The sequence below is a fragment of the Pseudidiomarina atlantica genome, assembly GCF_000753735.1.
Lineage (GTDB): Bacteria > Pseudomonadota > Gammaproteobacteria > Enterobacterales > Alteromonadaceae > Pseudidiomarina > Pseudidiomarina atlantica.
Genome location: NZ_JPIN01000008.1, coordinates 57234 through 238249, shown reverse-complemented (window position 1 = coordinate 238249; position 181016 = coordinate 57234). Strand labels below are relative to the sequence as shown.

Annotated in this window: 155 protein-coding genes, 1 tRNA gene and 1 other RNA gene (1 of these 157 only partly in view); 96 read left to right on the top strand and 61 right to left on the bottom strand. The window is 50.5% G+C overall.

All coding sequences use genetic code 11. From position 1 onward, the window contains the following. Positions 1 to 158: 158 nt before the first annotated feature. From IDAT_RS09435 to IDAT_RS09420, 4 genes are all read left to right on the top strand, one after another. The gene (locus IDAT_RS09435) at positions 159 to 2570 is read left to right on the top strand and encodes a TonB-dependent receptor plug domain-containing protein (protein ID WP_081909807.1); all 2412 of its coding nucleotides are present in this window, start codon (positions 159 to 161) and stop codon (positions 2568 to 2570) included. Positions 2571 to 2740: 170 nt separating this feature from the next. After that, positions 2741 to 3052: a hypothetical protein gene (locus IDAT_RS09430; protein WP_034733113.1), complete on the top strand. Its 312-nt coding sequence runs from the start codon at positions 2741 to 2743 to the stop codon at positions 3050 to 3052. 108 nt (positions 3053 to 3160) lie between these two features. Next, on the top strand, positions 3161 to 3523 hold the full coding sequence (locus IDAT_RS09425) for a copper chaperone PCu(A)C (RefSeq protein WP_162178397.1): 363 nt from the start codon (positions 3161 to 3163) through the stop codon (positions 3521 to 3523). Positions 3524 to 3535: 12 nt separating this feature from the next. Continuing rightward, the gene (locus IDAT_RS09420; protein ID WP_034733111.1) at positions 3536 to 4285 is read left to right on the top strand and encodes a TIGR04219 family outer membrane beta-barrel protein; all 750 of its coding nucleotides are present in this window, start codon (positions 3536 to 3538) and stop codon (positions 4283 to 4285) included. A gap of 32 nt (positions 4286 to 4317) precedes the next feature. Here IDAT_RS09420 and IDAT_RS09415 read toward each other — a convergent pair whose 3' ends face one another. The 5 genes from IDAT_RS09415 to IDAT_RS09395 are packed head-to-tail and all read right to left on the bottom strand — an operon-like array spanning position 4318 to position 8339. Further along, the gene (locus tag IDAT_RS09415; protein ID WP_034733109.1) at positions 4318 to 4806 is read right to left on the bottom strand and encodes a DUF3299 domain-containing protein; all 489 of its coding nucleotides are present in this window, start codon (positions 4804 to 4806) and stop codon (positions 4318 to 4320) included. Next, the gene (locus IDAT_RS09410) at positions 4803 to 6071 is read right to left on the bottom strand and encodes an ABC transporter permease (RefSeq protein WP_034733107.1); all 1269 of its coding nucleotides are present in this window, start codon (positions 6069 to 6071) and stop codon (positions 4803 to 4805) included. Before IDAT_RS09410 ends, IDAT_RS09415 begins: the two co-directional genes overlap by 4 nt. Then, a complete protein-coding gene (locus tag IDAT_RS09405) occupies positions 6064 to 6765 on the bottom strand; it encodes an ABC transporter ATP-binding protein (RefSeq protein ID WP_034733105.1) in 702 nt (233 codons plus the stop codon). The genes IDAT_RS09410 and IDAT_RS09405 overlap by 8 nt, the downstream gene beginning before the upstream one ends. Beyond that, positions 6765 to 7295 carry an inorganic diphosphatase gene (gene ppa, locus IDAT_RS09400; RefSeq protein ID WP_034733102.1) on the bottom strand — a complete coding sequence of 177 codons (531 nt, stop codon included), beginning with the start codon at positions 7293 to 7295 and terminating at the stop codon, positions 6765 to 6767. The genes IDAT_RS09405 and ppa overlap by 1 nt, the downstream gene beginning before the upstream one ends. Before the next feature lie 51 nt (positions 7296 to 7346). After that, positions 7347 to 8339: a class 1 fructose-bisphosphatase gene (locus IDAT_RS09395; RefSeq protein WP_034733101.1), complete on the bottom strand. Its 993-nt coding sequence runs from the start codon at positions 8337 to 8339 to the stop codon at positions 7347 to 7349. A gap of 139 nt (positions 8340 to 8478) precedes the next feature. Between IDAT_RS09395 and mpl the strand changes: the two genes are divergently transcribed. The 6 genes from mpl to panP are packed head-to-tail and all read left to right on the top strand — an operon-like array spanning position 8479 to position 14559. After that, complete coding sequence (mpl, locus tag IDAT_RS09390) at positions 8479 to 9825, top strand: UDP-N-acetylmuramate:L-alanyl-gamma-D-glutamyl-meso-diaminopimelate ligase (protein WP_034733099.1); 1347 nt, start codon at positions 8479 to 8481, stop codon at positions 9823 to 9825. Next, positions 9822 to 10442: a flavin prenyltransferase UbiX gene (locus tag IDAT_RS09385; RefSeq protein ID WP_034733097.1), complete on the top strand. Its 621-nt coding sequence runs from the start codon at positions 9822 to 9824 to the stop codon at positions 10440 to 10442. The genes mpl and IDAT_RS09385 overlap by 4 nt, the downstream gene beginning before the upstream one ends. Positions 10443 to 10448: 6 nt before the next feature. Next, positions 10449 to 11393 carry an ABC transporter ATP-binding protein gene (locus IDAT_RS09380; RefSeq protein WP_034733096.1) on the top strand — a complete coding sequence of 315 codons (945 nt, stop codon included), beginning with the start codon at positions 10449 to 10451 and terminating at the stop codon, positions 11391 to 11393. Positions 11394 to 11396: 3 nt separating this feature from the next. Beyond that, positions 11397 to 12173: an ABC transporter permease gene (locus IDAT_RS09375; protein WP_034733094.1), complete on the top strand. Its 777-nt coding sequence runs from the start codon at positions 11397 to 11399 to the stop codon at positions 12171 to 12173. After that, entirely contained in the window at positions 12170 to 12877 is a 708-nt protein-coding gene (gene trmB, locus IDAT_RS09370) for a tRNA (guanine(46)-N(7))-methyltransferase TrmB (protein WP_034733092.1), read from the top strand. Before IDAT_RS09375 ends, trmB begins: the two co-directional genes overlap by 4 nt. 29 nt (positions 12878 to 12906) lie before the next feature. Further along, positions 12907 to 14559: a pyridoxal-dependent aspartate 1-decarboxylase PanP gene (gene panP / locus IDAT_RS09365; RefSeq protein ID WP_034733090.1), complete on the top strand. Its 1653-nt coding sequence runs from the start codon at positions 12907 to 12909 to the stop codon at positions 14557 to 14559. Here the strand turns inward: panP and panC are convergent, their stop codons facing one another. The 7 genes from panC to sfsA all read right to left on the bottom strand — a co-directional run bounded on the left by panC (position 14560) and on the right by sfsA (position 20325). After that, the gene (gene panC, locus IDAT_RS09360) at positions 14560 to 15399 is read right to left on the bottom strand and encodes a pantoate--beta-alanine ligase (RefSeq protein ID WP_034733089.1); all 840 of its coding nucleotides are present in this window, start codon (positions 15397 to 15399) and stop codon (positions 14560 to 14562) included. It abuts the gene before it with no gap. Between the two features lie 24 nt (positions 15400 to 15423). Continuing rightward, positions 15424 to 16221, bottom strand: coding sequence for a 3-methyl-2-oxobutanoate hydroxymethyltransferase (gene panB, locus IDAT_RS09355; protein WP_034733087.1), 798 nt, complete (start codon positions 16219 to 16221; stop codon positions 15424 to 15426). Between the two features lie 41 nt (positions 16222 to 16262). Continuing rightward, the gene (gene folK, locus IDAT_RS09350) at positions 16263 to 16742 is read right to left on the bottom strand and encodes a 2-amino-4-hydroxy-6-hydroxymethyldihydropteridine diphosphokinase (RefSeq protein ID WP_034733085.1); all 480 of its coding nucleotides are present in this window, start codon (positions 16740 to 16742) and stop codon (positions 16263 to 16265) included. Positions 16743 to 16747: 5 nt separating this feature from the next. Continuing rightward, entirely contained in the window at positions 16748 to 18124 is a 1377-nt protein-coding gene (gene pcnB, locus IDAT_RS09345; protein ID WP_081909806.1) for a polynucleotide adenylyltransferase PcnB, read from the bottom strand. An 86-nt stretch (positions 18125 to 18210) separates the two neighbouring features. Beyond that, entirely contained in the window at positions 18211 to 19062 is an 852-nt protein-coding gene (gene gluQRS, locus IDAT_RS09340; protein ID WP_034733082.1) for a tRNA glutamyl-Q(34) synthetase GluQRS, read from the bottom strand. Position 19063: 1 nt separating this feature from the next. After that, on the bottom strand, positions 19064 to 19516 hold the full coding sequence (gene dksA / locus IDAT_RS09335; RefSeq protein ID WP_034733080.1) for an RNA polymerase-binding protein DksA: 453 nt from the start codon (positions 19514 to 19516) through the stop codon (positions 19064 to 19066). A gap of 86 nt (positions 19517 to 19602) precedes the next feature. Beyond that, on the bottom strand, positions 19603 to 20325 hold the full coding sequence (sfsA, locus tag IDAT_RS09330; RefSeq protein WP_034733079.1) for a DNA/RNA nuclease SfsA: 723 nt from the start codon (positions 20323 to 20325) through the stop codon (positions 19603 to 19605). Positions 20326 to 20396: 71 nt separating this feature from the next. Here sfsA and pepB point away from each other — a divergent pair, with 71 nt between their 5' ends. From pepB to mrcB, 3 genes are all read left to right on the top strand, one after another. Next, positions 20397 to 21689 (top strand): aminopeptidase PepB, encoded by a 1293-nt coding sequence (gene pepB / locus IDAT_RS09325; RefSeq protein ID WP_034733078.1) that lies wholly within the window; start codon positions 20397 to 20399, stop codon positions 21687 to 21689. A 6-nt stretch (positions 21690 to 21695) separates the two neighbouring features. After that, on the top strand, positions 21696 to 24137 hold the full coding sequence (gene hrpB / locus IDAT_RS09320; RefSeq protein ID WP_034733076.1) for an ATP-dependent helicase HrpB: 2442 nt from the start codon (positions 21696 to 21698) through the stop codon (positions 24135 to 24137). Between the two features lie 81 nt (positions 24138 to 24218). Continuing rightward, positions 24219 to 26465 carry a penicillin-binding protein 1B gene (gene mrcB / locus IDAT_RS09315; protein WP_034733075.1) on the top strand — a complete coding sequence of 749 codons (2247 nt, stop codon included), beginning with the start codon at positions 24219 to 24221 and terminating at the stop codon, positions 26463 to 26465. A 25-nt stretch (positions 26466 to 26490) separates the two neighbouring features. On the opposite strand, the gene hemL is transcribed toward mrcB, so the two are convergent. From hemL to hemJ, 3 genes are all read right to left on the bottom strand, one after another. Then, entirely contained in the window at positions 26491 to 27777 is a 1287-nt protein-coding gene (hemL, locus tag IDAT_RS09310; RefSeq protein WP_034733072.1) for a glutamate-1-semialdehyde 2,1-aminomutase, read from the bottom strand. Between the two features lie 20 nt (positions 27778 to 27797). Then, a complete protein-coding gene (locus IDAT_RS09305; RefSeq protein ID WP_034733070.1) occupies positions 27798 to 28811 on the bottom strand; it encodes an aspartate carbamoyltransferase in 1014 nt (337 codons plus the stop codon). A 121-nt stretch (positions 28812 to 28932) separates the two neighbouring features. Then, complete coding sequence (gene hemJ, locus IDAT_RS09300) at positions 28933 to 29361, bottom strand: protoporphyrinogen oxidase HemJ (protein WP_034733069.1); 429 nt, start codon at positions 29359 to 29361, stop codon at positions 28933 to 28935. Between the two features lie 112 nt (positions 29362 to 29473). Between hemJ and IDAT_RS09295 the strand changes: the two genes are divergently transcribed. The 3 genes from IDAT_RS09295 to pepQ all read left to right on the top strand — a co-directional run bounded on the left by IDAT_RS09295 (position 29474) and on the right by pepQ (position 31937). Then, positions 29474 to 30142: a DUF6776 family protein gene (locus IDAT_RS09295; RefSeq protein ID WP_051986681.1), complete on the top strand. Its 669-nt coding sequence runs from the start codon at positions 29474 to 29476 to the stop codon at positions 30140 to 30142. Positions 30143 to 30224: 82 nt separating this feature from the next. Then, complete coding sequence (erpA, locus tag IDAT_RS09290) at positions 30225 to 30572, top strand: iron-sulfur cluster insertion protein ErpA (RefSeq protein WP_034733067.1); 348 nt, start codon at positions 30225 to 30227, stop codon at positions 30570 to 30572. Positions 30573 to 30626: 54 nt separating this feature from the next. Further along, complete coding sequence (gene pepQ / locus IDAT_RS09285) at positions 30627 to 31937, top strand: Xaa-Pro dipeptidase (RefSeq protein WP_034733065.1); 1311 nt, start codon at positions 30627 to 30629, stop codon at positions 31935 to 31937. On the opposite strand, the gene IDAT_RS09280 is transcribed toward pepQ, so the two are convergent. Both IDAT_RS09280 and IDAT_RS09275 read right to left on the bottom strand, forming a co-directional pair. After that, positions 31934 to 33067 (bottom strand): anhydro-N-acetylmuramic acid kinase, encoded by a 1134-nt coding sequence (locus tag IDAT_RS09280; protein ID WP_034733063.1) that lies wholly within the window; start codon positions 33065 to 33067, stop codon positions 31934 to 31936. The two genes, pepQ and IDAT_RS09280, sit on opposite strands and share 4 nt — an antisense overlap. Beyond that, positions 33067 to 34461: a peptidoglycan DD-metalloendopeptidase family protein gene (locus tag IDAT_RS09275; protein WP_244441630.1), complete on the bottom strand. Its 1395-nt coding sequence runs from the start codon at positions 34459 to 34461 to the stop codon at positions 33067 to 33069. Before IDAT_RS09275 ends, IDAT_RS09280 begins: the two co-directional genes overlap by 1 nt. A gap of 189 nt (positions 34462 to 34650) precedes the next feature. Between IDAT_RS09275 and tyrS the strand changes: the two genes are divergently transcribed. Then, entirely contained in the window at positions 34651 to 35853 is a 1203-nt protein-coding gene (gene tyrS / locus IDAT_RS09270; protein WP_034733059.1) for a tyrosine--tRNA ligase, read from the top strand. On the opposite strand, the gene IDAT_RS09265 is transcribed toward tyrS, so the two are convergent. The 6 genes from IDAT_RS09265 to IDAT_RS09240 are packed head-to-tail and all read right to left on the bottom strand — an operon-like array spanning position 35850 to position 42418. Then, entirely contained in the window at positions 35850 to 36677 is an 828-nt protein-coding gene (locus tag IDAT_RS09265; protein WP_034733056.1) for a symmetrical bis(5'-nucleosyl)-tetraphosphatase, read from the bottom strand. The two genes, tyrS and IDAT_RS09265, sit on opposite strands and share 4 nt — an antisense overlap. A gap of 6 nt (positions 36678 to 36683) precedes the next feature. Beyond that, positions 36684 to 37052: a Co2+/Mg2+ efflux protein ApaG gene (gene apaG / locus IDAT_RS09260; RefSeq protein WP_034733054.1), complete on the bottom strand. Its 369-nt coding sequence runs from the start codon at positions 37050 to 37052 to the stop codon at positions 36684 to 36686. Next, complete coding sequence (rsmA, locus tag IDAT_RS09255) at positions 37049 to 37858, bottom strand: 16S rRNA (adenine(1518)-N(6)/adenine(1519)-N(6))-dimethyltransferase RsmA (protein ID WP_034733052.1); 810 nt, start codon at positions 37856 to 37858, stop codon at positions 37049 to 37051. Before rsmA ends, apaG begins: the two co-directional genes overlap by 4 nt. Then, on the bottom strand, positions 37851 to 38840 hold the full coding sequence (gene pdxA, locus IDAT_RS09250) for a 4-hydroxythreonine-4-phosphate dehydrogenase PdxA (protein WP_034733051.1): 990 nt from the start codon (positions 38838 to 38840) through the stop codon (positions 37851 to 37853). Before pdxA ends, rsmA begins: the two co-directional genes overlap by 8 nt. Next, on the bottom strand, positions 38837 to 40129 hold the full coding sequence (gene surA / locus IDAT_RS09245) for a peptidylprolyl isomerase SurA (RefSeq protein ID WP_034733049.1): 1293 nt from the start codon (positions 40127 to 40129) through the stop codon (positions 38837 to 38839). Before surA ends, pdxA begins: the two co-directional genes overlap by 4 nt. A gap of 9 nt (positions 40130 to 40138) precedes the next feature. Beyond that, positions 40139 to 42418, bottom strand: coding sequence for an LPS-assembly protein LptD (locus IDAT_RS09240; protein ID WP_051986680.1), 2280 nt, complete (start codon positions 42416 to 42418; stop codon positions 40139 to 40141). Between the two features lie 90 nt (positions 42419 to 42508). Between IDAT_RS09240 and IDAT_RS09235 the strand changes: the two genes are divergently transcribed. Further along, complete coding sequence (locus tag IDAT_RS09235; RefSeq protein ID WP_034733048.1) at positions 42509 to 43516, top strand: aminoglycoside phosphotransferase family protein; 1008 nt, start codon at positions 42509 to 42511, stop codon at positions 43514 to 43516. Between the two features lie 10 nt (positions 43517 to 43526). Beyond that, the gene (gene djlA, locus IDAT_RS09230) at positions 43527 to 44318 is read left to right on the top strand and encodes a co-chaperone DjlA (protein ID WP_034733046.1); all 792 of its coding nucleotides are present in this window, start codon (positions 43527 to 43529) and stop codon (positions 44316 to 44318) included. Here djlA and IDAT_RS09225 read toward each other — a convergent pair. Together IDAT_RS09225 and IDAT_RS09220 are read right to left on the bottom strand one after the other, a co-directional pair. After that, entirely contained in the window at positions 44290 to 44946 is a 657-nt protein-coding gene (locus tag IDAT_RS09225) for a pseudouridine synthase (protein WP_034733044.1), read from the bottom strand. The genes djlA and IDAT_RS09225 overlap by 29 nt on opposite strands. After that, on the bottom strand, positions 44943 to 47609 hold the full coding sequence (locus IDAT_RS09220) for an SNF2-related protein (protein WP_034733042.1): 2667 nt from the start codon (positions 47607 to 47609) through the stop codon (positions 44943 to 44945). The genes IDAT_RS09225 and IDAT_RS09220 overlap by 4 nt, the downstream gene beginning before the upstream one ends. A 172-nt stretch (positions 47610 to 47781) precedes the next feature. Here IDAT_RS09220 and IDAT_RS09215 point away from each other — a divergent pair, with 172 nt between their 5' ends. Further along, positions 47782 to 49167, top strand: coding sequence for a PhoH family protein (locus IDAT_RS09215; RefSeq protein WP_034733040.1), 1386 nt, complete (start codon positions 47782 to 47784; stop codon positions 49165 to 49167). Here the strand turns inward: IDAT_RS09215 and ruvX are convergent. From ruvX to IDAT_RS09195, 4 genes are read right to left on the bottom strand one after another with little or no spacing between them, the layout of a single operon-like run. Continuing rightward, positions 49162 to 49578 (bottom strand): Holliday junction resolvase RuvX, encoded by a 417-nt coding sequence (gene ruvX, locus IDAT_RS09210; RefSeq protein ID WP_034733039.1) that lies wholly within the window; start codon positions 49576 to 49578, stop codon positions 49162 to 49164. The two genes, IDAT_RS09215 and ruvX, sit on opposite strands and share 6 nt — an antisense overlap. Beyond that, on the bottom strand, positions 49575 to 50141 hold the full coding sequence (locus IDAT_RS09205) for a YqgE/AlgH family protein (RefSeq protein WP_034733037.1): 567 nt from the start codon (positions 50139 to 50141) through the stop codon (positions 49575 to 49577). The genes ruvX and IDAT_RS09205 overlap by 4 nt, the downstream gene beginning before the upstream one ends. A gap of 6 nt (positions 50142 to 50147) precedes the next feature. After that, a complete protein-coding gene (gene gshB, locus IDAT_RS09200) occupies positions 50148 to 51092 on the bottom strand; it encodes a glutathione synthase (protein WP_034733035.1) in 945 nt (314 codons plus the stop codon). 4 nt (positions 51093 to 51096) lie between these two features. Further along, positions 51097 to 51867, bottom strand: coding sequence for a 16S rRNA (uracil(1498)-N(3))-methyltransferase (locus IDAT_RS09195; protein WP_034733034.1), 771 nt, complete (start codon positions 51865 to 51867; stop codon positions 51097 to 51099). A gap of 52 nt (positions 51868 to 51919) precedes the next feature. On the opposite strand from IDAT_RS09195, the gene IDAT_RS09190 reads away from it, so the two are divergent. From IDAT_RS09190 to IDAT_RS09155, 8 genes are all read left to right on the top strand, one after another. After that, positions 51920 to 53770 (top strand): M1 family metallopeptidase, encoded by a 1851-nt coding sequence (locus IDAT_RS09190; protein WP_051986679.1) that lies wholly within the window; start codon positions 51920 to 51922, stop codon positions 53768 to 53770. A 15-nt stretch (positions 53771 to 53785) separates the two neighbouring features. Further along, positions 53786 to 54841 (top strand): NAD(P)-dependent alcohol dehydrogenase, encoded by a 1056-nt coding sequence (locus IDAT_RS09185; protein ID WP_034733033.1) that lies wholly within the window; start codon positions 53786 to 53788, stop codon positions 54839 to 54841. Positions 54842 to 54935: 94 nt separating this feature from the next. Beyond that, positions 54936 to 56084, top strand: a complete 1149-nt coding sequence (metK, locus tag IDAT_RS09180; protein ID WP_034733031.1) for a methionine adenosyltransferase — start codon at positions 54936 to 54938, stop codon at positions 56082 to 56084. A 78-nt stretch (positions 56085 to 56162) separates the two neighbouring features. After that, positions 56163 to 58175: a transketolase gene (gene tkt / locus IDAT_RS09175; protein ID WP_034733029.1), complete on the top strand. Its 2013-nt coding sequence runs from the start codon at positions 56163 to 56165 to the stop codon at positions 58173 to 58175. After that, positions 58172 to 59206 (top strand): erythrose-4-phosphate dehydrogenase, encoded by a 1035-nt coding sequence (gene epd / locus IDAT_RS09170; protein WP_034733026.1) that lies wholly within the window; start codon positions 58172 to 58174, stop codon positions 59204 to 59206. Before tkt ends, epd begins: the two co-directional genes overlap by 4 nt. 27 nt (positions 59207 to 59233) lie before the next feature. Continuing rightward, positions 59234 to 60418, top strand: a complete 1185-nt coding sequence (locus tag IDAT_RS09165; protein WP_034733024.1) for a phosphoglycerate kinase — start codon at positions 59234 to 59236, stop codon at positions 60416 to 60418. A gap of 36 nt (positions 60419 to 60454) precedes the next feature. Continuing rightward, complete coding sequence (gene fba / locus IDAT_RS09160; RefSeq protein ID WP_034733022.1) at positions 60455 to 61519, top strand: class II fructose-bisphosphate aldolase; 1065 nt, start codon at positions 60455 to 60457, stop codon at positions 61517 to 61519. A 74-nt stretch (positions 61520 to 61593) separates the two neighbouring features. Further along, positions 61594 to 62394, top strand: coding sequence for a DUF481 domain-containing protein (locus tag IDAT_RS09155; protein ID WP_244441629.1), 801 nt, complete (start codon positions 61594 to 61596; stop codon positions 62392 to 62394). A gap of 44 nt (positions 62395 to 62438) precedes the next feature. Here IDAT_RS09155 and IDAT_RS09150 read toward each other — a convergent pair whose 3' ends face one another. Further along, complete coding sequence (locus IDAT_RS09150; protein ID WP_034733021.1) at positions 62439 to 63182, bottom strand: TerC family protein; 744 nt, start codon at positions 63180 to 63182, stop codon at positions 62439 to 62441. Between the two features lie 169 nt (positions 63183 to 63351). Between IDAT_RS09150 and IDAT_RS09145 the strand changes: the two genes are divergently transcribed. The 7 genes from IDAT_RS09145 (at position 63352) to tgt (ending at position 69825) form a co-directional block, all read left to right on the top strand. Beyond that, positions 63352 to 64032, top strand: coding sequence for a TIGR00153 family protein (locus IDAT_RS09145; protein ID WP_034733020.1), 681 nt, complete (start codon positions 63352 to 63354; stop codon positions 64030 to 64032). Between the two features lie 14 nt (positions 64033 to 64046). Beyond that, positions 64047 to 65315, top strand: coding sequence for an inorganic phosphate transporter (locus IDAT_RS09140; protein ID WP_034733019.1), 1269 nt, complete (start codon positions 64047 to 64049; stop codon positions 65313 to 65315). Between the two features lie 143 nt (positions 65316 to 65458). Further along, complete coding sequence (locus tag IDAT_RS09135) at positions 65459 to 66001, top strand: RNA polymerase sigma factor (RefSeq protein ID WP_034733018.1); 543 nt, start codon at positions 65459 to 65461, stop codon at positions 65999 to 66001. Beyond that, positions 65998 to 66573 (top strand): hypothetical protein, encoded by a 576-nt coding sequence (locus IDAT_RS09130; RefSeq protein WP_034733017.1) that lies wholly within the window; start codon positions 65998 to 66000, stop codon positions 66571 to 66573. The genes IDAT_RS09135 and IDAT_RS09130 overlap by 4 nt, the downstream gene beginning before the upstream one ends. Positions 66574 to 66577: 4 nt before the next feature. After that, entirely contained in the window at positions 66578 to 67498 is a 921-nt protein-coding gene (locus IDAT_RS09125; protein WP_034733016.1) for a hypothetical protein, read from the top strand. Positions 67499 to 67609: 111 nt separating this feature from the next. Further along, entirely contained in the window at positions 67610 to 68656 is a 1047-nt protein-coding gene (gene queA, locus IDAT_RS09120) for a tRNA preQ1(34) S-adenosylmethionine ribosyltransferase-isomerase QueA (RefSeq protein ID WP_034733015.1), read from the top strand. A 53-nt stretch (positions 68657 to 68709) separates the two neighbouring features. Then, complete coding sequence (gene tgt / locus IDAT_RS09115) at positions 68710 to 69825, top strand: tRNA guanosine(34) transglycosylase Tgt (RefSeq protein WP_034733014.1); 1116 nt, start codon at positions 68710 to 68712, stop codon at positions 69823 to 69825. Positions 69826 to 69845: 20 nt separating this feature from the next. On the opposite strand, the gene IDAT_RS09110 is transcribed toward tgt, so the two are convergent. Continuing rightward, positions 69846 to 70496: a MarC family protein gene (locus IDAT_RS09110; RefSeq protein ID WP_034733012.1), complete on the bottom strand. Its 651-nt coding sequence runs from the start codon at positions 70494 to 70496 to the stop codon at positions 69846 to 69848. Positions 70497 to 70891: 395 nt separating this feature from the next. Between IDAT_RS09110 and rpsU the strand changes: the two genes are divergently transcribed. The 7 genes from rpsU to IDAT_RS09075 all read left to right on the top strand — a co-directional run bounded on the left by rpsU (position 70892) and on the right by IDAT_RS09075 (position 78329). Next, entirely contained in the window at positions 70892 to 71107 is a 216-nt protein-coding gene (gene rpsU, locus IDAT_RS09105) for a 30S ribosomal protein S21 (RefSeq protein ID WP_034733010.1), read from the top strand. Between the two features lie 153 nt (positions 71108 to 71260). Then, a complete protein-coding gene (gene dnaG / locus IDAT_RS09100) occupies positions 71261 to 73024 on the top strand; it encodes a DNA primase (protein ID WP_034733009.1) in 1764 nt (587 codons plus the stop codon). 199 nt (positions 73025 to 73223) lie between these two features. Next, entirely contained in the window at positions 73224 to 73610 is a 387-nt protein-coding gene (locus tag IDAT_RS09095) for a DUF3192 domain-containing protein (protein ID WP_034733007.1), read from the top strand. 114 nt (positions 73611 to 73724) lie between these two features. After that, positions 73725 to 75563, top strand: a complete 1839-nt coding sequence (gene rpoD, locus IDAT_RS09090) for an RNA polymerase sigma factor RpoD (RefSeq protein ID WP_034733006.1) — start codon at positions 73725 to 73727, stop codon at positions 75561 to 75563. 169 nt (positions 75564 to 75732) lie between these two features. Beyond that, positions 75733 to 76527 carry an amidohydrolase family protein gene (locus IDAT_RS09085; RefSeq protein ID WP_051986678.1) on the top strand — a complete coding sequence of 265 codons (795 nt, stop codon included), beginning with the start codon at positions 75733 to 75735 and terminating at the stop codon, positions 76525 to 76527. Positions 76528 to 76619: 92 nt separating this feature from the next. Then, positions 76620 to 76695: transfer RNA gene (locus IDAT_RS09080), tRNA-Ile, on the top strand. A gap of 86 nt (positions 76696 to 76781) precedes the next feature. After that, positions 76782 to 78329: a S10 family peptidase gene (locus IDAT_RS09075; RefSeq protein ID WP_244441628.1), complete on the top strand. Its 1548-nt coding sequence runs from the start codon at positions 76782 to 76784 to the stop codon at positions 78327 to 78329. 41 nt (positions 78330 to 78370) lie between these two features. Here the strand turns inward: IDAT_RS09075 and IDAT_RS09070 are convergent, their stop codons facing one another. Continuing rightward, positions 78371 to 80569 carry an OsmC domain/YcaO domain-containing protein gene (locus IDAT_RS09070; protein WP_034733005.1) on the bottom strand — a complete coding sequence of 733 codons (2199 nt, stop codon included), beginning with the start codon at positions 80567 to 80569 and terminating at the stop codon, positions 78371 to 78373. Between the two features lie 135 nt (positions 80570 to 80704). On the opposite strand from IDAT_RS09070, the gene IDAT_RS09065 reads away from it, so the two are divergent. Next, complete coding sequence (locus IDAT_RS09065) at positions 80705 to 82453, top strand: sensor domain-containing diguanylate cyclase (protein ID WP_051986677.1); 1749 nt, start codon at positions 80705 to 80707, stop codon at positions 82451 to 82453. Here IDAT_RS09065 and IDAT_RS09060 read toward each other — a convergent pair. Next, positions 82450 to 83001, bottom strand: coding sequence for a DUF3750 domain-containing protein (locus IDAT_RS09060; protein WP_034733003.1), 552 nt, complete (start codon positions 82999 to 83001; stop codon positions 82450 to 82452). The genes IDAT_RS09065 and IDAT_RS09060 overlap by 4 nt on opposite strands. Positions 83002 to 83120: 119 nt before the next feature. On the opposite strand from IDAT_RS09060, the gene IDAT_RS09055 reads away from it, so the two are divergent. Both IDAT_RS09055 and IDAT_RS09050 read left to right on the top strand, forming a co-directional pair. After that, positions 83121 to 84680: a sensor histidine kinase gene (locus IDAT_RS09055; protein ID WP_034733002.1), complete on the top strand. Its 1560-nt coding sequence runs from the start codon at positions 83121 to 83123 to the stop codon at positions 84678 to 84680. Further along, positions 84680 to 85360: a response regulator transcription factor gene (locus IDAT_RS09050; protein ID WP_034733000.1), complete on the top strand. Its 681-nt coding sequence runs from the start codon at positions 84680 to 84682 to the stop codon at positions 85358 to 85360. The genes IDAT_RS09055 and IDAT_RS09050 overlap by 1 nt, the downstream gene beginning before the upstream one ends. On the opposite strand, the gene IDAT_RS09045 is transcribed toward IDAT_RS09050, so the two are convergent. Beyond that, positions 85357 to 86199, bottom strand: coding sequence for a delta-class carbonic anhydrase (locus IDAT_RS09045; RefSeq protein WP_034732999.1), 843 nt, complete (start codon positions 86197 to 86199; stop codon positions 85357 to 85359). The genes IDAT_RS09050 and IDAT_RS09045 overlap by 4 nt on opposite strands. Positions 86200 to 86376: 177 nt before the next feature. On the opposite strand from IDAT_RS09045, the gene IDAT_RS09040 reads away from it, so the two are divergent. The 5 genes from IDAT_RS09040 (at position 86377) to IDAT_RS09020 (ending at position 92645) form a co-directional block, all read left to right on the top strand. Continuing rightward, positions 86377 to 87789, top strand: coding sequence for a YdgA family protein (locus IDAT_RS09040; RefSeq protein WP_034732998.1), 1413 nt, complete (start codon positions 86377 to 86379; stop codon positions 87787 to 87789). Positions 87790 to 87890: 101 nt separating this feature from the next. Further along, on the top strand, positions 87891 to 88808 hold the full coding sequence (locus IDAT_RS09035) for a tetratricopeptide repeat protein (protein WP_034732997.1): 918 nt from the start codon (positions 87891 to 87893) through the stop codon (positions 88806 to 88808). Between the two features lie 4 nt (positions 88809 to 88812). Then, positions 88813 to 90111, top strand: coding sequence for an NAD(P)/FAD-dependent oxidoreductase (locus IDAT_RS09030; RefSeq protein WP_034733141.1), 1299 nt, complete (start codon positions 88813 to 88815; stop codon positions 90109 to 90111). A gap of 170 nt (positions 90112 to 90281) precedes the next feature. Next, positions 90282 to 91772 (top strand): SulP family inorganic anion transporter, encoded by a 1491-nt coding sequence (locus IDAT_RS09025; RefSeq protein ID WP_034732995.1) that lies wholly within the window; start codon positions 90282 to 90284, stop codon positions 91770 to 91772. Positions 91773 to 91793: 21 nt separating this feature from the next. Further along, entirely contained in the window at positions 91794 to 92645 is an 852-nt protein-coding gene (locus tag IDAT_RS09020; protein WP_034732993.1) for a universal stress protein, read from the top strand. Here IDAT_RS09020 and kynU read toward each other — a convergent pair. From kynU to IDAT_RS09005, 3 genes are read right to left on the bottom strand one after another with little or no spacing between them, the layout of a single operon-like run. Further along, positions 92642 to 93901 (bottom strand): kynureninase, encoded by a 1260-nt coding sequence (gene kynU, locus IDAT_RS09015; protein WP_034733139.1) that lies wholly within the window; start codon positions 93899 to 93901, stop codon positions 92642 to 92644. The genes IDAT_RS09020 and kynU overlap by 4 nt on opposite strands. Positions 93902 to 93906: 5 nt before the next feature. Beyond that, the gene (locus tag IDAT_RS09010) at positions 93907 to 94731 is read right to left on the bottom strand and encodes an alpha/beta hydrolase family protein (protein ID WP_034732992.1); all 825 of its coding nucleotides are present in this window, start codon (positions 94729 to 94731) and stop codon (positions 93907 to 93909) included. Then, a complete protein-coding gene (locus IDAT_RS09005; protein WP_034732991.1) occupies positions 94728 to 95222 on the bottom strand; it encodes an Mpo1 family 2-hydroxy fatty acid dioxygenase in 495 nt (164 codons plus the stop codon). Before IDAT_RS09005 ends, IDAT_RS09010 begins: the two co-directional genes overlap by 4 nt. Before the next feature lie 82 nt (positions 95223 to 95304). Here IDAT_RS09005 and IDAT_RS09000 point away from each other — a divergent pair, with 82 nt between their 5' ends. Next, positions 95305 to 96351, top strand: coding sequence for an AI-2E family transporter (locus tag IDAT_RS09000; protein ID WP_034732989.1), 1047 nt, complete (start codon positions 95305 to 95307; stop codon positions 96349 to 96351). Here IDAT_RS09000 and cfa read toward each other — a convergent pair. Next, a complete protein-coding gene (cfa, locus tag IDAT_RS08995) occupies positions 96348 to 97469 on the bottom strand; it encodes a cyclopropane fatty acyl phospholipid synthase (RefSeq protein ID WP_034732988.1) in 1122 nt (373 codons plus the stop codon). The two genes, IDAT_RS09000 and cfa, sit on opposite strands and share 4 nt — an antisense overlap. 146 nt (positions 97470 to 97615) lie before the next feature. Between cfa and rcsF the strand changes: the two genes are divergently transcribed. Both rcsF and IDAT_RS08985 read left to right on the top strand, forming a co-directional pair. Next, positions 97616 to 97996, top strand: a complete 381-nt coding sequence (gene rcsF, locus IDAT_RS08990) for an Rcs stress response system protein RcsF (RefSeq protein WP_034732986.1) — start codon at positions 97616 to 97618, stop codon at positions 97994 to 97996. A 14-nt stretch (positions 97997 to 98010) separates the two neighbouring features. Further along, entirely contained in the window at positions 98011 to 99060 is a 1050-nt protein-coding gene (locus IDAT_RS08985) for a cysteine synthase A (protein ID WP_034732984.1), read from the top strand. On the opposite strand, the gene IDAT_RS08980 is transcribed toward IDAT_RS08985, so the two are convergent. Beyond that, positions 99047 to 99496, bottom strand: coding sequence for a GNAT family N-acetyltransferase (locus IDAT_RS08980; RefSeq protein WP_034732981.1), 450 nt, complete (start codon positions 99494 to 99496; stop codon positions 99047 to 99049). The two genes, IDAT_RS08985 and IDAT_RS08980, sit on opposite strands and share 14 nt — an antisense overlap. After that, positions 99496 to 100962, bottom strand: a complete 1467-nt coding sequence (locus IDAT_RS08975; protein WP_034732979.1) for a RimK family protein — start codon at positions 100960 to 100962, stop codon at positions 99496 to 99498. The genes IDAT_RS08980 and IDAT_RS08975 overlap by 1 nt, the downstream gene beginning before the upstream one ends. A gap of 148 nt (positions 100963 to 101110) precedes the next feature. Here IDAT_RS08975 and IDAT_RS08970 point away from each other — a divergent pair, with 148 nt between their 5' ends. Together IDAT_RS08970 and IDAT_RS08965 are read left to right on the top strand one after the other, a co-directional pair. Then, on the top strand, positions 101111 to 101620 hold the full coding sequence (locus tag IDAT_RS08970; protein ID WP_034732971.1) for a TIGR03546 family protein: 510 nt from the start codon (positions 101111 to 101113) through the stop codon (positions 101618 to 101620). A gap of 1 nt (position 101621) precedes the next feature. After that, the gene (locus IDAT_RS08965; RefSeq protein WP_034732969.1) at positions 101622 to 103397 is read left to right on the top strand and encodes a TIGR03545 family protein; all 1776 of its coding nucleotides are present in this window, start codon (positions 101622 to 101624) and stop codon (positions 103395 to 103397) included. A 44-nt stretch (positions 103398 to 103441) separates the two neighbouring features. On the opposite strand, the gene IDAT_RS08960 is transcribed toward IDAT_RS08965, so the two are convergent. Genes IDAT_RS08960 through IDAT_RS08950 form a run of 3 tightly spaced genes read right to left on the bottom strand, consistent with a single transcriptional unit; the run spans position 103442 to position 107640 of the window. Next, a complete protein-coding gene (locus IDAT_RS08960) occupies positions 103442 to 104641 on the bottom strand; it encodes an E22 family MetX-like putative esterase (protein WP_034733136.1) in 1200 nt (399 codons plus the stop codon). Between the two features lie 12 nt (positions 104642 to 104653). Further along, the gene (locus IDAT_RS08955; protein WP_244441627.1) at positions 104654 to 106324 is read right to left on the bottom strand and encodes a long-chain fatty acid--CoA ligase; all 1671 of its coding nucleotides are present in this window, start codon (positions 106322 to 106324) and stop codon (positions 104654 to 104656) included. A gap of 20 nt (positions 106325 to 106344) precedes the next feature. Beyond that, positions 106345 to 107640 carry a GntP family permease gene (locus IDAT_RS08950; protein WP_034732967.1) on the bottom strand — a complete coding sequence of 432 codons (1296 nt, stop codon included), beginning with the start codon at positions 107638 to 107640 and terminating at the stop codon, positions 106345 to 106347. Between the two features lie 163 nt (positions 107641 to 107803). On the opposite strand from IDAT_RS08950, the gene IDAT_RS08945 reads away from it, so the two are divergent. Together IDAT_RS08945 and IDAT_RS08940 are read left to right on the top strand one after the other, a co-directional pair. Further along, positions 107804 to 110065 carry a TonB-dependent receptor gene (locus tag IDAT_RS08945; protein WP_034732965.1) on the top strand — a complete coding sequence of 754 codons (2262 nt, stop codon included), beginning with the start codon at positions 107804 to 107806 and terminating at the stop codon, positions 110063 to 110065. 103 nt (positions 110066 to 110168) lie between these two features. Beyond that, positions 110169 to 110825: a response regulator gene (locus tag IDAT_RS08940; RefSeq protein ID WP_034732963.1), complete on the top strand. Its 657-nt coding sequence runs from the start codon at positions 110169 to 110171 to the stop codon at positions 110823 to 110825. On the opposite strand, the gene IDAT_RS08935 is transcribed toward IDAT_RS08940, so the two are convergent. Then, positions 110822 to 114190 (bottom strand): PAS domain-containing hybrid sensor histidine kinase/response regulator, encoded by a 3369-nt coding sequence (locus tag IDAT_RS08935; protein ID WP_034732961.1) that lies wholly within the window; start codon positions 114188 to 114190, stop codon positions 110822 to 110824. The two genes, IDAT_RS08940 and IDAT_RS08935, sit on opposite strands and share 4 nt — an antisense overlap. Before the next feature lie 6 nt (positions 114191 to 114196). Further along, complete coding sequence (locus tag IDAT_RS08930; RefSeq protein ID WP_034732959.1) at positions 114197 to 114814, bottom strand: trimeric intracellular cation channel family protein; 618 nt, start codon at positions 114812 to 114814, stop codon at positions 114197 to 114199. A 209-nt stretch (positions 114815 to 115023) separates the two neighbouring features. Here IDAT_RS08930 and yajC point away from each other — a divergent pair, with 209 nt between their 5' ends. The 10 genes from yajC to IDAT_RS08880 are packed head-to-tail and all read left to right on the top strand — an operon-like array spanning position 115024 to position 122962. Then, entirely contained in the window at positions 115024 to 115359 is a 336-nt protein-coding gene (yajC, locus tag IDAT_RS08925; RefSeq protein ID WP_034732958.1) for a preprotein translocase subunit YajC, read from the top strand. Between the two features lie 19 nt (positions 115360 to 115378). Further along, positions 115379 to 117226, top strand: coding sequence for a protein translocase subunit SecD (secD, locus tag IDAT_RS08920; RefSeq protein WP_034732956.1), 1848 nt, complete (start codon positions 115379 to 115381; stop codon positions 117224 to 117226). Between the two features lie 8 nt (positions 117227 to 117234). After that, complete coding sequence (gene secF, locus IDAT_RS08915; RefSeq protein WP_034732953.1) at positions 117235 to 118182, top strand: protein translocase subunit SecF; 948 nt, start codon at positions 117235 to 117237, stop codon at positions 118180 to 118182. Between the two features lie 47 nt (positions 118183 to 118229). Continuing rightward, a complete protein-coding gene (yaaA, locus tag IDAT_RS08910; RefSeq protein ID WP_425277395.1) occupies positions 118230 to 119012 on the top strand; it encodes a peroxide stress protein YaaA in 783 nt (260 codons plus the stop codon). Positions 119013 to 119038: 26 nt separating this feature from the next. Continuing rightward, complete coding sequence (locus IDAT_RS08905) at positions 119039 to 119917, top strand: DUF3014 domain-containing protein (protein WP_051986676.1); 879 nt, start codon at positions 119039 to 119041, stop codon at positions 119915 to 119917. Positions 119918 to 119936: 19 nt separating this feature from the next. Continuing rightward, a complete protein-coding gene (locus tag IDAT_RS08900) occupies positions 119937 to 120542 on the top strand; it encodes a lysophospholipid acyltransferase family protein (protein ID WP_034732951.1) in 606 nt (201 codons plus the stop codon). Between the two features lie 50 nt (positions 120543 to 120592). Beyond that, entirely contained in the window at positions 120593 to 121057 is a 465-nt protein-coding gene (ribH, locus tag IDAT_RS08895) for a 6,7-dimethyl-8-ribityllumazine synthase (RefSeq protein ID WP_034732949.1), read from the top strand. A 15-nt stretch (positions 121058 to 121072) separates the two neighbouring features. Continuing rightward, entirely contained in the window at positions 121073 to 121492 is a 420-nt protein-coding gene (gene nusB / locus IDAT_RS08890) for a transcription antitermination factor NusB (protein WP_034732946.1), read from the top strand. Between the two features lie 8 nt (positions 121493 to 121500). Further along, a complete protein-coding gene (gene thiL / locus IDAT_RS08885; protein WP_034732944.1) occupies positions 121501 to 122484 on the top strand; it encodes a thiamine-phosphate kinase in 984 nt (327 codons plus the stop codon). Beyond that, positions 122462 to 122962, top strand: a complete 501-nt coding sequence (locus tag IDAT_RS08880) for a phosphatidylglycerophosphatase A family protein (protein WP_051986675.1) — start codon at positions 122462 to 122464, stop codon at positions 122960 to 122962. Before thiL ends, IDAT_RS08880 begins: the two co-directional genes overlap by 23 nt. Here the strand turns inward: IDAT_RS08880 and dxs are convergent. From dxs to xseB, 3 genes are read right to left on the bottom strand one after another with little or no spacing between them, the layout of a single operon-like run. Further along, on the bottom strand, positions 122924 to 124807 hold the full coding sequence (dxs, locus tag IDAT_RS08875) for a 1-deoxy-D-xylulose-5-phosphate synthase (RefSeq protein WP_034732942.1): 1884 nt from the start codon (positions 124805 to 124807) through the stop codon (positions 122924 to 122926). The genes IDAT_RS08880 and dxs overlap by 39 nt on opposite strands. 4 nt (positions 124808 to 124811) lie before the next feature. Continuing rightward, positions 124812 to 125684 (bottom strand): (2E,6E)-farnesyl diphosphate synthase, encoded by an 873-nt coding sequence (ispA, locus tag IDAT_RS08870; protein ID WP_211250596.1) that lies wholly within the window; start codon positions 125682 to 125684, stop codon positions 124812 to 124814. 11 nt (positions 125685 to 125695) lie between these two features. Continuing rightward, entirely contained in the window at positions 125696 to 125944 is a 249-nt protein-coding gene (gene xseB / locus IDAT_RS08865; RefSeq protein WP_034732938.1) for an exodeoxyribonuclease VII small subunit, read from the bottom strand. A gap of 105 nt (positions 125945 to 126049) precedes the next feature. Between xseB and thiI the strand changes: the two genes are divergently transcribed. Both thiI and IDAT_RS08855 read left to right on the top strand, forming a co-directional pair. Beyond that, on the top strand, positions 126050 to 127573 hold the full coding sequence (gene thiI, locus IDAT_RS08860; RefSeq protein ID WP_051986674.1) for a tRNA uracil 4-sulfurtransferase ThiI: 1524 nt from the start codon (positions 126050 to 126052) through the stop codon (positions 127571 to 127573). Beyond that, complete coding sequence (locus tag IDAT_RS08855; protein ID WP_034732936.1) at positions 127570 to 127929, top strand: VanZ family protein; 360 nt, start codon at positions 127570 to 127572, stop codon at positions 127927 to 127929. Before thiI ends, IDAT_RS08855 begins: the two co-directional genes overlap by 4 nt. 3 nt (positions 127930 to 127932) lie before the next feature. Here the strand turns inward: IDAT_RS08855 and srmB are convergent, their stop codons facing one another. After that, complete coding sequence (gene srmB, locus IDAT_RS08850; RefSeq protein WP_034732933.1) at positions 127933 to 129153, bottom strand: ATP-dependent RNA helicase SrmB; 1221 nt, start codon at positions 129151 to 129153, stop codon at positions 127933 to 127935. A 44-nt stretch (positions 129154 to 129197) separates the two neighbouring features. Between srmB and IDAT_RS08845 the strand changes: the two genes are divergently transcribed. Continuing rightward, the gene (locus IDAT_RS08845) at positions 129198 to 129902 is read left to right on the top strand and encodes a tRNA1(Val) (adenine(37)-N6)-methyltransferase (RefSeq protein WP_034732930.1); all 705 of its coding nucleotides are present in this window, start codon (positions 129198 to 129200) and stop codon (positions 129900 to 129902) included. A 1-nt stretch (position 129903) separates the two neighbouring features. Here the strand turns inward: IDAT_RS08845 and IDAT_RS08840 are convergent, their stop codons facing one another. Genes IDAT_RS08840 through IDAT_RS08830 form a run of 3 tightly spaced genes read right to left on the bottom strand, consistent with a single transcriptional unit; the run spans position 129904 to position 134307 of the window. Next, positions 129904 to 131583 (bottom strand): dipeptidyl-peptidase 3 family protein, encoded by a 1680-nt coding sequence (locus IDAT_RS08840; protein WP_034732928.1) that lies wholly within the window; start codon positions 131581 to 131583, stop codon positions 129904 to 129906. A 36-nt stretch (positions 131584 to 131619) separates the two neighbouring features. Continuing rightward, positions 131620 to 132528 (bottom strand): recombination-associated protein RdgC, encoded by a 909-nt coding sequence (gene rdgC / locus IDAT_RS08835; protein ID WP_034732926.1) that lies wholly within the window; start codon positions 132526 to 132528, stop codon positions 131620 to 131622. Positions 132529 to 132564: 36 nt separating this feature from the next. Beyond that, on the bottom strand, positions 132565 to 134307 hold the full coding sequence (locus tag IDAT_RS08830) for a sensor histidine kinase (RefSeq protein WP_034732923.1): 1743 nt from the start codon (positions 134305 to 134307) through the stop codon (positions 132565 to 132567). A gap of 171 nt (positions 134308 to 134478) precedes the next feature. Here IDAT_RS08830 and IDAT_RS08825 point away from each other — a divergent pair, with 171 nt between their 5' ends. From IDAT_RS08825 to IDAT_RS08775, 11 genes are all read left to right on the top strand, one after another. Beyond that, positions 134479 to 135951: a hypothetical protein gene (locus IDAT_RS08825; RefSeq protein WP_034732921.1), complete on the top strand. Its 1473-nt coding sequence runs from the start codon at positions 134479 to 134481 to the stop codon at positions 135949 to 135951. A gap of 69 nt (positions 135952 to 136020) precedes the next feature. Continuing rightward, complete coding sequence (locus IDAT_RS08820; protein WP_034732919.1) at positions 136021 to 138654, top strand: TonB-dependent receptor domain-containing protein; 2634 nt, start codon at positions 136021 to 136023, stop codon at positions 138652 to 138654. A gap of 210 nt (positions 138655 to 138864) precedes the next feature. Continuing rightward, positions 138865 to 140142: a mechanosensitive ion channel family protein gene (locus IDAT_RS08815; RefSeq protein ID WP_156099508.1), complete on the top strand. Its 1278-nt coding sequence runs from the start codon at positions 138865 to 138867 to the stop codon at positions 140140 to 140142. Between the two features lie 88 nt (positions 140143 to 140230). Beyond that, positions 140231 to 141007 (top strand): DUF3450 domain-containing protein, encoded by a 777-nt coding sequence (locus IDAT_RS08810; RefSeq protein ID WP_034732917.1) that lies wholly within the window; start codon positions 140231 to 140233, stop codon positions 141005 to 141007. Between the two features lie 2 nt (positions 141008 to 141009). Next, complete coding sequence (locus tag IDAT_RS08805; RefSeq protein ID WP_034732915.1) at positions 141010 to 142365, top strand: MotA/TolQ/ExbB proton channel family protein; 1356 nt, start codon at positions 141010 to 141012, stop codon at positions 142363 to 142365. A 3-nt stretch (positions 142366 to 142368) separates the two neighbouring features. Beyond that, positions 142369 to 142896, top strand: a complete 528-nt coding sequence (locus IDAT_RS08800) for a MotA/TolQ/ExbB proton channel family protein (protein ID WP_034732906.1) — start codon at positions 142369 to 142371, stop codon at positions 142894 to 142896. Between the two features lie 16 nt (positions 142897 to 142912). Beyond that, the gene (locus tag IDAT_RS08795) at positions 142913 to 143320 is read left to right on the top strand and encodes an ExbD/TolR family protein (RefSeq protein WP_034732903.1); all 408 of its coding nucleotides are present in this window, start codon (positions 142913 to 142915) and stop codon (positions 143318 to 143320) included. Positions 143321 to 143325: 5 nt separating this feature from the next. After that, positions 143326 to 143931, top strand: a complete 606-nt coding sequence (locus tag IDAT_RS08790; protein ID WP_034732902.1) for an energy transducer TonB — start codon at positions 143326 to 143328, stop codon at positions 143929 to 143931. Positions 143932 to 143938: 7 nt separating this feature from the next. Beyond that, positions 143939 to 145204: a tetratricopeptide repeat protein gene (locus IDAT_RS08785; RefSeq protein ID WP_156099507.1), complete on the top strand. Its 1266-nt coding sequence runs from the start codon at positions 143939 to 143941 to the stop codon at positions 145202 to 145204. A 139-nt stretch (positions 145205 to 145343) separates the two neighbouring features. After that, a complete protein-coding gene (locus tag IDAT_RS08780; protein WP_034732900.1) occupies positions 145344 to 146279 on the top strand; it encodes a porin in 936 nt (311 codons plus the stop codon). A 67-nt stretch (positions 146280 to 146346) separates the two neighbouring features. Next, positions 146347 to 147276 carry an AEC family transporter gene (locus IDAT_RS08775; RefSeq protein ID WP_034732897.1) on the top strand — a complete coding sequence of 310 codons (930 nt, stop codon included), beginning with the start codon at positions 146347 to 146349 and terminating at the stop codon, positions 147274 to 147276. Here IDAT_RS08775 and xseA read toward each other — a convergent pair. Further along, complete coding sequence (gene xseA, locus IDAT_RS08770; protein ID WP_034732895.1) at positions 147273 to 148601, bottom strand: exodeoxyribonuclease VII large subunit; 1329 nt, start codon at positions 148599 to 148601, stop codon at positions 147273 to 147275. The two genes, IDAT_RS08775 and xseA, sit on opposite strands and share 4 nt — an antisense overlap. A 98-nt stretch (positions 148602 to 148699) precedes the next feature. Here xseA and guaB point away from each other — a divergent pair, with 98 nt between their 5' ends. From guaB to purL, 4 genes are all read left to right on the top strand, one after another. Continuing rightward, complete coding sequence (guaB, locus tag IDAT_RS08765) at positions 148700 to 150169, top strand: IMP dehydrogenase (protein ID WP_034732893.1); 1470 nt, start codon at positions 148700 to 148702, stop codon at positions 150167 to 150169. Between the two features lie 6 nt (positions 150170 to 150175). After that, complete coding sequence (guaA, locus tag IDAT_RS08760) at positions 150176 to 151750, top strand: glutamine-hydrolyzing GMP synthase (RefSeq protein ID WP_034732891.1); 1575 nt, start codon at positions 150176 to 150178, stop codon at positions 151748 to 151750. Between the two features lie 5 nt (positions 151751 to 151755). Continuing rightward, positions 151756 to 153156 carry a membrane-bound lytic murein transglycosylase MltF gene (gene mltF, locus IDAT_RS08755; protein ID WP_034732889.1) on the top strand — a complete coding sequence of 467 codons (1401 nt, stop codon included), beginning with the start codon at positions 151756 to 151758 and terminating at the stop codon, positions 153154 to 153156. A 222-nt stretch (positions 153157 to 153378) separates the two neighbouring features. Next, positions 153379 to 157275: a phosphoribosylformylglycinamidine synthase gene (gene purL, locus IDAT_RS08750; RefSeq protein ID WP_034732887.1), complete on the top strand. Its 3897-nt coding sequence runs from the start codon at positions 153379 to 153381 to the stop codon at positions 157273 to 157275. Positions 157276 to 157357: 82 nt separating this feature from the next. Here the strand turns inward: purL and IDAT_RS08745 are convergent, their stop codons facing one another. The 3 genes from IDAT_RS08745 to IDAT_RS08735 all read right to left on the bottom strand — a co-directional run bounded on the left by IDAT_RS08745 (position 157358) and on the right by IDAT_RS08735 (position 164421). Further along, positions 157358 to 160471, bottom strand: coding sequence for a TonB-dependent receptor (locus IDAT_RS08745; protein ID WP_081909803.1), 3114 nt, complete (start codon positions 160469 to 160471; stop codon positions 157358 to 157360). Between the two features lie 121 nt (positions 160472 to 160592). Continuing rightward, a complete protein-coding gene (tadA, locus tag IDAT_RS08740; protein WP_081909802.1) occupies positions 160593 to 161063 on the bottom strand; it encodes a tRNA adenosine(34) deaminase TadA in 471 nt (156 codons plus the stop codon). 106 nt (positions 161064 to 161169) lie between these two features. Next, on the bottom strand, positions 161170 to 164421 hold the full coding sequence (locus tag IDAT_RS08735; RefSeq protein ID WP_034732883.1) for a TonB-dependent receptor: 3252 nt from the start codon (positions 164419 to 164421) through the stop codon (positions 161170 to 161172). Between the two features lie 291 nt (positions 164422 to 164712). On the opposite strand from IDAT_RS08735, the gene IDAT_RS08730 reads away from it, so the two are divergent. From IDAT_RS08730 to phoU, 8 genes are all read left to right on the top strand, one after another. Beyond that, positions 164713 to 165834, top strand: coding sequence for an endonuclease/exonuclease/phosphatase family protein (locus tag IDAT_RS08730; RefSeq protein ID WP_034732882.1), 1122 nt, complete (start codon positions 164713 to 164715; stop codon positions 165832 to 165834). Positions 165835 to 165919: 85 nt separating this feature from the next. After that, complete coding sequence (gene phoB, locus IDAT_RS08725; protein WP_034732881.1) at positions 165920 to 166606, top strand: phosphate regulon transcriptional regulator PhoB; 687 nt, start codon at positions 165920 to 165922, stop codon at positions 166604 to 166606. Positions 166607 to 166623: 17 nt separating this feature from the next. Further along, a complete protein-coding gene (phoR, locus tag IDAT_RS08720) occupies positions 166624 to 167934 on the top strand; it encodes a phosphate regulon sensor histidine kinase PhoR (RefSeq protein WP_034732880.1) in 1311 nt (436 codons plus the stop codon). Between the two features lie 124 nt (positions 167935 to 168058). Further along, the gene (locus IDAT_RS08715) at positions 168059 to 169030 is read left to right on the top strand and encodes a PstS family phosphate ABC transporter substrate-binding protein (RefSeq protein ID WP_034732879.1); all 972 of its coding nucleotides are present in this window, start codon (positions 168059 to 168061) and stop codon (positions 169028 to 169030) included. 210 nt (positions 169031 to 169240) lie between these two features. Next, the gene (locus IDAT_RS08710; protein ID WP_425277394.1) at positions 169241 to 171487 is read left to right on the top strand and encodes an ABC transporter permease subunit; all 2247 of its coding nucleotides are present in this window, start codon (positions 169241 to 169243) and stop codon (positions 171485 to 171487) included. A 14-nt stretch (positions 171488 to 171501) separates the two neighbouring features. Then, on the top strand, positions 171502 to 173157 hold the full coding sequence (gene pstA / locus IDAT_RS08705) for a phosphate ABC transporter permease PstA (protein ID WP_034732878.1): 1656 nt from the start codon (positions 171502 to 171504) through the stop codon (positions 173155 to 173157). A 28-nt stretch (positions 173158 to 173185) separates the two neighbouring features. Further along, positions 173186 to 174004 carry a phosphate ABC transporter ATP-binding protein PstB gene (pstB, locus tag IDAT_RS08700; RefSeq protein ID WP_034732877.1) on the top strand — a complete coding sequence of 273 codons (819 nt, stop codon included), beginning with the start codon at positions 173186 to 173188 and terminating at the stop codon, positions 174002 to 174004. A 10-nt stretch (positions 174005 to 174014) separates the two neighbouring features. Then, entirely contained in the window at positions 174015 to 174752 is a 738-nt protein-coding gene (gene phoU, locus IDAT_RS08695) for a phosphate signaling complex protein PhoU (protein ID WP_034732875.1), read from the top strand. Here the strand turns inward: phoU and serA are convergent. From serA to IDAT_RS08680, 3 genes are read right to left on the bottom strand one after another with little or no spacing between them, the layout of a single operon-like run. After that, positions 174749 to 175990, bottom strand: coding sequence for a phosphoglycerate dehydrogenase (gene serA / locus IDAT_RS08690; protein WP_034732873.1), 1242 nt, complete (start codon positions 175988 to 175990; stop codon positions 174749 to 174751). The genes phoU and serA overlap by 4 nt on opposite strands. Before the next feature lie 3 nt (positions 175991 to 175993). Then, positions 175994 to 176668, bottom strand: coding sequence for a ribose-5-phosphate isomerase RpiA (gene rpiA, locus IDAT_RS08685; RefSeq protein WP_034732871.1), 675 nt, complete (start codon positions 176666 to 176668; stop codon positions 175994 to 175996). A gap of 45 nt (positions 176669 to 176713) precedes the next feature. Further along, positions 176714 to 177298, bottom strand: a complete 585-nt coding sequence (locus tag IDAT_RS08680) for a 5-formyltetrahydrofolate cyclo-ligase (protein WP_034732870.1) — start codon at positions 177296 to 177298, stop codon at positions 176714 to 176716. A gap of 52 nt (positions 177299 to 177350) precedes the next feature. Between IDAT_RS08680 and IDAT_RS08675 the strand changes: the two genes are divergently transcribed. Then, complete coding sequence (locus IDAT_RS08675) at positions 177351 to 178910, top strand: amidohydrolase family protein (protein ID WP_034732869.1); 1560 nt, start codon at positions 177351 to 177353, stop codon at positions 178908 to 178910. A gap of 16 nt (positions 178911 to 178926) precedes the next feature. On the opposite strand, the gene ssrS is transcribed toward IDAT_RS08675, so the two are convergent. Further along, positions 178927 to 179109: non-coding RNA, 6S RNA (gene ssrS, locus IDAT_RS13170), on the bottom strand. Positions 179110 to 179123: 14 nt separating this feature from the next. Next, positions 179124 to 179432: a cell division protein ZapA gene (locus tag IDAT_RS08670; protein WP_034732868.1), complete on the bottom strand. Its 309-nt coding sequence runs from the start codon at positions 179430 to 179432 to the stop codon at positions 179124 to 179126. A 145-nt stretch (positions 179433 to 179577) separates the two neighbouring features. Between IDAT_RS08670 and IDAT_RS08665 the strand changes: the two genes are divergently transcribed. Next, on the top strand, positions 179578 to 180147 hold the full coding sequence (locus IDAT_RS08665) for a UPF0149 family protein (RefSeq protein WP_034732866.1): 570 nt from the start codon (positions 179578 to 179580) through the stop codon (positions 180145 to 180147). Positions 180148 to 180167: 20 nt separating this feature from the next. Then, a protein-coding gene (gene pepP, locus IDAT_RS08660) for a Xaa-Pro aminopeptidase (RefSeq protein ID WP_034732865.1) crosses the window boundary here: on the top strand, positions 180168 to 181016 show its 5' portion. 459 nt of this gene lie beyond the right edge of the window; the window shows 849 of its 1308 coding nt (coding positions 1–849); its start codon is at positions 180168 to 180170; its stop codon lies off the right edge, out of view.

Genomic DNA, 181016 nt, shown 5'->3' with positions numbered 1-181016 from the left:
GGGTGAGGTCGTGGTGCTTCCCTCTAACGGTTAACGAATAACGAATAACGGCTCTTCAGCTCTTCCGATCTACCTTAGACTAAAGTCAACTAACTGAAATTCTGATCTATTGCTATCCTTAACTGACTATAAGCTGTAATAGACAAGTCGAGGTAGCTATGAATAAGAATAAAGTTTTACTTGCAATGATAGGGCTAGGCACACTTCCGTTGAGCGCCACCGTAGCCCCGGCGTTCGCTCAAGATGAGAACTCAGAAGTCGAAGCAGAAGAGCGGATTCAGGTCATTGGTTCGCGTTTGGAAATGCGAACGGCGACGGATGGTACTGCTCCTGTTGATGTAATTTCTGGGGATGAACTGGCCGCCAGTGGCATTACCGAGACCGCGCGGGCACTGCAGTACGCAGTACCAAGTTTTAACTTCCCTACTTCATCGATCACGGATGGTTCTGACGCCGTGCGTCCGGCGTCATTGCGCGGTTTATCTCCTGATCACACGTTGGTATTGGTAAACGGTAAGCGTCGTCACATGAGCGCCTTGGTGCATTTAAACGGCACCACGGGTCGTGGTAGTTCGAACGTTGATTTAAACGCCATCCCTATTTCTGCTATCAAGCGTATTGAAGTGCTGCGTGATGGTGCTGCAGCCCTGTATGGTTCTGATGCGATCGCCGGTGTTATTAACATCGTACTAAAAGATCAACGTGAGGGCGGTTCAATTACCGCTAACACTGGACAAACCTATGAAGGTGACGGCGAACAGTACAAAGTACACGGCAATGTTGGCTTTGAATTTGGCACTGACGGTTTCTTCACCGTTGCAGCTGAATACCACCATAAGAACAAAACCAACCGTGCTGGTCTGGATCCACGCCAGCAATATCCTTTGGTAGATGGTGAATTAGATCCACGTGAAGCAACTTTTGATCGTCTTAGCCACCATGTCGGTGATGCCGAGTTTGAAAATAAGTCAGTGTTCTTTAACTCTGCAGTAACTGTTGGTGAAGGCGAACTCTATGCCTTTGGTGGTGTGAGCGATCGCACCTCACAATCAGGTGCATTCTACCGTCGTGCACTAGACAGCCGCAATATTCCAGAAATTTACCCAGATGGCTTCCTGCCACTGTTAAGCCCAGAGACACAAGATAGTTCATTTTATGCCGGCTATCGTTTTATGCTCGGTGAGTGGAGCGTCGATGCTAGTGCAGGTTACGGTGAAAGTGAGTTCCAATACCGCCTCGAAAATTCTCTTAACGCGTCTATTGGACCTAGCTCACAAACAGAATTTGACGCCGGTACTTTGAGTAACGATGAAGTCAATGCAACTGTGGATTTCTCCCGTTTTATCCCGTTTGTGAACAACTCTGACTTGGCGGTCGCCTTTGGTGTTAGCTATCGTGAAAACACCTATGCAATCGGTGCTGGTGAAGAAGCATCCTACATTGACGGCGGCTATGACGGTCGTGCTGCTGGTAGCCAAGGCTTCACTGGCTTCAAACCTGAGTCTGAAGTCGACCAATCGCGTGATAACACTGGTATCTATCTAGAAGTTGAGAATATGCTAACCCCTGATTTTCAATGGGGCGCAGCAGTGCGTTACGAAGATTACTCGGACTTCGGCAGCAATACCAGTTGGAAGGTGTCTGGGCGCTATGACTTCAATGATCAATGGGCGTTGCGGGCAACTGCGAACACCGGCTTCCGAGCTCCAAGCGTACAGCAGTTGTACTTCTCTAACATCTCGACCTTGTTTGTCGATCGCGGTGATGGCTTGCAGCCAGAGCAAAGCGGTACTTTCAACAATATCAGTACGGTTGCGCAAGAACTGGGTATTGAAGGTTTAGACCCAGAAGAATCGCAAAGCTTCAGTGCTGGTTTAGTTTACAATAGCTACGATGGCTTCACGTTGACCATCGATGCCTTCCAGATTGCCATTGATGATCGCATCATCCTATCGGGTGACGTGAGTCCCGATGACTCTCCTGCGGTCGCGGCAGCCCTGGCAGCGAGCGGCGCAGATAACGCGCGCTTCTTTGTCAATGCCGTCGATACCACGAGCCGCGGCGTAGATGTGGTTGCTGCGCAAACCTACCAGCTTGATGAGTGGGGTTCGCTGCGCGCACAATTAGCCTATGGTTACAACAAAACTGAGATTGACGACGTAAATCTACCGGCGCTACTGGACGGGCTTGAAGAGAATCTGTTCGACGGTGTTGAACGTACGCGTATGACACGCTCGGTGCCACGCAATAGCGGCAGTCTCTCGTTTACGCATGATCTTGGCGATCTTGAAACCCGCGTTGCCTTTAATTATTTCGGTGACTATGTGCTAGAGAACTCACAAGGAGTGCGTACTGAGTTTGGCGCTAAGTGGGTAGCGGATATTTCTGCGCGCTATCTATTAACTGACCAACTCTCAGTGAGTGCGGGTGTGCAGAACTTGTTTGATGAATACCCAGACAAGCAACGGCCAGAGAGCCAGTTCAACGGCATCTTCATGTATCCAAACACCAATGCTCCGTTTGGCTTCAATGGTGGTTACTACTACGCAGAAGTGACTTATCGCTTCTGATACAGCAAACTGTCACACTTAGTAAAAACCGCCACATTGTGGCGGTTTTTTTATGTCCTACTCCAATAAGTTGCCAATAAGCGACTGTTTTAACAGTATAAAAATTGTTGGCACGATATCTGCATCACTTCTATCAAACAACATTGTATAAGTTGATAGTGAGGACAAAGATGAAAAAGCAATCGACGTGGTTATGGGTTTTAGCAGGTATTATTGCGTTAGCTTTATTTGGTGACGAAGTGCTGGGGTTACTAGGTGCTGTTATCGGATTAGTCGTTAGCATCGGAATAACAGGTTTGGTCATGCTAGCTGTAGTGCTGGGTGCCTTTGCTCTAGTCGTAGCTGTGGGTGGCAGTGTTGCTGTTGCTATGGTCGTTGCAGCAGTAGCTCTAGTAGCAGTGCTATTTAGCTGGTTGTGGCCCTATCTACTGCTATTCGGAATTATTTATTTACTGGTGCGAAAACGTCCAAAAGCTGTGTAAACTAGGTAACGTAATTTATCCTAGAGCAAGGTACGGTAACCGATGAATAAATGGGGCATTTTTTTAGCAAGCGCACTGTTAATAATGGGCAGTGCGCACGCAGCTGACGTGACAGTATCAGACGCATGGGTGAAACCAACGATCCCCGGTACTGAAAATGGCGCAGGCTATGTGGTATTAACCAATGAAGGTGCAACAACCGTCACTCTTATTGGCGTTACAAGCGAGGCCTCGCGTGCCGCAGAAATTCACACTCATACCATGAATGACGAGGGCATGATGCGTATGCAACGCGTGCCTAGATTGGAAATTGCGGCTGGCGAAACGGTCACTTTTCAGCCGGGCAGTTATCACGTTATGTTCTTTGGTGTAAAAAATCCGTTTAGAGTCGGAGAGCAAGTGGCTTTTCAGCTACAATTTGAAGGCGCACCAGCACAAGATGTCGTTGCCGAAGTGCGTCCGATCAAATAATAGGGAAAGCCAATGAAGAAGTTATCGATGACTGCGCTGCTAAGTGCAGCAGCATTTATTGCTCCGGTAAGCGCGGATACCGTGTTTGGCGTCTACACCGGTGCACAAATCTGGCAAGCGGAAACCGAAGGCAGCTTCGGCTCCAATAGTGACAATCCAAACTTTGCGTTTAGCGATGAACAACAACAGAGTTATTACATCGCCTTGGAGCATCCGATCCCGTTGATTCCTAACGCTAAAGTTCGTTATAACCAGTTGCGCAACGATGGCAGCCAAGTGCTCACTGAAAGTTTTGAGTTTTTTGGTAATAGCTATGCGGCCAATACTTCACTGAACTATACCGCTGACTTTAGCCATACTGATTACACTTTGTATTACGAACTGTTTGATAATGACCTACTAACCTTCGATTTAGGTGCCACCGCCAAGCGTGTCGAAGGTGTTGTTGAACTGCGCAATCAAAATTCATTACAGGCTGCTGATACTGATGGTTGGATTCCGACCTTGTACAGTCAACTGAGAGTCGGGATTCCGGCGACACAGCTCACCGTTTTTGGCGTTGCCAACGCCATCAGCATTGATGATTCAAAAGTCGAAGATTACGAGTTTGGTATTGAGTATCGACCGGTCGAAAACCTTGCGGTTGATGTGAATTTGCAGCTTGGCTATCGTGTATTCAATATTGAATTGGATGATCTTGATGAGATTTATACTGACCTCGAGTATTCAGGTCCGTTTTTAGGTATTGAGTTCCACTTCTGAAAAACGCGCCCTCGGGCGCGTTTTTTTACATCCTACATGTATGGTGTCACTTCTACTGCATCCATCTGATAGGCGACCACAGCTAAGTCACCATCGGCGCGTTCAACCTTGATGGTGCCTTCAACCCAAACTGGATTAAAGGCTTGGCGGATCGGGTAGCCGTCGGCAAAGCGCACCAACACGACCTGATTAGGTGGCGGCGGCGGCACATGAATGCAGGCTCCCTCATAAGGGACTAATAAAAATTCGATCACTTTGCTGTCTTCTGCTTGGAGTTGCACAACGAAGCCAGGAATTCTTACTTTTTTGCCATCTAAGGCTTCAACGACGGGCGCATTAAGTTCGGGCTGGCCCATGGCTTCAGGGTTCATGTCGTAATAAGCTTGGCTACGCACTGGCGGTGGCGTATAGCCCTCAGGTACAAGATCTTTCCATTCTATCTCGGTAGCGTCTTGCGCAGGGATCGCTGCACTCAAAACCAAGCCCGTGATAGCAAACAAAATTATTCCTAACCACTTCATATTTTCACCGTTAGTCCGTCAGCAAGCGCATTGCGATAAGCGCGCCACGCTGGATATAAACTTAAAAGAATTGCCGCCGCGATAATTGCGCCCAACAAGGCCAATTCCCGTTTTGTTAGGAGGCTTGCGGTGACTTGAATACCCAAGGTTGATTGTAATAAGTCAGCACCGAATAACAGCACTGCGTAGAGACCGAGGGTGCCGAGCAAGGTGCCGCCAAGGGTAACCAGTAATGCCTCGAATACCAAGAGGCCAAGGATAGTAATCGGTCCTGCACCTATAGCTCTTAAGACCGCCATTTCGCGACGGCGTTCACGTAAGCTCGCTAGGAGCGTGGTCAACATACCCAGTAAGCCGGTCACTACAACTAGACCTGAAATGGTAACAAGTGCGCGTTCGAATAGGCTTAGAGTGCGCCAGAAGTTCTGCAAGGCTAAGCCTGGCATGATGGCGGAAAGGGCCTCAGCTTTATAGGTATTTACTGTGCGTTGTAGACGCAAGGCGAGTGCAGGGTTCTCAAGGCCAAGCAACACCGCGCTTAGGGTGTAAACCGGCGGTTCGTTATGAGCATGCCCGTGCTCATGTTCATGGCTGTCGTCATGCCCATGTACGTCTGCGGGTAAGTAATCCCCGTGCACCAATCCCTGACCGGCAAGCGGAATAAAGACGCCACGATCGATAGGCGTTCCAGTCGCAGCTAATACTCCAACGACTTTAAACGGATGAGCTTCATGGTTACTAAAGCTAATTTCACCTGTGCCATGCGCGATCACTAAATCATCGGCAACGCGCAGGCCAAGTTCGCTTGCCGCTTCAGCGCCGAGTACCGCAACGGTTACTTCGTTGGCCGCGGCAAAATTGTGCCCAGCGGCAAATTCAAGTGGTCGTTTATTGCCGTAGCGGAAATAGTCAAACAAGCTGTCGTTGGTTGCAATGACGGGTAAGCCTTGCACGCTGTCGCCCATGGCCATCGGAATGTGCCAAGCAACGCCGGGCAACTCTTGTAAATAGGAGTAGCTTTGCCAGCTCATGGTGTTGGATAAGTTACCGATATGAAACACGCTGCTGAGTAACAATTCGGTCGAGCCGGTGCGAGCACCCACGATCAAATCGGTGCCGGAAATGGTATTGGCGAAGTTATCTTGAGTCTGTACCCGAATGCGCTCAACACCAAGCAATAACAACGTACTCACTGCGATGGCAAGGACTGTTAACCAGACACTGCCACGACGATTCCATAAGCTTGCCCACGCCAACTTAAACATTTGTCACCGCCTGATTGATCTCATCAAGCTCGATAGCGCGGGGGAACAGTGGCACTAATGTTGCGTCGTGAGTGACAAACAACAAAGTCGTTTGTTGTGCATCGCAGGCCTCAAAAAGTAACTTGATGAACTCATCACGATGGCCTTGATCTAACGCTGAAGTCGGCTCGTCAGCAATAATAAGCGCAGGCGACCCCAATAATGCGCGGGCTGCTGCCACACGTTGTTGTTGGCCGACACTCAGTTGCTGCGCCGGTTGCTGCTGTTGGGCATAGGTGAGACCTAATCTGGTCAGCAGTTGCCGAGCGCTGGCTTCCCGATCTGCATCAGCTAGTCTCGCGCGTCTTGCTGGGGCAAATTGACAGGCCATGGTGACGTTGGCGACAGCAGATAAGTAAGGGAGTAAATTGAACTGCTGGAAAATATAACCGATTTCGTTAGCGCGCAAACGATCGCGCTGATGCTGGCTAAGTTGGGCAAGATCGTGTCCGAGCACTTGTACTTGTCTGGGGCCCGCGGTGTGGATTCCAGCGATTAAACTCAGCAGGGTCGATTTGCCGCTACCGCTGGCACCACGCAGAATAACGCGTTCACCACGCGCCAAAGTAAGTTCTGGGATGCTCAGCAGAGCGGACTGAGCACCCGGCCAGCGAAACTCAAGCTGCTTGAGTTCGACACAGGTGCTCATCGTCATTACTTCTTCTGTGCACGCTCAAACGAAGACATAATCTCTTGTTTAGCGTCGTTAATATCGCCCCAGCCTTCAACTTTGACCCATTTACCTTTCTCAAGCTCTTTGTAACGCTCAAAGAAGTGGGTGATTTGCGCGCGTAGCAGCTCTGGTACATCATTGATATCTTGGATGTGGTCATATTCTTTGCTGAGTTTACTCACTGGCACAGCGATGACTTTCGCATCTTCACCTGATTCGTCAGTCATCTTCAGCACGCCTACTGGGCGACATTTAATAACGCAGCCAGCTTGTAATGGATAAGGTGTAGGCACCAAAACATCTACCGGGTCACCGTCAAGTGACAAGGTGTCGTTCACAAAACCATAGTTGCACGGATAGAACATTGGGGTAGACATGAAACGGTCCACCCACAGTGTGCCGGTTTCTTTATCAACTTCATATTTGATCGGGTCTGCGTTGGCAGGGATTTCGATGATGACGTTGACTTCATCTGGCAAATTCTTGCCCGCGCTTACGTTATTAAAGCTCATGTTGGTTCCTATACGATAAATAACAAAATAGGTTTTAATTTAGACCGCTTATTATACGTCTGTCGTCGCTGATTGCGAGCCTTGCAGGTATTCAAGGCATGTATTTACTTCATTCGCAGAACCTAAGATAACGCCGATACGTTGATGAATGTCGGTTGGCTCAATATCAAGGATGCGCTGTTCGCCAGTATGGGCAACACCACCTGCCTGTTCGACCAGCCATGCCATTGGATTACCTTCGTACATGAGGCGTAACTTGTAGGGCTTGTTGGGCATCCGACAATCCCACGGATAAGTAAACAAGCCGCCACGACATAGCACACGATGGACATCTGCAACCATTGCGGCAATCCAACGCATGTTAAAGTTTTTACAGCGTGGTCCCGTATCACCAGCGAGCAGGTCATCAATATAAGCGCGCATCTGCGGTTGCCAGTGACGATAGTTCGACATGTTGATGGCAAATTCACAAGTATCTGCTGGAATCTCAAGATCTTCGTCAGTGAGTAAGAACTCGCCCACTTTTTGATCGAGCGTAAATACTCGTACACCGTTACCGGTGGTGAATACCAGCATGGTCGAAGGACCATATAATACGTAACCCGCCATCAGTTGATTGGTGCCTGGTTGGAGGAATAAGTCGACGCCTTGGCGATCATCTTTCGGCGCTGGTAATACGGAGAAAATGGTACCCACCATACTATTGATATCGATGTTCGAACTGCCATCAAGCGGATCAAAAGCGACTAGGTAGTCACCGGTGGTATGGCCATCGACAATGCCCTCTTCTTCTTCTGAAGCGACGGCCCGAATATGTGAATTCTCGAGCAAGATATCTTTAAGCAACTGATTCGCGAGCACATCGAGCTTTTTCTGCGTTTCACCTTGAATGTTTTCATCCAACGTGGAGCCAAGCACTCCCGCGAGTTCGCCTTGGTGCAAGCGAAAAGAAATTTCTTTAGCGCAAATTTGCAGAGTGTTGATAACAGAAATAAGACCTTCTTCGACGTGATCACGGCGTAAGGTTGGAATCAAGCGTTGCATAACGTCCCCAGTTCGAATGCGGCAGAAAACGCGGCTAAGTTTACCGTAATTCTGAGTAAAATGCCTGCAAGAATGTCCGTAATTCTGTCGTGCATGCTACACTAGCCGGAATTTTTCAGTCGGATTTTCGGAAGCTTCTATGCACATTCACATTCTTGGAATTTGCGGCACCTTTATGGGAGGCATCGCTGCTTTAGCCAAGGCCATGGGTCATCACGTTACTGGTAGCGACGCTGCAGTTTATCCACCTATGAGCGATCAACTTGCAGCTTTAGGCATTGAGGTCGTACAAGGATATGATCCGACGCAACTAGAGCCGGTGCCGGACTTAGTGATCATTGGCAATGTTTTAAGTCGTGGCAATCCTGCCGTGGAAGCGGTATTAAATCGCCGTATTCCCTATCGTTCAGGGGCACAATGGCTGCACGACGCGCTGTTGCAAGATAAATGGGTGTTGGCAGTGGCCGGCACTCACGGTAAGACTACCACTGCAAGTATGTTGACGTGGATTTTGCAGTACGCGGATTATCAGCCGGGCTTTTTGGTCGGTGGTGTGTTGAGTAACTTTGGTTACTCGGCACAGCTTGGCAATAGTGATTTCTTCGTGATTGAAGCCGACGAGTATGACACTGCTTTTTTTGATAAACGTTCTAAGTTTGTGCACTACCAACCCTCGACCCTGGTGCTGAATAACCTTGAATTTGATCACGCCGACATATTCGCCGACCTAGCGGCAATTCAAAAGCAGTTTCATCATCTATTACGCATTGTTCCGGGGAATGGACAAGTGATTTATCCTGCTCATGATAGCAACCTGCAAGAGGTGATAGCGCAGGGGTGTTGGAGTGAAATTCGTACCTTGGGAGAGCAAGGTGATTGGCAATATCAACTGACCACAGCTGATGCGAGCTCCTTTAGTGTGCAACATGACGGCTATGTTGCTGAAGTGACATGGGATTTGGTGGGTGAGCACAACGCCGCCAATGCCACCATGGCAATGGCCGCGGCTTATCATGTGGGAGTGCCACTGGCGGTTGCCGCGGAAGCTTTGCAGCAGTTTAAAAATACGAAGCGACGCCTAGAATTGTTAGGGACACCGCGTGGCATTTCTATTTACGATGATTTCGCTCATCATCCAACAGCGATTGCCACCACTCTTGCAGGGTTGCGTGCCAAGGTTGGCCCTGAACGTATTATTGCCGTACTGGAACCGCGCTCGAACACCATGAAGCGAGGTATACATGCAGATCAGCTTGAGGCCGCATTGGGTGCCGCTGACCGCGTCATGCTGCTACAACCTGAAGGGCTGCAGTGGCAGCTTGCTGATTTTGTGCCAAACGCCACCATCACTCATAGCGTAGATGAACTCTTGGCGGTGTTGCTGCGTAGTCTAGAACCCGGTGATCATGTCTTATTAATGAGCAACGGCGGCTTTGGTGGCTTGCATCAAAAACTGCTTGCCGCACTTGTTGAGGAGGCTTCATGAATCGTTCTCAAGCAATTACTTTAGCAATTACCGGAGCTTCGGGTGCACCTTACGCCGTGCGTTTGTTAGAATGCTTGCTGGCGCAGCAGCAGCAAGTCCATTTGTTAATGTCGAGTGCTGCGCGTGTCGTTTTTGCGACCGAGTTAGCTTGGCAATTACCGGCCGCCCCACAGGCGATGGCCGAGGCTTTGCAAGCGCATTTTAAGGTGAGCGCTGAGCAGCTCAAAGTGTATGGCAAGGAAGAATGGTTCTCGCCCGTTGCCTCTGGGTCAGCTGCACCGGCGCGTATGATCGTTTGTCCTTGCTCGACCGGCACTTTATCAGCCATCGCTATGGGTGCCAGTGACAATCTTATCGAGCGCGCTGCCGATGTGGTGATTAAAGAGCGTGGCCAACTCATTGTTGTGCCACGTGAAATGCCATTGTCAGCGATCCATTTGGAAAACATGCTCAAGCTGGCGCAGCTTGGGGTGACCATCATGCCGGCGGCTCCGGGCTTTTATCATGAGCCAAAAAGTATTGATGATTTAGTAGACTTTGTGGTCGCTCGGATTCTCGACCACTTACAACTAGAACAGAATTTGCAGCCACGCTGGGGCTACAAAAAGGAGTCGTAAAACGCGATGAAAGCATTATCGATTCAGAACTTACGCAAAACCTATAAAGGTGGCTTCGAAGCGCTAAAAGGCATTCATTTAGAAGTCGAAGAAGGCGATTTTTTTGCCCTGTTAGGGCCCAATGGCGCGGGGAAGTCAACCACCATTGGCATCATCTCATCGCTAGTGAATAAAACATCAGGGTCGGTTTCAGTTTTTGGGTATGACCTTGATACCCAGCTGGTCGACTTAAAACGTCAGATCGGTTTGGTACCGCAAGAATTCAATTTCAACCAGTTTGAGACCGTGCGTCAGATCGTGGTCAATCAGGCGGGCTATTATGGCGTACCGCGCCATGTTGCGCATGAGCGCGCCGAGCACTATCTCAAGCAATTGGGCCTTTGGGATAAACGTAATAATGCTGCGCGAATGCTTTCTGGTGGCATGAAGCGGCGACTCATGATCGCCCGCGCTCTACTGCATGAGCCAAAGCTTTTGATTCTTGATGAGCCGACCGCCGGTGTTGATATCGAATTGCGCCGCAGCATGTGGGATTACCTTGAAGAGATCAACAAACAAGGTATTACCATTATTTTGACCACTCACTATTTGGAAGAGGCTGAGTCTTTGTGTCGCAATATCGCCATTATTGACCACGGTGAAATTGTTGAGAACACCTCAATTAAACGTCTATTGGCAACCTTGAATCGCGAAACTTTCATTCTCGATTTGAGTGGTGAGGGTGAGCAGGCGGTCAAGCCAGAGCTCGAAGGTTTTACCATGCGGCAAATTGATGACCATACCATCGAGGTGGATGTGGTGAAATCACAAGGACTGAACAAAGTGTTTGACCAGTTGAGTGCGCAGCAAATTAAAGTGCTGTCGATGCGCAACAAAGCCAACCGTCTTGAAGAGCTATTTGTCGACTTGGTCGAACGTGGTCGTAGTAACAAATCTGCAGCAGGAGCTTAAGTAATGGCATCCTCTTTTAACTTGGTCGCGCTAAAGACCATCTGGATCAAAGAGTGCACGCGGTTTTTGCGGATATGGGTACAAACCTTAGTCCCTCCAGCAATCACTATGACGTTGTATTTTATTATTTTTGGTAGCATTGTTGGGGAACGTATTGGCGATATGAGTGGCCGCCCGTATATGGAATTTATCGTGCCGGGCCTCATTATGATGTCGATTATCACCAATTCCTACTCGAACGTCGCGTCGTCGTTCTTTAGCGCGAAGTTTCAACGTAATATCGAAGAAATGTTAGTAGCACCGGTTTCAACCTCGGTCATCATTGCTGGCTACGTTGGCGGCGGCTTGGCCCGTGCGCTCATCGTTGCGGTAATTGTAACAGTAGTATCGTTTTATTTTGTCGACAACGTCAGTATTAACCATTTAGGTATCTTAGTCCTTACGGTTATTTTAACGTCGACACTGTTTTCATTGGCCGGCTTAATTAATGCGGTGTATGCGAAAACTTTCGATGATATTTCAATAGTTCCAACCTTCGTATTGACACCTCTAACCTATTTAGGCGGGGTTTTCTTCAGTGTGACCCTGTTGCCGGGCGTTTGGGAAACCATTGCGCGCTTCAACCCCATTCTTTATATGGTGAATGCGTTCCGCTATGGCTTCTTGGGTGTCTCAGACGTTAACATCAGCGCCGCTTTGGCCGTCATAGTGGTGTTCAATGTAGCGTTTTTCATCACTGCGTACACTTTATTGCAACGTGGTGTGGGGATTCGTTCGTGACCGAGAAGTTATCACGACCGGTCACCACCAATCAGCACGGCAATCACGAAGATTTAACTGCGGTGGTGATGCGGCACTTGCGTGCTCCCTTTAAAAAGCCGATTCAAGAACACAATCGTGAAGCCTTTATGCAGGCACATCAGGCGGTTACCGAGTGGCAGGGGCCTATCATCCTCGATTCCTGTTGTGGGGTGGGTGAGAGTACTGCTTGGCTGGCGCAGCAGCACCCGGAAGCCTTGGTGATTGGAGTGGACAAGTCCGCGCACCGCCTGCAACGCCATGCGCACTATCAAACCTCCGCAGCAGGGCAGCGTTATCTGTTGGTACGGGCTGATTTGCAAGATTTCTGGCGCTTGGCAGTTGAGCACCATTGGCAACTGAGTCAACATTCGATTCTTTACCCCAATCCGTGGCCGAAAGCGGCACATCTGAGTCGACGTTGGCATGGGAGTCCAGTCTGGCCCTACGTCATCGGACTTGGTGGTGAACTGGTGATGCGTTCGAATTGGGTGACCTACCTAACCGAGGTCGCGAGTAGTCTAGCCTTGGTACATTGCCAAGCAACCTTGCAACCTTTGTTAGCTAAACACGAACCTATCACACCGTTTGAACGTAAATATCAGCGCAGTGGTCAGCAACTTTGGGAACTGACTGCTAAGCTACCCGAGGACGGTCGCTATTTTTCTGCGATCGAGGCAGAATAACGAGTCTAATTTTTTAGAAGGGACAGCGCTTGAGCGAACAGGTTTTTGCCGAGGTAAGTGAAGAGGCACTGCTTAAAATCTTTACTTTGCCTGAAGCACCAGACTCCACACTAGGTAAAATCGAAAAGGACTTATCCGAGAACCTGATGGGATTTCTTGGTGAGCACATCGTTGCGCGTGAAAAGCCTCTGCACGAAATTGAGCACAATTTTGCCGCTAGTGAAGTACCGGAACAACCGCGTTATGTGTCGGACCACACCGAATTCTTGCTCAACAACTTAGTAGCGCATTCAGTGCACACGTCGTCACCACGCTTTATTGGGCATATGACTTCGGCGCTCCCCTATTTTTTACTGCCGCTAGCGAAATTGATGGTGGGGCTGAATCAAAACCTTGTCAAAATAGAAACATCGAAAGCTTTCACCCCTCTTGAGCGCAATGTCTTGGGGATGCTGCATCATTTGGTGTATCAGCAAGACGCAAGCTTTTATCAACGTTGGATGCACAGTGCCCAGCACTCCCTAGGAGCAATGTGCTCTGGCGGTACCGTTGCCAATATTACGGCGCTTTGGGTCGCTCGAAACCTATTGCTCAAGCCAGCCCAAGGCTTCGCCGGTGTCGCGGCCGAAGGCTTAGCTGCTGGCTTGCAGCATTATGGTTATAAGCGCTTAACTATCATGGTGTCGGAGCGCGGTCACTATTCACTCTCCAAAGCTGCAGATGTATTAGGCATTGGCCGCCAGAACTTAGTTGGCGTGCCAACGGACGATCGTAACCGCATCCGTATCGATAAGCTACGCGAGGCGTGTGAGAAAGTCGCTGCAGACGGCGGCCGCGTGCTTGCCATTGTTGGCGTCGGTGGCACGACGGAAACTGGCCACATTGACCCCTTGAATGAGTTAGCTGACTATGCGGCCGAGATTGGCGCGCATTTTCACGTGGATGCCGCTTGGGGTGGGGCGACGCTGATGTCTGATAAATATCGGCACCTACTCGATGGTGTCGAGCGCGCCGACAGTGTGACCATTGACGCGCACAAACAGATGTATGTGCCGATGGGTGCTGGCATGGTGCTGTTTCGCGATCCGAGTATGGTGCGCGCGATTGAGCATCACGCCGAATACGTCATCCGCCATGGTTCCAAGGACTTAGGTGCGCACACCATGGAAGGCTCGCGGCCGGGCATGGCAATGCTAGTCTATTCAGCGCTGCACGTAATGGGGCGGCGTGGCTATGAACTACTCATCGATAAAAGTATTGATAAAGCGAAGCAGTTTGCGGAATTGATCGCTGCTCAAGACGACTTTGAACTAGTGACGGCGCCAGAACTTTGTTTGCTAACCTATCGTTTTGTACCGCAGCAAGTAAAAGTGGCGCTGGCGCAAGCGAATCCGGAGCAAGTCAAACGCTTAACCCCGCACTTGAATGCCATTACACGTTTTATTCAGAAGCGGCAACGGGAGACTGGGCGCTCATTTGTATCACGTACCAAGCTCAATCCTGCGCAGTATCATCGTGAGCCAACAGTCGTGTTTCGTGTGGTGTTGGCGAACCCCTTGACGACTACGGAAATGCTTCAAGAAGTACTTGAAGAGCAACGTGAAATTGCGGCTCAGGCAATGAGTCTGCGCGGGGCATTACACACCGAAATGCGTGAATTAGGCTTGCTGGCGCGCAGCTAACTAGCTGCGCGTAAACGTGAGGTTATCAATCAGTCGGGTACGGCCCAAGAACGCTGCGACCAGAATCACTAGGTCAGCATCATGCTCGGTCGCAGGTTGCAAATCCGCTTGCCGGCGTACCTCCAGATAGTCGATGCGAAATCCAGCTGCAGTTAAACGAGCTGCAGCGGCGGACACCGCTGTTGCCGTTACTTCACCTTGTTGCACCGCACTTTTCAACTGCTCTAGCGTGGCGTATAGTTCCGGTGCTTGAGCGCGTTCTGCCGCACTCAAATAACCGTTGCGTGAGCTCAGTGCTAACCCATCTTCAGCGCGTTCAGTGGGCATCCCAATCACTTCTACCGGTAGACTCAGATCGCGCGTCATCAATCGTATCACTTGCAACTGTTGATAGTCTTTTTGTCCGAATATTGCGACTTGGGGTTGGACCATATTGAATAGTTTGGCAACGATAGTGGCCACGCCACGGAAGTGGCCTGGGCGGCTGGCGCCGCAGAGAATGTCGGAAATTCCGGGTACTTCAATGTAGGTTTGTTCGGCTAAACCACGCGGATAAACGTCACTGACCTGTGGTGCGAACACCGCACTGGCACCGCGTTCGGCTAATAACGCGCAATCAGCATCAAGCGTACGCGGATAACTATCGAAATCCTCATTGGCACCGAACTGCATGGGATTGACAAAAATACTGACGACGACGTGTCGAGCGTGTTGTTGTGCCAGATCAACCAGCTTTAAGTGCCCCTCATGTAAATTGCCCATGGTTGGCACCAGGGCGACGGAAGCATCAACCTGTGCGCGCCAGGCACGCAGCTCCTCGAGACTTTTCAATACACGCATCGTAGTTCGTTACCCTTAACTGAATTAGCCTTTGAAACTGTGTTCTGGGCCGGGGAAGCTGCCTTCTTTGACCTGTTTCACATAAAGCGCGACGGCAGCTGCTAAATCACCGGTCTCGGCTAAAAAGTTTTTGACAAATTTCGGTAAATAATCACTGTTTAAGCCAAACATGTCGTGCATGACCAAAATTTGTCCGTCACAGTGAGGTCCGGCACCGATGCCAATTGTGGGTATGCTCAGGGCTTCGCTGATGCGTTTGCCGAGCGAAGTTGGAATACATTCGAGTACCAATAATTGCGCTCCGGCAGCCTCAAGCGCTTGTGCTTGACGCAAAGTATTATCGGCGGCGCTAGCCTCTTTGCCTTGCACTTTGTAGCCACCTAAAACATTCACGGATTGTGGCAGTAAACCTAGGTGCGCGCACACAGGAACACCGCGCTCAACCAACTGACGAATGGTATCTAACAACCAATCTCCGCCTTCAAGTTTGACCATATTGGCGCCGGCGCGCATCAATTTGGCGGCTTCTTGGCAAGCTTGTTCAGGCGTCGCGTACGACATAAATGGCATATCTGCCATGACAAATGCATCAGGTGCACCATTGCGCACCGCTTTGGTGTGATAGGCGATATCGTCAACGGTGACTGGAAGTGTGCTTGAGGCACCTTGTATGGTATTTCCTAAGGAATCACCAATCAGCATAAAATCGATGTTTTGTGCAGCAAATAGCTTGGCGAAGCTAGCATCGTAGGCGGTGAGCGAAGCGATCTTCTCACCGTTTTTTTTCATTTCGGTGAGTTTGGCAATAGTCATGGCAGCCATGATGAATCCTTTAAACAACGCTGAGTCGTGTGGCGATTGTATCAGGTAATTTTTATCAGGTCATGGCTGTCCACAGCCCTCAATAACTCGCTGACACGACGACCGTCGGGAAGACTCAGGTCTGGCGCAATTTCAGCCAGAGGTAGCAGCACAAAATCGCGCTCAGCAAGACCTGGGTGCGGGACAATTAAGCGTTCATGTTTAAGCAGTTGATTGCCGTATAGGAGGATATCAAGATCCAGTGTGCGAGCGCCCCAACGCCGATTACGCACGCGGCCAAAGCTATTCTCTAGCTGTTGCAAATAATCAAGTAGCGCTAACGGGGCGAGGTCGGTCTGTGCACTTAACACCGCGTTCACGTAGTCCGGTTGGTCTTGTGGTCCCATCGGCTTGCTGCGAAAGAAACTCGAGCACCTTATGGCTGTTAATTGTTGGTCTTGGTGCAACTGCTCAAGCAGCGACTGTAAAGTTGCTACGGGGTCACCGAGGTTGGCACCAAGTGCAATATAAACCGTACTCATAGCAGTTAATTCGACTCAGATTTGCTACTCGGCTTACGGCGCCGGCGGCCGCCACGGCGTCCACGTTTCTTCGGTGTACGATCGTCACTCGGCGTCACATGCGGTTGCTGGTGCTGCTGTTGGGTCCAGAATTTCGCCAGTTTCTCTAATTGTTCGCGCTCGCTCGCCGGCGCAGTTGCCGCGCGTAATAATAAAAAATCATACGCGGCGCGAAAGCGCGGGTGGCCTAGCAATTGTCCTACGCGGCGACCTTTGGCACGCTCTAACCGTTGTTGGAGTTGCCAGATTTCGCGCGCCGGAATCGTAAAGCGTTTGGGAATCGCAACCGTTTGAACTTGTCGGGCAAAAACATCTGCGGCAGCGATATTCATAGCATCAACAGGTGGTAAGCCACTTTCAAACATTAATTGTTCCATGCGTGCCTGCAGTGGCCACCAGAGCAGTGCTGCGAACAAATAAGCTGGGGTGATACTCAACTCTTTTTGAATGCGGCTGTCAGTATCAGCAAAAGTCTGACGTAACATTTGATACGGCGGTTCGTCGACATTTGTCAAATAGCTTTTCAACAGCGGGAACAGCTGTTGGAACAAATGGTACTCGGTCAAGAGTTCAAAATTCGCCACGCCCTTACCGGCCGTGAATAATTTCAAACACTCTTCAAATAGCCGTGCCGCCGGAATATTTTGCAGCAGGTGTGCATGTTCACGAATCGGTTTACGTACACTGTCATCCATCTGCATCGACAGTTTGGTGGCAAAGCGCACCGCACGCAGCATCCGCACCGGATCTTCGCGATAGCGCTCACTGGCGTCGCCAATCATGCGTAAGATACCGCGTTCAATATCTTGTGCGCCATTGGCATAATCATAAATAGCAAAGTCAGCAATATTGTAATACAAGGCATTAACGGTGAAATCGCGGCGTTGTGCGTCTTCATCAATGCTGCCATAAACGTTGTCACGTAACAGCATACCTTTAGCATCACGTTTTGCATGCTTGGCTTCTGGCTCTTCTTCATCGTGATGGCCACGGAAGGTAGCGACTTCGATAATTTCGCGGCCAAACATGATATGCGCGAGACGGAAGCGGCGACCCACTAAACGGCAATTGCGAAACAGTTTGTACACTTGATCGGGCAATGCGTTGGTGACGACGTCAAAATCTTTGGGCTTGATACCGAGCAATAGGTCGCGAACGCAACCGCCAACCAAATAGGCTTCGTACCCGGCATTGTGCAGGCGGTACAAGACTTTGAGGGCATGCTCAGAGATATCTTTACGTGAAATGTTGTGCTGATCACGCGAGATCACCACGGGTTGTGCAAGAATATTGGCTGGCAACTGAGTTGCGTCAGCGGGCTTGCTAAATGCACGTTTGGCCATTGCCTTGATGCGTTTGATAATAGCTTCTACTCCTTAGAAATTCCCAAACTTGGGAGAATGCGCGTATTGTAGCCGTTTGCAGCGGATCAGGAAAGATACTTTGCGTGCCAAGCGGCGGTTGCAGCGCTTAATAATTGCGCAGTATTTGCTGCTTTTGGCAGCTCCGTTAAGCCAAGAAACGCGCAAGCATCGCGCAATTGTTGGTGAACGTGCTCAGCGCTTAGCGCTGGAGCATGATTCTGTTTACTTAGTTTGTTGCCATTCTGATCAAGTGCCAAGGGAACATGGGCAAATCGCGGCTGGTAAGTTGCCAGTTCGCTCCACAGCGTTAATTGCCAACTAGTGGGTGTCAACAAATCGGCGCCGCGAACAATATCGGTAATGCCTTGCGCGATGTCATCAACGACCACCGCCAACTGGTAGGTGTAGAGTTGATCACGGCGGAACAGCACAAAATCTTCTGCGGCGAAATCGGAAGCGAGTTGCACTTTGCCTAATATACGGTCTTGGAACTCGGTGCACGGGTGCTCATTACGAAACCGCACAGCATTACCTTCCGCGCGACGTTTTTTGTCGCGGCAATAACCGGTGTAATATGGGCCACGTGCTTTGATTTGTTTGCGGGTACAACTGCAGTAATACGTGAGGCCGCGTTGTTGCAGGGTATGCAGCGCTGCAGCATAAGTCGTGTCACGTTGCGATTGATAGATAACTTCGCCATGCCACTGCAAGCCGTGGTCATGCAGCTGCTGCAGAATGGTTTGCGCAGCGCCGGGTAAGGCGCGGGGTTTGTCGACGTCTTCGATGCGTAGCAACCACTCACCGCCGTGAGCTCTGGCATCAAGATAGCTGGCAACAGCTGCTACCAGTGAACCAAAATGAAGAGGCCCCGACGGGGTCGGGGCAAAGCGTCCGCGATAAGCTGACGAAGCTGCCATATTAGGCGCCGGTCATTTGCTTCTCTTTGATTTCCGCTAAAGTTTTGCAGTCAACGCACAAGTCGGCAGTCGGTCGCGCTTCGAGGCGACGAATACCGATCTCGATGCCGCAAGAGTCACAGAAACCAAAGTCATCAGCCTCGATCTTTTGTAAAGTCTTTTCAATCTTCTTGATCAGTTTGCGCTCGCGATCCCGCGTCCGCAGTTCCAGGCTGAACTCTTCCTCTTGTGAAGCACGGTCTACCGGATCAGGGAAGTTAGCAGCTTCGTCCTTCATATGGTGAACGGTGCGATCAACCTCTTCACGCAACTGATTGCGCCAAACTTCTAAAATTTTACGAAAATGCGCACGTTGCTTTTCGTTCATATACTCTTCATTCGGCTGTTCTTGGTAAGGTTCCAAGCCAGCTTGTGCCAAAATGCCATGAGCTTTTTTAGGCGTTCCTTGAGGCATTGTGGATCTCCTGTATGAGAGGGTTTGTCAAAAAAGGTCGGTACATATACCAGAAACCCCAGAGCTGCGCAATTGAATTTGTGTGACTATTTTACTGGGAGCTCGCCTTTCGGATGAATTCCCTGTGGACTGATATCACATGCTAAAGCATAAAATTCAACGCCTTGCTGTTTGGCTTGAATAGCTGCTTCGGCGTATTTCGGATCACAATGGGCGGCTGCGCTGACCACTTGAACACCGCTATGTAGTACACAGTAAATGACAGCGGCGCGCTGCCCTTGCGCGACCATTCCTTGCAAACTGCGCAGATGATCGCGCGCACGTTGACTCACGGTGTCGGGGAAATAGCCTTGCGCCCCTTTGGCTAAGGTTACGCTTTTGACTTCGATATAGCACTGACGGCCGTCAGGTGCCGCTCCTTGCCAATCAATGCGGCGATTGTCATCACCGTAACGCCGTTCTGCACGCCATTCACTGATGTTACGAAAAGCTGGTAACAGTTGTTGCTGCAAAGCTTCACCCACGACTTGATTGGCGCGTTGGGTGTTGACGCAAATACTATCACCGGCGCTGGTTTCGGCAAGCTCCCAAGTGTAACGGTATTTACGTTTGCTATTTTGCGAATCACTCAACCACACTCTCATCCCAGGCTCAGCACAGCCGGTCATCGCGCCGGTATTGGGACAGTGCACGGTTAGGGGATGTTCACTATTACTGTATTGTGGCCAGCTAGGGTGATAGACGTCAGCTAAAAAACGCTTATACCGTCGCAACAAAAAAGCCTGCTCTAAGGGGTTGTCAAACTGCATTGTCAGCCTCATCTAGCTTTTATACGATATACTCTACTTTATTTTCGCAACCATTATGGGAGCTGTTCACCATGTCTACCGCACTTGCCGTATTTGTTGTTCAACAAGATTTTTCTGCTGCTGCTTGGAAACCAAGCGCGGCTGCCGTAATGGGCGAAAAAGGCGCAACCATCTATCTAGGCGCTGACGAAGCCGAAAACTTGCGGAAAATTCAAAAAGCGGGTCGCCAGCTTGATGGTTTTGGTGTACGCGCGGTTGAACTCCAGGGTGAGGGCTGGGATCTCGAGCGCCAATGGGCATTTAGCAATGGCTACACCGATACGCGCAGCAGCAATTCAATCACTTGGGCGAATGATGCCGACACCCTCAAACAAATGCGCGATACCGTAAATTGGACGCGTGAGCTGATTAATTTACCACCCGATACTATCTATCCTGAATCGCTCGCTCAACGCGTTGCAGAAAAGCTTGAAGGGTTGGCTGCGGACAAGGTTTCGACGCGTATTATCGCCGGCGATGAACTGCTCAAAGAAGGTTGGGTTGGCATTCATACTGTAGGTCGTGCGAGTAAGCATGCCCCTTGTATGTTGGTAGTAGATTACAATCCTAGCCAGCAAGAAGACGCGCCAGTCGATGCTTGCTTGGTGGGTAAAGGTATTACCTTTGACTCCGGCGGTTATAGCATCAAGTCCAGTGAAGGTATGCTAGCGATGAAATGCGACATGGGTGGTGCCGCAACGGTAGCAGGAGCCTTAGCTTTGGCAATTCAGCAAGGACTGAACAAGCGAGTACAACTGGTTCTCTGCTGTGCGGAAAACTTGATTGATGGCACCGCTTACAAACTGGGCGACATCATTAAGTACAAAAATGGCACCACCGTTGAAATCGTTAACACTGATGCCGAAGGGCGTTTGGTCTTGGCTGACGGCCTGCAATACGCCGGCGAAGTGGGTGCGAAACTCATTGTGGATGCGGCAACGCTTACCGGTGCTGCGCAAGTGGCCGTGGGGACCGAATACAACGCGCTGTTTAGCGTGGATGATGCGTTAGCCAATAAAGCCTTGGCTACGGCAGCGGAGCAACGCGAAAACCTCTGGCGTCTGCCGTTACAACAGTGGCACAAAGAAAATACTCCATCGGCATTTGCCGATTGCGCCAATAGTCGTCCGCAAAAAGGTGGTGGTTCTGGTGGGGCAAGTAACGCCGCCGGTTTCTTGTTGCGGTTCGCGCCGAACAACGGCAAAGGCTGGCTGCATTTTGACATTGCCGGTGCCTATCACGGCAGCGCCAACAGCTTATGGGCGACCGGAGCTACAGCGCTTGGCGTGCGCACTATTGCAGCACTGTTACAGCAAGAAAACTAAGCCTCCGTGGCGGCATCGTCGACCCTACCGGTAACAGAGCTATTTGCCGAGCTTGACGCTAATTTAGTCGGGCACACGGTGGTGTTGGAAGCGCCGCCTGGAGCCGGTAAGTCAACGGCGTTACCGTTACACCTGCTGCAACAGCCGCACTGGCAGCAGCAGCGCATTTTATTACTGCAACCGCGGCGGATAGCCGCGGTTTCTATTGCGCATTATCTCGCCAAGCAATTAGGTGAAAGAGTCGGCCAGCAGGTTGGCTATCAGGTAAGGGGGGAGCAGCGATTTAGTGCGGACACTCGCTTGTTAATTGTCACTGAAGGTATCTTTGTTCAGTATTTGCAGAACGATCCCGAGCTACAGGGGGTAGGCTGCGTTATTTTCGACGAATTTCATGAACGTAATCTGTCCAGTGACCTTGGTCTCGCCATGTTGCTCGAAGCGCGGGCTTTGCGCGATGATCTTAGCTTGCTCATCATGTCAGCTTCCTTACCCGCACAACACATCGCCGACTGGCTGGGTGACGCGCGCGTATTAACCAGTGCCGGACGGCAGCATCCAGTTACTATCGACTATCGGCCAGTGGGGCTAGCCAGTGATTGGTTAACACACTGTGCGCAAGCAGTAGCGGCAGCTGTGCACGAAGCAGAACAGGGTGTTTTGGTGTTTTTGCCGGGCTGGCGTGAAATTGAGCGGGTGCGTGAACTGCTGCCGGAGTTGCCGAATATAGATGTGCTGCCGTTGCATCGACAATTGTCTTTAGCGGAACAAGAAGCCGCCCTGAGTGAACGTCCTGCAGGACGAAAGAAGGTCGTGCTAGCGACCAATATTGCCGAAACCAGTTTGACGATTCCGGGCATTGATATGGTAGTGGATAGTGGTCGTGAACGTCGTGCGCAATTTTATCCCAAGCATGGCGTAACGCGTTTGACCACGGCTCGAATCAGCAAAGCGGCGGCGCTCCAGCGTTGCGGTCGTGCGGGGCGTCTAGGTCCGGGCAAATGCTGGCGCTTATGGAGCCAAGCCGATGAACATGGTATGCGCGACTACGACGCCCCGGCTATTGCCACTGACGATCTAAGTAGTGCGGTGCTGGAGAGCAAGCGTTGGGGCAGCGAGTTGCAGCAATTGCAATTTTTCACTCCGCCTAATGCAGCGCACATTGCCGTTGCTGAGCAGCTGTTACAAGCGCTTGGGGTACTCGATGGTGACAATAAACTAACGGCTATTGGTCAACAGGTAGCAGCCTTGGGCAATGATCCAAGGCTTGCCCGCATCGCCATTGCCGCGCAATCGTTATCAGCGTCCGCACGCAGTGCTGCGGCCCTGTTACTGGCGCAGCTTGAGGTGCCAATTCGGCAACCGCGATACTTTCCGCAAACGCTATCGCAGCTATCACGGGAAGCCAAGCAACGCTGGCGCTATTGGTTGCAGCAACTTAGCGCCAAGCAAGAAGTTGCCGAAGTCGAGCCGCAACTGGCTTTTCAACTAGCAGCATGGGGTTATCCGGATCGGGTCGCCCAACAGCGCGATGCCAGTAGTAGTTATCTGTTGGCGTATGGCGGCGGTGCGCGTTTTCATCAGCAAGATGCTCGCACCCGCGCGCCATTATTGCTGATTTTAACCATGACCTTTAGTGATGCCAGTCGTGATGCCTTTATCGATAATTATCTAGCGCTGAGTGAGACCGACCTCGAGCATCCAGCGTTGCCCTTGGCATGGCAAACAGAACTCGAATGGGTGGGGCCACAGCAACGGCTGCAAGCGATCGAGTCGCTTCGGTTGGGCGCCATTTGCCTAAGGCAACGCGTTGCCGCACAGCAACCCTCAGCAAGCGAGCGTGCTGAGTTATTAGTGACTTTGGTACAACAAAGCAAAACCGCGCTCATCGATTATACCAAAGCAGCTGTTTTTCTTGCGCGGGTGCGTTTTGCCCTGGCACACCTACCGTCTGTGGAGGCTGCAAGCTGGCCGGCATTTGATGAATCTAGCTTAACGGCACAGTTAGCCAGTTGGGCCGCGCCTTATTGGTCGTCGTTGACCAGTTTGCGTGACCTACATGCGTGGTCACCGTTGCCGGCCTTACAGGCGCGTCTCGATTATGCCCAACAACAACGTTTAGCGGCATTTTGTCCGACTGAGTGGCTAGCGCCGAGTGGTCACAAACATAAAATCGATTATCGTGAGCAGCCACCGAAGGTCGCCTTAAAACTACAGGAAGTCTTTGGCGAGCCAGTTTCGCCCACCATTGCTGATGGCAAAGTGAATTTGTTGTTAGAACTATTGTCTCCGGCTGGACGGCCGCTGCAACGCACGGCAGACTTAGCAAGTTTTTGGCAGAACTCTTATCAGCAAGTAAAAAAAGAGATGAAGGGGCGGTATCCAAAACATCCATGGCCTGATGACCCGTTGCAAGCAATAGCAACACGCAAAACCAAAAGTAAAATTTAACGAAAATTACCGACTCAGGGGTACATTTCGGCGTAAAGCCAAGTATCCTATGAGATCTTCAAATTAGTTAGATGGACGTTCATGCGCTTTCTATTTAAGACCCTCGCAAAACTGGCGCTCATCGTGTTAGTGGTGCTTGGTTTTTATACGATTTATCTTGATAGCATGCTGACCAAGCGCTTCGCCTCGGAACGCTATGAGGCGTCAGCCATTGTCTATGCACGACCGCTCACCCTTGAACCCATTAAGCCGTTGCGGCCAGCGCAGCTGATTGCCGAATTACAACAACTGCGCTACCGAGAAAGTGCCTCACTGAGTTCCAGTGGTACTTATCGGCAAGTCGGGCAGGCGGTGGAAATTCATCGTCGTCCCTTTGATTTCCCGAGTGGTCCAGCCATGGCGCAGCGCGCACGGGTGTATTTTGCCGATGGTTATGTCACCAACATCGAAAGCCTGCCTGACGGTCGGATGCTTGGTCGCTTTGAAATTGATCCCCTGGTGCTTGGCCAAATCACCGGGGCTAACGGCGAAGACCGCATGCTAGTGGGCTTGGAGCGATTGCCTAACCTATTAATTGAAACGTTACTGTTAGTCGAAGATCGTGACTTTTATCACCACGCGGGCGTCTCGCTGTCCTCTATTGGGCGTGCGGCAATGGCTAACCTAGTGGCTATGGACACGGTTCAAGGCGGCAGTACGCTGACCCAGCAACTGGTCAAAAACTTGTACTTAACCCGTGAGCAGACACTGTGGCGCAAAGCCAATGAAGCCTTGATGGCGCTGATTATCGACTTTCGTTTCAGCAAAAATGAAATCTTAGAAAGCTACTTTAATGAAATTTATTTCGGTCAAGATGGTGGTCGCGCCATTCATGGCATTGGTCTTGCCAGTCGCTATTATTTTGGCAAGCAAGTCGAAGAATTGACTGCTGCCGACATTGCGCTGCTAGTAGGGATCATTAAGGGGCCTTCCTATTATAATCCGCACCGCTATCCGGAGCGCGTCGCAGCGCGCCGCGATATGATTCTGCAGTTAATGTACGGGCAAGATTTAATTTCGCAAGCAACCTACCTCGCTGCGATAGAACAACAATTAGTCGAGCCCAAGAATGCACAAGCAGGGCGCACCTGGGCGCCACACTATTTAGAACGCGTGAAAACCGAGTTGGGACAATTACAAATTCCCAAAGATTGGTCAAAACACGGTTTGCGGGTCTTCACTTACTTGAACCCTATTGCTCAGCAAGCTGCGGAGCGCAGCATCAGTGAGCAACTCGCGCGATTGAGTAAAGATGAACAGCTACAAGCCGCAACGGTTATCGCCGATCATCAGCAAGCAAGCATTATTAGTATGGTCGGCGATCGCGATCGCAACCAAGTCGGCTTTAATCGAGCAACCACAGCCATGCGTCAGGTGGGCTCGCTGATCAAACCCACGATATATGCCATGGCTTTAGAACAGCCGGCGACCTATCGCCTTGGCACAGTACTGCAAGACGAACCGATCGAGTGGCAAGAAGCGGACGGTGATATTTGGCGACCGGAAAACTACGACAAGGAATTTGTCGGTCCGATCATGTTGTACGATGCGCTCGCCCAATCACGTAACTTACCCGCAGTGCGTTTAGGCATGGAGATTGGTCTGCCAGCCGTTGTCGAACGACTACGCAGTAGTGGCATCGACACGCCGATTCAAGCCGTTCCCGCACTTTCACTTGGCGCGGTGGAGCTATCACCGTTGCAAGTCACCGAAATGTTTGGCGTCATGGCCGAGCAAGGTCAATTTCGGCCTTTTGCCACCATTCAAGCGATTACTGATCATGAAGGTATAGAAATCTACCAACGCACTATCCCTGCGGGTCGGCAGGTTTTTGATCGCGGCACAAGTGGCTTGGTGAATTACGGTTTGCGCGGCGTGGTAAATGAGGGCACGGGTAAGCAACTGGCGCAATTGTTTGGGCAAAATGCGCTAGCTGGCAAAAGCGGTACCACCAATGACAACCGTGACAGTTGGTTTGTCGCTTATGATCAACGACGTATGGTGACGACTTGGATTGGTCGTGATGATAATCAACCCATTGGTTTGACGGGTGCCACCGGTGCTTTGCCTATTGTTGCGGCCATTTACAGTCAGATTGGGGTGCAACCCTTGCATACCAATTTACCACCGGGTCTTGAGGTAACAGCTTTTCATCCGCAAACCGGACAGCCCATTCCGTTAGATTGCCCACAGCAACGCCGTTTTCCTGCGTTCCCTGTAAAGCTTCCGGAAAATATGAATTGTGACGGTGAACAAGAAGAAGAATCGTGGTGGCAGAAGATCTTCTAGCCACCACGAGGAGCGTTGTGTGAGGTTAGGCTTTCAATTCAGCAAAAGCCCGCTCTGCTGCAGCCAGTGTTTCATCTAAATCAGCATCGCTATGTGCGGCTGACATGAAACCCGCCTCAAAGGCCGACGGAGCCATGTAAATGCCTTGCTTAAGCATGCTGTGATAGAACTTACGGAAATGTTCCATATTGCATTCGGTGGCTTGCTGGTAAGACGTAATGTGTTGGTCTTTGGAGAAGAAGAAACCAAACATCGATCCCGCTTTGTTGGTGGTAAACGGAATGCCTGCGGCATCGGCACGCTCTTGCAACCCTGAAGTCAGCTTGTCAACTTTCGCAAACAAGTTCGGATACAGTTCAGGGTCTTCAAGTTGGGTTAATGATGCCAGCCCGGCTGCCATCGCCACAGGGTTACCTGACAAGGTGCCCGCTTGATAGACCGGCCCCACTGGCGCGATGTAATCCATAATTGCCGCTTTACCGCCGAAGGCACCCACCGGCATACCACCGCCAATGACCTTGCCAAGGGTGGTTAAGTCAGGTACCACGTTATAATACTCTTGGGCACCGCCACGTGAGACACGAAAGCCTGTCATGACTTCGTCAAAAATCAGCACACTGCCGTAGTCGTCGCAAATACTACGCAAGCCTTCCAAGAAGCCGGGCACTGGCGGAATGCAGTTCATGTTACCAGCAACGGGTTCCACGATGATCGCGGCGATTTCGTCGCCAATTTCAGCAAAAATTTTGTGCACCGAGTCGATATCGTTGAAGGTCACGGTTAAGGTGTGCTTCGCGAAGTCTTCTGGAATACCCGGTGAATTAGGTACGCCTAGTGTCAGCAAACCTGAGCCAGCTTTGACCAACAATGAATCGGCATGGCCGTGATAATTACCCTCGAACTTGAGGATTTTATCGCGGCCGGTGTAACCGCGCGCCAAGCGAATCGCGGTCATGGTTGCTTCGGTGCCAGAATTGACCATGCGAACTTTCTCAATAGATGGCACCAACTGCTTAATTTTTTCCGCCATGGTGATTTCACCTGGCGTTGGCGTGCCAAAGCTCAGACCGCGGTCAACGGCTGCATGGGTTGCTTCGCGAATCACGGCATTGTTGTGGCCGAGGATCATCGGGCCCCATGAACCTACGTAGTCGATATAACGCTGGCCGTCCGCATCGAACATGTAGGCGCCTTCCGCGCGCTCGATGAAGATAGGTGAACCACCTACGCCGTTAAATGCACGGACTGGCGAGTTGACGCCACCGGGGATGGCAAGCTGTGCTTGCGCGAATAATTGCTCAGATCGAGACATCGTGATCCTCTTACGGTTAGTTAGACGTTGCGCTTGTCGCTGTACCAGTTGACATCGCACTCGTATTTTTTAACTTGATCGGCCACCCCAAGCGTCAGCGCAAACAGCGCCATTCGAATTAATACGCCATTATCCGCTTGGCGGAAAATAGCAAGGTTGGGGTTTTGATTTAAGTCGTTATCCAGTTCATTTGCCTCGGCGCGCGAGTCACGCGGCAGCGGATGCATAATGACGGTATTCGGTTTGTAATGCTTGGTATAAATTTCGCTGTTTAAACGAAACTTACCGCGATATTGATCAGCTTCTTGTGGCGAAGTGAATCGTTCTTGCTGGATGCGCGTTTGGTAAATGATGTCGGCATCGGAGCTGCCACTGACTTGATCGGTGACGGTCACTTGATGGCCGGCATTGGCAAGCGCATCCATAACACTGTCTGGCATCATCAACTCACGTGGTGAAATCAAGGTAAAGCGCACGTTTGGATACAAGGCCAGTAGGCGCGATAGCGAATGCACGGTACGACCGAACTTCAAATCACCCATCATGCAAATATGCATACCTTCAACCGCATGTCCGTGGTAAGCCAATTCCTTTTTTATCGTATATAGGTCGAGCAGGGCTTGAGTGGGGTGTTCGTTAGCTCCATCACCGCCATTGATGACCGGCACGCGACTCCCCTCCGCGAACTCGGCTACGGCCCCTGATTTAGGGTGACGCATGGCAATGACGTCGCTGTAGCTACTGAGCACACGAGCGGTATCGTAAAGTGATTCGCCTTTTGCTAGGGCAGAGCTCTCCATGCCGGTGGTTTCGCGTACTTCTCCGCCAAGCAGGTTAAACGCCGTACCGAAACTGACGCGAGTTCGGGTCGAGGGCTCGAAAAAGAGATTGCCGAGGATGGCACCATCGAGCACTTTCGTGCGCTTTTGTCGGCGTGCGTAGGGCAGCATAGCGTCCGCAACAGCAAAAATTTCATCAATGCTATCGCGATTAAATTGGTCAACGGAAAGTATGTTGGCACCAGTGAAGTTCATGGGTCGCGGCCTCAGTCAGTGGAGGAAAAGAGATCAAACACTGGACCGCGATGATAGCAGATTTTGCGTCTAAAACGAACGTTGTTGCATGAGTTACTGCGTCTGTTCGATGCAGAATTACTTAAAATGGCTTCACTACCGCCAAAATAATGATGGCAAACAGTGCGAGCACAGGGATCTCATTGAATATCCGATAAAACTTATGACTGCGACGATTGCGGTCATGTTTAAAGTCGGCCAGCAACTTAAAGCAATAGAGATGGTAGCCGTACAAAAAAGTTACCAAAACAAGCTTAATGTGCAACCAACCACTAGCTTTAAACCATGCGCCACCGTAGAGCGCAATCAACCAAAGTCCAAACACTAAGGTCAGCACCGCAAACGGTGTCACAAAGTATAATAAACGTCGTTCCATTATCTTGAGTTGTGCGTTGACATCAGCAGACTTGTTTTGCGCGTGATAAACAAACAGGCGCGGTAGATAAAAGATGCCAGCAAACCATGCCACCATAAAAATAAGATGCAGTGCTTTTAACCACAAAACTGTCATGTCGTTGCCTTTTGATTTTGCTATTGGCTTACTTGCGCGAGGGCCGGTTGCTGCGTAGCATGTCGAACACCCTTAATGCACGCTATTTGCTGCCATGATAAGAAGTGCTGCTATGAATGAGAAGCAAAAAATCGTTTTTCTTGCCGTTGCGGTAATGATCGGCCTGTTACTTGGCTATTTGCTTGGTGCTGCGGACAGCTGGCGCTTGCGCAGCAACCTTAACGACCTTGAGTCTCAAGTTGAGCAGCTATATGAGCAGGCTGAAACAGCCGATTATCAAAAACATATCGCGGAGGTTGAGCTAGGTATTGAGCAAGCAGCAAGTGCGCAACTTGAAGAAGACTTGGCGGCGAGTCGCGACGAAATAAGTACCTTACGGCGAGAGATAGCGTTTTATCAGAAAATTATGGCGCCGGAAATGATCGCCGATGGCATTGCTATTGATGACTTTAGTCTACGCGCACTTGAGCAAGAGGGACATTACCAATTTCGCTTTGCCATTGTGCAGACGGATCGGGTCCGCAATTTTGCGAAAGGAACCTTGGAAGTGTTACTGCAAGGTCGTGTGGACGGTGAGCGAGTGACTTTCGATCTTTATGACTTAGCCGACTTAAACGATGCTGAACGAAGTTTCAGCATGCGTTTTTTTAAAGCACAAAGTGGTAGTTTCGAACTACCGCCAAATTTTGCCGCTGAGGAAATCCTGGTGCGAGTCAGCGTTAATGAGCCAAAAGCTGCGCTCGTCGAGCGTACCTATTTGTGGAGTGATTTACGCAACTAGTTGGGTCGTTGCAGTGACAATACTTGACCCTTTTAGTCAGGTACGCGAAAATACGCGCCTGATAGTTGGAGGTAACAAACGAATGACCGAAGCAGCGCAAGCAGTACCGATTCAATTTACTGAAGCGGCAGCCAATAAAGTGAAAACCCTGATTGCAGAAGAGGAAAATGCTGCACTCAAACTACGCGTTTATGTCACGGGTGGTGGGTGTTCAGGCTTCCAGTACGGCTTTACCTTTGATGAAAAAGTGAATCCAGGCGATACCGAAATCGAAAAAAACGGGGTCACGCTCGTGGTTGACCCGATGAGCTTGCAATACCTAGTTGGCGGCACCGTCAACTACGAAGAAGGCCTGCAAGGTGCCCGTTTCTTCGTTGATAACCCCAACGCTTCGACCACCTGTGGTTGCGGCGCCAGCTTTTCTATCTAAATTCATAGCACCACTCGCCGTCGGTGCGAGTGGTCACCTAGGCGAGGTTCACCAATGAGTTCTTACGCAGCCCATATTGCAACGGTGCAAGCACGTTTTGATCAAGCTTTAGCAGCAACCCATTACGAAGCTGTTTTAGTCTATGCAGGACAACCGCGCGTCGCGTTTCTCGATGACAATCCTGCACCGTATAAAGTGAACCCGCTGTTTAAATATTGGATCCCAGTCACTGATAGTCCGAAAAGCGCTATCTATTACGAGCCGGGTCGTAAGCCTGTGGTGTTTTTGTTTCAAGCGCGAGACTTCTGGCATGCGCCGGTCTCGGTTCCTGCCGCTGAATGGCAAGAACACGTTGAGCTTGTGGTGATTGATGACCTGCAGAAGCTTACGAGTTACTTGGGCGACAAATTAGCCAAGGCCGCCTTCATCGGTGAAGATTTTGCCGAGCCCGTTGCTAGTTGGCAGGTTGCTGCACGCAATCCGCAAGCGCTGCTCGATCACTTGCATTATCATCGCGCCGCGAAGACCACTTGGGAAATCGAAAACTTGCGCGTGGCGAACTTGCGCGCAGCAACGGCACATTTAGCTGCTCGCGATGCTTTTTGGGCAGGTAAAAGTGAGTTAGAAATTCATGCTGCTTATCTTGCCGCCATCAATGCGCGCGAAACCGAACTTCCGTACAACAGTATTGTCGGGTTAAACGAGCATGGCGCAATTTTGCATTATGATGTTTATGAAACCGAGGCACCAGCGGCAAGCCGCTCGTTTTTGATTGATGCGGGCGCGACCTATCGCGGTTATTGTGCTGACATCACGCGTACTTATGCGCGTGAATCAGGACTGTTTGCCGATCTAGTCAGTGCCATGGACGCTGCCCAGCAGCAACTGCTCACCGAAATCAAGCCAGGGGTAAATTATTACGACCTGCATATTTCACAACATTTGAAAGTGGCAGGGCTATTAAGCGACTTCGATATCGTCCGTGGTAACCCAGAAGATATTTACGCACAAGGCTTTACTATTGCTTTCTTCCCGCATGGGCTTGGTCATTTTATTGGCTTGCAAGTGCATGATGTCGGCGGTTTTTTGCAGAATGACCGCGGTGAGCTTTATCCGCGCGATGAACGTCATCCGTTTTTGCGCTTGTTGCGCCCAATTGAGCCGCAGCAAGTGTTTACCATAGAGCCTGGGCTTTACATTATCGACCAGCTGCTAGAAGCCCATGTAGGCGAACAGGCTTTCAACTGGCAGCGTATTGATGAGCTACGCCCGTTTGGTGGTGTGCGTATTGAAGACAGTATTGTGGTGGGTACGGATAGCAACGAAAACCTCACCCGCGATGCTTTTGCTAAGCTAGAAGATTAAGGTAAGTAAAGGCCGCCCAGGACACTGGCGCGGCTGGCACCGGTGACCGACGGTAAATTGCCCGGTTGGCGCAACTGAAATTGACGCGCCAGCCAAGCAAATGCCATGGCTTCAAGGTGCTGCGGGTCTACTCCTAATTGCGCGACAGACTGCCACTCCGCGCTGGGATAATGCTTTTGTAAACGTTGCATGAGGTCACTGTTAAAGGCTCCGCCGCCAGCCACAAAGACCTGTGTTAAAGCTTTCGGTGCGGCTTCAGTTAAACCTTTTGCGACACTCGCTGCGGTAAACTCAGCCAAGGTCGCCTGAATATCAGCAGGCTGCCACGCGGATAGCCTTTCAAGTTGCCCCATCAGCCACTCATGATTAAAGTACTCGCGGCCAGTGCTCTTGGGTGCCGTTTGCTGAATATAATCATCGGTCATCATTTGCCGCAGTAGCTCGGCGTTGACGTTGCCGCTCGCGGCAAACTGGCCGTTTGGGTCGTAGTCGGTGGCAGCGTCTGGATGTTGTAACTGATACCAAAGGTCGAGCAAGGTATTGGCAGGTCCTGTATCGAACCCCAACACCTCATCACTAGCAGTGTCGATCACAGTAATATTGGCGATACCCCCCAAATTTAGCACCGCCGCACAACTTCCTTTGGCTAACTGGTCGCGAAACAGCGCGTTATGAAAAGCGGGTACCAAGGGCGCCCCTTGGCCACCAAGGGCAACGTCTTTACGGCGAAAGTCAGCCACCACCGCAATACCGGTAAGCGCCGCCAGCGTTGATGGATCGCCTAATTGTACTGTGTACGGGGTTGCCACATCGGGCATATGGCGAACGGTCTGGCCATGGCTACCAATAGCCTTAATTGCGCTTGGCGGATGCCCGCTGCGATGTAACAACTCGTGCACCGCTTGCGCAGCATATTCCGCGAACAGGCGATCGGTAGTGGCGAGACGATGGAGTTCATTTGGACCTGGCTGGCACAGACGCTTTAATTCTGCGCCAAGGTCGGTTGGCATGGCTAAGTGACAATGAGCAACAAGTTGCGGCTGTGCGCTGCTGAAGTCGACCAACACCGCATCGATGCCATCCATGCTGGTGCCGGACATCAGCCCGATGTAACGTTCCGCCGCAGGCATTAGTTCATGGCCAAGTAGGTACGGCGGTTGTTCTCGAGCATAGCGAGGCGCTGTTCAGCAATTTTCTTAAAGGCCGGTAGCTGTTGCGCGTTCAGTGATTCGGCCTCAGGCAGTTCAACGTTACGCGGATTCCGATGCACGCCATCGACTAAGAATTCATAGTGCAAATGCGCGCCAGTGACTCGACCGGTACTGCCTAAGCGACCGATAATATCACCCTGTTTGACTTTATCACCGCGCTTAACGAGGCGTTTGCTCAGGTGCAGATATTTGGTCACATAGCGCTCACCATGTTGAATAAAGACATAGTGACCGTTGAGATTATTGTAGGCACTGGCAATCACTTTACCGGCGCCGGACGACATAATAGGTGTGCCCACAGGCGCCACGTAGTCAGTTCCATTGTGTGGACGCACGACGCCGGTTACTGGGTGTAAACGGCGCGGATTGAAATTTGAACTAATGTAAGTGAACTTTACCGGCGAGCGTAAGAAGGATTTACGCATAGCGCTACCATCGAGCGCATAGTAATCGCCGTCTTCGTGCAAAATAGCTTGATAGCGCTCACCTTGGTTGACGAATTCCGCAGCTAGCACTTTGCCGTAGCCAACGAATTCACCATCTACATATTCTTTCTCAAAAATCACCGAGAATTCATCGCCTTTCCGTAAATCCAAGGCAAAGTCGATATCCCAGCCAAAAATGCTGGCGATACTCATGATCTGGTTTTCAGTGAGACCAGCATTGATACCGGCATTCCAAAAACTGCTTGAGATTTCAGCATAAGCAAAGGCTTCTTGAACCTGAACTTCTTTGGTGTCGATCTCGCTTTGATAGGAGCCGTCGATTTTTGACACGATGAGGGTATCAATAGGGGATATCTGATAGGCCAGTTGTACGAGTTCGTCGTTGGTATCTTTAGCGAAACGTAAGGTATCGCCAGGACGTAACTTGAGAAAATATTTATTGGCTTGTTGGTCTTGAGTGACTTTATAGAGCTCTTGCGGAGAGTAGCCCATGCGCTCGAAGATGCGCGCTAAGCTGTCACCACTTTTAACTTTGTAACCGCTCCATTGTACCGCAGGCTCGACCGGTTCTGATACGGCAACAGTCTCAGCCGCTGCGGTCGTATCAACGCTAGGTTGCAAAGCAGGCGTATGTTGCGCTTGGGCAGTCACTGCAGCCTTGGCCGCAACTGGAATTTCAAGGCGCTCGCCGAGGATCAATTGCTGCTCCGCGAGTTTCGGATCAGATGTATTACGTGACGCTGTCGCTTGCTCAGACGGCAGCAACAATACGATCAACGTGGCGGCTGCCACTGTAGACAATAATACCTGATGGCGTCGAGGGAGTTGTTGTACAAACCCCGCCATTCTTTTCGTAAATACCTTCATAAACGTCCTGAAGTTAGCGCACTTATTGACTAGTATCGCAACACTAGTTACTGCAGAATAATACGAAGCACAAGCTTTTTCCAGTTACTTTACCCAACTTTGCGCTTAAAACAAGGCGGCAAATCGCTTACAATGCAAGGTTTGTAGACCGATTTTGTCGCCAAGTGGTTCACTCAGGAGTAAAAAATAATGGCAAACCCAGCGTCCGATGCATTCGCGGAGATCGCCCGTGGCACCGAAGAGATTTTATTGGCGGATGAGCTGAAAGATAAGCTTGCCAGTGGTAAACCGCTGGTGATTAAGGCTGGATTTGACCCAACTGCGCCTGACTTACATTTAGGCCATACGGTGCTTATCAATAAGTTGCGAGTATTTCAGGACTTAGGTCACAAGGTTATCTTTTTGATTGGTGACTTCACCGGCATGATTGGTGACCCGACCGGTAAGAATGTCACGCGTAAGCCGCTGTCACCGGAAGATGTAATGGCGAACGCACAAACGTACAAAGAGCAGGTATTCAAAATCTTGGATCCAGCGAAAACTGAAGTGCGTTTCAATTCAGAGTGGATGAGTGAACTAGGTGCGGCGGGGATGATCAAACTTGCCGCGCGCCAAACCGTTGCGCGCATGCTCGAACGGGATGACTTTAAAAAGCGTTATAACACTGGTCAGCCGATTGCGATTCACGAGTTTCTCTATCCACTGGTGCAGGGCTGGGATTCGGTTGCACTCAAAGCCGACGTCGAAATGGGCGGTACCGACCAGCGTTTCAACTTGTTGATGGGTCGCGAGTTGCAAAAAGAAGAAGGACAGCGTCCGCAAACCGTGATCATGGTACCACTGCTCGAAGGTCTTGATGGCGTGCAAAAAATGTCGAAGTCGCTAGGCAACTATGTGGGTATTACCGAGCCAGCGAACGATATGTTCGGCAAAATCATGTCGATTTCAGATGAATTAATGTGGCGTTACTTTGAATTACTGAGTTTCCGTCCGCTAGAAGAAATCGCCAGCTTTAAAGCGGCGATTGCAAACGGTGCCAACCCTCGTGATTACAAAGTGTTATTGGCTAAAGAGATCATCGCACGTTTTCATGACGAAGCCGCTGCTGAAGCTGCAGAGCAAGATTTTGTGCAGCGTTTTAGCAAGAACGCTATTCCTGATGAGATGCCAGAACTGACGGTGACCAGTGACAATGGTGAACTGGGTATCTGTCATTTGTTGAAAGAAGCTGACTTAGTGAGTTCAACTTCGGATGCCATGCGGATGATCAAGCAAAGCGCGGTCAAAATAGATGGCGAAAAAGTAACGGATAATAAACTCGTTATTGCGGCAGGAACCACAGCCGTGTACCAAGTCGGTAAACGTAAATTTGCGCGAGTTACGGTAGCTTAACGCGCCGGATTTGCAGCTTGCCAGCGCTGGCCATCCGGCCAGCGCATGAGCGTCATGTATTCTCCCCAGACGCAGCCGGTATCTAAACCAATTACATCGGCTCGCGCCGTCTGTCCTTGCAGCGCGGCCCAGTGACCAAAGACCACGGTGTTTGCCGTTTGCGGCCATGCTTCAAACCATGGCGTTAGGCCTTGCTCGCGCAGCGCCGCCGAGGGTTGCTCTTTGACGTTCAAATTGAGGCAACCATTGGCGTTTAAAAAGCGCATGCGCGTAAACGCATTAATGAAAAAGCGAATGCGCGCTGCGCCAGTTAAAGTGTCCGACCAGCAGGCAGGTTCGTTACCGTACATTTCACGCAGCCAATCGGCTAACTCCTGGCGCGCATAAGCAGTGCGTAAGCTGGCACTTACTTCATCGGCATAACTTTGCGCCTCGGCAATGTTCCAGTACGGATAAATACCGGCGTGGCTCATCACGAGGTCATCGCTCGTGCGCATTAACGGCACATTGATGAGAAATTCAAGCCATTGCTGCTTATCTGCTTCGGGCAAAGCTAGTATCTCATCGAGGCGGTCTTTCGGATTGGCACGGCGCACGCCCAGCAGCACCGCCATTAAATTTAAATCATGATTGCCTAACACTGCTTTAAAAGCAGGGCCTAACGACCGGCACAGTTCCAGGCATTGCAGCGAGTCTGGGCCACGTGCCACCAAGTCGCCGACACACCAAAGCTCATCACGTGCGGGATTAAATTGCACGTGCTCAAGCAATTGTGCGAGTTGTTGAACGCAACCCTGTAAGTCGCCGACCAGATACCGAGCCATACGCAATTAATGCAGGATGTTGGGTACAGCGAGGCGAAATGACGGGATCTCGACAGTGAATTTAGTGCCGTTCACATCGACCATTCCGTAGTGACCTTCCATGCTGCCAATCGGTGTTGCCAGCACGGTACCACTGGTGTAACTATAGGATTCACCAGCTGCTATTTTCGGCTGCTCACCGACCACGCCGTCACCTGCGACGCGCGTTATTTTGTGATCGGCATCGGTGATTTTCCACGCGCGGTTCAGTAACTGAACTTCGGCATCGCCATCGTTGTGAATAGTAATGGTATACGCGAATACATATTGACCATTGTCAGGTGCTGATTGAGCTGCCAAATAATGGGTTTTGACTTCAATTCGAATCGTACTCATACCGTTCCTTGCTGTTCATAATACCAGTTGGCGAGACGACAATAGTCTGCAACTGTAAGGGTTTCAGGTCGTGCGCTCGGGTCGATACCCAAAGCTTCAAGCTGCTCGCTACTGATGATTTCTTTCAGGTTATTGCGAATGGTCTTGCGACGCTGATTAAAAGCCACTAAACAGAGCTTTTGTAAGGTTTTGCGGCACTGTACCGGATGTGGTGGTTGCTGGTACGGCGTTAATCTTACCACCGCAGACTCCACTTTTGGTGGTGGGGTAAATGCACCGGGCGGAACATTCAATACTGGCTCTACTGCACAGGCCTGCTGCACCGATACGGTCAAGCGACCATAGGTTTTCGTGCTCGGCTCTGCGGCAAGCCGATCCACCACCTCCTTTTGCAACATAAAGTGCATATCGCCAATCACATCTAAATGTTCGAGTAAGTGAAAAATAATAGGCGTCGAGATGTTGTACGGAAGGTTACCAAACACTCGCAAACGCTCGCCTTCAGGCGCAAACTGATGAAAATCAGTTTTTAACGCATCACCACGATAAACAGTCAGTTTTTGCTGTAAAAACGGATGCTGCTCGAGTCGTTCGGCAAGGTCGCGGTCGAGCTCGACCACAGTGAGGTGGCTCACTCGTTCACAGACGGGCTCAGTGAGTGCAGCGAGGCCTGGACCGATTTCGACCAAAGCTTCACCTTCTTGTGGGTTGATAGCGTCCACAATGCTCTCTATCACGAAGCTGTCGTGCAGGAAGTTCTGGCCAAAACGCTTACGCGCGCGATGGCCGAGATGGGTTTTACTCATGCGTGTTGGTTACCATAGTTAAAGCGGTTTGCAGCGCATAATTGGCGCTGCCGCTGTCAATCTTTCCAGTTCCCGCGCGATCAAGGGCAGTTCCGTGATCGACCGAAGTCCGAATAAAAGGCAAGCCCAAGGTGATATTCACCGCTTGCCCGAAACCACGATATTTTAGCACGGGTAGGCCTTGATCGTGATACATGGCAAGGACCGCGTCGGCCTGCTCCAAATAATGAGGTTGGAACAGGGTGTCAGCCGGCCATGGACCACTGACGTCCATCCCCTCTGCCTGTAACTCATCAATTGCAGGAATAATATGGTCAATTTCTTCGCGCCCCAAGTGACCATTTTCGCCAGCATGTGGGTTTAATCCGCAGATTAAAATCCGTGGCGCGACAATGCCAAACTTGTGGGATAAATCGTCAGCCAATATGTAACAGACGCTTTTGACCAATGCTTTGGTAATTGCCTTTGGCACCGCTAGCAAAGGTAGGTGGGTGGTCACTAACGCAACTCTAAGCCCTTCAGTGGCAAGCATCATGACAACTTGCTTGGTATGGCTTAATTCGGCAAAAAACTCAGTATGACCACTAAATGGAATGCCGGCGTCGTTGATTACACCTTTGTGTACTGGTCCAGTCATGACTGCGTCGAACTCACCGCTCAGACAACCATTGCCAGCATGCCGCAGCAAGTCGAGTACATAGGGGCTATTTGCTGCGTTCAGTTGTCCTGTCACACAGGGCTCTGCTAACGCATGTTCAGCGAGCACTAGGGTGCCGGCGGGCCATTGTTGCGGCGCACGCGTGGCATCGTAAGCTTGTATTGAAACAGCAAGACCGAGCTGTTGAGCTCGGTCTTGAATGAGTTGTCGATTGCCCAATACCACCAATTCGCATGGCCATGCTTGTTGTGCTAACAGCACCGCAAGATCGGGGCCAATGCCAGCCGGCTCGCCCGAACTATAGGCGATACGGGGTAGACTCATTGCACAACCTGTTCAATGTAGGCTTGATCGCGGATCTCTTGTTGCCAGTTTTCCAATTCTTCTTGGTACTTGCGGCGATAAAGCAATTGATAGGCACGATTCTGCTTACTACGCTCGGTTGCATCTTGAATGCGGCGATCGGTTACTTCGGCAATATGCCAACCAAATTGTGATTTGAATGGCTCGCTAATCGCACCCACTTCGCTATTATCAAGTACGCGTTTAAATGCTGGGTCATAGATGTTTGTTTCTGACCAGCCTAAATCACCGCCTTGGCTTGCTGAGCCGGGGTCATCAGAGAATTCCCGAGCCATATCTTCGAAACTCGCTTCGCCGTTGATAATCTGTTCACGGATTTCTGCCAGTTGCTCCTTAGCGCGGTTATCTGACAAGATGACCGAGGTTCGTAACAAAATGTGGCGCGCTTTCACTTCTTCAACTTCGACGGTCTCTAGTCCACGGGTATCAGCGATTTTCAAAATGTGGAAACCAACGCCGCTTTTAATCGGACCAATCAGGTCCCCTTTGCGTTTATCGCGCACTGCTTCGGCAAACAAAGTAGGCATGGCGTTCACGCTCATCCAGCCGAGGTCCCCCCCTTCAAGAGCACGTGAACCGGACGAGGCAGAAATCGCCATTTCGACGAAGTCAGCGCCATTGTTGAGGCGTTCGATAAGTTTCTCGGCACGCTCACGCGCATCTTGCACTTCATCACCACTACTACCGTCGCGAATACCGATCAGAATATGGCTCAAGCGATATTCCACCTCAGCATCACTCATTTGGTCGAGCATTTCTGAAAGGTTGCTAATTTCTTGCGGCGAAATATAAACCCGGTCGCGAACTGCAGCGCGTTGGATTTCCCCAATCGTCATCTCGCGGCGAATCGACTCGCGGTAATTTTGCCAAGTAAGTCCTGAGCGGGTAATTTCCTCACGTAACTCGTCAACGTTAATGCCTGCATCTTGCGCAATACCAACGAGGGTTTGCTCTAACTGTGCATCGGTAACTTCAACTCCTGCGCGGCGAGCTACCTGTAATTGCAATTCTTGCAACACTAAGCGGTCTATAGCTTGCACGCGCAATACATCATCGGCGGGCAAATTGATGTCTTGCTGCTGGGCGTTAACTTTAATTTGTTGCACCATAGCATCGACTTCACTCTGTAAAATAACCCCGTCGTTGACGACTACCGCGACACGATCGAGAACGTCATTACCCTGAGCGGCGACGGTTACGCTGGCAAATGCTAGCCAAGCGATGCTCACTAACTTCAACATCTGTTTCATGAAAACTACCTAGTTGCTTAAATAGAACGGGTGACGATAACCAAACAAACTTTGTTCGATCAGTTCGAACAAGTTGCCGTTATCAGAGCCCAGTCCTTTAATGATAAATTGTACGCTTACCCCATTGTCGAATTCTGGCTGCCCGAGCATGGGGTCAAATGCTTGGAACTCTAGATTACGGTTAATGCGACGATACGCACTGACCCGAATTGCCCAGCAACAATCGCTGTACTGTAACGCAAGAAGCGCGTCGTTGGTACGCTTCTGTTGTAAATCGTAATACCAGTTACTGGCAACCTGCCATTGCTGATTCACTTCATAGACCGCTTGCATGCCTAATTGTTCGATATCGTCATCAAGAATATTTGTCACTTGGCGATGACTGAATTGAATCAAGTTACGCTCATCAATGCGATACTCCACCGCGGTTTGGCTCTTACGGGTATTGTTTTGCTCCATATCGTATTGCAAGGCAGCATTCACAAACCAATTTTCATCGAAGCGAAAACGGCCTTCGAACGCCAAGTCAGAACGATCATCGGAGACTTGCGCTGAATCATCGAATAGACTCACACGACTGTCATCGAAGTAGTAAATCTGGCCTGCACTAAAACGCAATAATTCGCGCGCGCTGTCGTTGTAGATGCTAGTCGATGCGCCAATGGTGACTTGGTTAGCATCGGCTATCCGATCAAGGCCAGAGAAGCGGCGTGCGCGGAACAAGCCTTGGTAGTCATCTTGCATCAAAGTGGAATCGTAAATGCCGATGTCGGATTGGTCACGATAAGGCACGTACAGGTACTGGATTTGTGGTTGCAGAACTTGGCGATAATCGCTGTTTTGCCAAGCAAAGTTGCGTTCTAGATTGAGTCGTGCGCGAGTACGAAACTGCGGCAAACCGCGACTTGGGTTATCCGCTAACTCACTGAGCTGTGACGATTGGTCGTAATAGGTGTAGCTGTAACTTACTTCGGTCAGCCAGTCGTATGCGGGCTCCTCGATTTGCACCGTCATTTTCGGTTCTACGTAAAACCGCGTTGCATAATCATCGCTAATATCTTGATTACGAAAATGGGTGAGTTCAGTAGCAAGCGCGAAGTCCACCTCATGCATGGTTTGCCATTGTGCATAGCTGGTGATTTGCGGCATCGTGCGATAGGGCGAGCGAAAGTCACCTAATAACTCGAAGTCTTCGGCTCGCAACATCACCTGCCAGTCATCGGTCAGGTAGTCGACGCGGGCATGGCGATAGAGCTGCGCATCGGCGCGCCCAGCAAAATCACTGCCGAAGTCGTTCAAGTAGTCGTCATCACTGATATCAAGAATATTGACGTAGGAACGCCATTGTTGATTCCAATTTTGTTGATGTTCCAAGCGCCACAAGAAACGTGAGTCATCGGTTTCCCAACTATTATCGTTATCAAGATAAGCAATATTTGCCTGACCAAAACCGCCCTCGCTTAAGACGCGGTATTCACCTTTCAACTGCAGACCTCGCTCGGCCATGTAGCGCGGAGTAATGGTGGCATCCTGATTCGGGGCAATGTTGATGTAATAGGGGAGCTCGAATTCAAAGCCGTTTTTCGAAGAAGACCGCACTGTAGGAAATAAAAAGCCAGTTTTCCGCTCATCGGTGATGGGGAAGTTGATGTAAGGCACATACAAAACCGGTACCCCAAATAACTCAAACTTGGCATTCCAAGCTTCGCCCCAAGCTTCATTCTCGCTGATACTGATCTCGCTGGCACTCAATTGCCATGCGGGGTCTTCGGTTGGACAGGTGGTAAAGGTCGAGCCGGCGAGTAAAACTTGCTGTTCTGAAATCGACAAAATATCGGCACGGCCATGCGCACCGCTCTCAATCAGTTGATAGGAGGCACCGGCAAGGTAGGCGCGATTTTCAGCAGAATTGAGCCGAAAGTTTTCGCTTTTAACTTGCACATAACCATCAGTGAATTGGGTGGCTCCACTGGCATTGATATTTCCGCTGGCTTGGTTGACAGTTGCTTGGGCGGTCATCAAGAATTGTTCATTGAATTGCACTTGCACATCGCCAAGGAATGATGCGATTGACGTTTCTGAGTCAATATCGGCTTGATCAGCACGCACGCCAATAGCGCCGGCAGGTAAATTACCGATCGGTTGCAGATCTTGTACTTGAAATAAAGGCGCGCGCACAGGACACTGCGCTAAGTACTGGGCATTTTCAGTCGTTTGTGCCGAGGTCGACGGGCTTGCTAGATAAAATAGGGCGATGCCCCAGCAAACGCCTCGCGTCAAATGCTGCATGTGGGTGTTGACTCAACTTTGTCCTTATTCGTATGGCAGGTATGATAAAGCAAATTTACGTTGCCTGCCATTTGTGAGCGAGGAATAAGCGTGGAAAATAAACGAGAACTGCAATTACAAGCTTGGTGCGAGTCCGTCACGGGGCAAACGCAGCAGGATTTGCAGCCTGTTTTTGGTGATGCTCGACCTTGGCGTTACTACCGAGTGCACGACGGCTTGCGCAGCCTTATTGCGATTGACACCATGAATGATGCAACAACGATTGCCGACTATCTAGCGGTTGCTGATGCGTACGCAGAACAAGGTATTCCTGTACCTGAGCTAGTGGCGGTGAATCAAACTCGTGGATTCTTATTGATTTCAGATTTAGGCTCAAGTTTGTTTTTGAGCCAACTTAGTGAGGCAAACCTTACCGACTGGTATCCGCGCGTATTTCCAGACCTTGCCAAGTTGATGCAAGTGAATGCCACCGCGCAAGGACGTTTGCCACGCTTTGACGGCGAAGCGCTGCGTGCAGAATTGGCGCTAATGCATGACTGGCTGTTAGAAGCGCATCTTGGTGTGCAGTTGAGTACCACCGAAATCAAAGTCTGGCAAAAATTTTGCCAGACTTTAGTGGATAATGCCGAAGCTCAGCCGCAAGTGGGCTTACATCGCAAATTTCATGCGCGCAATATTCTGGTGCAAGGCGCTAATGAATTTGCCTATACGGGCTTTCATCATGCCGCAGTCGGCCCCATTACTTATGATGTGGTGAGTTTATTGCGCGATTGCTATGTGCGCTGGCCGCAAACCCAAGTCGATCAACTGGCGCGAGACTGCTTTGCATTTTTACGTGAGCAACGTAGCGATTTGCAGGTCGAAGCCGACACTTGGCGGCGCTGGTTCGATTTAATGGGATTACAACGGCACTGTTATGTCAGTGGCCTATTTGCGCGTCGTTGTGAGCGTGATGGTAATCCTGGATACTTGCAGGACATTCCGCGAAATTTAGGCTATCTCCACGATGTTGCTGCGATCTACCCGGAGTTCGACGATTTTAGAAGCTTGTTGGTTGAACGTATTCAACCGGCTTTAGCTGCTCAAAAAATGAAATAAAGGAGCCCTCATGATTTGGGGAAAAGTGCTTGGTGGCTTTTTTGGTTACCTGTTGTTGCGTCTACCCGGCGTATTTCTTGGGGTGCTGATCGGACATTGGTTTGACAAAGCCTTGGCGCAATCCATGCAAAGCGGTGGTGTGCTCAATCAGCAACTATTCACCGATACTTTATTTGCGGTGCTCGGTCACTTGGCGAAATCTAAAGGGCGTGTCACCGAGCAGGACATCAACTATGTCAGCGCGTTGATGCAGCATTTACGTCTTGATGAAAGCGCTAGAGAGCGCGCGCAAGCAGCCTTTCGCGAGGGTAAAGAAGCCGATTATCCACTAGTTGCTAAGGTCTCAGCGTTTCGGCGTCAGGTCGCTTGGCGTCGCGATATTCTGCAGTTTTTTGTGGAACAAGTGCTGGTGTTGGCGTTGCACGATGGCAAGCTGGAGCAGGCCGAGTATGACGTCCTGTTGCGCATTACCCAAGCGCTCGGATTTCGTCGTGAGCAACTCGATCTCTGGTTACAAATGGCGCAGGCCGGTCAACGCTTTCGCGGCGGTGGCAGTCGTGCAGGGCAACAAGCCAATGCTGCTAACCAACTGGACGACGCTTATGCGGTCTTGGGTGTGAGTCGCCAGGCGAGCGCCGCAGAAGTCAAAAAAGCGTATCGCAAATTGATGGCAAAACATCACCCAGACAAACTTGCTGCGCAAGGTTTGCCACCCGAAATGCGTGAATCAGCGCAACAGAAAGCGCAGGAAATTCAAGCAGCTTATGAGTTGATCAAAAGTCAGCAGGGCAATGGAAGTTAATCGGCTGTTGGGTCAGCGGATGTAAAAAGCCAATTTCTTCAGCATGCAGTAACAATCGCGGTGCCGCTGCATATGCGGCGGCATCGGCATAAAATTTATCGCCTAAAATGGGCGTGCCGAGCATTTGCATGTGCACCCGTAGCTGATGCGAACGTCCCGTCACCGGATACAGTAGTACCTCGCTGTTAGCCGCTGTTGTGTTCACCACTTCATAGCGCGTTTGCGCGGCGCGCCCAGCAATTAAATCTACCATTTGGCGTGGTCGGTTCGGCCAGTCGCAGCGCATCGCTAGTTCAATGCTGCCGCGCTGTGCTGGCAATTGTCCAGCAACTCGTGCGCGATAGTATTTGCGCACAATACGGTGTTCAAATTGGCGCTGTAAATGTGCTTGTGCAGTTTTACTGAGTGCCAACACAATCAGCCCCGAGGTAGCCATATCTAAACGATGCACAATCCGCGCTGTGGGTAGTACTCGGGTCACCCGCGCCCATACCGAATCGCGATGGGCGGGGTCTTTCCCCGGCACACTCAACAACCCCGAAGGCTTATCTACCACTACTAAAGCCTCGTCGCGATAGACGATGCGCAAGTAGGGCTCGGTGGGCGGGCGGTAGTCGCGTAAGGTCATTGCGGCATATTCACAATGATACGCGCACTATCAAGCTGCAGCTGCGGCTGTTCTAGTGCGCTTAGCAAGCGTTGTTGGCGTACTTGCAAAGCTTCAATTTCGCTTTCGCGCACTGCAGGATTGCGCTGCTTTAGCTCATGTAAGCGTTGCAACTGCTGACCCAATTCAGCACTGATCTTTGCTTGTGCTTGCGCCAGCAACTGCTGTTGTTGCTGTTGCGCTGGTTGCCACGCCTGCGTAATCAGTTGTTGAATTTGCGGTCGCAACTGCTGCAAAAGTGCTCGCGCTTGTTTTTTATCAATAAACTGTAACTGCTTGTCAAAAGCGCTGGCATTCACGCGTGCGGTGAGCTCACGCCCTTGGCTATCAAGCAGTACGCGCATGGCGTGGTGTGGATAGAACTCATGGGCAACCAAGTCACTGCTGGTCACCAGTTGGCTACTAAAGGTCAACTCGACAAACCAGGTGCCAGCGGCGAGCCCTTTGTTTTGCATTAAGGCCACGCTGGTACTACCGAAACTATCTTGACTCAATACTTCTAGCGCATGTTGCACTTGCGGGTGGTCCCACGATAAGAACTCGACCTGCTCGTGATCCAGTGCGTAGTCGCGCGAGAAGGTAACGGTAATGCCATCCTCAGCTAATCCGGGCAATTGAATACGCATTTGCTCGGTCGGGCGCAACCAACCGCTATGCGCGTTCAATTCGTCGTAGTCGACGCCAAAGCGCGCCCAAAACTCAAGCATAAAGTCTTGCAATTCGTCGGTTTGTGCAGCGCTCTGAATGGCAGTAATGACTGCTTGCGCCGCTTGCGGGCGAAAGGCGTTGAGCTCCTGTAAACGGTCGCGGCCCTGTTCGATTCGTGCACGTAATTGCTGCGCCCGTTCTTCGGTTGCTGCAACCAACTCAGCAAAGCCGAGCTCATCGTGATAATCACCGGTTAAAAAGGGCTGCAGCTGCTGATGAAATTCATCGTACAGCATGGCGCCGACAGGATTCGGAGCGGAAAACGCTTGCATCGCGCTATACCACTCAAAAAGATAGGCATCGCGGCTATCGATAGTGTAAGGCACATGGATTTGCACTGCGTGACGTTGACCAAGGCGATCTAAGCGTCCGATCCGTTGCTCGAGGAGTTCGGGGTGATCAGGCAAATCAAATAGCACTAACTGATGGGTAAACTGAAAGTTTCGCCCCTCGCTACCAATTTCTGAGCAGAGCAAAATCGGACAACCATCTTCGGGGCTAGCAAAATATTCGGCCGCGCGATCACGTTCGAGCAAGGTCATGCCCTCGTGAAACACAGCAGCATGAATACCATGTTGCACGCGTAAATAATCGTAGAGTTCTTGCACCGTCAGCGACGAGCGACAAATGAGCACGAATTTATCTTGTTTATGCTCACGCAGTAATTGCTGTAACCATTGCGCTTTTGCGGCGAAATCATCGCTGCTCTGGAGTTCAACTGGTAAACAAATTCGCTCTGGGAAGCCGCCAATGTGACTCCGACTGTTGCGAAACATCAACCGGCCAGTGCCATAATGATCGAGCAAGCGGTCGAGCAATTTGTGCGCACCTTCGCGGGCCAGCACTGTGGCAAGCTTGGTGAGCTGCTGGTAGTCCTGCTGCTCTTGCTGAAACTCAGCAAAGGAATGAAAGCGGTCAGGGTCGAGTAATTGCAGCCGGGCGAAATGGCCATCTAGGCCAGCTTGTTCTGGCGTGGCTGTCAGCAGCAATACGCTAGCGATGGCTTCGCATAATTGCTGGAGCTGCGAAAAGCGTTGCGTGGCCGGCGCAATGCGATGCGCCTCATCAACGATAAGCGTATCGAATTCCGCTACCAATAGTTGCGCAAACCAATTCGCCTCGTCTAACAAGCTTTGTGGGATCACCACCAGTTGCTCGGTTTCGAACACATTGTCACTATCGATTTGTGCCTCAGCGCAGCGCTCGCTGTCAAACAGACTAAAGGCGAGGGCAAAGCGGCGGCGGAGCTCGACCAACCATTGGTGGCATAGCGCGTCTGGCACGGCAATTAATACGCGTTGCGCGCGACCGGTTAACAGCCGGCGTTGCAAAATCAGGCCTGCTTCAATGGTTTTGCCCAAGCCGACCTCATCAGCCAGTAACACCCGCGGCTGAAAACGGTCAGCGACACTGTGAGCAATATAGAGCTGATGCGGTAATAATTGTGCGCGCGCCCCCAGTAAGCCTGCCACCGGCGACTGCTGCCAGCGTTTCAGGTGCACTTGCGCTCGTTGTCGCAAGCGATACATGTCGAGGCGGTCAGCTTTGCCGGCCATTAGTCGAGTTAAGGGATGATGAGTGGCAACCTGTGCCGCTAATTGCGCCTCTGGCACCACCACTGCATTGCCGTCGTCTTCGCGCTCACCGTGGTACACGTAGACACCGCCGCGAACTTCTACCTGTTGTACGGTAAATGCCCAGCCTTCAGCGTGCTGGCCTTGGTCATCGGGAAGCAGGCGATAACGTGCCAAGGGTGCTTGCGCAAGGGCATATTGGCGCAACTCATCGGTCGCTGGAAAAAATACACTCAGCAGTCGACCTTCGACTTGGGTGATTAAGCCTAGACCTTGCTCTAACTCGGTTTCACTAAGCCAACGTTGACCTACTGCAGGAATCTCGGTGGATTCAATTGTCATGCCATCATCCTCTACGACTGCGGACGTTTGATGCGTCTTCAAAAAAGGTCGCACATGGTAGCGAAATTTTTTTCAATGTTCACACCATTTTCATGAAAACTGCGCTAGTCTTAAAACTGTAGACCAAGCCAGAATTATTAAAATAAATTTTCACTACTGCTTGAGGTTACGCATGCCCGAAACTACGCCTAAATATTACCTGCTCGACACCAACATCTTACTTCACGAACCCCTTGCCTTTCTCAATTTTGAAGAACACAACGTTATCATTCCAATGGTCGTGCTCGAAGAGCTCGATAACATTAAAGATCGCCACAAAGATGTCAGTCGTGAAGCGCGCGTTGCGATTCGCTCACTCGAAGATGCGTTAAAAGATGCCAGTCCAGAAGAAATCATTGCTGGCGTGCCGTTGAGCCGCATGCAGGGAGCGCATCACGCGGAGGGCACCTTGGCGATTTTCCCCGATTACCAGCTCAAGCAAACGGATTCGGTGTTGAACTTATCAGAGAACGATCACCGTATTATTCAAGCTGCTATCGAACTACAGAAAAAGCATGCGCCAGCAAAAGTGGTGTTGGTCACCAAAGACATCAACATGCGCCTCAAAGCTAAAGGTGCCGGGGTGAAGTTTGTTGAAGACTACCGTACCGACCAATTGATTGATGATATTCGTTTTCTCTCTAAAGGCTTTGTCGAGCTAGAGGGCGATTTTTGGCAAACCGTAGGCGAAGTCACCAGCATGCAAGAGGGCCGAGAGACTTTCCATGAAGTGGAACGCAGTGTGTTGCCATCGGTGTTTCGTAATCAGTATTTGATTGACGACACCGAACATTTTGCTGCCAAAGTCGTCGGCTACGATGGAGCGCATGTGCGCCTCCATGACCTCGGATTTGAGCGCATGATGAGTTATCACGCGTGGGGTATACATCCTAAAAATATCTATCAAGCGATGGCGATGAATGCCTTGCTGGACCCGTCGATAGACTTAGTGATTCTGACTGGGCCAGCGGGTAGTGGTAAAACCTTGCTGGCATTGGCAAGTGCGCTAGAACTGGTCATCGAGCAGGGCATTTACGAAAAGATTATCGTGACCCGCAACACACCCGAAATTGCGGAATCTATAGGCTATTTACCCGGCACTGAAGAAGAAAAAATGGCACCTTGGTTGGCGGCAATTACGGACTCGCTCGAAGTGTTACACAAACACGATGAGAGCATGGATTCGAGCCTCAATTACATAATGAACAAGGCCAATATCCAGTTTAAATCGCTGAACTTTATGCGCGGGCGCTCGATTCAAAATGCCATTGTTTTGCTCGATGAGTCGCAAAACTTAACCGCATCACAGCTGAAAACCATCATCACCCGCTGTGGTACCGGCACTAAAATTATTTGTTCGGGTAACTTGGCACAAATTGACAGTTATTATTTGACTGCGGTGACCTCGGGACTCACTTATATAGTAGAAAGATTCAAAGATTATCCAGGCAGCGCCACTGTGAACTTAAATGGTGTGGTTCGTAGCTCATTAGCGCAATATGCTGAGGAAAATCTATAGCGAGTGGTGGGCGAGGTAGTCTTCAAGAATAAGCTGGGCTGCCGCGCTATCAATCTTGTCTTTGCTGAGCTCGCGGAAGCCACCGCGAGCAAACAGCTCTTCTTTTGCCGCCACTGTGGTCAGGCGTTCATCTTGCAACTCAACAGGTAAGCCAAAGCGGCCATGCAGGCGGTTGGCAAATTTGCGCGCTAAATCCGTCAGTGCTTGCTCCGAACCATCCATGTTCAACGGCAAGCCCACCACCAACAGTTTTGGCTGCCATTCCTTAATCAACTTTTCGACTACCAGCCAATCCGGTTGGCCGTCTTTTGCTTTTAACGCGGCGAGCGGTGAGGCGGTACCGGTAATCGACTGGCCGACCGCGACACCAATATTGTGCGTGCCAAAATCAAAGCCTAACACTTGGCTCATGCGTGACCGGCCTCAGGTCCGAGTTGCCACGAATGAAAACCAAGTTTTTCAGTGGCTTTTTGCCAGCGTTCATTGACAGGGGTATTAAATAAAATGTCAGGGTCAGCGGGAATGGTAAGCCAGCTATTCTCCGCCAACTCCTGTTCTAGCTGACCGGCTTCCCAGCCTGCGTAGCCAAGGGTGAGCAAAAATTTCTCAGGTGCGTCGCCACGGCCCATCGCTTCTAAAATATCTTTTGAGGTGGTGATCATCAGCTCTTCGCTTAACTTGGCAGAGCTGCGCCAATCACCAGCTGGCGCATGTAATACGAAACCACGGTCGCGCGCTAACGGGCCGCCAGCAAACACTTGCTGATTAAACATCGACGAATGTTCGGGCACGACAATCTCTAATTGCTGCAGTAGGCTGGCAACGTTCATTTCAACCGGCTGGTTGATCACCAAGCCCATAGCTCCGTCTTGGTTGTGCTCACAAATAAACGTAACCGAACGTTGAAAGAACGGATCGTCCAAGCTCGGCATGGCAATTAAAAAGTGGTTCTGTAAATTCGTTAATGCTTCCATAAACCTCTAGGCCTTAAGTCGCGCCGCGATCGCTTCAAATAATTTGGCGGCAATATTAATATCATATGCGGCCTCGATCTCGCGCATACAAGTGGGGCTCGTTACATTAATTTCAGTGATACGATCGCCAATGACATCCAGTCCCACCAGCAATAAGCCACGCTTTTTCAATTCAGGACCGACCCGCCGCGCTAGTTCCCAGTCGCTGTCAGACAGAGGTTGCGGGCGTCCGCTGCCACCGGCTGCAAGATTGCCTCTAGTTTCACCTGCTGAGGGTACGCGTGCGAGTGAATAGGGCATTGGCTCGCCATCGATGATCAGAATGCGTTTGTCACCGTCTTTGATTTCCGGTAAATAGCGCTGAATCATCGCGTAACGGGTACCGTGCGCGGTCAGCGTTTCGATAATGACACCAAGGTTATTGCCATCTTCGCGGACGCGGAAAATCGACGCGCCTCCCATGCCATCGAGTGGCTTTAAGATAATATCTTGGTGCTGTTGGTGAAAGGCACGGATCTGCTCGGCGCGGCGCGTGACAATGGTCGGCGGCGTTAAATCAGCAAACCAAGCAGTGAACAGTTTCTCATTACAATCGCGCAAGCTTTGCGGTTTGTTGACCACCAACGCACCGGCTTGTTCGGCTAACTCAAGCATGTAAGTGGCATACACGTACTCGGTGTCGAATGGCGGATCTTTGCGCATCATAATGACGTCAAACTCAGCTAGTGGCTGCTCAGCCACTTCGCCAAAAGTGTAAAAATCTTCTGCTTGGTCGCGCACGGTAACAGGTCGTGCGCGTGCCATGGGTTTACCTTGTTGCAATGATAAGTCCTGCATCTCAAGATAAAAGCATTCATACCCCTGAGCTTGGGCTTCGAGCAACAGGCGAAAGCTGGTGTCCTTATAGGTTTTAACCGTTGCCATAGGGTCCATAATCATTGCTAGTTTCATATGCTTACTCCTTGCCAGTCGCAGTGGCTAAATCGCCGAATTGGTATTGTACCGCAGTCAATGCACTAAGGGCTGCTGTTTCTGTGCGCAGCACGCGAGGGCCGAGTCGCACGGCTTGAAAGTTAGCTGTTGCTGCTGCTGTAATCTCGGCCTCGGTGAGGCCTCCCTCAGGACCTATGAGCAGCTGAATGTGCTCACTGCTGAGCTGTTGCTCGCGTAGCGGCACCTGCGCTTCGGGGTCTAGCGTCAAGCGAAGTGCAGCAGGAAGCTCGCCGAGCCACTGTTGTAACGGCACTGGAGTGTGCACTACTGGCACATAACTGCGGCCACTCTGCTCGCAAGCCCCAATGACAATTTTTTGCCATTGTTGTTGTTTTTTCAGTAACCGGTCACCGCTGAGTTTGACCCCACAGCGTTCGGTAAATAACGGCGTTATGGCGTGTACTCCGAGCTCGACCGATTTTTGCAACACGAAATCCATGCGATCGCCACGTGAAACGCCCTGACCTAGATGAATTTTGATTGGCGCCTCGCTGGTATTCAACGCTTGCGCAGTGATTTCCACCAGCACATTCTTTTTGCTGACCGCCACAATCTTCGCGGCGTAATCATGGCCGTCACCGTTAAACAGTGTCAGCGCTTGTCCAGCATTCATACGCAACACGCGGCCAACATGATTTGCTGCGTCATCGCTAAGTTCTAGTTGATGGCCGATGGGCCAGCCGGCGGACGCAGTTTTTTCGTCGAAAGGATGATAAATTCGCGGTACTCGCATAACATGTTCCGATAACAATTGATGTCAACATCTTATCAGAAGGAAAGCCGACATGGCGATAAAGCAACAGTTCTTACAGTGGGCCACCGCCGCCACTTTAGTTGCCAGTACTGCAACTCAGCATGCGTGGGCGGAAGATGCGCATAGCTACGCCAAATTAAATGAGGTATCGACGCCGCATTTAGAGCTCGATCTAACCATCGACTTCGACAATAAACAACTGGTTGGCACCGCCACCTATGATCTCTTGCGTCATGGCGATGCCGATACGTTGCATTTAGACACCCGCGATCTGACCATTGAAAAAACCGAACTCTGGGTTGATAACGCCTGGCAAGAAACGGCCTATCAGCTAGGCGATGCGCATGAAACTCTCGGTCAGGAGTTGACCATCAGTATTGGCGATAGCGCCGAGAAAGTGCGTATTCATTATGCCACCGCGCCGACTGCAAGTGGTTTGCAGTGGCTGACTCCAGAGCAAACTGCGGGTAAAAAACATCCCTTTATGTTTAGTCAGTCGCAACCCATTCACTCGCGCAGTTGGATTCCAATTCAAGATACACCGGCCCTGCGTTTGACTTACAATGCGATGCTTCATACTGAACCTGGCTTGTTGGCGGTGATGAGTGCCAACAACAGCCTGAGCGATGAGCGGAGCGGTGAGTATCATTTATCGATGCCACAGCCGATTTCACCTTATTTGATTGCGATTGCTGCGGGCGACCTTGAAGTGAAGTCGATTAGCGATAACGTTGCGGTATTTGCTGAGTCTTACATCATTGATGATGCGGTGTGGGAGTGGGCTGACACGCCAGCAATGATCACAGCGACTGAAAAAATGTACGGCCCCTATCGCTGGGACCGCTATGACCTATTAGTATTGCCGCCAAGTTTCCCCTATGGCGGAATGGAAAATCCGCGACTATCGTTTATTACGCCGACGGTGATTTCTGGTGATCGCACTCTGATTAACTTGATTGCGCACGAACTCGCGCATTCTTGGTCTGGCAACTTAGTGACCAACGCCAGCTGGCGCGATTTGTGGATCAATGAAGGATTTACCAGCTATGTTGAAAATCGCATCATGGAAGCCTTGTTCGGTGAACGTCGCGCACAAATGGAACTGGCACTTGGCTATCAAGACTTGCTGGCAGACATGGAGCGTTTAGCGCCGGCAGACACGGTATTGAATATTGAACTCGGTACCCGCCATCCAGATGATGTGTTCTCCAATGTGCCTTACGTGAAAGGCCAGTTGTTCTTGGTCTACTTGGAAGACAAATTTGGCCGTGAAACCTTTGATGCGTTTTTACGCCAGTATTTTGCTGATTTCGCGTTTCAGAGCATCTCTACTAAGCAATTTAAAGACTATCTTGCGCGCAACTTGCTCGCCAAGCACCCGAACGTGGTGAGCATGGATAAAATCAATGAATGGATTCACCAACCGGGCCTTCCTGCCGACGCACCGCAACCCGAATCGGATGCATTCGCGCAAGTTGAAAAACAAATGCAACGTTGGTTGAAAGGTGGACAATTACAAACAGCTGAATGGACTACGCACGAGTGGTTGCACTTCATCAATAATTTGCCGCTCGATATCTCTAGCGTGAATATGGAACGCTTAGACAAGGAGTACGGTCTTACTACCAGTCAAAACGCAGAAATTGCACATGCTTGGTTGCGTTTGGCGATTGTGAAAAATTATGAACCAGCGCGGGAGCGTTTGCGTAATTACTTGCTCACTATTGGACGCAACAAGCTCGTGAGTCCGTTGTATCGTGAATTAGCGAAAACACCGGACAACTTAAAATGGGCACGCGAAGTTTATCAACAAGCGAAGCCTGGGTATCACCCACTTACGCAAACGGTAAACGAAGCGTTGCTGTACCCAGCTAACGATTAACCCAAGGAGTAGGTTATGCCACAAGCGATTGGTTATGCAGCACAGGCTGCAGATAAAGAACTCGAATACTTTGAATTCGAACGCCGTGATCCAACGGCCGAAGATGTAGAAATAGAAATTGAGTACTGTGGCGTCTGCCACTCCGATTTGCACCAAGCGCGTAATGAATGGGGTGGCACCGTATTCCCCTGCGTACCTGGGCATGAGATTGTCGGTAAAGTCACTCGTGTTGGCAGTAAAGTCAGCAAGTTTAAAGTAGGTGACACGGTGGGCGTCGGCTGTATGGTCGACTCCTGTGGTCACTGCCATAGTTGTGATGAAGGCCATGAACAATACTGCGAAAACGGTTTTGTTGGTACTTACAATGGCGAAGACAAACATCTTGGCGGCGTTACCTTTGGCGGCTATTCAAACCGCATCACCGTGAAAGAAGGTTTTGTTTTAAAAGTCTCTGACAAACTCGATCTGGCCGGCGTTGCACCGCTGCTTTGTGCGGGTATCACCACCTACTCGCCCTTGCGTCACTGGGGTGTGACCAAAGGTCATAAAGTGGGTGTGGTCGGACTCGGCGGACTCGGTCACATGGCGGTTAAGATCGCCAGTGCCATGGGTGCTGAAGTCGTCTTATTTACCACCTCGCCAGGTAAAGTAGATGATGGCAAGCGCTTGGGTGCTGATCACGTAGTGATCTCCAAAGACGAAGAAGCGATGAAAGAGTGGACCAACTCGCTCGATTTCATTCTCAACACGGTTGCCGCACCTCACGATTTAGATGCGTACCTGTCGTTACTGCGCCTCGATGGCACCATGTGTTTGGTTGGCGTGCCAGCAGAGCATCATCCATCGCCAGCGGTATTTAACTTGATCGCCAAACGTCGCAGTTTGGCCGGTTCGTTGATTGGTGGTATCGCAGAAACGCAAGAAATGCTCGATTTCTGTGCCGAACATGGCATCACTTCGGATATCGAGATGATCGCCATGGATGAGATTAACGTAGCTTACGAGCGCATGCTCAAAAGCGACGTGAAATACCGCTTTGTGATTGATATGGCAACGCTTAAACAGAAATAAAGACTTTTAGACGTCTAAATCTAGAAAAATGGGCGTGGTTTCGTTAAACTACGCCCAATTTTTTTGTAAGAACCTTATTTTGAGACGACACACTATGGCGAAGCACCTTTTTACCTCGGAATCTGTTTCTGAGGGACATCCTGATAAAATTGCAGATCAAATTTCAGACGCAGTCCTTGATGCCATTCTGGCGCAAGATCCACGCGCTCGGGTCGCTTGCGAAACTTATGTTAAAACCGGCATGGTCTTGGTGGGGGGCGAAGTCACCACGAGTGCTTGGGTCGACATCGAAGACCTTGCGCGTAACACCGTGCGTGACATTGGTTACACCCATTCAGATATGGGCTTCGATGGCGCATCTTGTGCGGTTTTGAATGCCATCGGTAAGCAATCGCCAGATATCAATCAGGGCGTTGATCGTGAAGTGCTAGAAGAACAAGGTGCGGGTGACCAAGGCTTGATGTTCGGTTATGCATCGAACGAAACCGATGTGTTGATGCCGGCGCCCATCACCTATGCGCATCGGTTAATGGAGCGTCAAGCGCAAGTGCGTAAAGACGGTACCCTACCTTGGTTGCGTCCGGATGCGAAAAGTCAGCTGACCTTTGTTTACGAAGATGGCAAGCCAGTGGCTATTGATACCGTGGTGTTGTCGACTCAGCATGCCGAAGGTATCTCGCAAGCAGAACTGCGTGAAGCGGTAATTGAAACCATCATCAAGCCAGTACTGCCAGCTGAATGGTTCCCGAAACATCAGGAACGTTTGTTGATTAACCCAACCGGCAAATTTGTGATTGGTGGACCTATGGGCGATTGCGGCTTAACCGGTCGTAAGATCATCGTGGACACCTATGGCGGCATGGCTCGTCATGGTGGTGGCGCGTTCTCTGGTAAAGACCCGTCAAAAGTCGATCGTAGCGCTGCTTATGCTGCTCGCTATGTTGCGAAAAACTTAGTTGCTGCGGGCTTGGCTGAGCGTTGCGAAATTCAAGTGTCGTACGCGATTGGGGTGGCTGAGCCGACCTCGATCAGCATCGAAACTTTCGGCACCAGCCCGTATAGCGAAGAGCGATTGATTGCGTTGGTGCGTAAACATTTTGACCTACGTCCGTATGGCTTGATCAAGATGCTTGACTTGGAACGTCCGATTTATCGGGCAACAGCTGCTTACGGTCACTTCGGTCGTGATGCCTTCCCGTGGGAGAAAACTGACAAAGCGGAAGCCCTGCGCAGCGATATCTAATTTGCTTAGAAGCCCCGAATTGTGGACAATACGCGCTCAATCTGAACGTATTTCTAGCAGCAATTCGGGGTTTTTGACATGACAGCATCAGTTTCAGAACGTAAGCACCTAGCCAACGCCATTCGTGCGCTTAGCATGGATGCCGTGCAACAAGCTAACTCGGGTCATCCGGGTGCACCTATGGGCATGGCCGATATCGCCGAAGTACTATGGCGTGACTATCTGAAACACAACCCTGAAAATCCAGCATGGGCTGACCGCGACCGCTTTGTTCTTTCCAATGGTCATGGCTCGATGCTCATCTACTCATTGCTGCACCTTTCGGGCTACGATCTACCGCTCGACGAACTAAAAAACTTCCGTCAATTGCACTCAAAAACCCCAGGTCATCCAGAATATGGTTACACACCGGGCGTTGAAACCACGACTGGCCCGCTTGGCCAAGGCATCTCGAACGCAGTAGGTATGGCGTTAGCTGAGAAAATTCTTGCAGCGCAATTTAACCGTCCGCAACACGACATTATTGACCACTACACCTATACCTTCCTTGGCGACGGCTGCTTGATGGAAGGTATTTCGCATGAGGTCTGCTCGCTGGCAGGCACGCTTGGTCTTGGTAAACTGATTGCGTTCTACGATGACAACGGCATTTCGATTGATGGTGAAGTCGAGGGTTGGTTTACCGACGATACCGCAAAACGTTTTGAATCTTATGGTTGGCAGGTAATTGAAAAAGTCGACGGTCACGATGCGGCCGCTATTAAAGCCGCCATCGAAGAGGCTCGTGCCGAGACCAGCAAGCCAACTTTGATTATCTGTAAAACCATTATCGGTTTCGGTGCGCCGAACAAGCAGGGTACCGAGAGCTGCCACGGTGCGCCTCTAGGTGCCGACGAAATTGCCGCTGCACGTGAACAGCTAGGCTGGAACTATGGTGCATTTGAAGTGCCAGATGACGTTTATGCCGCTTGGTCAGCACGCGAACAAGGCGCCACAGCAGAAGCCGCTTGGAATGAGCGGTTTGCAGCCTACGCCGCTGCGCACCCAGAACTTGCGAGCGAATTGCAACGTCGTTTAGCTGGCGATTTACCAGCGGATTTTGCAGCGCACGCGCAAGCCTATATTGAAAAGCTGCAAGCCGAGCCGGCGGATATTGCTAGCCGTAAAGCATCGCAAAACGCGCTCAATGCCTATGGTCCAAAATTACCAGAATTGTTAGGTGGCTCGGCTGACCTTGCCGGTTCTAACTTGACCATTTGGCAGGGTAGCCAAGGCGTGAGCGCAGACGACGCGAGTGGTAACTACGTTTATTATGGTGTGCGCGAATTCGGCATGTCGGCCATTATGAACGGTATTGCTTTACACGGCGGTTTAGTGCCTTACGGAGCAACCTTCTTGATGTTCATGGAATATGCGCGCAATGCCGTGCGTATGGCGGCGCTGATGAAGCAGCGCAGTATTTTTGTTTACACGCATGACTCGATCGGTTTAGGTGAAGATGGTCCAACCCATCAGCCGGTTGAGCAAATGGCGAGCTTACGAACCACGCCTAATATGAGCACTTGGCGTCCATGTGACCAAGTGGAATCAGCGGTAGCTTGGAAAGCTGCCATCGAGCGCAAAGACGGCCCTACGGCATTGATCTTTAGCCGCCAAAATCTGGCGCAACAAAGCCGCGACAGCGAGCAATTAGCCAATATTGCGCGTGGTGGCTACGTGTTGCTCGACTGTGCCGAGACGCCTGAGTTAATTTTCATTGCTACCGGTTCCGAAGTTGCTCTTGCAGTTTCTGCAGCGAAGACCTTGCAGGCCAATGGTAAGCAGGTGCGCGTGGTGTCGATGCCAGCCACTGATGTATTCGATGCGCAAGATAAAGCCTATCGCGAACAGGTATTGCCAAGCAGCGTCACCAAACGTATTGCGGTCGAAGCCGGCATTGCGGATTACTGGTACAAGTATGTCGGTCTACATGGTCGCATCGTGGGTATGCACAGCTTTGGCGAATCAGCTCCCGCTAGCGACTTATTTAAGCACTTTGGCTTCACTACCGAGAACGTCGTTGCAGTTGCAGAGGAGTTACTGGGCGAATGAGTCAAACGCGCGCGCGGATTGCTTTAAACGGCTTTGGTCGGATTGGCCGCAGTGTGCTGCGCGCATTGTATGAGCGTGGTTATCGCGAGCAAGTTGAAATCGTTGCAATCAACGAGCTCGCCCCAGTTGCTTCAATGGCGCACCTGCTCAAGTACGATACCAGTCACGGGCGGTTTCAGCAGCCGGTGACCACTGCCGACGAGCATACCTTGCGAGTCGGAGATGATGTGATTCGCATCTCGGCACAGTCGCAAGTGACCGACTTACCGTGGCAGGATTTACAGCTCGATATGGTGCTTGATTGTACCGGTGTGCACGGTACACGCGAGGATGGCGAACATTATCAGGCGCTTGGCATACCGGGAGTATTGTTTTCGCACCCTGGCGCGCCCGATGTCGATTTCACCGCAATCTTTGGCGTCAACACCGAGCAACTGAGCTCGCAGCATCGTATCGTTTCGAACGGTTCGTGCACGACCAACTGCAGTGTGCCCGTATTGCAGGTGCTGGACCAAGCATTTGGTATCAAAAGTGGTGCGATCACTACCATTCATGCGGCGATGCATGATCAGCAGGTGATAGATGCTTATCACAAAGATCCGCGCTTGGCGCGTGCCGCAGGCCGCTCAATCATTCCGGTCGATACGCGGCTGGCGCGCGGGATAGAACGCATCATGCCGCATTTTGCTGGCAAATTTGAAGCTATCCAAGTGCGAGTACCGACGACTAATGTCACTGCTATGGATATCAGTGTGACCGTTAGTGCGGAAGTCTCCATTGCCCGCGTCAATGATGTTTTGGCACAAGCAGCACGGGGTAAAATGGCACAGATATTGGGCTATACCGATGAACCTTTGGTGTCGATCGATTTCAACCATGATCCGCGCTCAAGTATTGTCGATGGGACCCAGACCCGTGTTGCTGATAAGCATTTAATCAAAGTACTCTGTTGGTGTGATAATGAATGGGGCTTTGCGAACCGTATGTTAGATACGGCGCAAGTGATGATTCGTCACTACCAGAACAGTTAACCCGAAAATGAAGTGAGAGGAATAAGCATGGCTGACGTCATTACCATGGATGATCTTGATTTAAACGGTTTGCGTGTATTGATTCGTGAAGATCTCAACGTACCGATCAAAGACGGTAAAGTAAGCTCAGATGCGCGTCTAAAAGCCGCCATTCCGACCCTTAAAAAAGCACTTGATGCTGGCGCCAAAGTAATGGTCATGTCGCATCTCGGACGTCCAGAAGAAGGTGTTTACGCTGATGAATTCTCGCTGCAGCCGGTGGTCGATTATTTAAATGAAGCCTTGGATGTTCCAGTTCGTCTGGCGAGAGACTACCTCAATGGGGTGGATGTAGCGGCCAACGAAGTGGTCGTGTTTGAGAACGTCCGCTTTAACCCAGGTGAAAAGAAAAACGATGATGCGCTAGCGCAACAACTAGCGGCACTGTGTGATGTCTTTGTGATGGACGCCTTTGGTACGGCGCATCGCGCCCAGGCGTCGACTCACGGCGTGGCCAAGTATGCTGACGTTGCCTGTGCCGGGCCGTTACTCGCAGCTGAGCTCGAAGCTTTAGGTAAAGCTTTGGCGAATCCTGCTCGTCCATTGGTCGCTATTGTCGGTGGCTCGAAAGTGTCGACTAAACTTACCGTGCTAGAGTCTTTGTCTGGTGTTGTCGACCAACTTATTGTCGGTGGCGGAATTGCCAATACCTTCATCGCTGCAGCGGGCCACAATGTTGGCAAGTCACTTTACGAAGCCGACTTAACTGAAGAAGCGCAACGTCTGGTTGCCGCAGCGCAAGCCAAAGGCGGCGATATTCCTTTGCCGACGGATGTGGTAACCGGCAAGGAGTTTAGCCCCGCAGCGCAAGCTGAGACCAAGCAGGTGAGTGCGGTCGCCAGTGATGATATGATTTTTGACATCGGTCCGGACACCGCTGAAGCTTTTGCAAAAATTCTGCAAAGTGCAGGCACTATTGTATGGAATGGTCCGGTAGGCGTGTTTGAATTTGATCAGTTTGGCCACGGCACAGAAGTGTTAGCCAAAGCCATTGCCGCTAGCTCTGCATTCTCGATTGCCGGTGGTGGCGATACTTTAGCGGCGATTGACAAGTACGGCATTGCTGACCAAATCAGTTATATTTCTACCGGTGGCGGTGCCTTTTTAGAGTTTTTAGAGGGTAAGCAATTACCAGCTGTCGCGATTCTGGAAGAACGCGCAGAGAATGGCTAAACGTAGCCAGACAAAATAAACATCAGGAGATCAACCATGGCTTTAATTTCATTGCGCCAACTACTCGACCATGCTGCTGAGCAAGGTTACGGTGTACCCGCTTTTAACGTGAACAACCTCGAGCAAATGCGCGCCATCATGGAAGCAGCGGATGCTTGCGACAGCCCTGTAATCGTGCAAGCCTCAGCAGGTGCACGAACTTACGCAGGCGCACCGTTTTTGCGTCATCTTATTTTGGCAGCGATCGAAGAGTGGCCACACATTCCAGTCGTTATGCACCAAGACCATGGGACTTCACCGGCGGTCTGTCAGCGCTCAATTCAGCTGGGCTTTAGCTCAGTGATGATGGATGGCTCGCTTAAAGAAGATGGCAAAACCCCCGCCGACTACGATTACAACGTGCAGGTGACGCAAACAGCTGTGGCGATGGCACATGCTTGTGGCGTATCGGTCGAAGGTGAGTTAGGTGTGCTGGGTTCGCTCGAAACCGGTGAAGCCGGTGAAGAGGACGGCGTTGGTGCCGAGGGTAAATTAACCCACGACCAACTGTTGACGGACCCAGAAGAAGCCGCGCAGTTTGTCAAAGCAACCAACGTTGACGCATTAGCAATTGCTTGTGGTACTTCGCACGGCGCTTACAAGTTCAGCCGCCCGCCAACTGGCGATATTTTAGCGATTGATCGTATTAAAGAAATCCACAAACGGATTCCAACCACCCACTTAGTCATGCACGGTTCGTCTTCAGTGCCGCAAGAATGGTTGAAAGTCATCAACGAGTTCGGTGGTGAGATTCCAGAAACTTATGGTGTGCCAGTGGAACAAATTGCTGAAGGCATCAAACACGGCGTACGTAAGGTCAACATCGACACCGACCTACGTTTAGCCTCTACCGGTGCAGTGCGTCGTCATTTAGCGCAAAACCCAAGCAACTTTGATCCGCGGAAGTTTTTGAAAGCGTCAACAGATGCGATGTACGACATCTGTAAAGCACGTTACGAAGCCTTTGGATGTGCAGGACAAGCCCATAAAATCAAAGCACTTTCGCTCGAAGAAATGTTCAAACGCTACGAAGCGGGCGAATTAGACGCTAAAGTGAACTAATCGGGGTTCTTTTTGCCTGCTATCCCACGTTATACTGAAACGTAATGTGGGATAGCGGAAAAGACGAGGTAATTGTGGACTTCAAAAAGACTTTGTCAGCGTTAGCAGTGGTAGCATGTTTTGGAATGCACAGTGCGCATGCACAAGCATCTATTTTCATGTACGACGATGCTAATGATTTAGACACGGAACAAAAGAGAGATTGGGATGCATCGGCAGAGCTCGGCCTCCTCTTCACCTCGGGTAACACCGAAACAGAAACCTTCAAAACCAAATTGAGTGCCGCGCGTGACTACGAGAATTGGCGTCACAAGGGCATCGTTGACTACTACCGTTCAGAGCAAGAAGACCAAGAGACCGGTGAGAGTTTCACTACGGGTGATCGCTTGTTCATGTCGGCGCAGTCAAACTACAAATTTAGCCCTGACAGCCGCTCGTCACTATTCGTCTTCGGTTCTTACGAAGAAGATAAGTTCAGTGGTTATGACTACCAAGGAACCGTAGCTGTGGGTTATGGTGCGCGTTATCGCTACAGCCCGACGCTGTTTGCAGACTACGAAATCGGTCCTGGTTACTCAGTCAACAAGCCGATCGTCAACGGTGTGGTACAAGAGCAAGAGAGCAGCGGAATTTTACGTGTGGCAGGTAACTTGGTTTGGGAAATCACTGAAACGTCCAAATTTAATGCGTTAGCGTCAAGCGAAGTGGGCCAAGATAATACCAAATCACGTGCGGAATTATCGATTTCTGCCAACGTGAATAGCTCGCTGGCACTGAAATTTTCAGTGGCTGCTAACCACAACTCGTTTCTTGAAGATCCGACCAAAGAAAAGCTCGATACTGAAACTGCGGTGACCTTAGTTTACAGCTTCTAATTATCGAGCTATCGGTAGGTTGCCTAAATAAGGCGGATTGAAGATTACTCTTCTTCAATCCGCTTTTTCAATTGTACGGGCTCGTTGCGTTTGCGAATTTTGATGTTCAGCAGTTCAACGATAAGTGAAAACGCCATCGCGAAGTAAACATAGCCTTTCGGCACGTGGAAGCCAAGCCCTTCGCCCATCAAAGTGAAACCAATCAAAATCAAAAAGCTAAGTGCCAACATCTTGATAGTTGGGTGGCGGTCAACAAAATCGCCGATGGCTTTGGCCGCGAGCATCATGACCACCACTGCAGCGACCACAGCAATAATCATTACGGCGACATAATCCACTAAGCCTACAGCTGTAATCACCGAGTCTAGCGAGAAGACGATATCGATGACCGCTATTTGCGTGATAATGGCACCGAAAGTCGCGGCTTTACCCGCACTCTTTTGTTCATGGGTACCTTCAAGACTATGGTGTATCTCGAGGGTACTCTTACCGAGCAAAAATAAACCACCGAAGAACAAGATCAAGTCCCGTCCGGAGAATTCATAGCCGATAACAGAAAACAGTGGTTCTGTGAGGCCCATCACCCAAACAATACTAAGCAGTAGCGCTATGCGCATACCCATTGCCAAGAGTAAGCCTATTTGCCGCGCTTTTTGCCGTTGGTGCTCCGGTAGGCGGCCTACAAGTATCGAAATAAAGATAATATTATCAATACCTAACACTATTTCTAAGGCAGTTAGAGTGGCGAGTGCTATCCAAGCTTCAGGTAAAAATATCCATTCAAACATAAATGAGTCACTTACAATGTGGAGTTAATGATTTAAAATAAACAGGATTTTCCGCAATAACAATGCGGAATTATTTTTTTTGCGCATCGCGATGCTTTTAGCTAGTATGCGCGCAACCGATTCATTCGGGCAAGATTGACTCTTAACGCAGCAACAAAGGCGAACTTTTATGTCTGCAAACTCATTTCTTGGAATGTTTGCGAAGTCTCCGATCAAACCGATGATCGAGCATATCGAACAAGTGCACGACTGTGCTATGACCTTAAAACCTTTCTTTCAAGCCGTATACGCCACTAATTGGGATGAAGCCGAAGAGCATCGTCGCACCATCGTGAGCAAAGAGCGCGCAGCTGATGAATTGAAGCGCGACATTCGGTTAAACCTGCCAGGTGGTTTGTTTATGCCAGTTGAGCGTACCGACCTACTTGAGTTGGTGTCGCAGCAAGATCGCATCGCCAACAAGGCGAAGGATATCTCGGGTCTGATCACCGGTCGCGAGTTACAAATCCCAGCGGCAATGGTCGAAGGTTTTGATGCCTATTTACAGCGTTGTTTGGACGCTACCGACAAAGCTAAAGAAACCATTGGTGAGTTTGATGACCTGCTCGAAGTAGGCTTCAAAGGCCGTGAGCGTAAAATTGTCGATAGTCTCATTTCTGAACTGGATAGCATTGAGCAAGACACCGACGCGTTACAAGTGAAACTGCGTCGCCAATTGCGTCAAATCGAAGGGGATTTGAATCCCTTAGACGCGATGTTCTTGTATCAAATTTTAGATTGGGTCGGTGATCTCGCGGACCTAGCCGAGCGCGTAGGCGCACGGTTTGAACTCATGCTTGCACGAGTCTAAGGCGGAGATTCATCATGGATATTATTTCTACGTATAACATGACCCTGATCGTGTTGGCTGCGGCCTTCGCGTTTTTTATGGCTTGGGGTATCGGTGCGAACGACGTTGCCAATGCAATGGGCACCTCGGTCGGTTCGAAAGCGCTAACTATCAAACAAGCCATCATTGTCGCGATGATCTTCGAGTTTGCCGGCGCTTACTTAGCAGGTGGCGAAGTTACCTCAACAATTCGTAAAGGAATTATTGATTCAGCATTCTTCGTTGACACGCCGGAGTTGCTTGTTTTCGGTATGATTGGCTCTTTGCTGGCAGCGGGTTTTTGGTTGCTGATTGCTTCTTACTTGGGGTGGCCGGTATCGACGACCCACTCAATCATTGGTGCAATCGTCGGTTTTGCCGCTGTGGGTGTGAGTCCAGAAGCCGTTGAATGGTCAAAGGTGTTAGGTATTGTCGGGAGTTGGGTTATTACTCCGATGATTGCGGGTCTACTGGCGTATTTTGTTTTTATTAGTGCGCAAAAGTTGATTTTTGACTCCGAAAACCCGTTAGCGAGCGCCAAGCGTTATGTCCCTTTTTATATGGCATTGACTGGTTTCGTTATTGCACTTGTTACCATCAAGAAGGGTTTGAAACACGTTGGCATCCAATTCAGTACCATTGAGGGCTTTGCATTGGCTTTTGCCGTCGCTGCAGTGGTGGGTGTTCTCGGTAAAATCATGATCAGTCGCTTGAAGTTCGACCCGTCAGCTGACAAAGACATGCATTACACCAACGTTGAGAAAGTCTTCGCAATTTTGATGGTAGTCACAGCTTGTGCTATGGCATTTGCGCATGGCTCAAACGACGTTGCTAACGCAATTGGACCGCTTGCGGCAGTGGTAAGTGTGGTCAACAGCGGCGGTGAAATTGCCAGCAAAGCGCAACTTGCTTGGTGGGTACTTCCAGTCGGTGCATTCGGTATCGTGCTGGGGCTAGCGATGCTCGGTAAGCGCGTGATCGCGACCATTGGTAAAGGCATTACCCACTTGACCCCAAGCCGCGGTTTCGCGGCAGAATTGGCGGCAGCCTCAACCGTAGTTATCGCGTCTGGTACTGGCCTGCCGATTTCAACCACACAAACGCTTGTTGGTGCGGTATTAGGTGTTGGTATGGCACGTGGTATTGCTGCATTAAACTTGGGTGTAGTGCGCAATATTGTAGTGTCGTGGGTAGTGACTTTACCTGCTGGTGCCGTCATGTCGATTATTTTCTTCTTTATTATCAAGGCCGCATTTGGCGTCTAAAGAAGATTGCGGCACAATTGTGACAGAGTAAAAAGGCGACTTCGGTCGCCTTTTTTTGTGCTTGAATGAAACTATTTTAGTTGTTGGTAAACTTTTTTGTGCCCGCGAACGCCTACAGTGACAAAGAACAAAGGAACTCAATTGTGTTTGCACCTTCGGACGAGCGGCTCGTGCAACGAGCCTTAGAAAACAACAAGCAAGCCTGGCTGCAATTGGTCAAGCGTTACGAGGGCTTAGTGTTTAACTATGCCTTGCGCATGAGTGGCAGCCGTGACGATGCCTTGGACTTAATGCAAGACGTGTTTTTGTCGCTATTTCGTAACTTGGCTGCATGGCGCGGCGAAAGCTCATTTAAAAACTGGATGATGACCATCGCTCATCATCGCTGCATTGAGCACTTCCGGCGTCGCCGCGAGTTTGCCGATGAGTATGACTTTGAGCAGCAAGCGAGCCAGCAAGATTGGCATGATCCGGAAGCTGTGTATCACGGCCAACAGCGCACCCAGCAATTAGTGAAGGCGATGCAGCAGTTGCCCGTTGAACAACGTTTAGTAGTGGAGTTGAAGTTTTTTCAACACCTCAAGTTACAAGAGATTAGTCAACAGCTTGATGTACCTTTGAATACCGTGAAATCAAGATTGTACAAAGCGGTTGAAAGTTTACAGCAGTTGGTGGAGGCAGTATGAGCAAACAACATCATTTCGAACAGTGGTTGCATGACACCGCAGCAGCGACGCAAGCAGAAGCGGTCCCCGAATGGCCGCGTGAGTTGACCTATCGCGGTCGTGAGCATACGCAGTTGCGTTGGTGGCAACGTCCGCTGCTGCCGCTTGCTTCGTTTGCATGCTCGCTGTTAGCAGTACTGGCAGTCGTCAGCCAACTGCAGATACAGGTCACCGAACAAGGCTTTAACCTGTACTTTGGTGGCGGCTTGAGCGAACAACAATTGCAAGCTGCGGTCACCGAACAAATGAGTAAGTTGCAAGCGGAACAGCAACTACAAATGGCAAATTATGCCGCTAATTTGCGCGAAGACTTTCGTGACGACGTAGCGGCCGCGAATCAGCAGCTAGTGAACTATGTGCTGACCACTAATCGCAGCGAGCGCGAACAAGACATGGAAGATCTGATCCGCTATGTCAATGCCCAACGTGAAGATGACCAGGTGTATTTCGCGTATCAATTAGCGCAAGTCACTGAACAATTTATCGAACCCAATACCGTAGATAGCAGCCAAGACTACCAAACTCAGGAGTAACATCATGCGTACATTAATGACTTTTACCGCCATTGCGGTAGCGCTAGCAGCAAGTACTGCGGCGCATGCCGACCAACAACAACGCGATGAGTTGCGTAAACAACTCGAAATTATGAATAGTATTTTTACCACTGCACTGGAGCAGGAAAGTAACGATGATCGTCGTCGTCACGGATTTCGTGAACGCTTGCACTTTGATTACCTAGCCGGTCAGGGCGTGGTGTATCGAAGCCATCTTGGCGGCCACCAGATGATTTTCTTGAGCTCTGATTTTCCAGCGCCACCGGCTCCGCCAATGGTCGACATTGAGGGCATCGATAGTGTGGAAATCGAACTGGCGATTGCCGACGGGCTCGCTGCAGCACAGAATGCGCTCGATGATATCGAGATTATTACCGAAGACGTAGAAGGCGATGGCAAGGGCAATATCCGCGTAATTCGCACAGTTACCGCCGATGTCCGCGAAAATGCCGGTGAAATGCGCGAACTGCGCCGTCGCATCCGTGATCTTGAGCTTGCGCAGCGCAGTGCCGAAGGGGATGAAGCCGAGGTGATTACCAAGGAATTACAGCAAGCCCGTGAAGAGCTCGAAATGACGCAAAAGGCACTCGCGGAGGCGCGTGCTGAAATTGCGACGGCACGACGCGAAATTGAGGAAAAATCAGAGCAACGCAAAGCCAAGCGTGCCGAGCAATTACAGCAGCGTTTGGCGCGTTTCGAGCAAACTATGGCCGCGACGCTCTGTGACTACGGCCGCACGCTACGCGCATTGCCAAAGGATGAGCATGTTAGCTTCGTGATTGAAGGGGCTGGCGATAGTGCGCAAGGTGGCAACGATAAGATTTATGTGTTCACCAAACAGCAACTCGAAAAATGCAGTGATGCCAGTGATCTGTTAAGCAAAGCCACGACGTATAGCTTTTAACTGATCATAATTGGTCGGTTGTCATCTCTGTTTAGCACGCCTTCTGGCGTGCTTTTTTTTGCCTCACAAAACAGGTAAAGTACGCGCTCAAAATAGCAGCGGTAAAGGCGTATGAACCTAAAAGACTTTTCTTTCGAACTTCCTGATGAGCTGATTGCGCGTTATCCGCAAGCGGATCGTAGTGCCAGTCGCATGTTACGCCTCGATGGCGCCACCGGTGCAGTCACTCATTCGCAGTTTAAAGCGATTGTTGATGAACTAAATGCTGGCGACTTACTGGTATTTAACGATACCCGAGTGATTCCCGCGCGCCTGTTGGGTGAAAAATTGTCAGGCGGTAAAGTTGAAGTACTGGTGGAGCGCTTGTTAGATGATCAGCGTGTGCTCGCCCATGTGCGCAGTAATCGCACGCCGAAAGCCGGTGCAAGATTTTTGCTAGAAGATGCGGTCGAAGTAGAAATGCTCGGTCGTCAAGATGCCCTATTTGAACTCAAGTTTTTGACTGAGGCACCTGTATTGGAAGTGCTAGAAAGTTATGGACACATGCCACTGCCGCCATACATTGACCGGCCCGATGAAGCCAGTGATCGCGAACGCTATCAAACGGTCTACAACAAAAAGCCAGGTGCTGTTGCCGCTCCCACGGCAGGTCTGCACTTTGATGACGCGATTCTGAGTGCATTAAAAGCTAAAGGTGTGCAGTTCGCGTACGTCACCTTGCACGTTGGCGCCGGCACCTTCCAACCGGTTCGTGTGGACAATATTGAAGAACACCACATGCACAGCGAGTATGCCGAAGTGCCGGAAGAAACTGTCGCTGCAATATTGGCAACGCAAGCCGCTGGTCATCGTGTTGTGGCCGTTGGCACCACTTCAGTCCGTTCTTTAGAATCGGCAGCACAAGCAGCGAAGCAAAAGGGCGAAGCTTTAGCACCGTTTTTTTCCGACACCGATATCTTTATTTATCCTGGGTACGAATTTCAGGTGATCGACGCCATGATCACTAATTTCCATTTGCCAGAGTCTACGCTCATTATGTTGATTTCGGCATTTGCCGGCCGAGAAAATGTACTCAATGCTTATCAGCAAGCAATTGACGAAGGCTACCGCTTTTTCAGCTACGGCGATGCGATGTTTGTGACCCGCCAACCGAGCTAAGGTATAATGGCGGTCTCGGACTGTTTTTCCGTGATGAACCGAACGGTGATGTAATGAAATTTGAATTATTGAATACCTGCGGCAAAGCACGCCGCGGGCGTATGATTTTTGATCGTGGTGTGGTTGAAACGCCAGCCTTTATGCCAGTGGGCACTGCCGGCACGGTAAAGGGCCTAACACCAGAAGAAGTGAAAGCGACCGGTGCGCATATTTGTCTTGGTAACACCTTCCATTTGATGCTGCGTCCGGGTACGCAAATCATTAAACAACATGGCGACTTGCATGACTTTATGAACTGGGACAAGCCAATTCTCACGGATTCCGGCGGTTTTCAGGTGTTCAGTCTTGGCGAGCTACGCAAGATAACTGAAGAAGGTGTCACTTTCCGGTCGCCGATTAATGGCGAAAAAATCTTGCTCACGCCAGAAAAATCAATGGAAGTGCAGCGTGATCTTGGTTCAGACATTGTCATGATCTTTGATGAATGTACGCCGTATCCAGCGACACAAGCCGAAGCGCGCAGCTCAATGGAGTTGTCGTTACGTTGGGCGGAACGCTCAAAGCAAGCGCACGGTGACAATCCGTCAGCCTTGTTCGGGATTATCCAAGGCGGGATGTATGAAGAATTGCGGACCATCTCATTAGAAGGTCTTGAGCAAATTGGTTTCGATGGTTATGCCATCGGCGGTTTGTCAGTGGGTGAACCGAAAGACGACATGATGCGCATCCTTGACCATATTGCCCCGCAAATGCCGGTCGATAAACCGCGTTATTTGATGGGGGTTGGTAAACCAGAAGACTTGGTAGAAGCGGTGCGTCGCGGTGTTGATATGTTCGACTGCGTGATGCCGACGCGTAACGCGCGCAACGGACACTTATTTATTAGTACCGGCGTGGTGAAAATTCGTAACGCGGTGCATCGTACCGACACCGGACCGCTGGACCCTGAATGTGATTGCTACACCTGTCAGAATTACTCACGCGCCTATTTACATCACTTGGATCGCTCCAATGAAATGCTGGGTGGGCGTTTGAATACCATCCATAACCTGCATTTTTATCAGAAAGTTATGCAAGACTTACGGGCAGCGATTGAGGCGGACCGTCTCGAGGAGCATGTGGCAGAGTTTTACGCTAAGCGTGGCCTTGAGGTTCCAGCACTGAAATAAAACGGCCCGTGCCATCCGTGCTAAGCAGCAGGGATGGCTCGGGCGATATCGATAATGTAAGGCTTGATGCCGGCGAAGAAGAACTCAACGGCGATCAGCATCACGATAAGCCCCATCAAACGCATCAGGATCTTACTGCCACTCCGGCCCAATTTAGCCAGCATTTGGCGGCCACTGGCTAACACCACCGCAGTTAATAAGCACACGACAAAAATGGCTACGAACAGACTCATAGTGGCCATAGTTGGAGTCGCCGTCGCTTTGCCTTCTTGAATCATCAAAATAACCATGGTGATGGCACCGGGACCGGCAATCATTGGAATGCCGATAGGTGTAACCGCAACGTCCGAGCCGAAATCGCCGTCGGTTTCGCCATCGACCCGTTTCGGCACTGTGCGGCCGCGCAACATTTCGAACCCCATGACAAAGAATAAGATACCACCGGCAACCCGCAGGCCATTGACCGAGATGCTGAAGAAGCTAAAAATTGCTTCGCCGAGCAGGGCAAATACACTGAGCGCAATAAACGCCGTCACTGATGCGCGCATCGCCACCCAACGCGCCGCTTTTGGAGTCATGGCTTCGGTCAGCGCAATATAAATCGGAATAGCGGCCACGGGATTAATCATGGTGAACAAAGAAGTGAGCTGGAAAACAAAAATATCGACCATGGAAGCCTCAAAAAACTTTGTGACAGAGTAAGTTAGCGAATATTGCACTAGTTTAGCAGAGAAATACTTTACTGCGACACGGTTTGGCGCATTATTATGCAATCATTCGTACACAAAAATAAAACATCAACTATCCTAATCTTTAGCTTTGCCAGACCTCTTCGAATCGGGAGCGGTGAGTCACCAACATAGTCCTCTAGCCGACCAGCCTGATACTATGTTTCACCGCTTCCACTCTCGATTAACACTTCTTGGTCGACTCAAATAAAAGTGATCGCAGGCTTTACATCAGGATCTGAACTAGCTACAATTCAGCACCATTTTTAATTGTATTGGTCAATTAATGGCCAGTGTTGATAACCCAACAACAGAATTTTCATTGAGGTGAGATTTTAATGCCAGTTGTTAAAGTAAAAGAAAACGAGCCGTTTGACGTTGCACTGCGCCGTTTCAAACGTTCTTGCGAAAAAGCAGGCGTTCTGTCTGAAGTACGTCGTCGTGAATTCTACGAGAAGCCAACTTCAGAGCGTAAGCGCAAGAAAGCAGCAGCTGTGAAACGTCACGCGAAAAAATTGTCGCGCGAGAATGCGCGCCGCACGCGTCTGTACTAAGCCTAAGTCTTAGTCAGCGAGAGGCTCAGCTTTTACGCTGCTAAAGAGGCCGGAATACGGAAACGTATTCCGGCTTTTTCATTTGTACTTTTACGGTTACAATCGCTGCACGCTAACCGAATCTCGCACTTAATCGGAACTTAATCTCACGCTATGGCTGGCCTTATTCCTAAAAGCTTTATCCATGATCTGCTGGATCGCGCCGACATTGTCGAAGTGGTCGACAGCCGGGTGCCACTGAAAAAAGCTGGGCGGAATTATCAAGCATGTTGTCCCTTCCACAATGAGAAGTCCCCAAGCTTTACCGTTGCCCCCGACAAGCAGTTTTATCACTGCTTTGGTTGTGGTGAGCACGGTAACGCGATTGATTTTTTGATGCAGTATGATGGCCTCGAATTTCCCGACGCGATTGAAGAGCTAGCCTCGATGTTGGGGCTGGAGGTACCGCGTGAAACCACGGCTAATCCGCAAGCCGAGGCTCGCAAACGCCAGCAAGCAGCGGATGACTATCAGCAAATGGAGCATGCCGCGAAGTTTTTCGCCCATCAATTGCGCCATCACAGCAACTCCGACAAGGTGGTCAGCTACCTAAAAGGCCGTGGTCTCAGCGGCGAAGTCGTGAAAGCTTTTCAAATTGGCTATGCCCCCGATGGTTGGGATGATCTGCTGAAAGCCTTGGGTAAAGATCAAGGATCACGCCAGCAACTGGTCGATCTGAAATTATGCAATCGCAATGATTCAGGCCGTTATTATGACTTTTTCCGCGATCGGGTGATGTTCCCTATTCGTGATCGACGCGGTCGCGTCGTGGGTTTTGGTGGGCGCATTCTGGAAGGCGATGGACCCAAGTATCTTAACTCTCCGGAAACACGAATTTTTCACAAGGGACGGGAGCTTTACGGCTTTTACGAGGCGAAACAAGCACATCGGCAGCTTGAGCAGGTGGTGATTGTTGAAGGCTATATGGACGTTGTTGCGCTGGCACAGCACGGTATCGACTTTGCCGTCGCATCACTTGGCACCGCAACGACTACCGAACAATTGCAAATGCTGTTTCGTACGACGCAAAAAGTGGTGTGTTGTTACGACGGCGACCGAGCTGGCCGTGACGCTGCCTGGCGGGCGCTGGAAAATGCGCTGCCGTTGCTGACTGACGGCCTCGAGCTTAGCTTTCTATTCTTACCCGATGGCGAAGATCCTGATACCTTGGTGCGTAAAGAAGGCCCTGAAGCGTTCAAGCAGCGCTTGTCAGAGGCGCAGAGCTTTACCCATTACTTTTTCGCACACCTTACCGAGAGTCTCGATTTAAGCAAAGATAGTGGTCGCGCCAAATTACTCAAAGAAGCCAAACCGCTCATTGAGAAGTTAGCGAGCGATTACTATCGTGATGCCTTGCTCGAGCAACTCGCGCGTCTGCTGCGACGTGAAGTATCCCAGATCGCAGATCAAGTGCAGCGTCCGCAAGCTGTGCGCAACCAGCGTGAGCCGGTGAAAATCACGCCGATTCGCCGCGCAATCGGACTGCTGATTCAATACCCGCAACTCGGTAAAGAAGTGCCACCCCATGAAGAGCTCAAAGGACTGAATTTACCAGGCATGGAGTTACTGTTAGAGCTGCATCGGCAGACCCATGAACAGAATCTCACCTCGGCGCAATTACTCGAACTGTGGCGCGGGCGACCGGAAGAAAAGCCCTTACGACAATTAGCGACTTGGGACCATCATCTCGATCAAGACCATATCGTACAAGAATTTTGCGATATCTTTTTGTTCTTCATCGACCAGTTCATCGAACAGCGTGCTAACGAACTACTCGCCAAAGAACGTGAAGCACCGCTTAGTAAGGCCGAGAAGCAAGAGTATATGCTATTAATGCAATATCGCGCGGGTCAACGTAAAACCGACGCGAAAAGTTAGCCAATTTGGCTAATCTGCTTGATTCAACTTTGCAGCAAGTTATTACACGAAAGTCATAAAGTATTGATTTTAAAGTTTAAAATAATAACTTACAAAGTTGGCATCAACTTTGCTTCTTATTCATCGTGAATCCTTTCATAATTTCATTTAGCAACATTTACGCAAAAAAGTAATCAAGTATAAGAACAGGAGAAGAACGATGACCTTAGGTAAATTAAGCGCTGGCGCAATAGTTTTAGCTGCATGTTTAAGCTTGCAAGGCTGTATTATTGTGGCCGATGGCGACGGCGACTATGACTATTCGAGTAGTGATTATCGCAAGCAAGAAGAGCAAAATCGTCAGTGGATTGCTGCGTTAGACGATAATGCCACTACAACTCATGTCCGTGAAAAAATGGGCACGCCAAACTTTGCCGACCGCGTTACCGTAGATGGCGTTCGTTATGACGTATTTTACTATCGTACCCACCGCGTAGAAGCCGATGGTGATACGACCAAAGATGAATGTACTCCAGTTGTCTTTAAAGACGGCGTTTTAATGGGCTCTGGCGAGATTGCACTACAGCAGGTCCCACAAGTTTACTGATTAATTTCTGGCTCAAAACTGCATATTCTGCTACAATTTCCGGTCTTGAATTCGATTCCCCAATTTAAGACCGGTTATTGTTTATCCATTTGAAATCACAGGTGGTAGATCTGTATGCAGCAGAGTCGTCAATCACAACTCAGAATTCTTATTGCCAAAGGAAAAGAGCAGGGTTACCTGACTTTTTCTGAAGTCAACGACCATTTACCTTCTGAGATTGTAGATTCCGATCAAATCGAAGATATCATTGCCATGATCAATGACATGGGCATCAAAGTGTTCGAAAACGCACCTGATGCCGATGAATTGATGATGAGCGAAGACACAGCTGACGAGGATGCAGCGGAAGCAGCAGCGGCGGCACTCGCAAGCGTTGACGGTGAAATTGGCCGTACCACTGACCCGGTGCGTATGTATATGCGTGAAATGGGTACGGTAGAGCTACTCACCCGTGAAGGCGAAATCGACATCGCGAAGCGCATTGAAGAGGGTATTAACCAAGTTCAATGTTCTGTCGCTGAATATCCTGAAGCTATCGCGTTCCTATTAGATCAATGGGATCAATGCGAAGCCGAAGAGATGCGTCTGACGGACATCATTTCTGGTTTTATCGATCCGAACGAAGTTGACGAAGCACCTGTTGCGGCAACGCACGTTGGTTCTGAACTGCCGCAAGAAGAGCTCGATGACGAAGACGACGATGACGATGACGACGATGACGACGATGACAGCTCAGATAACGGCATCGATCCAGAATTCGCGCGCCAGAAATTTGGTGAGTTGCGCGACCAGTATGAGAAAACTCGTGCTGCGATCAGTAAGTATGGTCGTGACGGTGCCAAAGCGCGCACCGAAATTGAGGCTTTAAGCGATTTATTCAAACAGTTCCGTCTGGTACCTAAGCAGTTCGACCGCTTGGTAAAAGACATGCGTGACATGATGCATCGTGTGCGTGTGCAAGAGCGTTTGATTATGAAAATGAGCGTTGAACAGGCAAACATGCCGAAGCGTGCTTTCATGAAAGCCTTTGCCGGTAACGAAAATAGCACTGCATGGTTGGATGCCGCTATCGATAGCGGCGATGCTTATGCAGATGCACTGGCCGCGTTGCGTGGTGAAATCGAGCGTTGTATCTCCAAGCTTGCTGAAGTTGAGCAAGAGACCGGCTTAACTATTGCTAAAGTAAAAGATATCAACCGTCGCATGTCGATTGGTGAAGCCAAAGCTCGCCGTGCGAAAAAAGAGATGGTGGAAGCCAACTTACGTTTGGTTATCTCGATTGCGAAAAAATACACCAACCGTGGCTTACAGTTCTTGGACTTGATCCAAGAAGGTAACATCGGTTTGATGAAGGCGGTCGACAAATTCGAATACCGTCGTGGTTATAAGTTCTCAACTTATGCAACTTGGTGGATTCGCCAAGCGATCACTCGTTCAATCGCTGACCAAGCACGGACGATTCGTATTCCGGTACACATGATTGAAACCATCAACAAGCTTAACCGTATTTCACGGCAGATGCTGCAAGAGATGGGCCGTGAGCCGACGCCAGAAGAGCTGGCAGAGCGCATGGTGATGCCGGAAGATAAGATCCGTAAGGTGCTGAAAATTGCCAAAGAACCGATTTCGATGGAAACACCGATCGGTGACGATGAAGATTCGCATCTTGGTGACTTTATCGAGGATACCACCCTCGATTTGCCAGTCGACTCGGCAACCTCAGAAAGCTTACGCAATGCGGTACGCGAAGTACTCGGTGGTTTGACCCAGCGTGAAGCGAAAGTACTGCGCATGCGTTTTGGTATCGACATGAATACGGATCATACCTTAGAAGAGGTAGGCAAGCAGTTTGACGTTACGCGCGAGCGGATCCGTCAGATCGAAGCCAAAGCCTTACGCAAATTGCGTCATCCAAGTCGCTCGGAGCAACTGAAGTCGTTCCTCGACGAATAAACAGGGTTACCGCTCGACACCGGGCCCGGTAAGTTGTCACGAAAGCCCCGCACAGCAATGCTTGCGGGGCTTTTTTATAATTCACCTGTGGTGACTATAAATGTCGCTGATGTGAAATAAGCCGCCAAATTTGTTAAGGTGGTCTTAATTTCGCTGAAAAGGATACTTTATGACTCATTCGGTTGAGAAAACGTCAGAAAAGTTACAACCTCGTCGGATTATCGATGCGCATTTGCACATCTATAACGATGCGTTCCCGTTGATCGAAAACCAAGGCTTTTTACCGCCACCGTTTTCGGTCGAGGATTATCAGCATCGTACTCGTGATTTACCCATCGTGGGTGGCGTGGTGGTGTCTGGCTCTTCTCAAGGGTTCGACCAAAAATACCTCAAGCCTGCGTTGGAACAACTAGGTGACCAGTTTGTGGCGATCACAAACTTACCGAGCACGGTGTCCGACGAACGCATCTTGTCGTTGCGCGACATGGGCGTACGTGGCATCCGCGTTAACTTAAAGCGTGGTGTCGTGAGCGGCTTGGATAACCTGGTTGATTTTGGTACACGTATTTGGGACTTGGCTGGTTGGCACCTCGAAATGTATGTCGATAGCCGCGAACTTGATGAGATCGTGCCGAAGCTGGTGAAGCTACCGAAAGCGTCAGTCGACCATCTGGGCATGGCACGCTCTGGCTTGTCGCAAGTACGCAAACTCGCTGAAGCGGGCGTGCATATCAAAGCCAGCGGTTTCGGTCGCACCGAAGTCAATGTCAGCGAAGCCGTCAAAGCGTTATACCAAACCAATCCTGACTGCTTGATGTTTGGCACCGACTTGCCTTCAAATCGCGCTGAGCGTCCGTTCAATGTCACCGACATCGACACCGTCTGCGAAGCACTCGATGACGCCGACGCCATCGACAAAGTGTTTGCGCGCAACGCCGCCAAGTTCTACAACATTAAACTGTAATTTCTACCCTTCGGGGTCATGACAAGCGGGCCGAAATTTCATATACTTGCGCCCGCTTCGTTAATCCCATGGGATTAACGCCTACCTTGTATGGCCCCTTAGCTCAGTGGTTAGAGCAGCCGACTCATAATCGGTTGGTCCCCAGTTCAAATCTGGGAGGGGCCACCAATATCGCCTCCGCGTAGTTTTGTTTTTCCAATTTGTGGTAACCTGTCCAGATTGACCTTGCAAGAAAACCCAAAGGAACAACGACCGTGAAATCATGCAATTTCTCATTGGCAATGGTGGCGCTTGCAGCGTTGCTGAGTCTGCCGATTAGCGTGTTAGCGCAAGCTGAAGCAAACGAACCACAAGCAACTGCTGAGCAGCCAGTACCGGCGCCGACGCGCTTTCGTAGTGAGCACAAAGGTACCTTTAACGGTGAGCGTTTAACTTACACCGTTGATGCGGGTGAAACTTATATTCGCAATGGTGAAGGTGAGCCAACGGCGGCGATTTTCTCATTTGATTATGTGGTCGAGAGTGATAACAATCGTCCGGTGACTTTCGTCTGGAATGGTGGTCCGGGTTCGTCTTCAACCTGGTTGCATATGGGCGGTTATGGTCCGAAGCGTATCGTGGTGCCAAGTGATGCCGAGCATCCTGGCGTTGCGCCCTACACGTTAAAAGATGCACCAGAAACCATTCTCGATACCACCGATATGGTGTTTGTGGATCCTGTGGGTACGGGATTCTCACGTGCCATTGGCAAAGGCAAGAAAGAAGACTTTTGGGGGCTGACCGAAGACGCCCATTCGATGGCGGCATTTATTGCCGAGTGGCTGACCGCCAACAATCGTTGGAATTCGCCGGTGATCCTCTTGGGTGAGAGCTTTGGTACCACGCGTGCAGCGGCGGTGGCGAAGGTCTTGCTCGATGATTATGTGATTAACGTCAATGGCATAGTGTTTGTCTCGCAAGCGCTGGATTATCAAGGCTCAACGCCTTATGTCGACGACAATATTATCTCGTACATTACCTACGTACCGACCATGGCGGCAACGGCGTGGTATCACGGTAAGGTCGATAACTCAGGTGATTTTGAAGCTTTTATTCAAGACAGCCGCGACTTCGCAACCAATGAGCTATTACCAGCCTTGTTCCAAGGCAATTTGTTGAGTGCTGAAAAACGTGCTGAACTTGTCAGTCAACTGCAAGGTTTCACTGGTCTGAGCAAGGAATATATTGAGCGCGTTGACCTACGTATCAATGCGTTCCGTTTTGCCAAGGAGCTGCGCCGTGATGAAGGCATCGCGGTAGGCCTGCTGGATAGTCGTTACACCCTTGATGAGCGTGATGATGTCGCAGCGCGGCCTGCAGGTGATGCAGCGCGGGTGATTTCGCCAGCTTACAAAGCGGCGCTAATGCATTACATGCGTAACGATTTAGGCATCGACTGGAATCGTGCTTATTTGAACCCTGCTGATCCAGAGTTATCGGGCAAATGGCGTTGGAGTCCGTTACCAGAGGGGCGTTCGTGGGAGCCGCATTACGTGAATACGGCGCCAGATTTGGCTGACGTACTGCGCAGTAATCCGGTGTTGAAAGTGATGGTGGGTTCAGGTTATTACGACTTGGTCACGCCATTCTTTGATGCCGAATACACCCTGAATCGTCATGGCATCGCGCAAGAAGACATCGTGTATCACTATTACCATGGGGGGCATATGATGTATGTGCATGAGCCGGCACGCATTGCCTTGCTCAAAGACACCCGTGCGTTTATTCGAGCACAAACCGCACCGACACGCTCTGACCGTTAGCATTAGTAACGCTCACCGAGCAGAAGTGATTCTGCTCGGTGTTAGCCTTTGGCAATTCGAGCGCGTGCCGCGTGCAATTTACGGTAGCTTTCGAGTAGACGTTGATGGCGGTCGAGGCCGGTTAAATTCATATCTGTGGGCGTTAAACCAGCAAAGCGTACCGTCCCTTGCACCGAGCCAAGCACCGCGTCCATGGTGTCTTCACCGTACATGCGACGTAAATTAAGCTCAAAGTCAGCCAGCTCCAGCTCATCGTCTAACTCAATCTCTAGCGCCGCCTGCATCGCACGATAAAACAACTGCCGCGCCACGGTGTTGTCATTGTATTGCAAGAACATCTCAACGCAGTCGAGTGCGTCTTCGTGGCGTCCGAGTGCGAGATAGATCAGTAGTTTCAATTCCAGAATCGTAAGCTGACCCCACACGGTATTTTCATCAAACTCAACGCCGATCAAGGTGATGATATCGATGTAATTATCGAGTTGGCTATCTTCTAAGCGTTCGACTAGATCAGTGAGCGCAGCCTCATCAAGGCGGTGAAGGTTGAGAATGTCTTCGCGGTAGGCGAGTGCTTTATTAGTGTTGTCCCAAATCAGGTCTTCAATTGGGTAAACCTCGGAATAATCCGGCACTAACATGCGCACCACCGGTGCGCCGAGGTCGGTGTGTACCATTTGATACACCTCTTTACCCATGTCAGCCAAAATGGCAAATAAGGTTTCGGCTTCTTGTTGGTTGCTGTCGTGGTGATCGCCACTGAAATCCCAATCGACAAAGTCATAGTCGTGCTTGGCACTGAAAAAGCGCCAAGAGATGACCCCAGATGAATCGATAAAATGCTCGACAAAGTTGTTGGGTTCGCTGACTTCCATGCTATTGAACGTTGGTGGCGGTAGATCATTCAAACCTTCAAAACTGCGTCCTTGTAGCAGCTCAGTGAGGCCGCGTTCGATGGCAACGGCCATGCTTGGGTGCGCGCCAAACGAGGCGAAGACACCGCCGGTGCGGGGGTTCATTAAGGTCACGCAAGCAACAGGGAACTGACCACCTAACGAGGCGTCTTTGACTAACACCGGGTAGCCCTGCGCTTCGAGTGCTTGCACGCCTTCGACCAAGTGTGGATAACGGGCAAGAACGGCGGCAGGCACGTCAGGCAGCACAATTTCTTGCTCAATAATTTGCTTTTTCACGGCGCGTTCGAAAATCTCTGATAAGCACTGGACTTGGGCTTCGGCAAGGGTGTTACCGGCGCTCATACCATTACTCAAATACAGGTTTTCGATCAAATTCGATGGAAAGTATACCGTCTCGCCATCGCTGTGGCGCACAAAGGGTAAAGCGCAGATGCCGCGCTCAACATTACCTGAATTGGTATCGACCAGATGCGAGCCCTGTAATTCGCCGTCAGGATTATAAATAGCTAAGGTGTAGTCATCGAGCAATCCATCTGGCAGGGCATCGTCATCACACAAGGCAAACCATTTTTCATTGGGATAATGCACGAAATCTGCAGCAGCTAGCTCGGCACCGAAAAACTGGTCGTTATAAAAGAAGTTACAGCTCAAGCGCTCGATAAATTCACCCAAGGCTGAGGCTAGCGCTGCTTCTTTGCTAGCGCCTTTGCCGTTGGTGAAACACATCGGTGAGGCAGCATCACGAATATGCAGCGACCACACATGCGGGACGATATTACGCCACGAGGCTATTTCGATTTTCATGCCCAATGATTCAAGCATCGCGGTCATGTTGGCGATGGTATCTTCGAGCGGCAAATCTTTCCCTTCGATATAGGTCTTCTCACCATCCGCTGGCGCACCAAGTAACAATGCTTGGGCGTCTTCATCGAGGCTTTCGACGACTTCAATTTGAAATTCAGGACCGGTTTGGACGACCTTTTTGACCGTACAACGGTCAATGGAGCGCAGAATACCTTGGCGGTCTTTTTCGGAAATATCGTCGGGCAACTCAACTTGGATCTTAAAGATCTGGTTGTAGCGATTCTCCGGATCAACAATGTTGTTTTGTGCTAAGCGAATGTTTTCAGTCGGAATATTCCGCGACACACAATAGACTTTGACAAAGTAGGCTGCGCACATCGCCGATGAGGCAAGAAAATAGTCGAACGGGCTAGGTGCTGAACCATCGCCTTTATAACGAATCGGTTGATCCGTAATCACGGTGAAGTCATCGAATTTCGCTTCGAGCCGAAGATTGTCGAGAAAGTTAACTTTGATTTCCATAACGCTGCGCTGCTTAAGTGTTGATGGGCGCATTATCCCACATTTTAACCAGTCGCGTCTGCGTGGATTAATTTGTGTTTATGTATTACGCTTGTCAGACAATAATAATTAATCAAACCGCAAAGACTTTTCTACATGACTCAACTGCTTCGCCAGCTTAGCTGGTTCGTGATCGGCTGTGCAAGCTTATGGATGTTGGCGTATAGTGCCTCAGCGCAGGCGGATGTGCCGGTAAGCACTCTCACGTCAGCACCCATCAAACTGGAAAACTTTCCGCTTGAGTATACCATTGCGCCGCGCGCAGATATGTCGCTGAGTGAGGTCAAGTCGCTCACGTTTACACCCTACCAGAGCAGGCTCGCGCTCGGTACCGAAGCTAAATCGGTGTGGGTGCGCTTTGCGTTACACAACAATAGTGATCAGAGTCGTCGTGTCTTCATTCATTTTCCCGAGGCGTATCACAATCGTGCTGTGAGTTTTTACGAGCTCAATGACGGTGCCTTGGTCAATCGTGTTGCAATCGAGCTGAACGACATCGACCAACATCCTAACATGGTGCGTGAGCAGGCGGTTTACGACACCGAATTGGCGGCTGGCACAACGGCAACCTTTTATGTGCATAGCTGGTCCTACTCGCATCAATGGTTTGCCATCAATGTCTATGACGAGAACAACTCGCGCGATGCGCTCGCTGGGACGATGCTGGATATTGCGTTAATGGTTGGCATCCTGCTGGCGCTGATTATTTTTAACTTTCTGCTGTACTTCTCATCGCGCTCAATTGATAACGTTTACTATGCGTTATATTTGATCTCTGGCGCGGTTTGGATTGCGCTCTCCTATGGTTTACTTGGGAATTTGTTTGGCTTGTTTGGCGATGTCGCTTTGCAATTTCACTTGGCATTAATGGGAATGGGGGCCTTCCTGGTGTTATTCATGACCGCCATTTTTGACAGCAAAAGAAGCTTTCCCACCGAGCATAAAGTGCTACTTGTGCTACTCGCTATTCTGGTAGCTGACTTTATCTACGGCATCTTTGATATCGTTGCCGCGCTAAGTTATGCCAGCACTATTGCCGCTATTATGATCGTCATTACGCTTTCCGTTGGGGTGTCCATTTGGCGTAAAGGCCACCCACTCGCGATTTATTTTCTTTTCGGCCATAGTTTCTTTTTCATTTTTAACGCACTCGCCGTGCTGTACTACAAATCGATACTCGACTTTAGCTACATCACCAAGCATGGCGTGGGTATCGGCATTATGCTCGAAGCCCTAATGTTGGCGTTTATCGTGGCCTACCGCATCAAGATGCTGGAGCAAGTCAAGGCGAGCCAAGAGCAATTGCGTATCGAGGCACAAACCGACCCACTGACCGGCTTGTACAATCGCCGCTACTTTTACCGTCGTGCTAACGAACTGCTGGAAAAAGCCAAAAACCAAGATATTCCGATGGCGATGTTAGCGATTGACCTTGATGATTTCAAGCAGGTAAATGATACCTATGGGCATCAGCTCGGTGACAAGGTATTGGTCGAAATTGCACAACTACTGCGAGACTCCTGCCGTTCGCAAGACGTCGTTGCTCGCTTCGGTGGCGAGGAGTTTGTGGTATTACTTTACCGGACTTCGGTCACCAGTGCCGAGGCGATCGCCGAGACCATTCGTCAGCAAGTGCATGCGATCAAGGTTGCAGCGAACGCCACTGAAAATCTGAGCGTAACTGTGAGTATTGGGGTGACCGACGTCGACTTAAATGTTTCGTCAATTGAGCTTGCGTTGCACGATGCCGACACTGCGCTTTACCAAGCCAAAGGTGCTGGACGCGACCGGGTCTGCGTTTTTGATGATCTCGCCGACATCAGTTTGGCACGCGACCCTATTTAATTAGCGAGTGCCGGGTCATTGTCGGCGTAGCCGCTACCGATCGCACTGAACGGCAACTCTAATCCTAGCTCAGGAAACTGTAGAGCAATCCACGCCGGAAAGGTGTTGCTGTTCGGCCCGGGGACTGCTTGATACTCGTGGGCCCACGGATAGCGTTGACTGGCCTCGGCGATTTGTGGAATCAGACGAGCAGCCTCTGCACCTTGTACCGATAGTAGTTTCTCCGGCTTCGCCCCATACCAATAGCGGTCAGGTGTTTTGGTCTGGTAGATACGAAGTGCTGGCTGACCGCTGTTTACTCGCCAACCAACGACTTCGTATACGGTGTAGGTATCCGCATTCTCTGGTTTCACCGCAAGCCACGTGTGCACAGCGAACCAACCGCGCCAGCCAAATGCATCCGCGGCATAGGCCTCAATCACTGCCGCTCGCTCAACCGCCGGATCGACTGCAAGCCCCGCAGGATCTCTCGAAGCATTGCGCCAATCACTACTTGAACACGCACCTAATGAAGCTATGAGAAGAATGATAAAAACAACACGCCACATTTGAATTCTCCTGTTTACCAGCATCAGTATCGTTTTGACTTACGAAAAAGATCAACTGGTAAATGTGAACCTTTCCGGCAAAATAGAGCGTAATCACGCAAAAACAGCGGAGTTCTCAAGTGTATCGAACCAAGCTCTATTTATTTGGCGCCATTGTGGTCGTCGTGGTCTTGATGGCGTTGGCGATGGCCGCCATTTCTGCCACCCTGACTAAAGCCAATTTACGCCAAAGTTTTATTGCGCAAAGCTTGTTGGTGGAGCATCAGCAGTTGTCGAGCATTTCTTATCGGCTATTTAAGCAACTGACTGACGAGTTAATTTTCGGCGAGAATGCTAATCAGGCGGAGGTGCGCAATAAACAGGATTTGATCAATCAATCGCTGGCACGAATACGGACATTAGAGCAAGAACAACGCGAATCACTTGGCGAATCAGCGACCGAGGGCAGTATTGAAGATACCGACGCACTAGAGGCTCTGTTGTTCAGTATTGTCGAAGAGTTTCGCACCATTGCACGAACCGAAAGTGAAACTCCGTTGGCGCAGCGAGCGCGTTTGCAAATCCTTCTCGAGGCCACTATTGATAACCAGTTTCGTGAAGCTATTAACACCGCCACTGAACGGCAAAGTCGTGTGGTATCGGCGCTGAACTCAAGTATTGAAACGCTGAACTCAGCGCTTATTTGGTCCAGTGTAGCCTTCGCCGCTGTGTTTTTGCCTTTTGTCATTTGGGGCTGTGCGTGGCTATTTCGCCAACTCTACCAACCGCTAGAGCATATCAAACAAGCCGCAGACACCTTGGTTGCTGGGCGCTACGACATTCGCGTGGCAACTGATTTAGACCGCGAATTCAAGGCGGTGATGACAACTTTCAATTTACTTGGCGAGCGCTTGGCGGAACATGAACAGCTTGCCGCCGAGTCCCAGCAGCGCTTGGCACGAGAAGTCGAACAGCGCACTCAGGAATTGGTCGCGGCAAACCATCAATTACGGGCGTTGGATAATCAACGTCGCCAATTTTTAGCGGATGTCAGCCATGAGTTACGCACACCATTGACGATTATTCGCGGCGAGGCACAGGTGTTACTGCGACAGTCAGAGGTCAATACTGAGACCTATCGTGAGGCTTTGCAATCGATGCTACAGCAGGCGTTGCAGTTAAGCCAGCTGGTCGATGATCTGTTACTGTTGGCGCGCACCGACAGCGGGGCAATGCTGCTCGAACGTGAACCGCAACAGCTTAAATCTTGGTTGCGTAAGCAACTCGAACATTGGCAACGGATTGAGCCCGAACGCGACTGGCAGATTGCGCTGGAGCTCGGTGATCAGCTGTTACATTTTGACGCCGAGCGAATGAGTCAAGCGCTGGGTATTCTGTTAGATAACGCGATTAAGTATTCGCCCAGTGGGAGTCCGTTGCAGATAGCAGCACAGGTGAGCGATGCGCACCTGAGCATTGCCGTGAGCGATCAGGGTGAGGGTATCGCGCCGCATGATACGCAGCGAATTTTCGAGCGTTTTGTTCGCATCCGGCGCTCGAGCAAAGGAACTGGCTTAGGTCTGGCGATTGCTAAAACCATTGTTGAAGCGCATGGTGGTGAAATCACCGTCGTTTCAAAATTAGGTCAAGGGAGTACCTTTACCATACTCTTACCTGCAATGAAGGAGGTGGACGCTTAATGTTGGTATTGTTAGCAGATGATGAACGCCCGGTGCTGAGTTTTCTCGAGCGTGGACTGCGCGCGGAAGGTTTCAATTGCGCGACGACCGCAGCGTTACATGAGGTGGTACCCTTGGCTCAGCAACTGCAACCCGATGTGATTGTGCTCGATCGGATGTTTGCCGACGAGGACAGTACGGCGTTACTGGCATTACTTAAACAGCGAGCGCCAAACAGTGCGGTGCTGTTGTTGTCCGCCTTGAGTGAAGTGGAAGAGCGGGTCAAAGGTTTGCGCTTGGGGGCGGATGATTATCTTGCCAAGCCGTTTGATTTTGAAGAGCTGCTGGCGCGGATTGAAGTCCTTGCGCGACGTGCGCAGGCCCAACCGCAAGCGGATGATGCCCAACAATGGTGTGATGTGACCCTAGATAAAAGCCAGCGCCAAGCGCGCGTCAACGACATGCCGCTGCGCTTGACCAAACTTGAGTTTGAATTGTTGAGTTATCTGCTGAGTGTGGCGGGCAAGGTGGTAAGTCGTGAGCAGATCTTGTCGCGGGTATGGAACACCCACAAAGATCCGCTCACCAACATTGTCGATGTTTACATTAGTCGCCTCCGCAGTAAGCTCACTGCCGCGCAAAGTCAGGTACAAATTGTGACTTTGCGCGGCAGTGGATACCGCTTGTGCGCTGTTGATTAATCGATATCAGAAATCAGTTCTGGATGGGTGACAAGGTTACGTACACCGTGTGCCGCAGTCTCGTTAAAGACGTTACCTTCACACCACTTGCCGACGCTGTGGATATCCACGTAGGCGACCTGTGAGCGCACGCTCCAGCTGACTTTTAATGGCGAGCCCTTCTCGTTGTAGGCAGGGCCTGTGGTTGAGCCAGCGTACTGAATCGGGTCACCAGTGTCGGTTGGAATGTTCAGCGGTTGCACATAGCCATCGACGGTAGCGAATGCTGCCAACTCGTTAAAATCAAGCGCATCACTGTCGTTGACTAGCACATAGACTTGCCCTTCAACCCGCAATTGCGGATTCATGGTGCTTTCACTTAGGCAAGCGCCCAAAGTTGGTCCCGGATTTACCTGCGCACTGGTGAAGACATAGTGAGCCTCGATGGTATCACCAGCTTGCAGACTGCCACCTGGACCCGCGCAAATGTTGTGTTCGACCGCGGTTAAGTGTTCGTCACTCAGCTCGCCGTTATAGACATAACCGGTGTTGAAGCCAGTGCCATCGCCGTAGCCTGCAAAAGTGGTGAACTCGCCACCTTTATGCTCCGCATTTTTGTGAAAATGGATGTTACATAAGTTCATTTCGTCATGATCTGGCGCTGCACTGAAGGCGCGAGAATTCGCACCGTCAAGTTGCTCGAGATCGCGCGGTGACTGTGGGCCAAATCCTTTGCCGGTGGTTTGTTCAAGCAGTTTGGCATTGGCTGCGGCCAGTGCTTCGGCGTCTTTCGCAGCGGCATTTGCCGCAGCGAGAACAGTTAAACTCAGGGTAATCATACTCAGTGAAAATGTTTTCATAATCGAACTCCACTCGTTGATGGTGTCGGCATAGCTTACGAATGGCAGCTGAATAGTTCTTGTGCAGAGGATGAACAGAACATTAAAAAAAGCGAAATCGTTACACTTTAGTCCTCGAATAATAAAGCTCGATACGCTAGCATAACCTTTTTACAACAAGCTACGGAACGAAACAAAATGAGCAAAAAAGGAATCGCCATTGGCGCAGTAGTGGTTATCGGTGGACTGTTTGCCAGCCCCTACTTTATTGGCTCGCAAGCCGAATCGAATGTGCGTGAATACGTGCAGCTGTTTGATCAAGAGCAACCGGGCTACAGCGCTGAAGTTGTCAGTTTTGAGCGTGGTTGGTTTAGTTCAAATGCAGTCATCCGCGTGGGTCTCGACCTGGCGACGCTACTTGCTGATCCGACGGCAGAGTCAGTAGCGACAGACATTGACTTATCGATTCAGCATGGTCCTGTGCTTACCGATAATGGTTTCAGCGCTGGGCTTGCCGCTTGGCAGGCAAAGGTTTCCGGTGCTGGGTTAGAGGCTTACGTTGAGTGGGATCAGCAACAGCCACTCTATTTGCAGCAAGGCACTGTTTCATTAGGTGGTACCGCCACGTATCAAGATTATATCCCGCGTTTGGCGAGTACCGAAGCAATCCCTGAGTTAAACTTTGCACTGAGCGAATACCGCGGTGACGGTAGTTACCAATCGGAGACGCTCGCGTATCAGGGAAATTACGAACAATTGACCATGAATATTGCCGATGCCTATGCGGTCGAACTCAATGCGATGGTCATTGAAGCTGTCGGTAACGCCGATTTACGGACCATGATTGCCGGCGATTTTTATCCATTGGATATGACCTTTACCATTGGTCAAACACAAGTTTCGGCGGCTGAAGAATCACTCTTTACCATGAGCCAGCTGACCAGTGATATTGCCTTGCAAGTTAGTGAAGACGGTAGCTTGGCGCACGTCCACATGGGCTACGGCGCGGAGCAAGTGGTCGCCGGTGGCATTGAAGTAACGGCGATACGTTCGCACACCGAAATCAATAATATCAGTAAGCCATTTATCGATGCTTACCTCGACGTGATTAAAGACACTGTGGGTGAGGAAGATCCTGAAGTTCTGGTGCAGGCGATGACGAATTTGGTTGAAACCCACAAAGAAGCATTGCTCATGGCGCAGCCGGAATTTGCTATCAGTGATATGGGCTTCACGATGGAGCAAGGCACCATGAATGCATCGATGCGCATGGGGCTGGCTGAACTTGAACAAGTTCCTGCGCAGTTAAATGAGCAATTTGTCATGGAAAATATGCAAGCAACGGCGCATATGGATATTGCTAAACCACTTGCCGTGTGGCTGGCGAAAACCTATGTCATCACCATGCTTGAAGCCAATGGACAAGCTGCGCAGATGGATGCTGAGCAGCTCGAACAAATGGCCACCCAACAGGCAGCAATGATGCTCAACTCATTCGCCACCCAAGGTTTATTGAAGAGTGAAGGTGATGCCTACGTACTTGACGTTGAACTGGCGAAAGGCTTGTTGAACTTGAATGGACAAAGCATGCCGCTCGGACAAATGATGTAACATCATTTACAAATGGTTACCACGCTATCCTGTTGAGATATTGACCCATATGTTAAATTCTTGCGTAGTGATAGCGTCGGAAATCTAAAGGAGTCCGCTTAATGGTTCGTTCATCTCTTACATTTATTGCAGCAGCGTTGGTCGCCGGTCTGTATCTTAGCCCAATGTCTGCACAAGCAGACGTAACCGAAGGGGTGAACATTTGCCAAGGCGGCGACTGTGAACGCGAATTGATCGAGCTCGAACGCTACGCTCGCAAAGGTAGCGGCGATGCCGCAGCTGTCGTTGCCATTGCTTATGCCAGCGGTGATGGGGTAGAGCAAGACTTAGAAAAGGCCAAAAAATTTATCGAGCAAGGTACCCGTCGTCGTAATCCATTAGCGATGTTCGTGATCGCCGATTGGCATAGTCGTGGCTTTGTGGTCGAGCAAAGTGCTGAGCAAGCGCAACTATGGCTCGACCGTGCGGCAGACAAAGGCTATGCACCGGCGCAGTATGAAAAAGCGACGCAGTTACTCGCGAGCACTGACGCTAGCGACCAGCAAGCCGCGATTCCTCTTTTAGAAGAAGCCGCCGAGGCGAATCTTTTGAGTGCCATGTATGCACTGGCACGGTTAAAGCAAACCGGCACCGTAGTTGAGCAAGATTTACCAGCGGCGGGCGCGTTGTTTGCGCGATTGGCGCGAACTGGACATGCCGACGCAGGCAAACAGTTGAAAGCTATCAATCGGCAACTTGCCATCACTGAATTCGGTCAATCTGAGCAAGGTGAGCGCTTACAAGCTGCAGAGCAAGCAATGGAACGCATTACCGTAACCGCTGATGCGAGCCTCTATCGTACCCAATTGGGCCGTTTGATCGATCAAATCGATGCCTCAGGTAGTTTTGACAATCGTTCCATTGGTTCACGGATTCAAGGTGTCGGCTGTGCCGATACCGGTAGCCCGTGTGCGGTCTTGCAGCCGCAGTCAGGACAGAGTAGTCTAGCTGATGTTCTAAGTGGAAGCCGCGGAAACTAAGCGATTGAGTGAATCCCAACATATTGTAGTAGTAGGTGGCGGAGCGGGTGGTCTCGAATTGGCCTCTCGCCTCGCTAAGCGTTATCGGCGCAACACCGATGTGCAAATAACTCTGGTCGATAAAAATCTCACCCATATCTGGAAGCCCTTACTGCACGAGGTAGCCGCTGGCGCGCTCGATGCCGATGTCGATGGTGTCGATTATCGTGTCCAGGCCGCAGCCGCTGGTTTTCGTTTTCAACCCGGTAATTTGATTGGCGTAGAGCCGGCACAACAGTGCATCCGATTACAAGCAATAGCTGACGAGCAGGGCAATGAGCTTGTAGCTGAACGAGTGATTCATTATGACACCTTAGTGCTTGCGATTGGCTCGGTGACCAACGATTTTGGTACCTTGGGTGCGGCACAACATTGTTATTTTCTTGACAGTGTGCATCAGGCACGACGTTTTCATCACACCTTGATGAACACTTTTCTGGCGCTGCAATCCAAACGTTATCCTGAGCCGTTGCACGTAGCGATTGTCGGTGGTGGTGCGACGGGAGTCGAGTTAGCGGCTGAGCTGCATAAGTCGGCGGAACTGATTCGTGCTTATGGGTTTGATGATTTTTCCCTGCAACAATTGCAAATTACCCTGATTGAGGCTGGTGAGCGGATATTACCGGCCTTACCAGAGCGAATCGCCAGCTCTGCGGCCAACGAACTGGAAAAGTTGGGGGTAAGAATTTTAACCCAAACCGCGGTGACCGAAATTGATGCTAAAGCCCTGCATACGAAATCTGGAGAAGCGATTCATGCGCCAATCAAGGTATGGGCAGCAGGTGTAAAGGCGCCCCCGTTTCTGGCGGAGTTAACCGGGTTCGAAAACAATCGCAATAATCAAATTATCGCCCGCGAAACCCTACAAACATCAACGTATGACAATGTATTTGTGCTCGGCGACTGCGCTGCGGTTACGCAAGCCGATGGTTCGCGTGTTCCGCCGCGAGCGCAAGCTGCACACCAAATGGCGTCACACATTTATCGAGCGATAGAGCAACAACGCAAGGGCAAGCCAATCGCTGCTTTTGTTTACCGCGATCACGGTTCGTTGGTTTCGTTATCAAGTTACTCGGCCGTGGGTAGCCTCATGGGGAGTCTCAGTAAAGGCTCAATGAAAGTAGAGGGATTTCTAGCGCGTGTGATGTACAAGTCGCTTTATCGAATGCATCAGGTGGCGGTGCATGGTTATTTTAAAACGCTGCTGTATATTCTGGCGCAGGTGATCAATCGCCGCTTACGTCCGCGTTTGAAACTTCATTAGTAGCTAAGTTGCCGACCTCGGCGCATTTCTGTATGATGCGCGCCTTATGAAAGAACTTACGCCACCCTAGACGTACAATCCCACCTATTCTTGCTGCCTCTTCAAGAGTCGGCACGCTTGACTGATCTCGTTCAGAGATAAACGTTTAACTCTAAAAAGTGAATTAAAACATGATGAATACCATTCGTAGTCAGTGGCTAGCGAATATCCGCGGCGATGTGCTCGCAGGTATCGTAGTGGCGCTGGCGCTTATTCCTGAAGCGATTGCATTTTCGATTATCGCCGGTGTTGACCCGAAAGTCGGTTTGTACGCTTCTTTCTGTATTGCGGTCATCATCGCCTTTGTCGGTGGTCGTCCTGGCATGATCTCAGCAGCAACTGGCGCAATGGCGCTGTTGATGGTGACGCTGGTCAAAGAGCATGGGCTTGAGTACTTACTCGCCGCCACGCTGCTCACCGGTGTCCTGCAAATTATTATGGGTGTACTTAAGCTCGGTGATTTGATGCGCTTTGTGTCGCGTTCGGTCGTCACCGGTTTCGTCAACGCACTCGCGATCTTGATTTTTATGGCACAGTTACCTGAGCTCACCAATGTGACGTGGCATGTGTATGCCATGACTGCTGTCGGTTTAGGGATCATTTATCTGTTCCCCTATGTTCCGAAAATTGGCAAGTTGTTGCCGTCACCATTGGTCTGCATTATCGGTCTGACCGCAGTCGCCATTACCTTCAATATTGATATCCGCACCGTCGGCGATATGGGCGACTTACCTGATACCCTACCGATATTCTTGTGGCCAGAGGTACCCTTGAATCTCGATACGCTGATGATTATTTTCCCCTACTCGATGGGGCTTGCGGTCGTTGGCTTGCTGGAATCCATGATGACCGCCACTATCGTTGACGATCTCACCGACACTACCAGTGATAAAAACCGCGAATGTCGCGGCCAAGGTATTGCCAATATCGGTGCTGGCTTGTTTGGCGGTATGGCGGGTTGTGCCATGATTGGTCAGTCGGTGATCAACGTAAAGTCTGGCGGTCGGGGACGTTTGTCGACGCTCGTTGCAGGCGTGTTCTTAATGGTAATGATCGTGTTACTTGACGAGTGGCTCAAGCAAATCCCAATGGCGGCGCTGGTAGCGGTTATGATCATGGTGTCGATTGGTACTTTTAGTTGGGATTCGTTGCGACAAATGCGTAAACATCCGCTGTCGACCAACATTGTGATGGTCACTACTGTGGTGGTCGTGGTAGCAACGCACAACCTCGCCATTGGCGTAGGGGTAGGGGTGCTGCTTGCAGCTATGTTCTTCGCCAACAAAATTGGCCACTTTATGCATGTTGGCTCGACTATTAATGACGCCGGTACGGAGCGTCACTATCAAGTGATTGGCCAAGTTTTCTTTAGTTCAGCTGACAAGTTTGTCGCTTCTTTTGACTTTAAAGAAGCTCTCGATAAAGTGGTGATTGACTTAACTAAAGCGCACTTCTGGGATATCACTGCCGTCGGAGCACTCGACAAAGTGGTTTTAAAATTCCGTCGCGACGGTGCCGAAGTTGAAGTCATTGGCTTAAACGAAGCAAGTGCCACTATCGTTGATCGTTTTGGTGTGCACGACAAACCTGGTGCTGCCGATCAAATTATGGGCGGCCACTAGGCCTTAGCTGAGGAGAAACACATGTCATACGTGATTGGATGTATCGAGGCTGCCACCGCAAACACAGCGGTATGCGACTATTCAGCTTGGGCCGCGAAGCAACTTAGCGCGCCGTTAATGTTGCTGCACGTGCTTGAGGACAACTCATTGGCAGCAAGCACCGATGTCACTGGCAATATCGGCTTAGGCACGCGTGAGCATTTGCTCGAACAGCTTGCCGAGCTTGATGAGCAACGCGCGAAAATTGCACTTAAACACGGCCACATGGTGCTCGAGCAAGCGGCCGAGAAGATTCAGCAACTGGGCGTGGAAACTGTGCATCAGCGTCAGCGCCATGGTGAGTTAGCGACCACGCTGCTCGACATGGAAGAAGATGTGCGGCTGGCGGTGCTAGGTTTGCATGGTGAAGATTCAGTGAATCAACTGCACAAAGTAGGAAGTCACTTGGAAACTGTTATCCGCACAGTGCATCGGCCGTTATTGTTGACGCCGGATAGCTTCAGTGAACCGAAAAGTGCAATGCTGGCTTTCGATGGCAGCACTACGACCAAAAAAGGCATTGAACTCTTGGCACAGAGCCCGATGTTTAAGGGCATGCCGCTGCATGTGGTGATGGTCGATGCCGATACCGCTGATAATCGTGAGCGCCTCGATTGGGCGGCACGTCAGCTGCAGCAAGGCGGCCACGAAGTAACAACGGCTTTACTTTCCGGCGACGTTGAACAAGCGCTGCATCGTTATCAAACCGAGCAGGGCATTGACATTATGGTGATGGGCGCCTTTGGTCACTCACGCATTCGCCAGTTCTTAGTCGGTAGCACCACCATGCGCATGTTACAAGAGAGCTCGACGCCAGTATTGGTGTTGCGTTAAGTCACCGCATGGCGTTTTTGATACTGCGGTTGCAAGTATGTTTGCTCACGCATGATGTGGGTTAGCTGCTCGACCGCCACACCGATATCACGGAAGCTCGTGTACAGCGGCGTGAATCCTACCCGTAAATAATGCGGGGCGCGAAAGTCGGCAACGACTTTCGCGTCAATCAGTGCTTGGCATATCGCGTAAGCTTGCGGATGAGCAAAGCTTAATTGACTCCCGCGTTCTGCTGCCGCAGGCGAAATGCATTCGAATTCGGTGGCAAGGCCACTTGCTGCCAATTGCTGCAAAAACGCCTCGGCAAGCGCGAGCGACTTTTCCCGAACCACAGCCAAGTCGACCCCTGCAAAGGCGTCTAGCGCGCTATCTACTGCTGCCATTGCCAGTACTGATGGCGTGCCACTGAGCATGATTTCGATGCCTGGCGCAGGCTCATAGCGTGGCTCAAAGGCAAACGGCTGGGCATGACCAAACCAACCGGCAAGCGGCTGCACAAACTGACCGAGATGCCGTTGCGCAACATAAACAAACGCCGGCGCACCGGGTCCACCATTCAAATACTTGTAGGTGCAGCCCACCGCAAAATCGGCTTGCCATTCGTCGAGTCGTACCGGCATAGCCCCCGCACTGTGCGCTAAATCGACGATGACCAACACGCCTGCGGCATGGGCTTTACGGATAAGCTCCGCGACTGGCAACCGCCGACCGCTACGAAAATTCACTTCGGTCACTAACAAGATGGCGGTTTCAGCATCAAACAGATCCTCCGCAGCGGTTAGTAAGTCAGCTTCTTCGACCATTTGCAAATGGCAGTGTTGCGCGCCGAGTAGCTGTTCCAGTCCTTGCACCATGTACAAGTCGGTGGGGAAGTTATCGCGCGTCGAGATGACTTTAGTACGCTGCTGTTCGCCACGCTGGCGTTGCAGGTGCAACGCCGCGCTAAGGGCTTTGAACAGATTCACTGAAATCGAGTCACAACAGATCACCTGACCTGTTGCTGCACCAATAATGGGCGCCAGTTTATCGCCAACGAGGCGCGGTAAGTGGACCCATTGGTGTTTATTCCAACTACTGATGGCATCTTGACCCCATTGCTGGCGCGTCACTTCAGCCACGCGTTGTTGGGTCGCATGGGTTAACAGTCCTAACGAGTTTCCGTCTAAATAAACAGTATCTTCAGGAATGACGAAAAGTTGGCGTTTGTCAGCCAAAGGGTCGCGCTGGTCTAATGCATCCAGCGCGCTAAAATCAATGGTACTCATAACGTTAACTGCTCAAGAGTTTGGAGAAGACGTTGCCAAGCGTGTGAATGTGGATGCACCCAATCGAAATGTCCGGCGTCCTGCACGGTAACGATCTCGGCTTGGTCAGCCAAGGCTTCAGCTTGTCGTAGCGGTACAATGCTATCGGCAGTGCCTTGTAACAAGGTGATAGCTACGGAAAACTCTTGCTGTGCGGGGTCGGCTTGTTGCCAATCTGCGGCTTCAGCGTTTGCCATAAAGCTCGCCGCCGCCTGCTCACAACCCGATTCACCGGCTGCATAAGAGGTCAAGTCAGTAATGGCTGCAAGCCCAACAACGTGGTCAACCTCTTTTGCGAGGGCCTGTCCAGCAAGAATGGCTAAATGTCCACCAGCGCTGTGCCCCATTACCACCACTTCACGTTCGCTCGCTTGCAACGTTGGTCGCGTCAAGGTCACCAGCAGTGCTTGGAAAATATCTTTAAAGGTACCCGGCCAACCGCCGCCTTCGTCACCGGTACGCCGGTACTCGATGCTCGCAACTTCATAGCCTGCTTGGGCGAGTGCCTGCGCTGCTGGTCGCGTATGGGCGATGTCGTAGGCGTTGAGCCAGCAACCGCCATGAATGAAAACGACTAAAGGCGCCATTGCATCGGCATTGACGGCTGGCCAATGCTCGACGAACTGTAACGGGTCATCACCGTAAGTGAAGGTAGTGTAGTGCTCCGAGACCGACAATTCGGTGACGCTGTTATAGCTCACATTGGGACTGACGAGTTCGTTAGCAACAGTTGGGGCGGTGAGCAGAGCTGCCGCAATTAAACTAGTGAAATTGAACTTCATTGTTGAAATCGCGCCTCGATGGCTTGGTGTAAATCACGTTTTAGGCCGAGCATAAAGACAACTTCCGCAACCACGAACAAAGGTCCAACGGCAAGTCCCATAATGTCGTCGACAAACGCAGGCTTTTTGCCCTCGTAATAATGCCCGATGAATTGAAATACCCAACCTACGACAAATAGACCGATGCCCCAGCTCAGCCAAACAGCGGTCGAAAGAGCGGCTACTTGATTGCCAAGCAATACGGTTAAGGCTAATAAAATCGCCATTAAAAGACCGAGTGGACGGTCCAATGCCAGATAAAACACTGCTGCTAAAATGGCGACCACTAGTGCTGGCGTGATAAACCATGCACCCATTTCCCACAACGGGCGAGAGAGTAGAATTTGTAGTGCGATGACAATCATCGGAATACCCACCAAATGGGTGGCAATATTACGGCGGTCGCGATGGTAAGCGGCATAACCCGCTAAATGGTCAGTTATTGTTTTCATAGTGTTGTTCCGTGTTGTGCTTACTGTCACTATACTGTTTTGCTGTCTACTATAAATAGAAAAATAACCAAAAGGAAAACTCATGCGCGATAAATTGGAGCAGCGCTCGTTTTTAATCTTATTGATACTGGTCAGCATCGCATTTGGTTTCATCTTAGAGCCGTTCTGGGGCGCTATCTTTTGGGCTTGTGCGGTGACCGTTATTTTTGCGCCTATGCATCGCTGGGTGCTTGGGAAGATCGGCGAAAAACCTAATACTGCAGCAGCTATCACGCTGCTTACCTGTATGGCGATTGTGGTGATTCCCGTTATTTTCTTGAGTATGGCGTTTGTCAGCGAGGGCGTGCAGTTCTACCAACGCGTTGAAGCCGGTGAAATTGACCCTCGGCAGATACTGCAACAGTTGCGCGAAGCTTTTCCATGGCTTGACCAGCTGTTAGTCGAATTTGGCATTGACACTAATAATTTAAAGGAACGCATCTCGCAAAGTCTGGTAGCTGCAACGCAGTTTCTAGCAAAAGAGACTTTTTCCATTGGCCAGAACACCTTTAGCTTCCTGATTAGTCTCGCGCTCATGATGTATCTTACGTTCTTCTTACTGCGCGACGGCAGCCATTTGATTCAACTGATTGTTAAAGCTCTACCATTAGGTGATGAACGTGAGCATGCCTTGTTCCAGAAATTCGCTGAAGTAACCCGGGCAACGGTCAAAGGCAATCTTGTGGTTGCTATTGTGCAGGGTACGTTGGGGGGCATTATTTTCTGGATATTAGATATTCCTGGGCCGTTGTTGTGGGGGGTGGTGATGGCCTTCTTATCACTGATTCCTGCTGTAGGCGCTGCGATTATTTGGTTCCCTGTCTGTATCTATTTGTACGCGACAGGTTCGTGGATAAGTGCAACCGTACTGCTCGGCTATGGCGCCATCGTCATTGGCTTGGCCGATAACGTGCTGCGCCCAATTTTGGTGGGCCGTGATACCAAACTGCCGGACTATGTGGTGCTGTTCTCAACTATTGGTGGTATCTCGTTATTTGGCATCAATGGATTCGTTATTGGGCCATTGGTGGCCGCGTTATTTATGGCCACCTGGCAAATTTTTATGAAAGATTTTAATGGCGAACTTTAGTGATGCGCTAGGGTGGGGCGGTGGTAACCGCCGCTCAACCCTGGCTTGCTAAAGACCCACTGCCACAGTTGCAAGTCACGGGCCCGAAAAGCACCGGCACAGGACAGCAAATAGTAACGCCACATCCGATAAAAAGTTTCGTCATAACTGGTTTTAAGTTGTGGCCAATTGCGCTCAAAGTTCTGCCACCACGCCAGTAAAGTCGTATCATAATCAGCACCAAAATTATGCACATCTTCAGCACAGAATAAATCACGAGACGCACGGTCGATGTGTGCTAAGCAGGGTAGCTCGCCATTTGGGAAGATGTATTTGTTGATCCATGGGTCGGTGCCGCGGACATCTCGATTACGGCCAATGGTGTGTAATAAAAACAAGCCATCACGTTGCAAACAGCGTTCCACCACTCGCATGAAGGTGCGGTAATTCTTCTGCCCAACATGTTCGAACATGCCGATACTGACAACTGCATCGAAGGGCTCATTGAGCGCACGATAATCTTGTAAACGGAATTCAACGGGAAGACCTTCGCACAGACGCTTACCGAGTTCGACTTGTGCCTCGGAGACCGTTACGCCAACGCAGCGCACACCGTAATTCTCCGCTGCATATTTCATAAAGCTGCCCCAGCCGCAGCCGATATCAAGTACACGCATACCCGGTTGCAACTGTAATTTGCGGCAAATCAGCTCGAGTTTATCGCGTTGGGCATCCGCCAGATTATCAGCCTGCTGCCAATAGCCGCAGGTGTAGACCATGCGCTCATCGAGCATGGCTTGATACAGGTCATTGCCCTTGTCGTAGTGATGCTGGCCAACTTGCCAAGCGCGTTTGCCTGCTTGCAAGTTCAGCAGTCGTGCTTTCAGGTGATGCCAGAAAAATCGCGCGGGTTGAATGTGCGCACCGAGATTAGCGCGGAGCACGCGGTGGAAGAATTCATCCAGCTGTTCACAATCCCACCAGCCACGCATGTAGGCTTCGCCCAAACCTAGATTACCGCGCGCCAGAGTCTGCGCGTAGAGTTGCGCATCATGTACTTGAATATCCCACGGCCGTGCACCATTGATGATAACATCGGCTTCACTCAGTAAATTCTCAACATAGGCTTGTGATCGCATACATCGGCTCCTTTTTTCTCATAAGTGTAGCTAAACTAGAGAATTTCGCCGACTGCCGCAGGGTACTACTAGCTTAGTTCGATTCGTTCTAAACTTTAGCTTGCGATACACGTCAGCTTTTCTGACACTCAGGTATGAGGCAACAGATGAATAAATTGAAGACAAGCATACTCTCAGCGCTGTTTGGATGCACTGCTCTGCTCAGCGGTTGTACAAGTGTTCCCGCGGGCTTCAGTGCCGAACAACTAGCGCAAGCTGATCAAGTTCGCTTCGTAAAACCGTATGAACTGACGCGAACCGATGTGCGCTATAACGCGGTTGGTGAAGTGGTTGGGGAGTCGTGCAGCAGCCAATTAAGCGGTGGTCCGGCGTCACATAATGCCGCATTACTGCAGCTCAAACTTGCTGCCGCCGAACGCCAAGCCGACACTGTGGTGTTGCAAGGTTGCGAGCAAACCGCTGGCGCTGGGTGCGATGAACGATGGTTGTGCACGGGCGCAGCTTATCAGCAGGTCAATGACAACTAAGTAAGGAGTACAGCATGCGAGTAGCGCAGCGTTCCACAGATTTGATTGGGCAAACGGATATGATCCGCGTGCGCTCATTATCAGAGCTTACCGGCTGTGATATCTGGCTGAAGTTAGAGTCACAAAACCCCGGTGGTTCAATTAAAGATCGCGCGGCCTATCAAATGATCCAAGACGCCTTAGCGAGCGGCGAGTTACAGCCTGGAATGACGGTGGTCGAGGGCACTGCAGGAAATACCGGAATTGGCCTGGCGGTGGTTGCGCGGGCACTGGGCCTGAAGATGCTGGCGGTGATGCCAAACGATCAAACTCCGGAAAAAGAGCGCATGATTCGATTGCACGGTGCGGAGCTGAAAACCGTCGACCCGGTGCCGTTTAAAAATGACAATCACTTTTACCACACGGCGCGGCGTATTGCCGAGCAACGCGATGACTGCTGGTGGGCGAACCAATTCGAGAACACCAGCAATGCACGTGCGCACTACCTTGGCACCGGCCCTGAGATTTGGCAGCAAACCGAGGGTGCCATCGATATCTTAGTATCCGTTGCGGGTACTGGCGGCACTATCGCAGGTAACTCCATGTACCTCAAAGAGCGCAATGAAAACGTCCAAGTCTGGTTGGCCGATCCAGATGGGTCAGGTATCTACAGCTACCTCAAGCAGGGTGAGTACGTGAGTAAAGGCAGTTCATTTACCGAAGGCATCGGTATCATGCGTTTGGTTGAGAACTTTAAACAAGCGAAAATTGATGCGGCAGTTAATCTACCTGATCAAGATCTCGTCAGCTTGTCGCGGTTTGTGCGTGATCAAGAGGGCATCGTGCTGGGCAGTAGCTCAAGCTTGAATCTTGCCGGTGCGTTACAAGCGGCGCTACTGCATGGACCGGGTAAAACCATCGTGACCTTCGCTTGTGATCTGGGTGAGCGCTCGGCGAGCAAGCTCTATAGCGAGACTTACTTGCGTGAGCGCGGAATCAACGTTGAACCCGAACCGATTCAAGAATTGCTGGCGCGTTATCGAGATCAGGGTGACCGGGTTTGGTATGCAGCTAGCGCAAGCTGAGCCGCATCCGATAGCCATCGATACCGTCTGGATAGTACTCTGGCAACACATCAACCACTTCAAAGTCATAGCGGCGATAAAGCTCGATCGCCGCTTTATTATCGGTTTTGACTTCTAGCGATAGGGCTCTTGCCTGCTGTTCGGTGGCCTGTTGAATGGCGTGTTCAAGTAGTAGCTTACCGACGCCTTTACCACGCGCAGCAGCAGCAACTGCAATCGAGTACAACCGCCAAATCTTACTATTGCTGCGTGTTAACAACAGACTGTAGCCAAGCAGTTGCCCTTGCTCTCTACAGACGAACACATGGGCGCTATGGGCTTTCAACAAGCGTTGAAAGCTGCGGCGCCCCATCTGGCTGTAATCGAACGTTGCAGCCTCAAGTGCGACCAGTTCATTGAGATCGTGTTCAGTCGCACGCTGCACTTTCAGTGCCATTATTTTTCGTCCAGTCGGCGGGCAAAGTCGCGCATGATGATGTGATAAAGCTCATCGCCCAGCAGCAAATCTTCAACGCCCGAGTCAATCGACGGGTTGTCATTGATTTCAATGATCACCGGGCCTTTGTGCGTTACCTTCATGTCGACACCATAAAGACCGTCGCCGATTAACCGTGTCGCTTGCAAAGCGGTTTTCACTACTTCTTTTGGCACCTGATGTACGCCGACGGTCTCAAAACCACCTGACTTGCCGCGACTACTAGCGCTAGCGTGGTTATAGATCTGCCAATGGTTACGTGCCATCAAATATTTACAGGCGTAAATCGGCCGGTTATTCAGCACGCCAATACGCCAATCAAAATCGGTACGGACAAATTCCTGCGCTAATAAAATCGTCGATTTTTTGAAAAGTTCGGCGGCGATCGCCTGAAGTTCGTCGATAGTCTCCGCTTTTTCGACGCCGATAGAAAACGACCCGTCAGGAATCTTCAACACTACTGGGTAGCCCATGCGCTCGCCAATTGCTTCAAAATCAATGTCCTGTTGGCTCAACAGGAGTTCCGTGCGCGGCGTCGGTATCTTGTGCTTATCGAGCAACTCTTTCAAAAACACCTTGTTGGCACATTGTAAAATCGAGTGTGGCGCATCAATCACTACCATGCCATTGGCTTCGGCTTTTTTCGCGAAGTGATAGGTGTAATGGTTGATCCGTGTTGTCTCACGAATGAACAATGCATCGTATTCCAACAAGCGATTGTAGTCGTCTGCGGTAATGAGTTCGGCGTCGATATCGGCGTCGCGAGCAGCTTTAATAAACCGTTGCAGCGCTTTTTTATCGCTGGTTGGAATCGGCTCGTTAGGATCATGCAAAATCGCCAAGTCATAGCGGTACTCTTTCGGTGACCGCGCCTTGCGCCACACACGCTTACTGAAGCTATCGAGGGCTTCGCCAAACAGTGTTTGCTGAGCGTCATTCAGTTCCGTTAACTGCCCAGCGTAAAGCCGTTGAATAAACCAGCGGCCTTGATAGCTAAACTCGACCCATAAAATAGGGCATGGATAACGATCAAAAATCTGTCGTGCAAAGCCGCTTAGTTGCGGATGTTCGCTTTGGCCGAAACAAATCAATACGCGATGAGGTTCTTGTTGACCTTGTTGACCAAGGTATTTATTGATTTGTTTGTCGGTATTCGCCGGCAATAACAACTGGTAGTGCGAGAAATTCGCTAAGTCGTTAATGGTGGTGACCGATGGCATCACTCGTTGACCACGTGCCTCGGCGAGCAAACTGACATAGTAGCCGGTAGATAGATAGCTGAGGTCGCCACACAGATTAAGAATTTGTGCGCGGGTATTACTGTTTTGCTGCAGTAAGTATTCACTAGCAGTGACAGTGGCTTGGCTTGGGTAATAGGGTTGCCAATCCGTGATGTCATCAAGGATGACGAGAGCAGCGTTTTGCATGAGAACTCCAAAAGAAATTTGCGCGCATATTTACGGCTAAATTTACGAAAACACAAGCAAAATTTTCGTTTAGCTTTACCAAAAAAGGGTAGCAGATCTAGCGCATTACGCTATGCTTTTAACAAAACATAGGGCAAGGAGAATGAGGATGCTCACGTTGTTGGCTCGTTTGCTGCGAGCGTTGAATTCGGAATCAGGTGCTTGGGCGCTCGCTATCGCCTTTGTGTTAGGTATGATCATGGGTTTTACGCCGCTCTGGCGTGTGCATAACCTGCTGATTTTGCTCATCGCATTATTGTTCCGCGTGAACTTGTCGGGCTTTATGTTGAGCTTTGTCATCTGTTCAGGAATTGCTTACTTACTGGACCCAGTATTCCACAGCGTTGGTTTTGCCATTTTGTCTGCCGAAAGCTGGCAGCCGGTGTGGCAAAGCATGTACGAATCGGCATTTTGGCGCGTGGTGCAGTTCCATCACACGATCACGCTCGGCAGTTTGGTGTTGAGTATCGCTTTCGCTCCCGTTTTAGCGTTGGTGAGTTTCTGGATCGTCAGTCAGTATCGCAAACGCATCCAAGCTTGGTTCAATCGCCTACGCATCGTACAAGCAATGAAGGCTAATCGCTTTTGGGCAATTTATACGGAATTAAGAGGTTCATAATATGGAACAGCATACTGTCCGTCGTAGTGCTTTTCGTTGGCCTGGGCTGGTTGCGTTCATCGTAATCGTCGCGCTTATTGCTGCGTTTTCTTGGTTGTTACTCGATACGATCTTGAAATGGTCGTTGGAGCGCAGCTTAGGAACATTAAATGGTGCCGAGGTAAATATTGGCTCAGTTGAGCACGAATGGGTGCCACTCACCGTTAAAATTACCGATATTCAAGTAACGGACCCTGCGCAACCTGAATACAACCGTGTGGCTGTCGGCGAAGCAACGGGCGTGGTCAATTGGGAACAGCTCATCCTTGGGCGTCTGCACTTTGAAGATGTGGTCAGTACTGGCATTCGTGTGCATACCCAGCGCGACAGCGCCGGTGAAGTCTATCAAGTCCCTGACAAGTCACAGTTAGAAGGCTATTTTGGTGCGGGTATGGAGCAGCTACAACTCGCAATGCCTTCGTTAGACGAGGTCATGGAGCGTGTCGACCTACGCACTCCTGCTGCAATTGCATCTGCTCGTGAGAGTTTTACCACGCAAAAGCAACGGGTCGAGGATGTGTTGTCCAAGCTGCCATCTAAAGAGGCACTTGCCGAGTATGAGCAACAAATAAAAGCGTTGGGCGAAGGTGATGTCAGTACCCCGCAACAGTTAGCCGAGCGGCGCGAGCAATTTGAACGTTTGAAAGAACAGTTTCGCGCTGACCAAGAGGCTCTAGAAGAGTTCAAACAAGTGGTGGGTACCGCGGTTGACGATTTGAAAGTACAAATGGAAAACGTCAAAACTGCGCCGCAACAAGATTTGGATCGTGTTGGCGAACTGATGCAGCTGAACAGCCAAGGCTTGAGCGAAATCACTTCGGTGCTGTTTGGTGAGCAAGCGCAACGCTGGGCGGATTATATGCTACTCGCTTACAATCAGCTGGCGCCAATGTTGCAGCGTTCGGCTGATGAAACTGTCGTCAAACCGCCACGTGGTGAAGGTATTTGGTTCTCCTTTACCGATGCCGATGCACCACCTGACTTCTTGATCAAACAAGCTCGCACTGAATTTGCCATCGGGCCAACTGTGCTGGATGTGAACTGGGAAAACATCACCCATCAACATGAACAGCTAGGCCAACCGACTACGTTTCGTGCGCGTGGTGAAAATAACGAATTATGGAACGTATTGCAGTTGAATGGTGAGTTAGCGCTTACTGCATCGGGCATCGATGCGCGCCAGCAATGGCTAGTGCAAGGCGTGAATCTGGCACAAACCGCGCTGAGTGAACGTAGCGAACTAGCGGCGACATTGGTATCTGCGTTACTCGATAGTGAAGGCAATGTGGCATTACGAGATAGCCAGTTCGACGGCACCGCGATTTTACGCTTAGCAGATATGGCGATCGAAGCGAACGCCGAGAATCAATGGGCGCAGGTGATCGCAGAAGCGCTGGAAACGCTGCAACGACTCGATATTAATGCCGATATTAAAGGCGCATTGTTTGAGCCCGACTTTTCGCTGCGTTCCGATTTAGACCGACAACTTGGGCGAGCTCTGAAAAACGCGGCGCTTGATGCTGCTGAAGGTGAGCTGGGCGAATTACGGCAGCGCTTGAGCTCGCAATCAGACGGATTCGTCAACGAGTACCAAGATGAATTGGGTGAATTAACCAGCTTGCTTGGTGATGCCGAGAATCGTCAAGTGCGGCTACAAAAGCTATTAGAAGCGCAGTTACAAGACCAGTTGGAAGATAAAGTGAAAGACCGGCTGAAAGGCATTTTGGGCAGTAATTAAATAAAAAACCGAGGCTTTCGCCTCGGTTTTCTTTACTTCACAGGCTATTCAGATTCAATAAAGGTTTTCAGTGTTTCAGCTTTGCTGCCGATACTAAACAACCCATCTAAGTGCCCCCAAACGCCCTCGATCTCTTCGTATTGCGGCTCTTGTCCTTGTTCCTGCAAAGCTGCTACTGCTTGTTGTGCAAGGTAGGGTTGCAACAACAAGTCGTTACTTGCAGGCAAAAACAGCGTTTTTGCTTGTACTTTGGCCATGCCGTTTGCGAGGCTTTCTTCATGACCGGCCACAAACAGCTGGTTGGCGCGAACTAAGTACAGCAAGTGATTAGCATCAGCGAGTGGTGCGCGCACTGCGGAATTGGCGAACAAATAGTCAAGTACCGGTGAACTGTTGGTGACGCTCTCTAACATCGCTGCTGGCATGACCTCAGGTTTTGGCGCGCGCATATTCATGATGATCGGATGCATCGCCTGTTGGGTGATCATCGCTAAGGTGCTAGTCACGCCCGTTAGCGGGGCATCGTCGTCGTAATAATCACCATTGTTCCAGTTCGGGTCGTTGCGGATCGGCCGCGCCCAATGTTCCAATGCCATGATAGTCCAGGCATCCATGGCACCGGCACCAATCACTGACACCATGCGCTCAACCTTATCTGGATAAGCAACGGCCCATTCCAGTGCTTGTAGCGAACCCATTGAAGCGCCTACCACGGCATGCAGTTGCTGAATACCTAAGCTCGCCAACAAGCGCTCTTGCACGTTGACGAAATCACGAATGGTTACCACTGGGAAATCCAAACCATAAGGCTTGCCAGTCACTGGATTGATGCTGGCAGGTCCAGTCGTGATCACATTCGGATCGTGAGGAAAGGCGTTGACCAGTGTATCGGAGCTGATGACAAAGTACTTGTTGGTGTCGATGGCTTTGCCCGGACCGATGATGCTATCCCAATACCCTGGTAATGGATCGTCGGCGCTATACTTGCCGGCCGCATGACTGTTGCCGGAAAAGAAGTGGGTGATCAGAATCACATTATCTTTTGCTTCATTCAGTTCGCCATAGCTCTCCCAGCCCACGGTGACCTCAGGAATTGTTTGACCGCTCACAGTGGTGTAATTCTCAAACGTGAACGATTGTTTTTCGACCAACAATGGCGCAGGTTCTGCGGTTTGCCAGGCACTGCAAGCACTACTGAAGCCGGTGCCAAGCAGCAAGAGGATAAACACGAGATAACGTTGCATAACTAACTCCATTTATGCGTCTTTTGACGCCTCAATTAAATAGTTCTGATAGTGCTTGCGCAGCTCATTTTTGACTAGTTTGCCGGTGCCGGTGTGCGGCAGTTCGCTAACAAATATAATATCGTCGGGCATCCACCACTTGGCTATCTTACCTTCAAGAAAGTCGTAAATATCGGCTTTCTCGACTGTAGTGCCTTTGTTGCGAACAATCAGCAACAGTGGGCGTTCATCCCATTTCGGATGCTTTACGCCAATCACACAGCTCTCATTCACTGCGGGGTGCTGGCTACTGATATTCTCGATATCAAGTGAGCTAATCCATTCACCGCCGCTTTTAATCACGTCTTTTTTACGGTCAACCACTTTCATGTAGCCGTTCGGATCTATCACAGCGATGTCGCCGGTCGCCAACCAACCATCGGCAAAGGTGTCAGGGTCGTCGCGTTGGAAGTAGCTACTGGCAATCCACGGGCCGCGAACACGCAATTCCCCGCTGGTGTTACCATCATGCGGTAGTGGGTTGCCACTAGCATCGACGATTTGCATGGCAACGCCAAAGCAGGCGCGCCCAGCGGTGGTTTGTATGGCATAACGTTGCTCCTTAGGTAGTGCCATCAAACTCGGTTCCGGTGGCGCTGAGCAAGCTAGGGGGCCCGTCTCGGTCATGCCCCAAATGGGCTGCCAATACACGTCATAATGCTCATCGAAAATCTTCACTAAGCCCAGCGGCGAGGCGGCACCGCCGACGCAAACTCGCTCCAGAGTTGGCACCTGTCGTGCGGCTTCGTGTAAATAATTGTGCAAAGTCAACCAGATAGTGGGTACACCAAGACCAACGGTCACGTGCTCGCTATCGATAAGTTCATACATCGCCGGCCCTGACATGCCGCTACCCGGCAACACCAGTTTGCAGCCGGCGAGTGGTGCAGCATAAGGCGCACCCCAAGCGCCAGCATGATACATGGCAACCATTGGCATGAGCACGGTATCAGCGCGCAAATCGAGTAATTCAGCACTTGCCGTCGCCTGCGCGTGCAGCACCATGGCGCGATGCGAGCTGAGTACGCCTTTAGGGTGTCCGGTGGTGCCCGATGTATAGCAGAGTAGAGCGGCACTATCCTCGTGCAGGGCTGGCCAATCATAGGCTGTCGGCTGCGCATACAAAAGTTGCTCGTAAGCATAAAGTTTGGGCTGGCACTTAGCGAGCACTTCAGCTTTGTTATCGGCAAGCACAATCACGCCACGCAATTGTGGCACTTGATCGACCACACTGGCCGCCAACTCGGCAAAACAAGCGTCGACAAACAACCATTGCGCCTGCGCATCATTCAAGATCCATTCGATCTGTTCGGCAAATAAGCGTGGGTTGACCGTATGCAGCACCGCACCGATACCGCTTACGGCGTAATAGAGTTCCATGTGCCGGTAAGTATTCCATGCCAGCGTTGCCACGCGGTCACCTGGCTGCACGCCAAGTTTGTCGAGGCTGTGAGCAAGTTGACAGCTGCGCTGATAACACTCGGCGTAGCTGTAGCGGTGTATATCGCCTTCAATCCGGCGACTGACAATTTGTTGTTGCGGATGCCGGCGCACCGCGTGCTTGAGCAAATCAATAATGAGCAGTTGGCTCGCCTGCATAGCGCCGGCGAGCTTAGGTTGGTTTTCTTCGGTGGTCGCAAACATCGTTACAGCCCTAACGTCTCTTAAAATAAATTAAACAAGGCAATAGCCACACTCAAACCAATGAAAGGCACGACCACGGTGACCGCGGCTACTGGCCAGTAGGCGGCTTGGTGTGTCTCGTTACAGATAGCGCGGATGGTAGTCACCACATAGCCATTGTGCGGCAATGAATCCAGTGCACCGGACGAAATCGCGACAATGCGGTGCAACTGGTCAGGATTGACGCCTTGGTCCAGATAATGCGGTCCTATCTCGGGTAGGGCAATCGCTTGGCCGCCTGAAGCTGACCCCGTCAGCCCCGCAATGACACTGACCGCAACTGCCGCACCAATCAGTTCGTTGCCAGGTAAACTGGTCATCGCCGTGACTGCTTCCGCGAAGGCTGGCGTGACTTTCGCAATACTGCCGAAACCAACCACCGCAGAAGTATTACCGATGGCAATCAGTGCTCCGGTAGAGGCCTCGCTAATGGCTTTGGACATATTTTGAAAGTGCCGAAAATTAATAATGGCGATAGCAATAACACCACCACTTAAGGCAATTATCAGGGCGTTCTGTTTTAACTCTTGGTGGAATAAAAAGCTTAGGGTCAATACCACCAGCAACGGAATTAAGCCACTGAAAGGCGAGGGCAGGTCACGTTCCACCAGTTGCGGGTCACCAGCGCGATTATCGAATTTTTCGCCGCGGTCGACGGCTTTTTTGATCATTTTGGTGAGCCACCAGTAACCGATAATAAACATCAGTACGGCGACGACTAATGAAACTTCCCAAGCCGCGTAGGGTGAGGTGCCTAAATATTGGATCGGGATCCAATTTTGAATTTCGGGAGAACCCGCTGAGGTCATAGTGAAGGTCACCGAGCCAAATGCTAAAGCAGCAGGGATAAAGCGCCGTGGCAAGTTTGCATCTTTAAAGAGCGACAACGCCATCGGATACACCGAAAATGCGACAACGAATACGCTTACACCGCCATAGGTCAGAATCGCACATGCCAAAACAACCGCGAGTACCGCTTGCTTCTTACCGAGTTTCGAGATAATCCAATCGGCAACGCTATCAGCTGCGCCGGTATCCTCCATAAACTTACCGAACAATGAGCCGAGTAAGAACATAAAGAACCAGGCTGCGACAAAGCTGGCGAAGCCATCCATGTAGGCACTGACAAAATTAACCTCGCCTTGAAACAGTGGCACGCCACTAGTGAGGGCAACAACGACAGCACATAAAGGCGCGCTGATGAATAAGTTCATGCCACGGAGTGTGAGCACAATCAGCAGCACCAAGCCGCCAATAAGTCCGATCATGCTTAACATGGATTACCTCTTTTTATTATTTTGGCTTTAAGCGATGGCAACATCATGCGTGAGTCACGCTAGAAATTACATAGTACTAACGTACAGAATACAAATGCGCGACTTTAGGCTAGGGTAACGATGCTACAAATCTAACAATAACAGTAACCGGGAGAATGACACCATGAGTCAACCCAAGTTTCGCCATTCATTACTCGCATTAGCTATTGCCTCAGTAGTGAGCTTGCCTGCTTACGCGCAGGACCAACAGAATAACGAAGAAAACGAGATGGAAGGCCTCGAGCGTATCGAGGTAACCGCTCGTCGTAAAACTGAAAGTCTGCAAGAAGTACCTGTATCGGTCTCTTCGTTTGGAGCAGGCGATCTCGACAGCATCGGTGCTGAAGATATTACCGAATTACAGCAACGAATTCCGAACGCGACCATTCAAGTCAGCCGTGGCACCAACTCAACACTTACAGCTTATATCCGTGGCGTTGGCCAACAGGACCCGCTGTGGGGTTTTGAGCCGGGCGTTGGTGTTTATATCGATGATGTTTATGTTGCTCGTCCGCAAGGTGCAGTGCTGGAAGTCTTTGATATTGAACGCATTGAGGTCCTTCGTGGCCCACAAGGAACACTGTATGGCAAAAACACCATCGGTGGTGCGTTGAAATACGTTACGAAAGAATTAACTGGGTATGACGAACTCGCGATTCAGGGGACTGTTGGTAGCTTTAATCAGCGTGACCTGAAAATCTCTGGTCAAACTGCGTTAAGTGATAACTTCTTCGTGGGTGCCGCCGTTGCAACCTTACAACGCGATGGCTTTGGCGAATACCGCAATACCGGTGAAGAAAACTATAACAAAGACCTTATGACCTATCGTCTATCGGCAAAATGGCTGATCAATGACGATATGGATCTGAAGTTCTCGTACGACAATACCGAAGACGAATCCAATTCCAAAGGCGGACATCGTTTGTTAGCTTCAGCGGTCACGGGGCAAGAACCGTACGACAATGTTTATGATTCCAATACGGCCATGCCGGTTGCCAACATTGTTGAAACTGAAGGTATGTCTCTGACTTTCAATTGGGATATTGATGCCAACTGGGGTTTTAAATCGATTACCGCGCAGCGTGAAGGTTACACCGACACCAACATCGACTTTAACTCAACCGGCGAGCCGATTTTCATGGTGCCGGCGATTTATGAAGATGAGCAATTCACGCAAGAGTTTCAATTAAGCTACACCAACAATGATAATTTTGACTTCGTTGGTGGCGTTTATTACTACGACGGTGAAGCTTGTGGTGTGTTTGGTACGGTATTACCGCTCTACCTTGCTGCCTTTGGTGGCGTAACCGTTGATAACGGTGGCTGCGTGCAGACCGACAGCTTAGCGGTGTATGGCCAAGGTAACTATGAACTCAACGATGACTGGACCTTGACACTTGGCGGGCGCTACACCAAGGACGAAAAAGAAGCGGACGTGTTCCGTTACACCTACTTAGGTGTGCACTACATCAATCGTGCCGGGCTTGCAACGCCTTATGATCCTGCCCAAGTGCGTGCAGAGTTTGGCACACCATTTGCGGTCAACTCTGAGTTTACTAGTGGCGGTGACTGGTCACGCTTCTCGCCGCATGTGGCATTGAATTATCAGGTTAACGACGACCTGATGTTCTATGGTAGCTACAGCAATGGCTTTAAATCTGGTGGTGTAGACATGCGCGCCGACAAGTCGTTGAACCCAACGATTGATGAGCCGTACGATCCAGAAGTAGTCGACACCTTTGAGTTCGGCATGAAATCAGAGCTGCTCGATGGTCGCATGCGTTTAAATAGTGCGGTGTTCTTCTCTGACTACACCGACATGCAGGTTACCGTGCAGCGCGTTGTGGAAGCTGGTATTTCATCACAGGTTCTAAACGCGGGTGAATCAACCGTAAAAGGCTTCGAAGTAGAGACTGTATTTGCGGCAACGGATAGCTTGAATTTTACCGCGATGCTGGGTTACATCGATGCTGAATTTGATGCGGTTGTTTATACCGAGCCAGCGACTGGTGAAACTACCGATGTTACCGATGCTTGGTCATTCCAGAACACACCTGAATTGACTTACAACATTGGTTTTAACCAAACCTTTGACCTTGCTAATGGCCAATTGGTGTGGAGTGGTAACTATGCGTTCCGCGATGATACGCAAATGTTTGAAGCACCATCACCGCTGGACCAAGATAGCTACGGTTTGTTGAATACCAGCCTAATGTGGTATTCAAACAGTGGTCAATGGAGCGTAGGTTTACACGGTAAAAACCTTACCGACGAAGAGTACCGCGTAGGTGGTTATAACTTCGGTCCAACCTTCGGCGATGACGCAGTGGTGGCCTACTATGGCGACCCACGTACTGTCTCCCTGACTGTGGGGTATAAGTTCTAACTCCTCACATCCTCAGCGATTGCGTGTGAACTGCGCGCAATCGCTGACTTTTTACTCTGGACGCGCTAGCATGGTTGCACCTATTTCAACAACACAGATCCCTATGGCTCGCGCAGTAATTGCAGATGATCATCCCCTTTTTCGTGCCGCGCTCAAACAAGCGTTAGCCGAAACGCTCTCCACTGATATTGAAGAAGCGGCAAGTTTCGAACAACTGCTACAGGTGCTCGACCAGCAACCGCAGCTTGAGTTAGTTCTACTTGATTTATCGATGCCAGGTAATAAAGGCCTAACCGCACTGACGTCGTTGCGCAGTCGCTATCCGGACGTGTTAGTGGTAGTGGTGTCAGCCAACGAACAACTGGCGGTGATTCGGCAGGCTATGGCCTTCGGCGCTAGTGCTTACATTCCAAAGTCGATGCCGTTAGCGGAACTGCAGCAGGCAATCCACACCGTGCTTGCTGGCGATACTTGGTTGCCCGCCCATTTGACCGATGCCGTGCGCGCGGAAACGCCATCTGGCGCACATGATTTCGCGGCGCGTTTGGAGTTATTGACACCGCAACAATATCGCGTGTTGGAATGCCTAGCTGATGGCTTGTTGAATAAGCAGATTGCCTATGAACTTAACGTGCAAGAAACCACCATCAAACAGCATGTATCGGCGATTTTGCGCAAATTAGAAGTCACCAATAGAACCCAAGCAGGAATTATCTTTAAGCAAATGCTTAGTGTGCCGGACGACGGTGAGCACAGCTAATTTAAGTAGCGTTTTAACAGTCGCCGTAAAGCAGCCGGTTTGAGTGGTTTCGGCGTGAAGCCAGCAGCCGCTGCAATCGCTTGCTCGCGTAATTCTTCATCTGGGTCAGCCGAAATGATAATAGCAGCTAGCTGCGGCGCAGTGAGTTGGTCACGTAACCAATGCAGCACTGCAATACCGGTATCTTGCGCATCTAAGTGGTAATCCAGAATCAATAGATCAGGTTGTGCTGTGGTTAAATATTGTTGAAAGTCACTGCGCTCACTTGCCGTTACCACCTCAGCACCCCAGCCGCTGAGCAGTTGTTGTACTGCGCTGAGCATACCGGGATCGTTATCGATGAGCCAAATCCGTTTGCCCTGCAGAAAATGATCATTGGCTTTGGTGTTGCTAAGCGACAGCTGCTCGCGCTTGGCTTGCCAATGACGCACCGGTAAGCGCAAGCTAAAACGCGTGCCGCGACCAACTTGTGAAGTGACATTGAGTGGAATCTCGAGTAGCTTGCTTAACCGATCGACAATGGCAAGACCCAGCCCGATGCCAGGGTTATCGCCTTGCGGACTCACTTGATGGAACTCTTCGAAGATGGCCTGTAACTGATCACTCGGAATGCCCTTGCCGGTATCGATAACAAAGAGTTCAACTTGTTGTCCGCGACGGCGGCAGCCGACCAAAATTTTGCCGCGCTGGGTATAGCGCACAGCATTAGATAAGAGATTCTGCAACATTCGACTGAGCAATTTACGATCGGTATATACCTGCGCTGAGCATGGCACAAAATCGATCTGTAACCCTTTATCGGCAGCAATGACCTGCTGCGCTTCTACCACTGGTCGCAACACGTCATTCAGTGCCACGACTTGTTTATTGACCGGTAAGTTACCAGCTTCAAGACGGGTCATATCGAGCAACATGGTCAGCAGTTCTTCGGCGTTTTGCAGTGATTGTTGGATTTGTCGAGCGAGCAGCCCTTGCTCACCTTCAAGCCGCTGTTTGAGCATGTCACAAAATAAAGTGGCGGCATTGAACGGCTGCATTAAATCGTGACTGACCGCGGCGAAAAATCGTGATTTACTCTGGTGTGCGCGTTCTTCGGCTTGTTTGGCGGCAAGCAGCTGTTGTGTACGATCGGCAACACGTTGTTCGAGTTCACGATTGATTTCTTCGAGTTGCTGTTGTGCCTGTACCAGTTCGGTAATGTCGGTGTACGTAGTGACGAAGCCACCGCCAGGCATCGGTGCTCCTTGTAGTTCGATATGAAGTTCGCCCTGTTGGCGCTGATAGCGGTAGGCACTGCCGGAGCGCAGATAATTTAAGCGTTTGGTGATTTCGGCCTCATAATCTGCCGGTTGTCCATCCCCAATCAGTCCTCGCTGAGCGTTATAGCGCAACAAGTCCGCGACCGGCATACCTGCTTGTAAAAAACCTTGCGGGTAATGAAAAATAGCCTCGTACCTTTGGTTCCATGCTACCAGCCGCAGATCTTGGTCGACCACACTAATCCCCTGCGGAATGTTCTCCACCGATGCTTGTAGCAGTTCGCGATTGAATTGATACAACTGTGAGGCTTGGGTTGCCCAGTTAACCACTTGGGCAATAGGCAGGTCGGGTTGCGAGGTGATGGCATCGAGCAGAATTCGACTGGCGGAACTACCAATCACGGCGGCAAGTTCCCGTTCAACGCGCAAGACAATGTGGGTGGGGACCCAGTCATCGTTGGCGGCGCTCATTAAATCGAGTTGCGAGCGCTGTTGCAGTCGCTCAATTTCGACACTATCAAAAAACCGTGCCAGTACTTGGCGCAGCCGCCCCCAACTAATAGGTTGCTGCACCGCATTGTTGGTCTCGAGTGAATTGAGCCAACGGCCATGATTTTCAATAGCGCGATTGGGCAACCACCAAGAACCTAAGATATAGAGCACCAAATTTGCCCCAAGACTCAGCAACACACCGCTGGCGAGGTCGACGTCGAGCAATTGTTGATGTTTGGCAATGGAGGGCCAAAATAACAACCAAACCCACATCACAGTACCGATACCCAAGCCCATCACTGCACCGGCAAAATTACCGCGGCGCCACACCAAACCGCCCAGCAATGCCGGCGCCAACTGTGCCAATAGTGCCAACGATAGCAGGCCAGCGTTGACTAAGGGCAAGTTCGCTTCGGTGAGTTTGTGGAAGCCAAAGGCGAGAGCAATAATAGTGGCAATTGTCGTGCGTCGAATGGTTAAAATTTTACTGGGGGTAAAACTGAGCTTACGCAGGCGGCGACGCGTTAATTGCAGCCACATGGGCATGATGACATCGTTCGACATCATAATACTCAACGCCAATGTTGCGATAATCACCATGCTGGTTGCAGAAGCGAGACCGCCAATAAAGGCCACCGCGGTAATGGCTGGTTGCTCGGCCAACAGCAGCAGCTGCAGCATAAAAGTATCTTGGCTCGCCGCAGCGGGAACCAAAAGTAGGCCAGCCAGCGCGATAGGCAAAATAAACAAGTTGATGGCGAATAAATACAGGGGGAATGCCCAGCGTGCCGTGCGTAGCTCTTCTGGGTCCGTATTTTCGATGTAACTAACATGGAATTGGCGCGGCAAGCAGAACATCGAAATCGCGCCCAGCAGAATGTGGGTGATATACACGAAATAGCCACTGGGCTGACCTTGCAATACTGCGGCGATGCGTGGCTCATTACTCGCCTGTACGACTAAGTCACCCATACCATCGAACATACCGTAAGTGACAAACACCCCGACCAACATGAAGGCACCGAGTTTTACCACCGATTCAAAAGCAACGGCGTCCATTAAGCCTGAGTGTTGCTCAGCCAAACTCAAGCGGCGGGTCCCGAACAAAATAGCAAAACCGGTCATGGCGAGCGCGACCAACGCAGCAACATCGCCGAACCATGGCAAAGGGCGATCGGCTAGCCCGGTCACCACCGCGAAACTGCCTGTAACCGCGCGCAGTTGTAGCGCGATATAGGGCACAATGCCGATCAGCGCAAGCACTGCGACGGCAATCGAGAGCCCCTGTGATTTGCCATAGCGATGACTGATAACATCAGCAATTGAGGTTAAGTTTTGCTGTTTGCAGGCATTGAGCAGGCGCATTTGCACGCGATGGGCAAACAGAAAAACGATGATGGCACCGACATAGGTTGGGGCCATCGACCAACCATAATAAGCGGACTGGGTGATGGTGCCGTAAAAAGCCCAAGTGGTGCAGTGAATGCCTTGGGCCAGAGCATAGCGATAGGGTTTGATTTGATGCGCTGGTTTACGCTCGCCGCGGTAAGCGATGCTGTAAAGCAACGCAATATAGAGAACGGCTAGGGCGACGGTGAGCGTAGTCGGTAACATGGCAAGTTAGCGCGAGTCGCCGTGTTCGTGAAACACTGGGAGATGCCATTGCCAACGAATCGCACCTAAACGTAATAACAAGGTGACGAAGCCGCCCACCAACAAGGCCAACAAAGCGTTGTAGGGGGCGATAAAAACATAGACGCTGGCGCCAACAAGACAAGTTGTCGCATAAAGCTCGCCTTTGAGGACCATTGGCACATCCCGAGCCAAGACATCACGCAGCATACCGCCAAAGCAAGCGGTAATGGTACCCATCACCACACATATCAAGGGTGGAAAACCTGCTTCTAAAGCCTTCTGAGCGCCCATCACGGTAAAGAAAGCAAGCCCGATAGCATCGGCAATGGCGAGCGTTTTTTGGTGAATATAGTCGCGAAAACGTAACCAGATAATAGTGCCGACGGCTGCAACCGCGATAGTGTAAAGGTAGGTTGGGTCATGCGCCCAGAATACTGGGAGATCAAGAATGAGATCGCGAGTGGTACCACCGCCGATGGCGGTCACCGAGGCGAGCACGATGACACCAAAACCATCCATGTTTTTGCGGAACGCCAGAAGGGTTCCGGAAATTGCAAAGACGGCAACACCGAGATGATCAAACCAATAAAAAAACAATTCCATGTGCAAGTCGCGTGAATGACCGTAAAAAGTCAGTTTGGCATGGATTGTTACAGATGCCTAGTGATCGAATGACAAGATCACTCCCCATTAGCGGTTAAATTCGTTAGAATGCGGGACAATTTTTCTAAAAATAACGTGGGAGGGCTTGTGAACTTGAGTTATAACCCCATCTCACTCCTATTCTAACTAACATAAATTTAGAGGGTACTATGGACTTTTTAATCGGCACAGCATACGCACAAGACGGCGCAGCGCAACAAGGCGGCGGTATGGAATTGATTTTCATGCTGGTCATGTTCGGTTTGATTTTTTACTTCATGATTTACCGTCCACAAGCCAAACGTGTGAAGCAACATAAAGAATTGATTGCTGGTATCAGTAAAGGTGATGAAGTGCTGATGAACGGTGGCATGGTAGGCCGTATCACTAAAATCAGTGAAGACAAAGACTTCATGGCGATTGCGCTGGCTGAAGGCGTTGAAGTAACAGTACAGAAAGCGGCGGTAACAGCGGTGCTGCCAAAAGGTACCATGAAATCTCTGTAAGTGAGATTAAGGATTTAACGTGTTAAACAAATATCCGCTCTGGAAAAACCTGATGGTGGTCGTCATTTTGGCGGTCGCCGCACTGTATGCTCTACCAAATATTTACGGTGAAGATTTTGCAGTTCAGGTTTCAGCAACGCGCACGACAACGGTTGATACCCAAGTCATGGGGCGTGTTGAAGATACATTGAGTGAATTGCAAATCACCCCGAAAGCGTTAACGCTGGAAGAGGGCCAGCTGTTGGTGCGGTTGTCGTCAGATGCTGAACAGTTGCGTGCGCGTGAAGCGATATTGCGCGAGTTAGGCAGCGACTATGTGGTCGCGCTGAACTTAGCGCCGGCTACACCTGAGTGGCTTGATGCACTCGGCGCTACACCAATGAAGCTCGGTCTCGATTTGCGTGGTGGCGTGCATTTCTTAATGGAAGTCGACATGAACGAGGCCATGCGCAAAATTCTCGGTCAAATGCGCGATACCATTCGCACCGATTTGCGCGAAGAGCGGATTCGTTATACCCGGGTTGAGCGTGATGGTAATGGTGTGTCGGTTACCTTGCGTTCAGCCGAAGATTTTCAGGCTGCGTTGCGCTATTTGGACGGCAAATACGAAGGTTACACGCTGAGCGATAATGACACGACGCAAGAAATCACGTTGCGAATGACTGAAACTAAGCTTGCCGAAACGCAAGATTACGCCATCTCGCAAAACGTCACTATCTTGCGTAACCGTGTGAACGAACTAGGTGTTGCGGAGCCGTTGGTGCAACGTCAAGGGGCTGACCGTATCGTCGTGCAGTTACCTGGCGTGCAAGACACGGCGCGTGCTAAAGAGATTCTTGGCGCAACCGCGACGCTGGAATTCCGCATGGTTGACGATGAGAACAGTGTCCGTGATGCGGAAATGGGTCGTGTGCCTTTTGGTTCAGAGTTATATCCGAATCGCTCGGGCGGCAATGTGTTGCTTAAAGAAGACGTAATCTTGACCGGTGACCACATTGTCAATGCGAGTTCTGGTTTCGATGAAAATCAACGACCTCAGGTAAACATTTCACTGGACGGTGTTGGCGGTGACAAAATGTCATTGGCGACGCGCGATAACGTGGGTAAGCCGATGGCCACCTTGTTTATCGAGTTTAAAGCGACCGGCGATCGTGACCAAGAAGGTAATATCGTTTTCGAACGTCAGGAAGAAGTCATTAACGTTGCTAACATTCAAACGCGATTAGGTAGCAACTTCCGCATCACCGGTCTAGATTCGGTGCAAGAAGCACAAAACCTAGCGTTGTTATTACGCGCTGGTGCTTTGATTGCGCCGATTCAAATAGTTGAAGAACGTACTGTCGGTCCAAGCCTAGGCCAAGAAAACATCAACATGGGTATGCAAGCCATCATTTGGGGCTTTGTGCTGGTGTTGGCGTTTATGGTGATGTACTACAAAAAGTTTGGTTTGGTCGCTAACCTCGCTCTAGCCTCAAACTTAGTGCTTATCGTTGGTGTTATGTCAATGATTCCGGGCGCTACACTGACTTTACCAGGTATGGCCGGTATCGTTCTAACCGTTGGTATGGCGGTTGACGCCAACGTACTCATATTTGAGCGGATCCGCGAAGAAATCAAAGCGAAACGCAGTCCGCAGCAGGCAATCCATCATGGTTATGATAGTGCTTTGTCAACGATTGCCGATGCCAACATCACGACTTTAATTGTGGCAATTATTTTGTTCGCAGTCGGTACCGGTCCAGTCAAAGGCTTCGCCGTTACGCTTGCGATTGGTATTGTGACCTCAATGTTTACTGCAATTGTCGGCACCCGCGCTGTGATCAATGCGATCTGGGGTGGTAAACGCATTGAGAAGTTGTCGGTTTAGGAGGCCACATGCACGAGTTAATAAAAACGGATAAAACCATTCCATTTATGCGCTTCCGATTGGGAGCGTGGATTATCAGTGGTCTATTGATTATCGCATCGATTGTTTCGTTGGCGGTGAATCAGTTGAACTGGGGTCTCGACTTTACCGGCGGTACAGTCATCGAAGTCGGCTATGAGCGAGAAGCTGACTTAAGCTCAATCCGTGAGACGCTGGATAGTAACGGTTTTGGTGGTGCTGTAGTGCAGAATTTCGGTACCCAGCAAGACGTCCTTATTCGTCTTGAAGCGCAAGAAGGTGAAAAAGCGCAACAAGTGGGTGATAATATTCTTGCGCTGTTACAAGCCGAAACCGAAGAATCAGTGGTCATGCGTCGTATCGAGTTCGTCGGTCCGAACGTAGGTGATCAGTTGACAGAACAGGGCGGCCTTGCAATTTTAACCGCGCTTATCTGTATCCTCGTTTATATCTCGTTCCGCTTCGAATGGCGCTTAGCCCTGGGCGCGGTGGGTGCCCTAGCGCACGATGTCATCATTACCCTCGGTCTATTCTCGTTCCTTGGCCTCGAGTTTGACCTGACGGTTTTGGCAGCCCTATTAGCGGTGATAGGTTACTCGATAAACGATACCGTGGTGGTCTGCGATCGGATTCGCGAAAACTTCCGTAAGTACCGCAATAGCACGTCGGAAGAGACCATTAATGGCGCGGTTACCGATACCATGAGCCGCACGGTTATCACCTCATTAACCACAGTGTTAGTGTTGTTGGCATTATTCTTCCTTGGTGGCGCATTGATTCATGGTTTTGCGACTGCGTTACTGTTTGGTGTGCTCATTGGTACCTATTCATCGATTTACATTGCTAGCTCATTAGCATTGGCACTGGGCGTGAGTCGTGAAGACTTGATGCCACCGGAAATCGAGAAAGAAGGTGAAGATCTGGAGCCGATGCCATAGGGCATCGGCGGTAACCCATCCGCTGTAAGGCGAACAACGGAGACAGGATGATGCTTGTTGTACTATCACCAGCGAAGAACTTGGACTACGAAAGCACCTTACCGACCGACCAGTATTCACAGCCGCGGTTGCTTGAATATGCACAAGAACTGGTCGATCGTTGCCAGTCATTAACGCCTCAAGACCTGAGTTCGTTGATGAAGATCAGCGACAAGTTGGCGGGTTTGAATGCCGCTCGTTTTGCTGAATGGCATCAGCCATTTTCTCCAGAAAACGCCCGCCCGGCAGTGTTTGCCTTTGATGGCGATGTCTATAGCGGTTTACAGGCAGAAAAAATGTCTGCTGAAACAATTGCGTTTGCGCAGGAACATTTGCGCATCTTATCGGGTCTATATGGAGTATTACGGCCCTTAGATTTGATGCAGCCCTATCGTTTAGAGATGGGAACCAAGCTGGATACCGCACGCGGCAAGAATCTTTATGAGTTCTGGGGTAACGTCATTACCGACCAACTGAATGAAGATTTAGCTGCAATTGACAGTGATGTCTTGGTCAATTTGGCTTCTAACGAGTACTTCTCAAGCGTAGAGCCGCGAGATTTGAAAGCTCAGGTGATTACCCCAGTTTTTAAAGATGAGAAGAACGGCGAATACAAAGTCATTAGTTTCTGGGCTAAGAAAGCACGTGGCGCAATGGCGCGCTACATTATGAATGAGCGGGTGCAAGATGTTGCTGGTTTAAAACAGTTCAACAGTAATGGCTACCGTTTTAGTCCAGAACAATCGTCAGCACACGAACTCGTGTTTTTGCGCGCAGAGCGCGACCAGTAAGCGTGTTTTTGTTGAAGGAGAACCAAATGAGTTTACTTAACACCCAACAACCGTCTGTGCCACAGCAACGCGGCAATGTACTCATTCCGCTGTTGTTGGTCATTCTGTTGGCTGGCGTACTTATTTGGTTTGTGACGCGCGACGATAGCCCTGAGCAGCCGCAACCTGTGCAAGAAATTGCTGCTCCTGCAACTGCGACTGATGATGAAGAAGACAACGGTTTAGTTGAAGAGCCAGCTGAAACAGTCGAGTTAGGTGAGCCTGAAATACCTGAAACGCCTACCGTAGCTGAACCTGAAGTGGCTGAAGTTGAACCAGAAATTGAGTTACCAAGCTTAAACGAGAGCAGCGAAGAAATTCTTTCGCGCATTGAAGCCGAAGAGCAATCGATTGAGCCGTTACGCAGCGAACAACTGATTCGCGATGCGGTGGTCTTTGTTGATAATCTGCGTAACGGTGTAGTGGTGCGCGATGCTGCTTTAATCGAAGGTCCACAAACGAAATTTCGCGCCTTAGAGCAAGATGGCAAAATTTATATCGACCCGCGCTCTTATGACCGCTACAACAGTATAGTGGATTGGTTTGTCAGCTTTGACACTGAGGTAATGCTGACCCTAATGAATGATTACGAACCTTTGGTGCGCGAGGCGCTAGCTGAAATAGGCTATCCTGATACCGATCCAAAAACCGTGATTCTTGATGCTATCGAAGTGCTCAATGCAACACCGTCAGTAGGTACCGTGATTGAGTTGAGTGATGAAACCGTTATGTATCGCTATGCGGACCCAGCGTTAGAAGCCTTACCAGATGCGCAAAAACAAATGCTGCGCATGGGCCCGGATAACATTCGTCGGGTAAAGCTGAAGCTTGAGCAATTACGCGAAGCATTGACAGCTGCATCTTAATATTAACGAGATAACGCCTGTGACCAAGCAGCCATCGGTTATCCCAGAGCACCTGCGTGCACCATTACCGACTCGAGGTAATCGTTTCAGTCGGTGGGTAGGTCGCGTCGGCATGCGTTTACTGGGCGGTTGGAAAGTTGAAGGTCAGTTGCCGGATACGCGGCAAGCCATTATTCCAGTCGCACCCCATACTTCGAATTGGGACTTTTTTGTCGGAGTGTTTGTGATGCTAGCACTTGGCTTAAAGCTCTCTTATTTAGGTAAACACACCATTTTTCGTTTTCCTGTCAATCAGTTGTTGCGCTGGCTTGGCGGTATTCCGGTTGATCGGCGCGCGGCGCAAGGTGTGGTCGGACAGATGGTGGAACAGTTTCAACAGCGCCATGAACTCATTCTTGCGCTGGCGCCGGAAGGTACGCGTACTCGCGTGACGGAATGGAAGAAAGGCTTCTTGCATATGGCCAAAGCTGCGCAAATCCCAGTCGTACCGGTGGCAATGGACTTTTCCCGCAAAGTGATCGATATCTGCCCTGCGATGATGATCACCGGCGATATTGATGCTGAGTTGCAGCGTGTCAAGCAGGCAGTTGCGCACGCGGTCGGTAAAAATCCGCAGCATGCTTGATTGCAAAATTTGTGCTATTATCGCGCCGATTTCTTGATAAGGATACAACCATGAACCTAATTGAAGCTGGCATTGCTGCTCCTGGCAAAAAGTTTGCCATTGTCGTTTCGCGGTTTAACCACTTTGTGGTGGATAGCTTGTTGGACGGCGCGGTTAATGCGCTAAAACATTACGGTCAAGTCAGTGCTGACGACATTACCGTTGTACGTGTGCCTGGGGCTTATGAAATGCCGTTGGCAGTGCGTAAATTAGCCAAATCTGGCGACTTTGATGCCATTATCGCGGTAGGCGCAGTGATTCGTGGCGGTACGCCACATTTTGACTTTGTCGCAGGTGAATGCAACAGCGGTTTGAGCCGTGTGATGCACGAATTTGAAGTGCCAGTCGCCAACGGTGTACTGACCACCGACACTATTGAACAAGCAATTGAGCGCAGTGGTACCAAAGCTGGCAATAAAGGTGCAGAAGCAGCTTTAAGCGCTTTGGAAATGGTCAATGTACTTGAGCAGCTTTAAGAGGAAGTAAACGTAATGAAACCAGCTGCACGCCGAAAAGCGCGGAAGTTAGCAGTTCAAGCCATCTACTCGTGGCAACTGAGCGAAAACAGCATGAGCGATATCGAAGCTCAGTTTTTGACCGACAATGACACCAGCAAATTTGATGCCGAGTATTTCATGGCGCTTGTGCGCGGCGTTGCTGGGCAAGCTAAAAATCTTGATGACGCATTGTCGCCGTTTGTCGATCGTCCGATGGCCGAACTCGACCAAGTCGAACGTGCGGTGTTACGCTTGGCGGCCTACGAATTACGCGATCGTCTCGACGTACCTTATAAAGTAGCAATTAATGAAGCGATTGAGTTAGCCAAGTCGTTCGGTGCCGATGAAAGCCACCGATTTGTTAATGGTGTGCTCGATAAAGCTATTGATAGCTTACGTCCAGCCCGAGCTTAAAAACTTCTATGAGTGATAGCGGCGAATTTGATCTGATTGCCAATTATTTCACCCATCGTTGGCCAAGCCGCGATGACGTGGTGCTGGGCATCGGAGATGACGCTGCTATTCTCACGCCCGCAGAAAACTCACAACTAGTGATAGCGACCGATACCATGGTCGCTGATGTGCACTTTGACCAGCAAACACCAGCCCGCGCAATTGGTCATAAAATTGCCGCAGTCAATTTAAGTGATCTTGCCGCAATGGGGGCAGAGCCTGCATGGCTGTCGCTCGCACTGACGCTGCCCAAGGTCGACGAAGAATGGCTGAATGGCTTTAGCCACGGCCTACGTGAAATTTGCGAGTATTATGACTGTCAGTTGATTGGCGGTGATACGACTAAAGGGCCCTTAAGTGTAACCGTAACAGCGCATGGCTTTGTTCCTGCTGATCACGCGTTACGCCGTGATCAAGCAAAACCAGGTGATTGGATTTACGTGACTGGAACTCTTGGCGATGCCGGTCTGGCACTGGCTGCTCAACAGCAGCGGGTACAAATAAGCGATGCGCATTATCGCCGCGTGCTAGAGCGGTTGTATTTTCCGACGCCGCGGGTCGCGATAGGCCAAAGCTTACGAGATATTGCCTCGAGCGCTATTGACGTGTCTGATGGTTTACTGGCCGATTTACGCCATATCTTAAAGGCATCGAATGTTGGGGCTCGTCTTGCAGTCGATGAATTACCACTCAGCATGGCATTGACCGAGTCGGTGAACGAAGAGCAGGCCATTCAGTTCGCCCTCACCAGTGGCGACGATTATGAACTTTGTTTTACCGTGCCAGAAAGTAAACGTGGCGTTTTTGATACTTTAATGTCACGTCATCCCGCGAAACCGACCTGTATCGGTCGACTGACCAATGAGCCACACAAAATACGACTCGAGCACGATGGTGAACGGTGGCAGGGGCAACTCGAGCAACACGGCTATGAACACTTCCGCACCGCCTAAAGTCAGCCCCACGCTACTGAAAAATCCAATTCACTTATTGTCGCTGGGTTTTGGCAGTGGTCTTGCACCAAAAGCACCAGGTACTTTCGGCACCCTTGTTGCCGTGCCTTTATGCTTATTGCTACAACTACTGGGTGCGCACGTTTATGTGCTGGTGGCACTCGCGGCTGGTTTAGTAGGTATTTGGTTGTGTCAAATGACCGCCGATCGGCTGGGCGTACACGATCATCCTGCGATTGTTTGGGACGAGATTGCCGGCTATTTGCTGGCAATGGCATGGTTACCGCCGACTTGGTTTAATCTAATCGCTGCGTTCGTGCTGTTTCGCTACTTCGACATTATGAAGCCAAGTATTATTGGCTGGTGTGATAAAAACTTGCATGGTGGTCTGGGGATAATGGCTGACGACCTACTTGCCGGGGTCGCCAGCGCACTGGTATTACATGCGGGCCATGCGCTCGCGAATGCGTTCCTCTAAGCCTGCCGCATCAAGCTTCAGCTCGCTGCGGATCTCTTCTTGACTGCCATGCTTGATAAAGCTGTCCGGTAGTCCTAAGCAAAGCACAGGTACTAATAGTTGCTGCTCTTGCAATTGTTCCAACACCGCACTGCCGGCACCACCACCGACCACGTTATCTTCAACGGTTACCAAGAGTTCATGATCACGCGCCAATGCAGCGATGAGGTCGGTATCCAATGGTTTTACAAAACGCATGTCGGCAACTGTGGCATCGAGGGCTTCAGCACATGGCATCACATCGTGTAACGCGGTGCCAAAACTTAGAATCGCGACCTTGCGGCTACCGTCGCGCATCACTCGGCCTTTACCGATTTCCAACTGTTGTAATTGCGCATCAATAGCAACACCTACGCCATTGCCACGCGGATAGCGCACAGCTGCAGGTTGTGACAACAAGTGACCGGTATAGAGCATATTCCGACACTCGTTTTCATCACTTGGCGCCATCACCACGAGGTTCGGAATACAACGTAAGTAAGATAAATCAAACGCACCTTGATGCGTTGGGCCGTCGGCCCCGACAATACCAGCGCGGTCAATAGCGAATAATACTGGCAGATTCTGTAACGCTACGTCATGAATGAGTTGATCGTAGCCGCGCTGAAGGAAAGTCGAGTAAATCGCCACCACCGGATGATAGCCACCGATGGCAAGACCCGCACCAAAAGTAACCGCATGTTGCTCGGCAATGGCAACATCAAAGTACTGCTGTGGGTAGCGCTGGGAAAACTCTACCATGCCAGAGCCTTCACGCATCGCTGGCGTGACCGCCATTAATTTGGGGTCTCGCTCAGCCATTTCACATAGCCAATCACCAAACACCTTCGAGTAAGACGGTGTTTTTGGCTTTTTACTCGGCAACGAAGTGATCGCAGGGTCGAATTTAGGAACCCCGTGATAGCCAATAGGGTCGTTTTCGGCGGGGGCGTAGCCTTTTCCTTTGCGGGTCACTACATGTAAGAATTGTGGTCCTTTCATAGTGCGCATATTACGCAAAGTGCTCACCAGCAGGTTGACGTCGTGGCCGTCAATAGGACCAATATAGTTAAACCCAAGTTCTTCGAAAATAGTACCAGGGGCGACCATGCCTTTCATGTGTTCTTCGGCACGACTGGCGAGGTGTTGGATGCCCGGCATGCCTTGCAAAAGCTTCTTGCCACCTTCGCGAATCGAGGTATAAAAGCGGCCCGAGAGTACGCGTGCCAAATGGTTGTTCAAAGCACCGACGTTCTCGGAAATCGACATGTCGTTATCGTTTAAGATCACCAACATGTTGGGTTTGATGTCACCCGCGTGGTTCATCGCCTCAAACGCCATACCGGCAGTCAATGCGCCATCACCAATGATAGCCACAACTTTTTGCTCAGTGCGCTCGCGCTCAGCTGCAATCGCCATGCCTAAAGCGGCACTAATCGACGTGCTCGAGTGGCCGACACTTAGGGTGTCATATTCGCTTTCTGGGCGCCATGGAAACGGATGCAAACCATCCTTCTGGCGAATCGTATGTAGTTGTTGTTTGCGACCGGTAAGAATTTTATGTGGGTATGCTTGGTGACCAACATCCCAAACCAGTTGGTCATGGGGAGTAGCATAAACGTAATGCAGCGCTACGGTCAGCTCAACCGTGCCCAAACCAGAGGCCAAATGCCCACTACTTTGGCTCACTGAATTCAATAGGAATTCGCGCACCTCGGCGCACAACTGCGGTAGTTGGCGCTCGTTTAAGATGCGAAGGTCGGCCGGATTGTCGATGGTGTCTAGCAACGGATACTGCCCGTGCGTTGAACCAGAAGGTGATGTCATGCGCTTAATGATCCCGTTTCAACAACTGTTCTGCAAATTGCTCTAGTATCGTTGTATTGTAGGGGATTCTCTGCAACGCTTGAAGCGCTTTCTGATGCAATTGCTGAAGCTTTACTTGCGCAGCCTCCAGACCTAACAAGGTAACGTAGGTACTTTTGTTGGCGGCCTCATCCTTACCGTTTGTTTTTCCGAGTGTTTCTGTCGAACTCACGACATCTAAAATATCGTCTTGAACTTGAAAGGCGAGCCCAAGCAAGGTGGCGAAAGCGGTGAAATCAGCGTAGTAAGCTTGTGCTTCTTCACTGCCAGCGAGCACGCCCAGCTGCACTGCTGCGGTAATCAAGGCACCGGTTTTTAGGTTATGAACCTGTTCTAGCTGCGGTTCGCTCAACTGCTGATTGGTCGCGGCCAAATCGAGCGCCTGGCCACCACACATGCCACGGCTGCCACTGGCCCGACTGAGTACCGCCAGCATTTTTAATTGGCGTTCACTAGGCACCGCAAGTGATTGTTCGCTGAGCAACTCAAAGGCGAGGGTTTGCAACGCATCGCCAGCCAAAATCGCGGTTGCTTCGTCAAACGCGCGATGGCAAGTAGGTTGCCCTCGGCGTAAGTCGTCATCATCCATCGCGGGTAAATCGTCATGGATCAGCGAATAAGCGTGAATGCATTCAACCGCAGCTGCTGCGACATCTAATGTCGCACGGTCGGCGCCACATATTTCACCGACGCTGTGCGACAAAAAAGGTCGCACGCGTTTGCCGCCTAGCACCAACGCATAGCGCATAGCGGCCTGCAGCTGAACAGCAGCACTGACACGTTGCTCAAGCTGTTGCTCGAGCACTTGATTGATGTCCTGCCGATAACTCTCAAGCAACTGCTTTAGGCTCACGCGTCGCTCGCTTGGTTGTTGTCAGCTTCAGCAGCAAATGGCGCTAGGGTCTCGCCGTCTTGTTGTTGTAACAACTGGCTTACCTTCTGTTCAGCTTGTTGCAGTTTTTGTTGACTAACACGGGATAATTTGACTGCGGTTTCGAATTTTTCCAGCGCTTGCTCAAGCGGCAAATCACCTTGTTCTAATTCGACCACAATACGCTCTAAATCTTGAATGGCTTGTTCGAGAGATACGTCGCTCATAAGGCTACCTGTTTATCATGGACGGGCACAAGTTACCTTGATTCCGCAACACCGTCAAATCGGTTATACTAGCGCGTTTTTACGCGTTAAAAAGTAAGTTACTACATGAAATTTGTGATTCGATTACACGCTGAGATCACCATCAAAAGTAAAGGGGTGCGCAAGCGTTACGGTAAGGTTCTGGTAAATAACCTGAAAAAAGTACTGCAACGGGTAGACGTAGGGGACGCCAGTTCGCTAAAAGTACAATGGTGTTGGGACCGAATTGAAGTCAGCACTGATGCGACTGACGCCGGAGTTGCTGAGCAAATCAGCACTGAATTACAAAGAATTCCGGGGATCGCTTGGTTCAGTCGCTCCCATGAATTGTTACTCAACGATTGCCAGCAAGCTGATTTCGCCCCCATTTTAAACAGGGTGCTTGAGCTATGGGCGCAGCGTTTACGAGGGCAAAGTTTTGCGGTTCGGGTCAAACGCAAAGGGCAACATGGCTTTCGTTCGCAAGATCTCGAACGCTTTATTGGTGGTGGTATTTTGCAGCAGGTTGGTACGAGCCGCGTACAGCTGAAACAGCCCGATGTAGAGGTGCGAATTGAAGTCGATAACGATATCGTGCGCATCTATGGCGACAAACAAGCAGGGCTAGGTGGCTTTCCATTACCTACCCAGGAAACCGTGGTCAGTTTGTTATCTGGTGGTTTCGATTCGAGTGTCGCCAGCTTTCAATTGTTGCGTCGTGGCGCACGGACTCATTTCTGTTTCTTCAATTTAGGTGGCGATCGGCATGAAACAGGGGTACGACAAACGGCCTATTATTTGTGGGAAACCTTTGCTAGTTCACACCCGTTAAAGTTTGTCAGTATTGATTTTGCGCCGGTTGTCGAAGAAATTCTCACCCATGTCGACAATGGCTTGATGGGTGTTGTGCTTAAACGTCAGATGTTACGTGCTGCGCAGATTGTGGCCGAGCGACTAAATGTTGAGGCGTTGGTAACGGGTGAGGCGCTAGGCCAAGTCTCCAGTCAGACCTTGAGCAACTTACGTCTCATTGATGAGGCAACCGAAGCATTGGTGCTGCGTCCGTTGATTACCATGGATAAGCAAGAAATTATTAATCTTGCGCAACAAATTGGGACTGCCGATATCGCTCGCAGTATGCCAGAATACTGCGGCGTAATTTCGGTGAAGCCGAATGTAAAAGCACCGCGCGATGAAGTGTTAGCGGCAGAAGCCAAGCTTGACCCCGAGTTACCAATGCGAGTGGTATTGGCGGCAAATGTCGAAGAGGTGGCAGCCATTGGTGCAGCCACTGACCAACAAGTGCATCCAGTGAGTACTGTCGATGCCGCGCAAGAAGACGAAATTTTAATTGATATTCGCAGTAGTGAAGAGCAAGAGGCAAAGCCGTTACGCTTAGCCACAGGGCATACTGTGCTACATATTCCGTTTTTCAAATTGGCGCGTCAATTTACGGAACTTGATCAAGACAAGCACTATCTACTTTACTGCGATAAGGGCGTCATGAGTAAATTACAGGCGCTGTATTTACACGAGCAAGGGCACAGCAACGTTGGCGTTTATCAACCGGTAAAAAAGGTTGATGCAGTAACGAGTAAGGATTCAGCATGACGTCGAAGAATTGGGCAAGGTTATTCTTTTTAGTCTTACTTGCCGCTATAACAACGATTTTTCTCATCCAGGTGTCGAGCGGCGAGCTGCCACGTTTTCAACACCTTGATAAAGTGATTCACTTTGGCGCCTTTTTTGTCTTGGCGTGGGCCTTCTATCATGCCTTTCCAGTGCCTATTTGGCTGGCTTTGATGCTGTTGACAGGTTATGGCTTGCTCATCGAGTATGTGCAGCAAATGTTACCTTACCGCAGTTCGAGTTGGGGTGATTTAGCCGCTGATGCTGCCGGCGCAGCCAGTTTTTATGCAATTGCTTGGTGGCGCCACCGTCGCCAGCTGCGACGCCACCAGAACTAACATCTACTTCTTCTTGGTCTTGCTTTTACTTTTCTTTTTCTTGGTGCGTTTGCGCGCATCAGGAAACTTAAATTGCGGTTTTAGCTCAGCATAAACGCGGCGTTCAATTTTGCTACCCTGTTTTGCCGCTTGGTAGCGCTCGATGCGCCCGAGCAACTCGACATCGTGGGCTTCGACCAAAGATGCGGCAACACCGGTTTTACCGGCGCGGGCCGTACGCCCGATACGATGCTGGTAGACATCAGCTTGGCGCGGTAAGTCGTAATTGACGACCAACTCAATATCTTCAATATCAATACCACGAGCAGCCACGTCCGTCGCAATGAGCGTGGCGTCAGCATAGCGCTCCATGCGCTCGATCATTTTTTGGCGCTCGTCTTGTGGCATATCGCCACGCAGGGTGATGGTTTTAATTTCTTGCTGGCGCAGCAAACCCGCTAACTCATCAACCTTTTCGCGTTTGCGCACAAACACGATACGGCGACCGGTAAATTCGGTCAGTAATCGGCATAGCAGTTTAAATTTGTGCTCGGCATTGTCAGCTTGATACCAGCGTTGGACGATCTTGCCTTTTTCACGTTTCGGTGGCTGGATCTCTAATTGCTCTGGCTCGCGTTGAATAGCTGCGGAAAATTTCTTCACACCACTGCTTTCCAAGGTCGCTGAGAACAAAAGACTTTGTTTCAGATGCATCGCTGAACCAGCTATCAATTTCACACTTTCGGCAAAGCCCATATCAAGCATACGATCGGCTTCATCAATGATCAGCCACTCGATTTGCTCGAGCTCGTATTGCTGTGCGTTGAGTAAATCGATGAGACGCCCCGGAGTTGCCACTAAAATATCGTGAGGCTGTTCCAGTAACGCATGTTGGCTGCCATAATTGACACCGCCGGTAACCAAAATGGTGCGCAGTCCGGAAGTTTCTTCGAACGCATCGGCTTGCTCGGCAATCTGTTGCGCTAATTCGCGCGTTGGCGCCAGAATAAGTACACGGGCGGGGCCAGGTTGATGGCGCGGAAAATCAAGCAGATGTTGCAGTGCCGGAAGCAAAAATGCCAGTGTTTTACCCGTTCCTGTTGGCGAATTGACTAGTAAATCTTTACCGGCTAACGCTAACGGAATGACCGCCTGCTGCACTTTGGCGGGCTTGTTGAGTTCTGCCGCGAGCAGTACATCAATGAGTTCGTCGTCAAGTTCGAGTTGATCCCAATCTGGGGTCATGTTGGAGTCCTTACTTACAAGTTGGTGCCAGAGTCGGGGTCGCTATGGGCTTTCAATGCCGTCAATTTTATATCAAAGATGACCAATGTGCGATGAAAGTCAGCACCGACAGCCTTATTTTGGGGAGTTATGTGCCGGTTACAGGGGTTTCGCATGTGCTCGATTTGGGTACTGGCAGTGGATTATTGGCGTTAATGTTAGCTCAGCGCGCGCCGGCGACACAGGTGACGGCACTTGAACTCGAGCCAGCGGCGGTGCTGCAAGCGCAACAGAATGTCGCGGCAAGCCCATGGCCCCACCGAATTCAAGTGCGTCAAGCGGATGTGCAAGATTGGCGTGAAGCTACGCAGTTTGAGCTAGTGGTATGCAATCCACCTTATTTTAATCAGCAGTTGCCAAGCGCCTCAGCCACACGTGAGTTGGCTCGCCAAGGTACCACTGAGTTACTGGAATGGGCGCATTGCGCGGCGGCACATCTAAGCGCTGGTGGGCGCTTTTATTGGATTTTGCCGCTAAGCGTCAGCCAACGTATAGCAACGCAAATGGCGGCCAATGGCTGGTATTTGGTGGATAGCCTGGCGATTAAAACGACCGCTCGTAAACCGGTTAAGTTGATGGTGCAAGGGTGGCAGCGTGAACCCGCACAACAGGTGAACACTGAGCAATTGACCGTGCACGAGGGCGCTGGATATAGCACCGCGTTTCGGCGCTTAACCGGCGAGTTTTACCTCGCCGGTCAAAGTACCTGACTTACAAACCAAGCACATCCTTGCCTTGGTTAAAAGTGATATCGACTGGAATCGCTGCGTCAGAAAGGCGGTCGAGATCAGCTTGCAAAGTTGGGCTGACATTGCCCATGGTTTCAAATAGCTCGCCCACACCAGCATAATCACCATCGCCTTGAAGCGTCAGAATTTTCTCTGACAAACTTGCCATAGCGCTACGCATGGCGGCCATGTCGACTGCATACTGGCCATTTTCATTGCGAGTAAAGGCACCCGCATCGGCGAAGTAGTTGAAGCGAATCATGTTGGCTTTGCCGTGCGCACTGGAGGCGCCAAACCGCACCGAACGGAAGATACCTGCCAAAAAGGTGGTGTAATAATCTTCCAATACGCCCTCGGTGATCACGCCTTTCTCTAATAACTGGGTGACCATATACAGGCCTAAAATGTCCGCTTTGCCTTCTTCTAGCGGTGACGCGTGCTCTTTTAAGGCTTCGCGCACGGTACCGCTGCCATCGATGGTGTTTTTGATACCTAAACCATGCGCAACTTCGTGGAACATGGTGTTAGCAAAGAAGGCATCAAAGGTAATATGCTCGCGTTGCTCAGGCACAATCAGCTCATCGGCAATCGGTAGCAAGATCTCATCGAATTTCGCGCGCATTGCATTCTTCAATTGCAGACGGCGTGTGCCTTTTTCGAGTTGTACTTGCTCATCGTTCGGTAGGTTAATCGCAATGGTTTTACTACCGGCATTGGAATGCCCTGCGTAATACACCACATCGTAAGCATTTAGCTGTGCTCCAGAGCCTGGCATTTCGGTTTTGTACTCGGTGGCAACCGGTAGCTCACGTTGTAATTCAGGCAAGTATTCGGCGTATTTTTCGAGCCGCTGACTCCAGGCTAAATCTTTGATCAACACATAAGATTCGAAACCGGCACGATAGCCATACAACTGGTCCTCGTAAGTTTCGATAGGGCCCATAACGATATCGACCGCGTTGTCGGTCATATCCATCCAAGCGAAATCCGAAGCTTGATACTCGTTGCTCTCGAACGCATCGGCACGCAGTCGCAAATAATTGGCAAAGCTTTCGCTTTCAGCGAAATCTGCCGCTTTACGCAGCAGTTCCGCAGCTGCGGTAAGTTGCTCTGCGTAAGCTTCATTGTAGGGGACTGCGTAGAGTTCCCCTGCGTCGTTGCGGCGTACCAAAGTATATAAATCGATCTTACCGGCGAACTCCGCTTGCTCAAATTCAGCTTTGCTCATATCTGCTGGGTAATAGTTAGCACCAGCAGGTTTCTCGCCAAAGCCGGTCAGGAAAGCTTGGTTGTTGTTTAAGCGGTCCCATGGACCATAATTAATTTCGATGAACTGCCTTACTTGTGGGTCATCGACGCTGTTCAATAGAGCTTCGCGGTCACCAGCATAGGCTTGCTGCCAAAATAAATCATCCATAATAGTGGACGCGTCAATCAGCAAACGAATCATTTGTAACTGATCTTCCGAGAGCTGGCTCAAATCAGCGGTCAGGTCTACGCTCTGATAAATATCTAAGCGCCCTTGCGCGGATTCAAGTAATTGGTGCGCGGGCGCCGTTGTTTCCGTTGTGGGGAGCGATTCAGCTTGGTTTTGCGCTGGTTGCCCGCAGGCGGTCAGGGTGAGTACCGCTAGTGCGGCACTACCGAGATAAAAAGTTTTCATAGCTGCCTCCAAATAGAATGTGCGCTTGATCTGCGGCTACTCTACGTTTAATTCTGCATCAAATAAATTCACGAGCTGCGGAAACAACGCACTGATTTCACCTGCTAACAATGCAAAGTCGGCGTCGATTTTTTGTTCTGGCGTAGCGTCAACCAGTTTGTCTTGTTCGTCAAGCAATACATCCGTCGGTTTGAAGCGCTTAATCGCCATATCTTCTTCAATCATCATAGTGATGCGCTCTTGCCATTCAAGGGCAAGTTTGGTGACCTGCTTACCATGATCGAGGTGCGCTAGAATTTCTGGGCTGGTCAGCTCGTGACGTTTACAACGAATCACGCCACCATCTTCATCTGTGCCGCGCAATTCTGCTTCATCCCCAAAGGCAAAATCACCGGGAATGGAACCTTGTTTGAGCCAAGCGGTGAAGTACAGTTCAGTAGGTTGCTCGCTAAACCAAGGTTTAACCGGCAAAGAACCCAAACTGCTGCGCAGCAAACCAAGAAAATCCTCGGCTTGACCAGTCGCTGAAGCGTCGACAACAACGATACCAAGCTGCAAATCGAGCATTCCCCAAGTCATTTTGAAACGGGTAAATGCCTGAGGAAGTAGTTGATGAATCAAGTCTTCTTTCATGGTTTGTTTCTCTTTACCAACCACTTTGCGACCTTGTTCCGCTTCGAGTGCTTCAATTTGTTCTTCTAGTTGCGCATTCACGACACTCGCCGGCAACACTTTTTCTTCTTTACGCGCACAGAACAGGTATTGTTTACCGTTTTGGTGGTAGCGGACTTCGCTGCGTGCGCCAAACGGCGAATACCAGCCAAAGCTCGCTAATTCACTGCGACCACAAGGACGAAAAGCATGCTCTTCGAGTGCTGTTGCTAAATCGGCGTTAAGAGTAAAGTCATCAGCGAGAGTGTAAATACGCAAATTGCGAAACCACATAAAAAACAATCCTTGATTTTAGTTTTGCCAGTGACCTTAACGGTCACTGAATTGGACGGGAAGTTCAATCGTATAAGAAAGCCCAGCACCGGGGGCTGATTTCACGGAAATTTTACCACCAAAGGTTTGCACCACAAGGTTACGCACAATGTGGGTACCTAAACCACTGCCGCCGCGTTCACGGCGGGTGGTGTAAAAAGGTTCAAATAGGTGTTCGAGTTGCTCTTCATTCAAACCTTTGCCGTTGTCGCTGCAGCGCAAGATGAGTCGATCGCCAGCACGCTCGGCACGAATTTTTATTAAGCCTTGTTGCGTATCGTCAAATGCATGGAGGAGCGAATTTAACACAATATTTGAAATGATTTGCGCTAATGCTCCGGCGTTGCAGCGCACGGTGAGCGGCTCAACAATATCGAGTTCTACCTTATGTGGGGTTGCCTTAAACTTCGGTCGTAAGGTAGTGAGTAAACTGCTTAAATAGCTTTGTAATTCAATCTCACGAACCGCGTCGGAGGTCTGGTCGACGGCCACCTGCTTGAAGCCCCCTAGTAACTCAGATGCGCGGTCGAGATTACTTTCAGCTAAGTGCACGCTTTCTAAGCTCGCCGTCAATAATTCCTCTAATTGAGCTGAAGTCAGTTCGCGATTTGCCAGTGCTTGTTGAATCGACTCGAGTTTCTCGCGCGCAACGCTGGTTGCCGTAATACCGATACCAATCGGCGTGCTAACGTCATGGGTAATGCCCGGCACTAAGCGGCCGAGTGACGCGAGGCGCTCGGATTCAATGAGTTGATCTTGCACGCGCTCAAAGGCAGTGACAGAGTTTTGTAATTCCTCGTTGGTTTCGCGCAGGTCTTCTTCGATGAGTTTGCGCTGCCGGATCTCTTTAACTAATTTGTCTTGGCGTCGCTCTAACTCGTTCTTTTGTCCTTCAAGGTCAGTTAGTACTTGGCTAAGACTAGATGTTTTGCGGGCTACCTCTTGTTCGAGCATGGCATTTTGCTCGTCTAATTGCCGATTCGCTTGCAACAACTGTTGTTCAGTGCGCTTCAAATCGATTTGATAATCTTCAATGTTATCTAGCAACTGATTGTACGCTTGCTCTAGCATGGTGAATTCAGCGTGGCGGTTATCCTTGAGGTTAATCCGCGAATGGGTTAAATCATCAAGGCGGAAATTACGTATTTGTTGGGTCAGCATACTCATCGGCCGGTTCAACATGCGGTTGAAAGCCAAAGTGAACAATACGATCAGAAAAGTACTTTTGACGATGGCGTTGCCGAAGATAAAGTACAAGCTGAACTTTATGCGATCTAGGGCGATGTCACGAGTGGAATAGAGGGTTACATCGCCAACGCGATTCGATTCACCAGCAAATTCAAAAATAATCGATGCATAATAACCAAATAAGCCGTTGTATTCTTCGATGACGAGGTCTTCAACGTCTCGGGTGATATTCAGCGAGTTGAGACTCTCGGTTAGGCCAAGTTTAACCACAATTTCGCCGTTTTCATCGCGAATAATGATACCAGCGATGGCTGGAATGTTGATCAGACCCTCGGCAATCAGCTCAATTTGCTCATCGTTATATTCCCACAATGAACGCGCTAACGAGTTGCTAAAGGTACTCTGCTGATTCTGCAATTCTTCGACCAGTTGGCTCTTCGTATCAAAGTACTCACCCATTAATTGCACACAAGTAACCATCAGTGTAAGGACAAAATACACTGACAAAACGTTGGTCAATAGTGACTTGGAAATACTGGTGGTACCGGCCATCTAGCTTCTCATTTTTATCTTGTGGTCAGTGTATCCCATTTAATATTGAGCGCAATAGCTAGCTCTGAATGCTGTCATGAAGGGTTCATATTGGTGTCACCGCGCTGTCACATAGCGACTTTAAAGTGCCCCTCGAAAATTAAATTTCATCGTCATCCTACGGAGACTCTCATGAATCGCACTAAAGCTTTTGCCTTGTCTGCTCTTACCGCATCTATGTTCTTAGCTGGTTGTGGTGGCGACATCAACTTGACCCCAACTTCAATCGATAACTCAAATACTACCAACAACGGTGGCGGTACCACTGACACCAACAACTGTGCTTCGTACGAAGTGTCAGGTACCCAAGTTCGTGGTGAGAAAATTGGCGCAGATTGCGTGTACCCACGCAGCTTCTCAACTCCAGAAAGCCCAGTGACTACTGATATCCGTTTGGTTGAATTGCCAGGCGGCGCGCACATTTTCCCGAACGGTTTGTACATTGGTGAAAACGTTGAAGCAACAGCAAGTGTGAATCGTGATGGCCCAACCTTAACTATCGATGCGGGCGCTACTGTCGCATTTGAAGACGGCGATGCCTTTGTTCGTATCGCTCGTGGTGCCGACATCGTGGCTGACGGTAACCGCAACGCGCCGATCACCTTCACTTCAGTGCAAGAGCTTGATGGCTTGGTAACTAACCCTAACGCTCGTGGCTTGTGGGGCGGTGTGGTGATCAACGGTTTCGGTATCTCGAACAAATGTGACCAAAACGACTTGGCCAACTGCGTACTGCAAGGTGAAGGCGGCGCTGGCTTCTACGGCGGAGACGACAACGCAGACAACTCTGGTGTAATGCGTTACGTACTGGTTAAGTATGCTGGTTACGAAGTCTCATTGGATAACGAGCTGAACGGTATTACCTTCAACGCGGTAGGTTCTGGTACTACACTTGAATACATCCAAGTACACAATAACTTGGACGACGGTATCGAGTTCTTCGGTGGCGCAGCTAACGTGAAAAACGTGGTGTTGACCGGTAACGACGATGACTCGTTGGACTGGGCTGATGGCTGGCAAGGTAAAATCCAGTATATCTTGGTCAAACACGCAGACGACCGTGCTAACCGTGCTATCGAAGCCGATGGTAACAGCGGTAACAACGATGCAACGCCATACTCAAACCCAATTATTGCAAACTTCACTTCAATCGGTTCTTTGACTGCGACTGACGGTTCAGATGAGTCTGAAGGTGTGTTGGTACGTGAAGGTACCCACGGTGCAATGTACAACTTCTTGATCACTGAAGCGCGTGGCGAGTGTCTTGAAATCGACAACTCAGCTACCGTTGCAGCAGCGCAAGCAGGTGACTTGACCATCGAAAACTCAGTGATTGCATGTAGCGAAAACTTCGCTGACACCACTACCCAAGACTGGTTCCAAGGCGTAGCTTCTAACGTGACCCTTGATGAAACTGCAGGGGTACTGACTTCTGGTTACGTAACCGCCAGCGAAATCACTGACGGTTCTGGCGCGCCAGTAACTGTAACTCCGAAAACTGACCTGAGCAGCATCGACCCATTCTTTGATGACGTAGACTTCATCGGTGCGGTGAGCGAAGACGACGATTGGACCAACGGCTGGACCGTAGGCCTGCGCGACTAAGCAAGGATTAGGGGCACATGGATGTGCAACTTTCCCCGTAATTCTCATGTCACGCACTCGGAGTTTCCTATGAAAAAGCAGGCTGTATTAAATCAAAGTAAGCTAGGCCTTGCGATTGCGCTCGCGTTGTCTAGTTCAGTTGCTTATGCTCAGCAAGACGAGCAGACCAGCAGCGACACCGCTATCGAAGAAGTGGTTACCACAGGAACACGGTTGCAAGGTTCTGCGGCGGCAGTCGTAGAAGAACGTAAAGCACAAGCTTTCGTTGCTGATATTCTTGGTGCCGAGCAAATCTCGCGCACCGGTGATAGCGATGCGGCAGCGGCGTTGCGTCGTGTTACTGGCTTGACCCTTGTCGATGGTAAATTTATTTATGTGCGCGGTCTTGGTGAGCGTTATTCAAGCACTCAATTAAATGGTGCTTCAGTACCTTCGCCGGACCCGACGCGTAACGTTATTCCACTCGACATGTTCCCAGCGAGCATCATCGAGAGCATGTCGGTGCAAAAGTCTTACTCACCTGACATGCCAGCCAATTTTGGCGGTGGTAACGTTGATATCCGCACCGTTTCAATCCCTTCTGAAGAAGTGTTCGATGTGTCGATAGGCACTGGCTACAACACCAATTTTTCAGATGACGGCTTGAGTTACTCTGGTGGTGGCGATGACTGGATGGGTGAAGACGATGGCACGCGTGCCTTGTCAGCAGAAATGCTGGAAGCCTTGGCCCGTTACCAGGAGTCTATCAACACCGCTAACATTGCTACTTATGAAGGTATTTCATTTGCCGATGCGGCAGTGATTAACCGTAACTTAGCGGCATCACTGAATACCCAAAACGAAGTTTACAGCAAGTCTATGAGTCCAGATATCAAAGGCTCACTGACCTACGGTAACAACTACGACTTGGGTAGCGACATCACTTTCGGCTTCTTGGCGGGTATCGATTACGACACCAGCTGGTCAAATACTGAAGAAACTGAAGAAGTACTGGGTATCGCTAATGGCGAAGCGGTGGTGAATCAACGCAGTGAAACGCGCGTAACCCAACAAGATGTCGAAGTCAGCGGCTTGTTGAACTTTGGTATTCAAGTGGGTGACTATCACAAGGTTGAAACCTCGACCATCTTCTTGCGTAACACCGCTGATCGCGTTGAGCAAGGCGGTATTGAGACACCCAACTCAATCGACGAAGACAACCTAAGCTACTACGATACGGATATTCGCTACGAACAACGCGAATTATTGACCAATCAGATCCGTGGTTCGCATTACTTCCCGCAGTTTTGGGGCTTTGCGTTAGATTGGCAATACGCTGATTCGCGCGCGAACCGAGATGCACCAGGTGAAGTCTTTTATCGTCGCATCAACAATCGTGATTTGGGTGAAGGTATTGGCGATTTAGCGTTCCAACAGACGCGTACAGCGACCACTTTGCAATATCAAACGTTGCAAGATGATGCGCAAGATTGGCGTGTAGATGGTGAGTTACCACTTTATTTGGCCGATATGGAGATTTTGGTCAAAGGTGGTGGTCAAGTATCGAAAAAAGCACGCTCATCTTTTTCACGTCGGTTCGCTATCAGTGCTGAACAAGTTGCTAACGAAGACCTCGTCAACGTCGGCTATAACGATCTGTTCAGTGATGCCAACCTGACCAATGGCGAGTTTGGCTTAGCCCTATTTGGTGCGCCTACGGCGACCGACCCAAACTACTTAGCCGCACAGCAAATTGAAGCTGGCTATGGTTTGCTCGACGTCCAGGTGAATCAAGATTGGCGTGTGAGTGGTGGTTTGCGTTGGGAACAGTACACGCAAGTGGCGGCTCAACTTGATATCCGCGACATGACCATGATTGGTGACCCAGCTGAAGCCGGTCGTATGGAAGATGACATCTATGGTTCATTGGCGCTGACTTATCAGCTCAACGACGAAATGCAGTTGCGCTTTGGTTACGGCAGCACAGTGGTGCGTCCAGACTTGCGTGAACTTACCGAAGTTATCTTCGTTGACCCAATCACCAACTTCAAGGTACGCGGTAACAGCGAACTGCAAACGACCGATATCGATAACTTCGACGTGCGTTGGGAATGGTACCTACCGTCTGGTGAAAACTACTCGGTCGCAGCATTCTACAAAGATTTGGCAAACCCAATCGAAGCAGTAGAAGCAAAAGGTACCGACTCCGACCGAGTGATTACCTTCCTGAATGGTCAAGCCGGTGAAGTTTACGGGATCGAATTTGAGTTCCTGAAAGACCTAACCAGCATCACCGACGGTTTATTCTTAACTGGTAACGTGACCTTGTCGGATTCAGAGATTAGCATCGCCAACACCGGTAACGTCGAGTTGACCAACAACACCCGCCGCATGACGGGTCACTCTGAGTATGTCGCTAACTTGCAGTTAGGTTACGACTCACTCAATGGTGAACACAGTGCATCGTTGATTTACAACGTAGCAGGTGAGCGCATCGCTTTCGCTGGGGTAAAGCAGGGTGAAGTCGGTATCGATGATGCCTTCGAACAACCGTTCCACAGCCTTGACGCGGTTTACACTTACTATCCAGACTTCAATTCAAAGCTGAAGTTTAAAGTGCAAAACTTGCTTGGCGATGACGTTGAAATCGAGCAAAACGGTCGTACCATCCAAAGCCGTAATGTCGGCACTGCGATTAGTTTGGAATACAGCTACTCGTTCTGATGGCACGGTTGATTTCATCTACAAAGGGAGCTTCGGCTCCCTTTTTTCGTTACTCGTTGTTCGTTATTCGTTAGGGTGAGGAAAATACGAGTGACTTAAAGATAGGTAAATTTGGCTAATAATCGTATAGAAAAGACGATCCCCATGGTTTACTCTTTAACGAATCACGAATCACGAATCACGAATCACGAATAACGAATAACGGATCTTATGCAGCAGGAACTGAAAGACAAACTTGATACCGCTGAAAAGTGGCTGATTGAACATCCCGACATGGACACCTTGACCAAGCTTGGCCTATTACTGGTCGGGGCTTGGGTGGCCAACTTCGTAGTGAAGAAGATTCTGCTGCGTGGCTTGTTACGGATTTTAACCTATACCCCAGCCGGTAAAGACCGCCAGGCCATTGAGCGGAATATTGTGGCACGACTTGCCAACGTGGTGCCGGCGCTGGTGATTGCCTTTGGTATTAGCTCAGTGCCGAATCTGGTCGAAGAAATCACCATTGTTGTGACTAATGTTTGCTACGCCTTTATCGTTATCACCATTGCCCGTGCGATCAGTGGCACTTTAACTATCGTTAATATGCTTTATGAGCGTCAGCCCGACGCGCACGAGCGGCCCATTAAGGGTTATATCCAAGTCACCAAAATCGTGATTTACGCGGTGGCCACCATTTTGATGATCGCCGTTTTGATTGATAAATCGCCGGTCATTTTGCTCTCGGGTTTGGGTGCCATGGCCGCGGTGCTGATGTTGGTATTCCAAGATACGTTGCTGAGTTTAGTGGCGAGCGTGCAAATCACCTCGAATGATATTATTCGCGTTGGGGATTGGGTCGAAATGCCCAACTTGAATGCCGACGGTGACGTTATCGATATCGCCCTGCACCAAGTGAAAGTGCAGAACTGGGATAAGACCATCACATTTATCCCAACGCGGCGGTTTATTTCAGACCCGTTTAAAAACTGGCGTGGTATGCAAGAGTCCGGGGGACGACGGATTAAGCGCAGCGTGTTGCTCGATCAGCAGAGTTTGCATTTCCTCACCGAAGACGAACTGAGTTCGCTGAAGCGTTTTCGTTTATTGCGCGATTATCTTAAGACGAAGCAGCAAGAAATCGATGACTGGAATCAACAGCTCAAGGATGAAGGTAAAGAGCCCGTCAATACGCGACGCATTACCAACATTGGTACTTTCCGAGCCTACGTGCTGCAGTATTTAAAGAACCACCCGAATGTCCACCAAGAAATGACACTCATGGTACGGCAGTTGAATCCTACTGCCGACGGCTTGCCCCTTGAGGTGTATTGTTTTACCAACACCACGGCGTGGACTGAGTACGAGGGGATACAGTCAGATATTTTTGACCATCTACTTTCGATTTTACCTGAGTTCGGTTTGCGCGTGTTCCAGCATCCTAGCGGTATTGATATGCGTGAAATGACACGAAACTTCAATGAAAGTAACAAAAAAAGTTCATCTTGAAATATAACTGACATAAAGCAGTCACTAAGCTGTCACAGAAGTGACGTATCTTGCACACCATCATTCATTACGTGTGCAAGGTACTTCCATGAAAGCATGTTTTGCCCGCACCATGGTACTTGCTGCATTGTTAGCAAGCACCAGTGCTCTCGCCCAAGAGCAGGCACTTGAGCCTGTTGTCGACGCGGCAACAGAAATCAACCAAGCGGCCCGCTCATCACAACTTACCGTCGACAAAATTGCTGACACCACGCAAGAACGGATGCAGCAATACAAGCAAATCAACCGTCAAATTTCTGGCCTTGAAGTCTATGTGCAGCAATTGCAGCGACAGATCGACTTTCAAGAGCAAGAGCAGCTTGATTTGAATGCGTCGATTGACGAAGTGAGTGTGGTGGAACGCCAAATCACTCCTTTGATGCTACGCATGATTGAGAGTCTTGAGACCTTTGTTGAGCTAGATGTTCCGTTCTTAGCCGATGAGCGCGCTAATCGTATTGCCGGATTACAAGACTTGATGGATCGCGCTGACGTTGATGTGTCTGAGAAGTTTCGTCGGGTAATGGAAGCCTACCAAATTGAAGCTGATTATGGTCGCACCATCGAAGCCTACAACGGTGAAATGGACGTCAACGGTCAAGCGCAAGAAGTCGAATTCCTGCGTGTTGGGCGCACGGTATTTATCTACAAAACACGTAATGGTGAACACCTCGCGGTATGGAACCAACAAGCGCGTGAATGGCAAGAGCTCGACGCAAGTTACGCAAGTGACGTGCAAGAAGCATTGCGCATCGCACGCAAACAGCTGGCACCAGATTTGTTGATGTTGCCAATTTTCACTGACGGCGCGCAGGCAGGAGAATAATCATGTTGAAACTCAAGCATCTTATTGCAGCTGTGGGTCTCGTTTTTGCAATGCCGCTAGCGGCGCAAGAACCAGTGAACTTGGATGAGTTACTACAGCAATTGAAAGACGGCAAATTTGCCCAAACCCAAGATAACCAAGCCCGTGAAGCACGCTTTCAAGCGCAAGCAGCCGAGCAAGCGCAAATCTTACGCGAGGCTATCGCCCAGCGCGATCGCCTTGAGCAACTGAGTGCTGAGCTAGAGAGTCAGTTTGAAACCAATGAACGTGACTTAGCCGCGCTTGAAGATGCGCTAACGCAGCGTATGGGCTCATTAAAAGAGTTATTCGGTGTGTTACAGCAGGTGGCTGGTGATACAGCAAGTACCTTGCAGAACTCTTATGTGTCGGTGGAGTTTCCAGGACGCAGCGATGCGTTAAGTGACTTAGCACAGAAAATGGGCTCGAGCTCGAAGCTTGCCAGCATCGAAGAAATCGAGTCAGTGTGGTTCGCGTTACAGCAAGAAATGACTGAGTCGGGCAAGGTCAGCAACTTTGAAACCGAAGTAACGCTAGCCAATGGTGAAAAAGTCACCAAGCCGGTCGTGCGTGTGGGTACCTTTAATATGGTCGCCGACGGTCAATATCTGGAATTGGTACCAGGGACCGATGCAGTCGCTGAATTGATTCGTCAGCCAAGTGGTCGCTTTACGGCAACTGCAGAAGCCCTCGAGCAGGGTGATGAGCAACCGGTCAAATTTGGTCTTGATCCAACCGGTGGTTCGATTCTTGGCTTGTTGGTCCAAGCACCAAATCTGAAAGAGCGTATCGACCAAGGTGACACCGTAGGTTACATCATTATCGCCCTTGGCATCATTGGTTTGCTCATTGCGCTTGAGCGTTTCGTTACCCTTACCCTGATGGGTGGCAAAGTGAAGCGCCAGTTGAAACAGAGCGAAGCGAAGCAGGATAACCCTCTGGGTCGGGTGATGGCGGTACAGGATAAATATCCGCAAGTTGACACCGAAACCCTTGAGTTGAAATTAAGTGAGGCGATTTTACGCGAGGTGCCGAAAATCACCCGCAACCTCACCTTCATCAAGATCATTTCTGTGGTCGCGCCATTGCTCGGTCTACTCGGTACCGTAACGGGTATGATCAATACCTTCCAGGCCATTACCTTGTTCGGTACGGGCGACCCGAAACTGATGGCGGGTGGTATTTCGCAAGCGTTGGTGACAACTGTGCTGGGTCTGGTCGTGGCAATTCCGATGACACTATTGTTCGCAACCTTGAACACGCGCAGTAAGAACATCGTCCACGTGTTGCAAGAGCAGGCATCGGGCATTATTGCGGAGCGCTCTGAGCGGGGGCACTAAGCCATGCTGTTCATCATCGATTTTTTAAATGCAATTCGAGATTTTGTCGAAACCGGTGGCCAAGTTCTGCTGGCCATCGGGATCCTCATCTTCGTTATGTGGTTGATGATTCTAGAACGCATTTTTTACTACAGCCGCGGCCATCAGCAAGTAAAGAAGGCCGCGCTGGCCGACTGGCAAGCTCGCGCAGATAAATCATCTTGGCGCGCAGAGCAAATTCGCCAGGCCATGATCTCGCGCGTGTCGATTGCGCTCGGTGGCAGGTTACCGATTCTACAAGCAATGGTGGCTTTGTGTCCGTTGCTAGGTTTGATGGGCACCGTAACCGGGATGATTGAAGTTTTCGATGTAATGGCCATTTCGGGTACCGGTAATGCACGCTCGATGGCAGCCGGCGTCTCGAAAGCGACTATTCCAACCATGGCCGGCATGGTCGGCGCGCTCAGTGGCGTATTTGCCACTACTTGGTTGCAACGCACGGCAAAACGCGAACGCATGAAGCTCGAAGACCGCATGCTACTTGAGCACTAATTGAGGGTTGTCTGGTATGAAACAACATTTTGCAAATTTGATTGACGAAGAAGAAGCGCAAATCGACATGACACCCATGCTCGACGTGGTTTTTATCATGCTGATCTTCTTTATTGTGACAGCTACCTTCGTCAAAGAAGCTGGGATTGATGTGAACCGTCCTGATGCTGCGACTGCGGTACAAAAAGACCGAGTCAGTATTTTGGTGGCGATCAGTGATACCGGCGAAATCTGGATCAACAAGCGTCAAGTTGACGTGCGTGCGGTGCAAGCCAACATCGAACGTTTGTACGCCGAGAACCCACAAGGTTCAGTGGTGATTCAAGCCGATAAGCTCGCTACCACCGAAGTTTTGATCAAAGTTATGGATGCAGCACGAGCTGCCGGCGTCTATGACGTTTCCATAGCCGCGCAGGAAGAGTAAACACTATGCGTTTTATTGCAGCATTAGTCGTTGCAGCACTGGTAACCCTAGGTCTGTTTTTTCTAATGCAGTCCTTCATTACCAGTGGCGACGGCGCGATGAGCGAACCGCCCAAGGGTAGCGTGTTGGATTTCGTGCGAGTGAAACCCGAAGAAGTAGTGCAGGAAAAGGAACGCAAACCTGCACGGCCACCGGAACCTCAGGAGCCGCCACCGGATTTACCGCAGCCACAAATGACTAGTAGCGATGCTGAACCTAATGCAGGTGGTTATGATTTTTCTGCACAGGTGCAAGCGGATACGGCATTAGGCGGCGGCTTAAATCTGGATGCGAGTGACGGCGAGTACTTGCCCATTGTAAAAGTGCAGGCTGCTTATCCACGACGAGCACTGCAGCGCGGTATTGAAGGTTACGTGGTAGTGGAATTTACCGTTACCAAGCAAGGTACGGTTCGTAATCCGCGTGTTGTCGAAGCGCAACCAGAGCAGATTTTTGATCAGGCGGCCATGGATGCAGTACTGAAATTTAAGTACAAACCGCGGGTCGTCAATGGCGAGGCGGTTGAAGTCGAAGGGGTGCAGAACCGCATCACTTTCGAAATCGATGGTTAGGAGCAATATGATGCGTAAATTACTTGCTGTTATGAGCATTGCCGTGGTGGCACAAGTGTTTGCTACCCAAGCTTTAGCACAAGAAACGAAACGAGTTCCTGCACTGCGCGAACAGGTCTACAGTCAACTGGCTCGTGCGCAAGAACTCGCCGACAACGGTGACGTCAGTGGTGGCATTGCCGCGCTGAAAACTGTTGAGTCAAAGATCAGTAGCATGAACAGCTATGAACGCGCGATGTTGTGGAACTTCTATGGCTATATGCACTATGGCGAAGACCGCATCGACCAAGCCATCAGCTATTTCGCTAAAGTCGTGCAAGAAGATCCAATTCCAGAAGCATTGAAGCAGAATACCTTGTTTAGCTTGGCGCAATTGTCGCTGGGCCAAGGCGATTATGCGCAAACACTCAGCTACCTTGACCAGTGGCAACAGCTCATGGGCGACGAGCAAGCGACTAAAGCAGATGTGTTGCGTGCCCAAGCCTTGTATCAAAAAGGGGACTTTGCTGCAGCATTAGCACCTATTCAGCGCGCAATTGGCAAAGCTGAAGCAGCGGGTGGCGCGGGCGAAGAAAATTGGTATGTGTTGCAACGAGCGATTCATTTTGAGTTAGAGCAAACCGTGGAAGTGGCAAAAGTGCTTGAAAAAATGATCAAGCATTTCAATAAGCCTGAGTACTGGATTCAGTTGGCCGGGGTTTATGGACAACTCGAGCGCGACCAAGAGCAATTAGCGATGCTGGAAGCTGCTTATCAACAAGGCTTTTTAACCAAAGGCCAAGATTTGCAGACGTTGGTGCAGAGCTATTTCTTTGCCGGTATCCCTTACAAAGCCGGTCAGGTGATGGAGTACGCGTTAAAAGAAGAGAAGCTGCCTGCCGATTTGCGCAACTTAAAAATGCTCGCACAAAGCTGGATCGCCGCACGCGAAACTGAAAAAGCGGTCGATGCCTTAGAGCGCGCAGCCAAGCTGAGTGACGACGGCGAACTCGATGCGCAACGCGCACAGGTGTTGTTGAACGCTGAGCAATATGAAGCAGCTATTATTGCTGCTCAATTAGCTCTCGACAAAGGCAAGCTCGAAAAGCCGGGTACCATGTATCTTGTCATAGGTATGGCTGAACTTGAGCAAGAGAATTATAATCCTGCGTTACAAGCATTTGCTAAAGCGAAAGCTTTTGATGATGCGCGTAAGGCAGCGATGCAGTGGGAGCGCTATGCGACCGCTGAACAACAGCAAGCAGAACGGATTAAACAACTACAGTCGTCATAAAAGCGACATGTAAAAGTCATCTAACTGCAAAAAAAATGACATTTAGTCATTAAACTGTCATAAAGTTGCCATATTATACGCGGCGTCTCATGCACAGCTGTGCATTCCGTGTACGATTTGGCAACTTTAGGTGGCAGCAATGACTAAATTCCTTCTGACTGTATTAGCAACCGGTGTGGCCTTCACCAGCACTGGTGCATTCGCGCAAGACGAAATCACCTTCGACTTTTATGGCCGTGCCGATGTTTCTCTGCAAAGCAGCGATGACGGCGAGGGCAGTGACAGTGAACTGGTCAGCAACGGTTCACGGATCGGGGTCAAAGGTGGAACCCAAATCACCGACGATTTAGAGGTTATCTACCAGCTTGAGTGGGCGGTCGATATCACTGACTTTGACGCCGACAACAACTTCAATGCCCGTGACCAATACGTAGGCTTGCGTGGTAGTTTCGGTGAAATTCGTGTTGGCCGTCATGACACCGTCCTCAAAGATATGTATGCCGACCTCGACCGCTTCAATAACTATGAAGGCGATGTCAAAGTCGTGTTTGAGGGTGAAAACCGTGTCAACAACACGATCATGTACCTCTCTCCAACATTCCATAATTTTAGCTTCGCCGGTAACATCATCCTCAGTGAAGGCGATACCCAAGACGATGGTTACTCGATGGCACTGTATTATGGTGATGACGGTCTTGATGATACCAACTACTACCTCAGTGCCGCGATGGATCGTGACGTCGATGGTTATGATGTAGAGCGTCTTGCCGGTTATGCCAAAGTCAGCGATGCGACCACCGTGGGCCTGATGTGGCATCAACAGGAAGCGGTTGACGGCAGCGCCGAAGCAGACGGTTTCTTGACCAGCGCTAGCCATAAAATCGGTAACTTCGAACTCAAAGCGCAGTATCAAATGATTGATTTTGATACCGGCGAAGACAACGCATGGTCGTTTGGTGTCGATTACCGCTTGGCCAAAAGTACCAAAGTCTATGCGTGGTATACGGGTCGTGATCTAGATACTTTGGCGAACGAGCAACGTTATTTAGGGGTTGGTATCCATCACCGCTTCTAAAGTCTAATTGTCGTAATCACTTTAGACCGAGTAGACTATCGCCATCATTCTCAAATCTTACTGAACGATGGCGAATTTTCTCTATATTGCTGGCTATGTACTGATTGGCTTGTTACTGCGTCGTAGCCCGCAATTTCCGCAAAATACTGGGCAAATCCTCAACGCTTACGTGATTTACGTGGCCTTACCGGCGTTGGTATTGCAGAAGATTCCGTTACTTACGTTCGGCGCTGAATTACTCTATCCAGCGCTGATTCCCTGGATCTTATTGGTGCTCACCGTGCCGTTAGTGCTGAAAATTGCCAAGTGGCGACAGTGGCCGCGGGCGACCACCGGTGCCATGTTAATTGTGATCCCTCTGGGGAACACATCCTTTGTCGGGTTTCCGATGATCGAAGCATTTTTCGGGCCTGAGGGCATTCCTTATGCGCTGCTTTATGACCAGTTGGGCTCGTTTTTCATTTTGTCGATTTACGCCACTATCATTGCCGCGGTGTACAGTCATGAGCCGGGCCAAGCAACGCAGCGTCCTTCGGCCAAAACCATTGCGTGGAAAATTGTTAAGTTTCCGCCGTTTGTGGCACTGGTCGCAGCACTGTTGTTGAAAGGGGTTGAGTATCCGACGGTCGCACAACACTTTATTGATTCGTTAGCGATTACGCTGGTGCCCGTTATCATGGTTGCGGTGGGCTTTCAGCTGAAATTCCGCTTACCGCAACAAGACCGCGGGCCGTTGGTCTGGGCGCTGGCGCTGAAGTTAGGACTTACCCCGCTGATTGCCTTGCTGATCTTGATGTGGTTTGGTCTTGACCAATTGGCGGTACAAGTAACCATTATGGAAGCAGCCATGCCCGCCATGATTTCAGCAGGGGCACTTGCCATCATGGCCGGTCTAGCGCCAACGTTGGCTGCGGCTGTCGTCGGCTATGGTGTGTTGTTGTGTTTTGTCACCTTGCCGTTGTGGTATTACTTATTGCAGTACCTGCAATCGCTTTAGCTATTGTTCTTCGTTGCAGTAAACTCGCCATCAGCGACGCGTACCGAAAAGCGCTCGCCGTCGGCCAGTTGTTGCGGACTACGGATGAGTTCGCCATCGTGCTTGCGCAACACCGCATAGCCACGTGCAATGGTCTGCAAGGGGCTAACGATGTGGAGTTGTTGCACCGCGCCGAGCTGACGCTGCTGCCAGTGTTTGAGCAATTGTTTAATCGCCAATTGCGCACGCCCCTCCAATTGCGACAACCGTTGTTGCAGCGGCTGGATTTGCCGCTGCGGATGCAACGCAACTAAGCGTTGCTGGGTGTAGTCAAAACGCTGTTGTGCCTGCCGTTGGCGTTGCTTTAGTCCGTGGGCGGCACGCGCCATTAACTCATCGAGTCGCTGACTATGTTGTTGTAAGCGGCGTTGCGGATGCTGTTGCTGTAACCGCAATTGCCAATGCTGCAAACTCTGCTGCAGGAAGGCGCGCTGGCGTTGCCAAAATTGCAGCAAGCGATGATCAAGCTGGCGCAACCTTTGCAGCGTTTCGCGTTGGTCACGGCTGACCAATTCAGCGGCTGCTGACGGCGTTGGCGCACGGACATCGGCAACATAATCGGCAATGGTAAAGTCGACTTCGTGGCCAACCGCACTGATTAACGGCAGTGGACAACTGTGCAGGGCATAAGCCAATTGCTCGTCGTTAAAGCACCACAAGTCCTCCAACGAGCCGCCTCCACGAGCAACGATCAGTACGTCGACCTCGTTGCGCGCGCAGGCCCGTTGCAGTGCAAAGAGTAAGTCTTGCACCGCTGCTTGGCCTTGCACAGCACTTGGGTAAATAATCACTTCGAGTTGCGGATCGCGGCGCTTGAGCACGGCCAGAATATCGCGAATCGCGGCGCCAGTGGGCGAGGTGATGACACCCACGCGCCGAATGATCGACGGTAAGCTTTGTTTGTGCTCAGCAGCGAACAAGCCTTCACTTTGCAGCTTGCGCTTGAGCTGTTCGTAGCGCTGTTGCAATAAGCCGGCACCAGCATCTTCCATGTGCTCGACAATAAGCTGGTAATCACCACGCGGTTCGTAGACGGTCAACTTGGCTCGAACCAACACTTGCATGCCACTTTGCGGGCGTAATTTGACCCGTTGATTGGCATTGCGAAACATCGCCGCTTTTATCTGAGCACGCTCATCTTTCAGGGTAAAATACCAATGTCCTGAGCTTGGCGCGGCGAAGTTGGAAATTTCACCAAGTAGCCAAATGGAACCAAAGCCTTGCTCAAGTACTTGACGTACTTCCGCATTTAGTTGGGCAACGGTAAAAATAACGGGTTGATTCATGCTTGCAATCCAGTTGCGCGAGAAAAAATCAGTTTACTGAAAAGCCGTTTACGAGTAAAATCTGCCCGCAACATTAACTCAGCCATTGGGATGTTGCCATGCTAAGAATCGCTCAAGAAGCTCTTACCTTTGATGACGTTTTACTCGTCCCCGGTCATTCGACTGTTTTACCTCACACTGCTGACCTGCGCACGCGCCTGACACGCGGCATCGAACTTAATATTCCGATGGTCTCAGCAGCTATGGATACCGTCACCGAAGCATCCCTCGCCATTGCCTTAGCGCAAGAAGGTGGGCTTGGTTTCGTCCACAAAAACATGACCATTGAAGAACAAGCCGCGCACGTTCGTAAGGTTAAAAAATACGAAAGTGGCATGGTTTCTGATCCTGTTACCGTAACCCCTGATACCTCTCTTGGCGAAATTCGTGCGTTGAGCGTCGAGCATGGCTTTCATGGTTTTCCGGTGGTCGAGCCTAGCGGCGAATTGGTTGGCATCATCACCGGTCGTGATACGCGTGCCGAAAGTGACAACAGCAAACTCGTGCAAAGCATCATGACCCCGAAAGATCGCTTGGTAACGGTCAAAGAAAGTGCCAGCAGCGATGAAATTCTCGAACTGATGCACCAACATCGCATTGAGAAGATCTTGGTAGTTGATGACGCGTTTCATTTGCGCGGCATGATCACCTTAAAAGATTTCACCAAAGCAGAAAACAAGCCGAACGCATGTAAAGACGAACTCGGTCGCTTGCGCGTAGGCGCCGCAGTAGGTGTCGGTCCTGGTACAGAAGATCGCATCGCAGCACTGGTTGAAGCCGGTGTCGACGTGCTGCTCATCGATACCTCACACGGCCATTCGCAAGGCGTGATTGACCGCGTTACAGCAACCCGTAAACAGTATCCAGATTTGCAAATCATTGCTGGCAACGTTGCCACTGGCGCTGGCGCTAAGGCTCTTGCCGATGCAGGCGTTGACGCTGTAAAAGTCGGTATTGGCCCAGGTTCTATTTGTACCACTCGTATCGTTACCGGGTGCGGTGTGCCGCAAATTACCGCGATTAGCGATGCCGTCGATGCCCTCAAAGGCACAGGTATTCCAGTGATTGCCGACGGTGGCATTCGTTTTTCTGGCGACATCGCCAAAGCCATCGCCGCTGGCGCCGACTGCGTGATGGTCGGCAGCATGTTAGCAGGTACCGAAGAAGCGCCGGGTGAAGTTGAGCTCTATCAAGGTCGCTACTACAAATCTTATCGTGGCATGGGTAGCCTAGGCGCGATGAATCAGCGCCATGGGTCCTCCGATCGTTATTTCCAAGCCAGCAACGAGGCCGAAAAATTGGTGCCAGAAGGTATCGAGGGTCGCGTTGCCTATAAAGGACCCATCTCGAACATTATCCATCAGCAGATGGGCGGATTGCGTTCGTCTATGGGATTAACCGGTTGTGCGACCATTAAAGAGATGCGTACCAAACCACAATTTGTCCGCGTGACTTCCGCCGGTATGGGCGAGTCGCACGTGCACGACGTGCAAATCACCAAAGAAGCACCTAACTACCGAATGGGTTAAGCCGACATGCAAGATATTCATGCTCATCGCATTTTGATTTTAGATTTTGGTTCGCAATACACTCAGTTGATTGCGCGACGCATTCGCGAGATTGGCGTTTACTGTGAACTGTGGGCTTGGGATGTCGCTGCCGAGGACATCAAAAATTTTAATCCGAACGGTATTATCTTGTCGGGTGGCCCAGAGTCAGTAACCGAAGACGGTTCACCGCGTGCGCCTGAGTACGTATTTGAAGCTGGAGTGCCGGTTCTTGGTGTGTGCTACGGCATGCAAACCATGGCCGTGCAACTGGGTGGTAAAGTTCAAGGTTCATTGGAGCGTGAGTTCGGTTATGCGCAAGTTGAGCGCACAGAACCTTGCCCACTGTTCCACCACATCGAGGACGCAGTTCACGAGAACGGCAATCCATTGCTTGATGTGTGGATGAGCCACGGTGACAAAGTGATTGAAGCACCGGAAGGCTTCCATATTGTCGCGCAAACGCCAACCTGTCCAATTGCGGCAATGGCCGATGATACGCGTGACTTTTACGGTGTGCAGTTCCATCCAGAAGTGACGCATACGCGCCAAGGGATGCGTATGCTTGAGCACTTCGTGGTCGAAATCTGCGAGTGTGAAACCAATTGGACTGCCGCTCACATTATTAATGACGCGGTTGCACGTATTCGCGAGCAAGTTGGCAACGGCAAAGTTGTGTTAGGTCTGTCGGGTGGCGTAGATAGCTCGGTCACAGCGATGTTGTTGCACCGCGCGATTGGCGATCAATTGACCTGTGTGTTTGTCGACAACGGTTTGTTACGTTGGCAAGAAGCCGAGCAAGTCATGGAAATGTTTGGCGATCACTACGGTCTGAACATTGTTCACGTCGATGCTGAAAATCGCTTTCTCGACGCCTTAGCGGGCGAAAAAGACCCAGAAGCGAAGCGTAAAATTATCGGCCGCGTGTTTATCGAAATTTTCGACGAGCAAGCCACTAGCATCAAAGATGTTTCTTTTTTGGCGCAGGGCACCATTTATCCAGACGTGATCGAGTCTGCTGGCTCGAAAACTGGTAAAGCCCACGTGATCAAGTCACACCACAATGTGGGGGGCCTGCCAAAAGATATGAAGCTGCAGTTGGTTGAGCCGTTGCGCGAATTGTTTAAAGACGAAGTACGCAAAATCGGTTTAGAACTCGGCTTGCCATACGACATGCTCTACCGCCACCCGTTCCCAGGACCGGGCTTAGGCGTGCGCGTTCTGGCCGAAGTGAAAAAAGAGTACTGCGACTTACTACGTCGCGCGGACCACATTTTCATTAGTGAACTGCGCAAAGCAGGGATCTATCACGACGTCAGCCAAGCCTTTGCGGTATTTCTGCCGGTGCGTTCGGTCGGTGTGATGGGCGATGCGCGCAAGTACGACTGGGTCATCGCGTTACGTGCCGTTGAAACTATTGACTTTATGACCGCACGTTGGGCACATTTACCCTATGAATTGCTGGAAAAGGTTTCGAACCGGATCATCAATGAAATTGACGGTATCTCGCGTGTCGTTTACGACATCTCAGGTAAGCCTCCTGCTACGATCGAGTGGGAATAGCTAGTATGGCGCGCTGGTTCGGCTTGCTAGCACTGTTGCTACTGGCTGGCTGCGCGCCACAACCGCAGCCCGACCATCTTTACGAAATCCAACAGCGCGGGGTATTGCGCGTGGGTACTTTGCTTGGCCCCTCCACTTACTATCACGATGCTGAAAGTGAGAGTGGTCTTGAATATGCACTTGCCGCAACTTTCGCCGAACAACTCGATGTCGAGTTGCAAATTGTCTCGCGTTACAACGTCAATGACTTGTTCACCTTGCTCGATAACCAACAAGTTGATTTGGTCGCGGCTGGCCTCGATCGTACACCGTCGCGCGACAAAAATTATCGCTTCGGACCGCCGTATCAAGAAATTTCACAACGCTTAGTGTATCGCCAAGGCGCGCGCGAGCGTCCGCGCGATTGGGACGATGTCGATGCCGAAGTGGTCGTGGTAGCGGGCAGTTCGCACCACGATTGGTTGCAACGCAATGCTAAGAATTACCCGGAATTGAAGTGGCGCGCTACCAGTGAGCATGATGCCACTGAGCTGCTGCGCTCAGTCATAGAAGGCGACATCGCTTTCACTATTACTGACAGTAATATCCTCGATGTGCAGCGTCGTTACTTTCCCAATATCAGCGTGGCTTTCACCATTCGCGATAACATTGATATCAGTTGGATGTTGGCACCCGGGCGCGATGGTTCTTTGTATGCTGAGGTGATTCGTTTTTTTGGTGAATTACGTCAGTCAGGTGAGCTGGCGCGGCTGGTGGACCAACATTTTGGCCACGTATCGCAATTCAACTACGTCGATACCAGCTTCTTCATTGATGCGGTACAAACGACACTACCGAAGTATCGCGACTTTTTTGTAGAGCATTCAGGCGCACTCGACTGGCGTTTATTAGCCGCTATTTCTTACCAAGAAAGTCATTGGAATCCGCGCGCGACGTCACCGACTGGGGTGCGTGGACTGATGATGCTGACCTTGCCAACAGCGGAAGCGATGGGCGTTACCAGTCGCTTGAATCCTGAAGAGAGCATCCGTGGTGGCGCGCGTTATTTCGAGCGTATGCTGCAAACTATCCCCGCACGGATTCCAGAGCCCGACCGTACCTGGTTTGCATTAGCCGCCTACAACATCGGCTACGGACACTTAGAAGATGCGCGCGTCCTTACCGAGCGCCAAGGTGGTGATCCCGATCGCTGGATCGATGTGCGAAAGCGTCTACCCTTATTACGACAGAAAAAATATTATCGTCAAACCCGCTTTGGCTTTGCGCGTGGTGACGAACCGGTGCGATACGTAGGGAACATACGTCGCTACTATGACACTTTGGTGTGGCTGGACGAGCGCGGACGCATTCCAGCACAACCCCTACAAATAACCCTGCCAATGGGCAGTGGCGATGAGGCTCGTTAATGCGGCAAAGCAAAAGATTAAGTCAACATTCACGCCGTCGTGCATGGCTGCGCAAACAAAGACACTTACAAAACGAACGCCGCCAAAAATGGTTTAGGCTGTGCGAAAAGTCTGCCGACGAGTAGCTCGTAGCGGTAGTGAAGTGATCGAAAAATGACTATAATACGCGGCTTCAAATGGTCGATGAAACGCCATCCTATTTGCCAACCTGGAGAATGATCTGTGGAGATATTACGCGGCGCCCCAGCCCTGTCTGAGTTCCGAACGGAAAAATTGTTGCAACGTCTGCAGCAAGCTGATGTTCCGGTGCAAGGTATTTACGCCGAGTTTATGCACTTTGTGGATGCTCAGAGCGAGTTAAGCGAAGCCGATCGGAATGTACTTAAGCAATTGTTAACTTACGGTCCAGCCCGCGCCCAGCATCTTCCGCAAGGGCAACTCTTGGTGGTTACACCGCGCCAAGGCACTATTTCTCCATGGTCATCAAAAGCCACAGATATCGCTCACAATTGCGGCCTGCAGAACGTGCGCCGAATCGAACGTGGCATTGCTTACTATCTGGCCGGCGATTTATCTGCCGAGCAATTGGCCGCTGCACAAGCTGCGTTGCACGATCGCATGACCGAAACTGTATTAACCGAACTTGAACAAGCATCGGTATTATTTGGCGCCGCTGAACCTGCGCCATTGCAGTCGGTTGATATTCTGGCTGGTGGTCGCGAAGCATTGCGTAATGCCAACATTGAGATGGGGCTGGCGCTGGCTGATGATGAAATCGATTATCTGTACGAGAACTTTACCAAGTTGGGGCGCAATCCGAACGATATCGAACTTTACATGTTTGCTCAGGCAAACTCTGAGCATTGCCGCCACAAGATATTCAACGCTGATTGGACGATTGACGGCAAGGAGCAGGTCAAATCCTTGTTCAAAATGATCAAGAACACCTTCGAGGTCACGCCAGAGCACGTTCTTTCGGCCTACAAAGATAACGCTGCGGTCATGACAGGGTCAGAGGCTGGGCGTTTCTATCCTTATCCAGCTGGCAGCCAAGCGGCTGGTGAATACAGCTATTTCCATGAGCCGATTCACATTTTGATGAAGGTCGAAACTCACAACCATCCTACCGCAATTTCACCATTCCCCGGCGCCGCAACCGGCTCAGGCGGCGAAATTCGTGACGAGGGTGCTACCGGTCGCGGTGCCAAACCGAAGGCCGGCTTGGTCGGTTTTAGCGTATCCAACTTGCGTATTCCTGGCTTCGAGCAGCCGTGGGAAGAAGACTTTGGCAAGCCTGATCGGATTGTCACCGCCCTTGATATCATGCTTGAAGGTCCACTAGGTGGTGCGGCCTTTAACAATGAATTTGGCCGTCCGGCTTTGACTGGTTATTTCCGCACCTATGAAGAGCGGGTCGATAGCCATAACGGGATTGAAGTTCGCGGTTATCACAAACCGATCATGATTGCCGGTGGTATGGGCAATATTCGCGAACAGCATGTCGAAAAAGGTGAGATCCCAGTTGCTGCGAAACTCGTGGTATTGGGTGGCCCAGCAATGAATATCGGCCTTGGTGGCGGCGCTGCGTCATCCATGACCTCAGGCACCTCAAGTGCCGATTTGGATTTCGCTTCAGTACAGCGTGACAACCCAGAAATGGAGCGTCGTTGCCAAGAAGTCATTGATCGCTGTTGGCAGCTTGGTGACAAAAACCCGATTGCTTTTATTCACGATGTCGGTGCCGGTGGTCTTTCCAATGCCATGCCTGAACTGGTCAGCGATGGTGGTCGTGGTGGCCGTTTTGAATTGCGTCAGGTGCCTAATGATGAGCCTGGCATGTCGCCACTGGCGATTTGGTGTAACGAATCACAAGAACGCTATGTGATGGCGATTGCGCCGGAGCGCATGGCGGTATTTGAAGAAATCTGTCTGCGTGAGCGCGCGCCATTTGCCGTTATCGGTGAAGCGACGGAAGAAGAACACCTCACGCTGACCGATGCGCATTTTGACAACACTCCAATTGATTTGCCGCTGAATGTGCTACTTGGCAAGCCGCCGAAGATGCATCGCGAGGTGCAAACTAAGCGCGCTGAAGGCAAAGCCTTGCGCAGCGATGGCATCGAGCTGGACGAAGCGGCGGAGCGGTTATTACGCTTGCCAACGATTGCCGAAAAGACCTTTTTGATCACCATTGGCGATCGTAGCGTTACCGGGCTGGTGGCGCGCGACCAAATGGTTGGCCCATGGCAAATCCCAGTAGCTGACGTGGCGGTCACTGCCGCAAGTTACGATACTTATGCTGGTGAAGCCATGGCGATGGGTGAACGCACACCTTTAGCACTCCTCAACTTTGCTGCGTCAGCGCGCATTGCCGTTGGCGAAGCGCTGACCAATATCGCTGCCGCTGATATTGGCGAGTTAAAGCACATTAAATTGTCCGCCAACTGGATGGCCGCCGCTGGGCACCCAGGTGAAGATGCCGGTCTATATGAAGCGGTCAAAGCTGTTGGCGAAGAATTGTGTCCGGCGCTGGGGCTCACGATTCCAGTTGGCAAAGACTCGATGTCGATGAAAACCCAATGGCAACAGGACGGCGAGAACAAAGCGGTTACTGCGCCACTGAGCCTTGTGATTACGGCATTTGGCCGGGTTCGTGACGTACGTCGTACAGTAACGCCACAGCTGCGCGTTGACCAAGGTCCGAGCAAGCTCATATTGCTCGACTTGGGTGCCGGAAAAGCGCGTTTGGGCGGTTCTGCGCTGGCACAAGTGTATCGTCAACTGGGCGATGTAACACCAGATGTTGATGATGCACAATTGCTGAAGGGCTTCTTCACTGCTACTCAGCAGCTGATTCACGAGAAGAAACTCCTCGCCTATCACGACCGCTCTGACGGTGGTTTGTTTGTCACGGTCGCCGAGATGGCTTTTGCCGGTCATTGTGGCGCCCATGTCGCACTCGACTCGCTGGTAGCGGATGATTTAGCTGCACTGTTCAATGAAGAGTTAGGTGCCGTGATTCAGGTACGTGAAGCCGATTTAGAAAAGGTGCAAAACGCTTACACTGAAGCAGGCTTGGCTGAACATTTCCATGTGCTAGGTGAAGTTACTGACAACGACCAATTGTTATTCACCCGCAATGGTCAGGCAGTGCTGCAACAAGCGCGCAGTCACTATCGTAAGGTGTGGGCGGAAACCACCCATCAAATGCAGCGCCTACGTGACAACCCAGCTTGTGCGGACGAAGAGTTTGCAGCGAAGCAAGATGCAACAGATACCGGATTGTTCGCTGATTTAACCTTTGATGTGAGTGAAGATGTAGCGGCACCGTATATCAATACGGGACGTGATCCAGTGGTCGCGATTCTGCGCGAGCAGGGCGTGAACTCACACGTCGAAATGGCCGCAGCTTTTGATCGAGCTGGCTTTGCCGCAGTCGACGTGCATATGAGCGATATCTTAGCGGGCCGCGTCAGCTTAGAGAAGTTCAATGGTCTGGTCGCTTGTGGCGGTTTCTCTTACGGTGACGTGTTAGGTGCCGGTGAGGGTTGGGCCAAGTCAGTGTTATTCAACAGTCGTGCCCGCGATGAATTTGCGGCGTTCTTCGAGCGTGATAAAACCTTCGCTTTAGGCGTGTGTAACGGCTGTCAAATGATGTCGAATTTGCGTGAGTTGATTCCAGGCGCGGAACACTGGCCACACTTTGTGACCAACCGTTCAGAGCGCTTCGAAGCACGTTTTAGCATGGTTGAGATCCAGCAGAGCCCGTCGCTGTTCTTGCAAGATATGGCTGGCTCAAAAATGCCAATCGCTGTTTCACATGGCGAAGGCCGTGCTGAATTCAAAGGCAACGCCTTGGCGCAACTGAAAGAGCAGGGCTTGGTGGCAATGCGTTACATCAACAACAAAGGTGCGGTGGCAACCCAGTATCCAGCCAACCCGAATGGTTCACCCGAAGGCATTACCGGTTTGACCACGCCTGATGGTCGGGTCACCATTATGATGCCGCATCCTGAGCGGGTGTTCCGCACCGTGGCAAATAGCTGGCATCCGGATTCTTGGGGTGAAGACAGCCCGTGGATGCGGATGTTCCGCAACGCACGCGTTTACTTAGGTTAACCGCGGTTAACCAACATCAGCAAATAAAAAACCCGGCTCATTGATGAGCCGGGTTTTTTGTAGCTACGAAGCTAAGTCAGACTTAGAAATCGTATTGGAAGCCCAAGCGGATGCTCCACAATGAAGGTGAACCTGCACGGCCTTGAACTGAGTTCAAGCGCGGAGTGAATGAATCGAATACCCACTGGTCTTGGTCGTTGATGCTAACGTTAGCCAACGATACTGAACGTGGGAAGCTTGTTTCATATAACACGCCCCAGTCATCGTTCAATAAGTTGGTGAAGTTATCGACCACAAAGTAAACGCGTGACTTATGGTTTTTCATGAAGCCAGGCAATTCTTGTTCGACTTTCAGGTCAACTTTATGCCACCAGTCGCTGTAGAACTCGTTACGTGGAGCGATACCGCCCGCGTATTGGTCGAGGCCAGATTCAGCGATAAAGTCGAAGAACTCTTGGATTTGACCGTCAGTTAAGCTGTCACCCCAAGCAACGTTCGGATCGTCGATACCAGTTGGTACGTACAGCAACGAACGGCCACCAGTGATATCACCAACAGGAGCGTTCATAGTGAAGCTGTAAGGACGACCTTTGTTAGCCGATGCGAACACGCTGAACGTAGTATCGTAGCCAGCTAACCACTCAGCAGTATAAGTACCACGGAACGTGAAGCGGTGCGGGATCTCGTAGTTAGAGGTCGCGATACCTGGGTTTTCACGATCAGCAGTTGCTAGGTTGGTGTAGTTTGAGTACGCCACAGAGCTGGTCATTGGGTTCACGTCTTCTGCTTTGTTCCACGCATAAGCAAGTGACCAATCGAAACCAAAGTCATGCTCTTTAGAGATGGCGAAGCTGATACTGGTTTGCTCGCCAGAGTCACCGTCAACGTTGGTTAGCAAGAACGCATCGTTACCTGAGCTAGCGTAGATTGGACGACCGTCTGGAGCTGTACCCGTTTGCGTAGCACGCAAGTCGCTGATGATGGCAGCATCTTGCTTACGCGTGTGTAAGAAGTCAGCAATCAACACGTAATCATTTTCAGTTACGTAAGTTGCCCCAGCCGCAAATTTCCACTCGCTTGGTAATTCGAAGTTCGGGTCAAGCGCGTTGACTGGACCACGACCTGCTGCGTTCGCAACTTCGTCGAACAATTCGCGTGGAATGTCGATGATTGGCGAACCAGTACCGTAGTCAAGGTCGAACAAGTTGACGTTACGTAGGCTTGCTTCGTACAGGCTCACACCGTTGTTTGAGTAGTTGTTTGACAACCAAACGTTCGGGTTACCACCTGAGTAAAGACCGAAACCACCACGTACTTCTAACTGGTCATTCACAACCCAGTTCAAACCGACACGTGGTTGCAATAAACCTTCGCCGTCAAGTGTTGCGTTGTTGCCGAAACCATAGGTGTCAGCAAAGCTCTGGTTGAAGCGTGGTTCATCACTGGTGGTGTACCAGTCGTAACGTAAACCAACAGTCAACGTCAGGTCTTGGTCGATGAAGTAATACTCATCTTGGCCGTACAGGGTGTTGACCGCGTACTTGAACTGGCCAGCGCCATCGTCAGGGTTGTTGGTACCAGCAGCATTTTCATAAATGATGCGGTTTACGAAACCATTTTCGAAATCATCGATTGAGCTGAAGCGGTGCTCACCTTGTGATTCTTGGATGAACAAGTTGAACACGTCATAGCTTTCGTATTCATAACCGAAAGTGAACGTGTGATCGTTATACAAATAAGTACCCGACAATTTGTAGAACGCAGTGTCATACGCCAACTTGTTTGAGTGACGTGAGTCATCAGCACCCAAGTAGATGGTGTTGTCGTTTAGGCTGATTTGTACTTCACCGATTTCGGTGCCGCCTAATGGCTCAACAGCGTTCTCAAGTTCAGAGTAACCGGCACGGATTTCGGTTGAGAAGTTGTAAGTCCAGTCAGAGTACAACTGCGCTACGTATGAATTGAACTCAGCACCACGCGAATAGAAGTGGTTCGAGAATTCGAGTTCGTTGTCATCACCGTCAGACTCAGCGATTGAATAACCATCGTTGTAGTTGTAAGTGAAAGACGCACGGTGGTCAGCATTGATGTACCAGTCGATTTTCGCGAGGAATTTCTCGTCTTCTACTGGAATGCTTGCTGGGAAACCGCCTGGCTCGAAGCCGTAAACATCACGTGCGATAGCAGCGATACGGTCAAGGTCAGCTTGGGTAACACCAGCTACTGGAGTTGCAACGTTAGCGTCTTCTGGACCACGGTCAAAGGTGTCAGAACCTTCAAGTTTTTCGTAGGCTACGAAAGCGAACAATTTGTCTTTGATCAGTGCGCCACCAACGTTTACACCGTAACGACGCTCGTTGAATGCACCGATAGTCACTGGCTCACCTTCAAGTTCGTCGCCAGTTAATGAATCATTGGTATAGTCGAAGAACACGCTACCGAACAATTCGTTTTCACCTGATTTAGTAACAGCGTTGATGTTACACGCGGTGAAACCACCGTATTGCACATCAAACGGTGCCAATTCTACAGCGACCTGCTCGATAGCGTCGTAAGAGAAAGGCATACGTTCAGTTGGGTAACCACTAGAGTTCAAGCCGAAGTTGTCGTTCGTGCGCACACCGTCGACGGTCAAGCTGTTGAAACGTGGGTTAGCACCACCACATTGAATGTCACGCGCGTTGGTTTCGTTAATGTACACGCGTGGGTCGATTTGCATCACGTCTTTCAGGTCACGGTTAGGTGCTGGTTGGTTTTGCAAATCGCTCAGATTGAAGTTGGCAGCTGGGCCAGTTGAGCCTGAAGTCATCGTTAAACGTTGACCGGTAACTTCTAGACGCTCAACGCTACGCTGTGCAACTTGAACGCTCAGGTTCTCAGTTTCACCAAGAGTTAAGTAGACGTCAGAAACCACTTCGGTGTTACCCGCAGCGTCCGTAACAGTCAAAGTGTAAGGACCACCAACCGGTAGACCGCGTGCCGAGAACAAGCCGTTATCGTTAGCAGTTAAAGTTGTTGTGGTACCTGTACGCTCATCACGTAAGGTAACAGTAGCATTAGCAATGACGTTACCAGTACTTTCGCTGGTAACAACACCGCGGATGCTCGATGAAGTTTCTTGCGCGGTTGCAGTAGCAGACAAGCCAATGGCTAGGGCGACTGCAGCGGCAATGCGACTAGGTTTATTTTTCAACATGATGTTGCTTTCCTGGGTTGTGGTTAGAACAAATTGTCATTATTTGGGTGACAAAGTTTAGGTGACTTCTATGACAGTTTGATGAAATAGTAGTCAAAAATTAACCAATTCACACTATTTTTTACGTTTCTACGTTAGCGTTATTTTTCCGCCGTTTGCGGAAGAATTCTTGCAAGATAGCGGCACAATCGGTGCTTAACACGCCACCAACCACCTCGACTTTGTGGTTCATGCTGGCATGGTTAAGCACTTCAATAGCGGTGCCGGTAGCGCCAGTGCGCGGGTCGCTGGCGCCAAATACTAAAGTTTTTACACGCGCATGTGTAATAAGCCCCGCGCACATGGCGCAGGGCTCTAAAGAAACATACAAGGTGGTATTAACCAGACGATAATTGTTGAGCAGCTGGCCAGCTGCACGGATTGCTTGGGCTTCGGCATGCGCGGAGGGGTCGTTGAGGCTGATGACTTGATTAAAGCCTTCGCCTAGGATTTGACCATTATGGACGACAACGGCGCCCACTGGCACTTCGCCCTGGGATTCGGCTTGTTGTGCAAGTTCTAGAGCGCGGCGCATGAAGCGTTCGTGTTCCATTAGCAATCTCTTAAGAAAGAAAGCAGATGGCGCGCATTCTAAAAAAAAGCCCCCGCAATTGCGAGGGCTTTTTGTACTTTTATGTACTTTTTTTTACACGATACGCTTAGAAGCGGTAACGGATACCGATCTTCGCTTGCCAAGAAGAACGCTCTGGCAAGTAACGCGTTGGTGCAGTAGTGACAACATCAAACGCACGGCTGTTGTAAGGCACGCCGTAGACGTACTGACCGTCGTCATTGATGGTGGCACTGACCAATTCACGTACGTTATCACCAAATGGTAAGACGTGTTTTTGACCTGCGTCTTTGTCGAATACTGCTAACAAGTTACGTACGTTGATGTACAACTCACCTTTATGACCTTCAACAAATCCAGGCAACTCTTGCGTGAATTTAAAGTCAAGGTTGGTGGTCCACGGCGCACGCTCGGTGTTACGTGGTAAGTATTGACCAGCATAGCCTGATAAGCCGGCACGCTCTAAATACTCAGCAAACTGCTCGTAACTGAAGCCTTCTTCATAGGCGACGGCTGGATCATCAGCACCGGTCGGAATGTACGGTAGGTAGACAGACGAGTTACCTAAAGTACCGAACGGCTGGTTACCGAAGCTGGTGTCACCATAGCTGTCATAAACGTAGCCCCAAGGACGACCAGAGTAACGTTCCCAGAACAAGCCGAAGGTTGAGGTGTAACCGTTAAACAATTCAGTTCTGTAGGTTACGTCAGCCATGAAACGATGCTCAACCTGATAAGACGCAGTACCAGGACGTACGTTCTGACGGTCAATCGCTACTGGGTAACGGTAGTTAGAAATTGCCGTACTTGAACTACCGGCAACCGCTTCTTGGATGTCTTGGTTAGTATAGCTCGTACGGAAGCTCAGACCGTTTTCCCATGCTTTACCAAGGGTTGCGGTAAAGATTTGGCTCTTACCACCGTCACCGTTGGTCAGCAACAAGTCGTAACGTTCAACACCACCGTGGTCGCCCACGCCTTGTGGAATGTGATCGTCAAGTGGATCGTCTACCACATAAAGAATACGACCGCCGTCTACAGTAGTACGTGGGTTGCCGTTTTCATCTAACAAAGCAACGCGCGTTAAGTCTTTCCACTGCACGTCGTCTTTACGACGGGTGTAGATGTATTCAACGCTTGCGAACCACTCGTCACCTAGGGCAGGGATGGCGAAGCTGTTAAAATCAACACCTAAGCTGCCGCGCCAATCTGATGGCAAATCAAATTCAGGGTCGATAGCGTTCACGTAACCGTCAGCAATCAGTGAGTCTTGAATTGCCTGAGGTACAACGCGCGGGTCAACGTTTTCAAAGATCACGCTGCGTGGTACGTCGGCCAAGAAACGGCTGAATTGTGAGAAGGTTTGACCGTTGTTGGTGTAAGAGTTCGATACCCAAACATTAGGACGGCCGCCGGCATAACGACCGAAACCACCGCGTAGGCGAACGTCGTCAGTAAGCTGGTACTTGAAGCCTACACGCGGTAAGAACAAGTCTTTACCGTCAAGGTTTTCAGTGTTCGCAAAACCGTAACGTGCAGCGAAGTTCGGGTTATAAATCGGCTTGTCTTCAGCGAACATACGCTCATAACGGACACCGAAAGTCAACTCGAGATCCCAAGTTGGCTGCCATGTATCTTGGATGTACAGCGCTTGAGTACCTTGCGTGAAGTTAGCGGCCGCATCATTGATGTCGCCAGTTAAGCTGCCTGCGTAGTAGAAGTTACCTGCTTCACGGTTTTCGAAGTCTTCGATGCTATCGAATTCCCATGAACCCAGCGCGTTCTGTACGAACAGGTTATAGATGTCAGTTTCTGAGAATGCGTAACCGAAACCAATCGCATGATCACCGATGAGGTATTCACCGTTCGCTTGGAATTCAAGCGTGCTGTTTTCACCTTCGTTGGCGTGACGTGAATAGTCAGGGCCGAATTCGATAGCATTACGGCCACCAACTTCTACCGTCACCATACCGATTGAACGGCCGTTCAATGGGTCTTGAATCGCTTCAACGTTCTTGTACGACAATTTAACATCGCTGGAGAAGTTAGAGCTCCAGTTTGAGTAGACTTGGAACGCGTAAGCATCAAGGATTTGTTCGTTGTTGTACCAGCTTGATGACAAGGTCAAGGTACCGTCACCACCGAAGTTGTTACGGATCGAATTGCCGTCTGTGCGCTGATAAGTGAAGGCTGCACGGTGTTCGTTGTTGATGTTCCAGTCAAGCTTCACGAGAAGTTTGTTGTCTTCTTCTACAGCTGGAATGTTCCAATCACCGATTTGGCTATCGTCTAAACCGTAAACTTCACGCGCGATACGCAATACTTCGTTCAGCTCGTCAGTGGTGATGTTAGCAATGTTCGCTGCATCAGAACCGACCGGACCACGGTAAGGTGCGTTGGTCTCTTCAAGCGTTTCGTAGTTGACGTAGAAGAACAATTTGTCTTCGATGATCGGGCCACCGACACCAAAACCAATGGTTTTTTCTTCATAATCTACGTTTGGTGGCAACGCGTTTTCGTCATAGATAGAAGCTTCAGGATCGCCGGCGAAGCTGTCGCTGGTGTACTGATAGAACACCGAGCCTTCGAGTTCGTTGGTACCTGATTTGGTAACTGCGTTTACTTTAGCACCGGTAAAGTTAGTGTCTTTCGCATTAAACGGGGCAACATCCACAGTGATTTGTGAAATCGCGTCGATTGAAATCGGTGAACCCTGAGTAGGGTAACCGTTGTTGTTCAGACCAAAATCATCGTTTTGGTTGATACCATCAACAGTGATTGAGTTGTATTTCGGGTTGTTACCCGCGACTACCAACTGATCGCCGTCACCCAACTGGGTAGCGAGCGGGTTCAAACGAACGATTTCTTTCAAGTCACGGCTGTAAGTAGGCAGAGACTCAATTTGTTCTTCGCCGAATGAGCTGCTTGAACCGTTGTTCAACTGCGCATAGTTGATAGCTTGGCCAGTTACTGAAATACGCTCAACGTTGCCAGCTTCAAGCTGGGCGTTCAAACGGAAGGTTTCACCAAGCTTAAGAAATACTTCTGAGTATTGCGCGTCTTGGTAAACGTCTGAATCTAGGGTAATGCGGTATGGACCGCCAACACGCAAACCGCTAGCAATGAAGTTACCGCTGGCGTCAGTGGTTACTTCGGTACGTGAGCCAGATGGCATGTGTTCAATAACAACGCGGGTATCCGCGGCGCCATTGCCTTGAGGACCAACGATTTCACCGCGAAGTGAAGCCGAGGTATCTTGCGCCATTGCAGATGCCGAGGCCAAGCCTAGGGCAACTGCGATGGCACTTGCGGTGCGCGAAAATCGCAGAGATGTACTCATTTTTCTAAATTTCCTGAGTTGTGGTTGTAAAAAAAATTGAGAAAGGCATTACCGCTTGAATCAAGCCTTGCAGTTATTGTTGTATTTTGTAACACAGTCACATGTCAAAAATGTGACAGTATTTTAATCAATTTGGTAACGATTTGCACCGACAATCTTGAACCAATTTCATGCTAAGCTGTCTGCGCAGCTCAAAACTTGGGGAGTCAATTCGTGATAAAGCCAGTCTTCGCTTGTGGTGTAGCCTTGTTGCTCGTTTTCGTAACTGGATGTGACAGAGTGGAAGAACCGATGAAAAAACCTGTAACCCTGCGTGTTGCATCTTTTAACGTCAGTATGGATGCCTCGAATTATCTTGCCGCTGAAAAGTGGCAAACAGAGGGCGCTCAAGCACTGCCACAGGCATTGGCTGACCAGCACCCGCAAATTCGCGCCATCGCAGAAATTATTCAACACGTGCGCCCCGATATTATTGTATTGAATGAATTTGATTACCTACCCGATGCACAAGTACTTGAAACCTTTCAGCAGGCATTTCTAAGCGTCAGTCAAAATGGCGAAGCGCCCATCGACTACCCGTACCATTTCATCGCACCGGTCAATACCGGTCGCGCGAGTCCTTACGATCTGAATCGTGACGGCAAAGCGCAGGGCGTTGGCGATGATGCTTGGGGGTATGGGAATTACGAAGGACAATACGGTATGGCCGTGTTATCGCGTTATCCCATCGATAAGCAAGCCACGCGTACCTTCCAACACTTTCGCTGGCAAGATCTCCCAGGGGCTTTACGACCGTTGGTTCCGGGTACTCATGAGTTTTGGTATAACGATGACATTTGGAATGAAATGCCGTTGAGTTCGAAGTCCCATTGGGATGTCGTCGTAAAGGTGGAAGACTATGATTTGCATGTACTTGTGAGTCATCCAACGCCGCCGGTATTTGACGGCGAAGAAAATCGCAATGGCCGCCGTAACTTCGATGAAATTCGCTTCTGGCGCGAATATATTGGCTCGCAACCCAATGATTTTATTTACGATGACCAAGGGCGCAAAGGCGGTCTAGCGGAGCAGTCGCGATTTGTGATTGCCGGCGATTTAAACGCATCCATTGAGAGCGACGATAACGTTCCCGGTGCTATCAGTCAGTTGCTAGAACATCCAGCAGTGCAGGGCGAATACGTACCGACCAGTGCTGGCGGCGCCGCACATAGTCCGGATAATCCGCTGGCGGCAGAACATACCGCCAGTTGGCGTAAGCGCGCCGATTACGTGCTGCCATCGAGCTTTGGCATCGATATTATCGATGGTGGTGTGTTCTGGCCGTTACCGGAGCAGCCGAAGGCAGACTTAGTGAGCTCGCGTGGGAGCTCTTCTGACCATCGTTTAGTATGGATTGACATCCAATTGCAGTAAATTTCACAAAAATGTCGTAGATTCATAAATCTGTCACATTATGTCGTAATAATGACAGCGCTAAAAAACGACTAGGTGAAGCACGATGTCACGAAAAATTTTAATTGTTGAAGACGAAGCTCCGATCCGTGAAATGTTGAGCTTTGTCATGGAACAACACGGCTACCAAGCAGTGGAAGCCAACGACTATCAAGTCGCACTAGAAAAAATTGTTGAGCCATTCCCAGACATGATCTTATTGGATTGGATGTTACCGGGCGGCTCAGGTATTCAATTGGCGAAAAAGTTAAAGAGTGACGATTTCACGCGTAATATTCCGATTATTATGCTGACCGCACGCGGTGAAGAAGAAGACAAAGTGCGTGGGTTAGAAGTCGGTGCTGACGACTACATTACTAAACCATTCTCGCCGAAAGAACTGATGGCACGGATGCGCGCCGTGTTCCGCCGCGTGTCACCAACGGCACTGGATGAGCCGTTGGAAATCGAAGGCTTGAAGCTGGATCCGATTTCCCATCGTGTGACTGCCTATAACGATCGCGTAGATATGGGCCCCACTGAATTTAAATTACTGCACTTCTTTATGACACACCCAGAACGCGTGTATAGTCGTGAGCAGTTACTTGATAACGTCTGGGGCACGAACGTTTATGTCGAAGACCGTACGGTTGATGTTCATATTCGTCGCTTACGTAAAGCCATTGAAATGCACGGCCATGATCGCTTGGTGCAAACCGTGCGCGGCGTGGGCTATCGCTTCTCTAGTCGCTAACAGCGAGCGGCGAAGCAATGGATAGACGGTTTTCGCTGGTATTTCTGCTGCGCGGATTTCTTTGGTACATCCTACCGTTAGGCATTGTGGGCTGGCTGTTTGATGTGTTCTGGCCAGTCCTCAGCCTAGGCTTGCTCGCGATTCTCGCGTGGCATTACTTCTATCAGTACAAATTGGTCGACTGGTTGTGGCATCGCCGCACCATGTTACCGCCCAGCGCTCCTGGCAGCTGGAGCTACATCTATGACGGTATCTATCGTACCCAACGCCGTAGTCAGCAACGACGCCGCGCGTTGGCACGCTTATTACGTCGCTTTCGTGAGGCATCCGAAGCCATTCCTGATGCTGCTATCGTGTTTCGCAAAGACGGTGGCTTGCTCTGGTGTAATAAACTCGGACAGTTTTACTTTGGCCTCAAATGGCCGGCCGATACCGGCATTCGCTTATCTAACTTGATTCGCCATCCTGAATTCATCAACTACTTGCGCAAGGGCGACTTTAGCAAAGAGATCTATTTGCCCTCGCCAGTACGCGAAGACATTGAACTTGAAGTCCGCATTATGCCTTACAGCGATGACCAGTTTTTGTTGATGGCACGTGACGTCACGCAACTGCGTCGGCTTGAGCAAATGCGCAAAGACTTCGTCGCCAACGTATCGCACGAACTGAAAACACCGCTCACTGTGATTCAGGGCTATCTTGAAATGCTCGGTGATGGTGTGCAGAGCATGCCGCCGGCGATGCTCGATAAAGCGCTGCAAGATATGCACGGACAAAGTACGCGCATGCGCAACTTGGTCGACCAATTACTGTCACTCTCGCGCATTGACTCTGCGCGCGGCGACATTTTTGAGCGTGTAGTCAACGTGCCGGAACTGTTACGTCGGATTCAGACCGACGCGGAGCAGTTAAATGCTGATAAGCAACATCAATTGAGCTTTGAAATCGCTGAGCAATCGATGCACGGTATTGAAGACGAATTGCGCAGTGTGTTTGTGAACCTGGTGAGCAACGCGATTCATTACACTCAGCCAAACGGTAAAATCGTCGTGCGCTGGCGCTCAGTGGGTAAGCAAATGGAGTTTAGCGTTACCGACAACGGCCCTGGGATTCCGGCCGAACACATTCCGCGCTTAACCGAGCGCTTCTACCGCATTGATAAAGATCGTAACAGTGCCAAAGGTGGCTCAGGCCTAGGCCTTGCTATCGTCAAGCAAGCGGTCGAGCATCATCACTGTAAGCTTAATATCGACTCGGTAGTAGGGCGCGGCACCACCTTTTCGGTGCGTGTTCCAGAAGAGCTGGTGGTTACTAAGAATAAAAAATGACAGTTAATTGGCAGAAATGTGACAGAAAAACAAAAGCTGTCATTAAATTGTCACATTGACATTCTAAACTGCGCCACGTTCATTGATAAAAAGCTGCATCGCAGCATTGACGATTGGAGTCATTATGAAACTTAAGTCAGCCTTAATTGCTATGAGCGTTGCCGGTTTAGTTGCTACTTCGGCAGCGGCGCAAAAGCCAACCGACAACTTGCCAGAATATGAAAAAGTAAGTGGTCTGTCTGGCAACTTATCATCTGTTGGTTCAGACACCTTGGCCAACATGATGACCTTCTGGTCAGAAGAATTTAAGCGTTTGTATCCGAACGTCAACATGCAGATTCAAGCTGCAGGTTCTTCAACTGCGCCACCAGCGCTGACTGAAGGCACGTCAAACTTCGGCCCTATGAGCCGCGGTATGAAGTCAAAAGAAATTGAAGCTTTTGAAAAGCGTCACGGTTACAAACCAACTGCAGTGCGCGTTGCTATCGATGCGTTGGCAGTATTTGTGCACAAAGACAACCCTATCGAAGGCATGACCATCGAGCAAGTTGACGCGGTATTTAGTAACACCCGTTTGTGTGGTGCAACGCAAGAAGTCCGTCGTTGGGGTGACTTAGGCTTGACCGGTAGCTGGGAAAACCGCGATCTACAATTGTATGGTCGCAACTCAGTGTCAGGCACCTACGGTTACTTCAAAGAAGTTGCATTGTGTGATGGCGACTTCCGTCCAAACGTGAACGAGCAGCCTGGTTCTGCATCAGTGGTACAGTCGGTATCGACCTCATTGAATGCCATTGGCTACTCAGGTATCGGTTACTTGACTTCTGGTGTCAAAACGGTGCCAATAGCGATTGCCGAAGGCGAAGAATACGTTGATGCAACGACTGAAAGTGCACTTGCTGGTAAGTACCCACTCGCGCGCTTCCTATATGTTTACGTGAACAAGCACCCGAACAAACCATTAGATCCAGCAACTGCTGAATTCTTAAAAATGGTACTGTCAAAAACCGGTCAAGAGATTGTAGACAAAGACGGCTACATTCCATTACCAAAAATGGTAGTTGAACAAGAGCTAGAAAAACTCGGCCTCAACTAAAAAAAACAAGCCCGGCTCCCGCCGGGCTTTTTCGTTAGTCGTTAGTCGTTACTCGTTAGTGGAGGTAGTTAAAGGCTCACCCTAACGACTAACGACTAACGACTAACGAATAACGGTTTTCGTGAAAATGTCACTTTTATGACGGTAGTGTAACAATACTGTCATACTTCCCAGCTATACTCTTCATCGTTCATAAATCTACCATCTGAGGTGAGAATGTCGGCAGCGAAACCCACATTGGGAGCTAGCAATTATCGACTGTTAAAAGACCGCATCGCACGTTGGGGCGTGAGCTTCGGCGGCATCATGGTCCTGGTCGCTTTGCTGCTTATCTTCTTTTATCTGCTTTATGTCATCGAACCCATTTTCCGTGGTGTGGAAATTAACCATACCCGTTCCATTGATAGCCCGAGCGAGCAAGTTGTGGCTATGGGCGTCGAGGAGCAGTCGGAAATCGGTTATCAGTTTACCGGTCAAGGTGAGCTCATTTACTTTGCGTTAAAAGCTAAGCAAGGCACCGATTGGACGCCGGGGAAAGTGCTTCTTACGCATCAAGTGACGGAGAGTCAACCGACCGCTTTCGCGCAAACGCAGCCGCAGAACAATCGCTACGCGTACGCCATCGAAGGTGGCCAAGTGGTGATGATTGAGCCGAAATTCAGCAGTAGCTTCCGCAATGGCGAACTTTACATTGAGCCGCGCGTCAGCATGGTTAACGATGGCGAGCCGGTACAGGTCGATCCACAAGCTGGCAGAATCACTAAGTTGGCTTTTGAATACGACGGCGAATCGATGCTATTTGCCGGTGAAACCGCCGATGAGCGTGTGATTGTTAACTTTGTGCAGGCCGCGCGTAACTTCTTAAGCGGTGAAGTTGAGCTCACCTCTAAGTTTCACGAATTACCGATTACTGGCGGCATCGATCAAATCAAAGTGACGCCTGATCTACGCCAGGTTTTGGTACGCCAAGCGAATCGCTTTTGGATTTTTGATGTAACTCGCACGGGACAATTGAAAGAGCGTCAACTGCTGACAGTTGACCCACGTCGTCACGGTAACATCACCGACATGGCGCTGTTAGCAGGTGCCAGTTCGATTCTATTTGGGCACGACAACGGTAAAGTCACGCAATGGTTTGAAGTGGCCGGCGACGATGGCCGTCGCTACCAGTTCATTCGCGATTTTCAGGCTGCTGAGTCCGCAATCAGTGAAATCGTGGTGGAGTATTACCGCCGTACGTTCTACACCATCGCGCAAGATGGTGACGTGGGTGTGTTCCATACCACGTCGCAAGCAGATTTGTTCCGCGGTAAGCCAGATGGCTATAGCATCACGCAAATGGTCATTGACCCACGTGCCAATACGTTGCTGACGCTGGATCAAGGTCAGTTGAACATTTTTGACTTGGTCAATGAACACCCAGAAGTAACTTGGAGTGGGATCTGGCAAGAAGTCTGGTACGAAGGTTACCCAGAGCCCGACTATGTTTGGCAGTCAACTTCAGGCTCTGATGACTTTGAACCTAAGTTTAGCTTAGTGCCGATTTCATTCGGTACCATCAAAGCTGCTGCCTATGCGATGTTGTTCGCGGTGCCTATTGGTTTGGCTGCAGCAGTTTATACCGCCTATTTTATGTCGCCTGGGGTACGCAAGGTCGTTAAACCTACGGTTGAAATCATGGAAGCCTTACCAACGGTAATCCTAGGTTTCTTGGCCGGGTTATGGCTCGCGCCGCTGGTGGAGCAATACCTGCCCGGAATTGTCGCGGTGATTATTCTGGTGCCGCTAGCGGTGGTGGCGTTTGCAGCAGTGTCATCGTTATTGCCGCAAGCCTTACGCAACAGACTCACAGATGGCCGCGCTGCGCTTATTCTGATTCCAGTGGTTGCCTTTGTCGGTTGGTTCTCGTTTGCGATGTCACCGGTGGTTGAGGCTTGGCTGTTCGGTGGTAACGTGCGTCAGTACCTAACCAACGAATTAGGGATTACTTTTGACCAACGTAACTCCTTGGTGGTGGGCATCGCTATGGGCTTTGCGGTCATTCCGACTATCTTCTCTATTGCTGAAGATGCGGTCTTCAGCGTACCTAAACATCTGTCGAATGGTTCTTTGGCGCTCGGTGCAACCACCTGGCAAACCCTCACCAAAGTAGTGCTACTCACTGCGAGCCCGGGGATTTTCTCGGCGGTGATGATGGGCCTAGGACGTGCGGTAGGCGAAACCATGATTGTATTAATGGCAACCGGTAACACGCCGATCATGGATTGGAACATATTTGAGGGGATGCGTACTTTGTCTGCGAACATTGCGGTCGAAATGCCGGAATCTGAAGTCGGCAGCTCGCATTACCGTATCTTGTTCTTAGCCGCATTCGTATTGTTCGTTTTCACTTTCGCGTTTAACACCGTGGCAGAGCTTGTGCGCCAACGGTTACGTGAAAAATACAGCTCGATGTAACGAAGAGGATTTCCATGAAAGGTTGGTTTAAATCAGGAAAACCGTGGATTTGGCTCACTGCAGGTTCAGTGAGCATCAGTCTAATTGCGGTCATCGGGCTACTCATTTTGATCGGTTGGCGCGGCTTGTCGTTCTTCTGGCCAGCGCAAATCCACGAAATGGACGTGCGTGCCACAGATGGCTCTATTTCAACCATTATTGGTGAAGTCTACGATAGCGAAACGATTCCATTATCGCGTTTGCAAGAGTCAGGTGTTGAACTTGATAATTACAACGAAGAAATGCTCGATCGTTGGCTCATTAAAGTAGGTAACCGCGAATACGTGCCACTCGATTTTACGTGGGTGCTAGAGCCACAAATCGTTCGTGATGAGACCCCCAAAGACTTAGCCAAGCTGGAGCGTGCCAAAGACGGTAACTTCTATGGTTACGTGGTTGATGTGCTTGAGAATGGTGAGTCGGTTGCGACCAGCGATAACGTTCGTGCGGTGTTGCGTGAACGTATCGAGCGCGTAGTGGAACTCAACGAGCAAGCCAGCGATCTACAAGACAGCGATATTGGTGCGATCAACTATGAGCTAAATGATCTGCGGCTGCAGCGCCGTGCACTGGAACTCGAGGGTAAATTAACCGAAGCTGAAGAAGCACGTATCGCCGCCGAAGAAGCGCAGTTACGCGCTGACTACGAAGTGCTTGAAGCTGAGTTGTTTGAATTGCGCGAGCAGGCCAATCGTGACGCCGTAGTGATGCGTGACATGCGTGGCGTAGAAGTCACCTTACCGATGTATCGTATGCTCGATGTCAGCTTCCCGAACGACATGGGGCTGCTGGCTAAAGTAGGGCACTTCTTTGTCGAAATTGGTAAGTTTATCAGCGCCGATCCGCGTGAAGCGAATACTGAAGGCGGGGTATTTCCGGCGATTTTCGGTACCGTGTTTATGGTGCTATTGATGTCGATAATCGTCACGCCATTTGGGGTGGTTGCGGCCATTTACCTGCACGAATACGCTGGTAAAAACGCCATCACGCGCTTGATTCGTATTGCCGTAATTAACCTCGCTGGCGTACCCTCTATCGTTTATGGGGTGTTTGGTCTAGGCTTCTTCGTGTATATGGTGGGTGGTTCACTGGACCAAATCTTCTACCCAGAAGCCTTGCCGAGCCCGACCTTTGGTACGCCAGGGGTGATGTGGGCGGCGATTACCTTGGCTATTTTGACCTTGCCGGTGGTGATTGTCTCGACCGAAGAAGGTCTGTCACGGATTCCAAGTACCTTGCGTGAAGGCAGCTTAGCGCTCGGCGCGACCAAGGCAGAAACACTATGGCGCATCATCATTCCGATGGCGTCGCCAGCGATTATGACCGGTCTTATTTTGGCCGTCGCTCGCGCTGCGGGTGAAGTTGCGCCGCTGATGTTGGTAGGCGTGGTGAAGTCAGCTCCGATGCTGCCAGTGGATGGGAACTTCCCGTACTTCCACTTAGATCGCAAGTTTATGCACTTGGGCTTCCATATTTACGACGTCGGCTTCCAAAGCCCTAACGTTGAAGCGGCGCGCCCGTTGGTCTATGCGACCTCATTCTTACTCGTCACCGTGATTGTTGGTTTGAATTTAACCGCTATCGGGGTACGTAACCATTTACGTGAAAAGTATCGCTCGTTAGAACACTAACAGCGCTCAGCAGCGAAAAGGTCTATTTATGATTTCGGTAACTCCGACTACGCAAGAAGCGACACAATTAGATTTAGAAAACTTGAGTGCTGACCAAACGGCACTTACTATCAATAACTTGAACCTACACTACGGTGAGGCACAGGCACTTTACGATATTTCGATGGCGATTCCGAAAAACCGCGTCACCGCGTTTATCGGTCCGTCGGGTTGTGGTAAGTCCACGCTATTGCGGTGCATCAACCGCATGAACGACCTGGTCGAGATTTGTAAGGTGAGCGGCGAGATCCGGTTGCATGATAAGAACATTTACGACAAAGATGTCGACGTTGCTGCCTTGCGCCGCAACATTGGTATGGTGTTTCAGCGCCCCAATCCGTTCCCCAAATCGATTTACGAGAACGTGGTTTACGGTATGCGCTTGCAGGGTGTCAACGACCGCCGTACGCTAGACGAAGTGGTTGAGCGTTCACTCAAAGGGGCTGCCTTGTGGGACGAAGTGAAAGATCGCCTCAGCGCTAGCGCGTTTAGCTTGTCAGGTGGTCAGCAGCAGCGTTTGGTCATTGCCCGCGCGATCGCGATTGAACCTGAAGTGTTACTGCTCGACGAACCGACGTCGGCACTTGACCCGATCTCAACGTTGACGATCGAAGAGTTGATTACCGAGCTGAAAGAAAAGTACACCGTGGTTATCGTAACGCACAACATGCAACAGGCGGCTCGAGTGTCTGATCAGACCGCGTTCTTGTACATGGGCAAGTTGATTGAGTACGCTGATACCAACACCTTATTTACTACGCCGTCGAACAAACAGACGGAAGACTACATTACCGGTCGTTACGGTTAAGGAGAACGGCATGGATAAAATTAATACGAGTCGACACATCTCCGGCAAATTCAACGATGAGTTGGATGCGGTTCGCACGCAGGTGATGAACATGGGCGGTTTGGTGGAGCAGCAGCTGCGTGACTCACTGTTGGCGATTGAAAACTCAGACCATGACTTGGCAGAGCAAATTCTCCAGCGCGATTACAAAATCAACGCACTCGAAGTGCAAATCGATGAAGCGTGCGTGCAGATTATTGCCAAACGCCAACCCGCAGCCAGTGACTTGCGCCTTATCATTGCTATTTTCAAGACCATCGCCGACCTTGAGCGTATGGGTGACGAAGCCGAGCGTATCGCCCGCGTTGCACTTGAGAGCTTCAACAATGATCAGCAACAGTTCTTGGTGAGCCTTGAAAACCTTGGTCAGCAAGTATTGGCAATGCTGCGCGGCGTGCTTGATGCCTTCGCCCGCATGGATTTGGATGCGGCCTATGAGGTGCATCAAATGGATGCCCAAGCCGATCGTCAATACGAAGGCCTGACACGTCAATTGATGACCTACATGATGGAAGATCCACGCGGCATTCCAAAAGTCATGAACGTCCTTTGGTCAGCGCGCTCACTTGAGCGTATCGGCGACCGTTGCCAAAACATCGCCGAATACATCATCTTCTTCGTCAAAGGCAAAGACGTCCGTCACGTGTCGCCAGAATCTATGGCACGCACCGTCGGCCGCTCTGCTCCCGAAGCCGACCCAAAAGACTAATACAGCACTCGCGCGCGAATGGTGCCCTCAATTGTTCGCATTTGCTCCAACAGTTCGTCGGCGATGGTGCTTTCCTGCGGCGTGTCGACGTCGATGACGACATAACCCACATCGGCGTCGGTCTGTAAGTACTGACCAGAGACGTTGATGTTTTGCTCGGCGAGCAGTTGGTTAATGCGGGTCAGCATGCCCGGCCGGTTTTCGTGAATATGCAACAAGCGGCGCGAGCCGTGGTGCGTGGGTAACGATACTTCTGGGAAATTCACCGCAGACAAGGTCGAGCCATTGTCGGAGTAGTGCGCCAATTTTCCGGCTACTTCAACGCCGATGTTTTCTTGTGCTTCTTGGGTGGAGCCACCGACATGCGGCGTAAGAATACAGTTGTCGAGGCCGCGCAACGGCGATTCGAAAATAGCGTTATTGCTGCTCGGTTCGACGGGGAACACGTCAATGGCGGCACCCGCTAAATGGCCACTGCGCAGCGCGTTAGCGAGCGCGTCGATTTGCACCACTGTACCGCGGGAAGCATTGATCAGCAGCGACCCGGGTTTCATTTTTGCCAATTGCGGCGCATCAATCATCCACTGCGTTTGCGCGGTTTCTGGCACATGCAAGGTCACCACATCGGCTTGCGCCAACAGCGCATCAAGCGACGCAACGGCACTGGCATTGCCCAGCGGCAGCTTGCTTTCGATATCATAAAAACGCACTTGCATACCGAGCTGCTCAGCCAAAATACTAAGCTGGCTGCCAATGTGACCGTAGCCGATAATGCCCAATACTTTGCCGCGAGCTTCGTAACTACCGTTAGCCGATTTATCCCAGCCACCGCGGTGGGCTGCGGCATTTTTTTCGGGAATGCGGCGCAACAGCATAATGATTTCAGCCAAAACCAGCTCTGCAACGCTGCGGGTATTGGAAAATGGCGCATTAAATACCACTACGCCATGCCTACGGGCAGCGGCTAAATCCACTTGGTTGGTGCCGATACAGAAACAGCCGACGCCAATCAGCTTGTCGGCAGCAGCGAACACACGCTCGGTGAGCTGCGTGCGCGAACGGATACCGACAAAGTGGGCATCGCGAATTTTCTCACAAAGCTCGGCTTCATCGAGTGCGGTTTTCACGTACTCAATGTTGCTATAGCCGCGTTGTTTGAGGATTTCGACAGCGCTTTGATGCACGCCTTCTAGTAATAAAAACTTGATACGGTCTTTTGCTAAAGAAACTTGGCTCATAGGTTACTTCACTGTCTCTACGCCGTTGGCACTGGCAACAATAGCAAGGTCTGCGCCGCGTTGGGCAAATAAACCATTGGTGACCACACCAACAATATTATTCAGTTGTTGTTCTAAATGAATCGGATCGAGGATATCAAAATTGTGCACATCGAGGATCCAGTTACCGTTATCCGTCACCACGCCTTCACGCCACACGGGGTCGCCGCCCAGCTTGACGATTTCGCGGGCCACATATGAACGCGCCATTGGGATCACTTCAACGGGTATCGGGAAGCGCCCTAAACGACCGACTTGCTTAGAAGTGTCGACAATACAAACAAAGGTTTGTGCGACGGCGGCGATGATCTTCTCGCGTGTCAACGCTGCACCACCGCCTTTAACCATGCGCAGGTGAGCGTCAATTTCGTCAGCGCCATCGACATAAATCGGCACTTCAGTCACGGTATTGAGGTCAACGACACGAATACCCTGTGCTTTTAAGCGCTCAGTTGAGGCTTCTGAGCTTGAAACGGCAGCTTCAATGTCATGCTTGAGTTCGGCCAAGGCGTCGATAAAGAAATTAACCGTCGAACCGGTACCAACACCGATCACTGAGCCGGGCTTGAAATGGGTTTTTACGTAGTCAAATGCGGCTTGTGCAGCCTGTTGTTTGAGTTGATCTTGTGCGGACGCCATGCCTGCTTCCAAAGTGAGTGGGCTATGGCGTTTCAGTATACAGTTTTAGCCCCGAAAGTCCCACACTTTTGCGGGGGTAATCACCCGTGGTAGCGGCACATCCCAAGGCGCATGGGGCAAGGCTTCAACGTACTGGCAATCAAACGCTAACCCGATGGGCTGAAGGTCAGGTAACAAGCCCTGATGCCACGCGGCGAGGGTGCGATCGTAAAAGCCACCGCCCATGCCGAGTCGGTTCCCGTGCGCATCAAATCCTACCAGCGGCACTAGCAATACTCGTAACGCACTTAACGGCACTATGTCGGGGCAGCGCAACTGTGGCTCAGGAATGTTGTAGGTGTTGGCTTGCCAGCGGGTTTGCGGGTGCACTTTCAAAAACAACAAATGTTGCAAGCTGATGGGGTGCAATACCGGCAGTGCAAGGCGATGTTGCAGTTGCAGCTGCTGATTCAGCGTTTGGGTGGGGAGTTCGGCACGCACGCTGTAATAGCTGCCAACCGTCGTACTTTGTTGCAGCTCGGGCAATGCCAGCAAGTGGTCACTGACCTGTTGCGCTGCCGCCTCACGCTCTGCGGTACTTAGCGCTTGACGCGCGGCAAGGAGCTGTTTTCTGAATTGCTGTCGTGGCATGGCGCTGCTATTCTGACTCTCTTATCAACCTCTTCTAAAGGTGAGTTATAGCATGATTAAACAGCTACTGACCATGTTGGTCTTAAGTGTTGCCTTAACCAGTCAAGCCATCGCGGCGCCACCAAAGGCTCCAGCCCGTGGCGACCAAGGTGAGGGCCCTTATGAGCGCTTAATTTTGCGCGGCGTCAACTTGATCAACGGTGAAGGCGCGCCGATGCAGGGTCCGGTCGACATTGTCATTGAAAATGATCGCATTACCAATGTGGTGAGTGTCGGCAATCCCGGTGTGCCGATTGTTGGTAAGCGGCCGGAAGCGCGCCCTGGCGACAAAGAGATGGACTTAACCGGTCACTACGTGCTGCCGGGTTTTGTCGATATGCACGGTCACATTGGCGGTTCAGCTGAGGGTATTCCGGCCGAATATGTGCTGAAACTGTGGCTGGCGCATGGCATTACCACAGTGCGCGAGCCGGGGAGCTTTAACGGCCTGGAGTGGACTAAATGGCACCAACAACAGTCAGCTGAAAACACCATTGTCGCGCCGCGGATTATTCCTTATGCCGGCTTTGGCATGGGTAGTTCGGAGCCGATTTTTACCGCCGAGCAGGCGCGCGAATGGGTGCGTGACATCAAGCGCCAAGGTGCCGCTGGCATCAAATTCTTCGGTGCCCGTCCGCAAATTATCGCCGCAGCACTTGATGAAGCGAAGCAGCAAGAGCTTGGCACTATGATGCACCATGCACAGCTTAATGTGGTACGCACCGATGTGGTCGATTCGGCGCGCATGGGTTTAGGCAGTATGGAGCACTGGTATGGTTTACCTGAGGCGTTATTTACGGACCGCACCATTCAGGATTACCCAGCGGATTACAACTACAACAACGAACAAGACCGCTTTGCCGCCGCTGGCGAATTATGGAAGCAGGCCGCAGAGCCAGGTTCAAAGCGTTGGCAGCAAGTACGTGACGAGCTGATTGAACTCGATTTCACCATCAACCCAACCTTAACCATTTACGAAGCCAGTCGTGACTTGATGCGTGAGCGCCAAGCGATTTGGCACGACGAATACACGCTGCCGCAATTGTGGGAATTCTTTGAACCCAGTCGTTATGCGCATGGGTCCTACTGGTTTGATTGGACGACCGATGAAGAGATTGCTTGGCGCAAAAACTATCAAAAGTGGATGGCGTTTTTGCAAGACTTTAAAAACCATGGCGGCCGCATCACCACAGGTTCAGACGCAGGTTATATCTACAAAATTTATGGCTTTGGCTTGATTCGTGAGTTCGAATTGTTGCGTGAGGCTGGCTTCAACGCCTTAGAAGTGGTGCAAGCTGCAACTTTGAATGGCGCTGAAGCACTTGGGATGGAAGCCGATATTGGTAGCGTCGTGCCGGGTAAAAAAGCTGACTTGGTGATTGTCGCAGAGAATCCGTTGGCGAACTTCAAAGTGCTCTACGGAACTGGTCACTTTAAGCTGGATGAGAACAATCAACCGATGCGCACCAAAGGCGTTCGTTACACCATCAAAGACGGTATTGTTTACGATGCGCAGGAATTATTGGCTGATGTTCGCCGTCTCGTCGAGCAGGCGAAAGCTGCCGACGAATAGGATTCAATAAAAGGGGTGATCACCCGAGATGCCGCTGCGTGCCTTGGCCCTTGAACCCACTGGTTCAAGGCGGGGCGCAAATTCACGGCCGTAGGCTTCTCGATACAGGTCGAGCTTGCACAATAGCCGGTCAGTGAGCCCCTTTACTGATGACATCGGCTCAGGGACATTAGCGTGCTGGCGCACATCCCAGGCGATCCTAACTGTCAAATTTTAGCGTCGCCCTGGACGTTGTTCGGTGGTGACTTGTTCCAGGGTTTCTTGCAGCAGTTTAATCTTTTCTTCTAACTCACGAATGCGCGCTTGCTGTTGCTGCTCGAGCAAGGCGCTTTCATGGCTCAGGTTCAACGCCGCCATCACCGCAATTTGTTCTGGATGGCTGAGTTTCGTTGCTTGTTTAATTTGTTCTAAGCGTTGATTGAGCTTATCCGCAGCTTGTTGCAAAGCCACCTCTTGCCCTTGGGGGCAATTCACCTTGTAGTGACGGTCCATCAATTTGATGTCCATGGTGCGTTGGCTCATATCGATCAGTTCCCTTTGCATTGCTTGGTGCCTATTATGACATGCCTAGAGGGGCGTTGTCAGCTAGCCTGTCGACATTGGTAGTGGTAGGATGTGAACCTATTTAAGTAAGAATACATATGACGATAGACCAAGAGACTAGATTATGACCAGCAGCTCACAACGCTATGATCGCCTAAGTGAATTTTTTGAACGTCAGGGTTTGCTCTCGAGCGCCGCTGAAGTGCACGGCTTACTGACCGGCATGGTCGCTGGCGGAGCTAGCGTGACTGGCGATGAATGGCTGTTATTGCTGAGCGATTTGATTCATGAAGGGCAGCCCTTTTCTAGCGAAGTTAAAGATCAGGTAAAAGAGCTCGCTGGTGAAGCCTGTGCTAGTTTACGTGACCCCGATTTAGGCTTCCAACTGCTGTTGCCGGGCGACCATGAGCCGCTATATGAACGTCTGCAAGCGCTTACTGCTTGGGTGCAGTCGTTTTTGGTTGGTTTTGGCGTGAATCAGACGAATCTTGCTGGGCTGTCTGCCGACTTGCGCGAAGCCATCGACGATATGGTTGAAATTGCCAAGCTAGAAATCGAAGTCGAAGATGATGAAGACGCCGAGCGCGCCTACTTTGAAATCATGGAATATTTACGCATTAGCTCGATGCTGTGTTTCAACGAATTGGGACAAGATGGCAACGGCGAGTGCAAGACCAACAAAACTCTGCATTAATACCCAATAAAGAGGTAGCGATGGAAGCCTTTGTACAGCGTCGCCAACGGCTGTTAGCAATGTTGGCCGAACAGGATGCCGCTTGCCTTGCGATTATTCCAAGTGCCAGCCTCGTCACCCGCAGTAACGATACCGAATACCCGTTTCGCCAAAACAGCGACTTCTTCTATTTGACCGGTTTTAACGAGCCCGATGCGGTGTTGGTACTGGCACCCGATGCAGAATTGCCGGTGCAGCTGTTTTGCCAGCCGAACGACCCACATGCGGAAGTTTGGCATGGTCGCCGCTTAGGCACCGCGCGCGCTGTGGCCGAATTACAAGTCGACGTTGCGCACAGCATTGATGACCTTGATGAGCAGCTACAGTTCTTAATGAACGGCTGTAAAACCGTGTTTTGCGACCTTGGTAACAGCGAATGGTTGCAGCATTGGCAAGCGTTGGCAGCGGAGTTAGCCAGTCAGCGCAAGCAGGGCAATCAAGCGCCGCGCCAGTGGCATGATTTAGCGCCGTGGTTGCACCGCGAGCGTATGGTGAAATCCGCGGCGGAGCTTGAATTGATGCGTAAGGCTGCGGCGATTAGCGTGGATGCTCACAAACGCGCGATGCGCTTTGTGCAGCCGGGGCGTATGGAATATCAAGTGGCCGCCGAAATTCACCATGAATTTGCCATGCAAGGCGCTAGTGCGCCGGCGTACGGCACTATTTGCGGCGGTGGGGCTAACGCGTGCATTTTGCATTACACCGAGAACAGTGCCGAATTGCGTGACGGCGATTTACTGCTAATCGATGCAGGCGCAGAATACCAAGGCTATGCGGGTGATATTACGCGCACCTTCCCAGTGAATGGGCGCTTTAGCGAGACGCAAAAG

Coding starts and splice junctions, on each gene's coding strand:
- IDAT_RS09435 (WP_081909807.1), top strand. CDS start 159: ATGAATAAGAATAAAGTTTTACTTGCAATGATAGGGCTAGGCACACTT.
- IDAT_RS09430 (WP_034733113.1), top strand. CDS start 2,741: ATGAAAAAGCAATCGACGTGGTTATGGGTTTTAGCAGGTATTATTGCG.
- IDAT_RS09420 (WP_034733111.1), top strand. CDS start 3,536: ATGAAGAAGTTATCGATGACTGCGCTGCTAAGTGCAGCAGCATTTATT.
- IDAT_RS09415 (WP_034733109.1), bottom strand. CDS start 4,806: ATGAAGTGGTTAGGAATAATTTTGTTTGCTATCACGGGCTTGGTTTTG.
- IDAT_RS09410 (WP_034733107.1), bottom strand. CDS start 6,071: ATGTTTAAGTTGGCGTGGGCAAGCTTATGGAATCGTCGTGGCAGTGTC.
- IDAT_RS09405 (WP_034733105.1), bottom strand. CDS start 6,765: ATGACGATGAGCACCTGTGTCGAACTCAAGCAGCTTGAGTTTCGCTGG.
- ppa (WP_034733102.1), bottom strand. CDS start 7,295: ATGAGCTTTAATAACGTAAGCGCGGGCAAGAATTTGCCAGATGAAGTC.
- IDAT_RS09395 (WP_034733101.1), bottom strand. CDS start 8,339: ATGCAACGCTTGATTCCAACCTTACGCCGTGATCACGTCGAAGAAGGT.
- mpl (WP_034733099.1), top strand. CDS start 8,479: ATGCACATTCACATTCTTGGAATTTGCGGCACCTTTATGGGAGGCATC.
- IDAT_RS09385 (WP_034733097.1), top strand. CDS start 9,822: ATGAATCGTTCTCAAGCAATTACTTTAGCAATTACCGGAGCTTCGGGT.
- IDAT_RS09380 (WP_034733096.1), top strand. CDS start 10,449: ATGAAAGCATTATCGATTCAGAACTTACGCAAAACCTATAAAGGTGGC.
- IDAT_RS09375 (WP_034733094.1), top strand. CDS start 11,397: ATGGCATCCTCTTTTAACTTGGTCGCGCTAAAGACCATCTGGATCAAA.
- panC (WP_034733089.1), bottom strand. CDS start 15,399: ATGCGTGTATTGAAAAGTCTCGAGGAGCTGCGTGCCTGGCGCGCACAG.
- panB (WP_034733087.1), bottom strand. CDS start 16,221: ATGGCTGCCATGACTATTGCCAAACTCACCGAAATGAAAAAAAACGGT.
- folK (WP_034733085.1), bottom strand. CDS start 16,742: ATGAGTACGGTTTATATTGCACTTGGTGCCAACCTCGGTGACCCCGTA.
- pcnB (WP_081909806.1), bottom strand. CDS start 18,124: ATGGCCAAACGTGCATTTAGCAAGCCCGCTGACGCAACTCAGTTGCCA.
- gluQRS (WP_034733082.1), bottom strand. CDS start 19,062: ATGGCAGCTTCGTCAGCTTATCGCGGACGCTTTGCCCCGACCCCGTCG.
- dksA (WP_034733080.1), bottom strand. CDS start 19,516: ATGCCTCAAGGAACGCCTAAAAAAGCTCATGGCATTTTGGCACAAGCT.
- sfsA (WP_034733079.1), bottom strand. CDS start 20,325: ATGCAGTTTGACAACCCCTTAGAGCAGGCTTTTTTGTTGCGACGGTAT.
- pepB (WP_034733078.1), top strand. CDS start 20,397: ATGTCTACCGCACTTGCCGTATTTGTTGTTCAACAAGATTTTTCTGCT.
- mrcB (WP_034733075.1), top strand. CDS start 24,219: ATGCGCTTTCTATTTAAGACCCTCGCAAAACTGGCGCTCATCGTGTTA.
- hemL (WP_034733072.1), bottom strand. CDS start 27,777: ATGTCTCGATCTGAGCAATTATTCGCGCAAGCACAGCTTGCCATCCCC.
- IDAT_RS09305 (WP_034733070.1), bottom strand. CDS start 28,811: ATGAACTTCACTGGTGCCAACATACTTTCCGTTGACCAATTTAATCGC.
- hemJ (WP_034733069.1), bottom strand. CDS start 29,361: ATGACAGTTTTGTGGTTAAAAGCACTGCATCTTATTTTTATGGTGGCA.
- IDAT_RS09295 (WP_051986681.1), top strand. CDS start 29,474: ATGAATGAGAAGCAAAAAATCGTTTTTCTTGCCGTTGCGGTAATGATC.
- erpA (WP_034733067.1), top strand. CDS start 30,225: ATGACCGAAGCAGCGCAAGCAGTACCGATTCAATTTACTGAAGCGGCA.
- pepQ (WP_034733065.1), top strand. CDS start 30,627: ATGAGTTCTTACGCAGCCCATATTGCAACGGTGCAAGCACGTTTTGAT.
- IDAT_RS09280 (WP_034733063.1), bottom strand. CDS start 33,067: ATGCCTGCGGCGGAACGTTACATCGGGCTGATGTCCGGCACCAGCATG.
- IDAT_RS09275 (WP_244441630.1), bottom strand. CDS start 34,461: ATGAAGGTATTTACGAAAAGAATGGCGGGGTTTGTACAACAACTCCCT.
- tyrS (WP_034733059.1), top strand. CDS start 34,651: ATGGCAAACCCAGCGTCCGATGCATTCGCGGAGATCGCCCGTGGCACC.
- IDAT_RS09265 (WP_034733056.1), bottom strand. CDS start 36,677: ATGGCTCGGTATCTGGTCGGCGACTTACAGGGTTGCGTTCAACAACTC.
- apaG (WP_034733054.1), bottom strand. CDS start 37,052: ATGAGTACGATTCGAATTGAAGTCAAAACCCATTATTTGGCAGCTCAA.
- rsmA (WP_034733052.1), bottom strand. CDS start 37,858: ATGAGTAAAACCCATCTCGGCCATCGCGCGCGTAAGCGTTTTGGCCAG.
- pdxA (WP_034733051.1), bottom strand. CDS start 38,840: ATGAGTCTACCCCGTATCGCCTATAGTTCGGGCGAGCCGGCTGGCATT.
- surA (WP_034733049.1), bottom strand. CDS start 40,129: ATGAAACAGATGTTGAAGTTAGTGAGCATCGCTTGGCTAGCATTTGCC.
- IDAT_RS09240 (WP_051986680.1), bottom strand. CDS start 42,418: ATGCAGCATTTGACGCGAGGCGTTTGCTGGGGCATCGCCCTATTTTAT.
- djlA (WP_034733046.1), top strand. CDS start 43,527: ATGATTTGGGGAAAAGTGCTTGGTGGCTTTTTTGGTTACCTGTTGTTG.
- IDAT_RS09225 (WP_034733044.1), bottom strand. CDS start 44,946: ATGACCTTACGCGACTACCGCCCGCCCACCGAGCCCTACTTGCGCATC.
- IDAT_RS09220 (WP_034733042.1), bottom strand. CDS start 47,609: ATGACAATTGAATCCACCGAGATTCCTGCAGTAGGTCAACGTTGGCTT.
- IDAT_RS09215 (WP_034733040.1), top strand. CDS start 47,782: ATGCCCGAAACTACGCCTAAATATTACCTGCTCGACACCAACATCTTA.
- ruvX (WP_034733039.1), bottom strand. CDS start 49,578: ATGAGCCAAGTGTTAGGCTTTGATTTTGGCACGCACAATATTGGTGTC.
- IDAT_RS09205 (WP_034733037.1), bottom strand. CDS start 50,141: ATGGAAGCATTAACGAATTTACAGAACCACTTTTTAATTGCCATGCCG.
- gshB (WP_034733035.1), bottom strand. CDS start 51,092: ATGAAACTAGCAATGATTATGGACCCTATGGCAACGGTTAAAACCTAT.
- IDAT_RS09195 (WP_034733034.1), bottom strand. CDS start 51,867: ATGCGAGTACCGCGAATTTATCATCCTTTCGACGAAAAAACTGCGTCC.
- IDAT_RS09190 (WP_051986679.1), top strand. CDS start 51,920: ATGGCGATAAAGCAACAGTTCTTACAGTGGGCCACCGCCGCCACTTTA.
- IDAT_RS09185 (WP_034733033.1), top strand. CDS start 53,786: ATGCCACAAGCGATTGGTTATGCAGCACAGGCTGCAGATAAAGAACTC.
- metK (WP_034733031.1), top strand. CDS start 54,936: ATGGCGAAGCACCTTTTTACCTCGGAATCTGTTTCTGAGGGACATCCT.
- tkt (WP_034733029.1), top strand. CDS start 56,163: ATGACAGCATCAGTTTCAGAACGTAAGCACCTAGCCAACGCCATTCGT.
- epd (WP_034733026.1), top strand. CDS start 58,172: ATGAGTCAAACGCGCGCGCGGATTGCTTTAAACGGCTTTGGTCGGATT.
- IDAT_RS09165 (WP_034733024.1), top strand. CDS start 59,234: ATGGCTGACGTCATTACCATGGATGATCTTGATTTAAACGGTTTGCGT.
- fba (WP_034733022.1), top strand. CDS start 60,455: ATGGCTTTAATTTCATTGCGCCAACTACTCGACCATGCTGCTGAGCAA.
- IDAT_RS09150 (WP_034733021.1), bottom strand. CDS start 63,182: ATGTTTGAATGGATATTTTTACCTGAAGCTTGGATAGCACTCGCCACT.
- IDAT_RS09145 (WP_034733020.1), top strand. CDS start 63,352: ATGTCTGCAAACTCATTTCTTGGAATGTTTGCGAAGTCTCCGATCAAA.
- IDAT_RS09140 (WP_034733019.1), top strand. CDS start 64,047: ATGGATATTATTTCTACGTATAACATGACCCTGATCGTGTTGGCTGCG.
- IDAT_RS09130 (WP_034733017.1), top strand. CDS start 65,998: ATGAGCAAACAACATCATTTCGAACAGTGGTTGCATGACACCGCAGCA.
- IDAT_RS09125 (WP_034733016.1), top strand. CDS start 66,578: ATGCGTACATTAATGACTTTTACCGCCATTGCGGTAGCGCTAGCAGCA.
- queA (WP_034733015.1), top strand. CDS start 67,610: ATGAACCTAAAAGACTTTTCTTTCGAACTTCCTGATGAGCTGATTGCG.
- tgt (WP_034733014.1), top strand. CDS start 68,710: ATGAAATTTGAATTATTGAATACCTGCGGCAAAGCACGCCGCGGGCGT.
- IDAT_RS09110 (WP_034733012.1), bottom strand. CDS start 70,496: ATGGTCGATATTTTTGTTTTCCAGCTCACTTCTTTGTTCACCATGATT.
- rpsU (WP_034733010.1), top strand. CDS start 70,892: ATGCCAGTTGTTAAAGTAAAAGAAAACGAGCCGTTTGACGTTGCACTG.
- dnaG (WP_034733009.1), top strand. CDS start 71,261: ATGGCTGGCCTTATTCCTAAAAGCTTTATCCATGATCTGCTGGATCGC.
- IDAT_RS09095 (WP_034733007.1), top strand. CDS start 73,224: ATGACCTTAGGTAAATTAAGCGCTGGCGCAATAGTTTTAGCTGCATGT.
- rpoD (WP_034733006.1), top strand. CDS start 73,725: ATGCAGCAGAGTCGTCAATCACAACTCAGAATTCTTATTGCCAAAGGA.
- IDAT_RS09085 (WP_051986678.1), top strand. CDS start 75,733: ATGACTCATTCGGTTGAGAAAACGTCAGAAAAGTTACAACCTCGTCGG.
- IDAT_RS09070 (WP_034733005.1), bottom strand. CDS start 80,569: ATGGAAATCAAAGTTAACTTTCTCGACAATCTTCGGCTCGAAGCGAAA.
- IDAT_RS09065 (WP_051986677.1), top strand. CDS start 80,705: ATGACTCAACTGCTTCGCCAGCTTAGCTGGTTCGTGATCGGCTGTGCA.
- IDAT_RS09060 (WP_034733003.1), bottom strand. CDS start 83,001: ATGTGGCGTGTTGTTTTTATCATTCTTCTCATAGCTTCATTAGGTGCG.
- IDAT_RS09050 (WP_034733000.1), top strand. CDS start 84,680: ATGTTGGTATTGTTAGCAGATGATGAACGCCCGGTGCTGAGTTTTCTC.
- IDAT_RS09045 (WP_034732999.1), bottom strand. CDS start 86,199: ATGAAAACATTTTCACTGAGTATGATTACCCTGAGTTTAACTGTTCTC.
- IDAT_RS09040 (WP_034732998.1), top strand. CDS start 86,377: ATGAGCAAAAAAGGAATCGCCATTGGCGCAGTAGTGGTTATCGGTGGA.
- IDAT_RS09035 (WP_034732997.1), top strand. CDS start 87,891: ATGGTTCGTTCATCTCTTACATTTATTGCAGCAGCGTTGGTCGCCGGT.
- IDAT_RS09025 (WP_034732995.1), top strand. CDS start 90,282: ATGATGAATACCATTCGTAGTCAGTGGCTAGCGAATATCCGCGGCGAT.
- IDAT_RS09020 (WP_034732993.1), top strand. CDS start 91,794: ATGTCATACGTGATTGGATGTATCGAGGCTGCCACCGCAAACACAGCG.
- IDAT_RS09010 (WP_034732992.1), bottom strand. CDS start 94,731: ATGAAGTTCAATTTCACTAGTTTAATTGCGGCAGCTCTGCTCACCGCC.
- IDAT_RS09005 (WP_034732991.1), bottom strand. CDS start 95,222: ATGAAAACAATAACTGACCATTTAGCGGGTTATGCCGCTTACCATCGC.
- IDAT_RS09000 (WP_034732989.1), top strand. CDS start 95,305: ATGCGCGATAAATTGGAGCAGCGCTCGTTTTTAATCTTATTGATACTG.
- cfa (WP_034732988.1), bottom strand. CDS start 97,469: ATGCGATCACAAGCCTATGTTGAGAATTTACTGAGTGAAGCCGATGTT.
- rcsF (WP_034732986.1), top strand. CDS start 97,616: ATGAATAAATTGAAGACAAGCATACTCTCAGCGCTGTTTGGATGCACT.
- IDAT_RS08985 (WP_034732984.1), top strand. CDS start 98,011: ATGCGAGTAGCGCAGCGTTCCACAGATTTGATTGGGCAAACGGATATG.
- IDAT_RS08980 (WP_034732981.1), bottom strand. CDS start 99,496: ATGGCACTGAAAGTGCAGCGTGCGACTGAACACGATCTCAATGAACTG.
- IDAT_RS08975 (WP_034732979.1), bottom strand. CDS start 100,962: ATGCAAAACGCTGCTCTCGTCATCCTTGATGACATCACGGATTGGCAA.
- IDAT_RS08970 (WP_034732971.1), top strand. CDS start 101,111: ATGCTCACGTTGTTGGCTCGTTTGCTGCGAGCGTTGAATTCGGAATCA.
- IDAT_RS08965 (WP_034732969.1), top strand. CDS start 101,622: ATGGAACAGCATACTGTCCGTCGTAGTGCTTTTCGTTGGCCTGGGCTG.
- IDAT_RS08960 (WP_034733136.1), bottom strand. CDS start 104,641: ATGCAACGTTATCTCGTGTTTATCCTCTTGCTGCTTGGCACCGGCTTC.
- IDAT_RS08955 (WP_244441627.1), bottom strand. CDS start 106,324: ATGTTTGCGACCACCGAAGAAAACCAACCTAAGCTCGCCGGCGCTATG.
- IDAT_RS08950 (WP_034732967.1), bottom strand. CDS start 107,640: ATGTTAAGCATGATCGGACTTATTGGCGGCTTGGTGCTGCTGATTGTG.
- IDAT_RS08945 (WP_034732965.1), top strand. CDS start 107,804: ATGAGTCAACCCAAGTTTCGCCATTCATTACTCGCATTAGCTATTGCC.
- IDAT_RS08940 (WP_034732963.1), top strand. CDS start 110,169: ATGGCTCGCGCAGTAATTGCAGATGATCATCCCCTTTTTCGTGCCGCG.
- IDAT_RS08935 (WP_034732961.1), bottom strand. CDS start 114,190: ATGTTACCGACTACGCTCACCGTCGCCCTAGCCGTTCTCTATATTGCG.
- IDAT_RS08930 (WP_034732959.1), bottom strand. CDS start 114,814: ATGGAATTGTTTTTTTATTGGTTTGATCATCTCGGTGTTGCCGTCTTT.
- yajC (WP_034732958.1), top strand. CDS start 115,024: ATGGACTTTTTAATCGGCACAGCATACGCACAAGACGGCGCAGCGCAA.
- secF (WP_034732953.1), top strand. CDS start 117,235: ATGCACGAGTTAATAAAAACGGATAAAACCATTCCATTTATGCGCTTC.
- yaaA (WP_425277395.1), top strand. CDS start 118,230: ATGATGCTTGTTGTACTATCACCAGCGAAGAACTTGGACTACGAAAGC.
- IDAT_RS08905 (WP_051986676.1), top strand. CDS start 119,039: ATGAGTTTACTTAACACCCAACAACCGTCTGTGCCACAGCAACGCGGC.
- ribH (WP_034732949.1), top strand. CDS start 120,593: ATGAACCTAATTGAAGCTGGCATTGCTGCTCCTGGCAAAAAGTTTGCC.
- nusB (WP_034732946.1), top strand. CDS start 121,073: ATGAAACCAGCTGCACGCCGAAAAGCGCGGAAGTTAGCAGTTCAAGCC.
- thiL (WP_034732944.1), top strand. CDS start 121,501: ATGAGTGATAGCGGCGAATTTGATCTGATTGCCAATTATTTCACCCAT.
- IDAT_RS08880 (WP_051986675.1), top strand. CDS start 122,462: ATGAACACTTCCGCACCGCCTAAAGTCAGCCCCACGCTACTGAAAAAT.
- dxs (WP_034732942.1), bottom strand. CDS start 124,807: ATGACATCACCTTCTGGTTCAACGCACGGGCAGTATCCGTTGCTAGAC.
- xseB (WP_034732938.1), bottom strand. CDS start 125,944: ATGAGCGACGTATCTCTCGAACAAGCCATTCAAGATTTAGAGCGTATT.
- thiI (WP_051986674.1), top strand. CDS start 126,050: ATGAAATTTGTGATTCGATTACACGCTGAGATCACCATCAAAAGTAAA.
- IDAT_RS08855 (WP_034732936.1), top strand. CDS start 127,570: ATGACGTCGAAGAATTGGGCAAGGTTATTCTTTTTAGTCTTACTTGCC.
- srmB (WP_034732933.1), bottom strand. CDS start 129,153: ATGACCCCAGATTGGGATCAACTCGAACTTGACGACGAACTCATTGAT.
- IDAT_RS08845 (WP_034732930.1), top strand. CDS start 129,198: ATGGGCTTTCAATGCCGTCAATTTTATATCAAAGATGACCAATGTGCG.
- IDAT_RS08840 (WP_034732928.1), bottom strand. CDS start 131,583: ATGAAAACTTTTTATCTCGGTAGTGCCGCACTAGCGGTACTCACCCTG.
- rdgC (WP_034732926.1), bottom strand. CDS start 132,528: ATGTGGTTTCGCAATTTGCGTATTTACACTCTCGCTGATGACTTTACT.
- IDAT_RS08830 (WP_034732923.1), bottom strand. CDS start 134,307: ATGGCCGGTACCACCAGTATTTCCAAGTCACTATTGACCAACGTTTTG.
- IDAT_RS08825 (WP_034732921.1), top strand. CDS start 134,479: ATGAATCGCACTAAAGCTTTTGCCTTGTCTGCTCTTACCGCATCTATG.
- IDAT_RS08820 (WP_034732919.1), top strand. CDS start 136,021: ATGAAAAAGCAGGCTGTATTAAATCAAAGTAAGCTAGGCCTTGCGATT.
- IDAT_RS08815 (WP_156099508.1), top strand. CDS start 138,865: ATGCAGCAGGAACTGAAAGACAAACTTGATACCGCTGAAAAGTGGCTG.
- IDAT_RS08810 (WP_034732917.1), top strand. CDS start 140,231: ATGAAAGCATGTTTTGCCCGCACCATGGTACTTGCTGCATTGTTAGCA.
- IDAT_RS08805 (WP_034732915.1), top strand. CDS start 141,010: ATGTTGAAACTCAAGCATCTTATTGCAGCTGTGGGTCTCGTTTTTGCA.
- IDAT_RS08800 (WP_034732906.1), top strand. CDS start 142,369: ATGCTGTTCATCATCGATTTTTTAAATGCAATTCGAGATTTTGTCGAA.
- IDAT_RS08795 (WP_034732903.1), top strand. CDS start 142,913: ATGAAACAACATTTTGCAAATTTGATTGACGAAGAAGAAGCGCAAATC.
- IDAT_RS08790 (WP_034732902.1), top strand. CDS start 143,326: ATGCGTTTTATTGCAGCATTAGTCGTTGCAGCACTGGTAACCCTAGGT.
- IDAT_RS08785 (WP_156099507.1), top strand. CDS start 143,939: ATGATGCGTAAATTACTTGCTGTTATGAGCATTGCCGTGGTGGCACAA.
- IDAT_RS08780 (WP_034732900.1), top strand. CDS start 145,344: ATGACTAAATTCCTTCTGACTGTATTAGCAACCGGTGTGGCCTTCACC.
- IDAT_RS08775 (WP_034732897.1), top strand. CDS start 146,347: ATGGCGAATTTTCTCTATATTGCTGGCTATGTACTGATTGGCTTGTTA.
- xseA (WP_034732895.1), bottom strand. CDS start 148,601: ATGAATCAACCCGTTATTTTTACCGTTGCCCAACTAAATGCGGAAGTA.
- guaB (WP_034732893.1), top strand. CDS start 148,700: ATGCTAAGAATCGCTCAAGAAGCTCTTACCTTTGATGACGTTTTACTC.
- guaA (WP_034732891.1), top strand. CDS start 150,176: ATGCAAGATATTCATGCTCATCGCATTTTGATTTTAGATTTTGGTTCG.
- mltF (WP_034732889.1), top strand. CDS start 151,756: ATGGCGCGCTGGTTCGGCTTGCTAGCACTGTTGCTACTGGCTGGCTGC.
- IDAT_RS08745 (WP_081909803.1), bottom strand. CDS start 160,471: ATGTTGAAAAATAAACCTAGTCGCATTGCCGCTGCAGTCGCCCTAGCC.
- tadA (WP_081909802.1), bottom strand. CDS start 161,063: ATGGAACACGAACGCTTCATGCGCCGCGCTCTAGAACTTGCACAACAA.
- IDAT_RS08735 (WP_034732883.1), bottom strand. CDS start 164,421: ATGAGTACATCTCTGCGATTTTCGCGCACCGCAAGTGCCATCGCAGTT.
- IDAT_RS08730 (WP_034732882.1), top strand. CDS start 164,713: ATGAAAAAACCTGTAACCCTGCGTGTTGCATCTTTTAACGTCAGTATG.
- phoB (WP_034732881.1), top strand. CDS start 165,920: ATGTCACGAAAAATTTTAATTGTTGAAGACGAAGCTCCGATCCGTGAA.
- phoR (WP_034732880.1), top strand. CDS start 166,624: ATGGATAGACGGTTTTCGCTGGTATTTCTGCTGCGCGGATTTCTTTGG.
- IDAT_RS08715 (WP_034732879.1), top strand. CDS start 168,059: ATGAAACTTAAGTCAGCCTTAATTGCTATGAGCGTTGCCGGTTTAGTT.
- pstA (WP_034732878.1), top strand. CDS start 171,502: ATGAAAGGTTGGTTTAAATCAGGAAAACCGTGGATTTGGCTCACTGCA.
- pstB (WP_034732877.1), top strand. CDS start 173,186: ATGATTTCGGTAACTCCGACTACGCAAGAAGCGACACAATTAGATTTA.
- phoU (WP_034732875.1), top strand. CDS start 174,015: ATGGATAAAATTAATACGAGTCGACACATCTCCGGCAAATTCAACGAT.
- serA (WP_034732873.1), bottom strand. CDS start 175,990: ATGAGCCAAGTTTCTTTAGCAAAAGACCGTATCAAGTTTTTATTACTA.
- rpiA (WP_034732871.1), bottom strand. CDS start 176,668: ATGGCGTCCGCACAAGATCAACTCAAACAACAGGCTGCACAAGCCGCA.
- IDAT_RS08680 (WP_034732870.1), bottom strand. CDS start 177,298: ATGCCACGACAGCAATTCAGAAAACAGCTCCTTGCCGCGCGTCAAGCG.
- IDAT_RS08675 (WP_034732869.1), top strand. CDS start 177,351: ATGATTAAACAGCTACTGACCATGTTGGTCTTAAGTGTTGCCTTAACC.
- IDAT_RS08670 (WP_034732868.1), bottom strand. CDS start 179,432: ATGAGCCAACGCACCATGGACATCAAATTGATGGACCGTCACTACAAG.
- IDAT_RS08665 (WP_034732866.1), top strand. CDS start 179,578: ATGACCAGCAGCTCACAACGCTATGATCGCCTAAGTGAATTTTTTGAA.